This is a genomic window from Chelatococcus albus (assembly GCF_030067675.1).
Classification (GTDB): domain Bacteria; phylum Pseudomonadota; class Alphaproteobacteria; order Rhizobiales; family Beijerinckiaceae; genus Chelatococcus_A; species Chelatococcus_A albus.
The window spans coordinates 109979-309120 of the sequence record NZ_JASJEV010000004.1 but is presented as its reverse complement, the minus strand read 5'-3'; the positions used below and the strand labels follow the sequence as shown (position 1 = coordinate 309120).

The following is a 199142-nucleotide window of genomic DNA, read 5'->3' as shown; positions in this document are numbered from 1 at the left end:
GCCGCTCAAGCCCGACCCCGCCCTCGTCCACCTCTTCGACGCCGACACCGGCCAGAGACTCTGAACCCGCGCGCCCCGCAGGCCGGGCGGCGCAGACATAACCGCAAGGGACGGCGGTGCCGCACAAGAGCACATCCCGGCTTCAAGGAGGAAACGCGATGACCCTATCGAGACGAGATCTCCTCTTGAGTACGGCCGGTCTTGCCGCCGGCGCCGCCCTCGGTCCCTTCGCCGGCGGTCCGCCGGCGCTCGCACAGGCTGCGCCGAAATACGAGCCCGAGAAGGGAGCGACGCTGCGTCTCCTGCGGTGGGCTCCTTTCGTCAAGGGCGAGGAGGACGCCTGGCTCGCCAATACGAAGAAGTTCACCGAGGCGACGGGTGTGGAGGTGCGGATTGACAAGGAGAGCTGGGAGGACATCCGCCCGAAGGCGGCGGTCGCCGCCAATGTCGGCTCCGGCCCCGACATCGTCTGGGTCTGGTTCGACGACCCCTTCCAGTACCCCGACAAGCTCATGGACGTGAGCGAGCTCGCCAACTACCTGGGCGGCAAGTACGGCGGCTGGTATCCGGGCCCGGAGAGCTACACCAGGAAGGATGGCAAGTTCATCGCCCTGCCGCTCGCGGCCATCGGCAACGCCCTGTGCTACCGCGAGAGCTGGGTGAAGGAGGCGGGCTTCAGCGAGTTCCCCAAGGACACGAAGGGGTTCCTCGAGCTCTGCAAGGCGCTGAAGGCCAAGGGGCATCCGGCGGGATTCGCCCACGGCAAGGCGGTGGGAGATGGCAACAACTATGCCCACTGGCTCTTGTGGAGCCATGGTGGCAGGACCGTGGACGAGAAGGGCAAGGTGGCCATCAACAGCCCCGAGACGATCGCGGCATTGAAATATGCCCGCGAGCTTTACCAGACCTTCATCCCGGGCACGGAGAGCTGGCTCGATGTCAACAACAACCGCGCCTTCCTTGCGGGCGAGATCTCGCTGACCGCCAATGGCGTGTCGCTCTACTATTCGGCGAAGAACGATCCCAAGCTCGCCGACCTCGCCAAGGACATCAGGACGACCCAGCTGCCCGTCGGTCCCGTCGGCAAGCCGGTCGAACTGCATCAGACGACGTCGGCGGCCATCTTCAAGTACACGAAGTACCCGAAGGCTGCGCTCGCCTATCTGCAGTTCATGTACGAGAAGCCGCAGATGGACGCTTGGCTGCTGGGGGCGAGCGCCTATTGCTGCCAGACGCTGAAGGCCTTTGCCGGCAACCCGGTCTGGACCTCCGATCCCAATCACGCGCCCTATGCCAAGGCCTCGGAAACCCTGCGGCCGAACGGCTATGCCGGGCCGCTCGGTCCCGCCTCTGCGGCAGTGATGGCCGACTACGTCCTCGTCGACATGTTCGCTGAGGCGGCCACCGGCCAGCGTTCGCCGGAAGAGGCAGCCAAACGCGCCGAACAACGCATCAGCCGCGCCTATCGCGGCTGAACCAACGGGTCCTGCCCTTCCGCCCCGGCGAGGGGCGGGAGGGTGCAGCCGCCACTCCGCCGGAGAGCCATCGATGTCCGTTCGAGCCGAGCCTGCGGCGATGCGGCCGCCGTCGCGCTGGAGCCTCGCTGCGCTGGCGCACGATCGCAACGCGGTCGGGTTGTTGTTCCTCCTGCCGGCAGCCGCCTTCCTCCTCGTCTTCCTCACCTATCCGCTCGGACTGGGCGTCTGGCTCGGCTTCACCGACACGCGCATCGGCCGTGCGGGCGTCTACGTGGGCCTGGAGAACTACGAGCTCCTGTGGGACGATTCGATCTTCTGGCTCTCGGTCTTCAACACGATCCTCTACACGACGGTCGCCTCGCTCCTGAAGTTCGGCCTCGGGCTGTGGCTGGCGCTCCTCCTCAACGGGCGCCTGCCGTTCAAGGCCTTCTTCCGCGCCATCGTGCTCCTGCCATGGGTCGTGCCCACGGTGCTCTCGGCCATCGCCTTCTGGTGGATCTATGACGCCCAGTTCTCGATCATCTCCTGGGCGCTGATGCGCCTCGGGATCATCGACGCGCCGATCAATTTCCTCGGCGACGCCACCAACGCGCGGGCTTCCGTCATCGCCGCCAACGTCTGGCGCGGCGTGCCCTTTGTCGCGATCTCGCTGCTCGCCGGTCTGCAGACGATCCCGCCGTCGCTGCACGAGGCGGCGACGCTGGACGGCGCCACCCCGTGGCAGCGCTTTCGCCACATCACGCTGCCGATGCTCTCGCCCATCATCGCCGTGGTGATGACCTTCTCGGTGCTGTTCACCTTCACCGACTTCCAGCTCATCTACGTGCTGACGCGCGGCGGGCCGCTCAACGCCACCCATCTGATGGCGACGCTCAGTTTCCAGCGCGCCATTCCCGGCGGGCAGCTCGGCGAGGGCGCGGCGATCGCCGTCGCCATGATCCCCTTCCTGCTCGCGGCGATCCTCTTCAGCTATTTCGGACTGCAGCGCCGGCGCTGGCAACAGGGCGGACAGGACTGAGGGAGGGGGACGTGACCACAACCAATGAACAGCTGCCCCTCGGCCGGGAACCTGTCGTCGGCGACGAAGGCGGCATGGCCTATCTCGAACGCCTGCCCCGGCGGATCGCGGTAGTCTACCTGCCGCTCGCCGTCTTCGTCTTCGTGCTTCTCTTCCCCTTCTACTGGATGGCGATCACGGCCGTCAAACCCAACGCGCAGCTCACCGACTACACGAATTACAGCCCCTTCTGGGTGGTGGATCCGACGCTCGACCACATCCGCTACCTCCTGTTCGAGACCTCCTATCCCGGCTGGCTCCTCAACACGATGGTGGTGGCGGTTGCCTCGACCTTCCTGTCGCTCGTCACCTCGGTCTTCGCGGCTTACGCCATCGAGCGCCTGCGCTTTGCCGGCTCACGTTTCGTCGGCCTCGCAATCTTCCTCGCCTATCTCGTCCCGCCGTCGATCCTGTTCATCCCGCTCGCACTCATGGTGTTCAAGTTCGGCATCTACGACACCAAGCTCGCGCTGATCTTCACCTACCCGACTTTCCTCGTGCCCTTCTGCACCTGGCTGCTCATGGGCTATTTCCGTTCGATCCCGTTCGAGCTCGAGGAATGCGCACTCATCGACGGCGCGTCGCGTTGGCAGATCCTCCTCAAGGTGCTTCTGCCGCTCTCGGTGCCGGGGCTCATCTCGGCGGGCATCTTCGCCTTCACGCTGTCGTGGAACGAATTCATCTACGCGCTCACCTTCATCGCCTCGTCCGAGAACAAGACGGTGCCGGTCGGCGTATTGACCGAGCTCGTGCGCTCGGACGTCTACGAATGGGGCTCGCTGATGGCCGGCGCACTCATCGGCTCGCTGCCCGTCGTCATCCTCTATTCCTTCTTCGTCGAGCACTACGTCTCGTCGATGACGGGCGCGGTGAAGGAATGAAGGGAGCTGTGATGACGACGGTCGGTTTCGTCGGGCTCGGCGCCATGGGTCTGCCGATGGCGCAGAACCTCGTGCGGCGGGGCTTTGCCGTGCGCGGTTTCGATGTTCGAAGCGAGGCCGCGGATGCACTGGCGGCGGCCGGCGGGCAGCGCGCCCCCACGGCGGCGGAGGCGGCGCGCGAAGCCGACGTGCTGGTGCTGATGGTGGTCAACGCCGCGCAGGCGGAAGGCGTGCTCTTCGCCGCGGGTGCGCTGGAGGCGCTCGCGCCGGGCGGCATCGTCGTTCTCATGGCGACCTGTGCACCGGCGGCCGTGGAGACACTCGCCGAACGCATCGCGCGGGCTGGCCGGCGTCTCGTCGATGCGCCGGTGTCGGGCGGCGTCGGCGGCGCGCGGGCCGGCACGCTCACCATCATGGCCGCGGCCGCGCCGGCCGATTTCGCTGCGGCGAGGCCGGTGCTCGACGCCCTCGGCGACAAGGTCTTCCACGTCGGCGAACGGCCGGGGCAGGGGGCGATGGTCAAGACCGTCAACCAGCTCCTCTGCGGCGTGCATATCGCCGCCGCGGCGGAGGCCCTGTCGCTCGCGGCCAAGGCGGGGATCGACGCGCGTGTCCTTATCGAGATCCTCGCCGGCTCCGCTGCCTCGAGCTGGATGCTGAAGGACCGCGGCCTGCGCATGCTGGAGGAGGCGCCTCCTGTCGCCAGTGCCGTCGACATCTTCGTCAAGGATCTCGGCATCGTGCTCGATGCCGGGCGCAGCGCCCGGGCGGCGCTGCCGCTGGCTGCGGCGGCCCACCAGATGTTCCTCGCCGCCTCGGGCCTCGGCCACGGGGCGGCCGACGACAGCCAGGTCCTGCGGGCCTACCGCGTGCTCAACAAGAGCGGCGATGCCTGAGCTGGCCGGAGCGGGATGAGGCACAGTGGGAACCGGTTCTCCCGTCCCATCCTGCTCGGGCCTTCGGCCATCGATCGCGCTGATTCCGGATCGTGTCGAGCCGAGATCGGCGCGAGCTCGAGAGCCCTCACCGTTGCGGCGGGGCGGTGGTACCGCGTATGACGAGCGACGGTTCCAGGATGATGCGCCGCGTCGGAGCGCCGGGGTTCTCTATGCGGCGCACCAGCAGCTCGGCAGCCTTGCGGCCCATCTCGTCCTGATGGTTGTGCAGGGTGGTGAGCGCCGGGAACCACTGCGCCGCCTCCGCCACATCGTCACAGCCGACGATGGAGAAGTCGCGACCGGCCTCACGACCCGCGTGCCGCAGGCCGAGCATGGCACCGAAGGCGGCGAGGTCGTTGAAGCACACCGCCGCCGTCGGCGGATCGGGCAGCTGCATGAGCGCCTCGATGCCCCTGAAGCCCGTCTCGCGCGTGCCGTATCCCTCGACGATCAGGGCCGGCTCGACGGGAAGGCCGTGGCGCGCCAGCGTCTCGCTGTAGCCGCGGCGGCGCGCCCGCCCTGTCGAGATGAGGTCCGAGCCGCCGATCATGGCGATGCGCCGATGGCCGAGGCCGATCAGATGCTCGACGGCGACCGTGGTGCCGCGGGCGTCGTCGGAGCCGACGAAGTCGAGGTCGACGCCTGCGATCTCGCGCGACACCTGCACGACGGGGATGCCCGCCGCCGTGAGCTGGTTGAGGCTCTCGGGCGTCGTGCCGCCGGCCGCGCACAGGATCATGCCGTCCGGCCTATACTCGCGCAGGGTGGAGAGGACGCGGGCCTGCTTTTCGAGACTCTCGGCATAGGTGCCGAGCAGCACCGTGCGCCCGCTGCCGCTCACCGTCTCCTCGATGGCCGAGAGCAGTTCGGCGAAATAGGGATTGGTGATGTCGTGGAAGCCGACCGCGATCATGTTGGTGCGCGCGGTGCGCAGGCTCGCCGCGCTGCGGTTGTAGACGTAGCCGAGCTCGCGCGCGAGCTCCTGCACCTTGCGCTTGGTCGCCTCGGCCACGACGGCGCTGTCGCGCAGCGCCAGGGACACCGTCGCGGTCGAGAGCGAGAGTTTCTCGGCGATGACCTGCAGGGTGACGCGGTGACGGTCGTGTCGCTCGGCCGAAAGCCCGGGCATGCTCATCAGGGCGAAGCCTCCTTCATCCGACGCACTCGTCTTGCGGCGCGCTGGCCATCATCCACGCCCTGTCCGATCGTTCACGTCAAGAGGAAGCGAAGCAATGGTAGCGACAAACGAGCGCATCGGTTTCATCGGCCTCGGTCTGATGGGCCACGGCATGGCGAAGAACATCGTCGAAAAGGGCTTTCCATTGACGGTTCTCGCCCATCGCCGCCGCACGGCCGTGGATGATCTCGCGGCTCGCGGGGCGGGGGAGGCGGTTTCCGCAAAGGCACTCGCCGAACAGTCGACCATCATCTTCCTCTGCGTCACGAGTTCGCAGGAGGTCGAGGCGCTGGTGCGCGGGCCCGATGGCCTCGCCGTCGGCGCCCGCTCCGGCACGATCATTGTCGACTGCTCGACGGCCGATCCAGGCTCGACGCTGGCGCTTGCGGCAGAGCTCGCGCCTCGGGGTATCACCTTCGTCGACGCACCCCTGTCGCGCACGCCGAAGGAGGCCTGGGAGGGCACGCTCGACACCATGGTCGGCTGCGACGAGGTGACCTTCGCGCGGCTGAAGCCGGTGCTCGATACCTGGGCGGGGCGGGTCGTCCACATCGGTCGCACGGGCGACGGCCACAAGATGAAGCTCCTCAACAACTTCATCTCGCTCGGCTATGCGGCGCTCTATGCCGAGGCACTGGCGCTCGGGCGCAAGGTGGGCATCACGCCGCAGCAGTTCGACAGCGTGCTGCGCGGCAGCCGCATGGACTGCGGCTTCTATCAGACCTTCATGCGTTACGCGCTTGAGGGTGATCGCGAGGCCCACAGGTTCACGCTGAGGAATGCGCACAAGGATACGCGCTACGTCGCCGCCATGGCCGATGCGGCCGGCCTCGCCAATCCTCTGGGCAATGCGGTGAAGAACAGCTTCGCCCTCGCCGTCGCCGCGGGGCGCGGCGACGACTATGTGCCGATGCTCGCCGACATCGTGGCCGATCTCAACGGCATCGCCCCCGCCTCCGTTGCATCTTGAGGCCGGCACCCCGCCGCTGCGGCGCGAGCGCTGCGGTCACAACCGCCGCTTCGCGCCTCAGCCAGTCCTTCATCTCGGCAGGCAGGTGCAGCCAATGGCAGCCTCGCAGCGCGGCCTCCATGGCGTGGAGGCCGACCAGGCTGACGCGGTTCGGCGCGATGAACTTCAGGCGCCGCCAAGCCTCGACAGCGCCTGTGCCGCGCAGCTCCTCGGCGCTGGTGATTCTGACCTCGGCGAGCAGGGCCTCGGTCGCTGGCCGAGATTGGGCAGGCTCGAGACTGCGGTCACGCTCAAGCTTCCCTGGTCGGTTTCGCTACGACACGCTCGCGATAGAGCAGATAGAGGCCCGAGGCGATGACGATGCCCCCGCCCGCCAGTGTGTAGACGTCCGGCACGTCGCCGAAGATCACGAAGCCGAGGCCGATCATCCACACGATCTGCGTGTAGATGAAAGGCGCGAGCACCGCGGCGGGGGCGCGCCGGTGCGCCTGGATGAGCAGCCAGTGGCCGAGCGCGCCGAAGGCGCCGAGCCCTCCCATGATCAGCCAGGCGACGGGCGAGGCCGGCGTCGTCCAGATGAAGGGGATGAGGGGGGTCGTCAGGGCGACGCCGGCGAGCCCGGAATAGACCATCGTCGTTTCGGACGAGTCGTGCGCGGCGAGCACGCGCGTCGAGATATTGTAGAGGGCATAGCAGACGGCGCCCGCCATCGACAGGAGAGCAGCCGGATGCAGCCCCCCGAGGCCCGGCCGCGCCACGACGAGGACGCCGAGGAAGCCGACGGCGATCGCCGCGAGGCGGCGTGGCCCGACCCATTCCCCGAGGAGCGGCCCGGCGATGAGGGCGACGAGAAGCGGCGTCGAGAAGATGATCGACATCGTCTCGGCAAGCTGAAGGTAGAGCAGCGCGAAGAAGTTGAGCGCCGTCGAGAGGAAGAGCAGGAGCGAGCGCCCCGTCTGCAGCCACGGTCGCGCGCTGCGCATCACTCCCGGCCGCGTCACCGGATTGATGGCGGCACCCACCAGCACGATGCTCGCCACATAGCGCACCCACACCGTCTGCATCGGGTCCATGTGGCGATTGAGCCACTTGGCGCTGGCGTCGAGGCAGGCGAAGCACATCAGCGCCGCGCACATGAGCGCAATGCCCGCGAGCCGGTCACGACTATCTGTCGCCGAGGCCGCCTCGCCCGTCCGCGGGTTCTGCATCAGCATGAGTTGAAACGATTTAGCCAGTGCGTGCGCATCATCGCCGGAAAGCCTACTGCGCATCGTCCCGCTTGGCGACGCGCCGCATCGCAGGTCTCCGTTGCATATGACGCGGTTCTGGCGCAAGCTGTCGACACGGGGCCGAGAGCGAACGCCCCGTCAGGCTGTGCCCAAGCGTCGCTCGTGACTTCCCCCATGGAGGTCTCCGATGGGCACGCCCGCTGTTCCTTCTTCTTTCCTCATCGACCCTCCGGACCTGTTCGAGGCCCTTCTCGGCACGGTGCCGCCGCTGCTTGTCGACGTGGGCCGGCGCGAGCTCGTGGACGAGCGAGGAACGATCCTGCCCGCCGCGTGGCTCCTCGATGCCGCCGATGCTGCCGATATTCTGGCCTCGGAGGCGGCCGGTCGACGGGTCGTCGTCGCCTGCGCGCACGGGCACAACCGCAGCCAGGGCGTTGCCGCGGCGCTCAGGGCGCGCGGCATTGCCGCGCAGGTGCTGCGCGACGGTTTCGACAGCTGGCTGGCGGCCGGCCTGCCGGTCGTGCGGCGCAGGGCAGGGCCTGTGGTGCTCGGCGAGGCGCCGACGTCATGGGTCACGCGCCGCCGGCCCAAGATCGATCGGGTCGCCTGCCCATGGCTCATCGCGCGTTTCCTGGACGCGCGGGCGCGGTTCCTTTTCGTCGAGCCGGACCAGGTGCTCGCCGTCGCGGACGATCTCGGCGGCATCGCCTACGACCTGCCGGGCGCCCCCTTCGAGCACGATGGGGAACTCTGCAGCTTCGACGCGCTCGTCCGCGCCTTCGGCCTCGACGCGTTGCCGGAGCTGCGCGATCTCGCGCTGATCGTGCGCGGTGCCGATACCGACCGGCTCGACCTCGTGCCGCAATGCGCCGGGCTGCTCGCCGTCGCGCTCGGCCTGTCGGCCCGGCACGGCGACGACGACGCGGCGGTGTTGCGGGACGGCTTCATCGTCTATGACGGGCTCCTCGCTTGGCTGCGCCATGCGCGCGGCGAACGGCACCTGTGGGTGCGGCCTGCGCGGGAGACGGCGGCATGAGCGAACTGTCCATGATGACCGGGCGGGGCGACGAGGCGCGCCCTGCGCCCGTCGCCTTCACGCAGGCCATGAGCCTGTGGGCCAAGGTGGGCTTCCTCTCCTTCGGCGGCGCGGCTGGGCAGATCGCCATGCTGCACCGCTTCGTCGTCGAGGAGCGGCGCTGGATCGACGAGCACCGCTTCCTCAACGCCCTCAATTACTGCACCCTGCTGCCGGGCCCGGAGGCCCAGCAGCTCGCGACCTACATCGGCTGGCTCCTGCACGGCGTGCGCGGCGGCCTCGCCGCCGGGCTCCTCTTCGTGCTGCCCGGCGCGCTCGTCATGCTCGGGCTGTCGCTGCTCTACGTCATGGGCAGCGGCGTGCCGCTGATCGACGGCGTGTTCTTCGGCATCAAGGCGGCCGTGCTCGCCATCGTGGTCGAGGCCGTGCTGCGCATCGGCCGGCGTGCGCTGCGCACGCGCCTGCTCGTCAGCCTGGCCGTCGCGAGCTTCATCGCCCTCTTCTTCCTGCGCCTTCCCTTCCCGCTCGTCGTGCTGGCGGCGGGATTCATGGGCTTCCTGGCGGCGCGCCGGCATCCCGCCCTCGTCGGCGTGCGCGACGGGGACGGCGCGCGTCCGCCGCCGGCGCCGGGGCGCGTCGCGGGCGCGGTGCGGAGCGGCGCCGCCTGGCTCGCAGTCTGGTGGGCGCCGGTGCTTCTCGCTGCGGTAACGCTTGGGCCGGGGCACGTCCTTGTCGATCTCGGGCTCTTCTTCTCCAAGCTCGCGGTCGTGACCTTCGGCGGGGCCTATGCCGTGCTGGCCTATCTCGCCGACGCGGCGGTCAACGCCAAGCACTGGGCGACCGCGGCCGAGATGGTGGACGGGCTCGGGCTCGCCGAGACGACGCCCGGGCCGACGATCCTCGTCAACCAGTTCGTCGGCTTCCTCGCCGCCTTCCGGGCTCCCGAGCCGTTCACGCCCCTCGTCGCCGGGACGCTCGGCGCGGCGATGACCGTATGGGTGACCTTCGTGCCCTCCTTCCTGTGGATCTTCGCCGGCGCACCGTTCATGGAGGATGTCACGCACGACCGGCGGCTCGCCGGCGCTCTCGCCGCCATCACGGCCGCCGTCGTCGGAGTCATCGCCAATCTCGCGCTGTGGTTCGCGCTCAACGTGCTCTTCGCCGTGGTCGGCGAGTGGTGGGTTGGCCCGGTGCGCGTCGTTACCGTCGAACTCGCGAGCCTGCGGCTGGATGCGCTCGTCATGTCGCTCGTCGCCTTCGCGCTGCTCTTCGCCTGGCATCGCGGCGTGATCACGACGGTGGGGTTGCTCGCGGCGGCGGGCATGGGGCGAGTGATGCTGGTCAACCTCATCGGCTGAATGGGCCGGACCGGCTCCGGCCCTCAGGCGGCGGTCTCCTCGAGCTCGTCGTCGGGCTCTTCGAGCCCTTCTCCCTCGGCGGCACCGGCCAGGTTCTTGGCCGCCTTGCGCAGGAGCTTGCGCAGGCGCTTGCGGTTCTTGCCGTCGAGGCCGTTCAGGAGCTCGTCCTCCACCTCGCTCCACAGGCCCTCGATGGAGGCGGCACGGCGCGCGCCCTCTTCGGTCAGTGTGACGACGACGACGCGCGCGTCGCCCGGCTCGGTGCGGCGTTCGACGAGGCCCTGCAGGGCGAGGCGGGCAATGGTCTTGGAGGCCGTCGGCGGCTTGACGCGCAGGAGGGCCGCGAGCTCACCCATGGTGAGGGTCTCGGTTGTCGCCAGGGCCTGCAGCACCTGCTCCTGGCCGGGGAAGAGGCCGAGCGCGGCCAGCCGCTCGCCCATGCGCGTGCGATGCAGGCGCGCCGCGTGCACGAGCGCCCAGCCGACACTCTTTGCGACCGGATGCTTCATCGCTGGCCTCCGCTGATCTGGTTGCCCTCGGGCAGGATAGCTTGCCGTCGAAACAATGCCCTTCAGGCGATGACATTTCGATGACGGCGGTAGCCGGCGGCCTCAGATGCGGGACAGGCGGCGCTCCACCGCGGCGAGGAAGCGGTTGCGCTCGACGTCGGTCGTCGAGTCCATGCGATGCAAGGCCATCCACAGGCGGCGGCAGCGCCAATGGCACAAGACGCTGATGCCGGTGAGCAGCGTGCGCCGTCCCGGCATGCCGATGAGCCACCACCACCAGCGGGGGCTGCCGAGTGTCGAGATCGCCGCCACGACGCGGATGTGCTTCATGCGGCGCGCGATCGGTCGGCCGGGCTTCGGCATCTCGAAGGTCGCGTGCGGCACCCAGACGCGGTCGAGCCAGCCCTTGAGCATGGCGGGCAGTCCGTACCACCAGGTCGGGTAGATGAAGACGAGCGCCTCCGCCCAGCGCAGATGCGCGAGATGTGCGGCGACCGGCGCCTCGTTGCGGCCGGGCGTGTGGTAGTGGCGCCGCTCCTCCGCCGACATCACCGGGTCGAAGCCTTCGGCATAGAGGTCGAGGAGGCGCACGTCGTGGCCGCCGCGCTTGAGGGCGGCGATCGCCCGGTCGCGCACCGCGGCGATGAAGCTCTCCGGGCAGGGATGGCAATAGACGAGAAGGACGCGCATCGCGAAAGGCTCTATCAGAAATGTTCCATGCAATGCCGGACGTCGCGCAGGAAAGCCTCGCGCGTCGCGGGTGTCGAGCGGTTCATGTCGTAATGGGCGAGATAACGGGTGCGGGCCTGCGACGCGGCTAGGGCGCGCAAGACGCGCGTGATGCACTTGCGCGGCGGATCGCCCATGAGGCAGGCGCGCCAGCGCGGCGCGCCGTAGGTCGTCACTGCCGCGAGGCGCGTGATGCGCCGCAGGTTGGGGCGCACGAGCCCGTTTTCGATGCGGAAGCTGACGCCCGGCAGGAAGACGCGGTCGAGAAAGCCCTTGAGGATTGCCGGGAAGCCGAAGTTCCAGACGGGGTAGACGAGCACGAGCCCTTCCGCCGCCTCGAGCCGGCGCACGTAATCGGCGACCGGCAGGCGGTTCTGCGCGAGATCGTGGTAGGCGCGCCGCTCGTCGCGGCTGAGCACGGGGTCGAAGTGCTCGGCATGGAGGTCGCAGTCGTCCACTGCGTGGCCGGCAGCGGCGAGTGCCCCGACCACGGCGGCGTGCAGCGCCGCGCTGTAGCTGTCCGGATCGGGGTGGGCGTGCAGGACGAGAAAGCGCATGGCCGTCCTCTCCGCCCCCTGCCTGTCAGGCCGCCGCGTCGCGTGCGGCGAGGCCCGGGAAGAGATAGGTCTTGCCCGAGGCATAGTCGTAGTCGGGATCGTCCCAGGCGATCATCTTGCCGGGGTTGAGCAGGCCCCTGGGGTCGGCCTCGCGCTTGAAGGCGAGCTGCACCGCGTCGGTCTGCTTCATGCCGCCTTCCTCGAGCGTGTAGCGGTGGGGGTTGAAGATCGGCGCGCCCATGTCCTCGTGGATGCGCATGATCTCCTCGAGCCTGTCCTCCGTGGTGAAGCGCACAAGCGGCAGACCGAAACAGGTGATCTTGCCGTCGAAGCGCACGAATTCGAGATGCGCCTTGACCTCGTCCGCTCCGAAGCGGGCGTGGAGCCGCTCGACGAGCGCGAACTGGTCGGGAAAGGGGTAGAGTACCTGCAGATAGGTGATCGCCGGATCGGCACGCAGCGCCCTCAGGGTCGTGTGGTTCCAGGCGAGTTCGTAGACGGGCGGCAGCCCGCGCAGGTCTTCCGGCGCAAGCGCGTCCTGGCGGAAGGGGATTTCCGCGCCCCGAAAGCGACCGGTGAAGGCGAGCATGGCGTCAAGCGCATGCGTGGCCACCATGACGATGACGACGTGCCGGTCGCGCGGCAGGAAGCGCTGGTGGCGCAGGAACGTGTCGTGCGGCACCGGCGCGGCGACGACCGCCACCTCCTTGAGGAGGAGGCCGTCCTGCTCGCCGAGGGCATTGGCGTAGGCGGCGGCGGCTCCGAAGTCCGCGAAACCGACGAGGAGGTCGATCCAGTCGTAGGCCGGGCCGAGCGCCATGGCGACTTCGGTGATGATGCCGTTGGTGCCGTAAGCGTGGCTCACCTTGTGGATGTCGTCGCCCGCGAGCGTGAGCACGCGCGGGCTCTCCTCCATCGTCACGACCTTGAGCGAGATGACATTGCCCGCGTCGCGCAGCCCGCCCCAGCGGATGGAGCCGACCCCGCCCGAGCCGCCGGCGACGAAGCCCCCGATCGAGGCCGTGGCGTAGGTCGAGGGATGCATGCGGATTTCCTGCCCCGAATGCGGCCGCGTCTGGCGGTCGATCTTGGCGAGGATGGCGCCGGGCTCGGCCACCACCTTGCCCGGGGTGATCTCCTTCACCGCGTTCATGCGCGACAGGTCGAGCACGATGCCGCCCGAAAGGGGCATGGCCTGCCCGTAATTGCCCGTGCCGGTGCCGCGCGGCGTGACGGGGATGCCGAGTGCATAGGCCGCCTTGAGGATTTCGATCACCTCCGCCTCGCTCGCCGGCACGGCGACCACATCACCCGTCACGCCGTCGAGTTCGCGCTTCAATCGCGGCGAGTACCAGAAGAAGTCGCGGCTCTTCTGGCGCACGAGCGCCGGGTTGTCCTCGATCCTGACGCCGGGCAGCCTCGCCTTGAGGCCGTCGATGTCGTAGCGCGCGGTCATCGGTTCCCTCCCGTCGTCAGGTCCTCGGCGTGGCGTGCATGAGCCCGTCGAGCTCGCGGTAGTCCGGCGGCGTCGTATCGACGGGCCGGCCTGCCACGAGCACCGTGCGGTCGCCCTGCGGTCGGGCGAAGAGCTCGGTCCAGGAGCGGGCGCGGGTAAGCACGAGATCGGCCGCGCCGCCGGCGACGATGCGGCCCGTCCCGTCGAGGCGCATCATTTCCGCGGGCGTCGCCGTGACGGTGCGCACCCAGCCGTCGCCGGCGTGGTCGAGATGCAGGATGCGCGTCGCCTCCCGCAGCACCTCGATCATGTCGAGGTCGCCGTAGGCGTAGAAGGGGTCGCGCGTATTGTCGCTCGCCACCATCACCGGCACGCCCGCCGCCTTCAGCTCGTGCAGCGGCGCCACGCCCCGCCAGCGCGGCGTCGCCCGCGTCAGCCCGTCGGCGCCAACGCGGCGGTCCTGGAGATACATGTTGCACATGGGCAGGCTGACGACGGCGATGCCGGCGGCGGCGAGCTTGTCGCTCACGCGCCGCGCCTCCTCCTCGGCCTGCAGCGCCAGCGAGCAGCAGTGGCCGACGAGCACCTTGCCGGCAAAGCCGAGGCGCAGCACCGTGTCGGCGATCACTTCGAGCGAGCGGGCTTCCGGCGCGTCGCTCTCGTCGACGTGGAGGTCGAGATCGAGGCCGCGCGCCGCGGCCGCGTCGACGATGCGCTCGAGCGCAAGGCGCAGCCTGTCGTCGGGGGTGGCGCCGAGGAAGGTGACGCCGCCCAGCACCCCGCCGTGTCGCGCGACCGTGGCGACGATGGATCGGAACTGCGGCTCGTCGTCCACGGCGAGGTCGACGGGAAAGAGCGCCGTCGCCTGCAGGGTGATGCGCCCGGCCCAGGCCTCGCGCAGGGCGGTGAAGACGGGCCAGGAGATCGCTGTCTGCTTGCCGACGGAATCGAGATGCGTGCGCAGCGCGCCCGTGCCGTGAGCGAAGGCCGCGCGCAGGCCGAAGTCCATGCGGGCGAAGACGTCCTCCGCCGTCCAGTGCGCCTCGCGATCGAGAGCGACGCTGTCGAGGGCGCCCATGAAGGTGCCGTCCGGATTGGGCCGGCGCGGCCAGATATGGCCCTTGTCGAGATGGGTGTGGATGTCGACGAAGCGCGGCAGGGCGATGCCGCCATCGCAGTCGACCGCCGGCAGGTCGTCGTCGGGCGTGGCGGTGCCGGCGGGGAGGACGGAGGCGATGCGCCCCTCCGCCACGGTGATGTCGGCGCGCGTGAGCCCGTGGGCGTCGCCGGCAAGGCCGCCGGTCGCGGCGAGGCACAGCGGCAGCGCGACATTGTGCAGGCGGTAGGCGACCGCGGCGGGAATGGCGGCAAAGCCCGTGGGCAAGGTGGGCTCCTCAGTTCTCGCGGGCCGCGGCGCTCTCGTGCCAGCGGCGCAGCAGAAGATGCGACAGGAGAGTGAAGATCAGGAAGATCAGGATACCGGCGACCGAGATGAGCACCAGCGCGGCGAACATGCGCGGAATGTTGAGGCGATAGCCGGATTCGACGATGCGGAAGGCGAGCCCCGAGCCTTGTCCGGCCGTGCCCGCCGCGATCTCGGCGACGATCGCGCCGATGAGCGCGAGCCCGCCGCCGATGCGCAGGCCGCCCAGGAAGAAGGGCAGGGCGGCCGGCAGGCGCAGATAGAGGAGCTGCTTGAGGCGCGAGGCGCCGTAGAGGTCGAAGAGGTTGCGCAGGTTGTGGTCGGCCGAGGCGAGCCCGAGCGCCGTGTTCGACAGGATGGGGAAGAAGGCGACGAGGAAGGCGCAGACCAGCACCGCCGTGTTCGGCTCGAGATAGATGAGGAGGAGCGGCGCGATGGCGACGATCGGCGTCACCTGCAGGATTACGGCGAAGGGGAAGAAGGAGAGCTCGATCCAGCGCGATTGGGCGAAGAGGATGGCGAGCGCCACCCCGCCGATGATGGCGGCGAGAAGCGCCGAGACGGTGATCTTCAGGGTGACGAGGAGTGAGCCGGAGAGGACGCCCCAGTCGCGGACGAGCGCCTCGCCGATGCGCGAGGGGCTCGGCAGCACGTAGGGCGGGATGTCGTTGAGGCGCACGAGCGCCTCCCAGGCGGCAATCGCGGCGAGGAAGACGGCGACCGGCAGGAGGATGCCGAGCAGGCGCTCGCGGTCGAGGCGTATCACCCGCGAGGGCGTAGGAGCGGCCGTCGGGTTCGCAGCCTCGGAAGGGGACATGGTCATGCCGGCCTCACAGATGCGCGTCGGGTGCCATTGCGCCGTGCAGTTCCTCAGAGGCGCGACGGCAGAGATCGGCGTAATGCGCCGTGCGGCGGAAGCTCGCGTCCCGCGCGGGGGGCTCGTCCACGGCGATCTCGGCGACGACCCGCCCCGGGCGCGCCGCCATGACGACGATGCGCGTCGACAGGTAGACGCTCTCGTAGACCGAGTGGGTGACGAAGACGACGGTGCAGCCGAGCTCGTTCTTCAGCCGCACGAGATCGTCGTTGAGGTTGAAGCGGGTGATCTCGTCGAGCGCGGCGAAGGGCTCGTCCATGAGCAGCAGCGCCGGCCGCGTGACGAGGGCGCGCGCAATGGAAACGCGCATCTTCATGCCGCCCGACAATTCGCGCGGGTAGGAGGCCGCGAAGGAGGCGAGCCCGACGCGCGCCAGCGCTTCCTCGATACGCGGCATGGCCGCGCGGCGTGGGACCCCCTTGAGACGCAGCGGCAGCCACACGTTGTCCGCCACCGTCGCCCAGGGCATCAGCGTCGGCTCCTGGAAGACGAAGCCGATCTCGCCGCGATGGTCGGCACCGGCCGCCGCTCCCGGCCAGTCCACCGCCCCGCTCGTCGCCTCGCCGAGGCCGGCGAGGATGCGCAGGGCCGTCGATTTGCCGCAGCCGGAGGGGCCGAGCAGGGACAGCAATTCGCCCGGCCTGACGTCGAGGTCGAGACGGGCAAGCGCCACGGTGCCGTTGGAGAAGGTCTTGCCTACGCCGCGCAGCGACACGAGCGGGGCGGAGAGGAGGGGGAAGCGGGTCGGTGCGGGTGTCATCGCGCTTCGCAGGTCCGCCGCGGCGCGGCGGATGGGGGGACAGGCGAGGCTAAACCGATTCGACGCTGCGGGCCTCGCCCGCAGCCCCTGGACGGGCGGCGCACGAGGCCACCTTCGGAGGCGCGACCGTTCCCCCGATGGGGAGGGCGGCCGCGTCCTCGTCTTGTCCTCCCGGCACAACCGTTCCGCCGGGGCGGCGGTTGTCGCCGACCATGGGCTAGTTCTTCGGCCTGAGGTCGAGGCCGACGCCCTTGTTCACGAATTGCAGCGTGTAGCTCTTCTTGTAGTCGAGGCCGGCCTTGACGACGCCGGCCTTCACCATCTTGTCGAAGAAGCTCTTCATGCGCTCCTCGGTCATGGCGCCGATGCCGCTCTTCAGCGCGTCGCCGGAATCGACGATGCCGTATTCCTTCATCTTGGCGATGGAATAGGCGATCACCTCGTCGGTGATCTCGGGATTGTCCTTCTTGATGGCCTCGTTGGCCTTGCGGTTGTCGCCGTAGAGGTAGTTGTACCAGCCGATAGCCGAGGCATCGACGAAGCGCTGCACGAGATCGGGCCTCTTCTCGACGAGGTCGAGGCGTGTCTCGATCGTGGTGGCGTAGGTGTTGAAGCCCTGGTCGGCGAGGAGGAAGACATTGGGCTTGAAGCCGCCCTGCTTCTCGATCTGCAGCGGCTCGGAGGTGAGATAGCCCTGCTGCGCCGCCTTCCTGTCGGCGAGGAAGGGGGCAGGATTGAAGTTGTAGGGGCGGACCTGCTCCTCCTTGAAGCCGTACTCCGACTTCATCCACTGGTAGTAGGAGGCAAGGCCCTCCTTCGAGATGAGCATGGTGGCCTTCTTCAGGTCCTCCCACTTGTCCATGCCCGGATGGGCGATGATGACCTGCGGGTCCTTCTGGAAGGTCGCGGCGACGACAAGCGTCGGGATCTTCTCCTCTACGGCCGAGAAGGCCTGGATCATGTTGCCGCCCATGTAGAAGTCGAGCTTCCCGACCGGTAGCAGCATGCGGTTGTTGGACTGCGGGCCGCCGGGCACGATGGTCACGTCGAGGCCGTATTTGGCGTAGGTGCCGTCGACCAGCGCCTGATAGTAGCCACCGTGCTCGGCTTGGGCGACCCAGTTGGTGCCGAAGCGAACCTTGTCCTGGGCCGACGCCGCCGCCGTGAGTGCGAGCGCGAGCGCCAGTGCGAGCGCCGTCCTTGCCGTGGTTTTGACCATCGATATGCCTCCCCTTCGCGCAAAGCTCGCGCGCACGAGCGAATTTGTGCAGCCCCGCACGGGACGTGGCAAGACGCGTGCCGCCTGCGATGCGGGAGCGGGCTTGTGCCCGCCCGCCGGCCGGATACCGTCGCTGCGGCGCGAGTCGCCGCCATCGTTATGGACGAGATCGCATGAACCGAGCGCTGATGCCCGCCGCCGCCCCGCCGCCCTTTGCCCGCTACAGCCATGGTATGGAAGCGCCAGGGGGCAGCCGCATCGTGGTCACCTCCGGCCAGCTCGGCATCGCGGCCGACGATCGGATCCCGGAGGACGCCGGCGAGCAGGCCGAGCTCTGCTTCCGTGCCCTTGGCGCCATACTCGCCGAGGCGGGCATGGACTATGGCGACATCATCCGCATCAACGCCTATGTCACGGACCGCGCCCACATGAAGCCCTACATGGAGGTGCGCGACCGCTTCGTCGGCGCGCCGCCGCCCGCTTCGACGCTCGTCATCGTCTCGGGCTTCACGCGTCCCGAGTTCAAGGTCGAGGTCGAGGTCACCGCCGCGCGCAAGGACTGACGCGCCGGCCGCTCTGCCGGGCGCTGCCGGAGATCTACGCACATTCGCCGCCCACCCGGCGGCGCCAACGACAAGGAAAGAAGTGCCCATGCTGCCGTCGCGCCACTGGATCGACCTCACGACAGAGGACTTCCGCCGCCTGCCGATGCGGGAAGTCATCGCCGTCCTGCCGGTGGCGGCCGTCGAGCAGCACGGGCCGCATCTGCCGGTGGGCGTCGATACGCTCATCATGGAAGGTTATCTGAAGCGCACCATCGCCCTGCTGCCGGCGGACCTGCCGGCGCTCTTCCTCCCCATCCAGGCCGTCGGCAAGTCGAACGAGCACCTCGCCTTCCCCGGCACGCTGACGCTCTCCGCCGAGACGGCGATCCGTGCCTGGACCGAGATCGGCGAGAGCGTGCATCGCGCCGGCTGCCGCAAGCTCGTCTTCGTCAATTCGCACGGCGGCAACGTCTCGATCATCGATATCGTGGCGCGCGACCTGCGCGTGCGCCTCGACATGCTGACGGTCACCGCCTCCTGGCATCGCCTGGGCTATCCGGACCTCTATCCCGCCGAGGAATTGAAGCACGGCATCCACGCCGGGGACGTGGAGACCTCCCTCATGCTCGCATTCCGTCCCGACACCGTCCACATGGACGAGGCCCGGGACTTCGTGCCGCGCACGGTGGCCATGGAGCGGGATCTGGCCTATCTGCGCGCCGGCCAGCCGGCTGGCTTCGGTTGGATGAGCCACGACCTCCACCCCTCGGGCGCCATGGGCAACGCGACGGCCGCGACGGCCGAGAAGGGCGAGGCGACGGCCGCGCACGGTGCCGCCGCCTTCGTCGCCTTGCTGCGCGACGTGCAGAATTTCACGTTGACGGCGTGAGGCTGGCGCGGGCCAGGGCCTTCTCGTAACGCAGTGCCGGCGAGCCGTCCTCGTAGAAGTCCGGGTATTCGCCGAAGTGCCGGTAACCGGCACGTTCGTACAGACGGATCGCGGCGGCATTGTCCGGCCGCACTTCGAGGCGCAGGTGGCTGCAGCCACGACGCACGGCCTCCTCGCCGAGCGCCGCGAGCAGGGCGCGCCCGATCCCGTTGCCTGCTGCCTGCGGCTGGACCGCGAGCGAGGTGATGCGTCCAAGCCTCGATCCCTTGCGGAAGGCCGCGAGCCCATAGGCGACGACCGTGCCGCTGCGCTCGGCGACGAGGGCTGCGCCCGCTGCGCTGACCATCGCGTGGCGGAGGGCGCGCCGCGACAGGCGATCGGTGGCGAAACAGGCCGCCTCGATGGCAAGGAGGCTGTCGAGGTCGGCGATATGTGCGGGGCGCAGCTTCGTCGTCACGGCACCGTGCGCACTCCTGTGCTCATTCGGCCTTCCAGGGGTAGATCCAGGTTTCCGTCAGGGCCCGGTTGCCGACACGCAGGAAGGCGCGCAGGTCGGTCGACTGGCCGGGCTCGAGCTGCACGTCGAGGCCGGCCCTGAAGCCCTGGATCTTCGAGTTGGGCGCAAGGAACGTGCGCAGGATACGACCGGCCGAGGTGGAGATGTCGAGCTGCACGCGCTCCGGGTCGCTCATGTAATAGGCGAGGTCATCGCCGGCGAAGTCGACAAGGAAGCGGCGCGTGCCGGGCTTCACCGTCTCCGGGGAGCCGGCCGCCTTGGCGATCGTCTGGTAGGTATTGACGGCGCGCCCGCCGGGATGCAGCGCGGCGGCGTCCGTCACGGCGGTGATGCGGTACCGGAAGACCAGCGTCTGACCGGGCTCGGGCATCTGCCTCGGCACCCAGCTCGCCACGATATTGTCGTTCGTCTCGTCCGACGTCGGCAGTTCGAGGAGCTCGACGTGCCCCTCGCCCCAGTCGCCGCGCGGCTCGACCCAGTAGCCCGGGCGCAGCTCGTAGTTGATGTCGATATCCTGGTAGTGCTCGAAGGTGCGGTCGCGCTGCAGGAGTCCAAAACCGCGCACGTTGCGGTCGATGAAGGACGAGATCGACGGCTCGCGCGGATTGCGCAGCGGACGCCAGATCCACTCGCCGGTGTCGGAGTGGATGAGCAGGCCGTCGGAGTCGTGCAGCTCGGGCCGGTATTCGTCGAGGAAGCGGCGGTCGTTCTCGCCGACGAAGAACATCGAGGTGAGCGGCGCGATGCCGAGCTTGGGCAGCGGCTTGCGCGGAAAGAGCGTGGCCGTGATGTCGACGACGCTCTCCTTGGCCGGATAGACGAGGAACTGGTAGGCGCCGGTGAGCGAGGCGCTGTCGAGCGTCGCGTAGATGACGACGCGTTCGGCGCCGGGGGCGGGTGCTTCGATCCAGAATTCGCGGAAGAAGGGGAAGTCCTCCTCGCCGCCGGCATTGACGGCGACACCCCGCGCCGACAGGCCGTAGCGCTGGCTGCGCCCGAGGAAGCGGAAGTAGCTCGCGCCGAGGAAGGCGATGAGTTCGTCGTGGATCTTGGGGTCGTTCAGCGGGTACTGCAGGCGGAAGCCGGCGAAGCCGAGATTGACCGGCAGGGGCTTGTCGAACCTGTTCTTGCCGTAGTCGAAGAGCTGGCCGGAATAGGGCACCGGCGTCGGAACGCCGTCGCGAATCACGTTCACCGTCACGGGCCGTTTGAACAGGAACCCGAGATGGAACATGTGCATGCGGAACGGCCCGCCACCGGTGGCGAGCAGCGCCTTGTCCGGGCGGAAGCGGATGTCGCGATAGGCGTCGAAATCGAGCTTCGCCAGCGGTTCCGGCAGGGTCGGGGGGGCGCTCTCGAAGGCAACGGCCGCGAGTTCGCGGGCCTTGCGCACCGCGTCATCGTAGGTGAAGCGCGCCGGCGCTGGGGCGGGTTGAGCCGCCGGCTGCCCGCCCGCCTGCGCGAAGGCTGCCGTGGAGAGGGCGGGTCCGAGCGCAGCGAGGCTCGTCAGGGTCTCGATGAAGCTTCGGCGTGTGAAAGAGGGCATTGCAAGCAAGGCGTTGGACGACGGGGCGGCTGATGTGTCGGCACAGTTACGGGATCGCGCGGGCACGGTCCACTGGGTCGAATAGTCGTGTCACAGAGGCTATGCGGCAGGATCAAGGCCGCCTCGCGCGGGGCACGCGAATTTTTGTGGCGGAAGGCATGAAAAAGGTCTTGAGACCCGGGTGCGTCGATACTATTAAACCCCTGCCCAATTTCGCACGTGCCTGTGGTCGCGTGCTGGTCGGTGGGCATCCGGACAAGAGGCCGGACAGCCGCCCGGAGCAAGACCCGCAAGAGGTCGCTGAAGCTCCGAACACTTGACCGGCAGCCGGAGGCGAAACCGGCGCACCCCGTTCTCCGCGGGGGACGCGGCTTAAAGCAACGACGGAGCGGGCTTTTTTGGTCTCTGCCGGCTTGTCCAAGGGTCGGCGCGGGTTACCGAAGAGGCTTGTCCATCATTGCCGGGCGTGCGGATCGGGGCTCCCCCTTTCCAATCCAAGGCAGCACGGTCGGGTTCGTGAGTGCTCGTCGTTCGTCGCGTCTCCACAGCGCGACGGCGTGAGCTCATTCACCCGCATCATGCCGGGCGGTTCGCCGCCCCTCGAGCTTGTTGGGGGAGAGCGCCAATGACCGAGCGCATCCGCGAGTTTCTGCGCAACCGACGCGAGGACGGTCCCTGCCTCGTCGTGGACCTCGACGTCGTGCGTGACAACTATCTGGCGTTCACGAAGTCGCTGCCCGACACGCGCGTGTTCTATGCCGTGAAGGCGAATCCCTCGCCGGAGGTGCTGTCGCTGCTCGCCGGGCTCGGCTCGTGCTTCGACACCGCCTCGGTCGCCGAGATCGAGATGGGGCTCGCCGCCGGCGCCACGCCGGACCGCATCTCCTTCGGCAACACCATCAAGAAGGAGCGCGATATCGCGCGCGCCTACGGGATGGGCGTGCGCCTCTATGCGGTGGACTGCCTCGCCGAGGTGGAGAAGGTCGCCCGCGCCGCGCCGGGCACCAAGGTGTTCTGCCGCATCCTGTGTGACGGCGTGGGCGCGGAGTGGCCCCTGTCGCGCAAGTTCGGCTGCGCGCCGGAGATGGCGGCGGATGTGCTCGAGCACGCTCATCGCCTCGGGCTCGAGGCCTATGGCGTGTCCTTCCACGTCGGCTCGCAGCAGCGCAACACCGGCGCCTGGGACCAGGCCCTCGCCTCGGCGGCGGCGATCTTCCGCGAATGCGCCGAGCGCGGCATCACGCTGTCGATGGTCAATCTCGGCGGTGGCTTCCCGACGAAGTACCTGAGGGACGTGCCGGCGGTCGAGGCATATGGCGCCTCGATCTTCCAGGCGCTGCGCCGGCACTTCGGCAATGCCCTTCCGGAGACGATCATCGAGCCCGGCCGCGGCATGGTCGGCAATGCCGGCATCATCGAGGCCGAGGTCGTGCTCGTGTCCAGGAAGAGCGATGCCCCGGACGAGGTGCGCTGGGTCTATCTCGACATCGGCAAGTTCGGCGGGCTCGCCGAGACGATGGACGAGGCGATCCGCTATCCGATCCGCACGCCGCGCGACGGCGACATCCTCGTGCCGAGCGTGCTCGCCGGGCCGACCTGCGACTCCGCCGACGTCATGTACGAGAAGGAGCCCTATCTCCTTCCCGTCAGCCTGGAGATCGGCGACAAGGTGCTGATCGAGGGCACGGGCGCCTACACGACGACCTATTCGGCCGTCGCCTTCAACGGCTTCCCGCCCCTGAAGGCCTACCACATCTGACGGCCGCGGCGGCGACGCCGCGCGGCACCGCCACGGGAGCCGGCCCGCCCGGCTCCCCTTCCTCACGGATCCTGTCCGGTTTCGCGAACGCCCCGCCGCATGGCCGGGGCGGGGAAGGATGCAACCATGATCGTCATTCGCGAAGAGACGGCGGCCGACGTCACCGCCCGCGAGGCGTTGCTCGAGCTCGCCTTCGGCCCGGCGCGCTTCCAGAAGACCTGCGAGCGGCTGCGCGAGGGCCGTTTGCCGGCTGACGGACTGGCGCTCACCGCCGCCGTTGGCGATGCGTTCGTCGGCACGGTGCGCCTCTGGCATGTCACGGCCGGACCCGGGCGGCCCGCGCTCATGCTCGGGCCGCTGGCCGTCGCGCCCGAGGCGCGCTCGCTCGGGCTCGGTGCCCGGCTCGTGCGCGAGGCGCTCGGGCGGGCGGCGGCGGCCGGACACCAGGCGGTGATCCTGGTCGGCGACGCGCCCTATTACGCGCGCTTCGGCTTCTCGGCGGAAAGGACGGGGCCTTGTGGCTGCCGGGTCCCTATGCGCGCGATCGCTTCCTTGCCCTTGAGATCAAGCCCGGCGCGCTCGATGGCGCGCGCGTGCTGGTCAGCCCCACGGGCGCGCGCGCACCGCTGCCCGACTTCGCCGCCTTGCTTGCAGCCGGCGGCACGTCGAAGCTGCGCACGCTGCCCCGAGCGGCCTGATTCACGTGGCTTTTGCCGTTGACGAGCGCCGCACGAGCCGGAATCGTGCGGCGCCCGCGTCTTGCCGGTCCGGCCGTCCCGAAGGAGGGACATGCACAGCCCAACCCAGGAGTTCTGAAGAATGACCAACTGGCCCGTCCACGCCCGTTTCGACGGCCCGATCGTGATGATCGGCTTCGGCTCGATCGGGAAGGGCACGCTGCCGCTCATCGAGCGGCACATCGCGCACGACAAGGCGAAGTTCGTGGTGATCGATCCCGAGGACAAGGATCGCCACCTTCTCGACGAGCGCGGCATCCGCTTCATCAAGACAGCGATCATGCGCGAGAACTTCGACGAGGTCCTGAAGCCGCTGCTCACCGTGGGGCCCGGGCCGGGTCTGATCGTCAACCTCTCGGTCGAGGTGTCATCGGTCGCCATCATGCGGCTCGCCAAGGAACTCGGCGCCCTCTACATCGACACGGTGGCCGAGCCTTGGGCAGGCTTCTACACCGATAGCCGCCTAACGGCCTCGCAACGCTCCAACTACGCCCTGCGTGAGCAGGTGCTTGATCTGCGCCGCGCCTCCCCCGGCGGGCCGACTGCAGTGAGCTGTTGCGGCGCCAACCCCGGCATGGTGTCCTGGTTCGTCAAGCAGGCGCTGATGAACCTCGCCGCCGATCTCGGCCATCAGGCGGGCGAGCCGCAGAGCCGCGACGACTGGGCGCGGCTCGCCATGCGTCTCGGCGTCAAGGGCATCCATATCGCCGAGCGCGACACGCAGCGCGCCAGGACGCCCAAGCCGCGCGGCACCTTCGTCAACACCTGGTCGGTCGACGGCTTCATTTCGGAGGGGCTGCAGCCGGCGGAGCTCGGCTGGGGCACGCACGAGCGCACGCTGCCGCCAGAAGGGCGTACGCACGACTTCGGCTGCGGGGCCGGCATCTATCTGATGCGGCCGGGCGCGGGCACGCGCGTTCGTTCCTGGACGCCGACGGCGACCGCCCAGCACGGCTGGCTCATCACCCACAACGAATCGATCTCGATCGCCGACTACCTGACGTTGCGCGACGGCGGGAAGGTCATCTACCGGCCGACCTGCCACTACGCCTACCATCCCTGCGACGACGCCGTGCTGTCCCTGCACGAGATGGCCGGCGGTCAGTGGAAGATCCAGGACGAGTGGCACATCCTGGATGAGAACGAGATCGTCGATGGCATCGATGAGCTCGGCGTGCTGCTCTACGGCCACAAGCGCAATGCCTATTGGTTCGGTTCGCAGCTCTCCATCGAGGAGACGCGCCGCATCGCGCCCTATCAGAACGCCACCGGCCTGCAGGTGTCGTCGGCTGTTCTCGCCGGCACGATCTGGATGCTCGAGAACCCGAACCGCGGCATCGTCGAGGCCGACGAGCTCGATTACAAGCGCTGCCTGCAGATTCAGCTGCCGTATCTCGGACCGGTGGTCGGTGCCTATACCGATTGGACGCCCCTCGTCGATCGCGGCACCCTCTTCCCGGAGGACGTCGATCACGACGATCCTTGGCAGTTCAGGAACGTCATCGTGCGCTGACGTCGGCTGACGAAGCGCCCGCCGGCTGAGGGGTGCCGGCAGGCGAAGGGCGATGCGCCGAGGCTGGTTGCTCGGCGCGTGGCGGCCCGAAAGCCGTCCAGCGCCCTGCGCTACGGCTCGTGTGCCGCACTCGCTGCGTCGCCCCCTCGGGTGGACAAATCGGGGGCGTGTCCGCCTTTTGTTGCGGGCAAGCCCCCTCCACCCGCGAAGGGGTGCGGGGTATCATGGTAAACATGGCCCCACCCGATGAACCGATTCCCCTCGCGCTGCCCCCATCGCCCCCGGGGGCGGAGGCACCCTTTGTGGTGCGCACTGGGGACGGCGCCGACGATGCCGCCTGTGGGCGGATCATGGCGACCTCCGCGCTGGCGAGCTCCTATGCGCGGCGGTTGCCGCACGCCGCCCTGCTGCTTGCCGATGATTCGCCGCTCTGCCTCGCGGGGCGGTCGAGAATGGTCGGGGAGGTGGCGGGAAAGGTCGTCGGCTTCGCCGACTACCGGCCGTGGGATGGGCATATCAAGTATCTCTTCGTCCACCCGCGCGCGCAGGCGCGCGGGGTCGGCGCCGCACTGGTCGATGCGGTGCAGAATGCGGTCGGCGGTCGCGTCGGCGTGCATGTGCTGGCAGTCAACGACTCGGCGCTTTTGTGGTATCTGCGACGTAGCTTCCGCATCGTCGACGGATGGGAGGAACCCTTCGCCGACGTGCCGGCCGTCTGGATCCGGCTGGTGCGGGAGCGCCTGCCGGACGAACGACCCTGATGCCTTATTTCGACGATTACTATGCAGCGAAGCTGCGGGGCTCCCTCGGCCGGGCGGATGCGGAGGCGATCCTCGATCTGCGCGCCGTCTCGCGGGAAAAGGCGGAGGCTTCCATCGCCGACATGCTGCAGCGGAGCCGCTTCGCGGCGCGCAAGAGCGTCGCCGTGCTCATCGACCCGGCGACGCCGACGAGCGGAGAGACGCTGTTCCAGCCGGTCGGGCGCCTGCTTCTCGACGCCAAGAAGCGAGGCTGGATCGAGCGTCTGCACCCATTGCCGGCACGCGACGGCGCGGGCTTCTACGTCGTGCTTGCCGGCAAGCCGGCGCGGGACGAGGAAAAGGCGTAAGGGTGCCTACGCGGCTACGAGCGGACAGGCCTCGCCCGCTCATTCCACTCCGTCCGCCACAGCGACCTCGACGTCTTCGCGGGTCACGTCCTCGGCGCCCTTGGCGAACTTGATCGCGCGCGTCCTCTTGCCGGGTTCCATGACGAGGACGACCGTCTCGAGACCGGGGCAGGCGGGGTCGGCGCAGACGATCTCGTTCACTGCCAGCGCAACGTCCTCAGGCAGCGCCAGGGCGTCGCGCACCCAGATCTTCACGCGCCCGAGCGCCGCCGTGTCGCCCTTCGGCCGGCTGGCGCGGAAGAGGCCGAAACGTGCCATGCGCACCCCTCCTTGGCTTTGACGCCCGGGCCCCCGACGCCGGGCGGCGCGAATCGGCTCCAGACCCGTCCCTTCGCTACGCGAGTATCTTGGCAGGCATGGGCCCGCGGCCGGCAGCGTGGCGCCGCCGGCGCTGCCTCAGGGGGCCTTCGGTCCGGCCGCTGCGGCGTCAAGTTCCCGCAGCTTCCGGCGGATCGGCTCGAAGGGGCCATACTTGTGCTGCGCCGCGCCAAAACCGTCGATCCACGGCGGGAAGGGGGCGTCGACCGGCTTCTTGCGGCGGTCGGGAAAGTCCTTGTCGAGATCGGCCTTCTCCGGCCGCGGCTGGCTGTTGATGAAGGCGGCCACGTCGTAGGCGTTCTCGTCCGAGAGCGCAGCCGCGGCGTGGGTGGTGCCCACGGGCATGTTGTTCTTGATAAAGGCCGCGGCGGTCAGCAGGCGGTACATGCCTGCGCCTGTGTTGTAGCTGTCCGGCCCCCACAGCGGCGGGAACTGATAGCCTTTGGCGTCTCCCGCCCGGCCGTTGCGCAGCCCGAGGCCGTTCTCACCGTGACAGGCGGCGCAGGTCTCGGCGTAGACGGCCGCGCCGCGCGCCGGATCGGCCGCCCGGGCCGGTTCCGTGATGGCGAGGGTGCCGGCGCCGACGAGGCTCGCGCCCACGGGCACGCCGCTCGACAGCCACTTCATATAGGCGAGCATGGCCTTCATCTCGCGCGAGTCGTGCGGCAGCGGCCTACCGTTCATGGAGCGCATCATGCAGCCGTTGATGCGCTCCTCGAGGGTCGAGACCTCGTTCTCGCGGGCGCGGTATTGCGGGAAGGCACCCCACACCCCGACATAGGGCATGGCGTAGACCTGCGCGCCAGCCTGCAGGTGGCAGCTCTGGCACGTCAGATTATTGCCCGCATAGCGCATCTCGGTCTGCGCGACCTCCGGCCCGATGTGGGCGTAGGTCGCGGTCACGAGCTCGTAGCCGTATTTGATCGCCCTGCCTTCGGGCGTATCCGGCACCGTCGCGATATCTGGCGTCGCGACGGCACCGAGGTCGACCTTCGGCGGAACATGGCCTTGGTGCTTCGCGGCCGGCTCCCGCGCGGCGGCGAAGCCGGCAGCCGTTGCGGTTGCGACCAGAGCGAGGGCCGCGCGCCAGCCGAGTTTCATCGTTATCTCCATATGGTCTGGTGATCGAACAATCGCGCGGACGAGACTATGCGGGCGGGGCGTCTTCCTTGATCCGCGTCAAGGAAGGGGCCCGCGGCGGCGCGGGACTGTGCTCAGGGCAGCGTGAGGATGCCGGCGGCGCCGCCCTCGCTGCCGAAGGCGAGGCGCCGACCGGGCTTGTCCCAGGCGAGCGCGGTGATCGGGCGGCCCTTCTCGCCGCCCTCGATCGCCCGCCGCACCAGCAGTTCCGACGCATCGGTCAGGCGGATGAGGAGGATGCAGCCGTCCTCGTAGCCCGCAGCCAGCACGAGGGCGTTGGGATGGAAGGCGACGCGCGATACCTTGGCGTGGCGCACGCCGCATTCGCGCGGGGCGCGGCCCATCGGCCCCTCCTTGTCGAAGGGCCAGACGATGACGGCGTCCGCCCCCGACGTGGCCAGCCACACGCCGTCCGCCGACCAGGCGAAGGAGCGCGTCTTCGCCGGATAGCCGGACATGCGCATGTCCTTCTTGTCGGCAAGCCGCCAGCCATGCAGCGCGTTCTCCTGCATCGAGGTGACGACGAAGCTCCCGTCGGGCGACCAGGTGACGTCGAGATGCGAGCCCTTCCAGGCGAGATCCTCGGGCCTGGCGTCCGTGTTCGGGAACCAGAGGCTCACGCCGTTGTAGTGGGCGACGGCGAGACGATAGCCCTTGGGCGCGAAGGCGAGCCCCTGCGCCGTGCTCGGCGCCTCGTAGCCGCGCGTCCGGCCCTTCTCGTCCCGGGCGGTGACGCGCTTGCCCGTGCTCCAGGCAACGGCGCCCGTCTTTGTGGTCGTCAGGGCGTCGATCCAGCGGCCCTTCTCGTCGGCGAGCGTCTGTATGGTGCCGTCCGCCCGCGTCGCCACCACGCGCCCGTCGTCGCCGCCCGTGAGCAGGCGTTCGCCGCCGCTCGCCGCAACGAGCACGGCGCCGTCGGGGTGGGCCGCGACGCGGCTCTCCCCGCCGCCGTTTACGAGCAGGACGGCGCCGTCGCCGAGGGCAAAGGCCGCGGTGTCGCCGAGCCAGGCTGCGGCGGTGACATGCGCACCCGCCGCGAGGGGGGCGACGTGATCAGTGAGGGAGGTGAGCGTGGGAGCAGCCATCGGTCGGGGGTGAGCGGGCCGAAGAGGGAACGCGCCGGCATGAAGGCCGCCGCGACGGGGCGGGCGGGCTCCGTTTGCGGCTCCCGGACGGGAGGTCCGGGAGCACGCCATCATTATCATCCTATGCGGCGCAGGCCAGGAAGCCGTCGCGGATGGCAGTCTCGTCGAGGTTGCGGCCAATGAAGACGAGCTTCGACTGGCGGGGCTCGCCCGCCTTCCAGTCGCCCTGCAGGTCGCCGTCGAGGATCATGTGCACGCCCTGGAAGACGAAGCGTTTGGGCTCGTTCTTGAAGGCGAGGATCCCCTTGGAGCGCAGGATGTTCGGCCCCTCGCGCTGCACGAGGTCGTTGACCCATGGCAGGAACTTTTCGGGGTCGACGTCGCCGGCGATCGTGAGCGCCACCGACTGCATGTCCTCGTCGTGGTAGTGCTTCAGGCCGCCGTCGTGATGTGCATGGTTGCATCCCGGGCCACAGTCGTGGTCGTGGCCATGGTGGTGGTCGTCGTCCTCCAGGAAGGCGGGCTCGAGATCGAGAATGCGGTCGAGGTCGAAGGCGTTGCGCCCGAGCACCTCGTCGATGGCCACCGCCGCGCGCTCGGTCTTGTGAAGCCTGGCGTAGGGGTTGATGGCGCGAATGCGCCCCTCCACTTCGGTCAGCTCGTCGGCCGTGACGAGATCGGTCTTGTTGAGGACGATCACGTCGGCGAAGGCGATCTGGTTCTTCGCCTCCGGCGCATCCTTCAGCCGCTGCGTGAGCCACTTGGCATCGGCCACGGTGACGACGGCATCGAGCTTCGTCTTCTCCGAGACGTCCTGGTCGACGAAGAAGGTCTGGGCCACCGGTGCCGGATCGGCGAGGCCGGTGGTCTCGACAATAATGGCGTCGAACCGGCCCTTGCGCTTCATCAGGCCCTCGATGATGCGGATCAGGTCGCCGCGCACGGTGCAGCAGATGCAGCCGTTGTTCATCTCGAACACTTCCTCGTCCGCGCCCACGACGAGGTCATTGTCGATACCGATCTCGCCGAACTCGTTGACGATGACGGCGAACTTGCGGCCATGCGGCTCGGTGAGGATGCGGTTGAGCAGCGTGGTCTTGCCGGCGCCGAGATAGCCGGTGAGCACGGTGACGGGAATCTTGTCGGACATGCTGTCATCCACTGAAGGAACAAATCCCGGCGGCCGTGTCGGTTGCCGGGACGCTCGGATCGTCGGGCCGCGCCTCGCCGGGCCCGAGGGGGAAATCGCCCCGCGGAGACCTCTCCTCCGCCGGGTGCGATCGACCCGCCTCTCAGCTCGTCAGCGCCGCTGTCAGCGTCCTTATATTGTGTCGCATCATGTCGATGTAAGTCCCTGCCGGTCCCGCAGGCTCGGAGAGGGCGTCGGAATAGAGGCGCCCGCCCATCCTGGCACCCGTCTCCTTGGCGATGCGCTCGACGAGGCGGGGATCGCTGATGTTCTCGAGGAAGACGGCCTTGATCTTCTGCGCCTTGATCTGGCGGATGATCCTGCCGACGTCCTTGGCCGAGGCCTCGGCCTCGGTCGAGACGCCTTGCGGCGCGATGAACTGCACGCCGTAGGCGCGGGTGAAATAGCCGAAGGCGTCGTGCGCCGTGATGATCTTGCGCTGCGCCTCGGGAATGGCGGCGAGCGCCGCCCTCACCTCGGCGTCGAGGGCGTCGAGCCTGTCGAGATAGGCCTTGGCGTTGGCTTCGTAGACCTGCCGGCCGGCCGGGTCTGCCGCGGCGAGCCCGTCGCGGATCGCCGCCACATAAAGCTTGGCATTGGCGATGTCCTGCCAGGCGTGGGGATCGAAGCCGCCGTGGTCGTGATCATGGCTCTTGTCGTCGCCCTTCCCGTGATCGTGGACGTGCTCTTCCTCCGCCGCCTCGATGGGCTTCACGCTCTTCGCGGCGGCGACGACCATGGCCTTCGTCCCCGAGGCCTTCACCAGCCGGTCGATCCAGCCCTCGAACTTGAGCCCGTTGACGAAGACGACCTTGGCCGCGGCAAGCTTCTTCGCGTCCGTGGGGGAGGGGGAATAGACATGCGCGTCGCCGTTCGGGCCGACGAGGACGGCGAGGTCGATGCGCTCGCCGCCGACCTGTTTCACGAGGTCGCCGAGGATGGAGAAGGTGGCGACGACGGGCATGCGTTCCTGCTGCGCCAGTGCGGGCCCCGCCGCCAGTGCGGCGAGCGCGGCGATGGTGCCGATCATGGTACGACGCGAGAGCATGACGATCCTTTCCTGCAGCACGACCGCCCGAGGTCCCGGCGGCGGAGAATTGCTACGTTACAACATATCATTATGCGCGACGCATCGCGGCAAGATCATGACACCAGCGTGATCGGTCGCCGGGTCAGGCCTCCAGATGACGCACGGGAAGCAGGAGGCGCATCAGCCCGCCGACCGGGCCAAGCGCGAGCGACAACAGGTAGGCGCCGCCCGCCACGAGGATGACGGCCGGTCCGGCCGGCAGGCCGAAGTGGTAGGAGATGAGGAGGCCGACGGTGCCCGAGGCGATCCCGATGAGCGTCGCAACCAGCGTCAGGCGCGTGATGTCGGCCGTCCAGAAACGCGCGCTCGCGGCCGGCAGCATCATCATGCCGACGGCAAGCAGCGTGCCGAGGGCGTGGAAGCCGCCGACGAGGTTCAGCACGACGAGGGCGAGGAACAGGAGGTGCACCATCGCCCCCGCGCGGCTGACGGAGCGCAGGAAGCCCGGGTCGACGCATTCGAGCACCAGCGGCCGGTAGAGGAGGGCGAGTGTCATCAGGGTGATGGTGGCAACGCCGGCGAGCAGGAGCAGTGTTGCGTCGTCGAGCGCGAGGACCGTGCCGAAGAGGACGTGGAGCAGATCGACGTTGGAGCCCTTGAGCGACACGATGGTGACGCCGAGCGCGAGCGACACGAGATAGAAGGCCGCGAGCGAGGCATCCTCCCTGAGCTCGGTCGCCCGAGCGACGGCGCCGGCGAGCAGGGCCACCGCAAAGCCGGCGACAAGGCCGCCGAGCGTCATCGCCGGCAGCGACAGGCCGTAGAGCAGATAACCCACCGCAGCGCCCGGCAGGATGGCGTGAGCCATCGCGTCACCCGTCAGGCTCATGCGTCGCAGCATGAGGAAGACGCCGATGGGACCCGCCCCGAGCGCAAGCGCCGCGATGCCGACGAGGGCCCGGCGCATGAAGTCGAAATCGGCGAAGGGCGCAATCAGCACGTCGTAGAGCATGGAAGCATCCCCTTCCGCGGGGTTGGGGGACTACGCCGCCGCCTTCTCGCAGACCGCCGCGTGCGGGTCGAAGGCCTCGATCATGCGCCGGGCCTCGAGCAGGTTCTCCGGCGTCAGCACGCTCGCCGTCTCGCCCCAGGCGATGGGCTCCCGGGCGATGAGGAGCGTCTCGGGGAAGACGCGGCGCACGACCTCCATGTCGTGCAGCACGGCAACGACGGTGCGCTCCTCCGCATGCCAGCGCCGCACGAGGTCGAGAAGGTCGGCGGTCGTCCTGGCGTCGATGGCCGTGAAGGGTTCGTCGAGCAGGATGATCGCCGCGTCCTGCAGGAGGAGGCGCGCAAAGAGGGCACGCTGCATCTGCCCGCCGGAGAGCGTGCCGATCGCGCGGCGCTCGAACCCGGTGAGGCCGACGGCGGCGATCGCCTCTCCAATGGCCGCCTGCTGCTTGCGGCCGATCCCGCCGAAGAGGCCGGAGCGACCCCAGAGGCCCATGGCTACGAGGTCATAGACAGCGATCGGGAAGGCGCGATCGATGTCGGCGGCCTGCGGCAGATAGGCGATGCGCGGCTTCTCGCCCGTGCCGATGCGGATGCGTCCGTCGAGCGGGCTGAGCGCTCCGGCGATCGCCTTGAGCAGCGTCGACTTGCCCGCCCCGTTGGGACCGACGACCGCGGTGAGGCTACCGGCGGCGATCTCTCCGTCGAGATGGTGCACGGCCGGATGCCGGTCGTAGCCCAGCGTCAGGTCCTCGAAGCGGATGGCGCCGGAACGGCGCTTGGCGGCGAAGAGGCTCATGGTCACCGGATGACGAGGAGAACAGCCGCCCAGAGGACGGCGAGAAGGACGGTCGCCCCCGCGAGGCGCGTCCACGCGGAAAGGCGCAGCAGCGACAGGGTCGGCTGCGCCGCTTCGGCGTGATGGCGGTGCGGGTGGCTCATGTTGCGTTCTAATATAACATCACATCCCGCCGGCGCCAGCCCCTGCGGCGCGCGAGCGCGGCGCGCCGCAGGAGCGAAGAACGGCTCAGGCGCCGAAGGGGTGGTACTGATAGAGCCAGGTCTCGGTAAGCACCTGGTCGCCGGCCTTGAGGTAGAGCCGCATCTCCACCGGCTCGTTGCTGGTCACCGTGAGGTCGAACTGGGCTCGCCAATGCCCGGGCACGTCGTTCGGCACCGCTTCGGTGAAGACGTAGGAAAAACTGCCGCGCGAGGCCCACAGCACCGCCTCCGGCTTGACGCCGAAGGGCAGCTTCTCGAGCGGCCCGCCCTTGAACTCGACCATGAATTTGCGCACGCCCTTGGGACGCGGCTGTCCCGGCTGGCCGCCGTTGCCGAGGCGCGTCGCCATGCAGCGGCCGAGGGGCGTCGGGAAGGGCTCCTCGGCGAGCCAGTAGAGGCGATAGCTCAGGCGATGGGCGGAGCCCGCCTTGGCAGGCTCGGCCGGCACCCACATGGCGACGATGTTGTCATGGATCTCGTCGTCGGTCGGGATCTCGACGAGCTGGATCGCCCCCTTGCCCCACTTGCCCTGGGGCTCGACCCACAGGCTCGGGCGGCGTTCGTAGTAGACGCCGTCCATGTAGTGGTCGGGATTGCGGTCGCGCTGCAAGAGGCCGAAGCCCCGCGGATTCTCGTCGCCGAAGGCCGAGGCGATGGTGCGCGGGGGGTTGTTGAGCGGGCGCCAGATGCGCTCGCCCGCGCCCGTCCAGAGGGCGAGGCCATCGCTGTCGTGCACCTCCGGCCGCCAGTCGGCGGCGGTCTGCTTCACGGTCTCGGAGTACCAGAACATCGAGGTGAGCGGCGTAAGCCCGAGGCGCGCCACGTCCTTGCGGAGGAACAGCGCCTTCTCGATGTCCATGAGCACGCCCTCGCCCTGGCGCATGACGAAGCGATAGGCGCCCGCGAGGCTCGGCCCGTCGAGGAGGGCATAGACGGTCACCGCGTCGGCATTCGGCGCCGGCGTGTCGAAGTAGACGTGGGTGAAGGCGGGGAACTCCTCCGGCGCGCCGGCCACCGCCACGTCGACGGCGATGCCGCGGGCCGACAGGCCATACTGATAGAGTTGGCCGATGGCGCGGAAATAGGAGGCGCCGAGGAAGGCGACCCAGTCGTTCTTGCGCCAGTCGAGCTTCTGCTGGTCGCCGAGCCGGCTCTCCTGGAAGCGGAAGCCGGCGAAACCCGCGTTCCTCGGCAGGAGATGCGCCGGGCTGTCGGCCGGCATGTCGAAATAGTCGTCCTCGTAGACGATCTCGCGCGCCTTGCCCTCAGCGACGACGTGCATGCGCACCGGCGTCTGGAAGAAACGGCCGAGGTGAAAGAAGGTGACCGGGTAGGGACCAGGCCCGTCGGCGAAGAGGGCATATTCGGTCCTGAAGCGGATCTTCCCGTGCGCCTCGTAGTCGATGCGCTCCAGGATCTCCGCCGGCGGCCGCTTCGGCGCCACGTAGGGCTTGGCTGCGAGCTCCTTCGCGCGCGCCACCAGGGTGTCGAAGGAGAAGGCCTTGGCGTCGCCGAGCTTCAGTTTCTCGGCCGCGAGGGCAGCGGGAGAAAAGCCCAGGGCGGCGAGGGCGGCCGTGGCGGCCGCCGAAGTCAGCAAGGTGCGGCGGTCGATCATCGTGGGTGGTCGATCCCTTGGAAAGACGAAGCGGTGGACGTTAGCCGCGGTCCTTTCCCTGTCAATCGTGTCGCAACGATGGCCGTGGCGCACTTGAGCAATGGCGCCCGCCATGGATACTCGCTGCCGACGCGAGGCGGCGTGTCGTGCCGTCTTCTGCACGAACATCAAAGGGAGGATGATATGCAGCTTTCCCACCTGCGCCGGCTCGCCGGCCTCGTCACGCTCGCGGCATCCGTCGCGATAAGCCTGCCCGCCGCCGCGCAGGACTTCATCAACGTGCTGACCGGCGGGACCTCCGGTGTGTACTATCCGCTCGGCGTCGCCCTCTCGAAGATCTACACGGAAAAGATCCCGGGCAGCCGCCCGTCGGTGCAGGCGACGAAGGCTTCGGTCGAGAACCTCAATCTGCTCCAGCAGGGCAAGGGCGAGATCGCCTTCACGCTCGGCGACAGCCTCGCCTTCGCCTGGAGGGGCGACGAGGAAGCCGGCTTCAAGGCCAAGCTCAACAAGCTGCGCGGCGTCACCGCCATCTATCCCAACTACATCCAGGTCGTCGCCTCGAAGGATTCCGGCATCAAGACCCTCGCCGACCTGAAGGGCAAGCGCCTGTCGGTCGGCGCGCCGAAGTCCGGCACCGAACTCAACGCCCGCGCGATCCTCGCCGGGGCGGGGCTCTCCTACAAGGATCTCGCCAAGGTCGAATACCTGCCCTTCAGCGAGTCCGTCGAGCTGATGAAGAACCGGCAGCTCGATGCGACCCTGCAGTCGGCCGGTCTCGGCGTCGCCTCGATTCGCGACCTCGCCACCTCCGTCGACATCGTCGTCGTCGAGATCCCCGCCGCCGTCGTCGACAAGATCGGCGCGCCCTACATCAAGGGCGTCATCCCGGCCAACACCTACAGCGGGCAGGCCGCCGACGTGCAGACGGCGGCAGTCGTCAACTACCTCGTCACCCGTTCGGACCTGAAGGATGACCTCGCCTACCAGATGACGAAGTCGATCTTCGAGAATCTCGACGCGCTCACCGCGGCACATAGCGCCGCCAAGGCGATCACGCTCGACAAGGCGCTCGAAGGCATGCCGGTGCCGCTGCACCCGGGAGCCGAACGCTACTTCAAGGAAAGGGGCATCAGCCCCAAGAGCTGAACCCGGCCGCGGCGGGCGTCGGCGGAACGGTGGGGGAAGCGGGGCCCAGGGCCCAGCCTGGCGCTATCGCACGCCGTGAAGCGTGCGATAGCGGATTGGGCCACTTGCGTTGCCCAGCCTTCTCGTGAAAGACGCCTGCAACGACAACATTCTTCAGAGGGAGCGAATGCCATGACGCAGGCTGCGGGAACCGCCACGCCGGCCGGGGCGAAGGACGAGGCTCTTCTCCCGCCTGCCGCCAATCCCGAACACGGCCTGCCGGAGAGCTTCGGCGAGGGCTTTGCCGGCCGGCTTCTCTTCTGGATCGCGGTGGCCTTCTCCGTCTTCCAGGTTGTCACGGCCTTCGGCATTCCGCTCGATCGCGACTTCCTGCCCGGCGTCGACCTCATTCGCACGACCGGCGCGGCCTTCGGCCTCTGGGCGGGCAAGATCGCAGCCGATGCTGCGCGGGGCCGCAGCGTGCGCGAGGCGCTCTTGGCCTTCGTGCCGCTTCTGGTCAGCTATCTTATCCTGGCCCGCTTCGCCGGGGGCGTGCCGAGCCAGATCGTGCGGGCCGTCCATGTCGGGTTCCTGTGCCTCGTCTCCGGCGGCATGCTCGCCGTGCACCGCGGGCGCGGCTTCGGAAGGCTCTTCTCCTGGGGGATCGGAGCCGCGGGCTTCCTCATCGGACTCTATCACTGGGCGCTCTACTACGAACTCGTGAACCGGGCGGGCGAACTGACGCAAGCCGACTTCGTCGTCGGCATTCTCGCGATCGCCGTGCTGTTCGCGCTCATCTGGCGGGTGATGGGGCCGGCCCTGCCGATCGTCGCGGGCTGCTTTCTCGCCTACACCCTGCTCGGCAACTACCTGCCGGCGCCGCTCGACCACCGCGGCTATTCGCTGGAGCAGGTCATCGAGCACATGGCCTTCGGCACGGAGGGCATCTACGGTGTGCCGACGCTCGTTTCGGCCACCTACATCTATCTCTTCATTCTCTTCGGCTCCTTCATGGAGCAGGCGGGGGTCATCCGCTTCTTCAACGAATTGTCGATGGGCCTGTTCGGCGCCTCGCGCGGCGGGCCGGCCAAGGTCTGCGTTGCGTCGTCGGCCCTGATGGGCATGGTATCCGGTTCCGGCGTGGCGAATGTCGTCGCCTCGGGCCAGTTCACCATTCCCCTGATGAAGCGCTTCGGCTTCTCGCCGGCCTTCGCAGGCGGCGTCGAGGCGACGTCGTCCATGGGCGGGCAGATCATGCCGCCGGTGATGGGCGCGGTCGCCTTCATCATGGCCGAGACCATCGGCGTGCCCTATTCGGACATCGTCACGGCGGCGATCATCCCGGCGCTGCTCTACTTCGGCTCCTGCTACTGGGCGGTGCATCTGGAAGCCGGCAAGAAGGGGCTGCACGGCCTGCCGCGTGCGCAACTGCCGAACGTTGTGCGCGAACTGACAGACAACTGGTTCCTCGTCCTGCCGCTCGCTGCACTCGTCTATCTGCTCTTCGCCGGGTTCACACCGCTCTTTGCGGGGGCGGTCGGGCTCGCGCTCACCGTCGTGCTCATCCTCGGCACGGCAATCGCGCTGGGGCTCGCCATCCCGGTGCTGCGCGTCGTCTTCTGGGTCGCGCTCGCCCTGGTGTGCGCGGCATCCCTGTGGGCGACGGTCGCGCTGGTGACAGCCGTCGTCGCCGTGCTCGTCGGTGCGAGCCTGTTCACGGGGAAGGGCCGCGAGACGCTCGCAGGCTGCCTTGTCGCACTCGGCGACGGCGCGCGCCAGGCGCTGCCCGTGGGACTGGCCTGCGCTCTCGTCGGCATCGTGATCGGCACCATGACGCTGACGGGCATCGGCACCATCGTCGGCACCGCGCTCATCTCCATCGGCAAGGACAGCCTGTTCCTGGCCCTCGTCCTCACCATGGTGTTCAGCCTGATCCTCGGCATGGGCATTCCGACGATCCCCAACTACATCATCACCTCATCGCTGGCGGCGCCGATCCTGCTCAAGCTCGGCGTGCCCCTCATCGTCAGCCACATGTTCGTCTTCTACTTCGGCATCATGGCGGATCTGACGCCGCCCGTGGCGCTCGCCGCCTTCGCGGCCGCTCCGATGGCCAAGGTCTCCGGCTTCAGGATCGGCGTCCAGGCCGTGAAGATCGCCCTGCCGGGCTTCGTCGTGCCCTACATGGCCGTCTACGACCCGGCGCTGATGATACAGCCCGTGGCGGGGCTCGACGGCGCGGGCTATTGGGTCGCCGTCGCCTATGTGGCGTTGAAGGCGACGCTCTCGGTCGGCCTCTGGGGGGCGGGGGCGGTCGGCTACGTGCTGACGGCGATGCCCTGGTGGGAGCGACTGCTGGCGACGGCTGCCGCGCTCTTCCTCGTCGTCGCCCTTCCCGTCACGGACGAGATCGGTTTCGCGCTTGCCGCGCTCGCGATCGGCATCCACGTGTGGCGGACGCGGCGGCATCCGTCGCCGGTGGGGGCTGCGTGAGCCTCTGCCTCGTCGCCGGGGCGCTCGTCGTGCGCCTCGGCGTGGATGCCGCCACGCTCGCCTGGACGCATTCGGTCGAGAAGACCGCCTGGGAGGAGGATTGGGCGGCAACGGCGCAGGGCCTCGTCCTCCGCGAGGCGCGCGTGCGCGGATCCGGCGCCGGCATGGAACCGCCGCCTGATGCCCGGTTCACCGGTGGCGCGTGGCGCTGGACGCCGCATCTGCCCCCGCTCGGCGAGGTCATCCTGCGTCGCTCGGGCGCGACGGCGGACTGGCGGGTGTGCACGCGGTCCGGCTGCAGGGCGATGGACGAACTCCTGCCCGCGGATGCCGATCCGGTCGTGATGAAACCGTGCTGGCGGGGGCTCACACCCGCTCGTTGATCGGCTCGACCTGCAAGGCCTTGTGCACGAAGGACTTCATGAGCCACAGGCCGACGAGGCCGAAGGCCGCCATGAAGATGTACTCGACCGTCGTGCCGAGCTCGAACAGGCCGGCGAGCGCCCAGCCGGCGGCGAAGGCCACGCCGAACACTTCCGTGCCCACGAGGATCGTCACGCAGACGAGCGTGATGAAGTTGCGCAGGTTGAAGCGGGTGTGCGCGGTCTCGGCCAACGGATACTCCTTCCGGACAGGTTTCGCGGCGGCAGCGGGCGGCGCGCGGCAGGCCCCGCCGCCCGGGGTGCGTTTCACGCACTACCTCAAAGGCGCCTCCCCATGCAAGGATGCGCCGCCCCGATTTGCCTCCGCATCCGATGCTCGACACGCCGACATTCTCCTCCGCCGCCGTCGCGGCGCCCCATCCGCTCGTTGCCGAAACGGGCCGCAATCTTCTGGCCGCAGGGGCGAACGCCCTCGAAGCGGCGCTCGGCATGGCGGCGACGAGCGCGGTCGTCCTGCCGCATCTCAACGGTCTTGGCGGCGATGCCTTCTTCGTCGTGCGCGCCGCCTCGGGCCGGGCCTGGGTCATCGACGCCGCCGGCCCCGCCGGCGCTCTCGCCACCGCCGATCGCTACCGCGCCATGGGCTATGAGGCTTTGCCGCGGCGCGGCGGCCATGCGGCGCTCACGGTGGCCGCCGCCGTCGCGGGCTGGGCCGTGGCGCTGGACCTCGCCCGCCATCTCGGGGGCAGGATGCCGCTCGACATGCTGCTGGCGGAGGCCCTGCAGCACGCACGCACCGGCGTGGCCGTCCCGCCAGACCTTGAGGCGGCGGCGCGCGTCGACCTTGCCGCCCTCGGCGAGGCCCCGGGCTTCGCCGAGACCTTCCTCAACGGGGAAAAGCCGCCGGCAGTCCGCCGCTCCCTGACGCAGCCGGCACTCGCTGCCGTCATCGACCATCTCGCCCATGCCGGCCTCGCCGATTTCCATCGGGGCGACGTCGGCCGCGAGCTCGCTGTCGATCTTGAGCGTTTCGGCGCGCCGGTGACGCGGCGCGATCTCGAAACCTGCCGTGCCGAGGCGCGCGAGGCAGAGGCCGCCGCCCTCGATGGCGCGACCCTGCACGTCGCGCGCTCGCGGCGCGGGATGGTGCTGGCCTCGACGGCCGGACTGCGGGATCGGCTCGCGCCGAGGGCAGCGCGCGACGCGGTCGGCATCCACGCCCTCGTCGAGGCGCGCAAGCGGGCGCTGCGAGCGGCGGCCGAGGCAGAGGTGCCCGCGCCTCTCGCCGGCCTCGATCTCGACCGGCTCGCCGCGCGCATCACGGCGGAGGGCGTCGGCGCACCGCCGCCGGCTGTCCCGTTCCCGGCATCGGGCGTGTTCATCGCCGCCGCCGACATGGCCGGCAATGTCGTCGGCCTGAGCCAGTCGCTCGGCGCTCCGTTCGGCTCGGGCTGCGTCCTGCCGTGCACGGGGATGCTCTGGCAAGGCTGGGCGGGGGCCTTCTCGCTCCATTCCCTTGCCGCAGAACATCTGCGTCCGGGCCGAGCGCCCGACGTGCTTGATGCTGCGGTGGTCGCTTGGGACGACGGCCGCGTTACGGCCTGTGGCGCGAGCGCGGACCGCGGGGACGTCGTCGTGCAGCTCATCGCCGCCCTGCGGACCGGCGACGAACCGGCTGCGGTGCTCGCCGCGCCGCGCTGGTGCCTGCGGCCGGATGCGGCCGGCGAGACGGTCATCCTCGCCGTCGAGGAGGCGGCCGATCCGTCAGTGGTCCGCGCGCTGCGGCGTGCAGGCCATGCCGTGGAGCAGGGCGACACGACGGTGCCACCCTTCGGGTGCGGCGGCCTCGTGCTCCGCCATGCGCGCGGCCGTGTCGAGGCGGCTCACGACCCGCGCGGCACGGGGACGGCGGCGGGCCTGTGAGCCTTCATTCGTTCATGACGATCAAGCTGCAAGGAACCGGCGATGCATGACGATCACCTGCATGCCTTCATGCCCTATCCCGAAGTGCCTGTCGCGCATGCGCCGGAGGGGCCGCTCGCCGGGCTCAGGCTCGCCGTCAAGGATCTCTACGACGTCGCCGGCTATCCGACGAGCGGCGGCAACCCTCTGATGCTCGTCCGCTCGGGCATCAAGCAGACGACGGCGCCGCTCGTGCAGCAGCTCCTCGACGCCGGTGCCCGTTTCGTCGGCAAGACGGTGACGGACGAACTTGCCTTCGCGATGAACGGCAAGAACGCCCATTTTGGCACGCCGGTGAATGCCGCCGCGCCGGAGCGCATTCCCGGCGGCTCCTCCTCCGGCTCGGCCTCGGCCGTCTCCGGCCACCTCGCCGATATCGCGCTCGGCACCGATACCGGCGGCTCCGTGCGCGCCCCGGCAAGCTATTGCGGGCTCTTCGGCATCCGTCCGACGCACGGGCGCCTCTCCCTCGACGGCTGTCTGCCGCTCGCGCCGAGCTTCGATACGGCGGGCTTCTTCGCCCGCGATGCGGCAACCTTCGAGGCGGTGGCCGAGGTGCTCCTCGGCGACGATCCCGCTCCGCTCACCGACGAGCCGGCGCTCCTCGTGGCGGAAGACCTCTTCGCCCGCGCCACCCCAGAGGCGGCCCGCGTTCTGAAGGCCGCCCTGACGCGCGCCTCGTTGCGCCTGCAGGACATGCGTGCGCTCGAGGAGACCGTGAGCGGCCACGAGGAGCTCTACTGGACCTTCCGCCGCCTGCAGGGCCGCGAGGCCTGGGAAGCGGACGGGGCCTTCATCGAGCGCTATGCGCCGCCCCTCGGCCCGGGCGTCGCCGAGCGTTTCGCCTATGCCCGCGGCGTTACGGACGCCGAGGTCGAGGAAGCCGGACGCGTGCGCGAGGTCTTCCGCGCCCATCTCGGGCGCCTTGTCAACGGTGGCGACGTGCTGGTGCTGCCCACGGTGCCGGATGTCGCGCCCCTTCTCTCCGCCTCGGAGGGAGCGCTCGAAGATTTCCGCACGCAGGCATTGCATCTTCTGTGTCTGTCCGGCCTGAGCGGTTTCCCGCAGATCACGGTGCCCGTCGCCATGAAGGACGGCGCTCCGCTCGGCCTGTCGCTTCTCGGTCGTCCGGGCTGCGACCGCACCCTCGTCGGGCTCGCGCTGCGGCTCGCCGACGCTGCTGCCGTGCGCGTCGCCTGAGGGCAGTCGCGTCATCAAACTGTCGAGGGGCACGGCGATGCAGCGGTCCTCCATCGCCGGCCCGCTTCGCTTCCCAGGACGAGCCTCTGCCATGCCCGCCGCTCGCTATGCCATCTATTTCGCCCCTCCCGCCGACAGCGCTCTCTGGCGCTTCGGCTCCTCGGTCATCGGCTATGACGGGGCGAGCGGCACGGACGTGCCCCAGACCCGGCCGCCGGGTTTCGACGCCGCGACGTTCCGCGCCCTGACGGAGGAGCCGCGACGCTACGCCTTCCACGCGACCATCAAGGCGCCCTTCCGGCTCGCCAAGGGGCGGACCGAGGCCTCGCTCGTCGAGGCCATGGCGCACTTCGCCGCCGCGCATTCGGCCTTCACGCTGCCACGCCTCGCGGTCACGCCCGTCGGGCGCCATCCTGCCGAGGGCGGCTTCCTGGCGCTCACCGAACCCGAACCGGAGCCGACGGCCGCGCTCGTTGCGCTTGAGCGTGCGACCGTGGAGGCCTTCGAGCCGTTCCGCGCGCCGCCGAGCGAGGAGGAGCGCGCCAGGCGCCGGCCCGAGCGGCTGAGCGAGCGCCAGCGCGTCTATCTCGATCGCTACGGCTACCCCTACGTGCTCGAGGAGTTCCGCTTCCACATGACGCTGACGGGGCGCCTCCGGGATGCGGAGCTCACGCGAGCCCATGCGGGGCTTGCGGCGCTGCACGCCGCGGCCGTGCCCGAGGGGCCCGTGACGATCGACGCCTTGACGATCTTCCGGCAGGCCGGCCCACACGAGCGCTTCCGCATCCTCGCGCGCTTCGCCCTGGGGGCGTGAACCGCGGCGTGCAGGGGGCCCCGGCATGCGCGAACGGGGCCTGTCCCGCGGCTGCCTGCAGGGATAGAGTGCGCCGACGCTCGAGCAGCGAAAGACGACGGCCCGCCATGCACGACCACCGGAACGCCGAACATCACCATCGCAGTCATGACCACGACGGGCACGATCACGGCCACGAGCACGAGGGCAGCGAGCTCTCCGAGATGGCCCTGCGCGTGAAGGCGCTCGAGTCCATCCTCGTCGAGAAGGGTTATGTCGACCCCGCGGCGCTCGACGTGCTCATCGAGACCTACGAGACCAAGATCGGTCCGCGCAACGGCGCGAAGGTCGTGGCGAAGGCCTGGGCCGACCCCGCCTTCCGCGACTGGCTCCGGCAGGATGCGACGGCGGCCATCTGGTCGCTGGGCTTCACCGGCCGGCAGGGCGAGCATATTGTGACGGTCGAGAACACGCCCACGACGCACAACATGGTCGTGTGCACGCTGTGCTCCTGCTATCCTTGGCCCGTTCTCGGCCTGCCGCCGGTCTGGTACAAGTCCGCCCCCTATCGCTCGCGCGCCGTCATGGATCCGCGCGGCGTCCTTGCCGATTTCGGCGTGACGCTGCCCGAGACGACGGAGATCCGCGTGTGGGACTCCACCGCCGAGACCCGCTACCTCGTCATCCCCATGCGCCCGGCCGGCACCGAGGGCTGGAGCGAGGACGAGCTCGCCGCGCTCGTCACGCGCGATTCCATGATCGGCACCGGACTTGCCCGCGATCCGAAGGAGGTCAGGCCGTGAACGGAGCCCAGGACCTCGGCGGCATGATGGGCTTCGGCCCGATCGTGCCGGAACCGGAGGAGGAGCGCTTCCACGCCGAATGGGAGAAGCGCGCACTCGCCGTGACGCTTGCCATGGGTGCCACCGGCATGTGGAGCATCGACACGAGCCGCCACGCGCGCGAAACGCTGCACCCGGCCGACTATCTCGCCTCGAGCTATTACGAGATCTGGATCAAGGGGCTCGAGAAGCTCCTCGTGGCGCATGACCTCGTCAGCCCGGAAGAACTGCGGCAGGGGCGCGCGCTGTCGCCGGGGAAGCCCGTGAAGCGGGTGCTCGCCGCTGCGGACGTGCCGGCCGTGCTCGCCCGGGGCACGCAGTACGACCGTCCGGCCGAGGCGCCGGCGCGCTTTGCCGTGGGCGAGCGGGTACGCGCCAAGGTCATGCATCCGGTGGGCCATACCCGCCTGCCACGCTATGTGCGGGGCCGGACCGGCGTCGTCGAGCGCATTCACGGCGTCTTCGTCTTCCCCGACACGATGGCGCACGGCAAGGGCGAGCATCCGCAATGGCTCTACGTGGTGCGCTTCGGCGGCCGGGAGTTGTGGGGCGAGGAGGCCGATCCGGTGCTGTCCGTCTCCGTCGACGCCTGGGAGAGCTATCTTGAGCCGGCATGAGGACATTGCCGCCGCGGTCTGCGGCGTGGCCCCGCTGCCGCGCGACGACGAGGGGCCTGTGTTCCGCGAGCCGTGGGAGGCGCAGGCCTTCGCCATGGCGGTGACGCTCCACGAGCGCGGCGTCTTCACCTGGGCCGAATGGGCGGCGGCGCTCTCGGCCGAGATCAGCCGCGCGCAGGCCGTCGGAGATCCCGACCTCGGCGACAGCTACTATCGCCACTGGCTCAAGGCGCTGGAGCAGCTCGTTGCCGAGAAGGGCGTGTCGAGCGCGGCGGCGCTCGAAGCACGCCGGCAGGCCTGGGACCGCGCCGCGCACGCGACGCCGCACGGCCAGCCGATCCTCCTTGAGAACGATCCGCTGGCGAAAGACTAGCCGGAGCGCTTGTGTCAGCTCGGCAGGCCGCTCGCGCGCAGGCCGGCGAGAAGCGCGAGGCCGAGGACCAGCACGAAGGCCGACGCAAGCACTTCGAGACCGGTCACCGCCACGGTGCCGGCGAGGCCACGCCCGCCGGCGAGTTTCAGCGCGAAGGCCTTGGCGAAGACGGCGAGCGTTGCGAGCGCGCCCGTGGTCAGCGCCGTGCCGAGCGCCATGGCGAGGGTCGCGGCCACCCCGGCGGCGAAGAGGCCCTGCGACAGGGCGAAGACGAGCACGATGATGGCGCCCGAGCACGGGCGGATGCCGGCGGCAACGACGACACCCGCCACCTCGCGCCAGCTCCTCATGCGGTCGATCGTGTCGGGCGGCGGCAGGTGCACGTGGTCGCAGTGGTCGTCGCAGGCGCCTGCCCGTGCGGGCGTCACACCGCGGGCCATGGCGCGCACGGTGAGGAACTTGCCCGCCTTGCGCCACAGGAGCACCGCGCCGACGAGCGCCACTGCGCCGAAACTCACGAGCTCGATCGTATGGGCGGTGGCGTTGATGCTGCGCGCTGTCGCGCCGAGAGCGAGCGCGAATAAGGCGACGATGGCGATGGCAACGGCGGCCTGCAGCAGCGCCGCGGCGAGGCTCATCCAGAGCCCGCGCTTCAGCGAGCGCTCGCTCGCCACGAGATAGGCCGAGATCAGCCCCTTCCCATGGCCGGGGCCGGCAGCGTGGAAGACGCCGTAGGCGACACCGATGCCGACGAGCGGCCAGATCGCGCCGTCCTGCTTCAGTGCCGCGACCGCACTGGTCAGCGCCCGGTAGAACTGCGACTGCACGGCGAGGATGAAACCGCCGAGGCCGGTCGCTGCGGGCACCGCCTCGCGCAGCCCCGTGCCGAAGGGGTTCTTGGGCGCGGGGGGCGGCACGGGCGTGGAAAGGCCCGCCAGCCAGCCGAGGAGGGCAACGAGACCGCCGACGACGAGGAGCGCCGCGAGCGCCACGGCAAGACGGGCGGTCGGGCTCCCGCCGCGTGGCAGGGTCTCCGGACCGGCGGTCGTCGGGCTCACGGGCAGGCCACGATGACGCGGTTGGAGAACTGCTGGCCGAAGGCCGAGGAGGCGTTGAGCGCCTCGAAGAAGGCTTCCGACAGGTTCTGCTGCTGGGCCGGGTCGACCGGCTTCGGCCGCGTCACGGTCTTGGCGCAGCCCTGCGGCGCGCCGGCGAGTTTCACGGCATCATCTCCCTCGGCCATGGCGAAGGCAACGAAATAGGTCGGGTCATAGACCTCGAGCGCCAGAGCCCGCCCGGAGGCGGGCGTCTTGAGCGGCAGCGTGAAGGTCAGGTTCAGCGCTTTGTTCTCGTACGTGAGCCCGTAGTCGACGGGATCGCTGAACTGCACCTTGGCACCGTTCGCCTTTGCCGTGGTGAAATAACCGTATTCGTTGAGGGACTCGACATTGACCTTGGCGAGCTCGGCGAGCTCGTCGGGCGAGAGCTTGCCGTCGCCGTTCCTGTCGAGGCCCTGCACGGCAAAGGCCGAATAGGCGGCGTCGAAGACGAAGGAATGCCGCACGCCACTGACCTTGCCCTCGGCCGTGTAGACAATCTCGCTCTTCACGGTCACCCAGACGTGCGGGTGCGCGAGGGCGGGACCTGCCGCGGCCAACGCGGCGAGGCTCGCGGCAGTACTGGCAAAACGGCGGAGGGGCGAGGCTTGCATGGCTCTATCCGTGCGCGGGGCGCGACGGCCCAGTGGGAACGGTGGCCGCACAGGGTTAAGGAACCCCTGACGCGCGTCCCGACCTTCGCGAGCGTTCTCGCATCAGTGCGGCGAAAGCGAGGCGCAGGTGTTGCCCGCCTTGCTCCATCACTCCGTCGCGCAGGAAGGTAGTTTGGAATTCGTTGACGGAGGAGGCGGGATATGTCAGCGTTGCTGACATAATTGTGCGCCGACCTGCACGCCCAAGTTCAACCCCAAATTCAACCCCAAGTTCAATCCCAGTCCGGGACAACCCGGCCGACGAGCGCCGCAAAGAGCGCCACCGGAGGAAAACCGCGATGGCTGAAAAGGCCGTGGCGCTGAAGGACGTCGCACTCGACGACAAGTACGACCTTGCGAAGGATCGTATCTTCATCACCGGCACACAGGCGATCGTCCGCCTGATGCTGATGCAGCGTGAGCGCGATCGCCGTGCCGGGCTGAACACGGCCGGCTTCGTTTCGGGCTATCGCGGCTCTCCGCTCGGTGGCCTCGACCAGCAGTTCCTGCGCGCCAAGCGCTTCCTCGATCCGGCGAGCATCCTCTTCCAGCCGGGTCTGAACGAGGACCTGGCCGCGACAGCGGTCTGGGGCACCCAACAGGCCGAGATGCGTGGCGAGGGCAAGTACGACGGCGTCTTCTCGATCTGGTACGGCAAGGGCCCGGGCGTCGACCGCGCGGGCGACGTCTTCCGTCACGCCAACATGGCCGGCACCTCCAGGCACGGCGGCGTGCTGGCCCTGATGGGCGACGATCACACGGCCGAATCCTCCACTGTGGCGCACCAGACGGAGTTCAACTTCGTCGACATGATGGTGCCGATCCTCAACCCGGCCGGGGTGCAGGAACTCGTCGACTACGGTCTTTACGGCTTCGCCATGAGCCGCTTCTGCGGCACGTGGGTGGCGCTCAAGGGCATGAAGGACACGGTGGAGTCGACGGCTGTCATCGACGGCTCGCTCGACCGCCTCGGCATAGTCCTGCCGGAAGACTTCGTCATGCCGCCGGGCGGCCTCAACATCCGGCCCGGCGACAACATCCTCGAGCAGGAAGCGCGCCTGCACGAGTTCAAGCGCGAGGCGGCGCTCGCCTTCGTGCGCGCCAACAAGCTCAACAGGATCATCACGTCCGGCGGCCGCAACCCGAAGGTCGGCGTTGTGAGCGTCGGCAAGAGCTACCTCGACGTGCGCCAGGCGCTCGAGGACCTCGGCATCGATGAGGTGCGGGCGAACGACGTGGGGCTGCGTCTCTACAAGATCGCCTGCCCCTGGCCCATCGGTCGCCTCGACCTCCTCGACTTCGCGCGCGATCTCGACATGGTCATCGTCGTCGAGGAGAAGCGCTCGCTCATCGAGGTCCAGGTGCGCGAGGAGCTCTACGGCACGGCCAACCAGCCCATAGTCGTCGGCAAGCGCGACGAGGCGGGCAACTGGCTCTTCCCCGTCAAGGGCGCCCTCGATCCGAACGACATTGCCATCGCCGTGGGCGAACGGCTCCTGCGTTACCATCCGAGCGAGGAGCTCGCGCAGCGCGTCGCCCGCATCAGCCAGGCGCAGACGGTCCTTGCCGAGACAAAGGATGTCGCGACCCGCGTGCCGCACTTCTGCTCGGGCTGCCCGCACAATTCCTCCACCGTCGTGCCCGAGGGCATGCGCGCCTATGCCGGCATCGGCTGCCACTACATGGTGCAGTGGATGGAGCGCTCCACCGAGGGTTTCACCCAGATGGGCGGGGAGGGGGCGAACTGGATCGGCGAGGCGCCGTTCTCGACCCGCCGCCACGTCTTCCAGAATCTTGGCGACGGCACCTACAACCACTCGGGCGTGCTCGCCCTGCGCTGGGCGGTCGCGACCAGGACGAACATTACCTACAAGATCCTCTTCAACGATGCCGTGGCCATGACGGGCGGCCAGCGCCACGAGGGCGGGCTGACCGTCGACATGATCGCCCGGCAGGTGCGGGCCGAGGGCGTCGAGCGCATCGCGCTCGTGTCCGACGAGCCGTACAAGTACCCGGCCTCGATCCAGTGGCCGGCAGGCATCACCTTCCACCACCGCGAGGAGCTCGACGCGGTGCAGCGCGAGCTTGCGGCGATCCCCGGCGTGACAGTGATGATCTACGACCAGACCTGCGCCGCCGAGAAGCGCCGCCGGCGCAAGAAGGGCGAGTTCCCCGATCCCGACAAGCGCATGATCATCAACGAGCTCGTCTGCGAGGGCTGCGGCGACTGCGGTGTCAAGTCGAACTGCGTCTCCGTCCAGCCGCTCGAGACCGAGTTCGGCCGCAAGCGCCAGATCGACCAGTCGAATTGCAACAAGGACTTCTCCTGCGTCAACGGCTTCTGCCCCTCCTTCGTCACCGTGCACGGAGCGAAGGTGAAGAAGGCGGCCGCTCCGGCCGCCCGGGATGCAGGGGGCTGGGGCAGCCTGCCCGAGCCCATGCTGCCGGAGTTCCCGCCCGGCAAGCCGTGGAACATCATCGTCACCGGCATCGGCGGCACGGGCGTCGTCACCATCGGCGCCATCCTTGGCATGGCGGCCCATCTCGAGGGCAAGGGCTGCGGCATGATCGACATGGCAGGCCTCGCCCAGAAGGGCGGCGCCGTCTACAGCCACGTGCGGCTCGCAGCCCGGCCGGAGGATATCCACGCCATCCGCGTCTTTGCCGGCGAGGCCGACCTCATCCTTGGCTGCGACCTCGTCGTCACCGGCACCAAGAAGGTGCTCGCCGCCGTGCGCCAGGGCCAGACGACGGTGCTCGTCAACACCGCCGAGGTGCATCCCGGCGAATTCACGCGCAACGCCGACTATTCCCTGCCGGCCGAGCGCGTGAAGCGCGCCATCGCCCACGCGGCAGGGCGCGAGGGCGCCGTCTTCATCGACGCCACCGGCATCGCCAACGCCATCATGGGCAATGCCATCGCCGCCAACATGTTCCTGCTCGGCGTCGCCTATCAGCTCGGCAAGGTGCCGGTCTCGGCGGCGGCCATCGAGCGGGCCATCGAGCTCAACGGCGAGGCCGTCGCCATGAACAAGCAGGCCTTCCTGTGGGGCCGCCGGGCCGCGCTCGAGCCCGCCAGGATCAACGAGATGGCGGCGCCGGCGCGCGAGGCGACGCCGGCTCGCCACCTGTCACACACCCTGGAGGAGATCGTTGCCCGCCGCGTCGACTTCCTCACCGCCTATCAGAACGCGGCCTATGCGGCGCGCTATCGCGCGCTCATCGAGCGCGTGCGCGAGAAGGAAGCGGCGGTCGTGCCCGGTTCCACCGCGCTCGCCGAGGCCGTGGCGCGCTACCTCTTCAAGCTCATGGCCTACAAGGACGAATATGAGGTGGCGCGTCTCTATACCGACGGCAGTTTCCAGCGCCAGCTCAGGGCGACCTTCGAGGGCAAGGACCTGCGGCTCGAATTCCACCTCGCGCCGCCGATCCTCGGACGCAGGGACGCACAGGGCAATCCGCGCAAGACAACCTTCGGACCGAGGATGCTGACGGCCTTCCGCCTGCTCGCGAAGCTCCGCTTCCTGCGCGGCACGGCGCTCGACCCCTTCGGCCGGACGGAGGAGCGGCGCATGGAGCGCCGCCTCATCGCCGACTACGAGGCGCTCCTCGAGGAGATCCTGGGGAAGCTCGACGCGGACAACCACGCGCTCGCCGTGGCGCTCGCCGCGATCCCCGAGAAGATCCGCGGCTTCGGCCACGTCAAGCTGCGCCATCTCGACAAGGCGAAGCGCGAGGAGGCGGACCTCATCGCCCGCTTCCGCGCCGGTGAGCACCCGCTCGCCGTGGCGGCGGAATAGCGCGGGTGCCGGCCTGACGACGCGGTTGAAGGTTCAGCCGCGCCGCAGGAAGCCGATCGCCTCCCGCGGACCGTCCTTGACCAGCGCGAGCGCCTCGCGAAAGGCGGGATGCGTGCAGTCCCGCAGCCATTCGAAGACGACCATCTCGGTCGTGACGATCTCGATGCGGTGATGGGCGAGCCGCTGCAGGGCGCCTGCCTTGCTTTCCGGCCGGCGCGAGGCGACGGCGTCCTGCACGATGACAGGCGCGAAGCCCTTCGCGGCGAGGCCGAGCGCCGTCTGCAGCACGCAGACGTGGGCTTCCCAGCCGGCGACGACGATGCTGGCGCGGTCGGGGGAGAGCAGGCCGGTCAGGCCCGTCCCGGCGCTCGCGTCGAAGCTCGTCTTGGCGACGGTGGTGTCGGCGCGGCCGGCGAGTTCATCCACGGTGCCACCGAGGCCGGCCGGATTCTGTTCCGTGGCGAGGATCGGCACGCCGAGAAGGTGCGCCGCCGCGGCGAGGCGCTGCGCATTGGCGATGGCGGCCGCCGCGCCGCTGATCGCCGGCATGAGCCGCGCCTGGAAGTCGACGAGAAGGAGGGTCGATCGGGCGGCGTCGAGCATGCGGATCTCCACGATTCTGAGGGCGTTCCTGTCGCAACGGGCGGTGTCGGCCGTGCGGCGGGCGGTCACAGCCCTCGCATCCGCCACGGCCGACCGCAAGTCTCGCGCAGGCCTCGGATCGTCGTCTCCTCCCAAAGGCGTGGCTGTCCAATGGAGAGCGGGCTTGAGTGCCGCCGCCCCTCCTGAGCATACTGCCGCGCGCGATCCGGACCTGTGCCGCCGGGATCGCGCGCTCGGTACTCGGCTCGCAACTTCGGACTGTGCTGGTGATCTCCTCCGACCGACTGCAAGGCATCGCCACCTGGGCAAGCGAACTGAGCGATGAGGAGTGCGAACGGGCGTGTCGGGGCATCGTCGAGAAGACCTATGCCAAGGGCTCCTACATCTGCCATCGCGGCGACCGGCTCGACGCCTGGCTCGGCGTCGTCTCCGGCCTCGTCAAGGTCAGCACCATTTCCAACATGGGCAAGGCGGTGACCTTCGCGGGCGTGCCGTCCGGCGGATGGTTCGGCGAGGGCACGGTGCTGAAGGACGAGGCCCGCCAGTACGATCTCGTGGCGCTGCGCGACACGCGCCTGGCGATGATGAACGGGGCCACGTTCCGCTGGCTCTTCGAGCATAGCGTCGGCTTCAACCGCTTCCTCGTGCGCCAGCTCAACGAGCGGCTCGGACAGTTCATCGCCCTCATCGGCTATGACCGCATGCTCGACGCCCCGGCGCGCGTGGCGCGCTGCGTGGCCTGGCTGTTCAACCCGGTGCTCTACCCGAGCGTCGGCAGTTTTCTCGAGATCAGCCAGGAGGAGCTCGGCCTCCTCTGCGGGCTGTCGCGCCAGGTGACCAACAAGAGCCTGAAGGATCTGGAGGCGGCGGGCCTCGTGCGCATCGAGCACGGCGGCCTCGCCGTCGTCGACCTCAAGCGACTCGGCCGCTACGGCGAATAGCGCCGGCGCCACCACGGTATTGGTGTTTCTGCACGTCCCTTTCGCGATGGGTCAATCGCCTCCGGCGCGGATGCGCAGGCCGCGGCACCTGCACAAGGAGGGCGCGGACGGGGGCGGGAGCACCACCAATTGCGGATCTCCGCCAGCCTTTGCCGCGCAATGAAGGCAGTATAATCTTGGGAAAAGGCGGAAAACGGCCGAAAAGGCACGGAACACCGCAGCCATAGCCAACAAGGCGATGGTTTGTCTGTCAAGGGGAAGCTTGCTTCGTCCTGCAACCCTTGCAAACTGCAACCATCAACGAAGCTCCGGGCAATGACCACGGGGCAGGGGAACGCCATAGCCCTGCGGGGCGTCAGGGAGGACGAGCGCCGTGACCACGGCCGATGACGCGCGCGCCGACACCTTTGCCAAGCTTCTCGCCAGGAACGCCGCCGTGCGTGGCGACCGTCCGGCCTTTCGCCACAAGGACCTGGGCATCTGGCAGACGTGGACCTGGGCGGAGGTCTACAACATCGTCCGGGCGCTGGCGCTCGGGCTCAGTCGCCTCGGGCTGAAGCGCGGCGACACGATCGCCATCGTCGGCGCCAACCGGCCGAAGCTTTACTGGTCGGTGATGGCGGCGCAGGCGCTTGGCGCCGTGCCGGTGCCTGTCTATGCCGACGCCGTCGCCGACGAGCTCGCCTACGTCCTCGCCCATGCGGAAGTGCGTTTCGCCGCGGTGCAGGACCAGGAGCAGGTCGACAAGATCCTCTCCGTGTCCGAGGCCCTGCCGCATCTCGAACAGATCGCCTACGACGAGCCGCGCGGCCTGCGCGAGTACGATCACACGCGCCTCCATCCCCTCGACGAGGTCATCGCCGACGGGCGCGCGGCCCTCGCCCAGGACCCCGGCCTCGACGCCTGGCTCGACCGCGAGATCGCCGCAGGCAGGGGCACCGACAGCTCCATCATGCTCTACACCTCGGGAACGACCGGGCGCTCGAAGGGGGTGCTCCTGTCGGCCGGGCGCAGCATCCAGGCCGCCTCCGACACGGTGGCCTTCGACAGGCTCACCGACCGTGATGAGGTGCTCGCCTATCTGCCGCTCGCCTGGGTGGGCGATCACTATCTGAACTATGCCCAGGGGCTCGTCGCCGGCTTCTGCACGGCCTGCCCGGAATCGACCGAGACGGCGATGCAGGACCTGAAGGAGATCGGCCCGACCTTTTACTTCGCCCCGCCGCGGGTCTTCGAAGCGATGCTCACCCGCGTCATGATCCGCATGGAGGACGCGGGGGCGCTGAAGCGGAAGATGTTCCACTACTTCATCGACGTGGCGAAGCGCTACGGCGAGAAGATCCTCAACGGCGAGCCCGTGCCCCTCGGCGGGCGGCTGCTCTATGGCCTCGGCGAGCTCCTCGTCTATGGGCCGCTCAAGAATGTGCTCGGCTTCTCGCGCGTGCGCACCGCCTATACCGCCGGCGAGGCCATCGGGCCGGAGCTCTTCTCCTTCTACCGCTCGCTCGGCCTGAACCTGAAGCAGCTCTACGGCCAGACCGAGGCGTTCCTCTACGTGACGGCCCAGCCCGACGGGCAGATCCGCCCCGACACGGTGGGGCCGGCCATGACCAACGTGGCGATCCGCATCGCCGAGGACGGCGAGGTGCAGTTCAAGTCGCCGGGCATGTTCGTCGGCTATTTCAAGGACCCGGAGAAGACGGCCGAGGCACTGACGGAGGACGGCTTCGTCAAGACGGGCGATGCCGGCTTCTTCGACGCCGACGGCCACCTGAAGATCATCGACCGCGCCAAGGATGTCGGACGGCTCGCGGACGGCTCCCTCTTCCCCCCGAAATACATCGAGAACAAGCTGAAGTTCTTCCCCAACATCAAGGAGGCGGTGGCCTTCGGCGACGGGCGCGATTGCGTCACCTGCTTCGTCAACATCGACCTGACGGCGGTGGGCAACTGGGCCGAGCGCAACAACGTCTCCTATGCCTCCTACCAGGAACTCGCCGGCCACCCGCTCGTCTACGACATGATCGAGAAGCACGTCGACGCGGTGAACCGCTCGCTCGCCCGCGAGCCGCAGATGGCGGGGGCGCAGATCAAGCGCTTCCTCATCCTGCACAAGGAACTCGATGCCGACGACGGCGAGCTCACGCGCACGCAGAAGGTGCGCCGGCGTTTCATTGCCGAACGCTACGCTCCCCTCATCGACGCCTTCTACACGGGCGCGACGGAGGCCGACATCTCCACCGAGGTCACCTTCGAGGACGGGCGCAAGGGCGTCATCTCGGCGCGGGTGAAGATCCGCGACATGAACACCTATCCGGCCGAGCGCGAGGAGAAGGCGGCATGAGGGCACCGGGTTCGAACGCCGGCGTCGCCGCAGGCGACGTCCTGCTCGCGGTCGAGAACGTCTCGCTGCGGTTCGGCGGGGTCAAGGCCATCACGGACGTCTCCTTCGACATCCGCAAGGGCGAGATCCGCGCCATCATCGGCCCGAACGGCGCGGGCAAGACGTCGATGCTCAACGTCATCAACGGCTTCTACCACCCGCAGGAGGGGCGCATCACCTTCAAGGGCAGGACGCGCTCGCGCATGCGGCCCTATGTGGCGGCGAGCCAGGGCATCGCGCGCACCTTCCAGAACGTCGCCCTCTTCAAGGGCATGACGACGCTCGACAACATCATGGCCGGGCGCACCCTCAAGATGAAGCGCGGCTTCTTCTGGCAGATGCTGCGCCACGGCCCGGCGCTCGCCGAGGAGATCGAGCATCGCCGGCAGGTCGAGGAGATCATCGACTTCCTGGAGATCGAGCACATCCGCAAGGTGCCGGTGGGGCGCCTGCCCTACGGGCTGCAGAAGCGCGTGGAGCTCGGCCGGGCGCTAGCCATGGAGCCGGAGCTGCTGCTGCTCGACGAGCCGATGGCCGGCATGAACCTCGAGGAGAAGGAGGACATGTGCCGCTTCATCCTCGACGTGAACAACCAGTTCGGCACGACGATCGCCCTCATCGAACACGACATGGGTGTCGTCATGGACCTGTCCGACCGCGTCGTCGTGCTCGAATACGGGCGCAAGATCGCCGACGGCGTGCCGGACGAGGTGAAGCGCGACCAGAAGGTCATCGACGCCTATCTCGGCGTGGCGCATTGAGGGCGAGGCGATGGAACTTCTCTACAACATCTTCGTCGGTCCCTTCGCCGAGATGGCGCGAGCGCCCGACCTCCTCGTGCAGACCCTGTGGGAAGGGCTCGTCTCCGGCGTGCTCTACGCCCTCATCGCGCTCGGCTTCGTGCTCATCTTCAAGGCCTCGGGCGTGTTCAACTTCGCCCAGGGCATCATGGTGGTCTTCGCCGGCCTGACCCTCGTCGGCCTCTACGAGGCGGGCGTTCCGGCCTTCCTCGCGCTCCTCATCACCATCGGCGTCATGTTCGCGCTCGCCGTCTGCATTGAGCGCGCGGTGCTCAGGCCACTCGTCAACCAGCCCGACATCATCCTCTTCATGGCGACCTTCGGGCTCACCTACTTCCTCATCGGTTTCGGGGAACTCGTCTTCGGCGGCAACCCGAAGGTGATGATCGCCGACGAGCTCTATCTGCCGAAGGGCGCTGTCGATCTGCCGATGTTCGGCGGCCTCGTTTCCCTGCAGAAGATCGACATCGCCGCTGCCGTCATCGCCTCGGCGATGGTCGCGGGGCTTGCCGTCTTCTTCCAGAAGACGCGCATCGGCCGAGCGCTGCGCGCCGTGGCCGACAGCCACAAGGCGGCGCTTTCGGTCGGCATCTCGCTCAACCAGATCTGGGTGATCGTCTGGTTCACCGCCGGCATCGTGGCGCTCGCCACGGGCATCATGTGGGGCGCGCGCTCGGACGTGTCCTTCGCCCTGCAGATCATCGCGCTCAAAGCCCTGCCCGTGCTCATCCTGGGGGGCTTCACCTCCGTCCCCGGTGCCATCGTGGGGGGCCTCATCATCGGCATCGGCGAGAAGCTCGGCGAGTTCTACTTCGCCCCCGCCATCCTCGGCTCCGCCCTCGGGCGCGGTGTCGAGAGCTGGCTCGCCTATTTCATCGCGCTCGCCTTCCTGCTGTTCCGGCCCCAGGGCCTGTTCGGCGAGAAGATCATCGAGCGCATCTGACCGGTCGCAGGGAGACCTAACCGTGTTCTACCGCGAAGCAGGCCAGTTCAAGACGACCTATGCAGCCGACATGGCGGTGTTCCCGATCCTGCAGGACAAGATCGGCATCGCTGTCATCGTCGCCGCCGCCGTTCTCCTTCCCTTCCTCGGGGCGGCCGGGATCGTCTCGCCGCAGACGCAGAACTTCCTTCTGCAGGTGGTGGCGATCCCCTTTCTCATCTTTTCGCTCGCGTCCATCGGGCTCAATCTCCTCACCGGCTACACGGGGCTTCTCTCCCTCGGCACCGCGGGCTTCATGGGGGTGGGGGCCTATGCCTGCTACAAGCTGACGACCTACTTTCCCGGCGTGAACATCATCGTCTGGGTGCTGGCGTCGGGCTTCTTCGCGGCCGGCATCGGCGTCGTCTTCGGCCTGCCGTCGCTGCGCATCAAGGGCTTCTATCTCGCGGTCGCCACGCTCGCCGCCCAGTTCTTCCTGCAGTGGTGCTTCATCCGCATCCCGTGGCTCTACAACGAGAACGCCTCGGGTGCGATCGAGGTGCCGCAGCGCACCCTCCTGGGCGTGCCGGTGACGGGGCCGACGGCAACCGCTGAGACGCGCTACTTCGTCGTCCTCGCCATCGTCGCGGGCCTCACTTGGATCGCTTCGAACCTGGTGCACGGCCGCATCGGCCGCTCCTGGATGGCGGTGCGGGACATGGACATCGCCGCCGAGCTCATGGGCATCAAGCTCTTCGACACGAAGCTCCTCGCCTTCGCGGTCTCCTCCTTCTACTGCGGCGTTGCCGGGGCGCTCCTCGTCTTCCTCTGGTACGGCGGGGCGGAGCCGGAGGTGTTCTCGATCAACCAGTCCTTCCTGATCCTGTTCATGGTGATCATCGGGGGGCTCGGCAGCCTCGTCGGCTCCTATTTCGGCGCGGCGCTCATCTACATCCTGCCGATCGTCCTGCGCCTCCTGCCGGAGAGTCTCGGCATCCCGATCGGCGGCGCCACCATCGAGCACCTGACCTTCATGATCGTCGGCGCGCTCATCATCTTCTTCCTGATCGTCGAGCCGCACGGCCTCGCCCGGCTCTGGCAGATCGGCAAACAGAAGCTCCGGACCTGGCCCTTCCCCTACTGAGGAGCGGGAGGGGGCAACCGCCGCAACGCGGCTCGTCACGGAGACGTCGAACGTTCGGGGGCGGAAGCGCTGCCTCCGACACACAGGGAGGAACGAGGAATGTCACTGCGCAGAATTGCAATTGGCGCTGCCGCCGCTGCCCTTCTCGGCGGCACGGCGCTCACCACGGTGCCGGCCGCGGCGCAGGAAACCATCTACGTCCCGCTGCTCACCTACCGCACCGGCCCCTTCGCCGGCTCCGGCATCCCGATCGCCGACGGCATGCACGACTACCTGCGCATGCTCAACGAGCGCGACGGCGGCATCGGCGGGGTCAAGCTCGCGATCGAGGAATGCGAGACAGGCTACGACACCAAGAAGGGCGTCGAGTGCTATGAGGCGACCAAGGGCAAGAACCCGGTGATGTACAACCCGTATTCGACCGGCATCACCCTCCAGCTCATCCCGAAGGCCGCCGTCGACAAGGTGCCGCTGCTCTCCATGGCCTACGGCCTTTCGGCCTCCGCCGACGGCACTGTCTTCCCCTGGATCTTCAACCCACCGGCGACCTACTGGGACGGCGCCTCCGTCTTCATCCGCTACGTCGCCGAGAAGGAGGGTGGCTTCAACAAGCTCAAGGGCAAGAAGATCGGCCTGCTGCACCTCGACGCGCCCTACGGCAAGGAGCCGATTCCGCTGCTCGAGAACCTCGCCAGGCAATATGAGTTCGAGCTGAAGCTCTATCCCGTGCCAGCGCAGGACATGCAGAACCAGGGCTCGGTGTGGCTCAACGTGCGCCGCGACCGGCCGGACTGGATCTACCTGCAGGGTTGGGGCGCCATGAACCCGACGGCCGTCAAGGAGGCCGTCAAGGCAGGCTTCCCCATCGGCAAGCTCGTCGGCGTGTGGTGGGCCGGCGGCGACGATGATGCGCGCGCGGGCGGTCCCGAGGCCAAGGGCTACAAGTCGCTCGACTTCCACGCCGCCGGGGCCGACTTCCCCGTCATCAAGGACATCCAGAAACACGTCGTCGACAAGGGGCTGTCGAAGTATCCGAAGGACAAGATCGGCGACAACCTCTACAACCGCGGCGTCTACAACTCGATGCTGATCGCCGAGGCGATCCGCAACGCCCAGAAGGTCACCGGCAAGAAGGTGGTGACCGGCGAAGAGGTCCGGCGCGGCCTCGAGACGCTGAACATCACCGAGGCGCGGCTGAAGGAGCTCGGCATGGAGGGCTTCGCCGCCCCCGTGCGGGTGAGCTGCGAAGACCACAACGGCCACCACAAGGTCTATGTCGCCGAGTGGGACGGCACCAAGTGGACGAAGAGCACGGACTGGATCGAGCCGATGAAGGACAAGGTGCGTCCGCTGATCGAGGCGGCCGCCAAGGACTACGCGGCCAAGAACACCGGCTGGCCGAAGCGCACCGAGACCTGCGACAGGCCGTCGTGAGGCAGGCCGCGATGATCCCTCCCCCGACCGCGGGGGAGGGGTGAACGAAGCAAGACCGGGTGGGGAAGTCCCCCATCCGAGGGCGAAGCCTCGCGGCTTCGCTTCCACCCTCCTTCCGGGAGGATGAGGAGCTGCACATGATCCCCGCTACTGCCGCCCCGCCGAAGGCGGAGACCGCCTCCGAGGCCATCCTGTCGGTCAACAACATCGAGGTGATCTACGACCACGTCATCCTCGTGCTGAAGGGCGTGTCGCTGACCGTGTCCAAGGGCGGCATCGTGGCGCTTCTCGGCGCCAACGGCGCCGGCAAGACGACGACGCTGAAGGCGATTTCCAATCTTCTGCGCGCCGAGCGTGGCGAGGTGACCAAGGGTTCCATCGAGTTCAAGGGCGAGCGCGTCGACCGCATGACGCCGAACGAGCTGGTGCGGCGCGGCTGCATCCAGGTCATGGAAGGCCGCCACTGCTTCGGCCACCTCTCCATCGAGGAGAACCTGCTTACCGGCGCCTTCACGCGCCGGGACGGCGGCGCCGCCATCAAGCGCGACCTGGAGATGGTCTACAGCTACTTCCCCCGCCTCAGGCAGCGGAAGAATTCCATGGCCGGCTACACGTCCGGCGGCGAGCAGCAGATGTGCGCCATCGGCCGGGCGATGATGTCGCGACCCTCGATGATCCTGCTCGACGAGCCGTCCATGGGCCTCGCACCGCAGGTCGTGGAGGAGATCTTCGAGATCGTGAAGGACCTCAACACCAAGGAGGGCGTGTCCTTCCTCCTTGCCGAGCAGAACACCAACATGGCCCTGCGCTACGCGACCTACGGCTACATCCTGGAGACCGGGCGTGTCGTCATGGACGGTGATGCCGCCCATCTGCGCGAGAACGAGGACGTCAAGGAGTTCTACCTCGGCGTCACCGAGGGCGAGCGCAAATCCTTCCGCGAGGTGAAGAGCTACAAGCGCCGCAAGCGCTGGCTGGCGTGAGGAGAGCCCATGCTGCCGATTGAAACGGGAACGCTCGCCGCCTTCGCGCTCGTCGCGCTCGGCATGGTGCTGACCCCGGGCCCGAACATGATCTACCTCGTCTCCCGCTCGATCACGCAAGGGTGGCGGGCGGGCGCGGTCTCGCTCCTCGGTGTCGCCATCGGCTTCGTCGTCTACATGGTCGCGGCGGCGGTGGGGCTCACGGCCCTCGCCCTGGCGGTGCCGTTTCTCTACGAGGCGATCAAATGGGCGGGCGCCCTCTGCCTGCTCCATCTCGCCTGGCAGGCGGTGAGGCCAGGGGGCAGCACGCCCTTTGCGCCGCGTGCCCTGCCGCATGACGGACCGGCGAGGCTCTTCGCCATGGGCCTGCTCACCAATCTCCTCAATCCCAAGATCGCGGTTCTCTACATGTCGCTCCTGCCCCAGTTCGTCGATCCGGCGAGGGGTGACGTCCTGCTGCAGAACGTGCTTCTCGGGGTGACGCAGATCGGCGTCAGCGTGAGCGTCAACCTCATGATCGTCTTGTTCGCGGGGGCGATCGCCACATTCCTCGCCCGGCGCCCCCTGTGGCTGTCGGTGCAACGTTATCTCATGGGAGCGGTTCTTGCGGGGCTTGCCGTCAGGCTCGCCACGGACCGGCGCTGAGGGGCACGATGTCCGATTTCTATGATCATCTCGAGGCCCGCGACCCTGCACAGCGCGAGGCCGACCTCATGGGCCGCCTGCCGACGGTCGTCGCCAAGGCCATGCAGGCGCCGGCCTACGCCGCGCATCTGAACGGCGTGCAAGCCCTCGACGTCACGAGCCGCGCGGCCCTGGCGGCGCTGCCCGTGCTGCGCAAGTCCGACCTGCCGGCCCTCCAGAAGGCGGACCCGCCCTTCGGCGGCTTCGTCGCCGAACCCATGGGGGGCTTCGCCCGCCTCTTCACCTCGCCCGGGCCGATCTTCGAGCCCGAGTGCAACCATTCCGATCCCTGGCGCTCGGCCCGCGCGCTCTACGCCGCGGGTTTCCGCCAGGGCGATATCGTCCTCAACACCTTCTCCTATCACCTCACCCCGGGCGGATTCATCCTCGACTCTGGCTGCCGCGCCCTCGGGTGCCCGGTCATTCCCGCGGGTCCCGGCAATACCGAACAGCAGCTCCAGGTCATCTCCGCCTACCGGCCCTTCGCCTATACCGGCACGCCCGACTTCCTGAAGATCATCCTTGAGGCCGCGGACAACGCCGGGGTCGACGTCTCGTCGCTCCGCAAGGCGGTTGTCTCGGGTGCGGCCTTCCCGCCGTCGCTGCAGAAGGCCTTCGCCGAGCGGGGCATCGACGGCTACCAGGTCTACGCCGTGGCCGAATGCGGCGTCGTCGCCTACGAGACGCCGGCGCGCGAAGGCCTCGTCGTCAACGAGGACATCATCGTCGAGATCGTCCGCCCGGGCACGGGAGACCCGGTGGCCGAAGGGGAGGTCGGCGAGGTCGTCGTCACCTCCCTCGATCCGCATCACCCGATCGTGCGCCTGGCGCTCGGCGATCTCTCCGCCCTCCTCGGCGGCATCAGCCCTTGCGGGCGCACCAATGCGCGCATCAAGGGCTGGATGGGGCGCGCCGACCAGACCACGAAGATCAAGGGCATGTTCGTGCGTCCCGAGCAGGTGGCGGAGGTGGCCAAGCGGCATCGCGAGCTCGGCCGCCTGCGCCTCGTCGTGACGCGCGAGGACGAGATGGACGTCATGACGCTCAAGGTGGAGAGCGGGGTCCAGGACGCGGCCCTCGCCCGTACGATCGCCGCAACCGTCCACTCCGTGACGAAGCTCAAGGGCGCCGTCGAGTTCGTGCCCCCCGGCAGCCTGCCGAACGACGGCAAGGTGATCGCCGACGAGCGCAAGTACGACTGAACCGGCGGACGAGCCCGGCCATGAGGCGGACCGGCCGTCGGTGATCGCCGACGGCCGGATCGCTCCCTCGGGTTCTGCAGCGGGTCTCGGCCCGGAACCCTTACTTGGCCACGATCCGCCCCTCGGGCTTCAGGTTGATCGTGCCGAGCTTGCGCGCATAGATCATGACGTCGTTGGCCATCAGCTTGCCCTGCACGTCGAGGTCGCCGCCCTTCACGCCCTTGGCGAAGCTCGTATAGCCGTCGCCACCGCGCAGCATGAAGTCGTTGGTCGCAACCTTGTAGGTGGCGACGTCGTCGAGCGGCTTGTCGCCGTCCTTGCCGGTGACGCTCACCGAGACGATGCGGCTGCCGGCCGGCTGCTTGGGGTCGAACACCACCTTGAGGCCCGAGACCTGCGGGAACCGTCCGGCGCGGCTTTCATACTGCGATACGCCGTTCTCGAGCGCGGCGCGGACGTCCTTGCCGGTGATCTCGGTCATGACCGTGCGGTTGCCGAAGGGAAGCTCCGTGAGGATGTCGCGGCGCGTCAGCTTGTGGCCCACGGGATACTGCTTGTTGGCACGGATGCCGCCGCCGTTGGTGATGGCGATGTCGGCGCCGGTCGCCGCCCTGAGTGCGTCCGCGATCAGGTCGCCGATGGCCGCCTCCTGCGAGCGCACGACGGTGGTGCGGCTGTCGAGCTCGGCGCCGAGGGTCGCGACATCGACGTCGAGCTCCTTGGACAGCTCCGCCTCGTAGCCCTTGACGACGGCGAGCACCTCGGGGTCGGGCGTCACGGCGCGCGAGTCGTTGACGCGGAAGGTCGGCGTCCATGTCACCTGCCGCTTGTCGCCCTCGCCGGTGACGGTGGCCGTGAAGTCGATCGCCGTGACGTAGTTGCCCTCCTCGTTCGACTCCACCATCACCGTCTTGCCGTCGAAGCCGATGGCGAGGTCGTGGTCGTGGCCGGTGAGCAGCACGTCGACGAGGCGCGAGCGCACGATCTGGTTGTCCACGGCGCGGTCGGTGTGCGTCACGGCCACCACGAGATCGGCCTTCTGCTCGCGCAGCTTCCTGGCCTCCGCCTTCAGTGTGTCCATGACCGGCAGGAACTTGAGGTCGCCCGGACTCGACATCTGCGGCACGCTCTCGAGGACGAGGCCGACGACGCCGACCTTGATTCCGCCGAGGTCGAAGACGCGGTTGTCGACATGGCCGGGCAGAGGCTGGCCGGCGGCGTCGCGCATGTTCGCCGCGAAGACGGGGAACTTCGCCTCCGACAGGCGCTTGAAATAGGTCTCCTTGCCGAAGTCGAACTCGTGGTTGCCCGGCACGAAGACGTCGGGCTGCACGAGATTGGTCAGAGCCACGATGTGGGCGCCCTGGTCGAAACCCGACATGAGCGAGGGAGACAAGGTGTCGCCCGCATGGACGAAGAGCATGGGCACGCCGCGCGCCCGCTCGGCCTTGACGATGGCCGCGAGCCGCGCGAAGCCGCCTTTCCCCTTCTCCTCGCCCATCTTGTAGATGTCGTTCACGAGGAGGAGGGTGAAGGTCGCCGGCGGCGTCTGTGCCTGGGCTTCGCGCGGAAGGGCGGCCGCCGCGAGGCCCGCGGTGAGGCCGAGGCGCAGGGTTTGACGGCGGGAAATGTCGCTCATGGCTGACCCTCTGGGAAGACCTGCATCTTGGACTTGGCAGCGTTCTGGACGGTGAGGATGCCGGCGCGGCGCCCCGCCGGCAAGCGCCAGACGGAGGTGTCTTGCAGGTAGGATGATAAGGGGTGCGGTCAGGCGGGAGCGACCTTGCGCGGACGCATGTCGCTGCCTCTGCGGCGATGGGTCCGGTTGTATTGCGGCACCTGACAGTGGACGGAAGACGACAATGAGCGGCCTCTCGCCGCGCCGAGCCTTGTCCGGAGCCCAAGCGTTGCAGCGTCACGAAGCGGCCGCCGCCGCCCCCCGTCCCGCCGACCGGTCGCCGGCGAAATCCGGCCGTGTCGGCATCCTCCTGATGAATCTCGGCACGCCGGACGCGACCGACTACTGGTCGATGCGCCGCTATCTCAAGGAATTCCTCTCCGATCCGCGGGTCATCGAGACGCCGCGCTGGTTGTGGTGGCCGCTGCTCAATCTGATCATCCTCACGACGCGGCCCGGCAGGAAGGGCCGGGACTACGAGACCATCTGGAACAGGCAGCGCAACGAGTCCCCGCTGAAGACGATCACGCGTTCGCAGGCCGAGAAGCTCGCGGCGGCGCTCGACGACGGGCGCATCGTCGTCGACTGGGCCATGCGCTACGGCAACCCGAGCGTCGCGTCGCGGCTCGAGGTGCTGCAGAGGCAAGGCTGCGACCGCATCCTCGTCGCGCCGCTCTATCCCCAATATGCTGCCGCCACGACGGCGACCGCCTGCGACAAGGCCTTCGAGGCGCTGATGAAGATGCGCTGGCAGCCGACGATCCGCGTCCTGCCGCCCTATCACGACGATCCCGTCTACATCGACGCGGTGGCCGCCTCCCTCAGGACCGGGCTCGGAAAACTTCCCTTCGAGCCCGAGGTGATCCTCGCCTCCTTCCACGGCGTGCCCAGGGACTACGTGCTGAAGGGTGACCCCTACGAGCGCCAGTGCATCGAGACGGTGGCGCTGCTGCGCGCGGCGCTCGGCCTGCCCGAGGACCGCCTCATGCTCACCTTCCAGTCGCGCTTCGGCCGGGCGGAGTGGCTGCAGCCCTACACCGACATGACGGTGAAGGGCCTCGCCGAGAAGGGCGTCAGGCGGCTCGCCGTGGTCATGCCCGGCTTCTCCGCCGACTGCCTGGAGACGCTCGAGGAGATCGCCGGCGAGAATGCCGAGATCTTCCGCCACCATGGCGGGGACCAGTTCGCGGCCATCCCCTGCCTGAACGATTCGCCCGAGGGCATGGCCGTCATCGAGCATCTGGTGCGCCGCGAGCTGCAGGGCTGGCTCTAGGAGCCGGCGCGAGGCCGAGGTAGCGCGTTCCGCCGTCCGGGCTTGCCGGCTTCGCCGGCATGCCCGACACTGCCGCCGGCTGCATCGTACCTTGCGGGCCCGGGGGGATTCGATGTTTGGTTTCGACCTTTTCGTCGTCGTGCTCGTCGCTGTCGTCATCCTGACGATCGCACTCGGCGTGCGTACGGTGCCGCAGGGCTTCGCCTATACGGTCGAGCGGTTCGGCCGCTATGCGCGCACGCTCGGGCCCGGCCTCGGCCTGATCGTTCCCTACGTCGAATCGGTCGGCAAGAAGGTCAACATGATGGAACAGGTGCTCGACGTGCCGAGCCAGGAGGCCATCACAAAGGACAATGCCGGGGTGAAGATCGACGCTGTAGCCTTCTTCCAGGTGCTCGACGCCGCCCGCGCTTCCTACGAGGTGGCGGACCTGTCGCAGGCCCTGCTCACCCTGACGATGACGAACATCCGCACCGTCGTCGGCTCCATGGACCTCGACCAGCTCCTGTCGCATCGCGACGAGATCAACGAGCGCCTCCTGCGCGTCATGGACGCGGCGGCCTCGCCCTGGGGCGTCAAGGTCACGCGCATCGAGATCAAGGACATCCTGCCGCCGGCCGATCTCGCCGACGCCATGGCCCGGCAGATGAAGGCCGAACGCGAGAAGCGCGCCGCCGTGCTCGAGGCAGAAGGCCAGCGCCAGGCCGAGATCCTGCGGGCGGAGGGCCAGAAGCAGGCCCAGATCCTCGCCGCCGAGGGCCGCAAGGAGGCCGCCTTCCGCGACGCCGAGGCGCGCGAGCGGCAAGCGGAGGCCGAGGCGCGCGCCACCGCCATGGTGAGCGAGGCGATCACGCGCGGCGACCTTGCGGCCGCGAACTTCCTCGTCGCCGAGAAATACGTCGATGCCCTCAAGACACTCGCCGGGGCGCCGAACCAGAAGGTGCTCGTCGTCCCGATCGAGGCCGCGAGCCTCGTCGGCACGCTCGGCGGCCTTGCCGAGATCACGAAGACTGTCTTCGGTGACGGTGGCGCGACGACCGCCGCGCGCGGCCGGCTCCAGGGCCGCCCCGGTTCTGGCGTCCCGCCGACCGGGACCGCCCTGCCCAACTCCTGAGTCGGGACGGACATGATCACCTGGCTGCTGCATGAGCACGGTCCATGGATGTGGATCGTGCTCGGGCTTGCCCTCATGGGGCTCGAGCTCCTCGCACCCGGCGTCTTCTTCCTCTGGCTCGGTCTGGCCGCAGTCGTCACCGGCGTGCTCGACGCGCTGCTCGACCTGTCCTGGCAGGCGAGCGCGCTTCTCTTCGCGGTGCTCGCCGCGGCGAGCGTCGGGCTCGGACGCATTCTGACGCGCCGCAGGGGAGAGGAGGGGGCCGATCAGCCCTTCCTCAACCGGCGCGGCGCGGCGCTGGTCGGCGAAACCTTCACGCTCGACGCGCCGATCGAGAAGGGGGAAGGGCGGCTGCGTGTGGGCGACAGCGTCTGGCGCATCGTCGGGCCCGATTGCCCTGCCGGCGCGACCGTCCGCGTCCTGCGCATCGACGGTGCCACGCTCGTGGTGGAGCGGGCCTGAGAACGGTGTCGTCGCCCGGGAGCCCGGGCGGTCAGGCCGCCCCCGCCCTGAGAAGGTCGAGCACGTGCACGAGCCCCACCGGCCTGCCGTCCTCGACGACGACCAGCGCGCCCACCTTCGTGCGCTCGACGAGCTCCAGCGCCTCGGCAAGGAGGGCGTCGGGCGCGACGATCTTCGGCGTGCGCGTCATGACCGCTTCGACCTCCAGGGTCATGAGATCGGGCCTCATGTGGCGGCGCAGGTCGCCGTCCGTGACGATGCCGGCAAGCAGGCCCGCGTCGTCCACGACGACGACGCAACCGAAGCCCTTGGCGCTCATCTCGACGAGGGCATCGCCCATGGTGCGGCCGACGGCGACGACTGGCAGGCGCTCGCCGGCGTGCATGACGTCGCACACCTGCGTGAGCTGTGCACCAAGCTTGCCCCCGGGATGGTAGATGCGGAAATCCTGCGCCGAGAAGCCGCGTGCCTCCAGCAGCGCCACGGCGAGCGCGTCGCCGAGCACGATCTGCATGGTGGTCGAGGTGGTCGGCGCGAGGCCGTTCGGGCAGGCCTCCTGGGTCCTCGGCAGGGTGAGGCAGACATCGGCCTCTCGCCCCAGCGTCGAATCGTCCTTCGAGGTGATGGCGACGAGCGTCACGCGGAAGCGCTTAGCATAGCCGATGATCGACGACAGTTCCGTCGTCTCGCCTGACCAGGAAAGGGCGATGACGACGTCGTCGGCCCGGATCATGCCGAGGTCGCCGTGGCTCGCCTCGCCCGGATGCACGAAATAGGCGGGCGTGCCGGTCGAGGCGAGCGTCGCCGCGATCTTGCGGCCGACATGGCCCGACTTGCCCATGCCCGTGACGATGACGCGGCCGGTGCAGGCGCCGATGAGGCGGACCGCCGTCGCGAAGCGCTCGCCGAGACCGGCGGTCAGGGCCTCCGCCAATGCCTCGAGGCCGTTGCGCTCGGTCGCGAGCGTGCGCAGGGCGGAGGCAATCGGGTCGACGGCTGGCTTGCGGACGGCGGAAAGGGTCATCAGGGCGGCGATCCTCTTGGGCTGGGGCGGCCCGCCTCATAGCACGGACGGCGCCGCAAGGCGACGCCACGCGCCCGCCGCTTACTGCGCGTTAACTCTGCCGTTTTAGCGTCCATTAACCATGCCGCGCGTGCCGGCGGTGGGCGCGGGCGCATGCCGTGGCCGTCGACGGTGCCTCGCGCGGCCACCCGGCCGTGCCGCCAAATGGAGCGAAGTCATTGGTTCGCTGCAGATGCCGTTCCGACGAGACACCGGTTTCGCCGGTGCTTGCGCTTGGCCTCGCGGCGATGACCCTCCTGTCGTTGCCGGCGCCCGCCCAGGAGGTTGCGGGCGGCGCCCTGCGGGGCACGACGCAGCCGGCGCTCGGGGTCGGACCGTCCGCCCTCGGCTTCGACGCCCTGGAGCCGTCGCCGGGGGGAGCCGGGGAAGGAGCCGCTCCCTCCGCCGCTGCCACCTCCGCCCCCGTCCGGCAGCCCGTGCGCCCGCCGCTGGCCGACGGGGTGCGCGGATCCGTGCGCTCGCCGGTGTACGGCTTGGCGATGGCGGCCCCCGAGACCCCGGTGCGTCGCCGCCGCCGCGTCGAGGACGACGCTTTTGCCCCTCTCGGCTGGCGCTTCGGCGGCCTGACGCTCCTTCCCGCCATCGAGTCGGGCGTGGGCTACGACACGAACCCCAATCGGTCCTCCGGCCGGCACAAGGGCTCCACGCTCCTGCGCACCGAAGGGGAACTGCGCCTCAAGTCCGACTGGTCGCGTCACGAGCTCGTCGGGCTCCTGCGTGGCGCCTATCTCGACTATCCCGACATGCGCCGCGCCAGCCGTCCCACGGGCGAGGGGCGCCTCGACCTGCGTCTCGATGCGCGGCGCGACACCGAGATCGACCTCGGCGCGCGCTTCACGCTCGACACCCAGCGCCCCGGCAGCCCCGACCTGCCCGGCAGCGTGATCGACCGCCCGATCGTCGCCACCGGCGGTGTCTCGGCGGGCGTCGTCGAGCGCTTCAACCGGCTGTCGCTCGGCCTCAAGGGCAGCATCGACCGCAGCTACTACGAGGACGCGGAGCTCGCGGGCGGCGGAACGCTGGACCAGGGCGACCGCAACTACACGCAATACGGCCTGGCGCTGCGCGGCGGTTACGAAGTGCATCCGGGGCTGAAGCCCTTCGTCGAGGGCACCATCGACACGCGCCGCTACGACCGGCGTATCGACAGTTCCGGCTTCGAGCGCGATTCGACGGGTTACAGCCTGCGCGCGGGTGCGAGCTTCGAACTCACGCGCCTCGTCACCGGCGAGGTCGCCGTGGGCTACCAGCACCGCACCTACGAGGACGAGCGGCTGGAGGCCCTGCGCGGGCCGCTGGTCGATGCGGCCATCGTGTGGACGCCGACGCCGCTCACGACAGTGCGGCTGCGCGGCGCGACGAGCCTCGACGAGACGACGGTGGTGGGGGCGAGCGGCCTTCTGGCCAGGCGCGCCACGCTCGAAGTGGAGCATGCGCTGCGCCGTTATCTGACGCTCACCGGCCTGCTGTCGCTGCAGCAGAACGACTACGACGGCGTTCCCGTGAAGGAGGATACCTTCACCGGCGGCCTGCGCCTGGAATGGAAGCTCACCCGCTCCCTGGCGGTGCGGGCGAGCTTCACGCACGAACGACTGAAGAGCACGACGCCGGGGTCCGACTACACCGCCAACGTCTTTCTCCTGGGGCTCAGACTGCAGCGCTGAGCGGCGTGCGACGCCTCGCCAGGATCGCCTCGATCTCCCGGCGGAACTCGGCCGCGAGGTCCGGTCGCTCCAGGGCATAGGCGACGTTGGCCGAGAGGAAGCCGATCTTCGAGCCGCAGTCGTAGATGTCGCCGTCGAAGCGCGTGGCGAAGAAGGGCTCCGTCTGCGACAGCTTGATCATGGCGTCGGTGAGCTGGATCTCGCCGCCGGCGCCGCGCTCCTGCCTGGCGAGAAGGTCGAAGATGCCCGGCTGCAGGATGTAGCGGCCGGTGATGTGCAGGTTCGACGGGGCGGTACCCTTCGGCGGTTTCTCCACCATGGTCGTGATCTGCGAGACCTTGGCGGTGGCGTCCTTCACGCCGACGATGCCGTACTGGTGCGTCTGGTCGTCCGGCACCGGCGCAACAGCGATGTGGTTGCCGCCATGCTCGTTGTAGGCCTCGATCATCTCGGCGAGGCAGGGCTTGGCGGCGTGGTGCAGCATGTCGGGCAAGAGGAGCGCGAAGGGTTCTTCGCCGACGATCTCGCGGGCGCACCAGACCGCGTGGCCGAGGCCGAGCGGCCCCTGCTGGCGCGTGAAGCTCGTCTGGCCGGCGCCCGGCAGATCACGCAGGAGCTCTTCGAGCACCTTCGTCTTGCCGCGCTCGGCGAGCGTGCGCTCCAGCTCGAACTGATTGTCGAAGTGGTCCTCGATGACGCCCTTGTTGCGGCCCGTGACGAAGACGAAATGCTCGATGCCCGCGGCGCGCGCCTCGTCGACGACATGCTGGATGACGGGCCGGTCGACGACCGTCAGCATCTCCTTGGGCATGGCCTTCGTGGCGGGGAGGAAGCGGGTGCCGAGACCCGCGACGGGGAATACGGCCTTGCGGATAGGCTTCTTCATGAGCTGATCTGGAACCAGTCCTGTGGGGCGAGGGAGGAGAATGCGAACCGCGGCCACCCCTGACGCCGTTCGCACACCCGACCACCGTCATCGCGAATATGGTGATGCGATGGCGGCTTGGTCGAGCGAACGATGAGCATGACCCATGAATGACGAATGAATGTTGACGCCGCGTCAATGGTTCCCTGGCAAAGCATGCGGCGGGCCCGGCGCGGCACGGGTCGCGCGCAGGAGGAGGAGCGCAGGCGATGGCGGTATTGGTGACAGGCGGGGCGGGCTACATCGGCAGCCACATGGTTTTGGCCCTGCACGACGCCGGCGAGGAGGCCGTAGTGCTCGACGATCTGTCGACGGGTTTTCCTTGGGCCGTGCCGGACGACGTGCCCCTCGTCGAGGGTGACATCGCCGATGCCGCGCTCGTCGCGAAGATCATCGCCGAATATGACGTAACAGCGGTCGCGCATTTCGCCGCCCGCATCGTGGTGCCCGAGTCCGTCGCCGATCCGCTCGGCTACTATCTCGCCAACACGGTGAAGTCGCGCGCGCTCATCGAGGCCGTGGTGACGGCCGGCATCCGCGACTTCGTCTTCTCCTCCACCGCCGCCGTCTACGGCAACACGACGGTCAGCCCCGTGCCCGAGGACGCGCCGCTCGCGCCGGTCTCGCCCTACGGCCGCTCCAAGCTGATGACCGAATGGATGCTCGCCGACGCTGCCCAAGCGCACGGCCTGCGCTACGTCGTGCTGCGCTATTTCAACGTGGCCGGGGCGGATCCTGCCGGCCGGTCGGGCCAGTCGACACCGCACGCGACCCATCTCATCAAGGTCGCCTGCCAGGCCGCGCTCGGCCTGCGGCCGGGGCTCGACGTCTTCGGCACGGACTATCCGACGCCGGACGGCTCCTGCGTCCGCGACTACATCCAGGTCACCGACCTCGCCGAGGCCCATCTGGCCGCGCTCGCGCATCTGCGCGGCGGCGGGGCGAGCGGCATCTACAATTGCGGCTACGGTCGCGGCTATTCCGTCCTCGAGGTCGCCGAGGCGGTCAAGCGCATCTCCGGTGTCGACTTTCCCGTGCGGCTCGCGCCGCGGCGGGCGGGCGATCCGGCCTCGATCGTCGCCGACGTACGCCGGATCCGGGCCGACCTCGGCTGGGTCCCCACGCGTGCCGACCTCGACGGCATCGTCATGCAGGCTCTGGCGTGGGAGCGCGAGCTCCTCGCCCGCGAGGGGGCCTAGGCTTGCAATTTTCGGCCTTTGCCGGTGTCCTGCTCTACGTTTTTGCAACCATATCCCATAAGCTCTATGCCGCCGGTCGCCCGACCGGCGTAACAGCGGGGAGTTCGACGATGGCGGCCAGGACGGCAGGCGGGCGCATGCGAGGGGCAGCCGGACGGCGCACCGGCATCGGCGCGATCGCTGCGATTGCCGCGAGCCTCGCTCTTGCGGCCTGCGCGTCGAACGGCATCCTTCCGGGCGTCGCCAGCATGGACGAGGTTGAAACCACCAGTGGCCGCGGGGCACCGCAGCCGGCCGCCTTCGCGGCCTTCGTCGAGGAGCTGTGGCCGGCGGCGCGCGCCCGCGGTGTGTCGCGGCGGACCTTCGACGCGGCCTTTGCCGGCGTCTCGCCCGATCAGAAGGTCCTCGACCTCACGAAGAAGCAATCCGAATTCGTCAAGCCGATCTGGGAGTACCTCGCTTCCGCCGTCTCGGAGAAGAGGCTGGAGAAGGGCCCGCAGATGGCTGCCCAGTATGCCTCGACGCTCGCCGCGGTCGAACAGACCTACGGCGTCGATCGCAAGGTCATCATGGGTGTCTGGGGCATGGAGACGAATTTCGGCGGCTTCACCGGCAACAACTACGTCGTCCAGGCGCTCGCCACGCTCGCCTATGCCAGGTACCGCGGCGACTATTTCCGCAACGAGCTGGTGACGGCGCTCAAGATTCTCGACGATGGCCACGTCTCGCCGGCCGACATGCAGGGCTCGTGGGCCGGTGCCATGGGGCAGACGCAGTTCATGCCCTCGAGTTTCGTCCGCTATGCCGTCGATTTCACCGGCGATGGCAAGCGCGACATCTGGACCTCCGTGCCCGATGCGCTCGCCTCCACCGCCAACTACCTCAAGATGCACGGCTGGCAGACGGGGCTGCCATGGGGATTCGAAGTGCAGCTCCCGCCGGGTTACAGCCATCGCGTGCGAAAGCAATCCTTCGCCCACTGGGCGCAGGCGGGCGTGCGGCGCATGGACGGCAAGGCCATGCCGGCAGAGGGCGAGGCGAGCCTGTTCATGCCGGCCGGTGCGCGCGGCCCGGTCTTCCTCGTCACCAAGAACTTCGCCGTCATCAAGCGCTACAATAACTCCGATGCCTATGCGCTCGGCGTTGCCCACCTTGGCGACCGCGTCTACGGCGGTCCGGCGATCCAGGCCTCCTGGCCGGTGGAGGAGCGCCAGCTGACGAAGGACGAGCGACACGAGTTGCAGCGGCGCCTCGCCTTGCTCGGCTACGACGTGGGCGAGCCGGACGGCAGGCTCGGCACGCAGACGCGTGACGCGATCGTCGCCTTCCAGGAGAGCCGCGGCCTCGTGCCTGACGGCTATCCTGATAGCCGCCTGCTCGCCTACCTGCGCCAGACGGCCGACCCGCGCTCCTGACGCGCCGACGCCGATGCGATAGGATCGTCAACGGGCGGACATGCCCGTGCGCGGCATCGGATCCGTCTGCCGTTCGGAAGAAAGCTGCCGGCCATGCGTCTGCGTTCCTTCGCGGCCCTTCTCGTCTCGGCGTTCCTGCTCATGATGGCGGGCGGGCCGACGGCGGTCGCGCAGAACGATCCGCTGACACGCTTTCTCAACAGCATCTTCCAGCCGCGCGAGGTGCAGCCCCCGCCGCCGACCCAGCGTCAGCGTCCGGCGCCGCGCCCGGCGCCGCGCCGCACGCCGCCGCCGGCAGTCGTACGCGAGACGCCGCAGAAGCCGAAGATCGAGGCGTCGAATTTCATCGTGGTGCTCGGTGATTCGCTGGCCGACCTCCTGGCCCAGGGGCTGGGGGAGGCCTTCGCCGAGGCACCCGAGATCGCCGTGACGGTGCGCGCCCGCGCCGATTCCGGGCTTGTGCGCGCCGATTTCTACGATTGGCCCAAGGCCGTGCGCGATCTCCTCGCGAGCCCGCAGAGGATCACCGTCGGTGTCATGATGATCGGCGCCAACGACCGCCAGGCCCTGCGCGACGGGGAGACGAGTGTCGAGCCGGGTGCTCCGCGCTGGAAGGAGCTCTACGCCGCCCGGGTCGACGCCATCGTTTCGGCCTTCGCCGAGAGAAAGCTCCCTCTGGTCTGGGTGGGCCTGCCGCCGATGAAGAACGAGCGCCTTACGGCAGACCTCCTCGCCTTCAACGAGCTCTACCGGGAGCGCGTGGAGAAGGCGGGCGGCATTTATGTCGACATCTGGGAGGCCTTTGTCGACGCAGAGAACCGTTATGCCGCGACGGGGCCGGACGTCACCGGCCAGACGGCGCGCCTGCGCACGGCCGACGGCGTCCATTTCACCAAGGCGGGCGCGCGCAAGGCGGCGCATTTCGTCGAGGTGGAGATCCGCCGCCTGCTGCAGGGACAGGCGCCGGCAATCGTTGCGCTGCCGGAGGCCACGGAAGAGCAGGGCCCGCGCGTGCGCGACCCCATCGAGCGGATGATCGATGCCTCCATCCCCGCCCTGCCCGAGCCGCATGGGCTTCTGTCGATCCCGACGAAGCCCCTGGCCGGCCCGATCCTGCCGCTCACGCGCATCGACACGACGCCGGGCGGAACTCTCTCCAACGCCCGTCCGCGCTTGACCGGCGAAGCTGGCGCGCTGATCGAGCGGGTCTACGGCCTGGGGCAGGCGCCGGACCCGCGTCCCGGACGCGCCGACGACTTCCGCTGGCCGCGGGACGGTCTCTAGAACCGTCCGCTGAGCCTTCCGTCTCGCCAGCCCCGCGCCGAAGACGACGCCCCGGGGCCAATCTCCGGCGATCGTCCCGCCGGCCCGTCAGCGCGGCAGGTTCGAGGCACCCATGAGGAATTCGTCAATGGCGCGAGCTGCCTGGCGACCCTCGCGGATGGCCCAGACGACCAGGGACTGTCCGCGGCGCATGTCGCCGGCTGCGAAGATCTTGTCGCGCGAGGTGCGATAATCCCCGTCATGCGCGGCGACATTGCCGCGCTTGTCGAGCGATACGCCCGCCTCTTCCACCATGCCGGCACGCACGGGGCCGACGAAGCCCAGCGCGATGAAAACGAGATCTGCCGGCAGGACGAACTCCGTGCCGGGAATCGGCACGCGCTTCTCGTCGACGCGCGAGCAGCGCACGCCGGTGACGCGGCCCTTCTTGCCCTCGATACCGAGCGTCGCGGCCTGGAACTCGCGTTCGGCGCCCTCCGCCTGGCTCGACGAGGTGCGGAGCTTGGTCGGCCAGTAGGGCCATACGGCGAGCTTGTCCTCGCGCAGCGGCGGCTTCGGCCGGATGTCGAGCTGCGTCACCGACAGCGCGCCCTGGCGGAAGGAGGTGCCGACGCAGTCGGAGGCCGTGTCGCCACCGCCGACGACAACCACGTGCTTGCCGTCGGCGAGGATCGGATCGGTGTCCGCGAAATTCTCGCGGCCGACGCGGCGGTTCTGCTGCACGAGGAAGGGCATGGCGTAGTGCACGCCCCGGAGGTCCATGCCGGGCAGCTTCGGGTCGCGCGGAGCCTCGGCGCCACCGGCCATGAGGACGGCGTCGAACTCGTCGACGAGCGTCTGGAACGGCTTGTCGATGCCGATGTTGACGCCGTAGTGGAACACCACGCCCTCCGCCTCGAGCTGGGCCACGCGGCGGTCGATGTGGCTCTTCTCCATCTTGAAGTCGGGGATGCCGTAGCGCAGCAGGCCGCCGGCCCGCGGCTCGCGTTCGAACACGTGCACTTCGTGGCCGACCCTGGCGAGCTGTTGCGCCGCCGCGAGACCCGCGGGGCCCGAGCCGACGATGGCGACGCTGCGGCCGGTGAGCTTGGCCGCCGGCTCGGGGCGGATCCAGCCGTTCTCCCATGCCTTGTCGGCGATGGCCTGCTCGATGGTCTTGATGGTGACCGGCGCGTCCTCGAGGTTCAGGGTGCAGGCCTCCTCGCAGGGGGCGGGGCAGATGCGGCCGGTGAACTCGGGGAAGTTGTTGGTGGAGTGGAGGTTGCGGGCCGCCTCCTCCCAGTCGCCGTTGTAGACGAGGTCGTTCCAGTCGGGGATCTGGTTGTGCACCGGGCAGCCCATCGGCCCGTGGCAGAAGGGAATGCCGCAGTCCATGCAGCGGGCCGCCTGGCGCTCGACGTCCTTGTCCTCGAGCGGCAGCGTGAACTCGCGGAAATGGCGGATGCGGTCGCCGGCGAGCTGATACTTCTGCTCCTGCCGGTCGTATTCCAGAAAGCCCGTGACCTTGCCCATCGTCGTTCCCAACCTGTCGTCCCCGGGGTGGCGCAACGCCGCGCCGCGGGGATCGCGACCGCTCGGGCCGCCTTGCCCGCCCTGCGGCGCTCGTCCTCGATCCTGGTGCCGTCGCGCCGGGGCGCGGGCGGCTCGTGCCGCGCGCCCCGGATGCCGGCCCCGCCTATTCCGCCGCCTGCAGCGTGCGCATGCGCTCCATCTCGCGCAGGGCCCGCCGGTACTCGACCGGCATCACCTTCACGAATTTCGTGCGACAGGCCGCCCAGTCGTCGAGGATGGCCCTGGCGCGCGCCGAGCCCGTGTAGCGCAGGTGGCTCCTGATGAGCTGCATCAGGCGCTCCTCGTCGTGGCCGGACATGTCGGCCAGGATGTCGATGCGCCCCTTGTGCTCGAGGTCGCCGCCATGGTGGTGGAGGCGCTCCATCAGGTCCTCCTCCTCCTCGACGGGCTCGAGGTCGACCATCGACAGGTTGCAGCGCTTGGCGAAGCTGCCGTCCTCGTCGAGCACGTAGGCGATGCCGCCCGACATGCCGGCCGCGAAGTTGCGGCCCGTCGGGCCGATGACGACGACGACGCCGCCCGTCATGTACTCGCAGCCGTGGTCGCCCGTGCCTTCGACGACGGCGATCGCGCCCGAGTTGCGCACGGCGAAGCGTTCGCCCGCCACGCCGCGGAAGTAGCACTCGCCGGCGATGGCGCCGTAGAGCACGGTGTTGCCCACGATGATCGAGCGTTCCGGCGCGGCCCGGCAGTCCGGCGACGGCTTGATGATGAGCTTGCCGCCCGAGAGCCCCTTGCCGACGTAGTCGTTCGCCTCGCCGGTGAGCTCAAGCGTCACGCCGGCGGCCAGGAAGGCGCCGAAGCTCTGTCCGGCCGTGCCGGTGAGCCTGACCGTGATGGTGTCGTCGGGCAGCCCATCATGGCCATGCGCCTTGGCGACCTCGCCCGAGAGCATGGCCCCGGTCGAACGGTCGACGTTCTTGATGCGCCGCTCGATGACCACCGGCTTGCCCGTGTCGATCGCCTCGCGCGCCTCGGCGATGAGGCCGCGGTCGAGCACGGCCTCGATCGGGTGGTGCTGGCGCTCGACATGGCGCACCGCCGCGCTCGGCCCGGCGTCGGGACGGTGGAACAGGCGCGTGAAGTCGAGGCCTCTGGCCTTCCAGTGGTCGACAGCTTCCTTCTTGTCGAGCAGGTCGGAGCGGCCGATCAGCTCATCGAGGTGGCGGAAGCCCATGGCGGCCATCAGCTCGCGCACTTCCTCCGCGACGAAGAAGAAGTAGTTGATGACGTGCTCCGGGAGCCCCTTGAAGCGCTTGCGCAGCACCGGGTCCTGCGTGGCCACGCCCACCGGGCAGGTGTTGAGGTGGCACTTGCGCATCATGATGCAGCCGGCCGCGATCAGCGGTGCCGTCGAGAAGCCGTATTCGTCGGCGCCGAGGAGGGCGCCGATGATGACGTCGCGCCCGGTGCGCAGGCCGCCGTCGACCTGCAGTTGCACGCGCCCGCGCAGGCGATTGAGCACGAGCGTCTGCTGCGTCTCGGCAAGCCCGATCTCCCACGGGCTGCCGGCGTGCTTGAGGGAGGTGAGGGGGCTCGCGCCCGTGCCGCCCTCGTAGCCGGAGATGGTGATGTGGTCGGCGCGCGCCTTGGCGACGCCGGCCGCCACCGTGCCGACCCCCACCTCCGAGACGAGCTTCACCGACACGTCGGCGGCGGGGTTGACGTTCTTCAGGTCGAAGATGAGCTGCGCCAGGTCCTCGATCGAATAGATGTCATGGTGCGGTGGCGGCGAGATAAGGCCGACTCCCTGGGTCGAGTGGCGCAGTCGGGCGATGACGGCGTCCACCTTGTGCCCGGGCAGCTGGCCGCCCTCGCCGGGCTTCGCCCCTTGAGCGATCTTGATCTGCATGACGTCGGAATTGACGAGATATTCCGTCGTCACGCCGAAGCGGCCGGAGGCGACCTGCTTGATCGATGAGCGCTTGGAGCGGCCGTCGGGCAGCGGCTTGAAGCGCGAGGCGTCCTCGCCGCCCTCGCCCGTGTTGGAGCGGGCGCCGATGGCGTTCATGGCGAGCGCCAGGGTCTCGTGCGCCTCCTTGGAGATGGCGCCGAGCGACATGGCGCCGGTGGAGAAGCGCTTGACGATCTCCTTCGCAGGCTCGACCTCCTCGAGCGGCACGGGGGCCACGTGGCGGTCCGCCGCCATCTTGATCCTGAACAGGCCGCGGATCGTCGTGAAGCGGTTCTCCTGCTCGTTCACGATGCGCGCGAACTCGCGATAGCGGTCCTGGGCGTTGAGGCGCACGGCGTGTTGCAGCGTCGCCACCGTGTCCGGGGTCCAGACATGGTCCTCGCCCCGGGTGCGGAAGGCGTATTCACCGCCCACGTCTAGGGCGTTGCGATAGATCGGCGCGTCGCCGAAGGCGTCGCGGTGGCGCCGCTCCGTCTCCTCGGCGATCTCGGGAAGGCCCACGCCCTCGATGGTCGTCGCCGTGCCGAAGAAGAACTTCGCCACGAAGTCGTTCTTCAGGCCGATCGAGTCGAAGATCTGCGCGCCGCAATAGGACTGGTAGGTGGAGATGCCCATCTTGGACATCACCTTGAGCAGCCCCTTGTCGATCGACTTGATGTAGCGCTTGACGATCTCGTCCTCGTCGACCTCCTCGGGGAAGTCGAGCGCCTCGTGCATCGACAGGAGGGTGTCGAAGGCAAGATAGGGGTTGATCGCCTCCGCGCCGTAGCCGGCGAGGAGGGCGAAATGGTGAATCTCCCGCGGCTCGCCCGATTCGACCACGAGCCCGACCGAGGTGCGCAGCCCCTTGCGGATCAGGTGATGATGCACGGCGGCCGTCGCCAGCAGCGCCGGGATCGCGATGCGGTCGGGGCCGACCATGCGGTCGGACAGGATGATGATGTTGTAGCCGCCGTGCACGGCTGCTTCGGCGCGTTCGCACAGGCGCTCGAGCGCGCCCTCCATGCCGGCTGCGCCCTGCAGCGCCGGATAGGTGATATCGAGGGTCTTGGTGTCGAAGCGGTCCTCGTAGTGGCCGATGCAGCGGATCTTCTCGAGGTCCTCGTTGGTGAGAATCGGCTGGCGCACCTCGAGGCGCTTGCGCCGCGAGCTGCCCTCAAGGTCGAAGATGTTCGGCCGCGGCCCGATGAAGGACACGAGGCTCATGACGAGCTCCTCGCGAATCGGGTCGATCGGCGGGTTCGTCACCTGCGCGAAGTTCTGCTTGAAATAGGTGTAGAGCAGCTTCGACTTCAACGACAGCGCCGAGATCGGCGTGTCGGTGCCCATGGAGCCGACGGCCTCCTGGCCGGTGACGGCCATGGGCGCCATCAGGAGCTTGAGGTCCTCCTGCGTGTAGCCGAAGGCCTGCTGGCGATCGAGCAGGCTCACGTCCGTGCGCGATTCGCGCGCCTGCACCGGCGGCAGCTCCTCGAGCACGATCTGCGTGCGCTTCAGCCACTCGCGGTAGGGATGCCGGGTCGAGAGCTCGCGCTTGATCTCCTCGTCGGAGACGATGCGCCCCTGTTCGAGGTCGATGAGCAGCATCTTGCCCGGCTGCAGGCGCCACTTCTCGACGATCTCCTCCTCCGGGATGGGGAGAACGCCCATCTCGGACGCACCGACGACGAGGCCATCCGCGGTGACGAGGTAGCGTGCCGGCCTCAGGCCGTTGCGGTCGAGGGTGGCACCGATCTGCCGGCCGTCGGTGAAGACGATGGCCGCCGGCCCGTCCCACGGCTCCATGAGGGCGGCATGATACTCGTAGAAGGCGCGCCGCTCCTCGTCCATGAGCGGGTTGCCGGCCCAGGCCTCCGGTACGAGCATCATCATGGCGTGGGCGAGCGAATAGCCGCCCTGCACCAGGAATTCGAGGGCATTGTCGAAGCAGGCCGTGTCCGACTGGCCCTCGTAGGAGATCGGCCAGAGCTTGGAGATGTCGTTGCCGAAGAGCTCGGAATCGACCGAGGCCTGTCGCGCCGCCATCCAGTTGACGTTACCGCGCAGCGTGTTGATCTCGCCGTTGTGCGCCACCATCCGGTAGGGATGGGCGAGCGACCAGGACGGGAAGGTGTTGGTCGAAAAGCGCTGGTGCACGAGTGAGATGGCGCTCTCGAAGCGCTCGTCGTTCAGGTCGGCGTAGTAGTCGCCGAGCTGGTTGGCGAGCAGCATGCCCTTGTAGACGAGCGTGCGCGACGACAGGCAGACCGGGTAGTAGCCGGCCATGCGCGGGTCGTTCATGTCGTAGATGGCGTTCGACACCACCTTGCGCAGGATGAAGAGCCGGCGCTCGAACTCCTCCTGCGTCTCGATGCCTTCCCCGCGCGCGATGAAGATCTGCCGGTGCTGCGGCTCGGTCGGCTTGACGCTGTCGCCAAGGCCTGAGGGATCGACCGGCACGTCGCGCCAGCCGAGCAGAACCTGGCCCTCGGCGGCGATGACACGCTCGATCGTCTCGGTGGCGATGCGGAAGCCTTCCTGGTCTCGCGGCATGAACAGGTGGCCGACGGCGTAGTGGCCGGGCTCGGGCAGGTCGATGCCGAGCTTGGCGCATTCCTCCTTGAAGAAGCGATGCGGGATCTGCACCAGCATGCCGCAGCCGTCGCCGGCCTTGGGGTCGGCCCCGACGGCACCGCGGTGGTCGAGGTTCTTCAGGATCGACAGGCCGTGCTCGACGATCGCGTGCGACTTGCGGTTCTTCATGTCGGCGACGAAGCCGACGCCGCAGGAGTCATGCTCGTGCGCAGGATCGTAGAGGCCCTGGGCCGCCGGCAGGCCCGGATCAACGGCGGGCGTTTTGGCGCGGCCGACCATGTTCGCAGCTTCGCCGAGGCCCTTCCGTTGTTCCAAGATCCCGCTCATCGGTCGCCCTTTCCCGGCCGCTCACGGCCTCATCGACAATCCTTGCTTCATGCGCGAGGAGGCTCGCTCACTCGCCCCGCCGGCCGCGCAGGCCGCACGGGACGGAGATCCGCCCCTTCTTCATCTTGGAGGTCCGGTTGCGCGATCTGCGCCGCGCCCGCACCTCGCGGGCGCCTTGCGGCCCCGAGAGAGCCGCGCGTGCCCGCTTAAGCCCGCGTCGTGCGGGCGGCAGGTTTCGTGTCTCGTTTGGCAGCCGTGGCGCGGGCCATGACCAGAACCTGCCGAGCCTCTCGTTCCGCGGATGCTCCCGCCATCGGAGCCACGAGGACCCGGAGGCGGCCGGAGCGCACATCGCCAATGGGACAGTATGACTGTCCTATTGCATCGCGGACCTTGCCAGATTTTTTTTCGGCGCACAAGCGCGAGTTTGTTCTAAATAATGCCTGTTGTTGCGCCTCGTGATCAAGGCGCGCAATTTTCGGCAAGGCGGCATCCGCCGAAAGGGTAACAGTCTGTCCTGCCGTCGCTGGGTGCCCCTTCCATGCGCATGGCGGGCGCCTGCGTATGCGGCTTTGCAGATGCCACGCCCGCCGCCATGTTGTCCGGCCTGTGTGACTGCCAAGGGGGGACGAGGGCCGGCCATGAATTTCGCGAGCGACAACTGGGCGGGGGCCGCCCCCCGCGTCCTGGAGGCCGTGGCGCGCGTGAACGAGGGGGCCATGCGGGCCTACGGCGGCGACGAGGTGACAGCGCGCGTCAAGGCGCGCCTCTGCGACGTCTTCGAACGCGACCTGTCCGTCTTCCTCGTCGTCACCGGCACGGCCGCCAACGCCTTGTCGCTCGCGACGCTCGCGCAGTCCTGGCGGTCGGTGCTCTGCCACGCGGAGGCGCATGTGGTGGACGTGGAGTGTGGCGCCACGGAGTTCTATTCCGGCGGCGCCAAGCTCGTCGGCCTGCCTGGCGTCGGCGGCAAGGTCCCGCTCGAGGCAGTGGCGCGCCATCTCGCCGTGCCGCGGCGCGTGCCGCATCAGATGATTCCCGCCGCGCTCTCTCTCACCCAGTCCACCGAGCTCGGGACTGTCTACTCGGTCGACGAGATCGGCGCGCTCGCCGAGCTCGCCCATGCGCACGGGCTGGGTGTGCACCTCGACGGCGCCCGCTTCGCCAATGCGCTGGTGCGCCTCGGCGCGACGCCGGCCGAAATGACCTGGAGGGCCGGTGTCGACATCCTCTCCTTCGGCGGCACGAAGAACGGCTGCATCGCGGCGGAGGCCGTCATCGTCTTCGATGCGGAGCGCGCCGGGCATATCGCCGAGCGGCGCATGCGCGGCGGCCATCTCCTGTCGAAGAGCCGTTTCGTCGCCGCCCAGCTCGAGAGCTATCTCGCCGCCGACCATTGGCTCGATCTCGCGGCCCATGCCAATGCCGCCGCCGCGCGCCTCGCCGCGGGGCTGGCGCGCCTCGGCATCCGCATTCCCCTGGCCGTCGAGGCGAACCAGATCTTTCCCATCCTTCCCGCAGGGGTCGACGCCGCCCTGCGCGCCGCAGGCGCGGCCTTCCACCCCTGGACGACAGCGAGCCTGCCGGAGGGAACCGCCATCGGCGAGGACGAGGTGCTCGTGCGGCTCGTCACCTCCTTCGCCACGCGCGACGAAGAGGTCGACCGGTTCCTGGCCGTGGCCGCGCAGGGCATGCGGGAGGTGAATGCGGTCTGACGGTTCCCTGTCCCGACGCGTGCCGCACCCCTGCCGCATTTGATTCAGAGCTTGCCCCCCACGGGGGCAGGGTCAGCACTGCGAGGTCCGGACCGCCATGACAGTTCTTCTCCGCCGGGCGCGGCTGCGCCGGTTGCCATTGGGCGCGCTCGCCGTCGCCTGCGCTGCGACTCTGGCGCCCATCGCCGCCTCGGCCCAGTTCTTCGAGGATGCGCCGCTCTCCCGTCGCGAGATCGTTCACGTGCTGCGTGATCACGGATTCGTCCGCATCGGCCCGCCGCGACGCGCCGGCGACGTCTATGTGGTCGAGGGCATCGACCGCGGCGGCTACCGCGTCCGCCTCGTCGTCGACGCCTATGCGGGCGACATCCTTGACGGTGTGCCCCTGGGCCCGCCGCGGCCGCTCGCGCGTGTGCTGCCGCCCGACGAGCCGTTCTCCGCGCCGCCGGCCGCATTGCCGCGCCGGCGCCTCACGGCGCGCCTGCCGGATGCGGAGGCCTCTCCGGCCCTGCCGCGGGCGGTGCCGGAGCCGCCGCCGCGCCCGCGCGACCTGACGATCGCTCCCGACGATCCGGAGACCCGCGGCCCGGCAACGGCCGCGACCGCACCGGCCGCGGCTCCGGCGGCCGGGCCGGAGCCGGTGCATGCGCCCCCAGTGCCTGCCGCGCCTTCCGGCCCGGCGCATGACGGTGGCGGGCCGGGCACGCAGCGGGCGCCGGAGTCTGCGGCCACCGCCGCGATCCAGCCGCCGGCCGTGCCGGAGGTGCCGCCGCCCGAGCTGGTCATTCGGGAGAAGGTCAAGCCGGCTGTCCCCGCCGCGCCTCCCGCCGGAGAGGGCGCTTCCGCCGTACCGCTGCCTGCGCCGAGCGACTGACGCAGCGGCAAAGCGGCGGGGCAAGGCCCGTGAACGGCCGAGGGAAAAGGGCGCCCGCGAGGGGCGCCCCACCTGTCGTTCGGCGACGTCGGTGCGACGGCGGTCAGGCCGCCTTCTGCGCCTCCGCCTCGATCACCTGGCCGCTGCCCTTGGCGGCGATGGGGATGAGGCGCGGCTTCTTCGCTTCCGGGATCTCGCGCACGAGCTCGACATGCAGGAGGCCGTTTTCCAGCGTCGCGCCCGTCACCTGGACGTGGTCGGCGAGCTGGAAGCGGCGCTCGAAGGCGCGCGAGGCGATGCCCTGGTACAGCACCTCCGGCTTGTCGGCGCCTTCCGGCGCCTTCTTCTCGCCGCGGATGGCGAGGCTCGCCTCCTTCACCTCGATGGCGAGCTCGTCGGGCGTGAAGCCGGCCACGGCGACGGAAATGCGGTAGGCATTCTCGCCGGTGCGTTCGATGTTGTAGGGTGGATAGCTCGGCGCGCTGTCGTGGCCGGTGGCCTGGTCGAGCAGCGCGAACAGCCGGTCGAAGCCGACGGTCGAGCGATAGAGGGGGGCAAGATCGAAGTGACGCATGGCATATCCTCCTTCTGAAGCGACATGCGGTCGTGCCCGCCCCGATGAGGCCGGGCAGATCATTCGTGCAGCCGTCTGGCCTGCACGGGCCACGAATTGGTGAGCATCCGGGGGCATTTCAAGCCCCTCCCGGCGCACAGCTCGACAGGTGGCTGGATACCGTTCCGCCATCATGCACGCCGCGCTGGAACAGGCTATAAGACCAGCGATCGCCGCCCTGCGGCCGAAAAGAGCACGAGGCAACGGTGGAGCTCGTCGCGACGCCCGGCAATCCCGTACCCAGCCAGCCGACGGTGATGCGCGTCGTCGCGGCGGATGGCGTCGGCCTGAGGGTCGCACGCTGGCGCCCGACGGGAAAGCCATCGAAGGGGACCGTCTGCATCGTCCAGGGGCGCGCCGAGTTCATCGAGAAATATTTCGAGACGGTCCGCGACCTGCGTCGCCGGGGCTTCGCCGTCGTCGCCTTCGACTGGCGCGGCCAGGGCGGCTCCGAGCGCGAGCTGAAGAACGGGCGCAAGGGCCACATCGACGACTTCTCGCTCTACCAGCGCGACCTGGACGCCGTGATCCGCCACGTGCTCCAGCCGCACTGCCCGCGGCCGCATTTCGCCCTTGCCCATTCCATGGGCGCGGCGCTGCTGCTGCAGCGCTCCCGCGAGGGGCACGGCCATTTCGCGCGCCTCGTCGCGCTCGCGCCGATGATCGCGCTCTCCATGGTCAAGCGGAACACGGCCGCCCGCCTCGCTGCCATGCTCCTGGACGGCCTGGGTTTCGGGGCAGCCTTCATCCCTGGCGGTGGTGAGACGTCGATCGCGACCAAGCCCTTCGCCGGCAATCGGCTCTCGAACGATCCCGTGCGTTACGCCCGCAACGCCGCCGTGGTCGCGGCCGCCCCGGAACTCGCCATCGGCGATCCCACCATCGCCTGGATCAACGCGGCCTATCGGTTCATGCGCGGCTTTCAGGAGCCGCGCTTCGCGCTGAATGTGACGACGCCGACGCTCGTCGTGGCGGCGGGTGCCGATCCGGTCGTGGCGACGCCTGCGGTGGAGCGTTTCGCCGCCCGGCTCAAGGCGGGCCACGCGCTCGTCATCCCGCATGCGAAGCATGAGATCCTGATGGAGCGCGATGTCGTGCGCGAGGCCTTCTGGGCCGCCTTCGACGCCTTTGTGCCCGGATCGCCGGTGTTCGATGGCGTGTCAGCCGTTGAGGAGTCGCAGCGCCGCCTCGTGGACGCGAGCGTCGCCGGCGGCGACGACTGAGCCGCCACGGGTCACCGGGCCGCCGTTCCAGCTCGTTACCACGCCGCCGGCCCCCTCGATGATCGGCACGAGCGCGACGATGTCGCAGGGCTTGAGCTCGGTCTCGACGACGAGGTCGAGGTGGCCGGCCGCCACCATGCAGTAGGCGTAGCAATCGCACCCGTAGCGGGCGAGGCGTGTCTCGCGTTCGACACGCTCGTAGGCCTCGCGGGCCGCGCCGGTGAACATGCGCGGCGAGGTGGTCGAGATGGTCGCCTCCGCCAGCGAGGGGCAGGATCGCGTCTTCAGGGCGCGCGCGCCGGTCGGCCCCCGGTAGCCGGCGCTGCCGCCGTCGCCGAAGAAGCGCTCCTGCGTGAACGGCTGGTGCATCATGCCGTAAACCGGCACGTCGTTACGCTTCAACCCGATGAGCGTGCCCCACAGCGGCAGGCCCGAGATGAAGGCCTTCGTACCGTCGATGGGGTCGAGCACCCAGACATATTCGGCCTCCTCGTTCTCGCTGCCGAATTCCTCGCCCTCCAGGCCGTGGTCGGGGAAGGTGCGCTTGATGAGCTGGCGCATGGCCGCCTCGCCCGCGCGGTCGGCCTCGGTGACGGGGTCGAAGTCGCGGCCGAGCGACTTGTCCTCCGCCATGAGCGAGGTGCGGAAGAAGGGCAGGATGGCCTGGCCCGAAAGCGTGGCGAGCTCGTCCACGAAGTGCGAGAAATCCACGGCGGTCATGAGCGGGCCTTCCGGTGAGCCTTGTGCTGGGCGGCGGGCAGGGCTGCGCGCCTCAAGGGTCATATCCCCGCGGGCGTCTTCTAGAAAGGGAGAAGATGACGACGAGGCGGAGCACTGCGCAGAGTGCCTGTGACATCCGCCCATGGGAGAGAGCGAGCGAGGGGCATGAGCGGCGCGACCGTGGACCGCAAAGAGGCGACGCGCGCCGACGGGGAGCCGCGCGGCGTTGCGGCGCTCGCCCTCGTCGCCATCCTCACCGCCATCTACAGCGTCAGCCAGTTCCTCAGGAATTCCATCGGCGTGATCGCCCCCGACCTCGCGCGCGAGCTTGGCCTCGGGGGGACCGACCTCGGGCTCCTGTCGAGCGCCTTCTTCTTCGCCTTCGCTGCGGCGCAGATCCCGGTCGGTATCGCCATCGACCGTTACGGGCCGAAGCGTGTGATGCTCGTCTGCGCGGCGATCACGGTCACGGGCGCGCTGCTCTTTGCCGCCGCCACGAGCGCCGGGGTCCTCGTCGTCTCGCGCATGTTGCTTGGCCTCGGCTGCTCCAGCTTCTTCATGGGACCGCTCGCCATCTATGCGCGGGTCTTCCCGCCTGAGCGCTTCGGCATCATCACAGGCGTGCAGCTCGGCGCAGGCAGCATCGGCACCCTCCTCGCGACGGCGCCGCTCGCGGCTTCCGCCGCCCTGGTCGGCTGGCGGGCGAGCTTTGCGGCCGTCGCTCTCTTCGCCGCGGCGGCGGGGCTCCTCGTGGCCGCCGGCGTGCGGGCGGGGACGCGGCCGGTCGCGGGCGGCGAGAGCTGGAGCGAGGCGCTTGCCGGCGTACGCGAGGCGATTGCGATGCCGTCGTTCTGGCCCGTGTTCCTCGTGCACGCCACGGGCTACGCGGTCTTCGGCACCGTCGTCGGGCTGTGGGCCGGGCCATGGCTGACGGACCGGTTCGGCTTCGGCCTCGAGGGGCGCGGTACCGCCCTCCTCGCGGCCTCCCTCGCCCAGGTGGCGGCGCTCTTCCTGTGGGGCGCCTCCGACCGCTGGCTCGGCGGGTACAAGCGTCCGGTGCTCCTCGGCGGCACGGCGACCTGTCTTTGCCTCGCCGTTGCCGTCCTGATGCCACTCGGCGCCACGGGCGCGCGCCTCTGGCTCGTCGGCCTCGGCGCGAGCGTCGCCTTCACGCCCATGGTGATGGCGCACGGCAAGTCGCTGTTTCCGCCGCACCTGACGGGGCGCGGCATCACGCTGACGAACATCGGCACGATGGGCGGCGTCTTCGTCATGCAGACGCTGACGGGCATGCTCATGGACCGTTTCGGCCGGACCGCCGCGGGCGGCTACCCGGCGGAGGCCTACCGCCTCGTTTTCGTTCTGCTTGCGATCGCGTTGGGCGCAGCGCTCGTTTCCTATGCATTCGCGCGCGATCCGCACCCATGCAGGCAGCGCGGCATGGGGTTGCGAAAAAGATAGGTCAATGAGCCTTGCTTTTTGTGCGGTGCGGGGGCATATTGCTGCAGTGCGATACGGCGATTGGGTTCGCTGTATCGCTGCCCTCCTTGGGCGTTTCCTCCCTAGACTTGGGCCGCACATGCAAGTGTGCGGCCTTTTTTCTTGGCCGGTTTCCGACGGGCTTCCTGGCCGGGCGTCGGCCGGCTGCGCCCTGCCGGTGCGGCGGGCGGGTGGCCTATTCCGCTGCGATTCTGTTGGGCGTAAGCTCCGCCGGGAGCACCGCCACCAGCGCGGCGACGACAGCCGACAGATCGTCTGCAAGGCGCGCGAAGTCGCTGCTCGGTTCGAGCGTCCGCTCGTCCATGTAGAGGGCGCGGTTGATCTCGATCTGCAGGGCGTGCCGATTCGTGGCCGGTTCTCCGTAGTGCTCGGTGATGAAGCCGCCGGCGTAGGGCTTGTTGCGCACGACGAAATAGCCGCGCCGCCGCAGCTCGACTTCGACGCAGTCGGTCACGGCGGCCGCGCAGCTCGTGCCGTAGCGGTCTCCCAGCACGACGTCGGCGCGCATCGGCTCGTCCCGGACGAGGCTCGACGAGGGCATGGAGTGGCAGTCGAACAGCACGGCAGTACCGAACTGGCGTAAGGTGCGGGAGAGGAGCTGGCGCAACGTCCGGTGATAGGGCTTGTAGAGCCACTCGATCCGCTTCAGCGCCTCCTCCGCCGGCAGCTTGCCGGTGTAGATCTCCTGGCCGTCGCCGACGAGGCGCGGGATCGTGCCAAGGCCCCCGGCCACACGCATCGAGCGGGTATTGGCGAAGGCGGGCAGGCGCCCCTCGAACATGCGCGGGTCGAGTTCGTAGGGCTCGCGGTTGACGTCGAGATAGGCGCGCGGGAAGGACGCCGTCATCAGCGGCGCGCCGAGCCCGACGACGCCGGCGAAGAGCCGGTCGACATGGGCATCCTCGGACCGGCGCAGGGTCAGCGGGTCGAGCCGCGAGGTTTCCAGGAAGCGGCGCGGATAGACCCTGCCCGCATGCGGCGCGTTGAAGACGAAGGGCACCGCCTGGCGGTCGGGCTCCGCGACCGTGAAGGGCAGATCGAGTTCGGGTTCGACGATCGAGGACATTCCGGCCGGAGCGTTGGTCGGGCACGCAGGGAGAGCGCGAGCCTTCGATTGATAGTGGCGTCTTCGCCGGGTCCTGTCCACTTGACGGAAAGCCATGTGGCGCGACCATTCTTCATGGGTTGTTTACGACGACTCTCCTTTATGGGTCGTCGATCGCCCGTGCCGCCGACCACGCGTTCCAGAATGCCATGAGCAAGATTCTTCTCGCCGAAGACGACAACGACATGCGCCGCTTCCTCGTCAAAGCCCTGCAGAACGCGGGCTATGAGGTGGCCTCCTTCGACAATGGCCTCTCGGCCTACAATCGCCTGCGCGAGGAGCCCTTCGAGCTTCTGCTCACGGACATCGTCATGCCGGAGATGGACGGCATCGAGCTCGCCCGCCGGGCGACCGAGCTCGACCCCGACATCAAGGTCATGTTCATCACCGGCTTCGCCGCCGTCGCGCTCAACCCCGATTCCCAGGCGCCGAAGGACGCCAAGGTCCTCTCCAAGCCCTTCCATCTGCGCGAGCTCGTGAACGAGGTGGAAAAGCTGCTCGCGGCGTGACGATTTTCCGTGGATCACGGCTTGCGCGCCCGGCGGCGAGCCGCTATATCCGCGACCCACGGAATGCGGGTTCGCCCGTGCTCCACCCCTTTGCGGCAGGTCGGGTTCGCCCGGGTTGCCCGAGTTCCGCCAGACGCGCTTCCGAGTGATGGCTTGTCTTGCGGATGCTCGCCAGAGGGCGCGTAGCTCAGCGGGAGAGCACTACGTTGACATCGTAGGGGTCACAGGTTCGATCCCTGTCGCGCCCACCATTCTATTACGGCCGGTTCCACGACCAGCCGCACGGAGACCGGACCATGAAGATCCGCAACTCGCTCAAGTCGATCCGCGACCGTCACCGCGACAACCAGCTGGTGCGCCGCAAGGGTCGCGTCTACATCATCAACAAGACCCAGAAGCGCTACAAGGCGCGTCAGGGCTGATCCTTCGTCGCGCCCGGGCGCGGCGGCGGTCGCTCTCAACTTTTCTTCCATTTGCGGTCGAAGCCCGGCGGTTCGCCGGGCTTTTGGCGTTCGGCCGGCCCGGGGCGGCTCACAGGCTCGTGCACGGCGGCCGGTTCCACCCGGCGGACGATGGCCCTAGACTTCCATGAATGAGAGTTTCGCCGGTCATTGCTGCCATTCTGCTCCTGGTCGGGGCACCACTGCCCGCGGTGCAGGCCGCCACGCAGGGTGATCCGCCGCGGGCGAGCGAGGCGAAGCCGCCGACGGCTGAGCGCGCGAGGGCCGCGCTCGACAAGCTGTTCGAGCGCCTGGCGGCGGCGCGAGACGCCGAGGAGGCGGCCGGGATCGCGAAGCTCATCGAGCGGCGCTGGCTGCAGTCCGGCAGTGACACCGCCGACCTTCTGATGAGCCGCGCGCTCGCCGCCCTGGCGGGCAACGACCAGCCGCTCGCGGTCGAGCTCCTCGATCGCACCATCGCGCTGCAGCCGGACTGGGCCGAGGCATGGCACAAGCGCGCCACGCTGTTCTTCATGATGGGCGATACGGAGCAGGCCATCGCCGACGTGCGCCAGACCCTGGCGCACGAGCCGCGCCACTTCACCGCCTGGGCCGGTCTCGGCGTTCTATTCGAACGGGCCGACGACAAGAGGCGAGCCCTTGAGGCATACCGCCGGGCGCTGGCGCTGCATCCCTATCTCGGGGACGTGCGCAGCGCCATCGACCGGCTGACGCGCGATGTCGGCGGCCGCGACATCTGATGTCGGACGGCGAGGGTGCCGATTCGGCCGGGGACGCCCCGCCCGGCACGGCGCGACCCGCCTCAGGCGCCGCCTTCCGAGTTGACGAAGGCGACACGCACCATGTTGGTGGCGCCGGGCGTGCCGAAGGGCACGCCCGCGACGATGATGATGCGTTGGCCGGGCTTGGCGAAGTCGTCACGGTAGGCCTGCTGGCAGGCGCGGGTCGCCATGTCGTCGACGTCGCGGGCGTCTTCCGTGACGATCGCGTGCACGCCCCAGACGAGGGCGAGGCGCCGGGCCGTGGAGACGTTCGGTGTGAGGGCCAGGACCGCGGTCTGCGGCCGCTCGCGCGCGATGCGCAGGCCCGTGGCACCCGAGGCGGTCCAAGCCACGATCGCCTTCAGGTCGAGCGTCTCGGCGATGGTGCGCGCCGCGGCCGCGATGGCGTCTGCGCCCGTCGCTTCCGGCTCGGCACGCTGGCCGTTGATGATGGCCCGGTAGTTGGGGTCGCCCTCGATCTCCTCGGCGATGCGGTTCATGGTGGTGACCGCCTCGACCGGATACTGGCCGGCCGCGCTTTCGGCCGAGAGCATGACCGCGTCCGCACCCTCGAAGACGGCCGTGCCCACGTCCGACACCTCGGCGCGCGTCGGCACGGGCGAGGTGATCATCGATTCGAGCATCTGGGTGGCGACGACCACCGGCTTGCCCAGCCGCCGCGCCGCACGCGTGATCTGCTTCTGGATGCCCGGCACCTTCTCGAGCGGCATCTCGACGCCCAGGTCGCCGCGGGCGACCATCAGCGCGTCCGCCGCCTCGATGATCTCGTCGAGGCGGGCAACCGCCTGGGGCTTCTCGATCTTGGCCATGACGAGCGCCCGCCCGCGCGCGATCTTGCGCACCTCGGCGATGTCCTCCGGCCGCTGCACGAAGGAGAGCGCAATCCAGTCGACCCCGATGTTGACGGCCGCCTCGAGGTCGGTGCGGTCCTTCTCCGTCATGGCCGAGACGGGAATGACCGTGTCGGGCAGGCTCACGCCCTTGCGGTTCGAGATCTTGCCGCCGACGACGACGCGGGTGACCGCCTTGCCCTTGCCGACGCTCTCCACCACGAGGCGGATCTTGCCGTCGTCGACGAGGACGGTATGGCCGGCCTCGAGTGATTCGAGGATCTCTGGATGCGGCAGGTGCACGCGCTTGGCATTGCCGGGCCTCGGGTCCGCGTCGAGCACGAAGCGGTCGCCGGCGGCGAGCATGGCGGCATCGCCGTCGAAGGTGCCGACGCGCAGCTTCGGCCCCTGCAGATCGACCAGGATGCCGATGGGCCGGCCGTACTTCTCCTCCACCGAGCGGATGGCGGCGACGCGCTCGGCGAGCTCGTCCTTCGACATGTGGCTCATGTTGATGCGGAAGACGTCCGCACCGGCCTCGAAGAGGCGGGCGATCATCGCGGGTTCGTTGGAGGCCGGCCCGAGCGTCGCCAGGATCTTCACGCGCCGCATGCGCCTCATCGAGGAACCTCCGTCGGTCGATTGTTGTCGGTGAGATGAATGGTCCAGCTTTTCTGCTCGCCGGTATCGACCTCGAAGAAGCCCACCCGGTCGTAGCCGCGCGCCAGGCAGTCTTCTATGCCGCGGATGGCGAATTCCTTATCCCGCGTGCAGAGAAATGACTTTCCGCTCCACTCGCCGCCACGGTCGTAGTCGACGGCGTGGATGTAGTAGTAGCGGGCGGCGAGCGGACCCTTGAGCAGCGTCTCGCAGCCGCCGCGGGCCGAGATGTTCCACCAGCCTTCGGTGATCCAGCCCTGGGCGTCGCGGTAGCCGAGGGCGACCCCGACGCGGCTGCCCGACATGTTGCAGACCCGCAGGTCGGCACGAGCGGAAGAGGCGAGGGCGGCGAATGCGGCGAGGGCGCCCAGCATGGCCGCCAAGGCGCGTGCGCGGATCGGCATCGGTCGAATGATCATAGCCAAAAGTAGGCCCCCAACCGTGCCCTTGTCGCCGCGTTGCCCCACGCTGTCAACGCGCGCCGTCGACCAGAATGACACGGCAATCGTTGACATTGGTCAGTGTCGGACCGGGCACGAGCAGGTCGCCCAGGGGTTCGAAGAAGCCGGTCGAGTCGTTGTCGGCGAGGGAGGCGGCCGCATCGAGGCCGAGCATGCCCGCTCTCGCCAGTGTCGTTTCGTCGATGACTGCGCCCGCCGGGTCGCTCGCCTTGCCGCCTCCGCCGTCGGTGCCGTCCGTATCCCCGGCGAGTGCCGCGATGCCTGTCTCGCCGGCGAGCGCAAGGGCAAGCGCCAGCGCATATTCCTGGTTCGGGCCGCCGCGCCCCTGCCCGGCGATGGTGACCGTCAGCTCGCCGCCCGAGAGGATGGCGACGCGCCGTCCCGCCGCCTTCGCCGCGCGGGCGAGGCGGGCGTGCTCGGCCGCCACCTCGCGCGCCTCGCCCTCGAGGTCGGCGCCGAGCACCTGCGGCTCGTAGCCGGCGGCCCGGGCCGCCTCGGCGGCGGCCGCGATGGCGTCGGCCGGTTTTGTCACGATGCGGAATTCGCTGCGGGCGAAAACCGCGTCACCCGGCTTCGGCGTCTCGTTGGCGGGATCGTCGAGGAGCGCCGCTGCCGCGGGCGGCAGTGCGATGCCTCGCCGCGCCGCGACCGCCCGCGCCTCGGCGAGTGTCGTCGGGTCGGGCACCGTCGGCCCCGAGGCGATTGTGGACGGGTCGTCGCGGGGCACGTCGGAGACGGCGAGCGTCAGGATGCGCGCCGGCGCGGCGAGGCGGGCGAGGCGCCCGCCCTTGATGCGCGAGAGATGCTTGCGCACGGTGTTGATCTCGCCGATCGAGGCGCCCGAGCGCAGGAGCGCCTTGGTCACGGCCTGTTTCTCGGCGAGGGTGAGGGCGCCGGCGGGAGCGATCCAGTTCGCCGAACCGCCGCCCGAGATGAGCACGAGCACGAGGTCGTCCTCGCCCGCCGCCTCGGCCAGCGCGAGGACGCGTTCCGTCGCGGCGACGCCCTCGGCGTCCGGCACCGGATGTCCCGCCTCGACCACCGGCACGAGGGCCGTCGGCGCGCCGTAGCCGTGGCGGGTGACGGCGAGGCCGGTGAGCCGGTCCGGCCCGAGGCCGTGGCGCTCGCGGTAGAACGCTTCCGCCACGGCCGTCATGCTGCCCGCGGCCTTGCCCGCGGCGAGCAGGACGACACGGCCGCGCGGCGGTGGGGGCAGATGGTCGGCGAGCCATGTCTTCGGATGGGCGGCGGCAACAGCCGCGTCGTAGATCGCGCGCAGGATGGCGCGGCGGTCGGGCTCGGGCATGGGGCTCACGCCTCCTCCTTTATTTCCCTTCGCGGCCGGGCGAGCCAGATGCCCGCAAGGATGAGCGCGCCGCCGGAGATCTGCGCGGGGCCGAGGCTCTCGCCGAGCAGCACCCAGGCGAAGAACGCCGCGGCGATCGCCTCGAGGAAGATGACGAGCGACGAGAAGACGGCCGGCAACCGCCCGAGGGCGATCGCGAGCAACCCCTGCCCGCCGGCATGGCTTACCCAGGCGATGACGAGGAGGGCCAGGAGCCCTTCGAGGCTTGCCGGCAGCAGCCGCCCTTCCATGACGAGGGCCACGGCGAAGAGCACCGCGCTTGTCACCACGGTGGTCTCGAAGGTGACGCGCGCGGCGCGGGTCTCGCGTCGCGCCCTTTCCACGGCAAGGAAATAGAGGCCGAAGAACACCGCCGTGCCGAGGCCGAAGGCGTCGCCTGGCAGCCGGCCGGGCGCAAGGCTCAGGCTGTCCCAGACGAGCGCCGCCCCGCCCGCGAGGCAGAGCGACAGGCCGAGCACGACGCCTCGCGCCACGCGCCGACGCAGGACGAGCCAGGTGACGAGGACGACCCACAGTGGCGCAGTGGTGGCGAAGAAGGTGGCATTGGCGATCGTCGTGTTGACGATGGCGAGATGCCAGAGGAACAGGTCGCCGGAGAAGGCGAGGCCGGCGAGCACGGTCGCCTGGGTGAAGCGGGCGTTGCGTTCCCCGGGGCGCCCCCGCTCGTCGAGCTTCATCCAGAGGTAGAGCGCCGGCAATGCGAGCGCCACGCGCCAGAAGGCGCTCGTGAAGGGCCCCACGTCGGCGAGCCGCACGAAGACGGGCGACAGCCCCATGGCAAGCGCGCCTGCGACGAGGGCGAGGAAGGCGCTGGTGCGCCCGGCCTCGCCGATGGTCGGGCGCGCTGCGGTTCGCTGGGGCTCGGAAGTCACGGTCATCGGGAAAGGTGGGGGCAGGCGCAGGCTCGGGCTCGCGGACCGGACAGTCCTATGGCAAGTTCGTCGGCCCGTCACCACCGGCGTGGCCCCCATCGGCAAGTCTTCCTTCTCCCATGCGCCGCCTGCCCCCCTCGGTTCCAGCGCCCGTCGTCCCGGATGCCACGGACGAAGCCCTGTCGATCACGCCCTGGCCGATCGAGGCGATTGGCGGCGATCCCGCCACCGGGCTCCTCCTCCTGTGCGATCACGCCTCCAACGAGATCCCGGCGGAATATGATTCCCTCGGCCTGCCGCCGCGCGAACTCGAGCGCCACATCGCCTATGACATCGGCGCGGCGGCAGTGACGCGCCGGATGGCCGAGCTCACCGGCGCGCCGGCCATCCTCACCCGCTTCTCGCGCCTCCTCATCGATCCGAACCGCGGCGCCGACGATCCGACCCTCGTCATGCGCCTGTCAGACGGGGCCATCGTGCCGGGCAACGCCCGAATCGACGAGGCGGAGGTGGCACGCCGCATCGCGCGCTTCTACCGCCCGTATGATGCCGCCATCCGCGCGACTATCGACGCGTCCCTGGCGGCGGGCGTCGTGCCGGCCGTCGTATCGATCCACAGCTTCACACCCGTGTGGCGGGGCTCGCCTCGCCCCTGGCACGCCGGCGTGCTGTGGGACGCGGACCCGCGCCTCGCCGCGCCCCTCATCGCCGCGCTCAGGGCAGAGGGGGACATCGTGGTCGGCGACAACGAGCCCTACGACGGCGCCCTCGTCGGCGATACGCTCAACCGTCATGCGACGGTACGCGGCCTGCCGCATGCGCTCGTGGAGGTGCGGCAGGACCTGATCGCCGATGCGGCGGGGGCGCGAGGCTGGGGCGACCGGCTGGTCCGCCTCTTGCGCGGGATCGGGGAGGAGACCCATCTGCGCAGCATCGAACATTTTCCGAGCCGCACGGCGCAGCGGCGGTGAGGGGGCGCCGCGGACGCAGCCGGCCGTGTCACTCCGACGGAGACGGTGATGACCATTGACGAGAAGACGATGACCGAGCTCGAGGCGGCCGCGTTCCGGCGCCTCGTCGTGCACCTTCGCGAGCGGACGGACGTGCAGAACATCGACCTGATGAATCTCGCCGGTTTCTGCCGCAACTGCCTGTCCAACTGGCTGAAGGACGCGGCCGACGCGCGCGGCGTGGCGATGAGCAAGGATGAAAGCCGCGAGCATGTCTACGGCATGCCCTATGAGGACTGGAAGGCGCGCCACCAGAATGAGGCGACGGCCGAGCAGCGCGCAGCCTTCGATCGCAACCGCCCGCAGCACTGAGGGACGCGCTGGCCGCAGCATCGCAGGCGCCCGGACGTTTCCATTCTGGCCGGGAGCCGCTAATCTCCGCCTCCCCTTCGACTCGGATGCGCATGCCGCAGGCACGCGCTCCGCAGCGCGGGCGCTCCAGAGCGGACGGGGCCGGCTCAATCGGTCGGCCCGCGTATGTCCGTTCGCACGCATAAGGTGAGGGCGGGTTCGCTTGCCAAACGGTTCTCCGCTTTGGCCGGTCCCGTTCTGGCGCCCGTCATCCCGATCGAGTGAAGAGTACGAGGACCATGGTCTCTGACGTTGCCGATTCCGGCGTTGCCGCCGAAGAGCTCAAGCAGTTCATCGAGCGCATCGAGCGCCTCGAGGAAGAGAAGGCCGCCATCGCCGGCGACATCAAGGAAGTCTACGCCGAGGCCAAGGGGCGCGGCTTCGACACCAAGGCGATCCGCAAGCTCGTGTCCCTGCGCAAGAAGCCGCCGGAGGAGCGGCAGGAGGAGGAGGCGATCCTCGAGCTCTACATGCAGGCGCTCGGCATGTGACGCGCGATGCGGAAGGCCCGGATGGCACCGTCCGGGCCTTCTTTTCCGCGGGGAGCTCGACTGCGGGCTGTAGCGACAATCAGCGCTTGGCGGCGGCGAAGGTCGTCGTCGCCAGGGGCTTCACGGCCGGGCCGGTGAAGCGGTTGGTGGCGAGCTCCACCGCAGGCCCCTTGGTGAAGCTGGCCGTGATCGTCCGGGTGGGTGCCTCGGTCACGCCCGGCACCTCGACGCTCTGCGGGCGGATCCGCGCGGCTGCCACCCTGACGCGCGGCGACGGAGTAGCCTCGGTGACGGCGGCGGCGAAGAGGGCCTTGAGCGCGCTGCGTTCGCTCGGGTGGACCTGTCCGGTGACCTCCGGATCCGCCGGCAGGGCCGCGGGGGCCGGAGCGCGCGCGGCAAGCACGACCGGGCGCGTGGGCGGCGCCGGGTGATTGGCAGGCGCATAGGCGAGGGCTGCGACGACCGGAACGGCGCTGCCGAGCGCCCTGTCCCCGCCGCTCGTCGAGGCCGCGAGGGCCGCCAGGGCATTCTGCTCGCCCGCGGGTACCGCAACCGCTGCGGGCGGCGCACCGAGCGCGGCGAGCGCCACCGGCCGGGCCGGCGGCAACGGGACGTCGGCGAGCGTGGCGGCGACGGGCGCCACGTCGTCGGGGCGGCGCGGCGGCAGAGGAGCGAGCGCGGCGACCGTGGCGGTCGCGGGGTCGATTGGCCCATTTCCACCCTGGCCGGTCGGCCCCTGCTGCCAGACGAAGCGGGGACCGGTGGCGGGCGCCTGGGCCGCAGCGAGGACCGTGGGCGCATCCGTCGCGAGGCCGGCGGGGCGGGCGGCAGGCAGCGGGACGTCGGCCGCCACCGGCTCGGCTGCCGCAGGTGCCTTCGGCTGAGGTGCCTCGGGCGGGGCAGCAGCGATCGTCTCCTGTCGCGGCAGGGCGGCGACCACCGCCGGCTGCTGCGGCACCGCCGGCCGGCCGCGCGCCGAGTCATTGCGGAAGAAGCTCCAGGCGCTGTCATCCGGCCGGGAGCCGGCCGGCTGGGAATTCGGGGGCGCCGCTGCCGCCACCTGCCGGCCGCCGCGGGCGGGTCTGCTGTAGTCCTGATCCTCGTCCTCCTCGTCGCCGCCACCGAAGAGGGCGGCCCAGAGGCTCTTGCGGCGTGTGGGCTGCGCCGCCTCCCCCGCATCGGCATAGGCCGAGGCGTAGCCCGCCACCGAGCCGCCGCGCGCGATGATCTCGGCCGCGGCCACGTCGTAACCCTCGAGCGGGCGCCCGTCGGCCGGCAGATGCACCGTCTTGCCGTCCGGGAAGAGGCGTGCGAGCTGGTCGCGTGTCATGCGCGGCCAGGAGCGCACGCTGCCCGCGTCGAGATGCACGAATGGATTGAACGAGGTCGGGTAGTAGCCGACGCCCCCGCGCTGCAGGCGCATGGCGATGGCGCGCACCTTGTCCATGCCGACGTCCGGCAGGTAGAAGTCCATTGCCTTGCCGAGCATATGCTGGCTGTGCTTGGCCACGGCCCGCGAGCGTCGGCGCAGCATGGCGTTGGTCTCGGGCGCGCGGTAGGCCGAGACGACGTGGATCGCCTCCCGCGAGCCGACCTCGCGCTGCACTTCCCAGACGATGTCGAAGAGCTTCGGATCCATCTGGGTCGGCTCGTCGCGCCGCCAGTCGCGCAGGATCCAGTTGAGTTGCTTCAGCGCGTCACGGTCGTAGAAGCCGTTGCGCCTGAAGGTGATGGCGGCGCTTTCCTTGGTATGCGTGTGGTAGATCTGGAGCGTGCGCGTCTCGCCGTTGGCGACCGCGTTCTGCAGGTCACGCGTGCCGGCGACGAGGGCGCCGGCGGCTATCAACGCATTGAACATCAGGCGCGATACACGTCCCTTCGGGGACAGCGCCTTGCGGAAGCGCGTCGGATACAAAAGCGAACTCGTCCGTTGCGAGGCCACGTGCCGTTGGAGCCCGTGGCGGCCAAACGATGAACGAACTCTTGCCGAGAAGGCTTAACGAGACGTTAGCCCCAGCCCGGAAACCCAGCGGCTGCTGCGGATAAGGCCGAACCATGGCAAAAAGATGCCTTGCGGCGCGAGAGCTCAGCGCAGGCCGAGCGCTGCCTTGACGCGTGCGTCGACGCCGTAGATGTCGTCACGCGTCTGCAGTTCTCCGTCCGTGCCGACGACCGCGGTGAAATAGGTGAGGTGCACCGGCAGCGGATGGCCGAGCTTGATGAAGCGCTCCTTGCCGCCCACCAGCTTGCGCACCCGCTCTTCCGACCAGCCGCCCTCCTCGGCGAGGACGAGCTCGGCGAAGCGGAAGGGCTGGTCCACGCGCACGCAGCCGTGGCTCATGGCGCGCCGCTCGCTGCGGAAGAGATGCCGGCCGGGGGTGTCGTGCAGGTAGACCGCGTGCTCGTTGGGGAACATGAACTTGATGTTGCCGAGCGCATTGCGCTCCCCCGGCGGTTGCCTGACGGAGATCGAATTGCCGCGGCGGATGACCTCGTAGCCGCGCCGCGTCGCATAGTCCGGATCGACCGCGAGCTGCGGCAGGAACTCCTTCTTCAGGATCGACGGCGGCACGTGCCAATAGGGATTGACGATGAGGTGCTCCATCACGTCCGAGAAGATCGGCGTGGGGCTCTCCGGCTTGCCGACGATGACGCGGGCGGAGTGGACCGTCTCGCCGTCGCGCACGAGGCGCAGCGTATAGGCGGGAATGTCGACGAACACGTGCCGCTCGCCGAGCTCCGCCGGCAGCCAGCGCCAGCGTTCCATATTGGCGATGATGGTGCCCTCGGCGCGCGAGGCCGGCGCGCCGGCGGCGAGCATGGCCACCGTCTGGCGGGTCAGCACGCCGCTCGCAGGCAGGCCGTTCTGCTTCTGGAAGCTGGCGACGGCGGCCGCGACCTTCTCGTCGTAGGTCGTGTCGTCGTGCTCGCCGTGCGGGTCCGGGCCGAGGCCGAAGCGCGCCCGGATGAGCGGCACGCGCGGGTCGCGCATGCCGATCTTGAGGGCGGGCCCCGCCGGCACCCTGACCATGGGCACGGGCTGTGACGGCCGCGCGGCGCGGATCTCGGCGAGCTTCTCCTTCAGCGCACGATAGCCGGCATGCGGCGGGTTGTAGGCGGCGAGGGCGGCAGCCGCGTCCGTGCTCTCGGCGAGGCCCGCCAGCACTGCCTCGGCGCTCGGCAGGTCGAGCTTCGGCGTGATCAGTTTCGAGAGGCGGGGCGGCTCGATGCGCCCGCCGCGGGCATCGCGCGCATAGGCGACCGCGGCGGCGGAGAGTTTCAGCTCGGCATCGGCGAGGGCCGCCTGTCGCTCGGCTTTCGGCAGCACGTCGACGGTCGGCAGCGGATAGTCGGCGGGATCGAGCCCGTCTTCGGCAGCCCGCTCGATCTGCGCCATCACATGGCGCGCCCGCGCGTTCCACTGTTCTCCGTCGAGCCAGAGGGGGGCATAGCCGCGGCCCGCATAGAAGGCTCCCACCGCCTCTCGCTCGCGCTTGCCGAGGCGAGCCTGGGCGAGAGCCTCACCCTTGGCGAGCCGTTCGGCGATCATGGCCTTGGCGATGTCCGCCGTCGGGATCTGGACGATGACCGGCGGCACGTCGGGGGGCGGCAGATCGACCACCGGCAGGTCGCGCGACGTCACGTCAGCCGTCGCCTGCGACTTGCCCGCCGCGCCGGACACGGGCGGCTCGCCCTCCGGCCCGCGCGTCGGGCGCAGGGCCATGCCCTCGGGCAGGGAGCCGGTGATCGCGGTGGGATCGGCCTGCGGCGCCACGACGACCTCGACCAGCGGCGGCTCGGGCAGGGCGAGGTCGAAGGGAACCTGCGCAGGAACGGCCGCCTCGTTGGCCCGGGAGGCACCGGCCGCCGTCGCAGCGAGACAGACGCCAATCAACCACGCACCGGCGACGCGCGCACGCATGAAGAGCCTCCTGAGCTCAACACATTGATGATGCGAGTCGTTCCCCTCGGACAGAGGGGGCATCCGTCGGGAATCGACCCGCCTGGTACCGCCGACCGGCGCGCGCCCTGTGTGGCGCGTCGGTCCATCGAACGCAAGCACGCTAGCGGTAGCGTGAAACCGTGGCCGTGCGATCCCGCACCGGCGTGCCCCTCGGGTCACAGCCTCCTCACGCCGCCGCGTCCGAGGCCGGATCGTCGTCCTCCGACCCTCCCTCGAGGCCGAGGTCCTTGAGCTTGCGGTAGAGCGTCGAGCGGCCGATGCCGAGACGGCGCGACACCTCCGACATGTGGCCGCGATAGTGCTGCAGGGCGAAGCGGATGGCCTCGCCCTCGATGTCCTCGAGGCGGCGCACCTCGCCCGAACCGTCGACGAGCGTCAGCGCGTTCGGATCGCGCACCTCGACCCGCACGATCTCGCGCACGGGCTGGGGCGCGGCAGCCGTCGGCGCATGGGCGGCGGGGGCTGGCGGGATGCACACATCGAAACCGTCGACCTGCGCCGCGATCTGGGGGAATTCGGCGAGCGTCAGCTCGTCGCCGTCGGCGAGCACGACCGCCCGGAAGACGGCGTTCTCAAGCTGGCGGACGTTGCCCGGCCAGTCGTAGCGCATGAGCAGCGTCATGGCCTCCGGCGTCACGGCGCGCACGCGCTTGCCCTCCTCGGCGGAGAACCGGGCGAGGAAGGAGCGCACGAGGTCCGGGATGTCCTCGGTCCGGGCGCGCAGCGGCGGCAGCGTCATGGGGAAGACGTTGAGCCGGTAGTAGAGATCCTCGCGGAAGCGGCCCTGCTTCACGAGGTCGAGCAGGCTCTTGTTGGTGGCGGAGATGAGCCGGATGTCCACCTTGACGGACTTGCGCCCGCCGACCGGGTCGACCTCGCCCTCCTGGATGGCGCGCAGGAGCTTCACCTGCGCGTCGAGGGGCAGCTCGCCGATCTCGTCGAGAAAGAGCGTGCCGCCGTTCGCCTCCACGAACTTGCCGACATGCTTTTCGGTGGCGCCGGTGAAGGCACCCTTCTCGTGGCCGAAGAGGATGGATTCGACGAGGTTCTCCGGGATCGCGCCGCAGTTCACCGTGACGAAGGGCTTGCCGCGCCGGTCGCCCGAGCCCTGGATGGCGCGCGCCAGTACTTCCTTGCCGACGCCCGACTCGCCCTCGATCAGGACAGGAATGTTGGAGCGGGCCGCCCGTTCGGCGAGGCGCAAGGCCCGTGTCATGTCGGCGCTGCGCGTGGCGATGTCCTTGATGGAGAGGTTGCCGGAGGCGCGGCGCTTCAGGCGCCTGATCTCGTCCTCGAGCGCGTCGGTGCGCAGTGCGTTCTTGATGGAGACCTGCAGGCGCTCCGCCCCGACCGGCTTCACGACGAAGTCGGCCGCACCCGCCCGCATGGCGTTGACGACGGTCTCGATGGAACCGTGCGCCGTCTGCACGATGACGGGTACGCTCACCTCGCGCTCCCGCAGGGCCGCGAGCACCCCCATGCCGTCGAGGTCCGGCATGACGAGGTCGAGGATGACGAGATCGATGCTCTCGCCGTCAGGGCCGGCGAGCAGCGCGAGCGCCTGTTCGCCCGTTTCGGCAACCACCGCCTCGTAACCGAAGCGGCGAATCATCGCCTCGACGAGGCGGCGCTGCACGGGATCATCGTCAACGATGAGGATTTGGCTCGTCATCAGTCCGGCGTTGCTCCCGCACGGTGTTTCGTTTCGGGGCAATGCTCGACGACAAGGGTAAAGCGGCTGTTAACGCAGCCGCGAACGACGATGCCACCGCACTGCCCGCATGGACCGGCTGCCGGGTCTAGACGTCAGCCGGGCCGTCCGGCCCGTGCAGCGCCGGCCGGCCGTCGCCGACGGCGAGGCGCGAGGTCCGTTGCGCTTCCTCCGGCAACGCTCCGCCGAATGAGGGAAACCGGGCAACGGGGACGGTGACCAGGGCGCTGATGAGGATCGAGACCATCGGCAATCTCCGGACTCTCGCAGCAATCGTCGCTCCGGGCTGGAGCGATGCCCCAGCACGGTATTGTCTTACAGGGAGAAGGGCGCGGCAACTGCGTCGTGGCCGGGGACTGGATCCGGCCCGCCACGCCGCCGCAAGCCTGGTCGCCTCCGCCCGCTCGGGTGCTGATGGCGGGGGGCGCGACGGGATGCGCGTGACACATTGATCGAGGCCCCGTCCGGGCCGATATCATGGCGCACGCGGAATCGCCCGATTCCCTCCCCGACCTACGGCTGCCCGGCTCGCCCAGCCGCGGTCGCCCCATGATCGCAGGAACGAGACTGTCATGACCTTTGCCCATCCCGCCGAGCAGCGCGCCATGTCCACCGCTGCAGCCGCACGCGTTGCAGATGGTCTTGGTCCGCTGCCGGAGTGGGATCTGACGCATCTCTATCCGGCGATGGAGGCGCCGGCCTTCGCCGAGGACCTCGCCCGCGCCGAGGCCGAGTGCAAGGCCTTCGCCGAAGCCTACCGCGGCAAGCTCGATGCGATCGCGCGCGGGCCCGAGGCGAGCGTGGCGCTGGGGGCAGCGGTCGAGCGCTACGAGGCGATCGAGGACCTGCTCGGCCGGCTCATGTCCTATGCGAGCCTCGTCTATGCCGGCGACACGACGGATCCCAAGTGCGCCAAGTTCTACGGCGATACGCAGGAGCGCCTGACGGCCGCGAGTTCGGAGCTTCTGTTCTTCACCCTCGAGCTCAACCGCATCGACGACGCGGTGATCGCGGCGGCGACCGCCTCGGGTCCGCTCGCCCGCTACCGCCCGTGGATCGAGGACATCCGCAAGGACAAGCCCTACCAGCTCGAGGACAAGATCGAGCAGCTCTTCCACGAGAAGTCCGTGACCGGCCGTGCCGCGTGGAACCGTCTGTTCGACGAGACCATCGCCTCCCTGCGCTTTTCCGTCGAGGGCGAGGAACTTGCGATCGAGCCGACGCTCAACAAGCTTCAGGAGCCGGACGAGGCCGTGCGCAAGGCGGCAGCGGAGGCGCTCGCCAAGGTCTTCAGGGACAACCTGCGCATCTTCACGCTCGTGACCAACACGCTCGGCAAGGACAAGGAGATTTCCGACCGCTGGCGCGGCTTCGAGGATGTGGCCGATTCCCGCCACCTCGCCAACCGGGTGGAGCGGGAGGTGGTCGACGCCCTGGTAAGGGCCGTGCGCGACGCCTACCCGCGCCTGTCGCACCGCTATTACGCCTTGAAGGCGAAGTGGTTTGGCAAGGAGAAGCTCGACCACTGGGATCGCAACGCACCGCTGCCCCAGGTCGAGACGCGCGCCATCGGCTGGGACGAGGCGCGCGACACGGTGCTCGGCGCCTATGCGGCCTTCTCGCCGCGCATGGCCGACATTGCGCGCCGCTTCTTCGACGAGCGCTGGATCGACGCACCCGTGCGCCCCGGCAAGGCACCGGGCGCCTTCGCCCATCCGACCGTGCCCTCCGCCCACCCCTATGTGCTTCTCAACTACCAGGGCAAGCCGCGCGATGTGATGACCCTTGCCCACGAGCTCGGTCACGGCGTGCACCAGGTGCTCGCGGCGCCGAACGGGGCGCTCATGGCCCCGACGCCGCTGACATTGGCCGAAACCGCCTCCGTCTTCGGCGAGATGCTCACCTTCCGCCGGCTCCTCGCCGAGACGCACGATCCGCGCCAGCGCAAGGCGATGCTGGCCGCCAAGGTCGAGGACATGCTCAACACGGTGGTGCGCCAGATCGCCTTCTACTCCTTCGAGCGCAAGGTGCACACCGAGCGGCGCGCCGGCGAGCTGACGGGCGACAGGCTGTGCGAGCTGTGGCTGTCGGTGCAGGAGGAGAGCCTCGGTCCGGCGATCCGCCTCGGTCCGGGCTACGAGACCTTCTGGGCCTATATCCCGCACTTCGTGCATTCGCCCTTCTACGTCTACGCCTATGCCTTCGGGGACTGCCTCGTGAACTCGCTCTATGGCGTCTACGAGAAGGCCGAGGCGGGCTTCGTCGACAAGTATTTCGCCCTCCTCTCGGCCGGCGGCACGAAGCACCACTCGGAGCTGCTCGCTCCCTTCGGTCTCGACGCGCGCGATCCGGCCTTCTGGCAGATCGGGTTGTCGATGATCGAGGGCCTCATCGACGACCTCGCCGCGATGGAGGGGGCGTGAAGGGCGGCCTCCTCACGGCAGGGCACCGCCGTCTGCTCTGGCAATCGCCCGTTCGCTGCATATCTGTGCCCGGGGGTGCCGTCGAGGATCCTGCCGTGAACGACCGAGACCGCGAAGCGAACCGCTTCACCGCCCGCGCCGCCCGCTATGCGCGCGTGGGGGCGAATGTCGGCGGCATCGCGGCCAAGGTGGTCGGATCGCGCATGCTCGGGGTCAGCCTCGACCGCGAGCGCAACGCCGCCGACCTCACGCGCGCCCTCGGCGGCCTCAAGGGTCCGATCATGAAGGTCGCCCAGCTCATGGCGACCGTTCCCGATCTCCTGCCGCCCGAATACGCGACCGAGCTGCAGAGGCTGCAGTCCGAGGCTCCGCCCATGGGCGCAGCCTTCGTCAAGCGGCGCATGATGGCCGAACTCGGCGCCGACTGGGCGGGGAAGTTCCGCTCCTTCGATCTCAGGCCGGCCGCAGCCGCCTCCCTTGGCCAGGTGCACCGCGCAACGGCGAAGGACGGCTCGGCGCTCGCCTGCAAACTGCAGTATCCCGATATGCAGTCGGCCGTGGAGGCGGATCTCGCCCAGCTCGAGATCCTCTTCGCAATCCATCGCCGCATGGACCCGGCCATCGACACGCGCGAGATCGCCAAGGAGATCGGCGCGCGCGTGCGCGAGGAACTCGACTACCGCCGCGAGGCCCGGCACGTCGCCCTCTACCGCGCCATGCTCGCGGACGTGCCGGAGGTGCGCGTGCCGAACGTCTGGCCGGAGCTGTCGACGGGCCGCCTCCTCACGCTCGACTGGCTTGAGGGGCGCAAGCTTCTCGCCTTCAAGAGCGCACCGCTCGACATGCGCAACCGCCTCGCAGTCGCCATGTTCAAGGCCTGGTGGCATCCCTTCAGCCACTTCGGCGTCATCCACGGCGACCCGCATCTTGGCAACTACACCGTCTTCGCAGAGGGCGGCGAACCCGAGCGGCCGGAAGCGCTCGGCATCAACCTCCTCGACTACGGATGCATCCGCATCTTCCCCGCTTCCTTCGTCGAGGGCGTGGTCGATCTCTACCGCGGTCTCCAGACCGACGACCGCGACCGCATCGTCTCGGCCTACGAGACCTGGGGGTTCCGGGCGCTCGGCAATGATCTCATCGACACGCTGAACATCTGGGCGCGGTTCATCTATGGCCCCCTGCTCGACGACCGCGTGCGCACCATCGCCGACGGCGTCTCGCCGGCCGAATACGGCCGGCGCGAGGCCTTCAGGGTGCACAGGGCCCTGAAGGAGAAGGGGCCGGTGACGGTGCCGCGCGAATTCGTCTTCATGGACCGCGCCGCGATCGGCCTTGGCGCCGTCTTCCTGCACCTCGGGGCGGAGCTCAATTTCCACCGCCTGTTCGAAGCCGAGATCGAGGAATTCTCGCGCCGCGTCATAGACGATCGTCAAAGCGCGGCGCTGGTGAAGGCCGGGCTGCGCGCTCATTCCTGAGCGATCCCGCCCGCAACCCGGCGTCCGGCGGTTGGACATTCGTTCTTAAACCGATTTAATCTATGCCATTGCCTCGCTTTGCGGCGTGACGGAGAATGCCCGCCCGCGTTGCAAGAGCTCATGCGTTGCGATAAAGCCGCAGGGCAACGACAATTGCCGAGGACCACCATGGCCGAGCCGCACAGCACCGTTCACCCCGCCGGGCACCCTGCGATGGACTACGAGGAGCACGAGAACACCTATCGTCTCTTCGTGACGGGCGCGAAGTGGGGAATGGGCTTCGTCGCCCTCGTCCTCGTGCTCATGGCCTATTTCCTCCTCTGATCTCCACCCGCAGTGACAGCGCCGTTCGCTCCGGGTCGTGGCGACCCGGAACGGGGCCACGTCTGGAGTGATCGACGATGCGCATCGCCATTCCCACCGAGACCGAGGCCAACGAGGGTCGCGTCGCCGCGACGCCCGAAACGGTCAAGAAATACGTCGGCCTCGGTGCCACGGTGGCGGTGCAGAAAGGCGCAGGCCTCGCCTCCGGCATTGCCGACGGCGACTATGAAGCGGCCGGCGCCACGATCGCCGCAACCGCCGAGGAGGCTGTCAAGGACGCCGACATCGTCCTGCGCGTGCGTCGCCCTTCCGCCGCCGAACTGTCGTCCTTCAAGAAGGGCGCGCTCGTTGTCGCCGTCATGGACCCCTACGGCAATGAGGCGGCCGTGCAGGCGCTCGCCGAGGCGGGCGTCGCCGCCTTTGCCATGGAGCTGATGCCGCGCATCACCCGGGCGCAGGTGATGGACGTGCTCTCCTCCCAGGCCAACCTCGCCGGCTATCGTGCCGTGATCGACGCCGCGGCGGAATATGGCCGGGCGCTGCCGATGATGATGACGGCCGCGGGCACCGTGCCGGCCGCCAAGGTCTTTGTCATGGGCGCGGGCGTCGCCGGCCTGCAGGCGATCGCCACGGCCCGCCGCCTCGGCGCCGTCGTCACGGCGACCGACGTGCGCCCCGCGGCCAAGGAGCAGGTCGAGTCGCTCGGCGCCAAGTTCATCGCCGTCGAGGACGAGGAGTTCAAGCAGGCCGAGACCGCCGGCGGCTACGCCAAGGAGATGTCGGACGCCTACAAGGCCAAGCAGGCCGAGCTTGTCGCCTCCCACATCGCCAAACAGGACATCGTCGTCACCACCGCGCTCATCCCGGGCCGTCCGGCGCCGAAGCTCGTGTCGAAGGCCATGGTGGAATCGATGCGACCGGGCTCCGTCATCGTCGACCTCGCCGTCGAGCGTGGCGGCAACTGTGAGGTCGCCAAGCCGGGCAAGGTCGTGATGCACAACGGCGTCAAGATCGTCGGCCATCTCAACGTGCCGGGCCGCCTCGCCGCCACGGCCTCGAGCCTCTACGCCAAGAACCTCTACGCCTTCGTCGAGACCCTGATCGACAAGAAGGCCAAGGCGCTGGCGGTGAACTGGGACGACGAACTCGTCAAGGCGACCTGCCTCACGCGCGACGGTGCCGTCATCCACCCGGCCTTCCAGCCGAAGGCCTGACCGGACAACTGGGGGAACGAGCCATGGCCAATCTCACGCCCGAACAGGCGATGGAAGGGGCCCGCGCGGCCGCCGAGACCGCCAAACAGGCGGCCACCGCTGCGCAGGCCTATGCCGACCAAGCCGCCGCCGCCCTCGGCGCCGCCGCCCATGCCGCGACGGGCGGGGCCGTCGACCCGACGGTCTTTCGCCTCGCGATCTTCGTGCTCGCCGTCTTTGTCGGCTACTACGTCGTCTGGTCCGTGACGCCGGCGCTGCACACGCCGCTCATGTCGGTGACCAACGCCATCTCCTCGGTGATTGTCGTCGGTGCGCTGCTCGCGGTAGGCGTGCAGGCGGACGCCGTGCTTGGCGACGGGCCGCTCTGGGCCCGGGCGCTCGGCTTCGTCGCGCTCGTCCTCGCCTCGGTGAACATCTTCGGCGGCTTCCTCGTCACGCAGAGGATGCTTGCCATGTACAAGAAGAAGGGGTGAACGAGCGATGTCCGCCAACCTCTCGTCCCTTCTCTATCTCGTCGCCGGCGTCCTCTTCATCCTGGCGCTGCGCGGCCTGTCCTCGCCGGCGAGCTCGCGCCAGGGCAACCTCTACGGCATGGCCGGCATGGGGATCGCCATCCTGACGACGCTCGTCGGGGCGCCGCCCTCCGGCATCGCCGCATGGCTCTTCGTCGTCGTTGGCCTCGCCATCGGCGGCGGCATCGGAGCGGTGATCGCCCGGCGCGTGCCGATGACGGCCATGCCGCAGCTCGTCGCCGCCTTCCATTCACTCGTCGGCCTCGCCGCCGTGCTCGTGGCGGCGGGCGCGCTCTATGCGCCGCAGGCCTTCGGCATCGGTTCGGTCGGCTCGATCCACGGCGGCAGCCTCGTCGAGATGGTGCTCGGCGTCGCCATCGGCGCCTTCACCTTCACGGGCTCGGTCATCGCCTTCCTGAAGCTCGACGGCCGGATGTCGGGCAAGCCGATCCTGCTGCCGAACCGCCATGCCATCAACATCGGCCTCGGCGTCCTGCTGCTGGTGCTCGTGGTGCTCTTCGTGCGCACCGAGAGCCACGTGCTGTTCTGGCTGATCACGCTGCTCAGCTTCGTGCTCGGCGTCCTGCTCATCGTGCCGATCGGCGGCGCCGACATGCCTGTCGTCATCTCGATGCTCAACTCCTACTCGGGGTGGGCGGCGGCAGGCATCGGCTTCACGCTCGGCAACCTCGCCCTCATCATCACGGGGGCGCTGGTCGGTTCCTCGGGCGCGATCCTCAGCTACATCATGTGCAAGGGCATGAACCGTTCGTTCCTGTCCGTCATCCTCGGCGGCTTCGGCGGGGAGGCGGCGGCGGCCGGCCGCGGCGCGGCAGAGGAGCGGCCGGTCAAGCAGGGCTCGGCGGACGATGCGGCCTTCCTCATGAAGAACGCGGCCAAGGTCATCATCGTGCCCGGCTACGGCATGGCGGTGGCTCAGGCGCAGCACGCGTTGCGCGAGATGGCCGACAAGCTCAAGGAAGAGGGCGTCGAGGTCAAATACGCCATCCATCCGGTGGCGGGCCGCATGCCGGGCCACATGAACGTGCTGCTCGCCGAGGCGAACGTACCCTACGACGAGGTGTTCGAGCTCGAGGACATCAATTCCGAGTTCGCCCAAGCCGACGTCGCCTTCGTCATCGGCGCCAACGACGTCACCAACCCGGCGGCCAAGACCGATCCCGCCTCACCGATCTTCGGCATGCCGATCCTCGACGTGGAGCGGGCCAAGACCGTGCTCTTCGTCAAGCGCGGCATGGGCTCGGGCTACGCCGGCGTCGAGAACGAGCTGTTCTTCAAGGACAACACCATGATGCTCTTCGGCGACGCCAAGAAGATGGTGGACGAGATCCTGAAGGGTTTCTGAGCCGCGCGACCGGCATCGCACGTGTCGACGCGAAGGGGCAGTCCCCTTCGCGCGTCCGGTACCTTGGTCTAGGATCGCGCCGCCGGGGCCCACGCACCGGCGCCGTGACCCGCCAGGTGCCGGAAGGAACGTCCATGGCTCGCTTCGCCGCCACGCTCAAGGCCGCCTTCGTCGGGGCCGCCGCGACCGCGATCGTCGGGGGCCTCACCGCCTACGTCACCTGGGCCAAGCAGAGCGAGGCCAACGAGCTCGCGCGCAGGAGCCTGGAGCTGCAGGTCGCCAAGGCCACGAGCGAGCGCAACATGGAGCGCAGCCGCGCCGATCGCCTGCAGGCCCTCATCAGGGACGCGGCAACGCACTACACGGACACGATCGACCGTCTGCTCGTCGAGGTTCGCCGGGAGCTGGAACGCAAGGAAGGGCCGTCGCAGCTCGCGCCGGCGGCGCGGGCCATGGTCGCGGCGCGCGACGAGTTCCGCGGTGCGTTCGACGCGGTCCGGGTGCAGCTCGACGGCGATTTCGATCGCGTGTCCCTGGAGCTGTCCGCGGGCCCGGCGGACGAGGCCCGGCTGCGCCAGATACTGGAAGCTTTGCAACGCAGCTGGCCCGCCAAGAAATCCGCCCTCGAACTGGCGATCCGCAAGGTACTCGACGACCTTGGGCTCAAGGCCGGCGCATAGGCCTCGTGCGCGAGGGGTCGGCACCGGCTCGGCCGCGTGGCATGGTCGCGCGACAGTCGAATCGCCACCCTGTCGTCAGCCCCTGGTGAGCCATGCGTTCGAGAGCCCTGCGTCTCGCCTTCCGTGTCGTCCTCGCGATGGCCGCCGTCTATGTCGTCGGCCTCGGCCTCCTCTTCGCCCAGCAGCGGTCGCTCGTCTTCCCGCGCGACGAGCGCCCGGTTTCGGCTCAGTCGGCCGCAATCCCCGGGCTCGAGCAGGTCAGCCTGAAGACGAGCGATGGCGAGACGCTCGTCGCCTGGGTCTTGCCGCCCAGGGGCGACAAGCCGGTGCTGCTCTTCTTCCACGGCAATTCGGGCAATCTCGCGCGGCCGCTGCGCATCGAGCGCTTCAAGGCCCTGACCGAGGACGGCACGGGCCTCTTCGCGGTCAGCTACCGCGGCTACGGTGGCTCGACCGGCCGGCCGTCGGAGGAGGGGCTGCACCGGGATGCGGCTGCGGCTCACGAGGAGGCGGCGCGCCGCTTCGGGGCCGATCGGCTCGTCGCCTACGGCGAATCGCTCGGTTCGGGAGTTGCCGTCCGCCTTGCCGCCGAGGCGCGGGTCAAAGCGCTGGTGCTCGAGGCCCCGTATCTGTCCGCGCTGTCCGTCGCCGGCCGGCGCTATCCCTTCGTGCCGGCGCGCCTGATGATGCTCGACCCCTTCCGGTCGGACGAGGTCATCGGTCGCGTGCGCGTGCCCGTGCTCTTCCTGCATGGCGAGCGCGACACGACGGTGCCCTTCGCGGAAGGCGCGGCGCTCTACAACCTCGCCAATCCGCCGAAGCGTTTCGTGCGTTTTCCCGACGGCCATCACCGGGATCTGATCGATCAGGGTGCGATTCCCCAGGTGCAGATGTTCCTGGACGACGTGGCGGCGGGGAGCCTGCCGGACACGCAGGTGCGCACGGTGGGCGTGAGCAAGGAGGGCTCCTGAGCGACCGTAACCTTGCGGTAATCCCTGCCGTCCAGGAGGCGCCCCCTCGCCACCCGATCCACGGACCCGCAAAGAGCCGCACGATGAGCCTCCTGATCCGCCCCATGCGCCCGGAAGACCGCGAGACCGTGATCGGGTTCGTGCAGGCTCTCAATATGTTCGAGCACGGCCTGTCGGGCGACCGTTGCCTCGACCGCGCTTCGGCGGAACAAACGGTCGCCGAACTCGAGGAAGGGGTCGCGGCGGCCAGGCGCGTCGTCCTTCTGGCCGAGATCGGCGGGACGCCGGCCGGCTTTCTCGGTTGGTCCGATGAGGAAGACGATGTCTATGTGGCCGAGGAGCTGCGTCGCTACGGCTATATCTCCGATCTCTACGTGGATGCGGCCTTCCGCGGCGGCGGTGTCGCGCAGGCGCTACTCACCGAGGCCGAAGGCTTGACGCGGGAGCGCGGGATCAAGCGGCTCTTCGTCGGCGTTCTCGCGGGCAATGCTGCCGCCGAGATCGCCTATGCGCGCTTCGGCTTCTCACCCTATGCGGCAACGCTGATGAAGGAGATCGCCTGACGCGGCCGCATCCCCGCCGCGCCCGACGCGCCCCGGCCGGGCCGCGACGGCCGATCTCTTGCAGGGCAGGTCAGCGGAAGAGGCCGCCCTGCAGGCGCGAGAGGCCGGCGCGCGCCGTCGCGTTCGCGTTGTCGATGCTCGCCGCGCGCTGGTAGGACTCGATCGCCAGCGGCCTGTTGCCCCGTTTCTCGTAGGCGAGGCCCCGGGCGGCCCAGGCATCGGCGTTCCGGTTGTCGACGTTGAGGGAGGCGTTGAAGTCCTCGATCGCCTTGTCGTACTGGCCGAGGGCGATGAGGCTCTGGCCGCGCGCCGTGTAGGGCGCGGCGACGAAGGGATTGCGGTCGAGCGCGGCGCCGAAGTCGTTCACCGCCTGCTGGTGCTGGCCCTGGCGCTGGTAGAGGAGGCCGCGCGCGTGCAGCGCTTCGGCCGATTCGGGATTGAGCTGGATGGCGCGCGAGAGGTCGGCCAGCGCCTGGCTCGCGTCGCCCTGGACGCGCAGAAGGTTGGCGCGGCCGATCAGGGCCGGGACGTAGTTCGGGTCGGCCGTGATGGCGCGGTTGAAGTCGGCGAGGGCGGCGTCGTTCTTGCCGGTCTGGCGGAAGGCGAGGGCGCGATTCGTGTAGGCGGGCGCGTAGTTCGGATCGATGCGCACGGCCTGATTGAAGTCGCTGATGGCGTCGCCGTAGCGGCCCACCTTGGCATAGGCCGCGCCGCGGGTGTTGTAGGCCTGCGGGTCGCCGGGGTTCTGCTTGATGACGTCGGAGAGCGAGGCGATGTTCACGCTCGCCGCGCCGGAGGCATCTTCGGAGACCTCGGCGACATTGCGCACGGGGCCCACGGAGTTCACCGTCTCGCAGGCCGCGAGGCCGAGCCCCATCACGAGGGCGATCGGCAAGGCCACCATCCGGCTCGTGGTCAGCTCCGACGAAAACCACTGGCTCACGATCGACCCTCCGCGCGTGTGTCGCTCTCTTTCGAACCGAAGCCCTCGACCATCCTGCGCACAATGGCGGCCCGACGAGGGAATGCCTTCACTCCGACGAACCGGGGGATGGACCCTCGCAAGATCGCGCATGCTGACATCGTACGGTCTCGCAGGACCGGCGGCGGCGCCTGAAGGCGCAGGATATTCCGGCCCTTGAAAGCAATCGGGCGCCCCCGTTGCCGGATGGGCGCCGATCGAAGGAGTGACGCGTCGTCGGGCACGACGACGCGATCGGCACGGACGCTCAGCGCCCGCGGGCCGGCTTCGCCTTGGCCGGCAGGAGACCTTCGCGCTGCAGGCGCTTGCGCATCAGCTTGCGCGCGCGACGGACGGCCTCGGCCTTCTCGCGAGCCTTCTTCTCGGACGGCTTCTCGTAGTGGCCGCGGAGCTTCATCTCACGGAAGATGCCCTCGCGCTGCATCTTCTTCTTCAGCGCACGCAGCGCCTGATCAACGTTGTTGTCGCGAACGAGAACCTGCACGCGTCGTCTTCCCGTGTTCAGTCCCGATGAGGGGGCGAAAAAAATCCCCGGCGCGAACGGCGCGCCGTAACCGTGGTCGCTTCAGCTAGCAGATAACATCCGGGCTGTCCACCGCCGAGGCTCGGTGAAATGGCGTATGATCCGGGCCTGCGCCGGCGCTTCGGCGGCCGTCAGGTGGCGGGGCGGCGGCGCACGCGCGTGACGTGTCCCATCTTGCGGCCCGGGCGGGCGACGCCCTTGCCGTAGAGGTGCAGATGAGCGCCCGGTTCGGCGAGGAGGGCCGGCCAGCGGTCAGTGTCGGCGCCGACGAGGTTGGTCATCTCCACGCTCGCGCCTGTCAGGCTCGTCGGGCCGAGCGGCCAGCCGCAGACGGCGCGCACATGCTGCTCGAACTGCGAGGTCTCGGCGCCCTCGATGGTCCAGTGGCCGGAATTGTGCACGCGCGGCGCGATCTCATTGACGATCACCTCGCTTCGGCCCTCCGCCTCGACCACGAACATCTCGACGGCGAAAACGCCGACATACTCGAGCGCCTCGGCGATGCGCCTGGCGTGGGCGAGCGCGCGGGCCGCCGTCTCCGCCGGCAGGCGGGCGGGCACGCGCGTCACGTCGAGGATATGGTCGCGGTGCGTGTTCTCGCAGACGTCGTAGGCCGCGAAGCTGCCGTCGACGCCGCGCGCGGCGACCACCGACACCTCGCGCGCGAAGGGCACGAAGCCCTCGAGGATCGCCGGCACGTGGCCGATGGTGTCGAGCGCCGCGCGTGGGTCGTCGCCCTCGCGCAGCATCACCTGGCCCTTGCCGTCGTAGCCGAAGCGCCGGGTCTTGAGCACCGCCGGGCGGCCCAGAGCGGAAAGCGCCTGTTCGAGCTCGGCCGCGCTGCCGACGGCACGGAAGGGGGCGGTCGGGATGCCGAGGCCGGCGACGAAGGTCTTTTCCTCCAGGCGATCCTGCGTCGTGGCGAGCGCCCGGGCGCCGGGGCGCAGGGGCACGTGGGTGGCGAGGATGTGGGCCGTATCAGCCGGCACGTTCTCGAACTCGTAGGTGACGACGTCGACCGCGTCGGCGAAACCCACGAGTGCCGCCTCGTCGTCATAGGCCGCGACGGTGCGCCTGCCGGCGACCTCGAAAGCCGGGCTGTCGGGTTCGGGCGCGTAGACATGCGTCCTGAGCCCGTGACGCGCCGCCGCCAGCGCGATCATGCGACCAAGCTGGCCGCCGCCGAGGATGCCGATGGTCGAACCGGGGGGCAGCATGGGTCAGGCCTCGTCGGAGGGACGCTCGGCGACGGAGGCCGTCTGGCGGGCTCGCCATGCGTCGAGGCGCTCGGCGAGCGCCTCGTCGCCGAGGGCGAGAACGCTGGCCGCGAGCAGGGCGGCATTGATCGCCCCGGCCTTGCCGATGGCGAGCGTACCGACCGGGATGCCGCCGGGCATCTGCACGATGGAAAGGAGGCTGTCCTGCCCTGAGAGCGCCTTCGATTCCACCGGCACGCCGAAGACCGGCAGCGCGGTCATCGCTGCCGTCATTCCGGGCAGATGGGCTGCGCCGCCGGCGCCGGCGATGATCACCTTGAATCCGGCAGCTTTCGCCCCCTTGGCAAAGGCGTAGAGCCGGTCCGGCGTGCGGTGGGCCGAGACGATGCGCGCGTCATGGGCGATGCCGAGCGCATCGAGCGTCTCGGCGGCGTGGCGCATCGTCGCCCAGTCCGACTGGCTGCCCATGATGATGGCGACCGGCGTATCCGTCTTCGTGCCCATTGTGGCCCTGTCCTCGCGCGTGCCGAGACCGCGCCTCGTACAGGGGCGCCGGTTTCGACGCAAGGGCGCGCAGGACGCCGGGGCGGGCTCGTCGGCCTCGGCTCAGGCGATGATGTCGGGGGTAAGCTGGTCCTCGAGGAAGGTCATGCGATCCTTCAGGACGAGCTTGCGTTTCTTCAGGCGCTGGATCTGGAGCTGGTCGCCGGGGCCCATCTGCTCGAGCGCCGAGATGGCGGCGTCGAGATCACGATGCTCCTCCTTCAGCCGATTGAGCTCGGATGCGAAGGCCATACGCTCTTCTTCGGTCAGATCGAACGCCATCATGCTTCGCGCACCCGGTCGGGACCGTGGATACGGGCGGGAGTATGCTGTGACCGTCGCGCCGCCGCAAGTCGGCAAAGCCGCGGTGGACAGGTGCTTCGTTTGTGCGCCGCAGCGACTTTCCTGCTTCGACTCCGCCACATTGCTGTGTCACAGTTTTGTCGTCGGAGCATAGAGAAGGGAGGTTCCCGCATGTCTCTGCAAGCCCATCTCGCCGAGCTCGAGAGGCGGCACCGGGCGCTCGAGCGTGAAATCGAAGCGACGCTCGCGAGCCCCTCTTCCGACGACCTGAGACTCGCCGAACTCAAGCGCAAGAAACTGCAGCTCAAGGACGAGATGGAACGGCTTCGGCTGGCGGAACCGCAGAAATCCCTGCACTGAACCGTCTGCCCCCTGAATGTGACGAAGAGCCGCCGTGAGCCTGCTGGCCCGGCGGCTTTCTCATGTCCGGGCGGCGGCTGCCTCAGGCCGTCTTCGCCATGGCCCGCAGCTTGAACTTCTGGATCTTGCCGGTCGAGGTCTTGGGCAGTTCGATGAAGACGACATGGCGCGGGCATTTGTAGGCTGCGAGCCTGGAGCGGCACCAGGCGATGAGCTCCTCGGCCGTGGCCGTCGCGCCCGGTTTCAGCTCGATGAAGGCGCAGGGCGTCTCGCCCCATTTCTCGTCCGGCTTCGCCACCACGGCGGCGGCCTGCACGGCGGGGTGCTTGTAGAGCGCGTCCTCCACCTCGATGGAGGAGATGTTCTCGCCGCCGGATATGATGATGTCCTTGGAGCGGTCCTTGAGCTGAATGTAGCCGTCGGGATGCTTCACCCCGAGGTCGCCGGAGTGGAACCAGCCGCCCTCGAAGGCCTTGGCCGTGGCGGAGGGGTTCTTCAGATAGCCCTTCATCACGACATTGCCGCGGAACATCACCTCGCCGAGGGTTTCGCCGTCGGCGGGCACCGGCCGCATCGTCTCGGGATCGATGACCTCGAGGGCCTCGAGCGGCAGGTAGCGCACGCCCTGGCGCGCCTTCTTCACCGCGTAGTCGGCGCCGGACAGCGTGTTCCATTCCTCGTGCCAGTCGTTCACCACCGCCGGGCCGTAGGTCTCGGTCAGTCCGTAGAGATGCGTCACCTCGAAGCCGGCTTCCTTCATGGCGGCGAGCACGGCCTCCGGCGGCGGCGCCGCGGCGGTGAAGAAGGAGACTTTCTGCCGGAAGTCGCGCTTCTCCGCCGCCGGCGCGTTGAGCAGCGTCGCCATGACGATGGGCGCGCCGCACAGATGCGTGACGCCGTGGTCGGCGAGGGCGGCGTACATGGCCCTGGCCCGCACCTGTCGCAGGCAGACGTGCGTGCCCGCGACGATGGAGATGGACCAGGGGAAGCACCAGCCGTTGCAGTGGAACATCGGCAGTGTCCACAGATAGACCGGGTGCTTGCCCATGCCGCAGGTGACGATGTTGCCCATCGCAAGGAGATAGGCGCCGCGGTGGTGGTAGACCACGCCCTTGGGATCGCCGGTCGTGCCGGAGGTGTAGTTGAGGCTGATGGCGTCCCACTCGTCGGCGGGAGGCGACCAGGCGAAGTCCGGATCGCCCGAGCCGACGAACTCCTCGTAGTCGATGCCGCCGAGCCTTTCGCCCGGGCCATCGTACTCGGGATCGTCGTAGTCGATGACGAGCGGCTTGGCCTTGGCGAGGGCGAGTGCCTCCTTCACTGTCTTCGAGAACTCGCGGTCGGTGATGAGCACCTTCGTTTCGGCGTGGTCGAGGGTGAAGGCGATGATGGCGGCGTCGAGGCGCGTGTTGAGCGTGTTGAGCACGCCGCCGGTCATCGGCACGCCGTAGTGGCATTCCAGCATCGCCGGCGTGTTGGACAGCATGACGGAGACCGTGTCGCCGCGCTCGATGCCGTGCGCCGCGAGCGCCGAGGCGAGCCGGCGCGAGCGCGCGTAGAACTCGGCATAGCTGCGGGAAAGCGTCCCATGCACCACCGCGGTTCGCTGGGGGAAGACGCTCGCCGCACGCTCCAGGAAGGTGAGGGGCGTCAGCGGCTGGAAGTTCGCCGGGTTCTTGTCGAGGTCGATGTCGTACGGCGTCGGCGTCATGTTTGCGTCCCCCCCGGCGGCTTTCATGGGCGTCATGAGAGCCTAAGCCGGACGGTGCGGCAATCAATCAGCCGAAAGGCGGGACGGTGGGGCCGCGCTTCAGGGCAGGAGCGCGCCGATCCCGTCGGCGACGAGCTTGATGCCGACGAGCGCGAGGAGCCCGTAAATGATGCGGTAGAAGCGTCGGCCGTCGATGCGCCGCACCACCCACACGCCGGCGAGCGTGGAGGCGACGGCGGCCGGGAACAGAACGGCCGCAGTGAGCAGGTTGCCGCACGTGAACTGGCCGAGCCAGAAATAGGGTGCGACCTTCACCAGATTGACGATGGCGAAGAACCAGGCCGTCGTGCCGACCAGCGTGTCGCGCGTCAGGTTGAGCGGCAGCACGTGCACCTGGAAGGGTGGTCCGCCGGCGTGGCTGACGAAGCTCGTGAAGCTCGAGACACCGCCCCAGAAGAGGCCCGAGGCCACGCCGCCCGGCCGGTGTGCCGCCACCTGGCGCGAAAGGCCGAACCACCAGTTGGCCGCGAAGGCGAGGGCGACGATGCCGACGATGAGGCGCACGTGCGCGTCGGAGACGATGGCCGCAGTGGCGGCGCCGAGCACGATGCCGGCAAGCGCGCCCGGCAGCATCACGGCGAGCGTGCGCCTGTCGACATGGCGGCGATAGGCCCAGATGCTGACCACGTCCTGCACCATGAGGATCGGCAGCATGATCGCGGCCGCCTGCATCGGTGGGACGACGAGGGCGATGAGCGGAATGCCGAGAATGCCGAGGCCGACAAAGCCGCCCTTGGCGAGGCCGACGATGACGACCGCCGGGACGGCGGCGAGGTAGAAGAAGGGATCGGCGATCATCGCGGCGACGCGGCGGGATGTGGGTGCCTCGTGCTAAGGTCCCAAGCCGAAAGTCTCAAGCCTGCCGCCTTGCATCGGCTGGCCGGGAACCGCACGATCCACGCCCGAGCGCAGGGCCCGGACGGGCACGGCTCCAACGAACGAGAAGACGAGAGAGACGACGCAGTCACGGGGCGAGGGCAGTCGCCGTTGCGGCCGCCGCCCCAGGAGGGAGCCCATGCCGATGAGCGCAGCGCCCAAGGCGATCATGACGAGCCGCTACCACGAGGTCTATGGGCATTGGCAGCGCGATTCCCACGGCTTCTGGGCCGAGGCCGCCCAGGCCATCGACTGGATGCGGCCGTGGGCGCAGGTGTTCGACCCGACGCTCGACGTCTATGGCCGCTGGTTCCCGGGCGCGCTGTGCAACACCTGCTACAACGCCCTCGACCGCCACGTGGAGCGCGGCCGCGGCGCCCAGCCGGCGATCATCTACGACAGCCCGGTCACCGGCACGAAGCGCAGCATCTCCTACAGCGGCCTCCTCTCCGAGGTGCGCACGCTCGCCGCCGTCCTGCGCGATCTCGGCGTGGCGAAGGGCGATCGCGTCGTCATCTACATGCCGATGGTGCCCGAGGCGGCGGTGGCCATGCTCGCCTGCGCCCGCATCGGCGCCGTCCATTCCGTCGTCTTCGGGGGCTTCGCCGCCAAGGAACTGGCGACGCGCCTCGACGACGCCGAGCCCAGGCTCATCCTCTCCGCTTCCTGCGGCATCGAGGGGGCGCGCATCGTCGCCTACAAGCCTCTCCTCGACGAGGCCATCGACCTCGCCCGCGTGAAGCCCGAGAAATGCCTGATCCTGCAGCGGCCGCAGGCGGAAGCGTCCCTCGTCAAGGGCCGCGATCTCGACTGGGCCGAGACCGTCGCCGCCGCGCGCGCTGCCGGCAAGGATGCCGACTGCGTGCCGCTCGCGGCGACCGACCCGCTCTACATCCTCTATACGTCGGGCACGACGGGCCAGCCCAAGGGGGTGGTGCGCGACAACGGCGGGCACATGGTCGCCCTCGCCTGGTCGATGCAGCACCTCTATGGCATCGATCCGGGGGAGGTGTTCTGGGCGGCCTCGGATGTCGGCTGGGTCGTCGGCCACAGCTACATCGTCTACGGCCCGCTCATCCACGGCTGCACCTCGATCCTCTACGAGGGCAAGCCGGTCGGCACCCCCGACGCCGGCGCCTACTGGCGCGTCATCGCCGAGCACGGGGTGGTGGCACTCTTCACCGCCCCCACGGCCTTCCGCGCCATCAAGAAGGAGGATCCGCGGGCAGCCCTCCTTGCCGGACATGATCTTTCCCGCTTCCGCACCCTCTTCCTCGCCGGCGAGCGCGCCGACCCGGACACCGTGCAATGGGCCGAGCACATCCTTGGTGTGCCGGTGATCGACCACTGGTGGCAGACGGAAACGGGCTGGCCCGTCGCCGCCAACCCGGTCGGTCTCGGCGTCCTGCCGGTGAAGCACGGTTCGCCGACGGTGCCGATGCCCGGCTACGACGTGCGCGTCGTTGACGAGGCGGCGAAGGAGCTGCCTGCGAACACCATGGGCTCCATCGTCGTCAGGATGCCGCTCCCGCCCGGCTGCCTGCCGACCCTGTGGAAGGCCGACGACCGTTTCCGCGAAAGCTACCTCACCGAATTCCCGGGCTACTACAAGACGGCCGACGCCGGCTTCGTGGACGAGGACGGCTATCTGTTCATCATGGGGCGCACCGACGACATCATCAACGTCGCCGGCCATCGCCTCTCGACGGGCGGCATGGAGGAGGTGCTCGCCTCCCACCCCGACGTGGCCGAATGCGCTGTCATCGGCGTGAGGGACGAACTCAAGGGCGAGGTACCCTGCGGCTTCATCGTGTTGAAGAGTGGCGTGACCCGCAGCCCGGTGGAGATCGAGGCGGAGATTGTCGCGCTGGTGCGCGAGAAGATCGGACCGGTCGCCGCCTTCAAGCTCGCCGTCACCGTCGGCCGGCTGCCCAAGACGCGCTCGGGCAAGATCCTGCGCGGCACCATGAAGAAGATCGCCGACGCGGAGCCCTGGTCCCTGCCCGCGACGATCGACGATCCGGCCATCCTCGAGGAGATCGGTGAGGCACTGAGGCGCCACGGCCTCGGCGGCTAGGAAGCAGCCGGCGCGCAACCGCCCCCCATTTCTCACGGGGAACGTCGCAAGGATAGGGTTCATCCACGGCGAGATCGAGGGGCGCGCCGGGATGGAACGCGGCCACTTCGGTTGCGATGTCACGCGTCCGCGGTGAGGAAATCTTGCGTCGCCTCCACTGCCGGCCGCCAGACTTCCATGACCCGCGGGTCGTCCTTCGGGGTCGAACTGCGCATTTTTGTCGTGAGCGGCTATGCCGTTCGGCGCGAAGAACCGGAAACGGGCCGGAAGGGCGGGCAATCGCCTGCTCGATGATCAATGGTCCCGCCCCCGGGAAGGGATCGGCCAGGCGCCGCAGCGGTGCGGCGTTGGGGGGCGGCGCTCGCCCCCCAACCCGGGACGAAGGGGGCCGCGGTGATGGCCCCTCGGGATCACTCGCCGTCGTCGTGGTCGTCGCGCTTCAGTTGCTTGAGCTTGGCGAAGACGCTTTCGACGTCGAGCTCCTCCTCCTTCTTGCGCTTGGGCTGCGCGAAGTCGCCGCCGAAGGGCTCGCGGGCCTCTTCCTTGGCGGTCGTCACCTCGGTCGGCAGCAGGGTCGCGCCGGCTTCCGGCTGGACCTGCGGACGATCCTTGGCGGCGCGAGCCACCTCGAAGTCGAGGTCGATCTGCGAGCACAGGCCGAGCGTGACGGGATCCATCGGCGAGAGATTCGCCGTGTTCCAGTGGGTGCGGTTGCGGATCTGCTCGATCGTGGTCTTCGTCGTGCCGACGAGGCGCATGATCTGCGCATCCTTGAGCTCGGGATGGTTGCGAAGCAGCCAGAGGATGGCATTGGGCCGGTCCTGGCGGCGCGACACGGGCGTGTAGCGCGGACCTTTCTTGCGCTTGACCTCCGGCAGCTTGACCTTGGGCGGGGCTACCTTCAGCCGGTATGAGGGCTCGCGCTGTGCCCGCTCGATCTCCTCACGGGTGAGCTGGCCGCTGACGGTCGGGTCGAGGCCCTTGATGCCGGCCGCGACCTCGCCGTCGGCGATCCCCTTCACCTCGAGCGGGTGCAGGTGGCAGAAGTCGGCGATCTGCTCGAAGGTCAGCGACGTGTTCTCCACGAGCCAAACGGCAGTCGCCTTCGGCATCAGCGGTCCGGTGGACATGGTCGGCTCCTTGAAACGGCGCCTCGCCGCGCCCTCGCGGGGGGCAGCGGGCATCGGACAAAACTCTCTCGTGCTCCGGCCCGGCTTGCGCCGGAGCGTTAGTTACCACCGAAGATGGGGAAACGGGCGAACTATATGCGCGTCCGCGCCCCGTTGCAATCGCGCAACGTCAGGTGAGGAGCACGATCTTGCCCACATGCGCGCTTGATTCCATGAGCGCGTGCGCCTCGGCCGCCTTCTGCAGCGGGAAGGTCGCATGGATGCGCGGCTTGCACCGCCCCTCGGCGAGAAGCGGCCACACGCGCTCTTCGAGCGCGGCGGCGAGCGCCGCCTTCTCCTCCACGGGGCGGTTGCGCAGGGTCGCGCCCGTATGCGTCAGCCGCTTCAGCATGAGGCGGCGGAAGTCGACCGTGGCGGTCGAACCCTCCAGGAAGGCGATCTGCACGATGCGGCCGTCGACGGCCGCCGCCTCGTAGTTGCGCGCGATGTAGCTGCCGCCGACCACGTCGAGGATGACGTCGGCGCCCCTGCCGGTCGCGGCCTTGGTCTCGGCGACGAAATCCCGGGTGTGGTAGTTGACGGCCACGTCCGCGCCGAGCGCCCGGCAGGCCTCGCATTTCTCGTCCGAGCCGGCGGTGGCGACGACGCGCGCGCCGAAGGCCTTGGCGAGCTGGATCGCCGTCGTGCCGATGCCGGAAGTGCCGCCGTGCACGAGCAGCGTCTCGCCCGCCGACAGCCGGCCGCGCTCGAAAACGTTGCTCCAGACCGTGAAATAGGTCTCGGGAAGGGCGGCGGCCTCCATCAGCGTCAGGCCGTGCGGAACGGGGAGGGCGTTCGTCTCGTGAACCGTGGCGAACTCGGCATAGCCGCCCCCCGGCACGAGGGCGCAGACCTGGTCGCCGATGCGCCAGCGCTTGACATGCGTGCCGAGGGCGACGATCTCGCCTGCGATCTCGAGCCCGGGGATGTCGGGGGCGCCGGGTGGCGGCGGATAGTGGCCCTGGCGCTGGGCCACGTCCGGGCGGTTGACGCCCGCCGCCACGACCCGCACCAGCACCTCCCCCGGTCCGGGCCGCGGCACCGGGCGCTCCTCGACGCGCAGCACGTCGGGACCGCCCGGCTCGGCGATGCCGATGGCGCGCATCGTGGCTGGCAGAGCGTCCGTCATGGCTCGGTCCCCTCTTGCTGGTCGTGCGATAACGTCCGGCATCGCAGATGGCGCGCGCCGTGACAACCACGGGCGAGCCCGATTATGCTCCCCGACCCGGCGGACGGAAGATGGGGAGGAGCGAGCCATGAGCGATCCCTTCGCGGACGAGAAGCCGCGTCCCAAACCGGTGCACGAGATCGGGCAGGATCTGTCTCTCCTGTCGGTCGGCGAGCTCGACGAGCGGATCGCGCTGCTGAAGGGAGAGATCGAACGGCTGGAGGCGGCGCGCGCCGCCAAGGCGGCTTCCCGCGAGGCGGCGAACGCCTTCTTCAAGCGTTGAGCGGGGCGCTCAGGTCAGTCGCCGCCGCCCCGTCGCTTGACCATCGACCACATCTTGGCTTCCGCGCCGAAGAAGATGGTGCGCCGGGTGCCGGTGCAGACGTAGCCGTGCCGCTCGTAGAAGGCGCGGGCACGCGGATTGACGATGAAGACGTTGAGCGTCACGTCGCCGGCGATCCGCGCCTCCGCTTCCGAGAGGAGCGCCGCGCCGATCTGCCGGCCCTGCACGGCCGGATCGACGAAGAGATTGGCGACATGGTGGCCCTCGACGTCGACGAACCCGACGATCGCGTCGTCTGCCAGCGCCACGAGCCGCAGCGCAACCGCCTCGAGCGGCGTCGCCGGATCGGCGAGGGCGGCGCGGGCGTCAGGCAGCCGCTCGCCGTAGGAGGACATGGCGGCACGGCTCGCGAGGGCCCGGCAGGCGGCATCGTCGCCGGGAACGAAGGGTCTGACGACAAGCTCGGGTGGCATGGTGAACTCCGCCGTCGAGCCGGGATGAAGGTGGGTCCCGGGCGATTTCCGCGACATTGCTTGCCGCCCGACCGAGCCGGCTCAAATCGGGACATCTCCGGGCAACCCGGCCGTGGCCGTTAACGGTCTCTTAAGCTTTCTCGATTATTACAGGAAACCGTCCAGTCTTCTGGATGTCGAGTGGCTCCTGTCCACTCTGTTTGACGCCTCCCTGTTATGACTTCGAGCCGCCTTCGGGCGGCTCTTTTTTCCGGCAGACCTGCGTGCGGGGCGGGTCCGCGCCGCCTCCGTCCGGACTAGTCGAGCCTCTGTCCACAGACTCCTATCGACGTTAACCTTAACGATAGGTTACCGGGCGTGTGCGAGGCCCCGGCGCTAGATTTGCGAGGTCGCCTCCGAAGCGGGGTGCCTCGTCCCGGGACGGGACAGGCCGCCGTTCGACGACGGGAGGCGAGACGAATATGACTGAACCGACCATGTTGCCGGCGGCCCAGAGAGTGACGCCCATTTCCTTCGGCCAGAGCTTCGTCTCGTCCGAATCCTTCCGCCTCCTCTTCCGCGAGGGCATGGGTCTCATCGAGGAGACGGCCGCCTATCTCGACGGCCAGGGGCGCGACGATTCGCGCGGCCTCGTGCGGCAGGGCTCGCTCGCCTACGCCACCGAGAGCATGCGACTCACCACGCGCCTGATGCAGATCGCCTCGTGGCTCCTCGTGCAACGCGCCGTGGCGGAAGGGGAGATGACCCCCGAACAGGCCCGGCAGGAGCAGAACAAGGTGAAGCTCACCTGGCAGGATCAGACGTCGGCGCCGGAGCTGTTCGCCCTTCTTCCCGTCAAGCTGCAGGATCTCATCGGGCATTCGCTGCGTCTGCAGACGCGCATCATGCATCTCGATGCGCTGATCGCCGGCGCCGCCGCGCCCGTGGAGGAACCCGGCGACAGCCCGGTCGCCCAGCAGCTCGGGCTCCTGCGCTCGGCCTTCGGCCGCTGAGCGCCGCGCTGCCAAGGCGGCTCCGCCCCGTTCCAGGCGGCGCGGGGAGGGGCCGGGCGATCGAGGCCTGCGGGTCGGCGAGCCTCCCCGCGGACCCGCCCCAAAACGAGGAAACCCCGGCCGAGACCGGGGTTTCGTTCGTATCGGGCCGGATCGCGACGATCCGCCGCCCCGGCAGTGCGCCGTCGCTCTTACTTCTTGCCGAAGCTCAGCCCGGCGAACTTGCTGTTGAAGCGCGACACGCGGCCGCCGCGGTCAAGGATCTGCTGCGAACCGCCCGTCCAGGCCGGATGCGTCTTCGGGTCGATGTCGAGGTTCAGCGTGTCGCCGTCCTTGCCGTAGGTCGAGCGCGTGACGTATTCCGTCCCGTCGGTCATCACGACCTTGATGAAGTGGTAGTCGGGGTGCGTATCGGGCTTCATGGCACTGTCCTTGTCTGGGCCGCCCCGCTTGCGCCGGTGGCACCACTGACGTTCAGCTGTGTTCCTGAGGTCGCGACCCTATAGCGCAGCACCGAGGGGGATACAAGCCGGCCCCGGCGCGACAGAAAGGGCGGCGATCCGGCGCTCGCAGCTCCCCGGGGGAGGGAGGCCGTGGCGTCGGCCGACGGACAGCGAGGAAGGACCGACATGGCAAGACGACTGTCGGAAACGGATGGCGAGGAGGCGCCGCGCGCGCGGGCTCCGCTCGGGGCGCTGAAGCCCCTCGTTCCCTATGCCCTGCGCTACAGGGGACAGATCGTCGCCGCGCTCGTCGCCCTGCTCGTCGCCTCCGGCGCCACGCTGGCGCTGCCGCTCGCCGTTCGCCGCGTCATCGACAACGGCTTCTCGGCCGAGGGCGCGCACCTCATCAACGCCTATTTCGGCGTGCTGCTGGTGGTCGTGGCGGTGCTCGCTGTCGCCAGCGCCACGCGCTTCTATCTCGTCACCTCGCTCGGCGAGCGCGTCGTCGCCGATCTCAGGACGGCCGTCTTCGGCCATCTCACGCATCTCGACCCCACCTTCTACGACACGGCCCGCGCCGGCGAGATCGTGTCGCGTCTGTCCGCCGATACGACCCAGATCAAGGCCGCCTTCGGCGCCAGCGCCTCGATCGCCCTGCGCAACCTCGTCATCTTTGTCGGAGCGGCGGTGCTGATGGTGGTGACGAGCCCGCGCCTTTCGGGTCTGGTGCTCGCCGCCATTCCCTTCATCGTCCTGCCGCTCGTCGCCTCGGGCCGCAGCGTGCGGCGACGCTCGCGCGCCGCGCAGGACAAGCTTGCCGCGGCCTCGGCCTACGCCACTGAGGCGGTCGGGGCGGTACGCACCATGCAGGCTTTCGGCGCCGAGGGAGCGACGGCGCGGCATTTCGCGGCCGCGGCGGAAGAAGCCTTCGATGCGGCACGCACCTCGATCCGGGCACGCGCCTTCCTCACGGCGGCAGCGCTGTTCCTCGTCTCGGCGAGCGTCGTCGCCGTCCTCTGGTACGGTGCTCAGGACGTGCTCGGCGGCCGCATGAGCGGCGGGCGGCTGTCGCAGTTCGTGCTCTATGCCGTGCTCGCGGCGAGTTCGCTCGGCGAGCTCAGTCAGGTCTGGGGCGAGGTGAGCCAGGCGGCGGGCGCCGCCGGCCGGCTGGCGGAGCTGCTCGGCACGCAGGCGGCGGTCGCCGTACCCGCCGAGCCACGGCCGCTGCCCGAGCCGCCGCTCGGCACGGTCGCCTTCGAGCACGTGCGTTTCGCCTATCCCACCCGCCCCGGCCAGTCGTCGCTGCACGACCTCGGCTTTTCGGTGCGGGCGGGTGAGCGTGTCGCCATCGTCGGCCCCTCGGGCGCCGGCAAGAGCACGGTGTTCCAGCTCCTGCTGCGCTTCTACGATCCGCAGGGGGGGCGCGTGCTCGTCGACGGCGTCGACGTGGCGCAGGCCGATCCGGCCGCAGTGCGCCGGCGCATCGCCTTCGTGCCGCAGGAACCGGTCGTCTTCGGCACGACCATCGCCGAGAACATCCGCTACGGCCGGGCCGATGCCGCGGAGGCCGACGTGCGGCGTGCGGCCGAACTCGCGGCGGCGAGCGAGTTCATCGAGGCCCTGCCGCAGGGCTACGACACCCTCGTCGGCGAGCGCGGCGTGACGCTCTCCGGCGGCCAGCGCCAGCGCATCGCCATCGCGCGCGCCATCCTCAAGGATGCGCCGATCCTGCTTCTCGACGAGGCGACCTCCGCCCTCGACGCCGAGAGCGAGCGCCTCGTGCAGGCGGCGCTCGACCATCTCATGGAGGGGCGCACGACGCTCGTCGTGGCGCATCGTCTGGCGACCGTCCTCTCCGCCGATCGCATCCTGGTCATGGACGAGGGGCGCATCGTCGAGGAGGGGACGCACCGCAGCCTCGTGGCGCAGGGCGGCCTCTACGCACGGCTCGCGCGCCTGCAGTTCGCCGAGGCGCAGGAGAAGGAGCGCGCCGCGGGATAGGGCGGCCTCACCGCTCGGTGAGCTTCAGCTCGATGCGCCGGTTGCGGCGATAGGCATCCTCGCCCTCGCCGACGTCGAGCGGCTGGAACTCGCCGAAGCCCGCCGCGAGCAGGCGCTGCGGGGCGACGCCCTTGCCGGCGAGATACAGCACCACCGAGATGGCGCGCGCGGCCGAGAGCGCCCAGTTCGACTTGAACTCGCCCGCCCCCGACAGCGGGCGTTTGTCGGTGTGACCGTCGACGCGCAGCACCCAGGGAATGTCGGGAGGGATCTCGCGCGAGAGGTCGAGGAGCGCTGTCGCGAGCTTGTCGAGCTCCGCCTGTCCCTCCGGCCGAAGCACGGCCGAGCCCGTGTCGAAGAAGACCTCCGACTGGAAGACGAAGCGGTCGCCGACGACGCGAATGTCGGGGCGCGCGCCGAGGATCTGCCTGAGCCGCCCGAAGAAGTCCGAGCGGTAGCGCGCGAGCTCCTGCACGCGCTGGGCGAGCGCGACATTGAGCCGGCTGCCGAGATCGGCAATGCGCGCCTGCGATTCCCGGTCGCGTGCCTCGGACGCGGCCAGGGCGTCTTCGAGGGCCGCGAGCTGGCGGCGCAGGGCGGCAAGCTGCTGATTGAGGAGTTCCACCTGCGCCAGCGCGCGCGCCGACACCTGCTTCTCGGCGTCAAGCCGGGTGGCGAGCTCGCCCGCGCGTGCAGTCGCGGCGGCGCCGGCGGAGGTGCCGGTGTCGAGGAGGCCCTGCAGGCGGTTCTTCTCCGCCTCGCTGCTCTGCAGGGACGACTGCAGGAGGGCAAGGTTCTCCTCGAGCTGCCGCTTGCTCGACTTCTCGAGGGCGAGAAGGTCGGTGAGCTCGGCGATCTGGCGGTTGAGTCTCTGCAGCGCCGTCTCCTTGCCGGTGATCTCCTGGGCCAGGAAGAACTGCGCCATCATGAAGACAGAGAGCAGGAAGACGATGGCGAGCAGCAGGGTCGACAGGGCGTCGACGAAGCCCGGCCAGTAATCGACCCGGCGGTGCGAGCGTTGGACGCGGCCGAGCGCCATGAAAGCCACTCCGGCTCAGTCGATGCGCTCGCGCTCGGCGGCGAGCCGCTCGAGCAGGCGCTTGATTTCGCGCTGCTGGCCGGCCTGCGCCTCCACCCAGTCGCGGATGAGCTGCTGTTCGCTGCGCATGTGCTGCACGAGGCCCTGGATGCCCTCGGCGAGATTGGCCATGGCGTGCGTCGCGGCGCGGCCGCTCTGGCCCTCGTTGAGCGCGCTGGCGAGCCGCTCGAGGGCAGCGGAGATGTCCGGGCCGGCGACAGCCCCCCGCAGCGCCGACGGCGCGTCGAGCGCAACATCGGCCACCGTCGTGGCGAGCCAGTCCTCGAGCTCGGTATAGAAGCGGTTCTGCGCCTGGCCGGCCTGCAGGTCCATGAAGCCGAGGACGAGCGAGCCGGCGAGGCCGAAGAGCGAGGCCGAGAACGACAGGCCCATGCCGCCGAGCGGCGCCGCAAGGCCGCTCTTCAGCTCGTCGAAGAGCACGCCCGCCTCCGCGCCCGTGCGCATCGACTGGATGACCTTGCCGACCGAGCCCACCGTGTCGATGAGGCCCCAGAAGGTGCCGAGGAGGCCGAGGAAGACGAGGAGCCCGGCGAGGTAGCGCACGATGTCGCGCCCCTCGTCGAGGCGGGCGGCGATGGAATCGAGGATCGAGCGCAGGGTGACGGTGGACACGACCGTGCGCCCCAGGCGGTGGCCGAGCAGGGCAGCCATGGGGGCGAGCAGGATCGGCGTGGACGTGACGGCGATGCCGTCGTCCGCCCGCCGTGCGCTATTGACCCAGCGGACCTCGCGGAAGAGCCGCACCACCTGGCGCACGGCGAGCACGATGCCGATGAGCATCACGCCGAGGATGAGGCCGTTGAGGCCCGGATTGGCAAGGAAGGCCGCCCAGATCTGCCGGTAGAGCACCAAGGCAAGGAAGCCGACGAGGATCAGAAACACCGCCATGCGGACGAGGTAGATCCGCGGCGAGGAGAGTTTCATCGTGTCGTCGGCCGCCATGGTGGTCCGTCACGCCCTGAAAGCGCATTCCGATCCGATGTGACCGGAAGGCGCGTCCAATCTTGACGCATCAGGGCATCTCCGCTCATGCGGACCGTCGGTTCTGCGCCGAACCGGCGTCCACTTCGGCGGAGAATGCTCTGGTCGCGCAAACTCATGTTCGCCGCGGCTGGGGCGGCGATCAAGCGTGGAACACAGCTTGGTGGCGGGTTCGTGACGAATTACGCCTGATTTGCTGACTTCAGCACGGCAAGGAGATCGCGGTGGATCGCCTCGTTGCCGCAGGCGATGGTGCCCTTGCCGACCGCGTCGGCGCCGCCGTCGGCATCCGAGATGAAGCCGCCGGCCTCGCGGATGAGCACGATGCCCGCACCCACGTCCCAGGAGTTCAGGTCGCGCTCCCAGAAGCCGTCGAGGCGCCCGCAAGCGACATAGGCGAGGTCGAGCGCCGCCGCGCCCATGCGCCGCACCCCGGCGGTGCGCACGGACATCGCCGCGAGCTCGCGGATGAAGCGCGGATGGCCGGGCTTGCCGAGATGCGGAATGCCGCAGCCGATCACCGCCTCGTGCAGGGAGCGCCGGGCGGCGACGCGGATGCGACGGTTGTTGAGATAGGCGCCCTTGCCCTTCTCGGCGGCGAAGAGCTCGTCCTTGATCGGGTCGTAGACGATACCGGCGACGAACTGCCCGTCGCGCTCGAGGCCGACCGAGATGGCGAAGTGCGGGATGCCGTGCAGGAAATTCGTGGTGCCGTCGAGCGGGTCGATATGCCAGCGGTGTGTCGTGTCGGTGCCATCGACGTTGCCGCTCTCCTCCATGACGAAGCCGTAGCCGGGGCGGGCCTTCTCCAGCGCCTCGCGCAGGGCGGCTTCGGCCTTGCGGTCGGCGGCGGAGACGAAGTCGCCGGGGCCCTTGACGGCCACCTGCAGCGCCGACACCTCGCCGAAGTCGCGCTTGAGCGTGCGGGCGGCCTTCATGACGGCGTCCGTCATGACGGTGATGAGGGGGGAACGGATCATGTCGGTCTTTCGGCCTCTGGTGCTCCCGCGGGCGGGAGAGGGCGCGCTCAGTCGGCGCGCCGGACGTAGGTGATTTCGTTGGTGTCGACGACGACACGCTCGCCCGCCGTGATGAAGGGCGGCACGAGGATGCGCAGGCCGTTCTCGAGCCTGGCGGGCTTGTAGGAGGAGGCGGCCGTCTGCCCCTTGAGGACGGGATCGGCCTCGATGATGGCGAGCGTCACCTGGTCGGGCAGGCGGATGCCGATCGGGCGGTCGCCGTGCATCTGCAGCGTGACCTTCATGCCGTCCTGGAGGAAGGCGGCGCGCTCGCCGACGAAGTCCTCGGCAAGCTCGATCTGCTCGTAGGTCTCATCGTTCATGAAGACGAGCTGCGTACCTTCCTTGTAGAGGTACTGGAAGTCGCGGTATTCGAGCTCGATCTGCTCGACGCGCTCGTCGGAGCCGAAGCGATTGTTGAGCTTGCGGCCGTCGACGAGGTTCTTCAGCTCGACCTGGTTGTAGGCCGGTCCCTTGCCGGGCTTGACGGACACCGTCTTGACGGCGGCCCACAGGCCGCCCTCGTGCTCGATGACCATGCCCGGCCGGATCTCGTTGCCGTTGATCTTGGCCATGGGAAAGAACCTTCTCGCGGCCTGTCGGCCGCGGGCTTCTGGGATTGCTCCGTGATGTGCCCGGTGGGGCGGCGCCCGTCAAGGCTCGCCGGCGAGGCGCTCGTGCGCATCGGGTTCGCGATGCCTCCGGTCCGACGGGTCAGTTGCCGATGAGGGCAAGATCATTGGACCGGCGGCGGGCGAGGTCCTCCGCCTTCTGGCGCTCGGCCGGGGTCAGGCCTTTGAGTGCGTCGTCGAGCCAGGTGTCGGCGAGCCCCTGGCCGGCGGCGAGGATGTGCCAGGAGGCAGCCTCGACGAGGTTGCGGGGCAGCCCGCGCCCGGCAGCGAGGATGCGGGCGAGCCGGTTCTGCGCGATGGCGTTGCCGCGTGCCGCGGCGCTGGCGAAGAGGCGCGCCGCCGCCGTCTCGTCGCGCGTCGTGCCCTCGCCGTTGAAGAGCATGATGGCGTATTCGACCTGCGCGGCGATGTGGCCGTTGCCGGCAGCCCGGCTCATCCAGATGGCCGCCTCCACCGGGTCCTTGTTCACTCCGCGGCCCTCGCGCATCAGGACGGCGAGCGCATATTGCGCGTCCGCCACCTCCATCTCGGCGGCGCGGGTGACGAGCGTCGCCGCGCGCTTCATGTCCTCGGGCTTGCCGCGGCCGATGAGCACGACGGCGAGATTGTAGGAGGCGAGCGGGTGGCCCTTGCCGGCCGCCTCCTCGAGGAGCGCGAGGCCCGCCTTCTCGTCCTTCGTTGCGCCGCGGCCCTGCAGCGTCAGCATGGCGAGGGCGAAGGTGGCGTCGGCATTGCCCTTGGCATGCGCCAGGCGGTACCAATCCGCCGCCTTGCCGGGATCCTGCGCCACGCCGAGGCCCTGGGCGTAGAGCTCGCCAAGGAGCGTCATGGCCACCGCGTCGTCGGGATTGCCGCCGAGGCGCGCCGTTGCCTCGCGCAGCGCCGTGACGTAGAGCCCGCGCTGGTAGGCGCCGTACGCGAGGTCGGCTTTGGGGTCGGGCAGTGTCGGGATGTCGACGGCCGGCGCGATTGCGGGGCCGCCGGCCGCGGGCGGGGCTTCGGCGCCCGGCAGCAGCCGCAGCTGGGCCGTCGGCGGTTCGGCTGCCGGCGCTTGTGCGTGAGCGGGCGCCAGACCGAGCACCAGCACCATCGCGATGCCCGGTAAGCTCCGTCGCAGCCGTCTCATCGGGCCGGAACCTCCACCTTGCCGATGGCGGCGAGCGCTTGGCTCACTGCCGCCGCGGGGCCCTCGGGATGCGCCCAGACGGCATCGCCAAGGGCCACGAACTCGGCGCCCGTGGCGGCCAAATCCGCCACCGCGTCCAGCGTCGGTGCGAAGGCGACGCAAGGCACCGCGAAGATCTCCGCCCACCACCGCGCCCGCTCGGCTACCTCGGCGAGAGGTGGCATCCAGCCGTCCGGGCGCGGCTCGCCGAACATGAGGTAGTCGGCTTCCGTCTCCCCGGCGAGCATCGCATCGTGCTTCGACTTCAGCCCGCCGGCGCCGACGATGCGCTCGGGCTTCGCCGCCTCAAGGGCAGCGCGCAGGGCGTCTGGCCCGCCGGAAACGTGCACGCCATCCGCCCCGCCCCGGATGGCGACGACCGGCCCGGCCTCGACGATGACGGCCGTGCCCTTGTCCTGAGCCACCGGCGCCAGCGCCTTGACGCGCTTGATCTGCGCACGCTCGTCGGCCGCGGCGAGCCTGAGGAGCACAGCCGCCACGTCGCCAGCGCCACAGGCCTCGGCGAGCGCGGCCGTGAAGGCCTCCGCATCGGCGATCGGGGGCGTCACGAGATAGAGGCGGCAGGTGGGCTCGGTCATGGTCGGTCTCGGGGCAGCGGCTCGCAACGGGCGGCGGCAGAATCGCGCCCCCGCTCCAATCTCGCACCTCGGCCGGCAGCGCAAGGCGCTCATGGATGACGATCGGGTCGAGAGCGTGGCGCGGGCCGCGCCGGGCAAAGAAAAAGGGGGCCCCGAAAGGCCCCCTTGCGCGTCTGGCGCGACGATGCGCGCTCAGTTGATCTTGGGGTCGAGCGCGCCGTCACGGTAGCGTTTCGCCATGTCGGCGAGCGCGATCGGCTTGATCTTGCCGGCTTGGCCTGCGGTGCCGAACTCCTCGAAGCGCTGCTTGCACAGCTTCGTCATCGCCTCCATGGCGGGCTTGAGATACTTGCGCGGATCGAACTCGCCCGGGTGCTCCTGCAGGATCCGGCGGATCTGTCCGGTCATCGCCATGCGGTTGTCCGTGTCGATGTTGATCTTGCGCACGCCGTGCTTGATGCCGCGCTGGATCTCCTCGACCGGCACGCCCCAGGTCTGGGGCATCTTGCCGCCGTACTTGTTGATGATGTCCTGCAAGTCCTGCGGCACGGAGGAGGAGCCGTGCATGACGAGATGCGTGCCGGGCAGGCGACGGTGGATCTCCTCGATGACGTGCATGGCGAGGATGGCGCCGTCCGGCTTGCGCGTGAACTTGTAGGCGCCGTGCGACGTGCCCATGGCGATGGCGAGCGCGTCGACCTTCGTCTCCTTGACGAACTTGACCGCCTCGTCCGGGTTCGTGAGGAGCTGGTCGTGGCTCAGCTTGCCCTCGGCGCCGTGGCCGTCCTCCTTGTCGCCCATGCCGGTCTCGAGCGAGCCGAGCACGCCGAGCTCGCCCTCCACCGACACACCGCCCCAATGGGCCATGTCGACGACCTTCCTGGTGATACTGACGTTGTAGTCCCAGTCGGCCGGCGTCTTGCCGTCCTCCTTCAGCGAGCCGTCCATCATCACGGAGGTGAAGCCGTGCTGGATGGCGGTCATGCAGGTGGCTTCGTTGTTGCCGTGGTCGAGATGCATGCACACCGGGATATGCGGGTAGATCTCGACGAGGGCGTCGATGAGCTTCGCCAGCACCACGTCGTTGGCGTACTGCCGCGCGCCACGGCTCGCCTGGATGATCACCGGCGCATCGGCGGCGTCGGCCGCTGCCATGATGGCGAGGCCCTGCTCCATATTGTTGATGTTGAAGGCCGGGACGCCATAGCCGTGCTCGGCGGCGTGGTCGAGCAGTTGACGAAGGGTGATGCGAGCCACGTTGGTTCTCCGCGGGGACTGGCGGCGGTCGCCCCCTGGCGGCCGCCGTCTCGAGCTGGATTTACCGGTTGCGCAGGGCCTCGACTCCCGGCAGGGCCTTGCCCTCGAGCCATTCGAGGAAGGCGCCGCCCGCGGTCGAGACGTAGCTGAAGTCGTCGGCGACGCCGGCATGGTTCAGTGCCGCCACCGTGTCGCCGCCGCCGGCGACCGAGAGGAGCTTGCCCTCGCGCGTACGCTGAGCCGCGTGCCGCGCGGCGTCCACCGTACCGCGGTCGAAGGGCTGGAGCTCGAAGGCGCCGAGCGGGCCGTTCCACACGAGCGTGGCGGCATCGTCGATGGCCGCGCGCACACGCTCCGCCGACTGCGGCCCGACGTCGAGGATCATGCCCGTCTCCGGCACGGCGTCGAGGCCGCAGGCGCGGTTGGGCGCATTCGCCTCGAACTTCTCCGCCACCACGGCGTCGACCGGCAGGATGATGGCGCAGTTCGTCTCCCGCGCCCGGTCGAGGATGCGCCGTGCCGTGTCGGCGAGGTCCTTCTCGGCGAGCGACTTGCCGATGCCGACGCCCTGCGCGTGCAGGAATGTGTTCGCCATGCCGCCGCCGATGACGAGCGCGTTCACCTTGCCGACGACATTCTCGAGAAGCTCGATCTTGGTCGATACCTTCGCCCCGCCGACCACGGCAACCACCGGCCGCCTGGGCTGCTCCAGCGCCTTGCCGAGGGCCTCGAGCTCGGCCTGCATCGTGCGCCCGGCGAAGGCGGGCAGCAGGTGGGCGAGCCCTTCCGTCGAGGCATGGGCGCGGTGGGCGGCGGAGAAGGCGTCGTTGACATAAACGTCGCCGTTGGCGGCGAGCGCGCGCACGAAGGCCGGATCGTTCGCCTCTTCCCCGGCATGGAAGCGCGTGTTCTCGAGGAGCAGCACCGCGCCGTCCGCAAGCCCCGCGACCGCCGCGGCCGCGGCCTCGCCGATGCAGTCGTCCGCGAAGGCGACCGGCCGGCCGAGATGCTCGGCAACTGCAGCAGCCACGGGCTTCAGGCTGTCCTCGGCCACGCGCTTGCCCTTCGGCCGGCCGAAATGGGCAAGGAGGATGACCTTGCCGCCCTTGTCCGCGATCTCGCGGATCGTCGGCAGCACGCGCTCGATGCGCGTGGCGTCCGTGACGCGGCCGTTCTCCATCGGCGCGTTGAGGTCGACGCGGACGAGGACGCGCTTGCCCCTGAGGTCGGCGTCGTCGAGCGTGCGGAAGGTCATCGGGCGATCACTCCGGGCAGCAGGCTGAGAAGCGCGATGGTGAAGGTCGAGGAGAGTACGGCTGCGAGGACGGCGGTCGCGATCAGCGCGGCGAAGCCGGGCTTGCGGCGCACCTGCTGCGACACATAGGCCACTTCCTGGCGCAGCGCCGTGAGCTCCGCCTGCTTGGCGAACTCGCCCGACTTGCTCATCGAGGCTTCGACCACGTCCTCGACGCGCTTCAGCAGCGTCTCGGACCGGGCGAACTTCTCCTCGATGCGCGCCGTCTTCTCCTCGATGCGGAAGAGCTGGTCGAGCCCCGCGCGCTCGGTGGCGGTCGCCGGCTTCGGCGCAGGGGTGGATGCGGGAGGTGGGGGCGGCGGGGCTGCTGCCGTCGCGACGACCTTCGGATCGGCGGCCGGGGCGGGTTCGATCACCGGCTCGATGCGGGTGTTCGTCGTGGCGTCGCTCATGGTCCTGCCTCGCCGCTCTCCGGTCCGAACGATGCGAAACGGGCGCGGACGGGGAACCGTCCGCGCCCGTTCCGCTTCAGATGAGCTTGCCCATGGCGACGGCGGTGTCGGCCATGCGGTTCGAGAAGCCCCATTCGTTGTCGTACCACGACATGACGCGCACCAGCGTGCCGTCCATGACCTTCGTCTGGTCGAGGGCGAAGGTGGAGGAGTGGGGGTCGTGGTTGAAGTCGACCGAGACGTTCGGCACCGCCGTGAAGCCGAGGATGCCCTTCAGCTCCTGGGCGGCAGCGCGCTTGATCGCCTCGTTGATCTCGTCCTTCGTGGTTGCGCGCTTGGCGACGAACTTGAAGTCGATCACCGACACGTTCGGCGTCGGCACGCGGATCGAGACGCCGTCGAGCTTGCCGTTGAGCTCCGGCAGCACGAGGCCCACCGCCTTGGCCGCGCCGGTCGAGGTCGGGATCATCGACAGCGCCGCCGCGCGGCCGCGGTAGAGATCCTTGTGCATCTGGTCGAGCGTGGGCTGGTCGTTGGTGTAGGCGTGCACCGTCGTCATGAAGCCCTTCTCGATGCCCACTGCGTCGTTGAGCACCTTGGCGACCGGCGCTAGGCAGTTCGTCGTGCACGAGGCATTGGAGACGACGAGGTGGTCCTTCGTCAGCTTGTCGTGGTTGACGCCGTAGACGACCGTGAGGTCGGCGCCGTCGGCCGGGGCCGAGACGAGGACGCGCTTGGCACCGGCATCGAGATGGGCCTTGGCCTTGTCCCTGGCCGTGAAGATGCCGGTGCACTCGAGGGCGATGTCGACGCCGAGCTCCCTGTGCGGCAGCTCGGCCGGGTTCTTGATGGCAGTCACCTTGATGGGGCCGCGGCCGACGCTGATGGTGTCGCCGTCGACGGTTACTTCGTGCGGGAAGCGGCCGTGCACGGAATCGAAGCGCAGCAGGTGGGCATTCGTCTCGACCGGGCCGAGATCGTTGATGGCGACGACCTCGATGTCCTTGCGGCCGCTCTCGATGATGGCGCGCAGCACGTTACGCCCGATGCGCCCGAACCCGTTGATGGCTACCCGAACCGCCATGGTTGTCCACTCCCTCGAACGATGCGCCGCGATGACACGGCGCTTTCGGCGAAACTGAGGCGAGGCGCCCCGCCGCTCAGGCGTTGTGCCTCGCGAGAACCTTGTCGGCCACCGCTTCCGCCGTGATGCCGAAATAGGTGTAGAGGTCCTTGTAGGGCGCCGAGGCGCCGAAGCCCGTCATGCCGACGAAGAGGCCCTCCTCGCCGATCACCGCATCCCAACCGAAGCGCACCGCGGCCTCGACCGCGACCTTGATCGGCGCCTTGCCGATGACGGCGCTGCGCAGGTCGTCGGGCTGTTCGAGGAAAAGCTCGAGGGAAGGCACCGAGACGACGCGTGCCGGTACGCCGCGCTCCTTGAGCAGCGCCTGGGCGGCGAGCGCGATCTCCACCTCCGAACCGGAGGCGAAGATGCTTGCCATGGCCTCGCTGTTGGCCGGCGAGAGCTCATAGGCGCCGACGGCGCAGCGGTTCCGAGCGCCGGCCTCCCGGCGCACCGTCGGCAGGTTCTGGCGCGTGAGGGCAAGCACGGTTGGCCCGTCCTTACGTTCGAGCGCGAGCTGCCAGCACTCCGCGGTCTCCACGGCGTCCGCCGGGCGGAAGACGCGCATGTTGGGGATGGCGCGCAGCGCCGCCAGATGTTCCACCGGCTGGTGCGTGGGCCCGTCCTCGCCGAGGCCGATCGAATCGTGCGTCATCACGTAGATCGCCTGTGCCCCCATGAGGGCAGCGAGCCGCATCGACGGGCGGGCGTAATCGGTGAAGACGAGGAAGGTGCCGCCGGCCGGCACGTAGCCGCCGTGCAGTGACAGGCCGTTCATGGCTGCGGCCATGCCATGCTCGCGGATGCCGTAGTGGATGTAACGGCCTGTGAAGTCACCGGGGGCGATCGCCTTCAGGTTCTTGGTGCGCGTGTTGTTCGACGGCGTGAGGTCCGCCGAGCCGAGGACGAGTTCGGGCACCGCTTCGGTGATGACTTCAAGCGCCATCTCGCTCGCCTTGCGCGTGGCGACCGTCGGCGCCTCGGCGGCGAGCCTCTCCTTCAGTCGTGCCATGGCCTCGCCGAGCCCGGCGGGGCGCAGGCCTGCGTGGCGCCGCGCGAACTCGGCGGCGCGGTCTGCGGGCGCGGCCGCGAGGCGGCGCTCCCAGGCCTCGCGCAGGCCGCGGTTGCGCTTGCCGATGGCGGCCCAGGCGGCGCGAATGTCCTCCGGCACCTCGAAGGGGCCGTGCGGCCAGCCGAGTGCGGCCTTGGCGCCGGCGAGTTCCTCGGCGCCGAGCGGCTCGCCGTGGGCCTTGGAGGTGCCCGCCTTCTTCGGCGCGCCGAAGCCGATGGTGGTGCGGCAGGCGATGAGCGTCGGCCGGTCGGCCTTGCGCGCCTCGGCGATGGCGCCGGCGATCGCCTCGGGATCATGGCCGTCGACGCGCACCGCCCGCCAGCCAGCCGCCTCGAAGCGCTTGAGCTGGTCGACCGAGTCGGCGAGCGACAGCGGCCCGTCGATGGAGATGCCGTTGTCGTCGAAGAGGACGATGAGGCGGCCGAGCTTGAGGTGCCCGGCGAGCGCGATCGCCTCCTGGCTGACGCCCTCCATGAGGTCGCCGTCCGAGGCGAGCACGTAGGTGTAATGGTCCACGAGATCGTCGCCGAACTCGGCATTGAGCATGCGCTCGGCGAGCGCCATGCCCACCGCGTTGGCAATGCCCTGGCCGAGCGGCCCGGTCGTCGTCTCGATCCCTGCGGTGACGAAGTTCTCCGGATGGCCGGGGGTCTTCGAGCCGAGCTGGCGGAAGCGCTTCAGCTCGTCGAGCGTCATCTCGGCGTTGCCCGTCAGGTGCAGCAGGGCATAGATCAGCATCGAGCCGTGCCCGGCCGAGAGTACGAAGCGGTCGCGGTCAGGCCAGCGCGGTTCGGCGGCGTCGAACTTCAGGAAGCGCGAGAAGAGGACGGTCGCGATGTCTGCCGCGCCCATGGGCAGGCCGGGATGTCCCGACTTGGCCTCTTCCACAGCGTCCATGGCGAGGGCGCGCAGGGCATTGGCAAGACGGTCGTGCTCGACGGGAGGGATCACTGAGATTGTTCCGAACGCTCGTAACCGGGAGGCCGTCCCCGGACGCGCGTCGCCGGTGGACAAGGCCGCCGGTCCCGCGGTCGCGAAGGGCGCGGGCTTGATAGCAGCTAGGCTTTGCGAGTCAATGCGACGAGAATTGACGGGCGATTCCGGCCGCAGCACTGTGCGGGGCAACGGGGCCGACGGGATGCGTGAGGACGCGACATGACGCTCGAGGATGCGCTGAAGCGGCTCGACGCCGCCATCGGCTCGCTCGAGAGGGCCGCGAACCGAAGGCTCGAGGTCGAGCGCCGGCGCGGCGATCTCGAGACGGAGCTCGCCCTGATGCAGGACGACCGTTCGCGGCTCGCCGTCGAGCTCGACGGTACGCTCGCGCGGCTCGGCCGTCTCGAGGCCGCGGCCGACGACGTCGGCCAGCGGGTGGAGCGTGCCATGGGGGCGGTGCGCGGCATTCTGGCGCGCGCCGGTCAGGCGGCCGGCTGAACGCCGCCGCGACGGCTCCGGACGCGGGGCTCGGCAGGCGGCCGGGCGAGGTTGATTGACGTCGTTGCCGACGCGGCGGAAGGGTGACGCCCGCCGGCCGTCGATCCACTCGGAACGGGAAAGGACCCAACATGCCCCAGGTCACCGTGACCATCGCCGGGCGTCAGTACCGCATGGCCTGCGGCGAGGGCGAGGAGGTGCATATCGAGGGCCTCGCCGGCATGCTCGACGGCCGCATCGGCGAGCTGCGCCAGGCCTTCGGCGAGATCGGCGACATGCGCCTGCACGTCATGGCGGCGCTGACCATCGCCGACGAACTGTCGGAGGCGCGCAACGGCATCGGCCGCCTCGAGGCGGAGATCGCGGCGCTCAAGAGCGCCGTCGGCGCCGGGGACGAACGCATGGGCGAGGTCGAGGCGCAGGTGGTGGCCGCCGTCGTCGCGGCGGCCGAGCGCATCGAGCGGATCGCGAAGAGCCTCAACCCCGCACCCGTCACCGGCTGAGCCGGCCGGGCCGCATGACGCAGGGGAGGGCCGCGGTTTCCTCTAGCAATCCGCCGGGCCGTGGCCTAACTTGATGCTGCGGGGCTGCGGGGTGCGTCAGGAGAACTTATCCCCGGGCCTTATCGATCCTAACGGGAGCTGTTCCTGACCGGGTCCGTGGACTCGGACAAACGGCGCCCACCTACGCTGTAGGTTTCCCGGGATCGACCCTCCGACGGCTTTTGTGGCTCCGCAGCTGTCCCCTCCGTCGCCAGCCGAAAGCGCTCCTTGGCACTGTCCGCGGCTTCCCCCTCGAAGAAGGCTCATGTGCGCCGCGCCGCGCTGGCGCGACGCGACGCATTGGCGCTCGACGTCGACGCGGTCCTGGAAGCCGTCGAGGCGCTCACCGAGCGCGCCTTGGCGCTGCCGGATCTCGCGGGCGAGGGGCCGGTGGCCGGTTACTGGCCGATCCGCGGCGAGATGGATCCGCGCCCCGTGCTGGAGGCGCTCTCCCGCCGCGGCGTGCCCACGGCCCTGCCAGCGATCGACGCAGGCGAGCTCGTGTTCCGCGCCTGGACGCCGTGGGAGCCCGTCGGGCCGGTCGGTTTCGGCACGCTCGGCCCCCTGCCGTCGGCGCCGGAGGTTGTGCCGCGCGTTCTCCTCGTGCCGGTGGCCGCCTTCGACCGTGCCTGCCATCGCCTCGGCTACGGCAAGGGCTTCTACGACCGGGCCATCGCGCGCCTCGCGGCCACGGGCCCGCTTCTTGCCGTCGGCATCGCCTATGCGGCGCAGGAAGTCGCGACGGTGCCGCTCGAGGATCACGACCGGCGGCTTGACGTGATCGTCACGGAACGCGAAGTGATCCGGCCGGCGGCCTGAAGGCCGCCGGGTCCGCACGAGGTCTCCATGCGTCTTCTCTTTCTCGGCGACGTCGTCGGCCGCCCGGGCCGCAACGCCGTCGCGGATCACCTGCCGCGCCTGCGCGAGCGCTGGGCGCTCGATCTCGTCATCGTCAACGGCGAGAATGCGGCAGGCGGCTTCGGTATCACCGAGGCGATCTGCGACGATCTCCTCGCCGCCGGCGCCGACGTGGTGACGCTCGGCAACCATTCCTTCGACCAGCGCGAGGCACTCGTCTTCATCGAGCGCCAGCCGCGGCTCCTGAGGCCCGCGAACTATCCGGCCGGCACGCCTGGGCGGGGCATCACCCTCGTCGAGGCGCGCAACGGCGCACGGGTTCTTGTCGTCAACGTCATGGGGCGGCTGTTCATGGATCCGCTCGATGATCCCTTCGCCCTCGTCGACCGCGAACTTGCCCAGTGCCCCCTGCGCGAGATGTGCGACGCCGCGGTCATCGACATCCACGCCGAGGCGACCAGCGAGAAGCAGGCGCTCGCCCATTTCGTAGACGGGCGGGCAAGCCTTGTCGTCGGCACGCACACTCACGCACCGACGGCCGATGAGCGCATCCTGCCCGGCGGCACGGCCTTCATGTCGGACGCAGGCATGTGCGGCGACTACGATTCCATCCTCGGCATGCAGCACGAGGAGGCGGTGCGCCGCTTCGTGCAGAAGACGCCCGGCTCGCGCCTCGAGGCGGCCACCGGCGAGGGCACCCTCTCGGGCGTCGCCGTCGAGACCGACGACCGCACCGGGCTCGCGCTGAAGGTCGCCGCCGTGCGCATCGGCCCGCATCTGACGCCCTCGCTGCCGGCATTCTTCGAGAGCTGATCGGCGGCACGGTCGCCGCGCATCTTGCGGCGCCACATCGCGCCTTTCTGGATTTTCGACCCCGGCGGCATTATAAGGCCGCACTTCTTCGAGCCGGGTGGAGTGACGATGGCGGGCCTCTCGGGCACCGCTCCCCGGCCCATACGAGGATCCCATGGCCGGACATTCGCAGTTCAAGAACATCATGCACCGCAAGGGGAAGCAGGACGCGGTGCGCTCCAAGCTCTTCTCCAAGCTCGCCCGAGAAATCACCGTCGCGGCGAAGCTCGGCCTGCCCGATCCGAACATGAACCCGCGGCTGCGCGCGGCGGTCTTCGCCGCCCGGGCCGAGAACATGCCCAAGGACAACATCGAGCGCGCCATCAGGAAGGCGGTCGGCGGCGAGGGTGAGAACTACGACGAGATCCGCTACGAGGGCTACGGGCCGGGCGGCGTCGCCGTCATCGTCGAGGCGATGACCGACAATCGCAACCGCACCGCTTCCGACGTGCGCTCCTACTTCACCAAGAGCGGCGGCAATCTCGCCGAGACGGGCGCCGTCTCCTTCATGTTCGACCGCGTCGGCCTCGTCGAGTTCGACGCCAAGGTTGCCTCGGCCGACGACATGCTGGAGGCCGCGATCGAAGCCGGCGCCGACGATGTCGCATCGAGCGAGGACGGCCACGAGGTCTATTGCGACCAGGGTTCCCTCAACGAGGTGGCGAAGGCGCTGGAGGCGAGGTTCGGCGAGCCGCGCAAGGCCAGGCTCGTGTGGAAGCCGCAGAACACCGTCTCGGTCGACGACGAGACGGGCGAGAAGCTCCTGCGCCTCATGGAGACGCTCGAGGAGCACGACGACGTACAGAACGTCTACGCCAATTTCGAGATCTCCGACGCCCTGATGGCCAAGATGAGCGCCTGATGGGCGCCGACGCCCCGGCGAGGCACCGCCGGCGCCGGGGCGATGCACTGGTCGTTCGCCCTTTGTTCGGGTAGACCGGTGGCATGACGAAGCCCGCGATTCGCATCCTCGGTATCGACCCCGGCCTGCGCAAGACGGGCTGGGGTGTGGTGGTTTGCGAGGGCACACGGCTTGCCTTCGTCGCCTGCGGCTGCGTGACGTCGAGCGACAAGCTGCCGCTCGCCGAGCGCCTGCGGGAGCTGCACGACGGGCTTTCGGCCATCGTGTGCGAGCACGGGCCGGATGAGGTGGCGGTGGAGGAGACCTTCGTCAACAAGGACGCGCAGGCGACCCTGAAGCTCGGCCACGCCCGCGCCGTGGCGCTGCTCGTGCCGGCGCTCGCCGGATTGCCGGTCGCCGAATATGCGGCCAATCTCGTGAAGAAGACGGTGGTCGGCATCGGCCACGCGGAGAAGGCACAGGTCCTCGCCATGGTGCGCGTGCTTCTCCCCAAGGCCGCGCCGGAGACGGCGGATGCGGCGGACGCGCTCGCCGTCGCCATCACCCACGCCCAGCACCGGCAGGCGCGGGCGCTGCGTGCGGCGGCCATGATGCGGGCGTGAGAGGGGGCGGGCGGCACCATGATCGGCAAGCTCAAGGGCGTCATCGACAGCTACGGCGAGGACAGCGTGATCCTCGACGTGCACGGCGTGGGCTATGTCGTGCACTGCTCGGCCCGCACCCTGCAGCGCCTGCCGGCGGTGGGGGAGGCGGCTGTCCTGTCGATCGACACGCATGTGCGCGAGGACATGATCCGCCTCTACGGCTTCCGCTCCGACGCGGAGCGTGAGTGGTTCCGCCTGCTGCAGACCGTCCAGGGCGTCGGCGCGAAGGTCGCGCTCGGCATCCTCTCGGCGCTCGAGCCGGCCGAGCTTGCCTCGGCCGTCGGCATGGGCGACAAGGCGGCGATCGCGCGCGCCCCCGGCGTGGGGCCGAAGCTCGCCGCCCGCCTCGTCGCCGAGCTCAGGGACAAGGCGCCGGTCTTCGGGACCGTCGATCCGGCGGTGATCCGCCTCTCGGATGCCGTCGCGGACAGGAACGCGCCGCAGCCCGTGGCGGATGCCGTCTCCGCCCTGGTCAACCTCGGCTACGCCCAGCCCCAGGCCTCCGCCGCGATTGCCGCCGCGCTGAAGCACGCGGGTGACGAGGCGCCGGCGCCGACGCTGATCCGGCTCGGTCTCAGGGAGCTCGCCCGGTGATGGCCATCATGATGTCCTGCGACCGCGTCAGGGGAAGAGAGGGCGCGGGGCCCGACAGCGCGCACCGCCACAGGCCGAACGAGCCGCGTGCGGGGAGGAACGGGATCGCCGTTCATGACGTAGACCAGCTGGAGCGAACCCAGTGACGCCCCCCCGCCGCCTCGTGACGCCCGAGAAGCGCGAGGACGACGCCGACGGCTCCTTGCGCCCGCTCGCTCTCGGCGAGTTCATCGGCCAGGCGCAGGCGCGCGCCAATCTCTCCGTCTTCATCGAGGCGGCGAAGACGCGCGGCGACGCGCTCGACCATGTGCTCTTCGTCGGTCCGCCCGGCCTCGGCAAGACGACGCTCGCCCAGATCGTGGCGCGCGAACTCGGCGTCAATTTCCGCTCGACCTCGGGACCGGTCATCGCCAAGGCCGGCGACCTCGCCGCCCAGCTCACCAATCTGGAAGAGCGCGACGTGCTCTTCATCGACGAGATCCACCGCCTCAATCCGGCGGTGGAGGAGATTCTCTATCCGGCGATGGAGGACTACCAGCTCGACCTCATCATCGGCGAGGGGCCGGCGGCGCGCTCGGTCAAGATCGACCTGCCGAAGTTCACCCTCGTCGGCGCCACGACCCGCCAGGGCCTCCTGACGACGCCGCTGCGCGACCGCTTTGGCATCCCGATCCGCCTGCAGTTCTACACGGTGGAAGAGCTGGAACTCATCGTGAAGCGCGGCGCGCGCGTCATCGGCATCGGCATGAGCGAGGACGGCGCCAATGAGATCGCCCGGCGCGCCCGTGGCACGCCGCGCATCGCCGGTCGCCTCCTGCGCCGCGTGCGCGACTTCGCCGTGGTCGAAGGCGCCGACACCGTGACACGCGCGATCGCCGACAAGGCGCTGAGACTTCTCGAGGTGGACGCTGCCGGCCTCGACCTCATGGATCGCCGCTACCTGTCGACCGTCGCGCTGTCCTTCGGTGGCGGGCCGGTCGGCATCGAGACGATCGCGGCGGCGCTCTCCGAGCCGCGCGACGCCATCGAGGAGATCATCGAGCCCTTCCTCATCCAGAAGGGCTTCGTGCAGAGGACGCCGCGCGGGCGCGTGCTGACGCCGCACGCCTTCCGCCATCTCGGCCTCTCCGAGCCGGCGCGCGAGAGCGTCCAGTTCGGCCTCTTCGCCGCGCAGGAAGGAGACGAGGATGCGTGAGGCGCCGCATTGGCCCCATCTCTCCGGCCGCCTGGAGGGCGACACGCACGTCCTGCCCGTGCGTGTCTATTACGAGGACACGGATTTCTCCGGCGTCGTCTACCACGCAAACTACCTGCGCTTTCTCGAGCGCGGGCGCACCGACTTCCTGCGCCTTGCGGGTGTCGCGCAGTCGGACCTGCACGCCGACGGCGAAGGGATGATCTTCGCGGTGCGGCGCATGACCATCGACTTTCTCTCGCCGGCGCGCATGGACGACGTGCTGGAGGTGGAGACGCGCACCGCCGAGCTGCGCGGCGCTTCCCTCGTCATCGCCCAGCGCATCCGCCGCGGCGAGGACGTGCTCGTCACCGCGGACGTGCGCGTCGCGGCCATCACCGGCGGGCGGCCGGTCCGCATTCCGGACCGCCTGCGGGCGATGCTGCGCCCGCCGGCGCAAGCAGCATCGACGGCTGCCGGAGAGTGATGTAAATCTCCTTAACATGAGCTGGAAAGGCAGTGGACGTGACGGTTCGCGCGGCTATCACCACGGCAACCTGCGGGAAGCCCTGGTGCGGGCGGCGCTGGAGCTGATCGCCGAGAAGGGGCCGTCCGGCTTCACCTTCGCCGAGGCTGCGCGCTGGGCGGGCGTCAGCCCGGCCGCGCCATACCGTCATTTCCGCGATCGCGACGAGCTTCTGGCCGACGTGGCGCTGCGCGGCTTCGAGCACTTCGAGGCGGCGCTGAGGCGCGCCTGGAACGACGGGCGGCCGGACCCCTCCACCGCCTTCGAGCGCATGGGCAAGGCGTATCTTGCCTTCGCCCGCGACGAGCAGGCCTATTATTCCGCCATGTTCGAGGCCGGTATCTCGCTCGATGCCGTGCCGGCGCTGAAGGCGGCAGGGGACCGCGCCTTCGCCGTGCTGCGCGAGGCTTCCGAAGCCCTCATCGCCACCCTGCCGGCAAAGGGCCGCCCGCCGGCGCTGATGATGGCGCTGCACGTCTGGGCCCTGTCGCACGGCATCGCCTCGCTCTTCGGCCGCGGCGACGCGGCACGCCGGGCCCTTCCGATGCCGGCCGAGGAGCTTCTGGAGGCCGGCGTGCTCATCTACCTCAGGGGCCTCGGCTTCGGCGAGGAGCAGGACGCGGCGCGGCCGGGTGCTTCGCCACCTTGAGATCTGCTTGACAGGGGGCGGAGGCGGGTCTATCCATGTAAATGTAATTAACATTCACCGGTGAGGCTGCCATGCCCATTGCCGAGAAACTGGACGAGTACGGGAAGGGCGCGTGGATCGCCCTCACGATCCTGGGATTCATTGCCTTCTGGCCCCTGGGGCTGGCGGTCCTCGCCTATGCAATCGGGAGCGGACGGATGGCCTGCGGCGGATACGAGCGTTACGAACAGAAGATGGCGCGCATGCAATCCAGGATGGATCGGCTGCGCAGCCGCATGGAGGGCAGGGGTGGCCGCTGGGGCGGCGGGCCCTGGGGCGGCCGGTGGGGCAACTGCTCCTGGGGCGGCACGCCTTCAAGCGGCAACCGCGCCTTCGACGAGTATCGCGCCGAAACGCTGCGCCGCCTCGAGGAGGAGCAGCGGGAGTTCCAGGAGTTCCTGGAGCGCCTGCGCTTCGCCAAGGACAAGACCGAGTTCGACCAGTTCATGGCCGAGCGCCGCAACCGCTCGCAGGGGCCCGAGGCGCCGCCCTCCGCCTGAACCGACCGCCTCCGTGACCACCCATCCCGGCGCCCGCCCGCAAGGCGGGCGCCTTTCCTTGTGCGCATCCTGCGCGACGAGATCGCCGCCGATATGGCGTGAAACCGATTCTCATGCCGGCGCCGCGAGGCGCGGCCGCGGGCCTCGCTAACCTCGCGTTAACCCTGACGGGCGCTTAACTGGCTCGAGCGGAATTGCTGGCCTGTTGTGCCGTGCGCCACCGCCGGACGCCCTCATTTCGACAGATTCGCGGGCGACTGACGGGCCCTGCGCGACACATCCGGCAATCGACCTCTGCCGCCATGGCCCCTGCCGGCGCCTGTTCGTCATCGTTTTGCGGGTTCTTCGCGGCGACGGGTCGCGCGTCCGTTTGGGAAAGGACTTTCGATGAATCCGGCTGACGTAGCGCAATCCGCCCTTCCGGCCGTGGGCTCGGAGATCTCCCTCTGGGGGATGTTCTGGCAGGCTCATCTCGTCGTGAAGCTCGTCATGCTCGGGTTGATAGGCGCCTCGGTGTGGTGCTGGGCCATCATTATCGACAAGACGCTGCTCTTTTCCCGCTCGCGCCGCGCCATGGACCGCTTCGAGGAGGTCTTCTGGTCCGGCCAGTCGCTGGAGGAGCTCTACCGCTCGCTCGCCAACCGCCCGGCGTCGGGCATGGCGGCCGTCTTCGTCGCGGCCATGCGCGAGTGGAAACGTTCCTTCGAGGGAGCGGGGCGCTCCGTCGCGAGCCTCTCGCAGCGCATCGACAAGGTGCTCGACGTCACCATCCAGCGCGAGGTCGAGCGGCTGGAATCGAAGCTCCTCGTGCTCGCCACCATCGGCGCCTCCTCGCCCTTCATCGGCCTCTTCGGCACGGTGTGGGGCATCATGACCTCCTTCCGCTCGATCGCGGCGTCGAAGAACACGAGCCTCGCCGTCGTCGCCCCCGGCATTGCCGAGGCGCTCTTCGCCACCGCCATTGGCCTCTTCGCCGCCATTCCCGCGGTCATCGCCTACAACAAGCTCCAGGCGGATGCCGCCAAGCAGCAGGCGCGCCTCGAGGGCTTCGCCGACGAGTTCTCGGCGATCCTCTCGCGCCAGATCGACGAGCGCATCGCCGCCTGAGGCGGCTGCTCACCGGAGGCACGGACGATGGGCATGTCCCTCGGAGCAGGAGCCAGGGCGGCAGGCGGGCGCAGGCGGCGCGGCCGCCGGCATTCCGCCATGGCCGAGATCAACATGACGCCGTTCATCGACGTCATGCTCGTGCTCCTCATCATCTTCATGGTCGCTGCGCCGATGCTCACCGTCGGCGTGCCGCTCGACCTGCCGCAGACGCAGGCCAAGCCCCTCAACATCGACCAGAAGCCGCTGACCCTTTCCGTCGACGACAAGGGGCAGGTCTTCCTCATGGAGACTGCGCTGAAGGACGAGGAGATCGTGCCGAAGCTCCAGGCCGTCGCCAAGGCCGGCGCCGAGGAGCGCATCTACGTGCGCGGCGCCAAGGCCGTGAACTACGGCCGCGTCGCCCAGGTCATGGCCCTCATCACGTCGGCCGGGTTCAAGAAGGTGGCGCTCGTCACCGAACAGGACCAGAAGGGCTGAGGTGACCGCCTTGCGCCTGCCCATCCGCTTCTCCAGGCAGGAACCGGGGCTCGTGGTGTCCGGCATCGGCCACGCGGCGATCCTGGTCGCGGGGCTCGTCGCCTTCGCCTCCGCGCCGCCCTTCCAGGACCACGAGGAGGCGGTGGCGGTCGACGTCGTGAGCGAGAGCGACCTGCGCGCCATGACCAAGGGCGAGCGCACGGCCAAGGAGGTGAAGCCCGAGCCGAAGCCGCGCGCCGACAAGCTGGCCGAGGTTGCCGAGGAGAAGCCGGCGCCGGCCGATTCCAAGCGCGACGTCCCCACTCCGCCGGCGCGCCGGGAGGTGCAGGCGCCCCAGGAGGACAAGCAGGCCGCCCCGCCCCAGCCGCCGCAGCGCCCGGAGCCACCGAAGCAGGAGGCGAAGGCCGAGCCGAAGCCCGAGCCGCCCAGGCCGGACCCGCCGAAGGAGGCCGAGGCCAAGCCCGAGCCGCCGAAGCGTCCCGAGCCGCCCAAGCCCGAGGAAAAGCCCGAGCCGAGAAAGGCCGAGCCGAAGCCGGAACCCAGGCCCGAACCGAAGCGCGAGGACATCGCCAAGCTCTTGGAGCGCGAGAAGCAGGAGGAGGCCAAGAAGGCCGCCGCGAAGCCCGTGGAGCCGGAGCGCAAGTTCAACCCGGCCGACATCGCCAAGCTCCTCGAGAGCAAGGACAAGGCGCAGAGCACCGGCTCGACCGGGCGGGAGGTCAACCGCACGGCCTCTCTCGGCACGCCGACGGGCAACGCGCCGAAGCTGTCCCTGTCGCAGCGCGATGCCCTCGGCAACCTGCTCAAGGAACAGCTCGCGAGCTGCTGGTCGCCCCCGATGGGTGCTGCCAACGCCAATGCCAAGCCGCAGGTGCGCATGAAGCTCAACCAGGACGGCTCCTTGATGGCCGAGCCGGTTGTCGCCAATTCGTCGGGCGATCCGGCCTTCCGCACGCTGGCGGACAGCGCGCTGCGCGCCGTGCGCCGCTGCGCGCCCTTCCGCATCCCGCCGCAATACATGCCGTACTACGCCGACTGGCGCGACTGGAACGTCACGTTTGACCCGAAGGAGTTCCTAGGCTGATCGCGGGCGACACGCTTTTGCCGTCTGAACCCGTCACAATTCCCGACAACACCTTCCCGCACTCCGATACGGCCCACCGACAGAACCGATCATGACATCGACCTTCGTCGCGCGCTTCGCGCTGCCGCTCTTCGCTGCGCTGACACTCGGCCCGCTCGCCGCCGCCCCCGCCAGTGCCGAGATCTCGATCACGCTCGACCGCGCCAATTTCCAGCCCCTGCCGATCGCAATCACGGATTTCGGCGGCGAGGCGGATCTCGGCCAGAAGATCGCCGGTGTGATCAGCGCCAATCTGAAGCGTTGCGGCTATTTCGCGCCGATCGATCGGAACGCCTTCATCGATCGGGCCGCGAATTTCGATGCCGCGCCGCAGTTCGAGTCGTGGAAGGCGATCAACGCGCAGGCGCTCGTCACCGGGCGCATCACGCGGGACAACTCCGGGCGCCTCAAGGCCGAGTTCCGGCTGTGGGACACGTTCAGCGGCCAGCAGCTCACGGGCCAGCAGTACTTCACCGATCCGAACAACTGGCGCCGCATCGCCCACATCATCTCGGATGCGATCTTCCAGCGCATCACCGGCCTCAAGGGCTTCTTCGACACCAAGATCGTCTTCGTCGACGAGTCGGGCCCGAAGGAGAACCGCCGCAAGCGCCTCGCCATCATGGATCAGGACGGCGCCAACCTGCGCTACCTGACGCGCGGCGAGGACCTTGTGGTGACGCCGCGCTTCTCGCCGGTGGCGCAGGAAATCACCTACATGTCGCAGAAGACCGGCGCGCAGCCGCACGTCAATCTGCTCAATATCGAGACGGGCCAGCGCGAGATCGTGGGCAACTTCCCGGACATGACGTCGAGCCCGCGCTTCTCGCCGGACGGCCAGCGCGTGGTCATGAGCCTGCAGCAGGGCGGCAACGCCAACATCTACATGATGGACCTGCGCTCGCGCACCACGACGCGGCTGACCTCCTCGAACGCCATCGACACCTCGCCGTCCTTCTCGCCGGACGGCTCGCAGATCGTCTTCGAGTCCGACCGTGGCGGCGCCCAGCAGATCTACGTCATGAGCGCGGCCGGGGGCGAGGCGCGGCGCGTGTCCTTCGGGGACGGCTCCTACGCCCAGCCGGTCTGGTCGCCGCGCGGCGACTACATCGCCTTCACCAAGCGCAAGGCGGGCGGCTTCGCCATCGGCATCATGAAACCGGACGGCTCGGGCGAACGCATTCTCACGGAAGGCTTCCACAACGAGTCGCCGGCCTGGGCCCCGAACGGCCAGTTCATCATGTTCTACCGCGATCCGGGCGGCCAGAGCGGCGGCAAGCTCTACATGGTGGACATCACCGGCCGTGTCGAGGCGCCGGTGCCGACGACGTCCTTTGCCTCCGACCCGGCCTGGTCGCCGCTGCTCACCGAGTTGCGCTGAGGACACGGGTGGGGCGCGGGCACGGTCTTGCCGCCCTGTCGTCCGATTTACGCCCGATTAACCTCACTAACAGCTTTCCCGCGTGTGTTGCGTTTCGAGCGGCGGCGTCAACCACTCGTCAAGGTTGACGGACCATTCGTTGATGTCGATCGCGTTGGGCAGAACGGCTCGCGTCCCGTCGGGAGCGAGGCCGTCAAGGGAGTGATGATGATGTCTTCGGTTTTCGCGCCGCGCAGCGTCAGGATCGCAGCGGCATTCGTCGCCGCGCTGACGCTGGCGGCCTGCTCGTCGAACAAGGATCAGGCCGGTATGGCCGGCGGACTGGGTGCGGGCGGTGCGGCCACGCCGGGTTCGGCGCAGGACTTCGTCGTCAACGTCGGCGACCGCGTCTTCTTCGAGACGGACTCGACCGATCTGACGCCGACCGCCATCGCCACGCTCGACAAGCAGGCGCAGTGGCTGAGCCAGTATCCAAAGTACACCTTCGTCGTCGAAGGCCACGCCGACGAGCGCGGCACGCGCGAGTACAACTTCTCGCTCGGTGCCCGCCGCGCCCAGACCGTGCGCGACTATCTCGCCTCGCGCGGCATCCAGGCCTCGCGCATGCGCACCGTCTCCTACGGCAAGGAACGGCCGGTGGCCGTGTGCAACGACATCTCCTGCTGGTCGCAGAACCGGCGCGTGGTGACGGTGCTCGACGCCGGCGCCGGCTTCTGAAGCCGGCGGCGACGCCGCAAGGCACAGCCGGCCACCGCGCCCGCGTGGAAGCCATATTTTGGCCGCGACCGCCCGGTTGTCCTAACGTGCGGCGACCGGAGCGGTCGCCCCGGCTTCGAGACGTTGAGATGTTTGCCCGCCGATTGTCCCTGTTTGCCGTCGCCGCGGCGCTGCTGCTCGCCGGCGCCTTGGCCTCCGGGCCCACCTCCGCGCAGGATGCGGCCGAACTCTTCGTGCGCCTGAACCGCCTGGAAGGCCAGATGCGCGAGATGTCGGGCCGCATGGAGCAGCTCCAGTACGAGAACCGCCGCCTGCAGGAGCAGCTCAAGCGCTTCCAGGAGGATGTCGAGTTCCGTTTCCAGGAACGGGCCGGCTCCTCGGGCGCGCCCCCGGCCCAGCCCCGCAACCAGCGGCGCGGCGACGCCTTCGACCCCTCCGGAGCCCCGGGCGCGCCCGGGGCTCCGCAGCCGCTCGGCTCGACGCGCGCCGCCTCGGCGACGCCCGGTGCCGCGTCCACCGGCGGCGTCGCCGTCATGGATGAGGGGGAGGGGGAACTCGCCCCGCCGCTCCCCCGATCGGCGCCCCGCGACATCGGCACGCTGGCGCGCGAGGTCGCTGCGCCGCCCGGACCGCGCAGCGGGCCGAGCATCGCCGCCACCGGGTCCGCCGACCCCCGGCAGGACTACGACGTCGCCATGGGCCTCCTGCAGCAGAAGCAGTACGAACAGGCGGAGATGAGCTTCCGCCAGTTCCTGCAGTCGCATCCGCGCGACAAGCTCGTGCCGGAGGCGACCTACTGGCTCGGCGAGAGCTATGCCGCGCGCGGGCGCCATCGCGAGGCGGCCGAGCAGTTCCTCAAGGTTACCACCGACCATCCCAAGGCCGGCCGGGCGCCGGAGAGCCTCCTGAAGCTCGGCATGTCGCTCAATGCCATCGGCGCGCGCGAACAGGCCTGCGCCACCTATGGCGAGATCGCCCGCAAATATCCCCAGGCCGCCGCCGGCCTGAAGGCGAGCGTCGAGCGCGAGCAGCGCCGCGCCAAGTGCTGACGCTCGCGGCCCGTCGCCGTGACGCAGGTCGCTTCCCCCCTTTCCCCCGGCGAAATCGCTGATCTGTGCGCTCCGTTCCTCGGCGCGAGCAAGATCCTGCTCGCCGTCTCGGGCGGCCCGGATTCGCTTGCGCTCCTCCTGATCGTGCATCGCTGGCTGAGGGTGACGCCAGGGGCGCCGCCCGTGGCCGTCGCCACCGTCGATCACCGGCTCCGCTCGGAGGCCGCCGCCGAAGCCGCGGCCGTGGCCGCCCACTGCCGGCGCCTCGACCTGCCGCATGCCGTGCTCGTCTGGGAGGGCGGGAAGCCTGCCCATGGCCTGCAGGAGGCGGCGCGCGAAGCGCGCTATCGCCTGCTCGCCGATCACGCCCGGGCGATCGGGGCTGACCGCATCGTCACCGCCCATCACCGGGACGACCAGGCCGAGACGGTGCTCATGCGGCTCGCCCGCGGCAGCGGTGTCGGCGGGCTCGCCGCCATGCGGCCCGCGACCGAGATCGCCCCCGGGCTCGTGCTCCTGCGGCCGTTCCTGACCCTGCCCAAGGCGCGGCTCGTCGCGACGGTGGCCGAGGCTGGTCTCATTGCCGCGGAGGATGCCTCGAACCGCGACCTGCGTTTCGCCCGTGCCGCCCTGCGTGCCCGGCAGGCGGCGCGCACCTCCCTCGGCCTGACGGATGAACGTCTCGCCCGTCTCGCCGAGCGCGCGGCGCGAGCGGAAGCGGCTCTCGAGGTGGTCGCCGCCACCCGCCACAGGGCTCTCGTTCGACGCGAGGAGGGCAGGGCGCTGATCGCCGCGGCCCTCTTCGACGAGCCGGCGGAGATCCAGTTGCGCGTCATGCGCCGGACGATCGAGGCCACTGCGCCGTCTGTCGTGCCCTTGCGCCTCGAGCGGCTCGAGGCGCTGGCGGCGGCGCTCGGCGAAGCCCGCAGGGAGCGGCGCACGCTCACCCGCAGCCTCGCTGGCACAATCGTGTCGCTTGCATCGGATGGGTCGTTGCTCGTATCAGTAGAAAGGCCGCGACGGCGCGGCAGGGGCTCCTGAGAATTTGATCCGGCTGCCATACAAAGGCCTGCGGCGTCCGCTTCCCTTGTGGAGCCTTTCGGGCGCCCCTAAATTAACGAGGCCGAAAGTCGGCGCCCCTTACGCAGTGACCTGCCCTTCTCGATCAGGACGACAGACAGACGATGAACCCCAATTTCCGTAACTTCGCCCTGTGGGTCATCATATTCCTGCTCGTCCTGGCGCTCGTCACGCTGTTCCAGAATCCAGGCCAACGCTCCGGCGCCACCGAGATCGCCTATTCCCAGCTGATCTCGGAGGCGGAGAACGGCGGCATCTCGTCCGTCGTCGTCTCGGGCCAGGACATCACCGGCACCTACAAGAGCGGCGGAACGTTCCACACCTACGCGCCGTTCGACCCCAACCTCATCACGAAGCTGCAGCAGAAGGGCGTGCAGATCACGGCCAAGCCGCCGTCCGAGAGCACCCCCTGGTTCATCGCGCTGCTCGTCAACTGGTTGCCGCTCCTCGTCTTCATCGGCGCCTGGATCTTCCTGTCGCGGCAGATGCAGAACGGGGCAGGCCGCGCCATGGGCTTCGGCAAGTCGAAGGCCAAGCTCCTCACCGAGGCGCATGGGCGCGTGACCTTCGAGGATGTCGCCGGCGTCGAGGAGGCGAAGGAGGACCTGCAGGAGATCGTCGAGTTCCTGCGTGATCCGCAGAAGTTCCAGCGCCTCGGCGGTCGCATTCCGCGCGGCTGCCTCCTCGTCGGCCCGCCCGGTACCGGCAAGACGCTGATCGCGCGCGCCGTCGCCGGCGAGGCGAACGTGCCCTTCTTCACGATCTCCGGTTCGGACTTCGTCGAGATGTTCGTCGGTGTCGGCGCCTCGCGCGTGCGCGACATGTTCGAACAGGCGAAGAAGAACGCCCCCTGCATCATCTTCATCGATGAGATCGATGCCGTCGGGCGTCACCGCGGCGCGGGCCTCGGCGGCGGCAACGACGAGCGCGAGCAGACGCTCAACCAGCTCCTGGTCGAGATGGACGGTTTCGAGGCGAACGAGGGCATCATCATCATCGCCGCGACCAACCGGCCGGACGTGCTCGATCCGGCGCTGCTGCGCCCCGGCCGCTTCGACCGGCAGATCGTCGTGCCCAATCCCGATATCGTCGGCCGCGAGCGCATCCTGCGTGTTCACGTGCGCAAGGTGCCGCTGGCGCCCGATGTCGACCTGAAGACGATCGCGCGCGGCACGCCCGGCTTCTCGGGCGCCGACCTGATGAACCTCGTCAACGAGGCTGCCCTGCTCGCCGCCCGTCGCGGCAAGCGCATCGTCACCATGTCCGAGTTCGAGGACGCCAAGGACAAGGTGATGATGGGCGCCGAGCGTCGCACGCTCGTCATGAGCGACGAGGAGAAGCGCCTCACCGCCTATCACGAGGCTGGCCACGCCATCGTGGCGCTCAACGTGCCGGCGACGGACCCGGTGCACAAGGCGACCATCATTCCGCGCGGCCGCGCGCTCGGCATGGTCATGCAGCTCCCCGAGCGCGACAAGCTCTCCATGAGCTACGAGCAGATGACGTCGCGCCTCGCCATCATGATGGGCGGCCGCGTGGCGGAAGAGCTCGTCTTCGGCAAGGACAAGGTGACGTCGGGAGCTGCGTCCGACATCCAGCAGGCCACCAAGCTCGCGCGCATGATGGTGACGCAGTGGGGCTTCTCCGACGAGCTCGGCACCGTCATGTACGGCGAGAACCAGGAGGAGGTGTTCCTCGGCATGTCGGTGGCACGCCACCAGAACATCTCCGAGGCCACGGCGCAGAAGATCGACGCCGAAATCCGCCGCCTGGTGGAGACCGGTTATGCCGAGGCGACCCGCATCCTCAAGGAGAAGCGTGAGGATCTGGAGATCCTCGCCAAGGGCCTGCTCGAATACGAGAGCCTGACGGGCGACGAGATCCGTGACATGCTCGACGGCAAGCCGCCGGTGCGCGACGCCGGCGAGCCGACGCCGACGCGCGGTTCTCCGGTGCCGTCGGCCGGGCGCAACCGCCCGCGTGGCGAGCCCGGCGGCGGGCTGGAGCCGCAGCCGCAGGCCTGACGGCCGAACCCGGGACAAGGCTTGAGGAACGCCCGCTCGCGCGGGCGTTCCGCGTTCTGCCGCTTCGTCGCGGGGCGCGGGGGGAAGGCCACCCGGCGTCCGGCCGTGCCGCGGCGTTCAACGGCTGTAAGAACCGCTCATATTTTTTGAACGGGTCTCGAGCCACACTCGTCGGCGCGCGATGCTATAAGCCCGAAACTCGGGCGGCGCGGTGCGATTGCGGTCCGACCTTTCACGATCGAACTACGAAGACGATGGCTCACCAATATTTCGGAACGGACGGCATTCGCGGGCGCGCCAACGGCAAGATCACACCGGAACTGGCGCTCAAGGTCGGCCAGGCCGCCGGACTGCTCTTCCAGCGCGGCGATCATCGCCATCGCGTCGTCATCGGCAAGGACACGCGCCTGTCCGGCTACATGATCGAGTCGGCCCTGCAGGCGGGGTTCACCTCGGTCGGCATGGACGTGCTCCTGCTCGGACCGGTGCCGACGCCCGCCATCGCCATGCTGACCCGCTCCATGCGGGCCGACCTCGGCGTCATGATCTCCGCCTCGCACAATCCCTATGAGGACAACGGAATCAAGCTCTTCGGCCCGGACGGCTACAAGCTGTCGGACGAGGTGGAGGCCGAGATCGAGGCGCTGATGGATTCCGATCTCGGCGCCCGGCTTGCCAAGTCGCAGAACCTCGGCAGGGCCAAGCGCATCGAGAGTGTGCAGGCGCGCTACATCGAATATGCCAAGCGCACCCTGCCGCGCCAGATCGACCTCGACGGCATGCGCATCGTCGTCGACTGTGCCAACGGCGCCGCCTACAAGGTGGCGCCCGAGGCCCTCTGGGAGCTTGGCGCCGAGGTGATCGCCATCGGCGTGGAGCCGGACGGTTTCAACATCAACCACGAGGTGGGGTCCACCGCGCCGGAGGCGCTTGTGCGCAAGGTGCGCGAGACGCGGGCCGACATCGGCATCGCCCTCGACGGCGATGCCGACCGGGTGCTCGTGGTGGACGAGAAGGGCCAGCTCGTGGACGGCGATCAGCTCATGGCGGTGGTCGCCAAGAGCTGGCGGGATGCCGGGCTCCTGTCGAAACCCGGCATCGTTGCCACGGTCATGTCGAACCTCGGCCTCGAGCGGTACCTCGGTGATCTCGGCCTCGACCTCGCGCGCACGGCGGTCGGCGACCGCTACGTGCTCGAGCACATGCGCACCCACGGCTACAATCTGGGCGGGGAGCAATCCGGCCACATCATCCTCTCCGACTATACGACGACGGGAGACGGCCTCGTGGCCGCGCTCCAGCTCCTCGCCGTCGTCAGGCGCCAGCAGAAGCCGGTGAGCGAGGTTTGCCACTGCTTCGAACCCCTGCCGCAGATCCTCAAGAACGTGCGCTACAAGCAGGGGCGGCCGCTGGACGCCGAATCCGTGTCCTCTGCAATTGAGGCGGCGCGTCTGCGCCTGGGTGCGCAGGGCCGGCTCGTGATACGGCCGTCGGGCACGGAGCCCGTGATCCGTGTGATGGCGGAAGGTGACGACCGCGATCTCGTCGAGCGCGTTGTCGACGACGTCGTCGACGCCCTGATGCACGCTGCCGCCTGAACGGCGGCCGGCGGTCCGGCAGATGGCCGGGCATGTCGATGGGCCGGTGCGCCATGAAGAGCGCACCGGCTTTTTCATGCGCTCTGCTTGGCCGACGCAACGTAAACAAACGCGGTTAAGTGTTAGGGTTAAGTCGCTCTTAAGGTTCTTCTGAGAATGTCCGCGGCGTTACCAGTTTGCGTGGGGCCCGTCGCGCGTCTCACGCCCATGCGAAGGGAAAATCTCGATGGGCGGCCTCAAGTCCACCCTTGTCCTCGCCGGTGCCGTGACGGCGGGTGTGAGCACGACGGCGATCGCCGCCGACATGCCGATCTACGTCCCCGACCCGGCGCCGGTGGCAGCGCCCGTCGAGATCGGAGGCGGCTGGTATCTGCGCGGCGATATCGGCGTCAGCAACCAGCGTGTCGACAAGCTCTACAACGTGCTCTACGACACCGCGGCGTCGGTCACCACGACCGACAAGAGTTTCGATGCGGCCCCCTTCTTCGTTCTCGGCGCCGGCTATCAGGTGAACAGCTGGTTCCGTGCCGACCTCACGGGCGAATACCGCGGGCGGTCAGCCTTCAAGGGCCGCGACGTCTACAGGCCGTTCAATCCCAACGAGCCTTCCGCCAGCGACATCTACACGGGCAGCAAGACCGAGTGGGTGGTTCTCGCCAACGCCTATATCGACCTCGGCACCTGGTCTGGACTGACACCTTACGTCGGGGCCGGCATCGGCGGCGCCTACAACACGATTCACGACTTCCGCGACGTCAATCCCGAGACGCGGGGCGGCGGCTATGCCGGTCGTGACGGGTCGGAATGGAACTTCGCCTGGGCGCTCTATGCGGGTCTCGCCTACCAGCTCACGCCGAGCGTCGCGCTCGACTTCGGCTACCGCTACCTGCATCTCGGCGATGGCAAGAGCGGCGACATCATCCGCTTCGACGGCGTGAACCAGGTCTACAATCCGATGCAGTTCAAGGACCTGTCCTCGCACGACTTCAAGGTAGGCCTGCGCTGGATGCTCGGGGCGCCGGCGATCCCGGCCGCACTGCCGCCTGTGGTCGCGAAATACTGATCGGCACTCCGAACGCTGCGGCACGGCGCGGGTGATGGCCCGCGCCGTCCTTCGTTTCATGGCGCCGCGAGGTCGCACCAGGGGCCTGGACCCGCCGCGCCTGCCGCAATCGCCCGTTAAGGTTAAGTGGGTCTTAACCAGTCCCGTGCATCGTCATGCCGTGGAACATCTCGGCGGGCCGCGCGGCCTGCTCGGCGCAACGAAGGACTTGCTTCATGGGTAGCATGAAGATCGCCGTGGCCGCGGGCCTCGTCTCGCTCGCAGCAGGGGCCGCGCAGGCCGCGGACTTGCCGCCGCCGCCCGTGCTGGAGCCGGCGGGTCGGCCCGATTTCGTCGAGATCGGCTCCGGCTGGTACCTGCGCGGCGACGTCGGCTACGCCATTCCGGTAGCCCCCAAGGCTTCCTATGCGGGGATCCCGCTCGCCGGCGAGAAGCTCGACAAGAGCGGCTCCGTCGGCGGCGGCTTCGGCTACAAGTTCACGAACTGGCTCCGCGCCGACGTGACCGGCGACTACTACTGGTCGCGTGACTTCCGGGCGGTCACGCCGGTCGCCGGAGGCGGCACCTGGAACGATCGCGGCGACCTGCAGTCGTGGGCGGTGATGGCCAACGGCTATGTCGACCTCGGCAACTGGTCGGGCTTTACGCCCTATGTGGGCGCCGGCATCGGCATCGCCGGGAACGAGCTCAAGAAGGCCGCGGTCGACGTCTACACGAGCGGTGGCGCCCTGGCGGTAACGACGCTCTATGGCAACGACCGGCGTTACAATTTTGCCTGGGCGCTCATGGCCGGCACCGCCATCGACGTGACGAGCGAGCTGAAGCTCGACATCGGTTATCGCTACATGAACCTCGGCGAGGCGCGCACCCTGTCGGACGCGGCGGGCGGCATCGTCCGTCTCAAGGACCTGCAGCAGCACGAGATTCGCTTCGGCCTGCGCTACCTGATCGACGGCTGATCGGGCCCGCAACACGGCCCTGCACCGCGGGCGGGAGCGGATGGCGGGCCTCAGCCCGCCATCGTCATTTTCAGTGCAGCGTCCATGGTCGCCAAAAATGCCGATTGACGCCGAGGCCCACGTCGCCTATCCCCGGCGGCGGGACACTTCCCCCCAACGGGAAGCGCCCATCTGCAAGGATGGAACGACATGGCGAAGACTCTGCCCGCCGCGCGCCCTCAGTGCGCGCATTTTTCGTCCGGCCCCTGCGCCAAGCGCCCCGGCTGGAACCTCCAGGCTCTCGACGATGCGCCGCTCGGGCGCTCCCACCGCGCCAAGATCGGCAAGGCCAAGCTGAAAGAGGCCATCGATCTCACGCGCGAGGTCCTGCGCGTGCCGGCGGATTACCGCATCGGCATCGTGCCGGCGTCCGACACCGGCGCCGTGGAGATGGTGCTGTGGTCGATGCTGGGCGCGCGCGGTGTCGACATGCTGGCGTGGGAGTCGTTCGGTGAGGGTTGGGTCACCGACGTCGTCAAGCAGCTCAAGCTCACGGACGCCCGCGTCATCAAGGCTCCCTACGGCGAACTGCCGGACCTCGGCGGGGTCGACACCAGGACGCGCGACGTCGTCTTCACCTGGAACGGCACGACCTCGGGCGTGCGCGTGCCGAATGCCGACTGGATCGCGGCCGACCGCGAGGGCGTCGTCATCTGCGACGCGACCTCCGCCGCCTTCGCCCAGGATCTCGACTGGGCGAAGCTCGACGTCGTCACCTTCTCCTGGCAGAAGGTCCTCGGCGGCGAGGCGGCGCACGGCATGCTGATTCTGTCCCCGCGTGCTGTCGGGCGCCTCGAGACCTACACGCCCGCCTGGCCGCTGCCCAAGATCTTCCGCATGACGAAGGGCGGCAAGCTCATCGAGGGCATCTTCGAGGGCGAGACCATCAACACGCCGTCGATGCTCTGCGTCGAGGACTATATCGACGCCCTCGTCTGGGCGCGCGACCTCGGCGGCCTGCCCGCGCTGCGCGCCAAGGCGGATGCCAATGCCCGCGTCCTCTTCGACTGGGTCGAGAAGACGCCGTGGGTGGCGAACCTCGCCAGGGACCCGGCGACGCGCTCCAACACCTCTGTCTGCCTCTCCATCGTCGATCCCGACGTCGTGGCCAAGGGACCGGAGGCCGTGGCCGCGGTCGCCAAGGGCATCGTCTCGGCGCTCGACAAGGAGGGCGTGGCCTATGACATTGGCGCCTATCGCGACGCCCCGCCTGGCCTGCGCATCTGGTGCGGCGCGACCGTGGAGGCGGCCGACCTCGAGGCCCTGACGGCCTGGCTCGACTGGGCCTTCGCCGCCGAGAAGGCGAAGCTCGCCGCCGCGGCCTGACGCGTCACGACCCGACTCCATGGCCGGGCGCGGCCCGGCCATGCCCCATCCCGACGCTGCCCATTCCTGCCGCGATCACCGGGCGAGGCCCGATGACGGCAAGGAGCGAGGTGCAGCACGCGCATCGTTTCAAGGGCTCTCCCATGGCTCCCAAGGTTCTCATTTCCGACGCCCTGTCGCCCGCCGCCGTGCAGATCTTCAAGGACCGCGGCATCGAGGTCGACTTCCAGCCCAACCTCGGCAAGGACAAGGACAAGCTCGCCGAGATCATCGGCAACTACGACGGCCTCGCCATCCGCTCGGCCACCAAGGTCTCGCCGAAGATTCTGGAGACGGCCAGGAATCTGAAGGTGATCGGCCGCGCCGGCATCGGCGTCGACAATGTCGACATTCCCGCGGCGACGGCGAAGGGCATCATCGTGATGAACACGCCCTTCGGCAATTCCATCACCACGGCCGAACACGCCATCGCCATGATGTTCGCGCTCGCACGCGAGATCCCCGCAGCCGACGTCTCCACCCAGGCCGGCAAGTGGGAGAAGAACCGCTTCATGGGCGTCGAGATCACCGGCAAGACGCTCGGCATCATCGGCTGCGGCAATATCGGCTCCATCGTTGCCGAGCGCGCCATTGGCCTGCGTATGAAGGTCGTTGCCTACGATCCCTTCCTCTCGCCGGAGCGCGCGCTGGACCTTGGCGTCGAGAAGGTCGAGCTCGACGATCTCCTCGCCCGCGCCGACATCATCACCCTGCACACGCCGCTCACCGAGAAGACGCGGAACATCCTCTCCGCCGAGAATCTCGCCAAGACGAAGAAGGGCGTACGCATCGTCAACTGCGCCCGCGGCGGGCTCGTCGACGAGGCGGCGCTGCGCAAGGCGCTCGACGAGGGCCATGTGGCGGGGGCGGCCTTCGACGTGTTCTCGGTGGAGCCGGCGACGGAGAACCCCCTCTTCGGCCACCCGAACGTTGTCTGCACGCCCCACCTCGGCGCCGCCACCACCGAGGCGCAGGAGAACGTCGCCCTGCAGATTGCCGAGCAGATGTCGGACTATCTCCTGCGTGGCGCCATCTCGAACGCCGTGAACTTCCCCTCGATCACGGCGGAGGAGGCGCCCAAGCTGAAGCCCTTCATCGCGCTAGCGGAGAAACTCGGCTCCTTCGCCGGGCAGCTCACCGAGAGCGGCATCAAGAGCGTCCACATCACCTACGAGGGCTCCGTGGCGCACCTGAAGACGAAGGCGCTGACCTCGGCCGCCATCGCCGGCCTCCTGCGGCCGATGCTGCAGGACGTGAACGTGGTGTCCGCGCCCGTTGTCGCCAAGGAGCGCGGCATCGTCGTCGAGGAGACGATTCGCGAGGCCGAGCACGACTATGACGCGCTCATCACGCTGACCGTCGTCACCGAGCGGCAGGAGCGCTCGGTCGCCGGCACGGTCTTCGCCAATGGCCGCCCGCGCATCGTCAACATCAAGGGCATCACGGTCGACGCCGAGTTCGCGCCCTCGATGATCTATGTGACGAACGAGGACAAGCCCGGCTTCATCGGCCGCTTCGCGGGCCTGCTGGGCGATGCCGGCATCAATATCGCCACCTTCGCGCTCGGCCGCGATGCGCCTGGCGGCTCGGCCATCGCGCTCGTCGAGGTGGACGGCGCCGTGCCCGGCGCGGTGCTCGACAAGATCCAGACGATCCCGGGGGTGAAGCAGGCCAAGGCGCTTGCCTTCTGATCCCTTGGGGCCAGGCGGGTCTTAGGAAATCCCCGGCGCGTGCGCCGGGGATTTTTCGTCGGTCGGGATGGGGGCGTCCCGGCCCTCAGCAGCCCGTCTTGCCGGCCCGCTCCGCCACCCAGATGCCACCGAGGACGAGGGCAAGGCCGGCCGCGTGATAGGGCCGCAGGGGCTCGCCGAGGATGAGGACGGCGAGCAGGGCGCCGAAGATCGGCAGGAGATTGATGAAGAGGCCGGCGCGCCCCGGGCCGATCAATTCGACGCCGCGCATGTAGAGGAGTTGCGACAGGAGCGAGGGAAAGAAGGCGACATAGGCGAGGATGGCGAGACCCTCGCCCGTCGGCCACGCGATCCGGTCGGTCACGATCTCGGCGACGAGCAGGGGGATGGAGGTCAGGCAGGCGACGCCCGCCAAGGCCGCAAAGAAGACGAGACCGGATACCTTGGGACGATTGCGCAGGGCAAGCGTGTAGCCGGCATAGAAAACGCTCGCGAGCAGCATCGACAGGTCGCCGGCGTTGAGACCGAGGCTCGCGAGCATGGCGAGCTCGCCGTGCGTTGCAGTGATCGCCACGCCGATGAGCGTGGCGACGACGCCCACCATCTGCAGCCACAGGATGCGCGTGCCGAAGAAGATGAGGGCGCCGACGAGCACGACGATGGGGATCGCCCCCTGGATGATCGAGATGTTGATCGCGGTCGTATAGTGGGCCGCGGCGTAGAACAGGGCGTTGAAGCCGGTAAAGCCGAAGGTGCCCATGAGCAGGATGGAGCGCCAGGCCGGCAGGAGCGCCCGCCATTCGGCACGGATCTGCCCGCCGGCAGCGACGGCCAGGACCGCGCAGACGATCACCCAGCGCAGGCAGGTCATGGCCATGGGCGAGATCTCGCCGACCGCAAGCTTGCCGGCGATGGAATTGCCTGCCCACATCAGCGTGGTCAGCGCGAGCAGCAGATAGGCCTGGCCATAGAGCCCACGGCCGAGGCGGCGAAAAATCGTGGTCACGCGCAATATCCGCAGTGGACGGCAGGGGAGCGGCGGCACGGAAGCGGGAGGGGGCAATGCACGGACCGCCACGCTGCCCCTATCCTGCCACGCCTCGTCGAATGTCGATCATGCCTGCGGCTCCGGGCTGGTGCGCGCTACAGGCATATGGGTGATCTAAGCTGCTTGCCGCCCGCGCGTTAGCCCCGTAGACGCATGGGCGGAATGCGGCTTTCGGAGGGTTTGATGGCTCTGCGCTTCCTCGTCGTCGAAGGCAATACGCGCGACGGGCGCGCCGCCCACAAGGCGAGTTTCGGCGCCACCTATTCCGAATCCTACGCCGCCACCCTGCAGGCCATCATGCCGGACGCGGTGTGCGACCTGTGCTTTCCCGCCGACGAGGGCGCCAACCTGCCCACGGGCGAGGGCCTCGCATCCTACGACGGCATCGTCGTCACGGGCTCGGCGCTGCATGCCTATGATCCTGAACCGGCGGTCGCGCGCCAGATCGAGCTGATGCGCGCCGTCTACGCCTCGGGCACGCCATCCTTCGGCTCCTGCTGGGGGCTGCAGGTGGCGACGGTCGCGGCCTATGGCACGGTCGCCGTCAATCCGCAGGGGCGCGAGGTCGGCATTGCCCGCCGCATCGTCCGCACGGCGGACGGGCAGGGCCATGCGCTGCTCGCCGGTCGGCCGGAGGCCTTCGATGCGCCGGCTGTCCATCTCGACGCGGTCGCCGCGGTGCCGGAAGGGGCGATCATCGTCGCGAAGAACGACGTCGGCATCCAGGCCGCCGAGATCCGCCACGACGGCGGCCTCTTCTGGGGCGTGCAGTACCACCCCGAGTTCTCCCTTGCCGAGCTTGCCGCCATCCTCGGCCGCATGACCGGGCCGCTCGTGGCCGAGGGCTTCTGCCGCAGCGAGGACGATGTGCGCTCCTATGTGGCCGACCTCCTTGCGCTCGACCGCGAGCCCACCCGCGGCGATCTTGCGTGGCGTCACGGCCTCGACGCCCAGGTGCTCGATCCCCTGCTGCGCACGACGGAGATCCGCAATTTCGTGCGCCACCGCGTCCTGCCCGCAAAGAGCGAGCGCGGCCGGGCCTGAGCCGTCCGGCGGGGCCGGCGCGCCTGTGGAAGCGTCGCAAAGAAACCTCAAATCGAGCGAGTGAATTAAGGGGCTGTTATTCCGCTCGGAGGTCTTGATGCGCTCCGCTTCCCCGATTGGCCTTTTCATCCTGATCGCCTTGCCTGCACACGCCGCCGACATCGAAACGACAGCCCGCATCGATCGCGTCACCGTTCACCCCGATGGTGCGAGCGTGACGCGCATCGCCACCATCGATCTGCCCGCGGGGGCGACCACGCTTGTGCTGAAGGCTCTGCCCGGGGCGATCGACCCCGCCTCCATTCGCGTCGCAGGGGAGGGGACGGGGCGCTTCTCCATCGGCGCCGTGGAAACGCGGGCCGTGGCGGGTGACCCGAAGGGCGGGCTCGACCCGACGATCGCGGCGCGGCTCAGGACGCTCAGGGACGCGCACGAGGGCCTCGCCGGCAAGATCGAGGCGGCCGAGGGCAAGAAGGCCGCGATCACGCGCTATGCGCAGGCGGGCCCGGAAAAGCTCTCGCCGGAGTCGAAGCCGCTCGAGGTGGCCCAGTGGCCGGCAGCCTGGGACGCCATCGGCACCGCCCTTGCCCAGGTCAACGAGGACCTGCGCGGCCTCAGGGGCCGGGCGCGCGACATCGCCGCCGAGATCGAGGCGCTGGAGCGGGCGCGGCCACGGGCCGCCGATGCCGGCGCGCCGCGTCTGGACGTGATCGTGTCGCTGGAGGCTGCGGCGCCCGTCAAGGGCACGCTCAGCCTCACCTATCGCGTCGGCGGGGTGAGCTGGCGCCCGCTCTACGACGTGCGGCTCGACACTGGCGGCGGAACGACCAAGCCCGCGCTCGAGCTCGTCCGCCGCGCCCAGGTCATCCAGCGCACCGGCGAGGACTGGGCGGACGTCGCCCTGACGGTCTCGACCGTCCGCGTCGCACGCGGCACGGCCGCGCCCGACCTGCCACCGGCCCTCGTCGCCTTCTACGAGCCGCCCGTGGCCTACGAGCGCGGCGCTGCTCCGCCCGGCGCCCTCCGGCGCGCCGAGTCGTTGCCCCACCCGCCAATGACGTCCGGGCCGGCGCCTGCGGGCGAAACAGCCGATCAGGCGGTCGCCGCTGCGGAGCGGGAGGCCATCGCCGACGTCGGCGTTTTCCAGGCCTCCTTCGTGCTGCCCGGGCGCGTCGACGTCCCGCGCGAGGGCGCGACCAGATCCTTCCGCGTGGCGAGCCGGACGCTTGCGCCGGCGCTCTCCGTCAAGGCGGTTCCGGTCCTCGACGAGACGGCCTACCTCCAGGCCTCATTCGTCAATGAGGACGACATGCCCCTGCTGCCCGGAGAGGTTGCGCTGCACCGCGACGGCGTCTTCGTCGGACGGGGAACCCTGCCGCTCGTCGCCCCGGGCGACAAGGTGGAGCTCGGCTTCGGGGCCGACGACAAGGTCAAGGTGACGCGCGTCGCCGAGCGCCGGCGGGAGAACGAGCCGGGCTTCCTCGGCTCGACGCGCAGTGACCAGCGCGAATTCAAGACCACGGTCAGGAATCTGCACGCCTTCCCGATGCGCATCACGATTCTCGACCGCATGCCTTATTCCGAGAATGCCGCCATCACCGTCGAGGCGCTGCCGCAGGGCACGCCGCCGACCGAGAAGTCCGTGGGCGACCGGCGCGGCGTCATGGTCTGGACCTATGACTACGCCGCGGGCGAGCAGCGTGAGATCCGGCTCGCCTATCGCCTGAAGTGGCCGGCGGACCGGGAACTCCTGATGGAGCCGCGCCCTGTCGCGCCCCCGCAGCCGGCGCGCTGAAGCTGCCATCTTCTCGGGGCTGCGGCGGCGTCGCCGCTTGACCTGACGCGCCCGATGGCCGATGAGAGGCTGCAAGGAACCCCGGCCTTGCGCCGGGGTTTGTCATGTCAGGGGCCGGTCGGCCGGCATCTCGCGACAGCCGGCTGCCGAGGAAGATCCTGGGACGAATATGGCGAACGTGGTCGTTGTCGGCGCCCAGTGGGGCGACGAGGGCAAGGGTAAGATCGTCGATTGGCTGTCCGAGCAGGCGGATGTCGTTGTCCGCTTCCAGGGCGGGCACAACGCCGGGCACACGCTCGTCATCGACGGGGAGACCTACAAGCTGTCGCTCCTGCCTTCGGGCGTGGTGCGGCCGGGCAAGCTCGCCGTCATCGGCAACGGCGTCGTGCTCGATCCGCAAGCGCTCGTCGACGAGATCGAGCGGCTGTCGGCCCAGGGTGTCAGCATCACGCACGACAATCTGCGCATTGCCGACAACGCCTCGCTGATCCTGCCGTTGCACCGCGAGCTCGACGCCCTGCGCGAAACCTCCGGCTCCGGCACCAAGATCGGCACGACGCGCCGTGGCATCGGCCCGGCCTACGAGGACAAGGTGGGCCGGCGCGCCATCCGCCTCATGGACCTGGCCGATCTCGACAGCCTGCCGGCGAAGATCGAGCGCCTGCTCGCCCATCACAATGCCCTGCGCCGTGGCTTCGGCCTCGAGGAGTTCTCGGCCACGGCGATCTACGACGAACTCGCGGCCCTCGCGCCCAGGGTCCTGCCCTATATGGACGCGGTGTGGCGCCTGCTCGACGACGAGCGCCGCGCCGGCAAGCGCATCCTGTTCGAGGGCGCGCAGGGGGCGCTGCTCGACATCGACCACGGCACCTATCCCTTCGTCACTTCCTCGCACACCGTGGCCGGGCAGGCGGCCACAGGCTGCGGCCTCGGCCCGAAGGCAATCGGCTATGTGCTTGGCATCGCCAAGGCCTACACGACGCGGGTGGGCGAGGGGCCGTTCCCGACCGAGCTCTTCGATGAGACGGGCGAGCTCATCGGCCAGCGCGGCCGCGAGTTCGGCGTGGTGACCGGGCGCAAGCGCCGCTGCGGCTGGTTCGACGCCGTGCTCGTGCGCCAGACGGTGCGCACCTCCGGCATCGACGGCATCGCGCTCACCAAGCTCGATATCCTCGACGGCTTCGACACCATCAAGGTCTGCGTCGGCTACCGGCTCGACGGCCGCGAGATCGACCACCTGCCCGCGAGCCAGGGCGCGCAGGCGCGTGTCGAGCCGATCTACGAGGAGATCGAGGGGTGGTCCGGCTCGACGGCCGGGGCGCGCTCCTGGGCCGATCTGCCGGCACAGGCGATCAAATACGTCCGCCGCATCGAGGAACTGATCGGCGCACCCGTCGCGCTCCTCTCCACGAGCCCCGAGCGGGACGACACCATTCTCGTCCACAATCCCTTCGAGGGTTGACGGGGGAGAAGACCTGGGAGAGTCGTACGCTGATGGCTGACTACTATCCCTTGCTGTCCCGGGCGGTGTCCGGCCTGCCCGAGAACACGCCCGAAGCGCGGCGCATGATCTTCGATCGGGCGCGCGAGGCGCTCACGGCGCAGCTTCGCTCGCTCGATCCGCCGCTCTCGGAGGCCGAGATCGCGCGCGAGCGCCTGGCGCTCGACGAGGTGATCCGCCGCATCGAGGCCGAGCAGGCGCGCCCGCCAGTGCCGGCGTCGCCCGCGGCCGCGCGTCTGGAGCCGTCGCCCCCACGCCCGGTGCCGGCGGCGGAACCGATGCCCGAGCCGGATTTCGCCAATGATCCGCACGACCCGGCCGTCTTCCGGCAGCAGGATGACGCCGGCAAAGCCCGCAAGGGCGCCGAGACGGAGGGTTCCTCGCCTCGGTCGCAAGCGGAAACCGAGGCCGTACCTGTCGACGCCGACGCGCCCCTGCGCGAGCGCCCTCGTCTCGACCCGCTGCGGCCGGGAGCCGACAACGCGCATCGACGCCGCCGCGTGATCGTCGCCAGCGTGCTCGGCATCGTCGTTGTGGCGATCGCTGGCGCCGCGTGGCTCTTGCGCGACGATCCGACGGAGTTCCGGCGCGAGACCTCCGTGACGGCCAGTGAAGAAGCGCGGCCCGACGCCGAGCGCAAGTTCAGCGACCGGGTCGGCGGCGAGCCGCCGGCACAGCCCGCGGAGAGGACCGCATCGGCAAGGCCGGCTGCCGGCGGCCAGGCGCCCGGTGCCCCCGCGGTCGGCCCGCGGGCCGACATTCCCGTCTCGCAGCGGGCCATCCTCTACGAAGAAATGGATGGTGCGCAGGCGCCCAAGGCTACGGGCGGGCGTGTCGTCTGGCGCCTCGATGCCATCAATCCGGGGCAGGGTCAGCCGCTCGAGACGGTGGTCCGCGCCGACGTGGAGATACCAGAGCTCGGGCTTTCCCTGTCGCTGACCATCCGGCGCAATACGGATGCGACGCTGCCTGCGTCGCATACCCTCGACATGTCATTCCGCAATACAGGGGCGGCCGACCGCGTGGTGCGCGACGTGGGCGTCCCACAGCTCAAGACGGACGAGGCGGCGCGTGGCGCGCCCCTGTCGGGCCTGCCCGTTCCCGTGACGGAGAACCTCTTCCTGGTCGGGCTGTCGAACCTCAAGGCCGATATCGACCGCAACACCGAGCTGCTCAGGAGCCGGAGCTGGATCGACATTCCGATCCGCTTCGGCAGTGGGCGGCGCGCCGTACTCGCCTTCGAGAAGGGGCTGTCGGGAGACCAGGCCATCGCAGAGGCGTTCCGCCAGTGGAACTGAGGCGCGGCTGCCATTGACGCGGTCGCCGTGGAGCGGCGGCGGCGCGGGTGAAAGGGAGCCCCCGCAGGAGCATCGCGCCCTGACGAAGCCACAAAGACAAACGCGGCGCCGTGGCGCCGCGTTGTCTCGTGACGGTCGTGGCCTTCCGGCGGTCAGGCCGATGCGGCGAGCGCCGCATGCGGGATCTCGCGCTTGGCGAGATTCCGCTTCACCGCTTCCTGCACCTTTTCGAAGGCGCGAACCTCGATCTGCCGCACGCGTTCGCGCGAGACGCCGAATTCCGTCGACAGCTCCTCGAGCGTGATGGGTTCGTCCTGCAGGCGGCGCGCCTCGAAGATGCGGCGCTCGCGCTCGTTGAGCACGCCGAGGGCCTCGCGCAGGGCGGCGAGGCGGTTCTGCCCCTCCTCCTCCTGGACGAGGATCGCCTCCTGGTCGGCGCTGTCGTCGACAAGCCAGTCCTGCCACTCGCCGTCGCCGTCCTGCCGGAGCGGCGCGTTGAGCGAGGCATCGCCGCCGAGGCGGCGGTTCATCTCGACCACGTCCTGCTCGGGCACCCCGAGGCGGGTGGCGATGCTCTTGACCTGCTCGGGGCGCATGTCGCCTTCGTCATAGGCGGAGATGCGGCCCTTGGCCTTGCGCAGGTTGAAGAACAATTTCTTCTGGTTCGCGGTCGTCCCCATCTTCACGAGGGACCACGAGCGCAGGATGTACTCTTGAATGGCGGCCTTGATCCACCACATGGCGTAGGTGGCGAGGCGGAAGCCCTTGTCGGGCTCGAAGCGCTTCACGGCCTGCATGAGGCCGACGTTGCCCTCCGATACGACCTCGGCGATGGGCAGGCCATAGCCACGGTAGCCCATGGCGATCTTTGCCACGAGGCGCAAATGAGAGGTGACGAGCCTGTGCGCCGCCTCGCGGTCGCCGTGCTCGCGCCAGCGCTTGGCGAGCATGTACTCCTCGGACGGTTCCAGCATGGGGAACCGGCGGATCTCCTCGAGGTAGCGGGTAAGGCCGCCCTCGTTGGCGAGAACCGGCAGTGCGGAAGTGGCCATCGAAACCTCCTGTCGACCCCCTTCTGAGGCGGGTCACGAACGGCCGCCAGATGGCCGACCGTTCGTCCTGGTCATTATAGTCGTGCGGACCATGGCCGAAAAAGGGCCCTGATCCGGTCGTTTCAATCAGCAGTCTGCCCCCTCGCCCCCGTCCGCCATGTGCGCTGGCGCACACGGCTGCGTCGGGCCGATCGGTCTCAATCGTGACGGTTGCCGCTCAGGGCGGCGATGAGCGCCGCGAGATCCGCGGGCGGCTCGCTCTCGAAATGCAGCGGCTCGCCCGTTGCGGGATGGGCGAAGCCGAGGAGCGTCGCGTGCAACGCTTGCCGCGCGAGGGCGGCGAGGCGCTCGCGAGCCGCATCGTCAAGGCGGTTCGCCTTGGTGCGGAAGCCGCTGCCATACAGGGCATCGCCCAGGAGGGGATGGCCGATATGCGCCATGTGCACGCGGATCTGGTGGGTGCGGCCCGTCTCGAGGTGACAACGCACGAGGCTCGCGACCGGTTCCTGCCCCGTGGCGGCGGCGAAAACCTGCTCGACGGCGTAGTGGGTGATCGCCGTGCGGCCGCGCCCCTCCGGCACCACGGCCATCTTCTCGCGGTTGCGCGGCGAGCGGTCGATCGGGGCGACGACGCTGCCGCGCTGGGGCGCCGGAACGCCCCAGACGACGGCGAGATAGGCGCGCTCCAGAGGGCCGGTGCGGCCGTGGTCGGCGAACTGGGCGGAGAGCGCCTGATGGGCGCGGTCGGTCTTTGCCACCACCATCAGTCCGGAGGTGTCCTTGTCGAGCCGATGCACGATGCCCGGCCGCTTCACGCCGCCGATGCCGGAGAGTGTGTCTCCGCAATGGGCGATGAGGGCGTTGACGAGCGTGCCCGTCTCATTGCCGGGGGCAGGGTGCACGACGAGGCCGGCTGGCTTGTCGATGACGACGAGATCCTCGTCCTCATAGATGATGGTGAGCGGGATGGCCTCGGGCGCGGGTTCCGGAGGCACGGCCTCGGGCAGGGTGAGCGCGACCTGCATGCCGGCCGTCACCTTATGCTTGGCGTTGGTCACCGTTTGCCCGTCGAGCGTGACGTGGCCGGCCTTGATGAGCTGCTGCAGGCGGCTGCGCGACAGCTCGGCCGCGGCGGCGGCGAGCATGCGGTCGAGCCGCCCCGCCTGATCGGCTGCCACCACGAAGCGGCGCAGCGTGCCCCCGCTTCCTGCCGCGTTCGTCGCGTCCATCGCCCCCCGCACCTTTCCTCGTCTCGCGCCGCCCGAGCCGCCACATCTGCTGTTCCGCAACCCGCAGCGTTAGCACGAAGTGCGCCCACAGCCGATGCCCGCCGACCACTCCTCGCGCATCCCGCCTGTGAATTTGTGCGGGACCGGTGGCAAGAAGGCTTGAACGGCCGCCGACCTCCCTATATAGGAGCGGCTCACGCGCAGACGCTCCCTTCGTCTAGCGGTCTAGGACGTCGCCCTCTCACGGCGAAAACAGGGGTTCGAGTCCCCTAGGGAGCGCCAAGCGCAGCAAGGCTTTCGGCCTCATTTTCCGGCTAATGATGTGAATTGGCGCAATGGTGACGCAATAAGCGTTGCCGTCGGCCCGTTTGGCTCGTGAATTGCCAAGTCAAGTTCTTGCGGGTTAGCATTCCCCAAGACTCGGGGGGTCTACATGCGCCGCGTTCCATCGATCGCCGCTCTTGCGGTTCTCATGACCTCGCCCGCCTTTGCCGGCTCGCCCGGCGCCGTCGCGTGAGCCCACCTCCCGACGGCCGTTCAGATCAAGCGGGCGCCCGACTCGACCGTGCGCGCCGACCTGATCGCTAACGGGGTTAAGGCGGGCGCCTGCCGGGTTTTCGCGAATACGGCTTGCCTGATACCCGGCCGAGTCGAGACGGCTTCTCGTGCATGAAAACGGGCCGCGACGTGGGCTCTTGCCTTTGGATCAACCTCGACGACGCGCTTGATCACGCGGTCGAAGGGCGCTCGTGCTCGTAACTTCGGACTTGGACAATCCTTCTCGACCGTTGTCGGGGCCGCTTGTTCTCTTCTCGTTCCTACTGAAATTTCCGGCGCTTGAAGACCGCCACATCGGACGGGGCGAGCTTGAACCATTCGCCGTTCGCGCGCCGGTCGGCGAACCGCCGATGCCAATATGCCTCGATCCCGGCCGGGTCGTCCGTGCGTATCGCATGAACAAGGGTCACGGCTTCGGGCAGCGCGATACGGACTTCCTTCACGCGGCGCTCAAGGTCATCGCTTCGACCGACTTTGTAGTGCTCGCCCGATTCCAAGGGAGCACGTCATTGGGACTGTGCAGTGCGCTGACCGTCACAGCCCCGTGCCACCGCCGTCATGTGCAGATTGGTCACCACAGGCCACACATTTTCCCTCGGCCCGGGCAGAAGGCTGCTTTCGATTCAGAGCTGCGGGTGTCATTCCAGTATGCACACAATGGGCTCCGGTAGCGTATCAGGAACTGCCGAGGGACGAAATGTATTACGCACATTCAACAAAAGACGGGCGCCGCTGCAATTGGCAGCCCCTGCGCGAGCATCTGGAAGAGACAGCCAGGCGCGCAGCAGCCAACGGCGCAGCTTTCGGAGCGGACAAAGCTGCACGGCTCGCCGGTCTTCTTCATGACATCGGCAAGTACACGCCCGACTTCCTGGCACGGCTCGCCGGCGGCAGGGAGCGGGTCGACCACTCGACGGCAGGGGCTGCTCTGGTTCTTGAAATGGCCAATGGCGCGGACAGGGTCATCGCCGAGCTCATCGCCTACGCCATAGCAGGGCACCATGCAGGCCTGCCCGACAGGCGGAGCAAACAGAAAGAGAGCTTCGCCACGCTTTCCGACCGGCTGAAGAATGTCTCCTCCACCGCTCTCGATCCGGTCTGGCGCGAGGAGATCATGCCTGATGCGAACGGGCTCCTGCCGGCCTTCCTCTGGGAGCCGCCGCCACCCACCGGGGCGACGCCGGCTGCGCAGAAGGCGGCGCGGGCGCGGCTCGCCTTCCAGTTCGCCTTTCTCGGCCGCATGCTCTTCTCCTGCCTCGTCGATGCCGATTTCAAGGATACCGAGGCGTTCTACAGCCGCATCGAGGGGCGAGAGGTCGACCGCCATTGGCCGGCACTGCAGACCGTTCTTCCGGATCTGCTGGCTGCCTACGAGCGGCGCATGGGCGCGTTGCGCAATGGCGATACGCCTGTCAACAGCTTGCGCAGCACCGTGCTGGACCATGTGCGGGAGCGGGCCGGCGAGGCGCCCGGCCTGTTCACGCTCACCGTACCGACCGGCGGCGGCAAGACGCTCGCTTCGCTCGGCTTCGCGCTCGACCATGCCAGGGCCCACGGCCACCGGCGCATCATCTACGCCATTCCCTTCACGTCCATCATCGACCAGACGGCTGCGATCTTCCGCGACATACTGGGCGATGAGGTCGTGCTTGAGCATCACTCGGCCATCGACGAAGGGCGGGCAGGGCGCCGAGAGCCCTGCGCGGCGGACGGCGAAGCGGCGGGCCGGGACAAGCTGAAGCTCGCCATGGAGGACTGGGCCGCCCCCGTCGTCGTCACCACCAATGTGCAATTGTTCGAGAGCCTGTTTGCCGCCCGCCCGGCACGCTGCCGCAAGCTGCACAACATCGCCGGCAGCATCATCATTCTCGACGAGGCGCAGACGCTGCCGCGCCCCTTGCTGGCGCCGGCCGTTGCAGCACTCAGGGAACTCGCCGCGAACTACGGGTGCAGCATCGTGCTGTGCACGGCGACGCAGCCGGCGCTCGACGCCGGCAACTTTCCCGCGGGCCATCCCGCCGGCCTGCCGCTCGCCGGCCGCGAACTGGCACCCGAGCCGCAGAGGCTGGCGAGCCGGCTCAAGCGCGTGACGCTCCGGTTCCCCGGCAACATGGACGATGCCGCGCTGGTGGCCGCCTTGGCGGAGGAACGGCAAGGGCTTGTCATCGTCAACAGCCGCAAGCACGCGCTCGCGCTCTATCGAGCGGCGCAGGAGGCCGGGCTCGACGGGCTCGTGCATCTTTCCACCCGGCAGCATGCCGCCGACCGGCGGGCGACCCTTGCCGAAGTCAGGCAGCGACTGAAGGACGGGCGCGCCTGCCGGGTCATCGCGACGTCGCTGGTGGAGGCCGGTGTTGATCTCGATTTCCCGAGAGTGTGGCGGGCCGAGGCAGGGCTGGACCAGGTGGCGCAGGCAGCGGGCCGCTGCAACCGCGAGGGCCGGCGGCCGGTGGAGGAGAGCGTCGTTACCGTCTTTATCGCGCCCGATCATCCGCCGCCGCCCGAAGTCAAGAGCCTCAGCGGTGACTTCGGCCGCATTGCGCACAAGCACAGGAATGATGATCTTCTATCGCCCGCAGCGATGACGGACTTTTTCGGAGAGGTCTACTGGCGCGTCGGGCCGGAGGGCGTCGACAGGGAGGCGATCCTTGCCGACTTCCACATGGGGCCGGGCGCGCACGGCATCGAGACGAACTTCGCCTATCGGAGCGCTGCCGAAAAGTTCCGCATGATCGAGAGCGGCATGGAGCCGGTGATTGTGGCGAATACGCCAGACGCGAAGGAGATCGTGGACAAGCTCGGCATCGAAGCCATCCCCTCCGGGGTGCTGGCGCGGAAGCTGCAATCCTACATCGTGCAGGTGCCGCCGCAGTCGCGGGCAAAGCTCATGGCGGCCGGTCACGTCGTTTTTCGCGCAGAGACGTTCCGCGGCGACCAGTTCGCCGTGCTGGTGAGGGAAAGCCTCTATCGGCCCGACGTCGGCCTCTTGTGGGAGGATGCAGATTATCTCGGGCTGGAGCAGTGGATGGTGTGAGGTTGGCCTCCTCCGAGGACGCCTCCGGTCAGCAGAGATGGACCTTACTTGCAATATCGCCTGGGACATCCAGCCCACCCGCATGAAGCTGATCCTCGACACGGCAGCGATGGCGGCCACGATTCGCTGCAACGGGAGGGCCATTTCAGGGAGTGGGCGGCCCGCGCCGATCTTCCAGAGCGCTCCGGGTTCTGGAGCGCGCGGGCAAAGGCAGACTGCCGGTCAAGGGCGATCAGCTGCCGAAGCAGGGAGGAAGCAGGGAGCTTGTACGAGCGGCGTCGTCTGGCCGAATGGTGCGATTTTGGAGGCCATTCGGCATCGGGCGACCGCAGGTCGAAGCATGGGCTTCCTAACCGCTGCTTTCTGGCAGTATGTGATCAGAGACGCGATTGCGGGAACTGCAAGGGGAACTTGCGCGAATCGCCATATGGCGGTCTATTTGCTCCACATTAAGCGTTTCGTTTCTTCGCCGCTGATGCGGAGCTGTTTTTATGAGAGGATTCAGGGTTGTCTATAAGATAACATGGCAGAATGGTAAGATTTATGTCGGAAGCGAGCTGGCAGATTCGAGCACCTATTTCGGAAGCGCCGATAAGGCTGCAATCGAGTCGGATTTTCCGACGCGCGAGTCGCGGCGCAAGATGACGATCTGTCGGGAGATTCTGTGGGAGTCGACGACGGCGACGGATGCCGAAGTGCGCCGAAAGGAACAAGATTTAATTGTTGCGCTCGGCGCAGACGCTCATCGATTGAGTATAATTGGATTCCAAAGCTTAAGAGAGCGCAATCCGGGCTCGAATAAGGTGTTTATGACTTAACTGCGCGGCTTTATGTAAGCTGTGACAGGTCATTATGGGGTTGGGGGCAATCGTGTCTTACGGAATTCGGCTGCACGTCGCGGGCGATTACGCTTGCTTTACGCGCCCGGAGATGAAGGTCGAGCGGGTCTCCTACGATGTGATGACCCCGTCGGCGGCGCGCGGCATTCTGGAAGCGATCCACTGGAAGCCGGCGATCCGCTGGGTCATCGACGCCATCCACGTGCTGAAGCCGATCCGCTTTCAGTCCATCCGCCGCAACGAGGTGAGCAGCAAGATTCTCGCCGGCACGGTCCGGACGGCGATGAACCGCGGCAGCCTGGAGGGGCTTGCCCTCAAGGTGGAAGACAAGCGCCAACAGCGCGCCGCCACCGTGCTCGTCGATGTCGCCTATGTCATCGAAGCCCATTTCGAGCTGACGGACAGGGCGGATGCGGAGGAGAACGAGGGCAAGCACCTCGACATCTTCAACCGCCGCGCCGCGCGCGGCCAGTGCTTCCACCAGCCCTGCCTGGGCACCCGGGAGTTCGCCGCCCGGTTCTCGCTCGTCGCACCCGGTGCACCCATGCCCGAACCGCGACCGGAACACAGGGCGGCCGATCTTGGCTTCGGCCGAGCGCGCGACCTCGGCTTCATGCTGTGGGACATCGACCATCAGGCCGAGGGGCGGCCCTCGCTGTTCTTCCGCGCCCGGCTCGACAGCGGCGTGATGCGCGTGCCCCGGCCCGGCTCGCCGGACATTCTGCGCTGAACCTTTCGTTGCCCGCCGCCCGTTGCGGGCATGGGCGCAAAGCACTGCGAAGGTCCCCATGAGCATTCTGGCATCCCTCGCCAAGGCCTACGACCGGCTTCCGAGCGTGCCGCCCCTCGGTTTCTCGACCGAGAAGATCGGCTTCGTCATCTCGCTGAACGAGGATGGCAGCGTCGCCTCCGTGACCGATCTGCGCGACGGCACGGGCAGGAAGAGAGCGCCGCGACTGATGCAGGTGCCGCAGCCCGTGAAGCGCACGGTCGCCATCGCGCCGAACTTCCTGTGGGACAAGACCTCCTATGTGCTCGGCGTCACCGCCGGCGAAGGCAAGCGGACGGCCGAGGAGCACGCCGCTTTCATCCAGAGGCATCGGGACACTCTCTTGGGGACCGCGGACTCCGGGCTCCTGGCTCTCCTGCACTTTCTCGACAACTGGTCACCCGAGCAATTCGCCCCGCCGTTTTGGCCGGAGGAGATGAAGGATCAGAACGTCATTTTCGCGCTCGAGAGCGAGCGGCGACAGGACGTCTACCTGCACGACCGGCCGGCAGCTCGGGCCCTGTGGGCAGACATTTCTGCGGGCAACGGTGAGGCCGCAGCCGTCTGTCTGGTCACTGGCGCGGCGGGACCTATCGCGCGGCTGCATCCGGCCATCAAGGGCGTCTGGGGGGCGCAGTCGTCCGGCGCCTCCATCGTGTCCTTCAATCTCGACGCCTTCACGTCCTACGGTCACGAGCAGGGGGAGAACGCTCCGGTCTCCGAGGCAGCCGCCTTCAAATATACGACGGCGCTCAACACCTTTCTCGCCGACGACAGGCACCGCATCCAGATCGGCGACGCCTCCACCGTCTTCTGGGCGGATGCCGCGGACGCGCATGTCGCGGAGGTGGCGGAAAGCTTCTTCAATGCCTGGTTTGATCCGCAGCCGGACGAGGGGATCGAGGCCGGCATGGTCGGCGAGGCTCTCGGACGCATGCGCCGCGGCATTCCGCTCAGAGACATTGAGCCCAAGCTGGCCGAGGGGGTTCGCTTCTACGTCCTCGGCCTCGCCCCCAATGCGGCGCGCATTTCCATCCGCTTCTGGCTGGAGGACGATTTCGGCCGGCTCGCCGCCAACTATGCGCGCTTCGTCTCGGACATGGCGATCGAGCCGCCGCCGCGCGATGGCTATCCCCCGCTCTGGCGTTATCTGGCCGAGACGGCGGTGCTCGGCAAGCGCGAGAACGTGCCGCCCAATCTCGCCGGGGAATGGATGCGCGCCATTCTCACCGGCACGCCCTATCCGCTGACGCTGCTCGCCACCGTGCTGATGCGCATCCGGGCGGACGGGGAAATCAATGCGCTGAGAGCTGGCATGCTGCGCGCGGTCCTCGTGCGCAATTTCGGCATGGATCCCGCGCGGACTGGGACATTGGACAAGGCGAAGGAGGCACCCGTGTCGCTCGACCCGAACAACAGGAGCAAGGGTTATCTGCTCGGGCGGCTCTTCGCCGCCTACGAGCAGGCACAGCTGGCCGCGCTCGGCCGCACTGTCAACGCCACGATCAAGGACAAGTTCTACGGGGCAGCCTCTGCCCAGCCGCGAAAGGTCTTCGCACTTCTGGAGAAGGGCTCGGCCAATCATCTCTCCAAGATCGGCAAGCAGCGACCGGGGCAGCGTTTCCATCTGGAGCGCATCATAGGGAGCATCCTGGAGGCCATGGACCCGTCCGACGATCCCTTCCCCGCCTCGCTTCCGGCCGCCGAGCAGGCGCTGTTCGGCCTCGGCTACTACCACCAGCGCAACGAATTCTTCCGTAAGCCCGAAACCCTCACCGAGGAGGCCGCCCAATGACCGCGCTCGTCAACCGCTACGATTTCGTCCTGTTGTTCGATGTCGCGAAGGGCAACCCCAACGGCGATCCCGACGCCGGAAACCTGCCGCGTCTCGACCCGGAGACGAACCATGGCCTTGTCTCGGACGTGAGCCTGAAGCGCAAGATCCGCAACTACGTCGAAATCGCGCGCGAGGGTGAGCCCGGCTGCAACATCTACGTGCAGGAAGGCGCCATTCTCAACGAGCAGCACCGCAAGGCCTATGTCGCCCTGCGCCCCGATGACGAGAAGGCGAAGAAGGATGGCAAGCTCAACCCGAAGGGCGACGAGGAGGCACAGCGCCTGCGCGATTTCATGTGCAGGAACTTCTTCGACGTGCGCACCTTCGGCGCCGTGATGTCCACCGGCATCAATTGCGGCCAGGTGCGCGGGCCGGTGCAGATGACCTTCGCCCAATCCGTCGAGCCCATCGTGCCGCAGGAAATCTCCATCACCCGCATGGCCGCCACCAACGAGGCGGAGAAGAAGCTGCGCGCGGAAGGCAGCGAGGAGGACAACGGTCGCACCGACAACCGCACCATGGGCCGCAAGCACATCGTGCCCTATGGCCTCTATCGCGCCCACGGCTTCGTTTCCGCCAAGCTTGCCGAGCGCACGGGTTTCGGCGAGGCGGACCTCGACCTCCTGCGCGAGGCGCTCGTCTCCATGTTCGAGCACGACCGTTCGGCCGCACGCGGAGAGATGGCCTCGCGCAAGGTCATTGCCTTCAAACATGCGAGCGCGCTCGGCAATGCGCCGGCACATGCGCTGTTCGAGCGCATCGAGATTGGCCGCAATATCGATGGCGAGTTCCGCAGGATCGACCGGCAGCTCGACAACCATCCCCCGGCACGGGCCTTCTCCGACTATGTCGTGCGCATCAACCGCAACAGCCTGCCCGAGGGGGTGGAGATCATCGAATGGCTGTGAGCCGGGATGCCTGGAGACGGCCTGCCGCAGCCGGACGAGCTGGACGCTGAGCCCATTCCGCTCTCATCGCTCCAGCATGCCGTCTATTGTCTCAGACAGGCGGCCCTCATCCATCTGGAGCGCCTGTGGGCGGAGAACCGCTTTACGGCGGAGGGCCATGTCATGCATATCGCCTCTGACAAGCCCGGTGGCCGCAAGGCGCGCGGCGTGCGGCGCGAGACGGCGCTTGTCATCGCCTCGCGCCGGCTCGGCATTGCCGGCATCGCCGATCTCGTCGAGTTCCATCCAGGTCCTGACGGCGAGGTGCCCTATCCCGTCGAGTTCAAGCGGGGCAAGCCCAAGCTGCACCGCGCCGACGAGGTGCAGCTCTGCGCGCAGGGCCTGTGCCTTGAGGAGATGACCGGCCGGCCGGTGCCGGAAGGGGCGCTGTTCTACGGCGAGACGAAGCGGCGTCTTCCCGTGCCCTTCGATGCGGAGCTGCGCAGGCTGACGGAGGAGACCATCGCTCAATTGCGGCAGATCTTCGCCAGCCGCGAGACCCCCAAGGCCGTCTGGAGGGCCGAACGCTGCCGCGCCTGTTCGCTCCTGGATCTGTGCCGTCCGAAGCTGTCGTCCCGATCCGTCCGCGCCTGGCGCGACGGCATGCTGGCGTCGCTCCTCGATGAGCAAGGGAGCGCCGCTTGAAGAAGCTGCTCAATACGCTCTACGTGACGACGGAGGGGGCGAGCCTCAAGAAGGATGGCGAGAACCTCGTGGCGGAAGTCGAGGGCAGTGAGCGCGTCCGCGTGCCGCTGCACATGCTGGCTTCCGTCGTCGTCTTCGGCGCCGTCTATCTCTCGCCCGCGTTGATCGGCGCTTGCGCTGCGGCGGGCATCACCATCGTCCTCTTGGAGCGCAGCGGCCGCTTCCAGGCGCGCATCGAGGGGCCTGTCGCCGGCAATGTGCTGCTGCGGCGGACCCAATACCGGGTTTCGGACGCGCCGGCGGAGATCGTCCGCAGCCTCGTGCTCGGCAAGGTCGCCAACCAGCGCTCCGTGCTGATGCGTGGCCTGCGCGACTATGGTGGCGATTTCGCCCCCGCGGAGAGCGAGCGCATCGTGACCGTGGTCGAGCGCCTTGCCCATGTCCTGCGCAGGGTCAACCGAGCCGGTCTTGAGGCCGAGGCGCTGCGCGGGGCCGAGGGTGAGGCGGCGGGCCTCTACTTCAGCGTCTTCGATCTCCTCATCCGCTCGCCCGACGCGGAGATGCGCTTCCGCGGCCGGTCGCGGCGCCCGCCACTTGATCCAATCAATGCGCTCCTGTCCTTACTCTATACGCTTCTCACCCACGACTGCCGCAGCGCGGCGGAGGCGGTGGGGCTTGATCCTGCCGTCGGCTTCCTGCATCGCGACCGGCCCGGCCGGCCGAGTCTCGCCCTCGATCTCATGGAGGAGCTGCGTCCCGTCCTCGTCGACCGGTTGGCATTGTCGCTCGTCAACCGGCGGCAGGTGCGTGCGCGGGATTTCGAGACCCGGGACGGCGGCGCGGTGTGGTTGACCGAAGAAGGACGCAAGACCGTGCTTGCCGCCTGGCAGGAGCGCAAGAAGGAGGAGCGGCGCCATCCCTTCCTGGAAGAAGCCGCCCCGCTCGGCCTGGTGCCCTATCTGCAGGCACAGCTTCTGGCCCGGCATTTGCGGGGCGACCTCGACGCCTATCCGCCGTGGCTGTGGAAGTGAGGTGCGTCCATGATGGTGCTGGTGACCTATGACGTGAACACGTCGGAGGCGGGCGGGGCAGGGCGGCTCAGGCGTGTGGCGCGCGCCTGTCGCGATTTCGGTCAACGCGTGCAGTACTCCGTCTTCGAGATTGACGTCGATCCGGCGCAATGGACGCTGCTGAAGGCACGCCTCGAAAAGCTCATTGAGCCCGAGCGCGACAGCCTGCGGTACTACTATCTTGGCGCCAACTGGCGGCGGCGCGTTGAGCACGTGGGGGCCAGGCCGGTGGCCGACCTTGACGGCACCTTGATTGTCTAGGTGAGAACCTGCTCTTGCGCCGGCTGCGTGGCCAAGGTGCGAACCCAAAGCGTGTCGGCAAATCCCGCCCTGTTCGCGCCCGGGCCAATTCTTTGACATCGTTGAGCTATCTCTGTCGCAGGTGAATACCCTGCGGCCGGCTCGCCCGAAGCAGAACGCGGTCCGCCGCGTGGGCCCGCTTTTGGCCGTCGCCGCAATCGGATAACAACTGCGGAGTCGCTCCCCGTGCGGGAGCGCGGATCGAAACGGCGATCGGGCGTTCGCAATGTTCGCAATGGTAGCGTCGCTCCCCGTGCGGGAGCGCGGATCGAAACCGCGAGCGCGATCGGATCGCCTTCGCCGTCAACGGTCGCTCCCCGTGCGGGAGCGCGGATCGAAACGCTACCCAACCCAACCTTGATGCCGCCGAAGTGGCGGTCGCTCCCCGTGCGGGAGCGCGGATCGAAACGGGCCATCGTCATCGTCAAGCCCTCCGCCTCCCCGTCGCTCCCCGTGCGGGAGCGCGGATCGAAACACAGCGCGCCGTCGGCGCATACGCCAATGACCGTCGTCGCTCCCCGTGCGGGAGCGCGGATCGAAACGGCTTGACCGCGGGGTGGCGACGGCGCCTGTCCGCGTCGCTCCCCGTGCGGGAGCGCGGATCGAAACATGTCCTTCGGGGTGGCCGCCTCGACAGTCTCAAGGTCGCTCCCCGTGCGGGAGCGCGGATCGAAACAGGTAGATGTGGTTGTGGCTAGTTCGATCGACGGGTCGCTCCCCGTGCGGGAGCGCGGATCGAAACCGCGTCTTGACGATCCGCAGCGGCTTGGAGAGCGGTCGCTCCCCGTGCGGGAGCGCGGATCGAAACCGGGCGCGGTCCCAAGGGTAGCGCATCCACCCCTGTCGCTCCCCGTGCGGGAGCGCGGATCGAAACGCCATGTCCACCTCGTCAATGCCGTGCTCCTCCCGTCGCTCCCCGTGCGGGAGCGCGGATCGAAACGCCATCCCCTCCTTGTCCGACTCAGGGGCCGGCTGTCGCTCCCCGTGCGGGAGCGCGGATCGAAACGGGACCTCCTGATCGACTACCTCCTGTCCATCGGGTCGCTCCCCGTGCGGGAGCGCGGATCGAAACCGATGGACGGAAGCCGGTGTCGATGAGGATTGCGAAGTCGCTCCCCGTGCGGGAGCGCGGATCGAAACCGCATTGGCAAGTTGCGGGCTGCGACAGCCGGCAGTCGCTCCCCGTGCGGGAGCGCGGATCGAAACGCGTCCAGGGCGAGCCCGACGGGCGGCCGCTGACGGTCGCTCCCCGTGCGGGAGCGCGGATCGAAACCTCGTGCTGCGCGCCGCCAATCTCCTCGCCGAGGACGTCGCTCCCCGTGCGGGAGCGCGGATCGAAACGAGTGCCTCCGAGATCATGACCGCCAGATGGGTGTCGCTCCCCGTGCGGGAGCGCGGATCGAAACGTCCACAGGGGGTGCTTCTTGGCCTCTTCGTAGGTCAGCATGTCGCTCCCCGTGCGGGAGCGCGGATCGAAACAGTGCCTTAAGCCGCTTGCTCGCCTCAGCCTCAAGTCGCTCCCCGTGCGGGAGCGCGGATCGAAACGTCGACAAGGTCAATGCACTGGCCGATGCCGGGTGTCGCTCCCCGTGCGGGAGCGCGGATCGAAACCCGGCCGATCTCGTGCAGTGCCAGCGGGAGGATAGTCGCTCCCCGTGCGGGAGCGCGGATCGAAACCAAACCAAGGTTGAGGTCAAGGCGAAGGAGGACGGTCGCTCCCCGTGCGGGAGCGCGGATCGAAACCTGATCGTCGCCTTACGGGCGCGATAAGGGCCAAGTCGCTCCCCGTGCGGGAGCGCGGATCGAAACTATGGGACGGAGAATGTGCCTACGATCCTCCCGAAGTCGCTCCCCGTGCGGGAGCGCGGATCGAAAGGTCACAACCGAAGCCATCGCCCGCGTCGAGAGCCGTCGCTCCCCGTGCGGGAGCGCGGATCGAAACCAGCGCCGCTCGACGAAGACGCGCGTTACTCCGGGGGTCGCTCCCCGTGCGGGAGCGCGGATCGAAACACCCGCAACCTGCCGCTGAAGGCGGCGGCCTTCGTCGCTCCCCGTGCGGGAGCGCGGATCGAAACGTCAAAAGCCAGTTCTTCATCGTTGACGACCGCGGTCGCTCCCCGTGCGGGAGCGCGGATCGAAACACCGATCGCCGCGCCCCCGACGATCACCCCTTGGTCGCTCCCCGTGCGGGAGCGCGGATCGAAACCGTGATGATGATCTGTCCCGACACCGAGACGCTGGTCGCTCCCCGTGCGGGAGCGCGGATCGAAACAAGCGCATCCGCGAGGCCTCGATCCGGCACGCCGAGTCGCTCCCCGTGCGGGAGCGCGGATCGAAACCCCGGCATCGCCGAGGCCATGGCCGACCAGTGGGGGTCGCTCCCCGTGCGGGAGCGCGGATCGAAACCTTCCGGCGCCTGAACGAAGACGCGCTCGCGAACCGTCGCTCCCCGTGCGGGAGCGCGGATCGAAACTCCGCAGCCGCCCAAATGGCAAGCACACCGTCAAGTCGCTCCCCGTGCGGGAGCGCGGATCGAAACTATGCCCTCGTCGACGCGCATGGGCCGGCCATCGGGTCTCCTCGCCACTCGCTCGCCGCCAGGCCGAGATCCGGGCCGATGAGGGCCAGCGCCCGCCGCGCCACCTCGTCCACCACGTCGGCGACAGTGGCGGGCTTCAGGTAAAAGGCCGGTACCGGGGGCGCGACGATGGCGCCGATCTCGGTGACAGCCGCCATGGCGCGGATATGGCCGAGGTGCAACGGGCTCTCGCGCACCACGAGCACGAGGGGACGCCGCTCCTTCAGATGCACGTCGGCGGCGCGCGTCAGGAGGTTGTCGGCCGCGCTCGCGGCGATGGCCGCAAGCGTACGGATCGAGCAGGGCGCCACGATCATCCCCGCGGTGCGGAAGGAGCCGCTGGCGATGCTCGCGCCGATGTCGGCGACCGGGTGGCGCCGCGCCGCGAGCCTGTCGACGCGCGCCAGCGCGCTCGTGCCGACCTCATGCGCGAGCGTGCGCTCGCCTGCCTCCGAGACGACGGCATGCACCTCGGCGCCGGTGGCGGCGAGGAGTTCCACGACGCGCAGGCCGATGGCCGCGCCCGAGGCGCCGCTGATGCCGACGACGACGCGCCGCGCGCCCGTGCCCCTTGCCTGCGTCATGCTCTTCTCCGTGCGGCTGTCTCTCCGCCGCCGGCGAGCGGCGACAGGCCGAGCTTCGGCCAGAGCGCGTCGACGCGCGCGACGACGGCCGCATCCATGCCGAGCACCTCGCCCCAGGCGCGTTCCGTCTCCGGACCGATCTTGTTGGTGGCGTCGATGCCGAGCTTGCCGCCGAGCCCGGGTTTCGGCGAGGCGAAGTCGAGATAGTCGATGGGCGTGTCCGCGAGCGTGACGAGGTCGCGCGAGGGGTCGGAACGCGTCGAGATCGCCCACATCACATCCGCCCAGTCCCGCACGTCGATGTCGGCATCCACGACGACGAGCATCTTCGTATAGGTGAGCTGCGGCAGCATCGACCACAGGCCGAGCATGAGCCGCCGCGCCTGGCCCGGGTAGCGCTTGGCGATGGACACGACCGCGATGCGGTAGGAGCAGGCCTCCGGCGGCAGCCACAGGTCGACGATCTCCGGGAATTGCCGGCGGGCGAGTGGCAGGAAGAGGGCGTTCAAGGCCTCGCCGATGCGGGAAGGCTCGTCCGGCGGGCGGCCCGTGAAGGTGGAGAGGTAGATCGGCTGGCGCCGCATCGTGACGGCGCTCACGCGCATCACCGGAAAGGGCTCGACGGCATTGTAGTAGCCGGTGTGGTCGCCGTAGGGCCCCTCGGGTGCGGTCTCCTCGGCCGAGACGAGGCCCTCGATGACGATCTCCGCCTCCGCCGGCACCATGAGCGGCACGGTGATGCAGGGCGTGAGGCGCGGGCGCTCGCCGCGCAGGAGCCCGGAGAACTTCAGCTCCGACAGCGTCTCCGGCAGGGGCAGGACGGCGGCGAGGATCGTCGCCGGGTCGGCGCCGATCACGACCGCGACCGGCATGTCGCGCCCGAGCGCCCGCCAGGCGTGATGGTGGCGCGCCCCGCCCCGGTGCGCGAGCCAGCGGACGATGGCGCGGTCGCGCCCCATGACCTGCATGCGGTAGACGCCGACGTTGTCGTCGTCGAGCGGCCTGCCCCCGGGCGGGCGCGTGACGACGAGCGGCCAGGTGATGAGCGGCGCGGGCTCCCCCGGCCAGGGAAGCTGGACGGGCAGCCGGCCGAGGTCGACCGCATCGCCCGTGAGCACGACCTCCTGAACGGGCGCGCCGCGCGCTTCGCTCGGCCGCATGGCGAGGGCGGCGCGGGCGAGCGGCAGCTTGTGCCAGGCGTCCTTCAGGTTCCGCGGCGGGCGCGGCTCGCGCAGCTCGGCGAGCGCCTCGCCCAGGGCGGGAAGCGCCTCGGGCGCGACGCCGAAGCCCCAGGCGACGCGCTCGACGGTTCCGAACAGATTGACGAGCACCGGCAGGTCGCAGGGCGTGCCGTCCGCCTTCACCGGCCGCTCGAAGAGGAGGGCCGGTCCGCCGGCCTTGAGCACGCGGCGGTGGATCTCAGTCATCTCGTGCACGACGGAGACGGGTTCGCGGATGCGCAGGAGCTGACCTGCGGCGTCGAGATGGGCGAGGAAGTCGCGAAGCTGGCGAAAGGGCGGCAGATGGCGGTGCACGATGGGCGGCTCCCGGAGGCCGGCACCATCGCACCGCCCTTCCGCCCGCGTCCTTGACGTGGCGCAACAATCGCGTCGCCCGGCCGGGCTAGACACACGGGCGGAGGTGATCGCATGCCGATTTCCGCTGCGGCCGTGCCGACCGTGCCCTTCCTCGTCTCGCTCGCCGTGCGGCCCCTGCCGCTGGGGCCGCTGCAGCCGCTGCTCGCCGGCTTCATGGCAGCGGTCACGCGCCGCCACCCGCGCATCTTCGAGCGCCTCGGCCCCCATGCCGGCAAGCGCTTCGGCCTCGATCCGACGGATCTGCCCCTGGCCTTCGTGCTCGCGCCCGATCCCGCCTGTCCGCGCGCCGTTGCGGTGAGGGAGCTGCCGGCGGGGCTCGATGCGCGCATTGCCGGGCCGCTCGCCGGCCTCGTCGGTCAGCTCGACGGCTCCTATGACGGCGACGCCCTGTTCTTCTCGCGCGACATCGTGGTGGAGGGCGACATGGAGGCGGTGCTCGCCCTGCGCAACGCCCTCGACGACGCGCAGATCGACGTGGCGCGCCTCGCCGCCGCGGCGCTCGGGCCGTTCGGCGCTTTCGCAGAGCCCGTGCTGCGCGGCGCGCTGCGCGCCGTGCGCACGGACGACCGCGTGGCGCGGCGCGACGGGTGAGGGCCATGGAACTCGTCTGCCCCGCCGGTACGCCGGCCGCGCTCGAGGTCGCCGTCGATGCCGGCGCGGACGCCGTCTATTGCGGCTTCCGCGACGAGACGAACGCGCGCAACTTCCCCGGCCTCAACTTCAGCCGCGAGGAGATGGCGGCGGGCATCGCCTATGCCCATCAGCGCGGCGCCAGGGTGCTCGTGGCGATCAACACCTTCCCGCGCGCGGGCGCCCTCGCCCTCTGGCATCGGGCAGTGGACGACGCCGTGGCGGCCGGGGCGGATGCGCTCATCCTCGCCGACGCCGGGCTCCTCGCCTATGCCGCCGAGTACCATCCCCACCAGCGCCTGCACGTCTCGGTGCAGGCGGCGGCTGCCAATCCCGACGCCATCGGCTTCTACGTCGAAGCCTTCGGCGTCAAGCGCGTGGTGCTGCCGCGCGTGCTCACTGTGCCGGAGGTCGCCGCCATCACACGGGCGGTGCCCTGCGAGACGGAGGTCTTCGTCTTCGGCGGGCTCTGCGTCATGGCCGAGGGGCGCTGCTCGCTGTCCTCCTACGCCACGGGCCAGTCGCCCAACATGCACGGCGTCTGCTCGCCGGCGAGCCATGTCGCCTATCGCGAGGCGCGCGGGCGCCTCGTCTCGCGCCTCGGCAATTTCACCATCAACGCCTTCGCCAAGGGCGAGTCAGCCGCCTATCCCACCCTGTGCAAGGGCCGCTTCGCCACCCGCGACGGGGCGGGCTATCTCTTCGAGGAGCCGGTGAGTCTCGACGCCGCGGCCCTGCTGCCTGGCCTCGCGGCGGCGGGCGTCACCGCCCTCAAGATCGAGGGCCGCCAGCGCGGCCGCGCCTATATCGAGGGCGTCGTGCGCGCCTTCCGCAAGGCGCTCGCTGCGCTGGCCGCCGGGCGGCCCATCGAGGGCGCGGGGCTCGGCGCCCTCACGGAGGGCCAGAGCACGACGACCGGCGCCTACCGCAAGGTCTGGCGCTAGGCGGCGCCGGGTGGAGGCGGTGAGGCGAGTGCCGGGCGAAGCGCGCCCGGCGGCGGCGATCAGGAGGAAGCGAGACCCCGGATGCAACTGACCCTCGGCCCCGTGCTGTTCAACTGGGAGGCGCCGGTCTGGCGCGACTTCTATTTCCGCATCGCCGACGAGGCGCCGGTGGACGTGGTGGCGGTCGGCGAGGTCGTCTGTTCCAAGCGGCTGCCCTTCTTCGCCGAGCACCTGCCCGTCGTCGTCGAGCGTCTGGCGCAGGCCGGCAAGACGGTGCTGCTCAGCTCGCTGCAGCTCGTCACCCTGGAGCGCGAGCGGCGACAGACGGCCGGGCTCGCCCAGAGTGAGGATTTCCTGGTGGAGGCGAACGACATCTCCTGCCTGCACCACCTCGCCGGGCGCCCGCACGCGATTGGTCCCTTTGTCAACGTCTACAACGAGGCGACGGCCGCCTTCCTTGCCTCCCGCGGGGCCCGCCGCATCTGCCTGCCGCCTGAGCTGCCGCTTTCCTCGATCGCAGCCATCGCCAAGGGCGTGCCGGACGTCGATGTCGAGGTCTTCGCCTTCGGGCGCGCGCCGCTCGCGATTTCGGCGCGCTGCTACCACGCGCGCCTGCATAAGCTCACCAAGGACAACTGTCGCTTCGTCTGCGACAGGGACCCGGACGGCCTCCCCGTCGAGACGCTGGACGGCGAGCCCTTCCTCGCCATGAACGGGGTGCAGACGCTGGCCCACGCCTGCACGAATCTCCTCGCCGAAGCCGTGGATCTCGCGAGCGCAGGCGTGCGGGCGCTGCGCCTGTCGCCGCAGCGCTGCGACATGGCGGCGGTCGCCCGCCTCTTCCGCGACGTGCTCGAGGGCAGGCGCGAGGCCGAGCCGGCGAGCGCCGATCTCGCCCGCCTCTATCCCGGCGCCCCCCTCGCCAACGGCTTCCTGCACGCGCGTCCGGGCGCCGAGCGCGTCGCCATGGAGGAGGCAACGGCCTTCGTCGTACAGGGCATGGGCCGCCGGGCGGCGCCGCCGGCTGCGGGGTGAGCGCGATGCGCGGGCCCGCGGCGGCCGCCATCGCGCCGCACCGGCTCTTCTTCAGCCTGGCCTTGGCGCAGGGCGCCCTCTCCATCCTCCTGTGGACCTTCGCCTCGCCGCCGCCCGACGGGCCCTTCTGGCATGCGCACGAGATGGTCTTCGGCTACGGGCTTGCTGTCGTCGCCGGCTTCCTCCTCACGAAGACGGGCTCCGCCGGCCTCCTCGCCCTTGCCGCGGCCTGGGCCGCAGCGCGCCTGGCCGCCCTGGTGCCGAACGCGCCCGCACTTCTTCGCGATGCGCTCGCCTTCACGAGCACCGCGGCGATCGCAGGTACCGCAGCGCAGACCTTCCTGCGCGGGGCGAAACGCGGCGGCAATCTCGTCTTCCCGGCGCTCATGCTGTTCCTTCCCGTGGGCGAGGGGGCCTTCCTCGCCGGCGAGGCCGGTCTGTGGCCGGGCGGCGAGCGGGCCGGCGCATGGTTCGGCCTCGGCCTCATCGTCATGCTGATCGCGGCGATGGGCGGGCGCATCGCCGGTGCCGCCGTCTCGGGTGCCTCGCAGCGACGCGGCGGCCCGCGTCTTGCTCCGGACGGGCGGCGCGAGCGCCTCACGCTTGCGGCCCTCGCCGGCGGTTTCGCCGCCACGGGGCTCGACGCCCCGGCGCTGTTCGCGGCGGGGCTCCTCGTCGTCGGCGGCGTCCTCCTCCTCCTGCGCGTTACCGCCCGGGGGCCGGGCCTGCGGCCGAGCCCGGCGGACGTGCGCGCCGTCGTCGCGGGCCAGGTCTGGCTCGGTCTCGGTTGCCTTGCGACGGGCCTCGCGAGCCTCCTTCCCCTGCCGCTGCCACCCGCCGCCGCTTTCCACCTCGCGACCATCGGCGGCATCGGCGGGACGACGCTCGTCATGATGCTGCGCACCGTGGCGCAGCGCGAGCGCGCGCACGTCCCTCCCGCCGTCTTCGCGGCTGTCGCGGCGCTCGTGGGTGCGGCAGCCCTCCTGCGCGCCCTCGGCTTCCCTGCGCCGGGGGGCGCCTATGCCGCGGCCGCGCTCGTCTGGACGGCCGCCTTCGGCATCGTGGCCCTCGCCGTCTTCTGCCTTCGCAGCCGATAGGTCGAAGCCGTTGCCAAGTTGGCGGGCGACAAAGACAGCCGCCGGGCGGACCTGCAAGATGGTCGTCTACGTATTCTCTCGAGCTTGCGGAGCCGCCGACGATGCCGCCCTTCGCCGACACGCTCTTGGCCGACGCGCCCCTGGCCGACATGCTCGTGGACGAGGTGATGCGCCGCTGGCCGGCGACGATCCCGGTCTTCATCCGTCATCGCCTGCGCTGCGTCGGCTGCCCCATCGCCCTCTTCCACACCGTGGCGGAAGCCTGCACCGAGCACGATGTGCGCCTCTTGGTCTTTCTCGCCGATATCGAGACGGCGATCGGCGACAAGGGCGCCGCCTCGGCGGCAGGGGAGGGCCGGTCACGGCGCTGACGGCCGCGGCGCGCCGACCCACCCGGATCGTCAGGTGCCGTCGCCTTCGGCGAGCAGGAAGATGCGGTGCGGGTCGCGCACCAGGATGCGCTGGCGCCCGCCCTCGACCCAGCCATTGCTTTCCCAGGCGCTCAGGATGCGGCTGACGGTGTAGAGGGTCGTACCGGTCAGCTCGGCGATATCCTGGCGCGTCACGGGAAAGTCGACGAGCACGCCCTCGGGCGTCTTGCGCCCGGCCTGGTGCGTCAGCCGCAGGAGGGCGCGCGCCACGCGCCGCTCCACCTGTTCGGTCGAGATCTCGCGCAGCCGGCTGTGGGCGTCCTGCAGGCGCCCTCCCACCGTCTGCAGGGTGCGCGAGGCGAGTTGCGGGTAGCGGGCGATCATCGGCTGCCAGGCGGAGGCCGGCCAGGCGAGCGCGATGCTGTCGGTCACTGCGGTCGCCGTGCCCGGATAATCCTTGCGGCCGATGGCCTGTGCTACGCCGAAGATCTCGCCGGGCCCGACGAAGCGCACGACGATCTGCTGGCCGTCGGCCGTGACCTGGGTGACGCGCAGGCGCCCGTGCAGGAGCACGAAGAACGAGTGCGCCTCCTCGTTCTGCTGGAAGACCGCCTTGCCCTTCGGATAACGCAGCGACCGCGCCTCATGCAGGATGTCGTCGAGCGCCGCCGCGGGCATGTCGGCGAACAACGGCAGCTCGGCGATCAACGAGCGGTCGATATGGCTCATGCTTCCTTCACCTCGCATCGACCCCTCCATTCTAGCGGCTGGCCCCTGTCCCCCCAAGCAGGCTCGCCCGGGCACACGCGCCCACGCCCGATGGCCGCGGGGCGCGGCCAGCTCTCGTAGAGCCCGCGCCCGCGAAAGTGTTTGAGCAGGCGCAAAAAGCTTGCGGCCGTGACCTGCTAGGAAGGGTGCGCCGGCGGCTCGCGGGGCTCCGGCCGGTAACGAGAGGAGATGAGGAAACATGCGCACGATCGCGCTTGTGGGCGCCGCCCTCCTGGCCGCGGCGGCCGGCACGGCCGGGGCGGCCGAGGTTCAGGTGAAGATGCTCAACAAGGGGGCCGAGGGCGTGATGGTCTTCGAGCCAGCCCTGGTGCGCGTCGCGCCGGGCGATTCGGTGCGCTTCGTGGCCACCGACAAGGGCCACAACGCCGAAACGATCGAGACCATGCTGCCCGAAGGCGCAACCCCCTTCGCCGGCAAGATCAACGAGGAGATCGTGGTCACCTTCGACAAGCAGGGCGTCTACGGCTACCGTTGCAAGCCGCACTACAGCATGGGCATGGTCGGGCTCGTCGTCGTCGGCACACCGACGAACGAGGAGCAGGCCAAGGCCGCCACGCATCCCGGCAAGGCGAAGCAGGTGTTTGCGACGCTGTTCGAGCGCCTCGCCACGGTCAAGGCCGCCGCGCAATAGGTCCGCCGCGTGGGGCGCGAGGCCGGGGCGCCGCGGCGGGGCGACGCCCGTTCGGAGGGTCGGCAATGACGTCGAGCATCGTGATCGGGCCGTCGCGGACGGCGGTCCTCCTCAACTATGCCTTCCGCCCCTTCTTCCTGGCGGCAGGGCTGTCGGCGGTCGCCCTTGTCGGCCTCTGGCTCGCGGCTTGGGTCGGCGGCGCGGACCTGCCGCTGCCGCCCTCGTTGTGGCACGCGCACGAGATGCTCTACGGCTTCGCGGGGGCGGCGATCGCCGGATTCCTGCTGACCGCCGTGCCCAACTGGACGGGCTGCGCCCGCTTGCGAGGGCTGCCGCTCGCCGGCCTCGCCGGGCTCTGGCTCGCCGGACGGCTTGCCCTCGCGCCCGGCTCCATCGTGCCGCCTGAAGTCGCGGCGCTCGTCGACGTCGCCTTCCTTCCGGCGCTCGGCGTGGTGCTGGCCGTGCCGCTCTTACGCGCCGGCGCTTGGCGCAACATCGCCTTTCTCCTGCTCCTCGGCGTGCTCACGCTCGCCAATGCCGCCGTCCACCTCGACCGCCTGGGTTGGGCCGTCGGCGTGGGCATGACGGGGATCGGGCTCGCGCTTGACGTCGTCCTCCTCCTCGTTGTCGTGATCGGCGGGCGCATCGTGCCGGCCTTCACCCGCAACGTGCTGCCGCCGGCCCGTGCCGATCTGTGGCCGATCAGCCATCCCATCCTCGAGCGGCTTGCGATCCTCTCGGTGGTGGCGATGGCGCTCGGCGAGCTGGTCGCGCCCGCCGCCCTCGCCACCGGCGCGCTGGCGGCCTTCGCCGCGGCCGTGCACGGCCTGCGGCTCGCACTGTGGAAAGGCTGGAGCGCCGCCGGCCGGCCGATCCTGTGGATCCTGCATGTCGGCTATCTCTGGGTGCCGGTGGCGCTCGGCCTCAAGGCCGTCTGGCTCCTCTCCGGCGCGCCATGGGCGGCGGCCTGGCAGCACGCGCTCACCGTCGGAGCTTTCGGCACCATGATCCTCGCCGTCATGAGCCGCGCCTCGCTCGGCCATTCAGGCCGGCCGCTCGCCGTGTCGCGGGCAACTGTCGCGGCCTATCTGCTTGTGATGGTGGCCGCGGCGGCGCGCGTCACGGCGCCGCTCGCCGGGACGTGGTATCGCGAGACAATCTGCCTCGCCGGCTTCGCCTGGGTGGCGGGATTCCTGCTCTTCCTCGCAGTCTATGTCCCGATCCTGCTCGCGCCGCGGGTCGACGGGCGCGAGTGATGCGGCCGGCCTCAGTGCGGCCGACCGGGGCGGCGCAGGCGCGCGCGCTGCCATTCGCCGAAGAGGCGCGCGTTCGGGCAGAAGGCCGGAGGCTGCGTGGTGTCGGCTGCCGGATCGGCGAGCCAGGCACGGCATTTGTCGGAGACCGGGCAGCTGAGGCAGTTGCGCGATGCCCGCGCAAAGAGCGTGCCGAGTCCCCGCTGCGCAGCGACCACGGCGTCGATGCCGAGGCGGTCGAGCATCATGCCCATCTGGCGGGCCTGGCGCTTCACGTGCTCGACCTGAGGCCATTTCATCGTGGTCGTCATCGTCGGTCCTCCGGATTGATTTAATGGTTGCGCGCGAAACTAATGGCGGGGCCGCGGGGTGTCTTTGCGCCAGGACAAAACCGGCGAAGAGGGAACCACCGGGACCATGATCGGCAGGGGCAACAGGGCACGCCCTGTGGCCGGGCGCCTTTGATCGAGAACAAGGACGCGCGGCTGCGCGGGGCATAGGAGTGAGGCGAGATGCCGCGGCCGGCCCCGCGGAGCGCGGGCTGGCGCGGCGTCGCCAGCTTGTGCGGGAGGCCGGCATGACGGCGCCGGATGTGCGGGTGATCGCGGGAACCGGAGCGGAGGCGCGCCGGTCCGGGGCGGCAGGTCGCGGCGTGGACGTCGCCACGCTGATCACGCGTCTCGAGGGCGTGCTGGCGAGCGTCGACCTCGATTGCGGCTGCCGCGACAAGCTCCAGGGAGCGCTCGCCCGTTTCTCGGCGCTCGAACAGCGCCGCAGCCTGCGGCGCGGCCTCCACGATGCGCGCGACCAGCGGGACCGCATCGCCGCCATTCTCGGTTTCCTGGCCGAGCTCGACCAGATCGCCGAGACGGAGCCGGACCGCAGCGTCTTCGAGGAGATCGCCCTTCTCTTCGAGGAGATCGCCGCGTCCGCCACGGCGGGCGCCGCGGCGATCCGCGAGCTGCGCGCCAGGACGCCGGACGATGGGGGCTGAGGCGTCTTGCGTCGCTCGGGCCGGGAGTGTCGGCTCCGACATGTCTCGCGTGAAAGAATTAGCCGACAAATCATATCCGGTGCCGATGGCGCCGCTGCAACTTTGACGCAGCTCAACGTGCCGGTCGCGTGAATCCGGCAAATCACGTCGCAACAATCGATCGCCGTCGGGCTCCCGACCCTCCGCCGAGCGCCGCTCCGGCGGGTCGGAACTCGACGCCCTGACGGCTGCAGGCGGGAGGTTTCTCCGCCGAAAGAAGACGGGATCATGGGTATCGACTTTCGAGCGAAGGTGACGCGGCGGGCCGCCGGCCTTCTCGTTCGCAGCCTGCTCTTCGCCGCGGCCGCCGTCCTCCTGATGGCCTGGGCGCTTCCGGCAGCCGCGGGGGACGGCCTCGACACCTTTCTCGCGCGGGCGACGCCGGCCGAGTTCTTTTCAGGCGCAGAGCGTTTCGGCCCACCCCAGGGCGAGCCGCCCATCGCCCCCGTCTACCGGCGCGGCGATCTTCTCGGCCATGTCTATCTCAATTCCGACTTCGGCAACGCCACGGGCTATTCCGGCAAGCCCATCAAGCTCCTCGTCGGCATCGACACGGGCGGGGTGATCCGTGCGATCAAGCTCGTCGACCACAAGGAGCCCATTGTCCTCATCGGCATTCCCGAGGCGCGCATCATCACCGCGATGAACGCGCTGATCGGCAAGGACATGACGGCGGTGGCGAGCGGGGCGGAGCGGCCGCCGCAAGTGGATATCGTCAGCGGCGCCACCGTCACCGTGCTCGTCATGGGCGACAGCGTCGTGCGCTCGGCCGTGCGCCTTCTGCGCAGCGGGCGCCTGTCCGGCCGGGCGGTGGCCGCCGCAGCACCCACGGAAGAGCGCCGCATCGAGGACGGTCCCGGCACGGTGCGGAGCTGGGACGAGCTCCTCGGCGATGGCTCCATCCGGCGCCTGAGCCTTACCGTGGGCGAGGTGAATGCCGCCTTCGCGGCCGCCGGCAACGCGGCGGCTGCCGCCAATGCCGAGACCGAGGACCCGGGCGAGACCTTCATCGATCTCCATGTCGCTCCGGTCTCGGTTCCCACCATCGGCCGCAGCCTCCTCGGCGACGAGGCCTACGCCCGGCTCGCCGAGCGCCTCAAGCCCGGGCGTCACGCCATCCTCGTCGCCGGCGAGGGGGCCTATTCCTTCAAGGGGTCGGGCTACGTCCGCGGCGGCATCTTCGACCGCATCGAACTGCAGCAGGACGGGGCGAGCACGCGCTTCCGCGACCGCCACCACACCCGGCTCGGCGCGCTCGCGGCGGAGGGCGCACCCGACTTCCGCGAGATCGCGCTCTTCGTCGTGCCCGAGGAATTCGCCTTCGATCCGGCCGAGCCCTGGCAGCTCGAGCTTCTCGTGCAGCGCGCCGTCGGCGCGCGGGAGAAGGCTTTTCTGCCCTTCGACCTTGGCTACGGCCTGCCCGAACGCTACATCCGCCGCGCCGCCACGGCGCACACACAGGGCCAGGCGCCGGCCGCTGCCGCGCCGGATGCGGCCACAGCTCCCGCGTCCGCGGCTCCCGCGGACCCGTTCGGCGAGCCGCTGTGGCAGCGCATCTGGAAGGCGAACGCCGTCCCGGTGGCGGTGACCGCCGCGGCGATCGCCCTGCTCACGCTCATCTTCTTCTTTCAGGACATGCTTGTGCGCCGCCCGAGGCTCTTCGTCTGGGTGCGCCGCGGCTTTCTCGTCTTCACGCTGGTCTGGCTCGGCTGGATCATGAACGCGCAGCTCTCGGTGGTGAACGTCATCACCTTCACGAGTGCGCTCATCACCGGCTTCAGCTGGGAATATTTCCTCGCCGCCCCGCTCGTCTTCCTGCTCTGGTTCGCGGTAGCGGCGGCGCTCCTCTTCTGGGGGCGCGGGCCCTTCTGCGGCTGGCTCTGCCCTTTCGGCGCGCTGCAGGAACTGCTCAACAACCTGGCGCAGGCGCTGAAGCTGCCGCAGCTGAGGCTGCCCTGGGGGCTGCACGAGCGCCTCTGGCCGGTCAAGTACATCATCTTCCTCGTGCTCTTCGGCCTGTCGCTGCACTCCGTGGCGCTCGCCGAGCAGGCGGCCGAGATCGAGCCCTTCAAGACCGCGATCATCCTGAAGTTCGCGCGCTCCTGGCCCTTCGTTCTCTATGCGCTGGCGCTGCTCGCCATCGGGCTCTTCGTCGAGCGCTTCTTCTGCCGCTACCTCTGCCCGCTCGGCGCGGCGCTCGCCATCCCCGGTCGCATCCGCATGTTCGAATGGCTGAAGCGCTGGCCGGAATGCGGCTCGCCCTGCCACCGCTGCGCCAAGGAATGCCCGGTCCAGTCGATCCACCCGGAGGGGCACATCAACGTCAACGAGTGCATCTACTGCATGCACTGCCAGGAGCTCTACCACGACGACCAGCGCTGCCCGCACATGATCCAGCTCCGCGCCAAGCGCGAGCGCTGGCGGGCCCAGAATTCACCGGCCGTCGAGGGCAAGGCGCCGAACAGGCCGGTGATCACCCACGGCGGCAAGCCTGTCGCCGTTCCCGCAGAAACCTGAGACCCATCACCTCATGAGCGCGAAGGAGGCTCGGATGGCACAGGACGACATCAAGGCCGGCGTCAGCCGGCGGCAACTGCTCGGATCGACGGCTTCCGTCGCCGCCGTCGCCGGCGTGACGAGCGCGGCCGGCGGCGCGGCGGTGGCGACCCTCGGCGGCACTCTCGCCACCCCGGCCGACGCCCAGACGAAGGCTGCACGCCCCGTCGGCAACAAGGCCGAGGTGCATCCGGGCGAGCTCGACGAATACTACGTCTTCTTCTCGAGCGGCCAGACGGGCGAACTGCGCATCGTCGGCCTGCCGTCCATGCGCGAGCTCATGCGCGTGCCGGTGTTCAACCGCTGCAGCGCCACCGGCTGGGGCCAGACCAACGAGAGCCTGAAGATCCTGACCGAGGGCCTCCTGCCGCAGTCACGTGAATTCCTGGCCAAGCAGGGTCTCGCCACCTATCTCAACGGCGACCTGCACCACCCGCACATGTCCTTCACGGATGGCAGCTACGACGGCCGCTACGTCTTCGTGAACGACAAGGCCAACACCCGCGTCGCCCGCATCCGCTGCGACGTGATGAAGTGCGACAAGATCATCCAGCTCCCGAACCAGCACACGGTGCACGGCCTGCGCCTGCAGAAATACCCGCGCACGGGCTACGTCTTCGCCAATGGCGAGGATCGGGCGCCGATCCCGAACGACGGCCTGGTGCTCGACGAGCCGAAGAAATACCGCTCGATCTTCACGGCCATCGACGGCGACACCATGAAGATCGCCTGGCAGGTCATGGTCGACGGCAATCTCGACAACGTCGATGCCGACTATCAGGGCAAATACGCCTTCGCCACCTGCTACAACTCGGAGGAAGGCGTCACCCTCGCCGAGATGATGGCGAAGGAGCAGGACTGGGTCGTCATCTTCAACCTCAAACGCATCGAAGAGGCGGTGAAGAAGGGCGACTTCAAGGAGATGGGCGGCGTGCCCGTGATCGACGGCCGCCGCGGCTCGCCCTACACGCGCTACGTGCCGGTGTCGAACAGCCCGCATGGCATCAACACGGCGCCCGACGGCATCCACGTCGTGGCCAACGGCAAGCTCTCGCCGACCGTCACGGTCTTCGACGTGCGCCTGTTCGACCAGCTCTTCGACGACAAGATCAAACCGCGCGACGTCGTGGTGGCGGAGCCGGAGCTCGGCCTCGGGCCGCTGCACACGGCCTACGACGGTCGTGGCAACGCCTATACGACGCTGTTCATCGACAGCCAGGTGTGCAAGTGGAACATCGACCTGGCCCGCCGCGCCTTCAAGGGTGAGAAGGTCAACCCCATCATCCAGAAGCTCGACGTCCACTACCAGCCCGGCCACAACCACACCTCCATGGGCCAGACCAAGGAGGCGGACGGCAAGTGGCTGATCTCGCTGAACAAGTTCTCGAAGGACCGTTACCTCAACGTCGGCCCCCTGAAGCCGGAGAACGATCAGCTCATCGACATCTCGGGCGACCGCATGGTCATCGTGCACGACGGGCCGAGCTTCGCCGAGCCGCACGACGCCACCATCGTGCACCGCTCCAAGGTCAATCCGCGGCACGTGTGGAAGCGCGACGACCCCTTCTTCGCCGACGCGGTGAAGCAGGCGGCTGCCGACGGCGTGAAGCTCACGCAGGATTCGAAGGTCATCCGTGACGGCAACAAGGTGCGCGTCTACATGACCTCCTCGGCGCCGGCCTTCGGCCTCGAGTCCTTCCGCGTGCGCCAGGGCGACGAGGTGACGGTCTACATCACCAACATCGACGACGTGGAGGACCTGACGCACGGCTTCGCCATCATCAACTACGGCGTGAACATGGAGGTGGCGCCGCAGGCGACCGCCTCCGTCACCTTCACCGCCCATCAGCCCGGCGTGTACTGGTACTACTGCTCCTGGTTCTGCCATGCCATGCACATGGAGATGAAGGGGCGCATGTTCGTCGAGCCGGCCAGCGCCTGACCATGGCCATGTGCTTGATCCCGAGCGCCGCAGGTTTCGACCTGCGGCGCGAGGCCGAGCCTGCACGGCGTGTGAGCGGGACCGCCTGCCCCGCCGACCCGCGTGAGCGGGGCGGAACAAGGAGTGGCAGTATCTCTGCAGCGCGCCTGCTGCCGGCGACCTTGCTCGCCGTCAGCCTCGCGGGCCCGGCTGCGGCGGGGGAGATCATCGTCTCCCCCGGCGAGGCGCTGCAGGGGGCGATCACCCGGGCCGTGCCGGGCGATGTGCTGCGGCTTGCCCCGGGCACGCACCACGGGCCCGTCGTCGTCGACAAGCCGCTCGTGCTCGACGGCGGCGGCGAGGCGACCATCCTCGGTTCCGGCGAGGGCAGCGTCGTCACCGTGACGGCGCCCGGCGCGACCCTGCGCGGGCTCACCGTGCGGGGCTCGGGCCGCAACCTCGACGGGCTCGATTCCGGCGTCTTCCTGGCGCGCACGGCCGAGGGCGCGCTCGTCGAGCAGAGCCGCTTCGAGGACAATCTCTTCGGCGTCTACATCCACGGCGCTGTCGACGCGCTGGTGCGCGCCAACACCATCGTCGGCTACGGCGAGGGGCGCACGAGCGAGGCCGGCAACGGGGTCTCGCTGTGGAACGCGCCGGGCGCGCGCGTTCTCGACAACGACATCAGCTTCGGCCGCGACGGCATCCTCGTCATGACGAGCCGTAACAACATCTTCCGCGGCAACCGTTTCCGCGATCTGCGCTTCGCCGTGCACTACATGTACGCCAACGACAGCGAGGTGAGCGACAATGTCTCGACCGGCAATACGGTCGGCTTCGCCATTATGTTCTCGCATCGCCTCGTCGTGCGCGGCAACGTGTCGGACGGCGACCGCGACCACGGCTTCCTGTTCAACTACGCCAACGGCTCGCGCATCACGGAGAACGTCGTGCGCGGGCGCGAGCAGCCGGCGGCGCGCTGGCTCGGCGCGGGCATGCGCGCAGGCGACGCGAAGGAGCACGGCCTGCCCGTGGCCGAGGTGGCGGAACGCACGGCGGACGGCCCGACGCGCACGGGGCCGGAGAAGTGCGTCTTCATCTACAACGCCAACAGGAACCATTTTGCCGGCAACCGCTTCGAGGGCTGCGAGATCGGCATCCACTTCACGGCGGGCTCCGAGGGCAACGCGCTCACCGGCAACGCCTTCGTCGCCAACCGCACGCAGGTGAAATACGTCGGCACGCGCCATCTCGACTGGTCGAAGGACGGGCGCGGCAACTACTGGAGCGACAACCCGGCCTTCGACCTCGACGGCGACGGCATCGCCGACACCGCCTACCGCCCGAACGACCTCGTCGACCGCGTGCTGTGGACAGCCCCGCGGGCGAAGGTGCTGCTCAACAGTCCGGCCGTGCAGGTCATTCGCTGGGCGCAGGCGCAATTCCCGGCGCTCTATCCCGGCGGCGTCGTCGACAGCCGGCCCCTCGTCGCCCTGCCGCCCGAGCCCGCCCAGCCCTTGCCCACCGCCGGAGTGAGGCCATGACCGTCACCGTCGCGCTCGAGCGCGTCACACGCCGCTTCGGCCCGGTCGAGGCCGTGCGCGACGTCTCCTTCACGCTGCCGCCGGGCGAGATTGTGGCCCTCGTCGGACACAACGGCGCCGGCAAGACGACGCTCATGAAGCTCATGCTCGGCCTCGTGCGGCCAAGCGAGGGCGCGGTGCGGGTGCTCGGCGAGGACCCGGCGGCCGGCGAATTCGCCGCGCGCCGTCGCCTCGGCTTCCTGCCCGAGAGCGTCTCCTTCAACGGCGCTCTGACGGGGCGCGAGACGCTTGCCTTCTACGCCCGCCTCAAGGGCGAGACGCCGGCCAGGGCTTTCGCCCTCCTCGACCGTGTCGGGCTCGGCGCCGCGGCGCTGCGCCGCGTCGGCACCTATTCCAAGGGCATGCGTCAGCGCCTCGGCCTCGCCCAGGCCCTCCTCGGCGCGCCTCGTCTCCTGCTCCTCGACGAGCCGACGACGGGCCTCGACCCGGCGCTGAGGCAGGGCTTCTACGAGATCCTGCAGGAATTGCGCGCCGGCGGGGCAACCGTCCTCCTCTCCTCCCACGCGCTCACCGAGCTTGAGGGGGAGGCCGAACGCGTGCTCATCATGAACCGGGGCCGGCTCGTCGCAAACGGCTCGCTTGAGGAATTGCGGCGTCTTGCACGCCTGCCGGTGCGCATCCGCGTCACCGGCGAGGCGCAGGGGCTCGACACCTTTGCGCAGCATCTCGGCGGCATCCATCCCTCACGCCGCGTCAATGGCCATGTCGTCGAGATCGAGACCGAGGCGGAGACGAAGATTGCGGTGCTGCGCCGGGCGCTCGGCGAGGGCGCGGCGATCTCGGACGTCGACGTCCTGCCGCCGACACTCGACGAGCTCTACGCCCACTTCCTGCGCGCGCAGGAGCGTTCGCCATCAGGGGAGGAGCGCGCATGAGAACCGTCTGCGTCATCGCCGCCAAGGAGATCCAGGAGGGCCTGCGCAACCGCTGGGTGCTCGCGACCACGCTGCTCTTGGCCGGCCTCGCCCTCACCC

The 199142-nt window shown here is 69.2% G+C and carries 181 protein-coding genes, 2 tRNA genes, 1 other RNA gene, 3 pseudogenes and 1 CRISPR repeat array (1 of these 188 cut by a window edge); of the genes and pseudogenes, 115 read left to right on the top strand and 72 right to left on the bottom strand.

Annotated elements, in window-relative coordinates; genetic code table 11:
- Positions 1 to 158: 158 nt before the first annotated feature.
- The 4 genes from QNA08_RS09055 to QNA08_RS09040 all read left to right on the top strand — a co-directional run bounded on the left by QNA08_RS09055 (position 159) and on the right by QNA08_RS09040 (position 4312).
- Complete coding sequence (locus tag QNA08_RS09055; RefSeq protein WP_283740364.1) at positions 159 to 1475, top strand: ABC transporter substrate-binding protein; 1317 nt, start codon at positions 159 to 161, stop codon at positions 1473 to 1475.
- A 100-nt stretch (positions 1476 to 1575) separates the two neighbouring features.
- A complete protein-coding gene (locus tag QNA08_RS09050; protein ID WP_422679885.1) occupies positions 1576 to 2496 on the top strand; it encodes a carbohydrate ABC transporter permease in 921 nt (306 codons plus the stop codon).
- A gap of 74 nt (positions 2497 to 2570) precedes the next feature.
- The gene (locus QNA08_RS09045) at positions 2571 to 3416 is read left to right on the top strand and encodes a carbohydrate ABC transporter permease (RefSeq protein ID WP_283740381.1); all 846 of its coding nucleotides are present in this window, start codon (positions 2571 to 2573) and stop codon (positions 3414 to 3416) included.
- A gap of 11 nt (positions 3417 to 3427) precedes the next feature.
- Positions 3428 to 4312 (top strand): NAD(P)-dependent oxidoreductase, encoded by an 885-nt coding sequence (locus QNA08_RS09040; protein ID WP_283740362.1) that lies wholly within the window; start codon positions 3428 to 3430, stop codon positions 4310 to 4312.
- 127 nt (positions 4313 to 4439) lie between these two features.
- Here the strand turns inward: QNA08_RS09040 and QNA08_RS09035 are convergent, their stop codons facing one another.
- Positions 4440 to 5489, bottom strand: coding sequence for a LacI family DNA-binding transcriptional regulator (locus QNA08_RS09035; RefSeq protein WP_283740361.1), 1050 nt, complete (start codon positions 5487 to 5489; stop codon positions 4440 to 4442).
- A gap of 97 nt (positions 5490 to 5586) precedes the next feature.
- Here QNA08_RS09035 and QNA08_RS09030 point away from each other — a divergent pair, with 97 nt between their 5' ends.
- Positions 5587 to 6501 carry an NAD(P)-dependent oxidoreductase gene (locus QNA08_RS09030; protein WP_283740360.1) on the top strand — a complete coding sequence of 305 codons (915 nt, stop codon included), beginning with the start codon at positions 5587 to 5589 and terminating at the stop codon, positions 6499 to 6501.
- Here QNA08_RS09030 and QNA08_RS19045 read toward each other — a convergent pair.
- A pseudogene (locus tag QNA08_RS19045) lies at positions 6467 to 6745 on the bottom strand (TfoX/Sxy family DNA transformation protein); the annotation flags it as partial. The gene QNA08_RS09030 and the pseudogene QNA08_RS19045 sit on opposite strands and share 35 nt — an antisense overlap.
- A 46-nt stretch (positions 6746 to 6791) precedes the next feature.
- On the bottom strand, positions 6792 to 7715 hold the full coding sequence (locus QNA08_RS09025; protein WP_283740359.1) for a DMT family transporter: 924 nt from the start codon (positions 7713 to 7715) through the stop codon (positions 6792 to 6794).
- 202 nt (positions 7716 to 7917) lie between these two features.
- Between QNA08_RS09025 and QNA08_RS09020 the strand changes: the two genes are divergently transcribed.
- Both QNA08_RS09020 and chrA read left to right on the top strand, forming a co-directional pair.
- The gene (locus QNA08_RS09020) at positions 7918 to 8766 is read left to right on the top strand and encodes a chromate resistance protein ChrB domain-containing protein (protein WP_283740358.1); all 849 of its coding nucleotides are present in this window, start codon (positions 7918 to 7920) and stop codon (positions 8764 to 8766) included.
- On the top strand, positions 8763 to 10124 hold the full coding sequence (gene chrA / locus QNA08_RS09015) for a chromate efflux transporter (protein WP_283740357.1): 1362 nt from the start codon (positions 8763 to 8765) through the stop codon (positions 10122 to 10124). Before QNA08_RS09020 ends, chrA begins: the two co-directional genes overlap by 4 nt.
- 23 nt (positions 10125 to 10147) lie before the next feature.
- Here the strand turns inward: chrA and QNA08_RS09010 are convergent, their stop codons facing one another.
- The 8 genes from QNA08_RS09010 to QNA08_RS08975 all read right to left on the bottom strand — a co-directional run bounded on the left by QNA08_RS09010 (position 10148) and on the right by QNA08_RS08975 (position 17654).
- Positions 10148 to 10633, bottom strand: a complete 486-nt coding sequence (locus tag QNA08_RS09010; RefSeq protein WP_283740356.1) for a MarR family winged helix-turn-helix transcriptional regulator — start codon at positions 10631 to 10633, stop codon at positions 10148 to 10150.
- A 102-nt stretch (positions 10634 to 10735) separates the two neighbouring features.
- A complete protein-coding gene (locus QNA08_RS09005) occupies positions 10736 to 11323 on the bottom strand; it encodes an NAD(P)H-dependent oxidoreductase (RefSeq protein WP_283740355.1) in 588 nt (195 codons plus the stop codon).
- 14 nt (positions 11324 to 11337) lie between these two features.
- The gene (locus tag QNA08_RS09000) at positions 11338 to 11919 is read right to left on the bottom strand and encodes an NAD(P)H-dependent oxidoreductase (RefSeq protein ID WP_283740354.1); all 582 of its coding nucleotides are present in this window, start codon (positions 11917 to 11919) and stop codon (positions 11338 to 11340) included.
- 25 nt (positions 11920 to 11944) lie between these two features.
- Complete coding sequence (locus QNA08_RS08995) at positions 11945 to 13375, bottom strand: FAD-binding oxidoreductase (protein WP_283740353.1); 1431 nt, start codon at positions 13373 to 13375, stop codon at positions 11945 to 11947.
- A 16-nt stretch (positions 13376 to 13391) separates the two neighbouring features.
- Entirely contained in the window at positions 13392 to 14759 is a 1368-nt protein-coding gene (locus tag QNA08_RS08990; protein ID WP_283740352.1) for a cytosine deaminase, read from the bottom strand.
- Positions 14760 to 14769: 10 nt separating this feature from the next.
- A complete protein-coding gene (locus tag QNA08_RS08985; RefSeq protein WP_422679881.1) occupies positions 14770 to 15621 on the bottom strand; it encodes an ABC transporter permease in 852 nt (283 codons plus the stop codon).
- A gap of 7 nt (positions 15622 to 15628) precedes the next feature.
- On the bottom strand, positions 15629 to 16435 hold the full coding sequence (locus QNA08_RS08980; protein WP_283740351.1) for an ABC transporter ATP-binding protein: 807 nt from the start codon (positions 16433 to 16435) through the stop codon (positions 15629 to 15631).
- A 217-nt stretch (positions 16436 to 16652) separates the two neighbouring features.
- Positions 16653 to 17654: an ABC transporter substrate-binding protein gene (locus QNA08_RS08975; RefSeq protein ID WP_283740350.1), complete on the bottom strand. Its 1002-nt coding sequence runs from the start codon at positions 17652 to 17654 to the stop codon at positions 16653 to 16655.
- Positions 17655 to 17827: 173 nt separating this feature from the next.
- Here QNA08_RS08975 and QNA08_RS08970 point away from each other — a divergent pair, with 173 nt between their 5' ends.
- On the top strand, positions 17828 to 18217 hold the full coding sequence (locus tag QNA08_RS08970) for a RidA family protein (RefSeq protein ID WP_283740349.1): 390 nt from the start codon (positions 17828 to 17830) through the stop codon (positions 18215 to 18217).
- 88 nt (positions 18218 to 18305) lie between these two features.
- A complete protein-coding gene (locus QNA08_RS08965; protein WP_283740348.1) occupies positions 18306 to 19088 on the top strand; it encodes a creatininase family protein in 783 nt (260 codons plus the stop codon).
- On the opposite strand, the gene QNA08_RS08960 is transcribed toward QNA08_RS08965, so the two are convergent.
- Positions 19072 to 19545, bottom strand: coding sequence for a GNAT family N-acetyltransferase (locus tag QNA08_RS08960; RefSeq protein ID WP_283740347.1), 474 nt, complete (start codon positions 19543 to 19545; stop codon positions 19072 to 19074). The two genes, QNA08_RS08965 and QNA08_RS08960, sit on opposite strands and share 17 nt — an antisense overlap.
- A gap of 22 nt (positions 19546 to 19567) precedes the next feature.
- On the bottom strand, positions 19568 to 21151 hold the full coding sequence (locus QNA08_RS08955) for an OpgD/OpgG family glucan biosynthesis protein (protein ID WP_283740346.1): 1584 nt from the start codon (positions 21149 to 21151) through the stop codon (positions 19568 to 19570).
- Positions 21152 to 21776: 625 nt separating this feature from the next.
- Here QNA08_RS08955 and QNA08_RS08950 point away from each other — a divergent pair.
- From QNA08_RS08950 to QNA08_RS08930, 5 genes and pseudogenes are all read left to right on the top strand, one after another.
- Positions 21777 to 22910, top strand: coding sequence for a type III PLP-dependent enzyme (locus tag QNA08_RS08950; protein ID WP_283740345.1), 1134 nt, complete (start codon positions 21777 to 21779; stop codon positions 22908 to 22910).
- Between the two features lie 126 nt (positions 22911 to 23036).
- Positions 23037 to 23608: pseudogene (locus QNA08_RS08945) on the top strand (GNAT family N-acetyltransferase).
- Between the two features lie 121 nt (positions 23609 to 23729).
- The gene (locus QNA08_RS08940; protein WP_283740344.1) at positions 23730 to 25160 is read left to right on the top strand and encodes a homospermidine synthase; all 1431 of its coding nucleotides are present in this window, start codon (positions 23730 to 23732) and stop codon (positions 25158 to 25160) included.
- Between the two features lie 350 nt (positions 25161 to 25510).
- Positions 25511 to 25921, top strand: coding sequence for a GNAT family N-acetyltransferase (locus QNA08_RS08935; protein ID WP_283740343.1), 411 nt, complete (start codon positions 25511 to 25513; stop codon positions 25919 to 25921).
- Positions 25921 to 26268, top strand: coding sequence for a hypothetical protein (locus QNA08_RS08930; protein ID WP_283740342.1), 348 nt, complete (start codon positions 25921 to 25923; stop codon positions 26266 to 26268). The genes QNA08_RS08935 and QNA08_RS08930 overlap by 1 nt, the downstream gene beginning before the upstream one ends.
- Before the next feature lie 39 nt (positions 26269 to 26307).
- Here QNA08_RS08930 and QNA08_RS08925 read toward each other — a convergent pair whose 3' ends face one another.
- The 9 genes from QNA08_RS08925 to QNA08_RS08885 all read right to left on the bottom strand — a co-directional run bounded on the left by QNA08_RS08925 (position 26308) and on the right by QNA08_RS08885 (position 34718).
- The gene (locus QNA08_RS08925) at positions 26308 to 26586 is read right to left on the bottom strand and encodes a hypothetical protein (protein WP_283740341.1); all 279 of its coding nucleotides are present in this window, start codon (positions 26584 to 26586) and stop codon (positions 26308 to 26310) included.
- A gap of 138 nt (positions 26587 to 26724) precedes the next feature.
- On the bottom strand, positions 26725 to 27747 hold the full coding sequence (locus QNA08_RS08920) for a c-type cytochrome (protein ID WP_283740340.1): 1023 nt from the start codon (positions 27745 to 27747) through the stop codon (positions 26725 to 26727).
- 113 nt (positions 27748 to 27860) lie between these two features.
- The gene (locus QNA08_RS08915; RefSeq protein WP_283740339.1) at positions 27861 to 28871 is read right to left on the bottom strand and encodes a WD40 repeat domain-containing protein; all 1011 of its coding nucleotides are present in this window, start codon (positions 28869 to 28871) and stop codon (positions 27861 to 27863) included.
- A 121-nt stretch (positions 28872 to 28992) separates the two neighbouring features.
- Entirely contained in the window at positions 28993 to 30021 is a 1029-nt protein-coding gene (locus QNA08_RS08910; RefSeq protein WP_283740338.1) for a CobW family GTP-binding protein, read from the bottom strand.
- Between the two features lie 142 nt (positions 30022 to 30163).
- Positions 30164 to 31108 carry a metal ABC transporter substrate-binding protein gene (locus QNA08_RS08905; protein ID WP_283740337.1) on the bottom strand — a complete coding sequence of 315 codons (945 nt, stop codon included), beginning with the start codon at positions 31106 to 31108 and terminating at the stop codon, positions 30164 to 30166.
- A gap of 124 nt (positions 31109 to 31232) precedes the next feature.
- Entirely contained in the window at positions 31233 to 32102 is an 870-nt protein-coding gene (locus QNA08_RS08900; protein ID WP_283740336.1) for a metal ABC transporter permease, read from the bottom strand.
- A gap of 30 nt (positions 32103 to 32132) precedes the next feature.
- Positions 32133 to 32900 carry a zinc ABC transporter ATP-binding protein AztA gene (gene aztA, locus QNA08_RS08895; RefSeq protein ID WP_283740335.1) on the bottom strand — a complete coding sequence of 256 codons (768 nt, stop codon included), beginning with the start codon at positions 32898 to 32900 and terminating at the stop codon, positions 32133 to 32135.
- A gap of 2 nt (positions 32901 to 32902) precedes the next feature.
- A complete protein-coding gene (locus tag QNA08_RS08890; RefSeq protein WP_283740334.1) occupies positions 32903 to 33043 on the bottom strand; it encodes a hypothetical protein in 141 nt (46 codons plus the stop codon).
- An 85-nt stretch (positions 33044 to 33128) separates the two neighbouring features.
- Positions 33129 to 34718, bottom strand: a complete 1590-nt coding sequence (locus QNA08_RS08885; protein WP_283740333.1) for an OpgD/OpgG family glucan biosynthesis protein — start codon at positions 34716 to 34718, stop codon at positions 33129 to 33131.
- 183 nt (positions 34719 to 34901) lie between these two features.
- Between QNA08_RS08885 and QNA08_RS08880 the strand changes: the two genes are divergently transcribed.
- The 3 genes from QNA08_RS08880 (at position 34902) to QNA08_RS08870 (ending at position 38722) form a co-directional block, all read left to right on the top strand.
- Positions 34902 to 35867, top strand: coding sequence for a TAXI family TRAP transporter solute-binding subunit (locus tag QNA08_RS08880; RefSeq protein WP_283740332.1), 966 nt, complete (start codon positions 34902 to 34904; stop codon positions 35865 to 35867).
- Between the two features lie 171 nt (positions 35868 to 36038).
- Positions 36039 to 38339, top strand: a complete 2301-nt coding sequence (locus QNA08_RS08875; RefSeq protein ID WP_283740331.1) for a TRAP transporter permease — start codon at positions 36039 to 36041, stop codon at positions 38337 to 38339.
- Complete coding sequence (locus QNA08_RS08870) at positions 38336 to 38722, top strand: DUF1850 domain-containing protein (protein ID WP_283740330.1); 387 nt, start codon at positions 38336 to 38338, stop codon at positions 38720 to 38722. The genes QNA08_RS08875 and QNA08_RS08870 overlap by 4 nt, the downstream gene beginning before the upstream one ends.
- Here the strand turns inward: QNA08_RS08870 and QNA08_RS08865 are convergent.
- Complete coding sequence (locus tag QNA08_RS08865; RefSeq protein WP_283740329.1) at positions 38706 to 38954, bottom strand: hypothetical protein; 249 nt, start codon at positions 38952 to 38954, stop codon at positions 38706 to 38708. The two genes, QNA08_RS08870 and QNA08_RS08865, sit on opposite strands and share 17 nt — an antisense overlap.
- A gap of 140 nt (positions 38955 to 39094) precedes the next feature.
- Between QNA08_RS08865 and QNA08_RS08860 the strand changes: the two genes are divergently transcribed.
- The 6 genes from QNA08_RS08860 to QNA08_RS08835 all read left to right on the top strand — a co-directional run bounded on the left by QNA08_RS08860 (position 39095) and on the right by QNA08_RS08835 (position 44509).
- Positions 39095 to 40645: a gamma-glutamyltransferase gene (locus tag QNA08_RS08860; protein ID WP_283740328.1), complete on the top strand. Its 1551-nt coding sequence runs from the start codon at positions 39095 to 39097 to the stop codon at positions 40643 to 40645.
- A 42-nt stretch (positions 40646 to 40687) separates the two neighbouring features.
- Positions 40688 to 41884 carry an amidase gene (locus tag QNA08_RS08855; protein ID WP_283740327.1) on the top strand — a complete coding sequence of 399 codons (1197 nt, stop codon included), beginning with the start codon at positions 40688 to 40690 and terminating at the stop codon, positions 41882 to 41884.
- A gap of 91 nt (positions 41885 to 41975) precedes the next feature.
- Positions 41976 to 42698 carry a DUF1045 domain-containing protein gene (locus QNA08_RS08850; RefSeq protein ID WP_283740326.1) on the top strand — a complete coding sequence of 241 codons (723 nt, stop codon included), beginning with the start codon at positions 41976 to 41978 and terminating at the stop codon, positions 42696 to 42698.
- A gap of 107 nt (positions 42699 to 42805) precedes the next feature.
- Positions 42806 to 43480 carry a nitrile hydratase subunit alpha gene (nthA, locus tag QNA08_RS08845; protein ID WP_283740325.1) on the top strand — a complete coding sequence of 225 codons (675 nt, stop codon included), beginning with the start codon at positions 42806 to 42808 and terminating at the stop codon, positions 43478 to 43480.
- Entirely contained in the window at positions 43477 to 44136 is a 660-nt protein-coding gene (gene nthB, locus QNA08_RS08840; protein WP_283740324.1) for a nitrile hydratase subunit beta, read from the top strand. The genes nthA and nthB overlap by 4 nt, the downstream gene beginning before the upstream one ends.
- Entirely contained in the window at positions 44120 to 44509 is a 390-nt protein-coding gene (locus QNA08_RS08835; protein WP_422679884.1) for a nitrile hydratase accessory protein, read from the top strand. The genes nthB and QNA08_RS08835 overlap by 17 nt, the downstream gene beginning before the upstream one ends.
- 14 nt (positions 44510 to 44523) lie before the next feature.
- Here the strand turns inward: QNA08_RS08835 and QNA08_RS08830 are convergent, their stop codons facing one another.
- Both QNA08_RS08830 and QNA08_RS08825 read right to left on the bottom strand, forming a co-directional pair.
- Positions 44524 to 45567 (bottom strand): nickel/cobalt transporter, encoded by a 1044-nt coding sequence (locus QNA08_RS08830; protein WP_283740322.1) that lies wholly within the window; start codon positions 45565 to 45567, stop codon positions 44524 to 44526.
- A complete protein-coding gene (locus tag QNA08_RS08825; protein WP_283740321.1) occupies positions 45564 to 46220 on the bottom strand; it encodes a DUF1007 family protein in 657 nt (218 codons plus the stop codon). The genes QNA08_RS08830 and QNA08_RS08825 overlap by 4 nt, the downstream gene beginning before the upstream one ends.
- A gap of 338 nt (positions 46221 to 46558) precedes the next feature.
- Here QNA08_RS08825 and QNA08_RS08820 point away from each other — a divergent pair, with 338 nt between their 5' ends.
- On the top strand, positions 46559 to 50059 hold the full coding sequence (locus tag QNA08_RS08820; protein ID WP_283740320.1) for an indolepyruvate ferredoxin oxidoreductase family protein: 3501 nt from the start codon (positions 46559 to 46561) through the stop codon (positions 50057 to 50059).
- Between the two features lie 33 nt (positions 50060 to 50092).
- On the opposite strand, the gene QNA08_RS08815 is transcribed toward QNA08_RS08820, so the two are convergent.
- Complete coding sequence (locus QNA08_RS08815) at positions 50093 to 50731, bottom strand: isochorismatase family protein (RefSeq protein WP_340321863.1); 639 nt, start codon at positions 50729 to 50731, stop codon at positions 50093 to 50095.
- A gap of 197 nt (positions 50732 to 50928) precedes the next feature.
- On the opposite strand from QNA08_RS08815, the gene QNA08_RS08810 reads away from it, so the two are divergent.
- From QNA08_RS08810 to QNA08_RS08770, 9 genes are all read left to right on the top strand, one after another.
- Positions 50929 to 51603 (top strand): Crp/Fnr family transcriptional regulator, encoded by a 675-nt coding sequence (locus QNA08_RS08810; RefSeq protein WP_283740319.1) that lies wholly within the window; start codon positions 50929 to 50931, stop codon positions 51601 to 51603.
- Between the two features lie 373 nt (positions 51604 to 51976).
- Entirely contained in the window at positions 51977 to 53947 is a 1971-nt protein-coding gene (locus QNA08_RS08805; protein ID WP_283740318.1) for an AMP-binding protein, read from the top strand.
- On the top strand, positions 53944 to 54747 hold the full coding sequence (locus tag QNA08_RS08800) for an ABC transporter ATP-binding protein (protein ID WP_283740317.1): 804 nt from the start codon (positions 53944 to 53946) through the stop codon (positions 54745 to 54747). Before QNA08_RS08805 ends, QNA08_RS08800 begins: the two co-directional genes overlap by 4 nt.
- 10 nt (positions 54748 to 54757) lie before the next feature.
- Positions 54758 to 55729 carry a branched-chain amino acid ABC transporter permease gene (locus tag QNA08_RS08795; RefSeq protein WP_283740316.1) on the top strand — a complete coding sequence of 324 codons (972 nt, stop codon included), beginning with the start codon at positions 54758 to 54760 and terminating at the stop codon, positions 55727 to 55729.
- 22 nt (positions 55730 to 55751) lie between these two features.
- Positions 55752 to 56852, top strand: coding sequence for a branched-chain amino acid ABC transporter permease (locus tag QNA08_RS08790; RefSeq protein WP_283740315.1), 1101 nt, complete (start codon positions 55752 to 55754; stop codon positions 56850 to 56852).
- A gap of 99 nt (positions 56853 to 56951) precedes the next feature.
- Positions 56952 to 58286, top strand: coding sequence for an ABC transporter substrate-binding protein (locus tag QNA08_RS08785; protein WP_283740314.1), 1335 nt, complete (start codon positions 56952 to 56954; stop codon positions 58284 to 58286).
- Positions 58287 to 58423: 137 nt separating this feature from the next.
- A complete protein-coding gene (locus QNA08_RS08780; RefSeq protein WP_283740313.1) occupies positions 58424 to 59269 on the top strand; it encodes an ABC transporter ATP-binding protein in 846 nt (281 codons plus the stop codon).
- Positions 59270 to 59278: 9 nt separating this feature from the next.
- Positions 59279 to 59914: a LysE family translocator gene (locus tag QNA08_RS08775; protein ID WP_283740312.1), complete on the top strand. Its 636-nt coding sequence runs from the start codon at positions 59279 to 59281 to the stop codon at positions 59912 to 59914.
- A gap of 8 nt (positions 59915 to 59922) precedes the next feature.
- Entirely contained in the window at positions 59923 to 61155 is a 1233-nt protein-coding gene (locus tag QNA08_RS08770) for a phenylacetate--CoA ligase family protein (protein WP_283740311.1), read from the top strand.
- A 100-nt stretch (positions 61156 to 61255) separates the two neighbouring features.
- Here the strand turns inward: QNA08_RS08770 and QNA08_RS08765 are convergent, their stop codons facing one another.
- Entirely contained in the window at positions 61256 to 62794 is a 1539-nt protein-coding gene (locus tag QNA08_RS08765; RefSeq protein ID WP_283740310.1) for a bifunctional metallophosphatase/5'-nucleotidase, read from the bottom strand.
- A gap of 268 nt (positions 62795 to 63062) precedes the next feature.
- On the opposite strand from QNA08_RS08765, the gene hemH reads away from it, so the two are divergent.
- The 3 genes from hemH to QNA08_RS08750 all read left to right on the top strand — a co-directional run bounded on the left by hemH (position 63063) and on the right by QNA08_RS08750 (position 65682).
- The gene (hemH, locus tag QNA08_RS08760) at positions 63063 to 64106 is read left to right on the top strand and encodes a ferrochelatase (RefSeq protein WP_283740309.1); all 1044 of its coding nucleotides are present in this window, start codon (positions 63063 to 63065) and stop codon (positions 64104 to 64106) included.
- Between the two features lie 112 nt (positions 64107 to 64218).
- On the top strand, positions 64219 to 65220 hold the full coding sequence (locus QNA08_RS08755; protein ID WP_283740308.1) for an SPFH domain-containing protein: 1002 nt from the start codon (positions 64219 to 64221) through the stop codon (positions 65218 to 65220).
- Positions 65221 to 65232: 12 nt separating this feature from the next.
- Entirely contained in the window at positions 65233 to 65682 is a 450-nt protein-coding gene (locus tag QNA08_RS08750) for an NfeD family protein (RefSeq protein ID WP_283740307.1), read from the top strand.
- 31 nt (positions 65683 to 65713) lie between these two features.
- Here QNA08_RS08750 and QNA08_RS08745 read toward each other — a convergent pair whose 3' ends face one another.
- Positions 65714 to 66706: a KpsF/GutQ family sugar-phosphate isomerase gene (locus tag QNA08_RS08745; RefSeq protein WP_283740306.1), complete on the bottom strand. Its 993-nt coding sequence runs from the start codon at positions 66704 to 66706 to the stop codon at positions 65714 to 65716.
- Positions 66707 to 66969: 263 nt separating this feature from the next.
- On the opposite strand from QNA08_RS08745, the gene QNA08_RS08740 reads away from it, so the two are divergent.
- Positions 66970 to 68430 (top strand): outer membrane beta-barrel protein, encoded by a 1461-nt coding sequence (locus QNA08_RS08740; RefSeq protein ID WP_283740305.1) that lies wholly within the window; start codon positions 66970 to 66972, stop codon positions 68428 to 68430.
- Here QNA08_RS08740 and galU read toward each other — a convergent pair.
- Positions 68414 to 69316, bottom strand: a complete 903-nt coding sequence (galU, locus tag QNA08_RS08735) for a UTP--glucose-1-phosphate uridylyltransferase GalU (RefSeq protein WP_283740304.1) — start codon at positions 69314 to 69316, stop codon at positions 68414 to 68416. The genes QNA08_RS08740 and galU overlap by 17 nt on opposite strands.
- Before the next feature lie 248 nt (positions 69317 to 69564).
- Here galU and galE point away from each other — a divergent pair, with 248 nt between their 5' ends.
- The 3 genes from galE (at position 69565) to QNA08_RS08720 (ending at position 73253) form a co-directional block, all read left to right on the top strand.
- Positions 69565 to 70554, top strand: coding sequence for a UDP-glucose 4-epimerase GalE (gene galE / locus QNA08_RS08730; RefSeq protein ID WP_283740303.1), 990 nt, complete (start codon positions 69565 to 69567; stop codon positions 70552 to 70554).
- A 110-nt stretch (positions 70555 to 70664) separates the two neighbouring features.
- Complete coding sequence (locus QNA08_RS08725) at positions 70665 to 71969, top strand: lytic murein transglycosylase (RefSeq protein ID WP_283740302.1); 1305 nt, start codon at positions 70665 to 70667, stop codon at positions 71967 to 71969.
- 93 nt (positions 71970 to 72062) lie between these two features.
- Positions 72063 to 73253 (top strand): SGNH/GDSL hydrolase family protein, encoded by a 1191-nt coding sequence (locus tag QNA08_RS08720; protein WP_283740301.1) that lies wholly within the window; start codon positions 72063 to 72065, stop codon positions 73251 to 73253.
- 87 nt (positions 73254 to 73340) lie between these two features.
- Here the strand turns inward: QNA08_RS08720 and QNA08_RS08715 are convergent, their stop codons facing one another.
- Both QNA08_RS08715 and gltB read right to left on the bottom strand, forming a co-directional pair.
- The gene (locus QNA08_RS08715; RefSeq protein WP_283740378.1) at positions 73341 to 74765 is read right to left on the bottom strand and encodes a glutamate synthase subunit beta; all 1425 of its coding nucleotides are present in this window, start codon (positions 74763 to 74765) and stop codon (positions 73341 to 73343) included.
- Positions 74766 to 74928: 163 nt separating this feature from the next.
- Positions 74929 to 79593: a glutamate synthase large subunit gene (gene gltB / locus QNA08_RS08710; protein ID WP_283740377.1), complete on the bottom strand. Its 4665-nt coding sequence runs from the start codon at positions 79591 to 79593 to the stop codon at positions 74929 to 74931.
- A 689-nt stretch (positions 79594 to 80282) separates the two neighbouring features.
- Here gltB and QNA08_RS08705 point away from each other — a divergent pair.
- Positions 80283 to 81356, top strand: coding sequence for a threonine aldolase family protein (locus tag QNA08_RS08705; protein WP_283740300.1), 1074 nt, complete (start codon positions 80283 to 80285; stop codon positions 81354 to 81356).
- A 97-nt stretch (positions 81357 to 81453) separates the two neighbouring features.
- Complete coding sequence (locus QNA08_RS08700) at positions 81454 to 82230, top strand: hypothetical protein (protein ID WP_283740299.1); 777 nt, start codon at positions 81454 to 81456, stop codon at positions 82228 to 82230.
- 103 nt (positions 82231 to 82333) lie between these two features.
- On the opposite strand, the gene QNA08_RS08695 is transcribed toward QNA08_RS08700, so the two are convergent.
- Entirely contained in the window at positions 82334 to 82804 is a 471-nt protein-coding gene (locus QNA08_RS08695) for an Hsp20 family protein (RefSeq protein WP_283740298.1), read from the bottom strand.
- A 245-nt stretch (positions 82805 to 83049) separates the two neighbouring features.
- Here QNA08_RS08695 and QNA08_RS08690 point away from each other — a divergent pair, with 245 nt between their 5' ends.
- Positions 83050 to 84066, top strand: coding sequence for an alpha/beta fold hydrolase (locus QNA08_RS08690; protein ID WP_283740297.1), 1017 nt, complete (start codon positions 83050 to 83052; stop codon positions 84064 to 84066).
- Here QNA08_RS08690 and hisN read toward each other — a convergent pair.
- Positions 84004 to 84786, bottom strand: coding sequence for a histidinol-phosphatase (gene hisN / locus QNA08_RS08685; RefSeq protein ID WP_283740296.1), 783 nt, complete (start codon positions 84784 to 84786; stop codon positions 84004 to 84006). The two genes, QNA08_RS08690 and hisN, sit on opposite strands and share 63 nt — an antisense overlap.
- A gap of 165 nt (positions 84787 to 84951) precedes the next feature.
- On the opposite strand from hisN, the gene QNA08_RS08680 reads away from it, so the two are divergent.
- A complete protein-coding gene (locus QNA08_RS08680; RefSeq protein WP_283740295.1) occupies positions 84952 to 86247 on the top strand; it encodes an MFS transporter in 1296 nt (431 codons plus the stop codon).
- Between the two features lie 214 nt (positions 86248 to 86461).
- Here the strand turns inward: QNA08_RS08680 and QNA08_RS08675 are convergent, their stop codons facing one another.
- The gene (locus QNA08_RS08675) at positions 86462 to 87352 is read right to left on the bottom strand and encodes an N-formylglutamate amidohydrolase (protein WP_283740294.1); all 891 of its coding nucleotides are present in this window, start codon (positions 87350 to 87352) and stop codon (positions 86462 to 86464) included.
- Between the two features lie 188 nt (positions 87353 to 87540).
- On the opposite strand from QNA08_RS08675, the gene cpdR reads away from it, so the two are divergent.
- The 4 genes from cpdR (at position 87541) to QNA08_RS08655 (ending at position 89101) form a co-directional block, all read left to right on the top strand.
- A complete protein-coding gene (gene cpdR, locus QNA08_RS08670; protein WP_283740293.1) occupies positions 87541 to 87900 on the top strand; it encodes a cell cycle two-component system response regulator CpdR in 360 nt (119 codons plus the stop codon).
- Positions 87901 to 88076: 176 nt separating this feature from the next.
- Positions 88077 to 88151: transfer RNA gene (locus tag QNA08_RS08665), tRNA-Val, on the top strand.
- Positions 88152 to 88196: 45 nt separating this feature from the next.
- On the top strand, positions 88197 to 88322 hold the full coding sequence (ykgO, locus tag QNA08_RS08660) for a type B 50S ribosomal protein L36 (protein WP_283740292.1): 126 nt from the start codon (positions 88197 to 88199) through the stop codon (positions 88320 to 88322).
- Between the two features lie 170 nt (positions 88323 to 88492).
- Positions 88493 to 89101 carry a tetratricopeptide repeat protein gene (locus QNA08_RS08655; protein WP_283740291.1) on the top strand — a complete coding sequence of 203 codons (609 nt, stop codon included), beginning with the start codon at positions 88493 to 88495 and terminating at the stop codon, positions 89099 to 89101.
- Positions 89102 to 89163: 62 nt separating this feature from the next.
- Here the strand turns inward: QNA08_RS08655 and pyk are convergent, their stop codons facing one another.
- The 4 genes from pyk to QNA08_RS08635 form a co-directional block, all read right to left on the bottom strand.
- On the bottom strand, positions 89164 to 90594 hold the full coding sequence (gene pyk, locus QNA08_RS08650; protein ID WP_283740290.1) for a pyruvate kinase: 1431 nt from the start codon (positions 90592 to 90594) through the stop codon (positions 89164 to 89166).
- A complete protein-coding gene (locus QNA08_RS08645; RefSeq protein WP_340321856.1) occupies positions 90591 to 91037 on the bottom strand; it encodes a DUF1036 domain-containing protein in 447 nt (148 codons plus the stop codon). Before QNA08_RS08645 ends, pyk begins: the two co-directional genes overlap by 4 nt.
- Positions 91038 to 91104: 67 nt before the next feature.
- Positions 91105 to 92400, bottom strand: coding sequence for a glycerate kinase type-2 family protein (locus QNA08_RS08640; protein WP_283740289.1), 1296 nt, complete (start codon positions 92398 to 92400; stop codon positions 91105 to 91107).
- Positions 92401 to 92405: 5 nt separating this feature from the next.
- Positions 92406 to 93338 carry a DMT family transporter gene (locus QNA08_RS08635; protein WP_283740288.1) on the bottom strand — a complete coding sequence of 311 codons (933 nt, stop codon included), beginning with the start codon at positions 93336 to 93338 and terminating at the stop codon, positions 92406 to 92408.
- Positions 93339 to 93451: 113 nt separating this feature from the next.
- On the opposite strand from QNA08_RS08635, the gene QNA08_RS08630 reads away from it, so the two are divergent.
- From QNA08_RS08630 to QNA08_RS08620, 3 genes are all read left to right on the top strand, one after another.
- Positions 93452 to 94303: an N-formylglutamate amidohydrolase gene (locus tag QNA08_RS08630; protein ID WP_283740287.1), complete on the top strand. Its 852-nt coding sequence runs from the start codon at positions 93452 to 93454 to the stop codon at positions 94301 to 94303.
- A 48-nt stretch (positions 94304 to 94351) separates the two neighbouring features.
- Positions 94352 to 94654: a DUF1244 domain-containing protein gene (locus QNA08_RS08625; RefSeq protein ID WP_283740286.1), complete on the top strand. Its 303-nt coding sequence runs from the start codon at positions 94352 to 94354 to the stop codon at positions 94652 to 94654.
- A 278-nt stretch (positions 94655 to 94932) separates the two neighbouring features.
- A complete protein-coding gene (locus QNA08_RS08620; RefSeq protein ID WP_283740285.1) occupies positions 94933 to 95184 on the top strand; it encodes a DUF2312 domain-containing protein in 252 nt (83 codons plus the stop codon).
- A gap of 79 nt (positions 95185 to 95263) precedes the next feature.
- On the opposite strand, the gene QNA08_RS08615 is transcribed toward QNA08_RS08620, so the two are convergent.
- The 4 genes from QNA08_RS08615 to QNA08_RS08600 all read right to left on the bottom strand — a co-directional run bounded on the left by QNA08_RS08615 (position 95264) and on the right by QNA08_RS08600 (position 101106).
- Positions 95264 to 97042, bottom strand: coding sequence for a peptidoglycan L,D-endopeptidase MepK (locus QNA08_RS08615; protein ID WP_283740284.1), 1779 nt, complete (start codon positions 97040 to 97042; stop codon positions 95264 to 95266).
- Positions 97043 to 97270: 228 nt separating this feature from the next.
- The gene (locus tag QNA08_RS08610; protein ID WP_283740283.1) at positions 97271 to 99106 is read right to left on the bottom strand and encodes a L,D-transpeptidase family protein; all 1836 of its coding nucleotides are present in this window, start codon (positions 99104 to 99106) and stop codon (positions 97271 to 97273) included.
- A gap of 208 nt (positions 99107 to 99314) precedes the next feature.
- On the bottom strand, positions 99315 to 100820 hold the full coding sequence (locus QNA08_RS08605) for a sigma-54-dependent transcriptional regulator (RefSeq protein WP_283740282.1): 1506 nt from the start codon (positions 100818 to 100820) through the stop codon (positions 99315 to 99317).
- 127 nt (positions 100821 to 100947) lie between these two features.
- Positions 100948 to 101106, bottom strand: coding sequence for a hypothetical protein (locus tag QNA08_RS08600; protein WP_283740281.1), 159 nt, complete (start codon positions 101104 to 101106; stop codon positions 100948 to 100950).
- A gap of 325 nt (positions 101107 to 101431) precedes the next feature.
- Here QNA08_RS08600 and QNA08_RS08595 point away from each other — a divergent pair, with 325 nt between their 5' ends.
- From QNA08_RS08595 to QNA08_RS08555, 9 genes are all read left to right on the top strand, one after another.
- Positions 101432 to 103282 carry a M3 family oligoendopeptidase gene (locus QNA08_RS08595; RefSeq protein ID WP_422679880.1) on the top strand — a complete coding sequence of 617 codons (1851 nt, stop codon included), beginning with the start codon at positions 101432 to 101434 and terminating at the stop codon, positions 103280 to 103282.
- A gap of 95 nt (positions 103283 to 103377) precedes the next feature.
- Entirely contained in the window at positions 103378 to 104760 is a 1383-nt protein-coding gene (locus QNA08_RS08590) for an ABC1 kinase family protein (protein WP_283740280.1), read from the top strand.
- 168 nt (positions 104761 to 104928) lie between these two features.
- The gene (locus QNA08_RS08585; RefSeq protein ID WP_283740279.1) at positions 104929 to 105084 is read left to right on the top strand and encodes an aa3-type cytochrome c oxidase subunit IV; all 156 of its coding nucleotides are present in this window, start codon (positions 104929 to 104931) and stop codon (positions 105082 to 105084) included.
- Between the two features lie 77 nt (positions 105085 to 105161).
- Positions 105162 to 106298, top strand: coding sequence for a Re/Si-specific NAD(P)(+) transhydrogenase subunit alpha (locus tag QNA08_RS08580; RefSeq protein WP_283740278.1), 1137 nt, complete (start codon positions 105162 to 105164; stop codon positions 106296 to 106298).
- A 23-nt stretch (positions 106299 to 106321) separates the two neighbouring features.
- Positions 106322 to 106771 carry an NAD(P) transhydrogenase subunit alpha part 2 gene (locus tag QNA08_RS08575; protein WP_283740277.1) on the top strand — a complete coding sequence of 150 codons (450 nt, stop codon included), beginning with the start codon at positions 106322 to 106324 and terminating at the stop codon, positions 106769 to 106771.
- A gap of 7 nt (positions 106772 to 106778) precedes the next feature.
- Positions 106779 to 108176, top strand: a complete 1398-nt coding sequence (locus tag QNA08_RS08570) for an NAD(P)(+) transhydrogenase (Re/Si-specific) subunit beta (RefSeq protein WP_283740276.1) — start codon at positions 106779 to 106781, stop codon at positions 108174 to 108176.
- Between the two features lie 134 nt (positions 108177 to 108310).
- Positions 108311 to 108856 (top strand): hypothetical protein, encoded by a 546-nt coding sequence (locus QNA08_RS08565; RefSeq protein WP_283740275.1) that lies wholly within the window; start codon positions 108311 to 108313, stop codon positions 108854 to 108856.
- A gap of 92 nt (positions 108857 to 108948) precedes the next feature.
- Positions 108949 to 109827 (top strand): alpha/beta hydrolase, encoded by an 879-nt coding sequence (locus QNA08_RS08560; protein ID WP_283740274.1) that lies wholly within the window; start codon positions 108949 to 108951, stop codon positions 109825 to 109827.
- A gap of 83 nt (positions 109828 to 109910) precedes the next feature.
- Entirely contained in the window at positions 109911 to 110390 is a 480-nt protein-coding gene (locus QNA08_RS08555; RefSeq protein WP_283740273.1) for a GNAT family N-acetyltransferase, read from the top strand.
- 70 nt (positions 110391 to 110460) lie between these two features.
- Here QNA08_RS08555 and QNA08_RS08550 read toward each other — a convergent pair whose 3' ends face one another.
- From QNA08_RS08550 to QNA08_RS08530, 5 genes are all read right to left on the bottom strand, one after another.
- Entirely contained in the window at positions 110461 to 111294 is an 834-nt protein-coding gene (locus QNA08_RS08550; protein WP_422679883.1) for a tetratricopeptide repeat protein, read from the bottom strand.
- A 325-nt stretch (positions 111295 to 111619) separates the two neighbouring features.
- Positions 111620 to 111856: a 30S ribosomal protein S21 gene (gene rpsU, locus QNA08_RS08545; RefSeq protein ID WP_283740271.1), complete on the bottom strand. Its 237-nt coding sequence runs from the start codon at positions 111854 to 111856 to the stop codon at positions 111620 to 111622.
- A gap of 170 nt (positions 111857 to 112026) precedes the next feature.
- Positions 112027 to 113112 carry a 5-(carboxyamino)imidazole ribonucleotide synthase gene (locus QNA08_RS08540; protein WP_283740270.1) on the bottom strand — a complete coding sequence of 362 codons (1086 nt, stop codon included), beginning with the start codon at positions 113110 to 113112 and terminating at the stop codon, positions 112027 to 112029.
- A 3-nt stretch (positions 113113 to 113115) separates the two neighbouring features.
- Positions 113116 to 113616, bottom strand: a complete 501-nt coding sequence (gene purE / locus QNA08_RS08535) for a 5-(carboxyamino)imidazole ribonucleotide mutase (RefSeq protein ID WP_283740269.1) — start codon at positions 113614 to 113616, stop codon at positions 113116 to 113118.
- Positions 113617 to 113718: 102 nt separating this feature from the next.
- Positions 113719 to 113907, bottom strand: a complete 189-nt coding sequence (locus tag QNA08_RS08530) for a YdcH family protein (RefSeq protein ID WP_422679879.1) — start codon at positions 113905 to 113907, stop codon at positions 113719 to 113721.
- Between the two features lie 222 nt (positions 113908 to 114129).
- Here QNA08_RS08530 and QNA08_RS08525 point away from each other — a divergent pair, with 222 nt between their 5' ends.
- Entirely contained in the window at positions 114130 to 114318 is a 189-nt protein-coding gene (locus QNA08_RS08525) for a YdcH family protein (RefSeq protein WP_283740268.1), read from the top strand.
- Positions 114319 to 114400: 82 nt separating this feature from the next.
- Here the strand turns inward: QNA08_RS08525 and QNA08_RS08520 are convergent, their stop codons facing one another.
- Entirely contained in the window at positions 114401 to 116029 is a 1629-nt protein-coding gene (locus QNA08_RS08520; protein WP_283740267.1) for an acyl-CoA synthetase, read from the bottom strand.
- Positions 116030 to 116128: 99 nt separating this feature from the next.
- Entirely contained in the window at positions 116129 to 116887 is a 759-nt protein-coding gene (locus tag QNA08_RS08515) for a sulfite exporter TauE/SafE family protein (protein ID WP_283740266.1), read from the bottom strand.
- A gap of 223 nt (positions 116888 to 117110) precedes the next feature.
- Here QNA08_RS08515 and QNA08_RS08510 point away from each other — a divergent pair, with 223 nt between their 5' ends.
- Positions 117111 to 119042 carry a propionyl-CoA synthetase gene (locus QNA08_RS08510; RefSeq protein ID WP_283740373.1) on the top strand — a complete coding sequence of 644 codons (1932 nt, stop codon included), beginning with the start codon at positions 117111 to 117113 and terminating at the stop codon, positions 119040 to 119042.
- A gap of 410 nt (positions 119043 to 119452) precedes the next feature.
- Here QNA08_RS08510 and QNA08_RS08505 read toward each other — a convergent pair whose 3' ends face one another.
- Both QNA08_RS08505 and QNA08_RS08500 read right to left on the bottom strand, forming a co-directional pair.
- Positions 119453 to 120172 (bottom strand): DUF1013 domain-containing protein, encoded by a 720-nt coding sequence (locus tag QNA08_RS08505; protein ID WP_283740265.1) that lies wholly within the window; start codon positions 120170 to 120172, stop codon positions 119453 to 119455.
- Positions 120173 to 120341: 169 nt separating this feature from the next.
- Positions 120342 to 121340: an NAD(P)H-quinone oxidoreductase gene (locus QNA08_RS08500; protein WP_283740264.1), complete on the bottom strand. Its 999-nt coding sequence runs from the start codon at positions 121338 to 121340 to the stop codon at positions 120342 to 120344.
- Between the two features lie 127 nt (positions 121341 to 121467).
- Between QNA08_RS08500 and QNA08_RS08495 the strand changes: the two genes are divergently transcribed.
- A complete protein-coding gene (locus QNA08_RS08495) occupies positions 121468 to 121662 on the top strand; it encodes a DUF1192 domain-containing protein (RefSeq protein ID WP_283740263.1) in 195 nt (64 codons plus the stop codon).
- Positions 121663 to 121676: 14 nt separating this feature from the next.
- Here the strand turns inward: QNA08_RS08495 and QNA08_RS08490 are convergent, their stop codons facing one another.
- Positions 121677 to 122135: a GNAT family N-acetyltransferase gene (locus QNA08_RS08490; protein WP_283740262.1), complete on the bottom strand. Its 459-nt coding sequence runs from the start codon at positions 122133 to 122135 to the stop codon at positions 121677 to 121679.
- 461 nt (positions 122136 to 122596) lie between these two features.
- Here QNA08_RS08490 and rcdA point away from each other — a divergent pair, with 461 nt between their 5' ends.
- A complete protein-coding gene (rcdA, locus tag QNA08_RS08485) occupies positions 122597 to 123127 on the top strand; it encodes a protease adaptor protein RcdA (RefSeq protein WP_283740261.1) in 531 nt (176 codons plus the stop codon).
- Positions 123128 to 123318: 191 nt separating this feature from the next.
- On the opposite strand, the gene rpmE is transcribed toward rcdA, so the two are convergent.
- Positions 123319 to 123549, bottom strand: a complete 231-nt coding sequence (rpmE, locus tag QNA08_RS08480; RefSeq protein ID WP_283740260.1) for a 50S ribosomal protein L31 — start codon at positions 123547 to 123549, stop codon at positions 123319 to 123321.
- Positions 123550 to 123756: 207 nt separating this feature from the next.
- Here rpmE and QNA08_RS08475 point away from each other — a divergent pair, with 207 nt between their 5' ends.
- The gene (locus tag QNA08_RS08475; protein ID WP_283740259.1) at positions 123757 to 125571 is read left to right on the top strand and encodes an ABC transporter transmembrane domain-containing protein; all 1815 of its coding nucleotides are present in this window, start codon (positions 123757 to 123759) and stop codon (positions 125569 to 125571) included.
- A gap of 7 nt (positions 125572 to 125578) precedes the next feature.
- On the opposite strand, the gene QNA08_RS08470 is transcribed toward QNA08_RS08475, so the two are convergent.
- The 11 genes from QNA08_RS08470 to tkt all read right to left on the bottom strand — a co-directional run bounded on the left by QNA08_RS08470 (position 125579) and on the right by tkt (position 137176).
- Complete coding sequence (locus QNA08_RS08470; RefSeq protein WP_283740258.1) at positions 125579 to 126610, bottom strand: peptidoglycan -binding protein; 1032 nt, start codon at positions 126608 to 126610, stop codon at positions 125579 to 125581.
- 15 nt (positions 126611 to 126625) lie between these two features.
- Positions 126626 to 127612 carry a flagellar motor protein MotA gene (locus QNA08_RS08465; RefSeq protein WP_283740257.1) on the bottom strand — a complete coding sequence of 329 codons (987 nt, stop codon included), beginning with the start codon at positions 127610 to 127612 and terminating at the stop codon, positions 126626 to 126628.
- A 221-nt stretch (positions 127613 to 127833) separates the two neighbouring features.
- Complete coding sequence (locus QNA08_RS08460; RefSeq protein WP_283740256.1) at positions 127834 to 128631, bottom strand: inositol monophosphatase family protein; 798 nt, start codon at positions 128629 to 128631, stop codon at positions 127834 to 127836.
- A gap of 47 nt (positions 128632 to 128678) precedes the next feature.
- Positions 128679 to 129245, bottom strand: coding sequence for an elongation factor P (efp, locus tag QNA08_RS08455; RefSeq protein WP_283740255.1), 567 nt, complete (start codon positions 129243 to 129245; stop codon positions 128679 to 128681).
- A 139-nt stretch (positions 129246 to 129384) separates the two neighbouring features.
- Positions 129385 to 130428, bottom strand: a complete 1044-nt coding sequence (locus tag QNA08_RS08450; protein ID WP_283740254.1) for a tetratricopeptide repeat protein — start codon at positions 130426 to 130428, stop codon at positions 129385 to 129387.
- On the bottom strand, positions 130425 to 131066 hold the full coding sequence (locus QNA08_RS08445) for a thiamine phosphate synthase (protein ID WP_283740253.1): 642 nt from the start codon (positions 131064 to 131066) through the stop codon (positions 130425 to 130427). Before QNA08_RS08445 ends, QNA08_RS08450 begins: the two co-directional genes overlap by 4 nt.
- A 192-nt stretch (positions 131067 to 131258) precedes the next feature.
- Positions 131259 to 132323, bottom strand: coding sequence for a class II fructose-bisphosphate aldolase (gene fba, locus QNA08_RS08440; RefSeq protein WP_283740252.1), 1065 nt, complete (start codon positions 132321 to 132323; stop codon positions 131259 to 131261).
- A 61-nt stretch (positions 132324 to 132384) separates the two neighbouring features.
- The gene (locus QNA08_RS08435) at positions 132385 to 133578 is read right to left on the bottom strand and encodes a phosphoglycerate kinase (protein ID WP_283740251.1); all 1194 of its coding nucleotides are present in this window, start codon (positions 133576 to 133578) and stop codon (positions 132385 to 132387) included.
- Complete coding sequence (locus QNA08_RS08430) at positions 133575 to 134030, bottom strand: hypothetical protein (RefSeq protein ID WP_283740250.1); 456 nt, start codon at positions 134028 to 134030, stop codon at positions 133575 to 133577. Before QNA08_RS08430 ends, QNA08_RS08435 begins: the two co-directional genes overlap by 4 nt.
- A gap of 76 nt (positions 134031 to 134106) precedes the next feature.
- Positions 134107 to 135114, bottom strand: a complete 1008-nt coding sequence (gene gap, locus QNA08_RS08425) for a type I glyceraldehyde-3-phosphate dehydrogenase (protein ID WP_283740249.1) — start codon at positions 135112 to 135114, stop codon at positions 134107 to 134109.
- A gap of 76 nt (positions 135115 to 135190) precedes the next feature.
- Complete coding sequence (tkt, locus tag QNA08_RS08420; protein ID WP_283740372.1) at positions 135191 to 137176, bottom strand: transketolase; 1986 nt, start codon at positions 137174 to 137176, stop codon at positions 135191 to 135193.
- A 207-nt stretch (positions 137177 to 137383) separates the two neighbouring features.
- Here tkt and QNA08_RS08415 point away from each other — a divergent pair, with 207 nt between their 5' ends.
- The 25 genes from QNA08_RS08415 to serA all read left to right on the top strand — a co-directional run bounded on the left by QNA08_RS08415 (position 137384) and on the right by serA (position 160578).
- Positions 137384 to 137662, top strand: a complete 279-nt coding sequence (locus QNA08_RS08415) for a DUF4164 domain-containing protein (protein ID WP_283740248.1) — start codon at positions 137384 to 137386, stop codon at positions 137660 to 137662.
- 131 nt (positions 137663 to 137793) lie between these two features.
- Positions 137794 to 138165, top strand: a complete 372-nt coding sequence (locus tag QNA08_RS08410; RefSeq protein ID WP_283740247.1) for a cell division protein ZapA — start codon at positions 137794 to 137796, stop codon at positions 138163 to 138165.
- Positions 138166 to 138243: 78 nt separating this feature from the next.
- Positions 138244 to 138399: non-coding RNA, 6S RNA (ssrS, locus tag QNA08_RS08405), on the top strand.
- A 33-nt stretch (positions 138400 to 138432) separates the two neighbouring features.
- Complete coding sequence (locus tag QNA08_RS08400; protein WP_283740246.1) at positions 138433 to 139023, top strand: 5-formyltetrahydrofolate cyclo-ligase; 591 nt, start codon at positions 138433 to 138435, stop codon at positions 139021 to 139023.
- A gap of 27 nt (positions 139024 to 139050) precedes the next feature.
- Entirely contained in the window at positions 139051 to 139875 is an 825-nt protein-coding gene (locus QNA08_RS08395; protein WP_283740245.1) for a TIGR00282 family metallophosphoesterase, read from the top strand.
- A 154-nt stretch (positions 139876 to 140029) separates the two neighbouring features.
- Positions 140030 to 140776, top strand: coding sequence for a YebC/PmpR family DNA-binding transcriptional regulator (locus tag QNA08_RS08390; RefSeq protein WP_283740244.1), 747 nt, complete (start codon positions 140030 to 140032; stop codon positions 140774 to 140776).
- An 83-nt stretch (positions 140777 to 140859) separates the two neighbouring features.
- Positions 140860 to 141378: a crossover junction endodeoxyribonuclease RuvC gene (gene ruvC / locus QNA08_RS08385; protein WP_283740243.1), complete on the top strand. Its 519-nt coding sequence runs from the start codon at positions 140860 to 140862 to the stop codon at positions 141376 to 141378.
- Between the two features lie 18 nt (positions 141379 to 141396).
- Entirely contained in the window at positions 141397 to 142014 is a 618-nt protein-coding gene (gene ruvA, locus QNA08_RS08380) for a Holliday junction branch migration protein RuvA (protein ID WP_283740242.1), read from the top strand.
- A gap of 142 nt (positions 142015 to 142156) precedes the next feature.
- Positions 142157 to 143209: a Holliday junction branch migration DNA helicase RuvB gene (ruvB, locus tag QNA08_RS08375; protein WP_283740241.1), complete on the top strand. Its 1053-nt coding sequence runs from the start codon at positions 142157 to 142159 to the stop codon at positions 143207 to 143209.
- The gene (ybgC, locus tag QNA08_RS08370; RefSeq protein WP_283740240.1) at positions 143202 to 143675 is read left to right on the top strand and encodes a tol-pal system-associated acyl-CoA thioesterase; all 474 of its coding nucleotides are present in this window, start codon (positions 143202 to 143204) and stop codon (positions 143673 to 143675) included. The genes ruvB and ybgC overlap by 8 nt, the downstream gene beginning before the upstream one ends.
- 16 nt (positions 143676 to 143691) lie before the next feature.
- Positions 143692 to 144363, top strand: a complete 672-nt coding sequence (locus QNA08_RS08365; RefSeq protein WP_283740239.1) for a TetR/AcrR family transcriptional regulator — start codon at positions 143692 to 143694, stop codon at positions 144361 to 144363.
- A 71-nt stretch (positions 144364 to 144434) separates the two neighbouring features.
- Positions 144435 to 144902: a DUF2852 domain-containing protein gene (locus QNA08_RS08360; protein WP_283740238.1), complete on the top strand. Its 468-nt coding sequence runs from the start codon at positions 144435 to 144437 to the stop codon at positions 144900 to 144902.
- A 387-nt stretch (positions 144903 to 145289) separates the two neighbouring features.
- On the top strand, positions 145290 to 146009 hold the full coding sequence (tolQ, locus tag QNA08_RS08355; RefSeq protein ID WP_283740237.1) for a protein TolQ: 720 nt from the start codon (positions 145290 to 145292) through the stop codon (positions 146007 to 146009).
- A 27-nt stretch (positions 146010 to 146036) separates the two neighbouring features.
- Positions 146037 to 146489: a protein TolR gene (gene tolR, locus QNA08_RS08350; RefSeq protein ID WP_283740236.1), complete on the top strand. Its 453-nt coding sequence runs from the start codon at positions 146037 to 146039 to the stop codon at positions 146487 to 146489.
- Between the two features lies 1 nt (position 146490).
- On the top strand, positions 146491 to 147573 hold the full coding sequence (locus tag QNA08_RS08345; RefSeq protein ID WP_283740235.1) for an energy transducer TonB: 1083 nt from the start codon (positions 146491 to 146493) through the stop codon (positions 147571 to 147573).
- 91 nt (positions 147574 to 147664) lie between these two features.
- Positions 147665 to 148993 carry a Tol-Pal system beta propeller repeat protein TolB gene (gene tolB, locus QNA08_RS08340; protein ID WP_283740234.1) on the top strand — a complete coding sequence of 443 codons (1329 nt, stop codon included), beginning with the start codon at positions 147665 to 147667 and terminating at the stop codon, positions 148991 to 148993.
- A gap of 210 nt (positions 148994 to 149203) precedes the next feature.
- A complete protein-coding gene (pal, locus tag QNA08_RS08335) occupies positions 149204 to 149710 on the top strand; it encodes a peptidoglycan-associated lipoprotein Pal (RefSeq protein WP_283740371.1) in 507 nt (168 codons plus the stop codon).
- 128 nt (positions 149711 to 149838) lie between these two features.
- Entirely contained in the window at positions 149839 to 150759 is a 921-nt protein-coding gene (ybgF, locus tag QNA08_RS08330; RefSeq protein ID WP_283740233.1) for a tol-pal system protein YbgF, read from the top strand.
- A gap of 18 nt (positions 150760 to 150777) precedes the next feature.
- The gene (gene tilS, locus QNA08_RS08325; RefSeq protein WP_283740232.1) at positions 150778 to 151800 is read left to right on the top strand and encodes a tRNA lysidine(34) synthetase TilS; all 1023 of its coding nucleotides are present in this window, start codon (positions 150778 to 150780) and stop codon (positions 151798 to 151800) included.
- Between the two features lie 143 nt (positions 151801 to 151943).
- Positions 151944 to 153863 (top strand): ATP-dependent zinc metalloprotease FtsH, encoded by a 1920-nt coding sequence (gene ftsH / locus QNA08_RS08320; protein WP_283740231.1) that lies wholly within the window; start codon positions 151944 to 151946, stop codon positions 153861 to 153863.
- Between the two features lie 254 nt (positions 153864 to 154117).
- The gene (glmM, locus tag QNA08_RS08315; protein ID WP_283740230.1) at positions 154118 to 155461 is read left to right on the top strand and encodes a phosphoglucosamine mutase; all 1344 of its coding nucleotides are present in this window, start codon (positions 154118 to 154120) and stop codon (positions 155459 to 155461) included.
- Positions 155462 to 155687: 226 nt separating this feature from the next.
- Complete coding sequence (locus QNA08_RS08310; RefSeq protein ID WP_283740229.1) at positions 155688 to 156524, top strand: outer membrane protein; 837 nt, start codon at positions 155688 to 155690, stop codon at positions 156522 to 156524.
- 215 nt (positions 156525 to 156739) lie between these two features.
- Complete coding sequence (locus QNA08_RS08305) at positions 156740 to 157483, top strand: outer membrane protein (RefSeq protein ID WP_283740228.1); 744 nt, start codon at positions 156740 to 156742, stop codon at positions 157481 to 157483.
- Positions 157484 to 157672: 189 nt separating this feature from the next.
- The gene (locus QNA08_RS08300; protein WP_283740227.1) at positions 157673 to 158848 is read left to right on the top strand and encodes a phosphoserine transaminase; all 1176 of its coding nucleotides are present in this window, start codon (positions 157673 to 157675) and stop codon (positions 158846 to 158848) included.
- 143 nt (positions 158849 to 158991) lie between these two features.
- A complete protein-coding gene (serA, locus tag QNA08_RS08295; RefSeq protein ID WP_283740370.1) occupies positions 158992 to 160578 on the top strand; it encodes a phosphoglycerate dehydrogenase in 1587 nt (528 codons plus the stop codon).
- Positions 160579 to 160663: 85 nt separating this feature from the next.
- On the opposite strand, the gene QNA08_RS08290 is transcribed toward serA, so the two are convergent.
- Complete coding sequence (locus QNA08_RS08290; protein WP_283740226.1) at positions 160664 to 161584, bottom strand: DMT family transporter; 921 nt, start codon at positions 161582 to 161584, stop codon at positions 160664 to 160666.
- A gap of 225 nt (positions 161585 to 161809) precedes the next feature.
- Between QNA08_RS08290 and QNA08_RS08285 the strand changes: the two genes are divergently transcribed.
- From QNA08_RS08285 to QNA08_RS08270, 4 genes are all read left to right on the top strand, one after another.
- Positions 161810 to 162670 carry a type 1 glutamine amidotransferase gene (locus QNA08_RS08285; protein ID WP_283740225.1) on the top strand — a complete coding sequence of 287 codons (861 nt, stop codon included), beginning with the start codon at positions 161810 to 161812 and terminating at the stop codon, positions 162668 to 162670.
- Positions 162671 to 162767: 97 nt separating this feature from the next.
- A complete protein-coding gene (locus tag QNA08_RS08280) occupies positions 162768 to 164465 on the top strand; it encodes a mucoidy inhibitor MuiA family protein (protein ID WP_283740224.1) in 1698 nt (565 codons plus the stop codon).
- Between the two features lie 169 nt (positions 164466 to 164634).
- Positions 164635 to 165927, top strand: a complete 1293-nt coding sequence (locus QNA08_RS08275) for an adenylosuccinate synthase (protein ID WP_283740223.1) — start codon at positions 164635 to 164637, stop codon at positions 165925 to 165927.
- A gap of 32 nt (positions 165928 to 165959) precedes the next feature.
- Positions 165960 to 167264 carry a histidine kinase gene (locus QNA08_RS08270; protein ID WP_283740222.1) on the top strand — a complete coding sequence of 435 codons (1305 nt, stop codon included), beginning with the start codon at positions 165960 to 165962 and terminating at the stop codon, positions 167262 to 167264.
- 152 nt (positions 167265 to 167416) lie between these two features.
- Here the strand turns inward: QNA08_RS08270 and rpoH are convergent, their stop codons facing one another.
- Positions 167417 to 168316: an RNA polymerase sigma factor RpoH gene (gene rpoH, locus QNA08_RS08265; RefSeq protein WP_283740221.1), complete on the bottom strand. Its 900-nt coding sequence runs from the start codon at positions 168314 to 168316 to the stop codon at positions 167417 to 167419.
- 197 nt (positions 168317 to 168513) lie between these two features.
- A complete protein-coding gene (locus QNA08_RS08260) occupies positions 168514 to 169545 on the bottom strand; it encodes an RluA family pseudouridine synthase (protein ID WP_283740220.1) in 1032 nt (343 codons plus the stop codon).
- A 206-nt stretch (positions 169546 to 169751) separates the two neighbouring features.
- Between QNA08_RS08260 and QNA08_RS08255 the strand changes: the two genes are divergently transcribed.
- Positions 169752 to 169827, top strand: a tRNA-Glu gene (locus QNA08_RS08255).
- 536 nt (positions 169828 to 170363) lie between these two features.
- On the opposite strand, the gene QNA08_RS08250 is transcribed toward QNA08_RS08255, so the two are convergent.
- Positions 170364 to 170546: a GIY-YIG nuclease family protein gene (locus tag QNA08_RS08250; RefSeq protein WP_283740369.1), complete on the bottom strand. Its 183-nt coding sequence runs from the start codon at positions 170544 to 170546 to the stop codon at positions 170364 to 170366.
- Here QNA08_RS08250 and cas3 point away from each other — a divergent pair.
- The 7 genes from cas3 to cas2 all read left to right on the top strand — a co-directional run bounded on the left by cas3 (position 170462) and on the right by cas2 (position 179505).
- Entirely contained in the window at positions 170462 to 173137 is a 2676-nt protein-coding gene (gene cas3, locus QNA08_RS08245) for a CRISPR-associated helicase Cas3' (protein WP_340321829.1), read from the top strand. The genes QNA08_RS08250 and cas3 overlap by 85 nt on opposite strands.
- A gap of 852 nt (positions 173138 to 173989) precedes the next feature.
- Entirely contained in the window at positions 173990 to 174706 is a 717-nt protein-coding gene (gene cas5c, locus QNA08_RS08240) for a type I-C CRISPR-associated protein Cas5c (RefSeq protein ID WP_283740218.1), read from the top strand.
- Between the two features lie 58 nt (positions 174707 to 174764).
- On the top strand, positions 174765 to 176540 hold the full coding sequence (gene cas8c, locus QNA08_RS08235; RefSeq protein WP_283740217.1) for a type I-C CRISPR-associated protein Cas8c/Csd1: 1776 nt from the start codon (positions 174765 to 174767) through the stop codon (positions 176538 to 176540).
- Entirely contained in the window at positions 176537 to 177490 is a 954-nt protein-coding gene (gene cas7c / locus QNA08_RS08230; RefSeq protein ID WP_283740216.1) for a type I-C CRISPR-associated protein Cas7/Csd2, read from the top strand. Before cas8c ends, cas7c begins: the two co-directional genes overlap by 4 nt.
- A 6-nt stretch (positions 177491 to 177496) precedes the next feature.
- Entirely contained in the window at positions 177497 to 178174 is a 678-nt protein-coding gene (gene cas4, locus QNA08_RS08225; RefSeq protein WP_283740215.1) for a CRISPR-associated protein Cas4, read from the top strand.
- Positions 178171 to 179205 carry a type I-C CRISPR-associated endonuclease Cas1c gene (gene cas1c, locus QNA08_RS08220; protein WP_283740214.1) on the top strand — a complete coding sequence of 345 codons (1035 nt, stop codon included), beginning with the start codon at positions 178171 to 178173 and terminating at the stop codon, positions 179203 to 179205. The genes cas4 and cas1c overlap by 4 nt, the downstream gene beginning before the upstream one ends.
- Positions 179206 to 179214: 9 nt before the next feature.
- Positions 179215 to 179505, top strand: coding sequence for a CRISPR-associated endonuclease Cas2 (gene cas2, locus QNA08_RS08215; protein ID WP_283740213.1), 291 nt, complete (start codon positions 179215 to 179217; stop codon positions 179503 to 179505).
- Positions 179506 to 179720: 215 nt separating this feature from the next.
- Positions 179721 to 182083: direct repeats of the CRISPR family, unit length 32 nt; unit sequence GTCGCTCCCCGTGCGGGAGCGCGGATCGAAAC.
- Positions 182084 to 182118: 35 nt separating this feature from the next.
- On the opposite strand, the pseudogene QNA08_RS08210 reads toward cas2, so the two are convergent.
- Together QNA08_RS08210 and QNA08_RS08205 are read right to left on the bottom strand one after the other, a co-directional pair.
- Positions 182119 to 182706: pseudogene (locus tag QNA08_RS08210) on the bottom strand (UbiX family flavin prenyltransferase); the annotation flags it as partial.
- Positions 182703 to 184241 (bottom strand): UbiD family decarboxylase, encoded by a 1539-nt coding sequence (locus QNA08_RS08205; protein ID WP_422679878.1) that lies wholly within the window; start codon positions 184239 to 184241, stop codon positions 182703 to 182705. The pseudogene QNA08_RS08210 and the gene QNA08_RS08205, both read right to left, overlap by 4 nt.
- Before the next feature lie 114 nt (positions 184242 to 184355).
- On the opposite strand from QNA08_RS08205, the gene ubiT reads away from it, so the two are divergent.
- From ubiT to QNA08_RS08180, 5 genes are all read left to right on the top strand, one after another.
- Positions 184356 to 184895 carry a ubiquinone anaerobic biosynthesis accessory factor UbiT gene (ubiT, locus tag QNA08_RS08200; RefSeq protein WP_283740212.1) on the top strand — a complete coding sequence of 180 codons (540 nt, stop codon included), beginning with the start codon at positions 184356 to 184358 and terminating at the stop codon, positions 184893 to 184895.
- Positions 184896 to 184900: 5 nt separating this feature from the next.
- Positions 184901 to 185878 carry a ubiquinone anaerobic biosynthesis protein UbiU gene (gene ubiU, locus QNA08_RS08195; RefSeq protein ID WP_283740211.1) on the top strand — a complete coding sequence of 326 codons (978 nt, stop codon included), beginning with the start codon at positions 184901 to 184903 and terminating at the stop codon, positions 185876 to 185878.
- Between the two features lie 81 nt (positions 185879 to 185959).
- Complete coding sequence (ubiV, locus tag QNA08_RS08190) at positions 185960 to 186913, top strand: ubiquinone anaerobic biosynthesis protein UbiV (protein ID WP_283740210.1); 954 nt, start codon at positions 185960 to 185962, stop codon at positions 186911 to 186913.
- Positions 186914 to 186918: 5 nt separating this feature from the next.
- Positions 186919 to 188010: an NnrS family protein gene (locus QNA08_RS08185; protein WP_283740209.1), complete on the top strand. Its 1092-nt coding sequence runs from the start codon at positions 186919 to 186921 to the stop codon at positions 188008 to 188010.
- Between the two features lie 101 nt (positions 188011 to 188111).
- Positions 188112 to 188381, top strand: a complete 270-nt coding sequence (locus QNA08_RS08180; protein WP_283740208.1) for a DUF1858 domain-containing protein — start codon at positions 188112 to 188114, stop codon at positions 188379 to 188381.
- Positions 188382 to 188411: 30 nt separating this feature from the next.
- Here the strand turns inward: QNA08_RS08180 and QNA08_RS08175 are convergent, their stop codons facing one another.
- The gene (locus QNA08_RS08175) at positions 188412 to 189110 is read right to left on the bottom strand and encodes a Crp/Fnr family transcriptional regulator (protein ID WP_283740207.1); all 699 of its coding nucleotides are present in this window, start codon (positions 189108 to 189110) and stop codon (positions 188412 to 188414) included.
- 238 nt (positions 189111 to 189348) lie between these two features.
- Between QNA08_RS08175 and QNA08_RS08170 the strand changes: the two genes are divergently transcribed.
- Entirely contained in the window at positions 189349 to 189801 is a 453-nt protein-coding gene (locus QNA08_RS08170) for a pseudoazurin (RefSeq protein WP_283740206.1), read from the top strand.
- 65 nt (positions 189802 to 189866) lie between these two features.
- Positions 189867 to 191057, top strand: coding sequence for an NnrS family protein (locus tag QNA08_RS08165; RefSeq protein WP_283740205.1), 1191 nt, complete (start codon positions 189867 to 189869; stop codon positions 191055 to 191057).
- Between the two features lie 11 nt (positions 191058 to 191068).
- On the opposite strand, the gene QNA08_RS08160 is transcribed toward QNA08_RS08165, so the two are convergent.
- Positions 191069 to 191365 carry a DUF6455 family protein gene (locus QNA08_RS08160; RefSeq protein ID WP_283740204.1) on the bottom strand — a complete coding sequence of 99 codons (297 nt, stop codon included), beginning with the start codon at positions 191363 to 191365 and terminating at the stop codon, positions 191069 to 191071.
- Positions 191366 to 191631: 266 nt separating this feature from the next.
- Here QNA08_RS08160 and QNA08_RS08155 point away from each other — a divergent pair, with 266 nt between their 5' ends.
- From QNA08_RS08155 to QNA08_RS08130, 6 genes are all read left to right on the top strand, one after another.
- Positions 191632 to 192048 (top strand): hypothetical protein, encoded by a 417-nt coding sequence (locus QNA08_RS08155; protein WP_283740203.1) that lies wholly within the window; start codon positions 191632 to 191634, stop codon positions 192046 to 192048.
- Positions 192049 to 192315: 267 nt separating this feature from the next.
- A complete protein-coding gene (locus tag QNA08_RS08150) occupies positions 192316 to 194604 on the top strand; it encodes a 4Fe-4S binding protein (protein ID WP_422679877.1) in 2289 nt (762 codons plus the stop codon).
- Positions 194605 to 194638: 34 nt separating this feature from the next.
- Positions 194639 to 196585: a TAT-dependent nitrous-oxide reductase gene (nosZ, locus tag QNA08_RS08145; RefSeq protein WP_283740202.1), complete on the top strand. Its 1947-nt coding sequence runs from the start codon at positions 194639 to 194641 to the stop codon at positions 196583 to 196585.
- Between the two features lie 161 nt (positions 196586 to 196746).
- Entirely contained in the window at positions 196747 to 198108 is a 1362-nt protein-coding gene (locus QNA08_RS08140) for a nitrous oxide reductase family maturation protein NosD (protein WP_340321820.1), read from the top strand.
- Positions 198105 to 199043, top strand: coding sequence for an ABC transporter ATP-binding protein (locus QNA08_RS08135; protein WP_283740201.1), 939 nt, complete (start codon positions 198105 to 198107; stop codon positions 199041 to 199043). Before QNA08_RS08140 ends, QNA08_RS08135 begins: the two co-directional genes overlap by 4 nt.
- Positions 199040 to 199142: the beginning of an ABC transporter permease subunit gene (locus QNA08_RS08130; RefSeq protein ID WP_283740200.1), read on the top strand. Its footprint extends 728 nt past the window's final position; the window shows 103 of its 831 coding nt (coding positions 1–103); the start codon lies at positions 199040 to 199042; its stop codon lies beyond the right edge, outside the window. The genes QNA08_RS08135 and QNA08_RS08130 overlap by 4 nt, the downstream gene beginning before the upstream one ends.

Coding starts and splice junctions, on each gene's coding strand:
- QNA08_RS09055 (WP_283740364.1), top strand. CDS start 159: ATGACCCTATCGAGACGAGATCTCCTCTTGAGTACGGCCGGTCTTGCC.
- QNA08_RS09050 (WP_422679885.1), top strand. CDS start 1,576: ATGCGGCCGCCGTCGCGCTGGAGCCTCGCTGCGCTGGCGCACGATCGC.
- QNA08_RS09045 (WP_283740381.1), top strand. CDS start 2,571: ATGGCCTATCTCGAACGCCTGCCCCGGCGGATCGCGGTAGTCTACCTG.
- QNA08_RS09040 (WP_283740362.1), top strand. CDS start 3,428: ATGACGACGGTCGGTTTCGTCGGGCTCGGCGCCATGGGTCTGCCGATG.
- QNA08_RS09035 (WP_283740361.1), bottom strand. CDS start 5,489: ATGAGCATGCCCGGGCTTTCGGCCGAGCGACACGACCGTCACCGCGTC.
- QNA08_RS09030 (WP_283740360.1), top strand. CDS start 5,587: ATGGTAGCGACAAACGAGCGCATCGGTTTCATCGGCCTCGGTCTGATG.
- QNA08_RS09025 (WP_283740359.1), bottom strand. CDS start 7,715: ATGCTGATGCAGAACCCGCGGACGGGCGAGGCGGCCTCGGCGACAGAT.
- QNA08_RS09020 (WP_283740358.1), top strand. CDS start 7,918: ATGGGCACGCCCGCTGTTCCTTCTTCTTTCCTCATCGACCCTCCGGAC.
- chrA (WP_283740357.1), top strand. CDS start 8,763: ATGAGCGAACTGTCCATGATGACCGGGCGGGGCGACGAGGCGCGCCCT.
- QNA08_RS09010 (WP_283740356.1), bottom strand. CDS start 10,633: ATGAAGCATCCGGTCGCAAAGAGTGTCGGCTGGGCGCTCGTGCACGCG.
- QNA08_RS09005 (WP_283740355.1), bottom strand. CDS start 11,323: ATGCGCGTCCTTCTCGTCTATTGCCATCCCTGCCCGGAGAGCTTCATC.
- QNA08_RS09000 (WP_283740354.1), bottom strand. CDS start 11,919: ATGCGCTTTCTCGTCCTGCACGCCCACCCCGATCCGGACAGCTACAGC.
- QNA08_RS08995 (WP_283740353.1), bottom strand. CDS start 13,375: ATGACCGCGCGCTACGACATCGACGGCCTCAAGGCGAGGCTGCCCGGC.
- QNA08_RS08985 (WP_422679881.1), bottom strand. CDS start 15,621: ATGACCATGTCCCCTTCCGAGGCTGCGAACCCGACGGCCGCTCCTACG.
- QNA08_RS08980 (WP_283740351.1), bottom strand. CDS start 16,435: ATGACACCCGCACCGACCCGCTTCCCCCTCCTCTCCGCCCCGCTCGTG.
- QNA08_RS08975 (WP_283740350.1), bottom strand. CDS start 17,654: ATGGTCAAAACCACGGCAAGGACGGCGCTCGCACTGGCGCTCGCGCTC.
- QNA08_RS08970 (WP_283740349.1), top strand. CDS start 17,828: ATGAACCGAGCGCTGATGCCCGCCGCCGCCCCGCCGCCCTTTGCCCGC.
- QNA08_RS08965 (WP_283740348.1), top strand. CDS start 18,306: ATGCTGCCGTCGCGCCACTGGATCGACCTCACGACAGAGGACTTCCGC.
- QNA08_RS08955 (WP_283740346.1), bottom strand. CDS start 21,151: ATGCCCTCTTTCACACGCCGAAGCTTCATCGAGACCCTGACGAGCCTC.
- QNA08_RS08950 (WP_283740345.1), top strand. CDS start 21,777: ATGACCGAGCGCATCCGCGAGTTTCTGCGCAACCGACGCGAGGACGGT.
- QNA08_RS08940 (WP_283740344.1), top strand. CDS start 23,730: ATGACCAACTGGCCCGTCCACGCCCGTTTCGACGGCCCGATCGTGATG.
- QNA08_RS08935 (WP_283740343.1), top strand. CDS start 25,511: ATGGCGACCTCCGCGCTGGCGAGCTCCTATGCGCGGCGGTTGCCGCAC.
- QNA08_RS08930 (WP_283740342.1), top strand. CDS start 25,921: ATGCCTTATTTCGACGATTACTATGCAGCGAAGCTGCGGGGCTCCCTC.
- QNA08_RS08925 (WP_283740341.1), bottom strand. CDS start 26,586: ATGGCACGTTTCGGCCTCTTCCGCGCCAGCCGGCCGAAGGGCGACACG.
- QNA08_RS08920 (WP_283740340.1), bottom strand. CDS start 27,747: ATGAAACTCGGCTGGCGCGCGGCCCTCGCTCTGGTCGCAACCGCAACG.
- QNA08_RS08915 (WP_283740339.1), bottom strand. CDS start 28,871: ATGGCTGCTCCCACGCTCACCTCCCTCACTGATCACGTCGCCCCCCTC.
- QNA08_RS08910 (WP_283740338.1), bottom strand. CDS start 30,021: ATGTCCGACAAGATTCCCGTCACCGTGCTCACCGGCTATCTCGGCGCC.
- QNA08_RS08905 (WP_283740337.1), bottom strand. CDS start 31,108: ATGCTCTCGCGTCGTACCATGATCGGCACCATCGCCGCGCTCGCCGCA.
- QNA08_RS08900 (WP_283740336.1), bottom strand. CDS start 32,102: ATGCTCTACGACGTGCTGATTGCGCCCTTCGCCGATTTCGACTTCATG.
- aztA (WP_283740335.1), bottom strand. CDS start 32,900: ATGAGCCTCTTCGCCGCCAAGCGCCGTTCCGGCGCCATCCGCTTCGAG.
- QNA08_RS08890 (WP_283740334.1), bottom strand. CDS start 33,043: ATGAGCCACCCGCACCGCCATCACGCCGAAGCGGCGCAGCCGACCCTG.
- QNA08_RS08885 (WP_283740333.1), bottom strand. CDS start 34,718: ATGATCGACCGCCGCACCTTGCTGACTTCGGCGGCCGCCACGGCCGCC.
- QNA08_RS08880 (WP_283740332.1), top strand. CDS start 34,902: ATGCAGCTTTCCCACCTGCGCCGGCTCGCCGGCCTCGTCACGCTCGCG.
- QNA08_RS08875 (WP_283740331.1), top strand. CDS start 36,039: ATGACGCAGGCTGCGGGAACCGCCACGCCGGCCGGGGCGAAGGACGAG.
- QNA08_RS08860 (WP_283740328.1), top strand. CDS start 39,095: ATGCTCGACACGCCGACATTCTCCTCCGCCGCCGTCGCGGCGCCCCAT.
- QNA08_RS08855 (WP_283740327.1), top strand. CDS start 40,688: ATGCATGACGATCACCTGCATGCCTTCATGCCCTATCCCGAAGTGCCT.
- QNA08_RS08850 (WP_283740326.1), top strand. CDS start 41,976: ATGCCCGCCGCTCGCTATGCCATCTATTTCGCCCCTCCCGCCGACAGC.
- nthA (WP_283740325.1), top strand. CDS start 42,806: ATGCACGACCACCGGAACGCCGAACATCACCATCGCAGTCATGACCAC.
- QNA08_RS08825 (WP_283740321.1), bottom strand. CDS start 46,220: ATGCAAGCCTCGCCCCTCCGCCGTTTTGCCAGTACTGCCGCGAGCCTC.
- QNA08_RS08820 (WP_283740320.1), top strand. CDS start 46,559: ATGGCTGAAAAGGCCGTGGCGCTGAAGGACGTCGCACTCGACGACAAG.
- QNA08_RS08800 (WP_283740317.1), top strand. CDS start 53,944: ATGAGGGCACCGGGTTCGAACGCCGGCGTCGCCGCAGGCGACGTCCTG.
- QNA08_RS08795 (WP_283740316.1), top strand. CDS start 54,758: ATGGAACTTCTCTACAACATCTTCGTCGGTCCCTTCGCCGAGATGGCG.
- QNA08_RS08785 (WP_283740314.1), top strand. CDS start 56,952: ATGTCACTGCGCAGAATTGCAATTGGCGCTGCCGCCGCTGCCCTTCTC.
- QNA08_RS08780 (WP_283740313.1), top strand. CDS start 58,424: ATGATCCCCGCTACTGCCGCCCCGCCGAAGGCGGAGACCGCCTCCGAG.
- QNA08_RS08775 (WP_283740312.1), top strand. CDS start 59,279: ATGCTGCCGATTGAAACGGGAACGCTCGCCGCCTTCGCGCTCGTCGCG.
- QNA08_RS08770 (WP_283740311.1), top strand. CDS start 59,923: ATGTCCGATTTCTATGATCATCTCGAGGCCCGCGACCCTGCACAGCGC.
- QNA08_RS08765 (WP_283740310.1), bottom strand. CDS start 62,794: ATGAGCGACATTTCCCGCCGTCAAACCCTGCGCCTCGGCCTCACCGCG.
- QNA08_RS08755 (WP_283740308.1), top strand. CDS start 64,219: ATGTTTGGTTTCGACCTTTTCGTCGTCGTGCTCGTCGCTGTCGTCATC.
- QNA08_RS08750 (WP_283740307.1), top strand. CDS start 65,233: ATGATCACCTGGCTGCTGCATGAGCACGGTCCATGGATGTGGATCGTG.
- QNA08_RS08745 (WP_283740306.1), bottom strand. CDS start 66,706: ATGACCCTTTCCGCCGTCCGCAAGCCAGCCGTCGACCCGATTGCCTCC.
- galU (WP_283740304.1), bottom strand. CDS start 69,316: ATGAAGAAGCCTATCCGCAAGGCCGTATTCCCCGTCGCGGGTCTCGGC.
- galE (WP_283740303.1), top strand. CDS start 69,565: ATGGCGGTATTGGTGACAGGCGGGGCGGGCTACATCGGCAGCCACATG.
- QNA08_RS08725 (WP_283740302.1), top strand. CDS start 70,665: ATGGCGGCCAGGACGGCAGGCGGGCGCATGCGAGGGGCAGCCGGACGG.
- QNA08_RS08720 (WP_283740301.1), top strand. CDS start 72,063: ATGCGTCTGCGTTCCTTCGCGGCCCTTCTCGTCTCGGCGTTCCTGCTC.
- QNA08_RS08715 (WP_283740378.1), bottom strand. CDS start 74,765: ATGGGCAAGGTCACGGGCTTTCTGGAATACGACCGGCAGGAGCAGAAG.
- gltB (WP_283740377.1), bottom strand. CDS start 79,593: ATGGTCGGCCGCGCCAAAACGCCCGCCGTTGATCCGGGCCTGCCGGCG.
- QNA08_RS08705 (WP_283740300.1), top strand. CDS start 80,283: ATGAATTTCGCGAGCGACAACTGGGCGGGGGCCGCCCCCCGCGTCCTG.
- QNA08_RS08700 (WP_283740299.1), top strand. CDS start 81,454: ATGACAGTTCTTCTCCGCCGGGCGCGGCTGCGCCGGTTGCCATTGGGC.
- QNA08_RS08695 (WP_283740298.1), bottom strand. CDS start 82,804: ATGCGTCACTTCGATCTTGCCCCCCTCTATCGCTCGACCGTCGGCTTC.
- hisN (WP_283740296.1), bottom strand. CDS start 84,786: ATGACCGCCGTGGATTTCTCGCACTTCGTGGACGAGCTCGCCACGCTT.
- QNA08_RS08680 (WP_283740295.1), top strand. CDS start 84,952: ATGAGCGGCGCGACCGTGGACCGCAAAGAGGCGACGCGCGCCGACGGG.
- QNA08_RS08675 (WP_283740294.1), bottom strand. CDS start 87,352: ATGTCCTCGATCGTCGAACCCGAACTCGATCTGCCCTTCACGGTCGCG.
- cpdR (WP_283740293.1), top strand. CDS start 87,541: ATGAGCAAGATTCTTCTCGCCGAAGACGACAACGACATGCGCCGCTTC.
- ykgO (WP_283740292.1), top strand. CDS start 88,197: ATGAAGATCCGCAACTCGCTCAAGTCGATCCGCGACCGTCACCGCGAC.
- QNA08_RS08655 (WP_283740291.1), top strand. CDS start 88,493: ATGAGAGTTTCGCCGGTCATTGCTGCCATTCTGCTCCTGGTCGGGGCA.
- pyk (WP_283740290.1), bottom strand. CDS start 90,594: ATGAGGCGCATGCGGCGCGTGAAGATCCTGGCGACGCTCGGGCCGGCC.
- QNA08_RS08645 (WP_340321856.1), bottom strand. CDS start 91,037: ATGCCGATCCGCGCACGCGCCTTGGCGGCCATGCTGGGCGCCCTCGCC.
- QNA08_RS08640 (WP_283740289.1), bottom strand. CDS start 92,400: ATGCCCGAGCCCGACCGCCGCGCCATCCTGCGCGCGATCTACGACGCG.
- QNA08_RS08635 (WP_283740288.1), bottom strand. CDS start 93,338: ATGACCGTGACTTCCGAGCCCCAGCGAACCGCAGCGCGCCCGACCATC.
- QNA08_RS08630 (WP_283740287.1), top strand. CDS start 93,452: ATGCGCCGCCTGCCCCCCTCGGTTCCAGCGCCCGTCGTCCCGGATGCC.
- QNA08_RS08625 (WP_283740286.1), top strand. CDS start 94,352: ATGACCATTGACGAGAAGACGATGACCGAGCTCGAGGCGGCCGCGTTC.
- QNA08_RS08620 (WP_283740285.1), top strand. CDS start 94,933: ATGGTCTCTGACGTTGCCGATTCCGGCGTTGCCGCCGAAGAGCTCAAG.
- QNA08_RS08615 (WP_283740284.1), bottom strand. CDS start 97,042: ATGTTCAATGCGTTGATAGCCGCCGGCGCCCTCGTCGCCGGCACGCGT.
- QNA08_RS08610 (WP_283740283.1), bottom strand. CDS start 99,106: ATGCGTGCGCGCGTCGCCGGTGCGTGGTTGATTGGCGTCTGTCTCGCT.
- QNA08_RS08605 (WP_283740282.1), bottom strand. CDS start 100,820: ATGACGAGCCAAATCCTCATCGTTGACGATGATCCCGTGCAGCGCCGC.
- QNA08_RS08600 (WP_283740281.1), bottom strand. CDS start 101,106: ATGGTCTCGATCCTCATCAGCGCCCTGGTCACCGTCCCCGTTGCCCGG.
- QNA08_RS08595 (WP_422679880.1), top strand. CDS start 101,432: ATGACCTTTGCCCATCCCGCCGAGCAGCGCGCCATGTCCACCGCTGCA.
- QNA08_RS08585 (WP_283740279.1), top strand. CDS start 104,929: ATGGCCGAGCCGCACAGCACCGTTCACCCCGCCGGGCACCCTGCGATG.
- QNA08_RS08580 (WP_283740278.1), top strand. CDS start 105,162: ATGCGCATCGCCATTCCCACCGAGACCGAGGCCAACGAGGGTCGCGTC.
- QNA08_RS08575 (WP_283740277.1), top strand. CDS start 106,322: ATGGCCAATCTCACGCCCGAACAGGCGATGGAAGGGGCCCGCGCGGCC.
- QNA08_RS08570 (WP_283740276.1), top strand. CDS start 106,779: ATGTCCGCCAACCTCTCGTCCCTTCTCTATCTCGTCGCCGGCGTCCTC.
- QNA08_RS08565 (WP_283740275.1), top strand. CDS start 108,311: ATGGCTCGCTTCGCCGCCACGCTCAAGGCCGCCTTCGTCGGGGCCGCC.
- QNA08_RS08560 (WP_283740274.1), top strand. CDS start 108,949: ATGCGTTCGAGAGCCCTGCGTCTCGCCTTCCGTGTCGTCCTCGCGATG.
- QNA08_RS08555 (WP_283740273.1), top strand. CDS start 109,911: ATGAGCCTCCTGATCCGCCCCATGCGCCCGGAAGACCGCGAGACCGTG.
- QNA08_RS08550 (WP_422679883.1), bottom strand. CDS start 111,294: ATGGTGGCCTTGCCGATCGCCCTCGTGATGGGGCTCGGCCTCGCGGCC.
- QNA08_RS08540 (WP_283740270.1), bottom strand. CDS start 113,112: ATGCTGCCCCCCGGTTCGACCATCGGCATCCTCGGCGGCGGCCAGCTT.
- purE (WP_283740269.1), bottom strand. CDS start 113,616: ATGGGCACGAAGACGGATACGCCGGTCGCCATCATCATGGGCAGCCAG.
- QNA08_RS08530 (WP_422679879.1), bottom strand. CDS start 113,907: ATGGCCTTCGCATCCGAGCTCAATCGGCTGAAGGAGGAGCATCGTGAT.
- QNA08_RS08525 (WP_283740268.1), top strand. CDS start 114,130: ATGTCTCTGCAAGCCCATCTCGCCGAGCTCGAGAGGCGGCACCGGGCG.
- QNA08_RS08520 (WP_283740267.1), bottom strand. CDS start 116,029: ATGACGCCGACGCCGTACGACATCGACCTCGACAAGAACCCGGCGAAC.
- QNA08_RS08515 (WP_283740266.1), bottom strand. CDS start 116,887: ATGATCGCCGATCCCTTCTTCTACCTCGCCGCCGTCCCGGCGGTCGTC.
- QNA08_RS08510 (WP_283740373.1), top strand. CDS start 117,111: ATGAGCGCAGCGCCCAAGGCGATCATGACGAGCCGCTACCACGAGGTC.
- QNA08_RS08505 (WP_283740265.1), bottom strand. CDS start 120,172: ATGTCCACCGGACCGCTGATGCCGAAGGCGACTGCCGTTTGGCTCGTG.
- QNA08_RS08500 (WP_283740264.1), bottom strand. CDS start 121,340: ATGACGGACGCTCTGCCAGCCACGATGCGCGCCATCGGCATCGCCGAG.
- QNA08_RS08495 (WP_283740263.1), top strand. CDS start 121,468: ATGAGCGATCCCTTCGCGGACGAGAAGCCGCGTCCCAAACCGGTGCAC.
- QNA08_RS08490 (WP_283740262.1), bottom strand. CDS start 122,135: ATGCCACCCGAGCTTGTCGTCAGACCCTTCGTTCCCGGCGACGATGCC.
- rcdA (WP_283740261.1), top strand. CDS start 122,597: ATGACTGAACCGACCATGTTGCCGGCGGCCCAGAGAGTGACGCCCATT.
- rpmE (WP_283740260.1), bottom strand. CDS start 123,549: ATGAAGCCCGATACGCACCCCGACTACCACTTCATCAAGGTCGTGATG.
- QNA08_RS08475 (WP_283740259.1), top strand. CDS start 123,757: ATGGCAAGACGACTGTCGGAAACGGATGGCGAGGAGGCGCCGCGCGCG.
- QNA08_RS08470 (WP_283740258.1), bottom strand. CDS start 126,610: ATGGCGCTCGGCCGCGTCCAACGCTCGCACCGCCGGGTCGATTACTGG.
- QNA08_RS08465 (WP_283740257.1), bottom strand. CDS start 127,612: ATGGCGGCCGACGACACGATGAAACTCTCCTCGCCGCGGATCTACCTC.
- QNA08_RS08460 (WP_283740256.1), bottom strand. CDS start 128,631: ATGATCCGTTCCCCCCTCATCACCGTCATGACGGACGCCGTCATGAAG.
- efp (WP_283740255.1), bottom strand. CDS start 129,245: ATGGCCAAGATCAACGGCAACGAGATCCGGCCGGGCATGGTCATCGAG.
- QNA08_RS08450 (WP_283740254.1), bottom strand. CDS start 130,428: ATGAGACGGCTGCGACGGAGCTTACCGGGCATCGCGATGGTGCTGGTG.
- QNA08_RS08445 (WP_283740253.1), bottom strand. CDS start 131,066: ATGACCGAGCCCACCTGCCGCCTCTATCTCGTGACGCCCCCGATCGCC.
- QNA08_RS08435 (WP_283740251.1), bottom strand. CDS start 133,578: ATGACCTTCCGCACGCTCGACGACGCCGACCTCAGGGGCAAGCGCGTC.
- QNA08_RS08430 (WP_283740250.1), bottom strand. CDS start 134,030: ATGAGCGACGCCACGACGAACACCCGCATCGAGCCGGTGATCGAACCC.
- gap (WP_283740249.1), bottom strand. CDS start 135,114: ATGGCGGTTCGGGTAGCCATCAACGGGTTCGGGCGCATCGGGCGTAAC.
- QNA08_RS08415 (WP_283740248.1), top strand. CDS start 137,384: ATGACGCTCGAGGATGCGCTGAAGCGGCTCGACGCCGCCATCGGCTCG.
- QNA08_RS08410 (WP_283740247.1), top strand. CDS start 137,794: ATGCCCCAGGTCACCGTGACCATCGCCGGGCGTCAGTACCGCATGGCC.
- QNA08_RS08395 (WP_283740245.1), top strand. CDS start 139,051: ATGCGTCTTCTCTTTCTCGGCGACGTCGTCGGCCGCCCGGGCCGCAAC.
- QNA08_RS08390 (WP_283740244.1), top strand. CDS start 140,030: ATGGCCGGACATTCGCAGTTCAAGAACATCATGCACCGCAAGGGGAAG.
- ruvC (WP_283740243.1), top strand. CDS start 140,860: ATGACGAAGCCCGCGATTCGCATCCTCGGTATCGACCCCGGCCTGCGC.
- ruvA (WP_283740242.1), top strand. CDS start 141,397: ATGATCGGCAAGCTCAAGGGCGTCATCGACAGCTACGGCGAGGACAGC.
- ybgC (WP_283740240.1), top strand. CDS start 143,202: ATGCGTGAGGCGCCGCATTGGCCCCATCTCTCCGGCCGCCTGGAGGGC.
- QNA08_RS08365 (WP_283740239.1), top strand. CDS start 143,692: ATGAGCTGGAAAGGCAGTGGACGTGACGGTTCGCGCGGCTATCACCAC.
- QNA08_RS08360 (WP_283740238.1), top strand. CDS start 144,435: ATGCCCATTGCCGAGAAACTGGACGAGTACGGGAAGGGCGCGTGGATC.
- tolQ (WP_283740237.1), top strand. CDS start 145,290: ATGAATCCGGCTGACGTAGCGCAATCCGCCCTTCCGGCCGTGGGCTCG.
- tolR (WP_283740236.1), top strand. CDS start 146,037: ATGGGCATGTCCCTCGGAGCAGGAGCCAGGGCGGCAGGCGGGCGCAGG.
- tolB (WP_283740234.1), top strand. CDS start 147,665: ATGACATCGACCTTCGTCGCGCGCTTCGCGCTGCCGCTCTTCGCTGCG.
- pal (WP_283740371.1), top strand. CDS start 149,204: ATGTCTTCGGTTTTCGCGCCGCGCAGCGTCAGGATCGCAGCGGCATTC.
- ybgF (WP_283740233.1), top strand. CDS start 149,839: ATGTTTGCCCGCCGATTGTCCCTGTTTGCCGTCGCCGCGGCGCTGCTG.
- ftsH (WP_283740231.1), top strand. CDS start 151,944: ATGAACCCCAATTTCCGTAACTTCGCCCTGTGGGTCATCATATTCCTG.
- glmM (WP_283740230.1), top strand. CDS start 154,118: ATGGCTCACCAATATTTCGGAACGGACGGCATTCGCGGGCGCGCCAAC.
- QNA08_RS08310 (WP_283740229.1), top strand. CDS start 155,688: ATGGGCGGCCTCAAGTCCACCCTTGTCCTCGCCGGTGCCGTGACGGCG.
- QNA08_RS08305 (WP_283740228.1), top strand. CDS start 156,740: ATGGGTAGCATGAAGATCGCCGTGGCCGCGGGCCTCGTCTCGCTCGCA.
- QNA08_RS08300 (WP_283740227.1), top strand. CDS start 157,673: ATGGCGAAGACTCTGCCCGCCGCGCGCCCTCAGTGCGCGCATTTTTCG.
- serA (WP_283740370.1), top strand. CDS start 158,992: ATGGCTCCCAAGGTTCTCATTTCCGACGCCCTGTCGCCCGCCGCCGTG.
- QNA08_RS08285 (WP_283740225.1), top strand. CDS start 161,810: ATGGCTCTGCGCTTCCTCGTCGTCGAAGGCAATACGCGCGACGGGCGC.
- QNA08_RS08280 (WP_283740224.1), top strand. CDS start 162,768: ATGCGCTCCGCTTCCCCGATTGGCCTTTTCATCCTGATCGCCTTGCCT.
- QNA08_RS08275 (WP_283740223.1), top strand. CDS start 164,635: ATGGCGAACGTGGTCGTTGTCGGCGCCCAGTGGGGCGACGAGGGCAAG.
- QNA08_RS08270 (WP_283740222.1), top strand. CDS start 165,960: ATGGCTGACTACTATCCCTTGCTGTCCCGGGCGGTGTCCGGCCTGCCC.
- rpoH (WP_283740221.1), bottom strand. CDS start 168,316: ATGGCCACTTCCGCACTGCCGGTTCTCGCCAACGAGGGCGGCCTTACC.
- QNA08_RS08260 (WP_283740220.1), bottom strand. CDS start 169,545: ATGGACGCGACGAACGCGGCAGGAAGCGGGGGCACGCTGCGCCGCTTC.
- cas3 (WP_340321829.1), top strand. CDS start 170,462: ATGCCTCGATCCCGGCCGGGTCGTCCGTGCGTATCGCATGAACAAGGG.
- cas5c (WP_283740218.1), top strand. CDS start 173,990: ATGGGGTTGGGGGCAATCGTGTCTTACGGAATTCGGCTGCACGTCGCG.
- cas8c (WP_283740217.1), top strand. CDS start 174,765: ATGAGCATTCTGGCATCCCTCGCCAAGGCCTACGACCGGCTTCCGAGC.
- cas7c (WP_283740216.1), top strand. CDS start 176,537: ATGACCGCGCTCGTCAACCGCTACGATTTCGTCCTGTTGTTCGATGTC.
- cas4 (WP_283740215.1), top strand. CDS start 177,497: ATGCCTGGAGACGGCCTGCCGCAGCCGGACGAGCTGGACGCTGAGCCC.
- cas2 (WP_283740213.1), top strand. CDS start 179,215: ATGATGGTGCTGGTGACCTATGACGTGAACACGTCGGAGGCGGGCGGG.
- ubiT (WP_283740212.1), top strand. CDS start 184,356: ATGCCGATTTCCGCTGCGGCCGTGCCGACCGTGCCCTTCCTCGTCTCG.
- ubiU (WP_283740211.1), top strand. CDS start 184,901: ATGGAACTCGTCTGCCCCGCCGGTACGCCGGCCGCGCTCGAGGTCGCC.
- ubiV (WP_283740210.1), top strand. CDS start 185,960: ATGCAACTGACCCTCGGCCCCGTGCTGTTCAACTGGGAGGCGCCGGTC.
- QNA08_RS08185 (WP_283740209.1), top strand. CDS start 186,919: ATGCGCGGGCCCGCGGCGGCCGCCATCGCGCCGCACCGGCTCTTCTTC.
- QNA08_RS08180 (WP_283740208.1), top strand. CDS start 188,112: ATGCCGCCCTTCGCCGACACGCTCTTGGCCGACGCGCCCCTGGCCGAC.
- QNA08_RS08175 (WP_283740207.1), bottom strand. CDS start 189,110: ATGAGCCATATCGACCGCTCGTTGATCGCCGAGCTGCCGTTGTTCGCC.
- QNA08_RS08170 (WP_283740206.1), top strand. CDS start 189,349: ATGCGCACGATCGCGCTTGTGGGCGCCGCCCTCCTGGCCGCGGCGGCC.
- QNA08_RS08165 (WP_283740205.1), top strand. CDS start 189,867: ATGACGTCGAGCATCGTGATCGGGCCGTCGCGGACGGCGGTCCTCCTC.
- QNA08_RS08160 (WP_283740204.1), bottom strand. CDS start 191,365: ATGACGACCACGATGAAATGGCCTCAGGTCGAGCACGTGAAGCGCCAG.
- QNA08_RS08155 (WP_283740203.1), top strand. CDS start 191,632: ATGACGGCGCCGGATGTGCGGGTGATCGCGGGAACCGGAGCGGAGGCG.
- QNA08_RS08150 (WP_422679877.1), top strand. CDS start 192,316: ATGGGTATCGACTTTCGAGCGAAGGTGACGCGGCGGGCCGCCGGCCTT.
- nosZ (WP_283740202.1), top strand. CDS start 194,639: ATGGCACAGGACGACATCAAGGCCGGCGTCAGCCGGCGGCAACTGCTC.
- QNA08_RS08135 (WP_283740201.1), top strand. CDS start 198,105: ATGACCGTCACCGTCGCGCTCGAGCGCGTCACACGCCGCTTCGGCCCG.